The sequence below is a fragment of the Pseudomonas sp. FP453 genome (assembly GCF_030687495.1).
Taxonomy (GTDB): Bacteria; Pseudomonadota; Gammaproteobacteria; order Pseudomonadales; family Pseudomonadaceae; genus Aquipseudomonas.
In genome coordinates this window covers 57,672-288,357 of record NZ_CP117435.1, presented here as the reverse complement: position 1 = coordinate 288,357, position 230,686 = coordinate 57,672, and the positions used below count along the sequence as shown (strand labels likewise).

The following is a 230,686-nucleotide window of genomic DNA, read 5'->3' as shown; positions in this document are numbered from 1 at the left end:
TGGAGCGCCCGCCCATGAAGCGCTGCTGGATACCCTCGCGTTTATCGTGGGGCAGACCGGCGTGATAGGCCTCGGCCTGAATGCCGTTGCGATTGAGATGCTCGGCAATCTGCTCGGCGGTTTTTTGCAGGGTCACGTAGACGATGCTCGGCTGGCCCGCCCGCTCGCTCATCCACTGCACCAGGCGTCGGCGCTTGTCCGCCCCACTGACGGGCTCCACCAGCAGGTTGAGATTGGGCCTGTAGAAGCCCGTGGTGACCACATCGTTTGGCGCGATGGCGAACTTCGCCTGCATGTCGGCGATCACTTTGGGCGTTGCTGTAGCCGTCAACAGCAAGGCTTGTGGGATATTGAACTGACGCTGGTAGTCCGGCAGCTTCAAATAGTCGGGACGGAAGTTGTGGCCCCATTCGGAAATACAGTGCGCCTCGTCCACCACCAACAGCGAAATCTGCACGCTTTGCAGAAAGTTGCGAAAGCGCTCGTTCTTCAAGCGCTCCACGGAAATCATGAGGATCTTCAACTCGCCCGAACGCGCACGGGCCATCACGTCATTGGCGTCTTCGCGGCTCTGCGCCGAGTCGATGCTGCCCGCTGAAATGCCATGGCGTTGCAGGAAACCCAGCTGGTCCTGCATCAACGCCAACAACGGCGACACCACCAGCGTCAGGTGCGGCAGCAGTACGGCCGACAGCTGGTAACACAGGGACTTGCCTGAGCCGGTGGGGAAAATCGCGGCGGCAGAACGGCCGGCCAGTACAGCGCTGACCGTCTGTTCCTGGCCCAGACGAAACTGTGGATAACCAAAGACCTGCTGGAGGGTGTCGTGCATCGGCTGTCGCTCCATTGACCGCTGAGTTGGCTTGAAAACATAGCCCGGGAAGTTCAGCGGATCGAGAAAGGTCGCATGGAAAAAAGAGACAGGATGATACACAGGGTGAGGGATGGCCCAGGGCCGAAGTGGGATGTTTCACCAGGTTTTGCAGGAACACCACAAACCAAATGTGGGAGCCAGCTCCCACACAAGCTGGCTCCCACATATCAGTTTTGAGCTATGGCTGAATCAGCGGTTCTTCACACGCTCAATCGCCGTGTCATACACCGGATTGGCCTTTTGCTCTTTCGCCAACTGGTAGTGACGCAACGCATCCTGGAACTGCCCGGCCGCTTCATAGATCCGCGCAATGTTGTAGTAAGACCCGGCACGCACGGTCGCCGCATTGGCACCCGACGCCAACGCGATGGCCTTGCGGTTGGCCCAGATCGACTCGGCAGTGTTGCCGGCTTTCTGATACGCCAAGCCCAGGTTGCCGTAGGCCTTGCCGAAGCTGTTATCCAGATCGATGGCCTGGCGGAAGAACTCAATCGCCTGATCCAGGTTACCCGCCTGGTAGGCCGCTTCGCCTTTCAGGTTAAGTTTCTTCGCATCAGCCTGTACGGAAGAGCTGACAACCACTTCAGTGACGGCCACGCTGTCATCCAGCAACGGTTTGACTTCGTTCAGCACATTCGCCGCATCCACGGTGACGCCGGTGAAGCTGTTGATGTCCTGGAAGTCGCCGCTGCCGGTCATGCGGAACACGGTCCACAGGTTGCCGGTGCGGTTTTTCGGCACGTAGTAGGTGCGGACCAGGGATTGCCCCATGTACACGAACACCTTGGCTTCGCTGTCGGACAGCTGGCTCGAATTCGGGTAGGACTGGTTGGAGTAGTCATGCACGGCATACACGTAGCTTTCGCCGTAGTGTTTTTTCTGCAGGGTGATGGTTTCCGGGCCGTAGCTATCGGTGTCATCCACGTCCAGCTCGGCATCAGTGCCCTTTTTGCTGGCGTAGTAGATGTTGTTGCCCGGGAAAATCATGTGGGAGTCGAGGTCGGAAGGGTTGCGGCCCCAGGTCAGCACGACGCGCAGGCCGTCGAGGTTTTCCATCACCGGGCTGATCGCGTAGGTCATGCCCTTGCATGGGCACTTCACCACCAGGTTGGAATAGCCGGGTTTCTTGATGATCAGCAGGCTGCTGCCATCATCGGCGGCCGCGCTGGTGAGGACCACCTGGCCTTGGGCGTTGGTGCGGCCCACGACGTTTTGCGCGCCGTTGCGTTGCAGCAGCACTTCGGCGTCGGCGATTTTCTGGTCCTTGACCACTGCACTGAGCACTTCAATCGGCAACTGGTCGGCCTGGACTGAAAACGCGACCGCACACAATGACATCGCCGAAGCGACACGAAGCAAACCCATGCTTAACTCCCTTTAAGTAGTGGGCAAAATCGCCCTACAAGATTTTGCGCTGCAACATACGCTGAATTCAGCGAGCTGGCAGTTTTTTTGTACAAAATGTGACGTGGTTTTTATCGCGCCTGCCCTCGGAAGCATTGCGCTACAATCAAGCCTTGCCACCCCGGAGTACGCTGCGATGAGCGAACTGACGTTTGAGCAAAAACAGGATCATTACCACAAGATCCGCCGTTCCAATTACCTGGCCAGCCTGCGCCTGGAAGGGTTCGACACCCAACCGGCCGACGTCGACAAACCCCTGCCGACCCGCGAAGCCGTCCTTGCCAAGTACCGCGACACCCCACGCTGATGCTCGACAAATATGGCGTGGGCCAGGACCCGTACTGCTATCCCGGTAGCAGCGTGCTGCGCAACCGCCTCGATTTGCACGACGAAGCCCGCCTGCACCAGGCTGAGCGGGAACTCTCCGAAATCGCCGTAGGCAACCTCCCGCTCTTCCCACCGCCCTACGACCTCGATCGCCTGCAACACATCCACCGCGTCCTGTTTGGCGACCTCTACGACTGGGCCGGCGAACTGCGCAGCGTCAACATCCAGAAAGGCGACACCCTGTTCTGCACCCCGGAACGCATCCCACCGGAAGCGGCGAAAATCATCCGGCGTATGCAAGAGGCCAACTGGTACATCGGCGTGACCCAGGCCGAGCTGGTGACGCAGATTGCCGAGGCGTACGGCGACCTCAACGTCATTCACCCCTTCCGCGAAGGCAACGGCCGCGCGCAACGGATCCTGTTTGAGCAGATCATTGTGAATGCGGGCTTTTCAGTGAACTGGTGGCTGGTGAAACACGCCGCGTGGGTGCCGGCGAATATTGATGCGGTGGCGTGTGATTATCGCGGGTTGGAGGCGATTTTCGAGCGGTGTATCAGCCGGCCTGCCAGCAGTTAATCGTTCCCCGCCACGCCGCTAAACCTGTGGGAGCTGGCTTGCCTGCGATGGCGGTGTATCAGCCGATAATTCCCTACCTGACCCACCGCCATCGCGGGCAAGCCCGGCTCCCCACAGTTGGCCTACTTTTCCTGTGAAATCGCTGCCATGCGAACAACGCCGGACGCCGCTGTAAGAAACCGCCAAACACCACGCCATCCGCTTCTGAAACTGCTTAGAACACTCACCGTCCCCTCTACAAAATCCATATTTGCCTGACCGAAACTAGCGTCCTTTCCACCGCCTGGGAAAAACCCTGTGAACATCGAAAGGACTCAATACATCGGCCACTACGGCGTCACTTTCACGGTGATCCGCGCTACCGTTTTACCTGCTAATCGAAACGCGCTAGTAAACCTCGGTTTACTGGATGTGGGAGTAATCGCCAAAAGTTTCATTCGCACCTATCACGCAGGCGATGTGGTTATTGGAATTGAAGCGCAGGTCGATGGTGGGATAGGCCCCCAGCGCTCCATGCCTGCAATGGTTATTCCATTTATGGGGGGCATCACCCGATGATGGAGTACCTGCAATGGCTGATTTTTATTGTGTTGAACGTTGTCATCGACAACAAAATACGCGCGCAAAAGCTAAGGAAATATGTCGGTTTGTCTCTGCTAGCCACAGGACTAGCCTGTGCAATATGGCTCCCTTACTGGGCACACGAAGCCCAGTTGCCCAGCGTGCCGATAGGCGCAGTCCTATTAGGTTCGGGACTGTTCCTGGACCGCCACCGCTACAGTCGAACCAAATCCGCTCACCCACTGCTGGTGGCCCCCACGCTTAACTTGGCCGCCGATTTCCCAAACGACCCCCTCATGCGCCATCTTTTGCAGCTCGTACATGAAGCTGTGGGCCTGCCCAAGCACCAGGCCATTAACCTCAATACCTCAATCAACCACGACCTCGGCTGTAGCAGTAGCGAGGCCAGACGATTGATGGCTGCGCTGAAACAAGATTTCGGTTTGAAACTCGGTGACTATAAAAACAACCGCTACTTCAAGCGCCGAGGTTTCGACGTCTATTTGCGGTATGTAGAAAGAGGGTGCGAAGGCAAGGCGCCACTCACCATCAACATGCTCTACCAAGCCATCAAAGCCAAACGCTGGGAGTCTGAGACGCTCGAAGCAATCGGTTACCAGATGTCATGAATATCTATCTGCAAACAGCCTTTTTCCTCGGCCTTTACTTGCTGCTGCATCTACAAGTCACAGACCCCACCCTCAGAAAGCGTTTCGCACTCACATTTCTCGTGACCGGGCTCACTTTGACGTTCCTACTACCCTACGTGGCGGTGATTCTCAGAATGCCCTTCCTACCTGTCTTCGTATTCTTGATAGGCTTGGCACTCTTCATCACCCGAAACAAATACCGTCTGCAACGCGACCATCCCCCTCACCCACTCCTGCGTGCCCCCACCATGAACCTCGCCGCCGACTTCCCCGAAGACCTCGCCATGCAGCAACTCCTGCAACTGCTGCACGAAGAAATCGGCCTGCCGAAACACAAAACCCCGCGCCTGCAAACCGCGATCAACTTCGACCTCGGTTGCGACAGTGTGGAGGCCAAGCAATTCATGGAAGCCGTGGAGGAGGAATTTGCCCTCGATATGGGCGACTACGACGCGTATCGCTACTTCAACCCACCGGTGTTCGATGTCTTCCTGAAACATCGCGCCAAGGGCCGTGGCGCCAAAATCCCGCTGACCATCGGCATGTTGTACCTGGCAATCAAGACCCACACCTGGGACACGCAAACCCTGGAAAACCTCAGCTGACCTCAACAACACAGAGACCCCACTGTGGGAGCGGGCTTGCCCGCGATGGCGGTATCAACTGACACACCGCTATCGCGGGCAAGCCCGCTCCCACATTGGATCTGCGCTAATCTGGCAAGCCACGCACGAACCAACAAGGACCTTACATGGACGTAACAATGGGCCTGCTGGCCGCCCTGCTCTGGGGTGGCACGGACTTTCTCGTGGGCCTCAACGCCCGCGCCGTGGGCGTGAAACGCGCGGTGTACTTCGGCCAAGCCCTCGGCTTTTTGATCATGACCCTGTTGCTGGTCATCTTCCCGGCCTTCCTCTTCAAGTTCCTCGACGCGCCGCTGAGCGTCTGGCTGCTGGGCATCGCCGCCGCCTTGCTCACCGTCTCCGGCGCACTCGCGCTGTCCAAGGCCTTCGCCCTGGGCAAAGCGGCCATCGTCGCACCGCTGGTGACGTCCTACGGCGTAGTCACCACGCTACTGTCCTGGGCCAGCGGTGAGCACATCAGCCTGACTCAATTGGGCTGCATCGCCCTGTGCGTGATCGGCGTGATCCTCTCCAGCCTGCACAAGGACAACGGCGTCCCCCACAACAACCCACGGCTGTCCATCGCCTACGCCATGCTCGCCGCAACGCTGTACGGCACCAGCTTCTGGCTGCAAGGCCGATACACGCTGCCTGCGCTGGGGCCGATCAGCATGTTGTGGCTGGGTTACCTGGTGGGGCTGTGCGTGCTGGTGATGATGGTGCTGAGGATCAAGGATGGCCTGAAAATACCGCCACTGAAAAACTGCGCGACGTTGACCGGGGCGAGCCTGATGAACCTGGGCGGGTTCTCGGCGTTTTCGTGGGGGGCGATGGCGGGGTCGGTGTCGGTGGTGACGGTGATTAGTACGTTGTCGGGCGGGATTGCGGCGATTCTGGGGTTTGTGTTTTTCAAGGAGCGGTTGTCGGCGGTGCAGGTGCTGGGCGTTGTACTCGTACTCGTCGGCGCCGTGGTCTTGCACATCGCCGACTAATCACCCGCGCACAAAAAAGCCGCCTCACAAGAGGCGGCTTTTTCACAGCAACCGAATCTTACAACTTAGGACCCGCAGCCTTGATCGCATCGCTCACTTCAAACTTCTTGAAGTTCTCGATGAACAAGCCAGCCAGCGCTTTCGCCGCTTCATCGTAGGCAGCCTTGTCGGCCCAGGTGTTGCGTGGGTTCAACAGGCCGGTCTCAACGCCCGGTACGGCCAGTGGCACGTCGAGGTTGATGGTGTCGAGGTGCTCGGTTTCAGCACCGATCAACGCGCCGCTCTGGATCGCTGCGATCACGCCGCGCGTGGTCGGGATGTTGAAGCGGTTGCCGACGCCGTAGCCGCCGCCGGTCCAGCCGGTGTTGACCAGGTAGACCTTGGAGCCGAAGCCGCGGATGCGCTTGATCAGCAGCTCTGCGTATTCACCAGCCGGACGCGGGAAGAACGGTGCGCCGAAGCAGGTGGAGAAGGTCGACTTGATGCCGCCGCCGGAACCCATTTCGGTCGAGCCCACCAGTGCGGTGTAGCCGGACAGGAAGTGGTAGGCCGCTTGTTCTTCGCTGAGGATCGACACCGGTGGCAGTACGCCAGTCAGGTCGCAGGTCAGGAAGATCACCGCGTTTGGCTCGCCGCCCAGGTTCTTCTCGGAACGCTTGGCAACGTGTTCCAGCGGGTAGGCGGCGCGGCTGTTCTGGGTCAGGCTGACGTCGGTGTAGTCGGCGTGCTTGGCGTCGTTGATCACGACGTTTTCCAGCACGGCGCCGTGCTTGATGGCTTTCCAGATGACCGGCTCGTTCTTCTCGGAGAGGTCGATGCACTTGGCATAGCAACCGCCTTCGATGTTGAACACCACGCCTTCGCCCCAGCCGTGTTCGTCGTCACCGATCAGGTAACGGCTTTCGTCGGCGGACAGAGTGGTTTTACCGGTGCCCGACAGACCGAAGAACAGGGTTACGTCGCCTGCTTCGCCGATGTTGGCGGCGCAGTGCATTGGCAGCACGTCGGAAGCCGGCAGCAGGAAGTTCTGCACCGAGAACATGGCTTTTTTCATTTCACCGGCGTAACGCATGCCGGCGATCAGCACTTTCTTCTGCGCGAAGTTGAGGATCACGCAACCGTCGGAGTTGGTGCCATCACGCTCTGGCACGCACTCGAAGTTGGCCACGTTGAGCACTTGCCATTCATCGCGGCCGGCCGGGTTGTACTGGGCCGGGTTGATGAACAGGCAACGACCGAACAGGTTCTGCCAGGCAGTCTGGGTGGTCATTTTCACGGCGAGGTAGTGGTCTTCGGCCGCACCTACGTGAACGTGGGAAACGAAATGCTCTTGCGCATTGTTGAAGGCCTCGACGCGAGCCCACAGGGCATCGAACTTGTCGGCCGGGAACTTGCGGTTGATCGGGCCCCAGGCAATGGCGTCCTGGGTAGTCGGCTCTTCAACGATGAAACGATCGACTGGCGAACGACCGGTACGGTGACCGGTTTCTACGACCAGCGCGCCAGTATCGGCAAGCACGCCTTCACCGCGCTGCAGGGCTTCTTTGACCAGATCGTCAACACTCAGATCGGTGTATACGGCGTTATTGGCTTGCGTCATGAGGTTCCCCGTCGGCCTATGGCCGAGTGCTCCAAACGTTTTGTAGTAGAAAGTTGCGCACTACTACCGCGAAAAAAGTGGGCCGGATTATGCCAGAAAAGCCCAAAAAGAGTAGGGCCCTCCCGTCAGAACTGCGCTAATCCGGCGTTTGTCAGGTGATTTACCTGTGCTTAAACGTTTTAGTGGCGGGTGTCGGAAGGGGTGTCGATGCCTGCGCCGGCGAACAACTGCGCTACATCGGCGGCATCGAACAGGTAACGCTCATTGCAGAACTGGCAGTCGATCTCGATATGACCACCGTGTTCCACCACCAGGTTCTGTGCATCTTCCAGGCCCAGGCTGACCAGCGCATTGGCCGAGCGCTCGCGTGAGCAGCTGCAATTGAAGCGCAGCGACTGTGCGTCGAATAGACGCACGGCTTCTTCGTGGTAGAGGCGGTGCAGGATGGTTTCGTTGCTCAGGCCCAGCAGTTCTTCCGCCGTAAGCGTGCCGGCCAGGGCGGTGAGGCCGCGCCAGCTTTCCGCGCGATCGTCGTCGTCCTTGATACGGTCGGCCGGCAGTTGTTGCAGCAGCAGGCCACGGGCGCGATGGCCGTCGGCGTTGAGCCAGAACTTGGTGCCCACTTGCTGGGACATCACGAAATAATTGGTGAAGCAGTCCGACAGGGTCTCGCCGTCGAGGTCGACGATGCCTTGGTAGCGCTGGCCTTCGGTCGGATCGACGGTGAGCGCCAACACGCCGTTGGGCATCAGGTCGGACAGGGTTGCGTCCGGGGCGATCTGGTCGGCCTCGTAACGGGCCAGGCCACGGATATCGCGCTCGCTGGAGCACTCGATCATCAGCAACGGGATCGGGCCTTCGGAACGGGCCTGCAGGATCAGCAAACCGTCGAACTTCATGGTGCCCACCAGCAACGCCGCAGCCGCCATCAACTCACCGAGCAATTGCGCGACCGGCTCAGGATAGGCGTGCTTGGCGAGGACTTCGGCGTAGCTGCGCTCCAGCGATACCAGTTCGCCCCGGGCGTCGGTCTCGTCGAAGATGAAGCGTTGGGTGAAGTCGGTATCCGGTAGATCAGTCATAGGTCTGGGTATCTGAATTGAAGAATATTGACGCGAAGATGCTGCAGTTTATGAACAAACCGAGGCAGATCCAAGCCAAGTGACACTTTGGGCGATTGCCGGTGGCCTCAGTCGTCGTTTCCGCTGCCGCGAAACTTGAACAGGTCGCGGCGCTGTTTCTTGCTCGGTTTGCCATCGGTGGTCATGCCGATGGCGCCGGCCTTGCGCATCGCCGCCGCATTTTCGCGCTTGGCGATGCTGGCTGCGGTCTCGGCGTACAGCGCCTGGGCTTCCGGCGCACCACGGCGCACAGTGGAAAGCGCCTGCACTACGACCGTCTTTTCATCAAACCCTGTACGAATCTGAAACTCATCTCCGACGCGCGGTTCCTTGCCCGGCTTGCAGCGCTCGCCGCGATGGTGCACCTTGCCGCTCTCGATGGCGGCCTTGGCCAGGGCACGGGTCTTATAGAAACGCGCCGCCCACAGCCACTTGTCCAAACGGACCTTTTCTTCCTCTTCCTGCTTTTGAGCCACTTGAATTCCTCGCTCTGAAAAATGTCGCAACTTTACCGTTGAAACCCTTCGACGCATAAACCTCAAGGCTCACCTAAGATACGCCAGGCGGCTGGAGTTTTACGTGACTTTCCATTGCATCGACTGATTACCGGCACCTGAGCGATATCTGTCGCCATTTGCCGAATATTCTGCGTGAATACCGCGAATTCGGCGCCAACCCTTCACGGATGGTCGGGGATTGTCACAATCCATGCGCAGTTGGACGTTACTGTCCTCGAAGACTACGAAACATTTCTGAATGACCGGTTACCCATATTGAAGACATTTGACCATTTGACCGTTGTGGGTCTGCGTGAGTGGGTGGCACTTCCCGACTTGGGAGTGGCTGGCCTGCGCGCCAAGATCGACACCGGCGCCAGCACCTCAAGCCTGCATGCCACCGATATCGAGCCCTTTGAGCGCGACGGTGAGAACTGGGTGCGCTTTACCGCGCACCTGGGCAGCGTGGTGCAATTGCGTCACCGCCGCTGTGAAGCGCCCCTGGTGACGATGAAAACCATCAAGAGCTCCAACGGCCATGCGCAGGTGCGCTATGTGATCAGCACCACCCTCGCGCTGGGTGATCGGGTATGGCGGGTGGAGTTCACCCTGGCCTGCCGCAAAGCCATGCGTTACCGCCTGTTGCTCGGCTCCAAGGCGCTGATTGACGGCCAGTTGGTGGTCAATCCCGGCGTCAAGTACGTACAAGACAAGCCGGTGTTCCCGGTCTCTACTATTTCTGCCCCAGGTGCTGCATGAAGATTGCTGTGCTGTCGCGAAACCCGCGTCTGTATTCCACCCGCCGCCTGGTCGAGGCCGGCACCGAACGTGGCCACGAAATGGTGGTGATCGACACGTTGCGTGCCTATATGAACATTGCCAGCCACAAGCCGCAGATCCACTACCGGGGCAAACCCCTGGAGGGCTTCGATGCGGTGATCCCGCGTATCGGCGCTTCGGTGACCTTTTATGGCTGCGCGGTGCTGCGCCAGTTTGAAATGATGGGCGTGTTTCCCCTCAACGAATCGGTGGCCATCGCGCGCTCGCGGGACAAACTGCGCTCGCTGCAACTGCTGTCACGTCGGGGTATCGGCCTGCCGGTCACCGGTTTTGCCCACTCACCGGACGACATCCCCGACCTGATCGAGATGGTCAACGGCGCACCGCTGGTGATCAAGGTGCTGGAAGGCACCCAGGGCATCGGCGTGGTGCTGTGTGAAACCGCGACGGCGGCAGAGTCGGTGATCGAGGCGTTCATGGGCCTCAAGCAGAACATCATGGTGCAGGAATACATCAAGGAAGCCGGCGGTGCGGATATCCGCTGCTTCGTGGTGGGCGACAAGGTGATTGCAGCGATGAAACGCCAGGCCAAGCCGGGCGAGTTCCGCTCCAACCTGCACCGTGGCGGCAGCGCCAGCCTGATCAAGATCACCCCGGAAGAGCGCATGACCGCGCTGCGGGCGGCCAAGGTCATGGGGTTGAGCGTGGCAGGTGTGGATATCTTGCGTTCCAACCACGGGCCGCTGGTGATGGAGGTCAACTCATCGCCCGGCCTGGAAGGGATTGAAACCACCACAGGCAAGGATGTGGCGGGGATCATCATTCAGCACCTGGAGAAGAATGGTGGGCCGAATATGACGCGGACCAAGGGCAAGGGCTGAATTAGACAGACACCACAAAAAACTGTGGGAGCTGGCTTGCCAGCTCCCACATTTGATTTGCTGTGATTGTTAGACCGCGTCCCTGGGCAGCATCAGACCCAACGGCAAACGCACCCGCGCTTCCAGGCCTCCGCCTTCACGGTTGCGCAACTCAACATTGCCGCCATGCATCGAGGCAATCCGCCGCACAATCGCCAGCCCAAGGCCTGTGCCTTTGCCACCCCGGGCACGGTCGCCACGGGTGAACGGGTTGAAGATGCCTTCCAGCTCCGCCGGGTCGATCCCGGTGCCGCGATCCATCACGCTCAGCACGACGTAAGGCGCAGCACTGTCGCCGGACACGTACGCCGCCACTTCCACATCGGAACCCGCGTGATGCAAGGCGTTGCCGATCAGGTTGTTCAACAGGCGCTTCATCGACACCCGACGCAGTGCAAACGGCTGGATCGGCTCCAGGCGCATACGCACCTGTTCGCCATTCTGGTTGTAGGGCGCCACTACCTCACGCACCAGGTCCGTCAGGTCCACTTCCTCCACCACTTCGTCACGGCCATCCCGGATAAACGCCAGGAACTGGTCGAGGATCGCGTCCATGTCCTCGATATCCCGGACCATGTCGTCGGTGAGGTCGTTGTGATTGCCCATCAGTTCGAGTGACAAACGCAGTCGCGTCAACGGTGTGCGCAAGTCATGGGAAACCCCCGCCAGCATGAGCTCGCGTTCGCGCCCGGCCTGTTCGACATCCTCCGCCATCTGGTTGAAGGCGCCGTACACCTCGGTCATCTCGCTGGGCGTATCGCTGACCGGCAGGCGCACACTGCGCCCCTGGCCCAGTTGGCGGGCGGCAAACACCAGGCGCTTGAGCGGTTGGTTGAGCTGGCGCACGAAAATCCACGCGGACGCGGTGGAAAGCAAACCAATGGCCAGGAACCAGCCCAGCACGTTCCAGATCTTCTGGCCCCGCAACGGGTGCGGGTACAGCGGCACTTTCAGCCAATCCTCGCCCAGGCTCGGCGCGCGCACCCACAACGCGGGCGACACATGCATGCGCAGCCGCACCTCGGTGTCTTCACCCAGTTCGGCCTGCATCTGGCGCTGGTAGATCTCGCTGTAGGGCCAATGCTGTTCGCCCTCCGGCACACCGGCGCCGGCGACGCGCACCAGGGTGGCGGCCTTGGCGATCTTCTCGCGGTTCTCAGGGTCGGCGGCCCAGTAGGCGCGCAGCGTCAGGGCGACGCCGTGGCTGTATTGTCGATCCACCAGCACGTCTTCGTTCATCAACAGATAAACCAGCGTGAGTGCCTTGGAAAACAGGACGACGATCAGCACCAGCCAAAGGGTGCGGGAGAAAAAGCTTTGCGGGAACCACAGCGGGGTTTTCATAGAAGACAGCTAGACACCTTGCAGGAATGAGCGGCGCTCGCAGAATTGCAGACGCCGGGCATCCCGTCGACCCTCACGGAGCCGAACCCATGGATGCCCGTTCCTGCAAATCTTCGGTCACTTGGTTGCAGTGCCATCCGGCACAAACACGTAACCCACGCCCCACACGGTCTGGATATACCGTGGCTTGGACGGGTCCGGCTCGATCATCCGGCGCAGACGGGAGATCTGCACATCGATGGAGCGCTCCAGGGCGTCCCACTCCCGGCCACGGGCCAGGTTCATCAGCTTGTCGCGGGTCAGCGGCTGGCGTGCGTTCATGACCAGCGCCTTGAGCACGGCGAATTCGCCAGTGGTCAGCATGTGCACTTCATCGCCACGCTTGAGCTCACGGGTCGCCAGCGACAGTTCGTAATCGCCAAACGTGACGCTTTCGTCTTCGCTGCCCGGTGCGCCTGGAACCGGCGGTGCCTGGCGACGCAATACGGCCTTGACCCGCGCCATCAGCTCGTCCGGGTTGAACGGCTTGGCCAGGTAGTCATCAGCGCCCAGTTCCAGGCCCTTGATGCGGCTCAGCTCATCGCCCTTGGCGGTCAGCATGATGATGGGGATCTGGTTGTTCGCGCTGCGCAGGCGCTTGCAGGCGGTCAGGCCGTCTTCGCCCGGCAGCATCAGGTCGAGGACGACCAGGTTGAAGACTTCGCGCCCCAGCAGACGGTCCATCTGCTCGGTGTTCGGCACCGCGCGGGCACGGTACCCCTTGGAGTTGAAGAAGCGCTCCAGCAGGCTGCTCAGCCCCGGATCGTCGTCAACGATGAGAATTTTTTCGCCTTCAGCAGTTTGTGCAGTGCTGCTCATTGGATGCTCCTCTTGGCTCGGCGCGCATTATGGCGTAGCTGCCGTTATACGCACCGTGTGCATTGTTAGCAGATTTTTCCTCTACTGCCAGCGAACCCGCGCCCTACAACCTCTGGCACAGTCCCCCCAAGGGCAGAACGCTGGTTATAATGCGGCGCCTTCGTGCAGGGCAACGTCAGATCGTTACCGTTTACTGCCGGGCTTTTTTTACCCGCTTGTCGTGATTTTTTCGATTTCGAGGGTCAATAGGCTGCCTCTTGACCCAGGCAGCGGCGCCAGTCGGGCCGCTCAACCAGCCGCGCAAGGCCTTGTTCTACGGGCCTGCGGGCTGCTTTCAGAATTTCAGGTGGTTTTATGGACAGCATCAACAGCCGCATCGCCGAGGAACTCGGTGTACGCCCGCAACAGGTCGAAGCGGCCGTCGCTCTACTGGATGAGGGCTCCACGGTGCCCTTCATCGCCCGTTACCGTAAAGAAGTGACCGGCAGCCTCGACGACATCCAACTGCGTCACCTGGAAGAGCGCCTGCGCTACCTGCGAGAACTCGACGAACGGCGCATCAGCATCCTCGCCAGCATCGAAGAGCAGGGCAAGCTGACCCCGCAACTTGAGCGCGACATCAAGCTCGCCGACACCAAGACCCGCCTCGAAGACCTCTACCTGCCGTACAAGCAGAAGCGCCGCACCAAGGGCCAGATCGCCCTGGAAGCCGGCCTCGGCGAGCTGGCCGACGGCCTGTTCAACGACCCGTCGCTGACCCCGGACACCGAAGCCGCACGCTTCATCGACGCCGAAAAAGGCGTCGCCGACGTCAAGGCCGCCCTCGAAGGTGCCAAGTACATCCTCATGGAGCGCTTCGCCGAAGACGCCAGCCTGCTGGAAAAACTGCGCACGTACCTGAAGCAGGAAGCCATCCTCAGCGCCCGCGTGATCGCTGGCAAAGAGGAAGAAGGCGCCAAGTTCCGCGATTACTTCGAACACGACGAACCACTCAAGAGCATGCCGTCCCACCGTGCGCTGGCGATTTTCCGTGGCCGCAACGAAGGTATTCTCAGCTCCGCGCTGAAAGTCGGCGACGAACTGCCGGGCACCATGCACCCGTGCGAAGGCATGATCGGTCAACAATTCGGCATCCAGAATCAGAATCGTCCTGCGGATAAGTGGCTCGGTGAAGTGGTGCGCTGGACCTGGAAGGTCAAGCTCTACACCCACCTCGAAACCGACCTGCTCGGCGAGCTGCGCGACGGCGCCGAAACCGAGGCGATCAACGTCTTCGCCCACAACCTGCATGACCTGCTGCTGGCCGCACCGGCCGGCCCGCGTGCGACCCTGGGCCTCGACCCGGGCCTGCGTACCGGCTGCAAGGTCGCGGTGGTCGACTCCACCGGCAAGCTGCTGGACCACGCCACCGTGTACCCGCACGTGCCGCACAACAAGTGGGACCAGACCCTGGCGATCCTCGCCGCCCTGTGCGCCAGGCACTCGGTGGACCTGATCGCCATCGGCAACGGCACCGCCAGCCGCGAGACCGACAAGCTGGCCGCCGAACTGATCAAGAAATACCCCGCCATGAAGATGACCAAAGTCATGGTCTCCGAGGCCGGCGCATCGGTGTACTCGGCGTCGGAGCTGGCGTCCAAGGAATTCCCGGACCTCGACGTGTCGATCCGTGGCGCGGTATCCATCGCTCGCCGCCTGCAAGATCCGCTGGCCGAGCTGGTGAAGATCGACCCGAAATCCATCGGCGTCGGCCAGTACCAGCACGACGTGTCGCAGCTGAAACTGGCGCGCGGCCTGGATGCGGTCGTGGAAGACTGCGTGAACAAGGTCGGCGTGGATGTAAACACGGCCTCCGTCGCGCTGCTGGCGCGTATCTCCGGCCTGAACAGCACCCTGGCGCAGAACATCGTCACCCACCGGGACGAAAACGGCGCCTTCAAAACCCGCGCCGCGCTGAAAAAAGTCGCTCGCCTCGGTGAAAAAACCTTCGAACAGGCCGCTGGTTTCCTACGCGTCATGAACGGCGACAACCCGCTGGATTCGTCCGCCGTCCACCCGGAAGCCTACCCGCTGGTGCAACGCATCGCCGCCGAGACCGACCGCGACATCCGCTCGCTGATCGGCGACGCCGCGTTCCTCAAGCGCCTGGACCCGAAGAAGTACACCGATGAAACCTTCGGCGTACCGACCATCACCGACATCCTGCAAGAGCTGGAAAAACCTGGTCGCGACCCGCGTCCCGAGTTTAAGACCGCCGAGTTCCAGGACGGCGTCGAAGACCTCAAGGACCTGGAGCTGGGCATGATCCTCGAAGGCGTGGTGACCAACGTGACCAACTTCGGCGCGTTTGTGGATATCGGCGTGCATCAGGACGGTTTGGTGCATATCTCTGCGCTTTCGGAGAAATTCATCAAGGACCCGCGCGAAGCGGTGAAAGCCGGTGACGTGGTCAAGGTCAAGGTCATGGAAGTCGATATCCCGCGCAAACGCGTCGGCCTGTCGATGCGCATGAGCGACACCCCCGGCGAGAAAATCGACGGTGCCCGTGGCGCCCGCCCAGGCTCGGCGCCGCGCCAGTCGCAGAACCGCTCGGAAAACACCGCGCCGCGCAAGGAAACCGCGACCGCCGCGCCAAGCAACAACGCCATGGCCTCGCTGTTCGCCAACGCCAAGCAGTTGAAGAAACGCTGATGGAGATCCCGGCCGGCTTGACCCAGAGCGCGTTCAGCGAACTGATCGGCTGCCGCCTGCAACGCCTTGAAGAAGGCGTTGCCGAGGTGGCCCTGACCCTGGAGCCGCACCTGCGCAACCGCGCGGGCAAGCTCCATGGCGGGGCGATTTTCAGCCTGGTGGACATTACGATGGGGCTGGCCTGTTCCAGCGTCCATGGTTTCGACCAGCAGAGCGCGACCATCGAGTGCAAGATCAACTACATCCGCGCCGTCGAAGACGGTGATGTGCTGTGCACCGGCCGGGTGATTCACGCCGGTCGACGCACCCTGGTGGTCGAGGCGGATGTGTACCAGGACGAAAAACTGGTCGCAAAAGCACAAGGCACCTTCGCTGTCCTATAGCTCCCCACCCTCGATTTGAGTTAATTTCGGCGCTGCACTAAACAGCGTCGGAATTTTCTTGCTGCGCTATAGCCAAATTCATGGAGTGAAGTCGGCTTTTTCAGAGCGGGTCAAATCGACTCTAGACCAGGCGATCACGCCAGTTTTAACTTCACCCTTGTAGACCGTCCTGCCCACCCCCATATTGGGGCGACTGACGCGTGAAGGAATCCAACTTGAGCGAACTTCTCAACCGCCGCCTGGCTTTGCTCGGCAAGCGCGAACACCTCTCCCTGCTAGAGCAGTGCTTGCACGGCATCGAGCGCGAATGCCTGCGCGTCACCGGCGAAGGCCGCCTGGCACAAACGCCGCACCCCGAAGCCCTGGGCGCCGCGTTGACCCACGAACAGATCACCACCGACTACTCGGAATCGTTGCTGGAGTTCATCACTCCCGCTCTGCCAGACCCGGCCGATACCCTGAGCAGCCTGGACAAGATCCATCGCTTTGCCTACACCAAGCTCGGCAGCGAATACCTGTGGAGCCCCTCGATGCCGTGCCCGTTGCCGGCCGAGGAAGACATTCCGATTGCCTACTACGGCACGTCCAATATCGGGCAGCTCAAGTACGTGTACCGCAAGGGCCTGGCCCTGCGTTACGGCAAGACCATGCAGTGCATCGCCGGCATCCACTACAACTTCTCCCTGCCGGAACAGTTGTGGCCGTTGCTCAAGGAGACTGAAGGATTTGTCGGCACCGACCGCGATTACCAGTCCACGGCCTACATCGCCCTGATCCGCAATTTCCGCCGCTACAGCTGGCTGCTGATGTACCTGTTTGGTGCGTCGCCGGCCCTGGACGCCGGCTTCCTGCGCGGTCGCTCGCACCAGCTCGAAGTGCTGGACGCCGACACCCTGTACCTGCCGTACGCCACCAGCCTGCGCATGAGCGACCTGGGTTACCAGAGCAATGCCCAGGCCGGCCTCACGCCGTGCTACAACGACTTGAACAGCTACACCGACAGCCTGCGTGAAGCGGTGGCAACGCCCTACGCGCCGTACGTCGAAATCGGCACGCACAAGGACGGTGAGTGGGTGCAGCTCAACACCAACATCCTGCAGATCGAAAACGAGTACTACTCCAACATCCGCCCGAAACGTGTGACCTACACCGGCGAGCGACCGATCCAGGCGCTGATGGCCCGTGGCATCCAGTACATCGAAGTGCGCTGCCTGGACATCAACCCGTTCCTGCCGATGGGCATCGACCTGCCGGAGTCGCGCTTCCTCGACGCGTTCCTGCTGTACTGCGCGCTGAACGACAGCCCGCTGTTCGCCAGCAACGAGTGCGGCAACGCCACGTCCAACTTCCTCAGCGTGGTCAAGGAAGGTCGCCGTCCGGGCCTGCAATTGCAGCGCGACGGCCAGCCTGTGGGCATGAAGGAATGGGCCACCGAGTTGCTGGAGAAGATCGCCCCGCTGGCCGCTTTGCTCGATGAGAGCCACGGCATCACCGAACACAGCCAGGCGCTGGACGCCCAGCTGGCGAAGGTCCAGGACCCGTCCCAGACCCCGTCGGCCCAGGTGTTGGCGGCGATGGCCGAGCGTAAAGAGAGCTTTGCGCAGTTCTCCCTGCGCCAGAGCCAGGTGCATGCCGAGCATTTCCGCAGCGAACCGCTGCCGGCCGATCAGCAATCGCACTTTGAAGAACTGGCGCGCAAGTCGCTGGCACAGCAGGCAGAGCTGGAGCAGAACGAGGTGGGCGACTTTGATGTGTTTGTCGGTTCCTACCAAGCCAGCATCCTGGCGATCAGCAACTAAAGCCTGACTCCTGTGGGAGCTGGCTTGCCTGCGATAGCGGTGTATCAGTTGGCATCTGTGCTACTGACCCACCGCTATCGCAGGCAAGCCAGCTCCCACATTTTCCTGCGCCAGACTGAAGATCTGGCTCCACGTTTCTCCTCATAAGCTAATTCGAAAATGTTATTTATTTTCGAGTTCTTAGATCATTTAGTCTCCTCACACGCCGATCCTCGGCCGCCTGATTGAGGAGCTTCCCCTTGAAACTACTAACCCCTCTGCGCCTCTTGGCCGCATTGTCCCTGGCCGGTGCCAGCCTGTTTGCCCAGGCGGCGGATGTGACCATCGCGTACCAGACCACCGTGGACCCGGCCAAAGTCGCCCAGGCCGATGGCGCGTATGAAAAAGCCACCAACGCCAAGATCGACTGGCGCAAATTCGACAATGGCGCCGACATCATCGCCGCCATCGCGTCCGGCGACGTGCAGATCGGCTACCTCGGTTCCAGCCCGCTGACCGCTGCCATCACCCGCAAAGTGCCGGTGGAAACCTTCCTCGTCGCCACCCAGATCGGCGGCGCCGAAGCCCTGGTGGCGCGCAATGGTTCGGGGATCAACAGCCCGCAGGACCTGATCGGCAAGAAAATCGCCGTGCCCTTCGTGTCCACCGGCCACTACAGCCTGCTAGCCGCGCTGAAGCACTGGAACATCGACCCGTCGAAAGTGACCATCCTCAACCTCGCGCCACCGGCGATCATCGCCGCCTGGAAGCGTGGTGATATCGACGCTACCTACGTGTGGGACCCCGCCCTGGGCGTTGCCAAGGAAAACGGCAAGGTGCTGATTACCTCCGGCGAACTGGCCAAGTTTGGCGCACCGACCTTCGATGCCTGGATCGTGCGTAAGGATTTCGCCGCCAAGCACCCGGAAATCGTCACGGCTTTCGCCAAAGTCACTCTGGATGCCTACGCCGCCTACCGCAAAGACCCACAAGCCTGGATCGCCGACAAAGGCAACGTCGACAAGCTGGTGAAACTCTCCGGCGCCAAGGCCAGCGACATCCCGCTGCTGCTGCAAGGCAACGTCTACCCGCTGGCCGCCGACCAGGTGACCCTGCTGGGCGCACCGACCACCAAGGCCGTGACCGACACCGCCGCGTTCCTCAAGGAACAAGGCAAGGTTGACGCCGTGCTGCCGGACTACGCCCCTTACGTCAGCGCCAAGTTCATTACCAACTGATCAGGAGTCTATCGCGATGGCCTTGCTACAACTGGAGCGCATCAGCGCACAGTACCCAGGCGCCACAGAACCGGTACTGTCTGACATCTCAATCGACCTGGGGCCCCAGCAATTGCTGGTGGCCCTCGGCCCGTCCGGCAGTGGCAAGACTTCGCTGTTGAACCTGATTGCCGGCTTTGTCGAACCCTCTGCCGGGCGCATCACCCTCGATGGCGTGCCGGTCAAAGGCCCCAGCGCCGAACGCGGCGTGGTGTTCCAGGACGATGCCCTGCTGCCCTGGCAGGACGTGCTGGCCAACGTCGGCTTCGGCCTGGAGCTGGCCGGCGTGCCGAAGGCGCAACGTGAAGTGCGCGCCCGGGAAATGCTCGCGCTGGTGGACCTGGCCGGTTTCGACAGCCGGCGCATCTGGCAGCTGTCCGGTGGCCAGAAACAACGCGTCGGCCTCGCCCGTGCGCTGGCCGCCGACCCACGCGTATTGCTGATGGACGAACCCTTCGGCGCCCTCGATGCGTTCACCCGCGAACAGATGCAGGAGTTGCTGCTGCAAGTCTGGCGGCGCACGGCCAAGCCGGTGTTCCTGATTACCCATGACATCGAAGAGGCGGTCTTCCTCGCCACGGACTTGATCCTGTTGGCACCCAACCCGGGGCAAATCGTCGAACGCCTGCGCCTGGACTTCGGCCAGCGCTACGCGGCCGGTGAGTCGGCGCGAGCGATCAAGTCCGACCCGCGCTTTATCGAAACCCGCGAACACGTGCTGGGCAAAGTGTTCTCCCAACGGCAGGTGTCCGCATGAGCAGCTACGAACTCGCCGCCAAGCCGGCGGTGCACACCGTTATCCCAGTGCGTCGCAGCTTGAGCACGCGCTGGATCAGCGTGCTGACCCTGGTCGCCCTGCTGACCATCTGGTGGGCCGTGACCGCCACCGGCCTGATCGAACCGCTGTTCCTGCCGCCGCCGTCCGCCGTGCTGCAAAAGGGCTGGCTGCTGGCGACCACGGGTTATATGGATTCCACCTTGTGGCAGCACCTGGGCGCGAGCCTCAGCCGCATCGGCCTGGGCCTCGGCTTTGCCGTGCTGACCGCCGTGCCGGTGGGGATTGCCATCGGTTCCAACCGCATCGCCCGGGGTATTCTCGACCCGTTGATCGAGTTCTACCGGCCGATTCCGCCGCTGGCCTACCTGCCGTTGATCGTGATCTGGTGCGGCATTGGCGAGCTGTCCAAGGTGCTGCTGATCTACCTGGCGATCTTTGCGCCAATCGCCATCGCCACCGCGACCGGCGTGCGCACCGTCGACCCGGCCAAGTTGCGCGCGGCGCAGTCGCTGGGGGCAACCCGCGCCCAGTTGATCCGCCATGTGATTTTGCCGAGCGCCCTGCCCGATATCCTCACCGGCGTGCGCATTGGTTTGGGGGTGGGCTGGTCCACGTTGGTCGCCGCAGAGCTGATCGCCGCCACCAGCGGCTTGGGCTTTATGGTGCAGTCGGCGGCGCAGTTCCTCGTCACCGATGTGGTGGTACTGGGGATTCTGGTGATCGCCCTGATCGCTTTCGCCATGGAAATGGGCTTGCGTGCCCTGCAGCGTAAATTGGTGCCGTGGCATGGCCAGGCACACTGAGTGAGAACCGCATGAGCAGCCTGACCGTTACCCCCTTGAGCATCGCCCTCGGCGCCGAGATCCGTGGCGTCGATATCACCCAGCCGCTGAACCTGGAACAGCGCGACGCCATCGAACAGGCGTTGCTCGCCCACTCGGTGCTGTTCTTCCGTGGCCAGGTCATCACCCCGCAACAGCAAGCGCGGTTCGCGGCGAACTTCGGTGACCTGCATATCCACCCGATCTACCCCAACGTGCCGGAACAGCCCGAAGTGCTGATCCTCGACACCGCCGTCACCGACGTACGCGACAACGCCGTATGGCACACCGACGTGACCTTCCTGCCCACCCCGGCGCTCGGCGCGGTACTCAGTGCCAAGCTGCTGCCAGCGTTTGGCGGCGATACGTTGTGGGCCAGCGGGATTGCGGCGTATGAGGCGTTGTCCGCGCCGTTGAAGGCATTGCTCGACGGGCTGACGGCTACACACGACTTCACCAAATCCTTCCCGCTGGAACGCTTTGGCAACAGCGCCGAAGACCTGGCGCGCTGGGAAGAAACCCGCAGGAAGAATCCACCGTTGTCCCACCCGGTGGTGCGTACGCATCCGGTGAGCGGGCGCAAATCGTTGTTTGTCAGCGAAGGGTTCACCACCAAGATCAATGAACTTGAACCGGCGGAAAGCGAGGCGATTCTCAAGCTGCTGTTCGCCCACGCCACGCGTCCGGAATTCACCATCCGCTGGCGCTGGCAGGAAAACGACGTAGCGTTCTGGGACAACCGCGTGACCCAGCATTACGCCGTGGATGATTACCGGCCGCAGCGGCGGGTGATGCACCGGGCGACGATTTTGGGCGACGTACCGTTCTAAAGACTGTCGACATTCAAACTGTGGGAGCTGGCTTGCCTACGATAGCGGCGTGTCAGGCGGCACTTTCATCAACTGACCCACCGCCATCGCGGGCAAGCCCGGCTCCCACAGTGAACGGAGCGCGCCAAAAATATCGACCACACTGAAGATCAAAATGTGGGAGCTGGCTTGCCTGCGATGGCGGTGGGTCAGACAACACTTCATCAACTGACCCACCGCCATCGCGGGCAAGCCCGCTCCCACATTTGAACCGAGTGACAACAGGTTACTCAGCAGTGGATGGCTTTTCCCACAGGTTGATCCCGCCTTCCTGGGCAAACCGGTCGATCTCTGCCAATTCCTCAGCGCTAAAGCTCAAGTTCTTCAACGCGCCAACGTTCTCGATGATCTGCTCCGGCCGACTGGCACCGATCAGCGCACTGGTCACCCGTGGGTCACGCAGCGTCCAGGCCAAGGCCAATTGCGCCAGGCTCTGGCCACGACGCTGGGCGATTTCGTTCAGTGCCCGTACGTGGGCAATGTTGGCTTCGGACAAGTGCTTGGCCTGCAACGAACCACCGCCCGGGCGGTTGACCCGCGCATCGGCCGGTACGCCGTTGAGGTATTTGTCGGTCAGCAAACCCTGGGCCAATGGCGTGAACGCAATCACCCCGGCGCCAAGTTCTTCGGTGGTGTCCAGCAGGTCTTTTTCCACCCAGCGGTTGAGCAGGTTGTAGGCCGGTTGGTGGATCAGCAGCGGCACTTTCCACTCTTTGAGCAGGGCGGCGATTTCGCGGGTTTTCACCCCGGAGTAGGACGAGATACCGATGTACAACGCCTTGCCCTGTTGCACGGCAGTGGCGAGGGCGCTGGCGGTTTCTTCCAGTGGGGTGTCGGCGTCGAAACGGTGGGAGTAGAAGATATCCACGTAGTCGACGCCCAGGCGTTGCAGGCTCTGGTCCAGGCTCGCGAGGATGTATTTGCGCGAGCCGCCGCCCTGGCCGTAGGGGCCGGGCCACATGTCCCAGCCGGCCTTGCTGGAGATGATCAGCTCATCGCGGTAATGCTTGAAATCTTCGCGCAGCAAACGGCCGAAATTGATCTCGGCGCTGCCGTACGGCGGGCCGTAGTTGTTGGCCAGGTCGAAGTGGTTGATACCCAGGTCGAACGCGGTGCGCAGCAGGGCGCGCTGGGTGTCGATCGGGGTGCTGTCGCCAAAGTTGTGCCACAGGCCGAGAGACAGTGCAGGCAGCACCAATCCACTGCGGCCTACGCGGCGATACGGGATAGATTCATAGCGGTTTTCGGCAGCAATGTACGTCATCGAATCCTCTCTGGGCTTAGGGCAAATAAGGCCTGGGAATAACCTTATTCCCAGGCCTTTTAACCAGCTGAATCGCTTAAGTCTGCCCTTCCGTTTTACAGCAATTTCCTACCAGAGTGGAACGACATAGCTGACATAAAAGCGGTTTTCATCCTGCACGGTAGCGCCGGTAATGTCCGGGCTGGCGTGGGCATTTTTCCAGGTCACGCCGAGGCCCTTGAGGGTGCCGGTGGGCACTTGATACGCCACGGCGACGTTGCGCTCCCATTCGCTGGTGGTGCCTTGTGCGGTGCGGATGTCATCGCCGTGGGCATAGGCCGCCGAGAAGGTCAGGCCGGGGATGCCGAGCTTGCCCAGGTCATATTTGTACTGCGCCAGCCAGGTGCGTTCGCCGGCGTGCTGGAATTTGTTCAACTGCATGTTGGTCAGTGCCGGCGTGTCGGCGCCTGAGCCAGGGCCCTGGCGGTTGTCGCCGCTGTTCAGGCCGGAGTCGAGGTAGGGGAAATCGCTTTCGCCGCTGTTTTTCTGGATGCCCAGGCCGACGGTGTGACCGTCCAGGCTGTAGCTCTCCAGCAAGCTGGCGGTGGTCTGGTTGATACGGCCCTTGTTCACGCCGTCGCCGTAAAGACCGCTGGCGGCGTAGTCTTTTTCACCGTCGGCGTTACCGCCCACACCCAGGCTGCGGAACACGCGCACATCGGTGTCCAGCGCGCCCACCGACAAGGCGTCATGCCGCTTGGCGCCCACGAAGAACTGCTGGTAGTAATCCTCAAGGTTCGAATACCAAAGGCTCACCGTGGTGTTCTGGATACCGGTGTAGTCGGCGCCGCCGAACAGGAAGCGATCACTCTCTTTGGTGCCGCCGGCAGTGATCATGCCCTGGTCGCCGGTTTCGTTGCGGATCTTGGTTTTGAAGATATCGCCACCGGTGAAGGTGAAGTCGCTGAGGTCCCTGGACACCAGTTGCACCCCGGTATTGGTCTGCTGGTACAGGCGGCCGTCGGTGTTGGCCAGCACCGGGTTGTTGCCGTACAGCGTGCCCACACGCAGCTCATCTTTGGCGAAGCGCATCTTGAACGTCGGGCTGAGCACGCCGAACTGGTCGGCGGATTTGCCGTTGTCCAGCGGGAACATGCTGCCGGGGTAACGGCTCTGGTGGTCCTTGTCGTTGAGGTCGCCTCCGGAATCCAGCTTCAACCCGTAGAACGCCTGCAAGTCGAGGCCAAAACCCACCGGCCCTGCGGTGTAACCGGACTTGAAGTTGAACTCGAACCCCTGGCCCCAATCGCGAATGCTGTGGGCCTTGGCGTTGCTGTTCACCACATCGCGCCCCTGCTGGTTGAGATAGCGATTGAGCAGGGTCACGTCGGCGTGGCTGTCATCGATAAAATCGGCATGGGCGGACAGCATAAAGCTCGCCATGGCGGCACCCACCATAGGGCTCAATAACGTCTTCATTGGTACCGGTCTCCGTCACTGTTCTGAAATGAAAGCGTCAAACGCTTCACACAATTAGGCGGTGGACAGATGACAGTTGCGCGTCAAAACGCGGGTTGAACGGATGAAATTAAATTCATGAAAGCCCTGTAGATCAGGGCTTTGCGAGGTTTTTTGTGGGAGCTGGCTCCCACAAAAAAAGCAGACTTCACATGCCAGCTATCAGCGCACCAAATGCAGGAACTGCAAGTGCCGCTCGTACTGGTCAAGGATGTCGTTGATGATCTGCTCCTTGGTGTAACCCACCAGATCATAGTCCTGGCTGCCCTCGGCCAAGTGCACTTCGGCCCGGTAGTAGCGACGGTTGTTAAGCTCCTTGGAACCCATGCCACCCCGCGCAAACGACGGCGTAAAGTAGCCGCGCATCTGCACCTGGTAGATGAACGGATGTTCCTCGCCATGGCCGATTTCCAGGCTGACACTGTCGTTGGACGGGTCGGGCTGGGTCGTCACATTCAGGCCCTTCTCGACAAACACCGCCGTCACTTCTTCAATCGCCGGGCGCACCGTCGACTCAAGGAAACGGTACACCTCATCCCGCGACGGGAAGTGCACGGCCTGGCTCAGGCGCTGGCGCCAACCGCCACGGCCCCTGCGCGAGGCCGAGACCGGCGCCAGCGAATGCAGCTGCGCAATCTGCTTCTGGGATTCGAGGTAGAACGCCTTGTGCAACCCCCACATCATCAGCAGCAGGATCAGCGAGAACGGCAACGAGGTCAGCACCACTGCGGACTTCAGCGAGTCGATGCTGCCGGCAAACAACAGCGCACTGGTGACCAGCCCGGTCATCACGCCCCAGAACACCCGCAGCCATTTCGGCCCGTCTTCATCGGCGTTGCCGCCCTTGGACGACAAGGTGGACAGCACCACGGTGCCGGAGTCGGCCGAGGTGACGAAGAACACGAAGCTGATAAACACCGTGACCGCGATCACCACCTTGCTCCACGGGTAGGTTTCCAGCAGCAGGTAGAGGCTCATCGACGGGTTGTCGATGGCCGACTGGCCAAGCGCGGCCATGCCGTGGTTGAGCACCTGGTCGATGGCACTGTTGCCGAAAATCGACATCCACGCCAGGGTGAAACCCAGCGGGATCAGCAGCACGCCAAACACGAATTCGCGAATGGTGCGGCCACGGGAAATACGCGCGATAAACAGGCCCACGAACGGCGACCACGCGATCCACCAGGCCCAGTAGAACACCGTCCAACCGCCCAGCCAGTCGCTGGGTTTGTCGTAGGCGTACACGTCGAAACTCTTGGTCGGCAAGGCGCCCAGGTAGTCGCCGAGGTTCTGGATCAAGGTGTTGAGCAAATGCTGGGTAGGCCCGGCGAACAACACAAACAGCAGCAGCGCACAGGCCAGCAGCATGTTGATATCGGACATCACCCGCACGCCCTTATCGACGCCGGCCACCGCGACAATGATCGCCGCGCCCATCATCAGGGTGATCAAGCCGACCTGAATCCACTGCGTATGGGCAATGCCAAACAAGTAGTCCAGGCCCGAATTGAGGTGCAGCACGCCAAAGCCCATGTCGGCGCCCAGGCCGAACACCGTGGCGATGATGCCAAAGCCATCCACCGCGTAACCGATGGGGCCGTTGATACGCTTGCCGATCAACGGGTACAGCGCCGAACGCAGCGCCAGCGGCAGGTTATGCCGGTAGGCGAAATACGCCAGGGCCATGCCGACAAAGGCGAACACGCCCCAGCCGTGCAGGCCCCAGTGCAGGAACAGGATCTGCATGGCCTGGCGCGCGGCGTCGGCGTTCATCGGCGCGCCTTGGGGCGGTTGCACCAGGTGCGTCAGCGGCTCGGACACGCAGAAGAAAAACAGCGTGATGCTGATGCCGGCGGCGAACAGCATGCCGGCCCAGGACAGGTAACTGAATTCGGGCTCGTCGTGGTCGGCACCGAGTTTTATCTTGCCGTAGCCCGATAACGCGGTGACCACCACGAAGACCAGATACAGGGTCATCGCCAGCATGTAGTACCAGCCGACCGTATTGGCCGCCCAGTTTTGCGCGGCCAGCAGCCAGGCACCGGCCTGTTGCGGAATCGCGATGACAATCAAGCCGAACAGCAGGATGAAGGTAGCGGCAAAGTAGAAGACCGGCGCATTCATGCGCACCAGGCCGCTGGGTGGGGTGGACGATGCACTCATGAACGATGCACCCCGAGGGTGAGGGATGTGGCTGTAAAAAACGGACTCAGCAAAGGTAAGCCTCCTGTTGTGAGCGGGCAGCGAACCACCGGGTTTAACTTGAACGAGCATTCAAGTTAAACATGGATAGGCGGTTCGGGACTAATCCCAGGGCTGAGCGGTAGACAATTCCTACACTAGCTCAAGGATGGGTATGACGGTTGGCGCTGGCAAAACGTTCAGCACAATCTTTTCGGAGTGTTCGTACAACGTTGAGCAATATGTGCGGTTTTTTGCACACGCGCGCTCAACACAATCGGATGACCAGGCCCTCACGAAAGGTCATCACGCCATGCCTGAAACACCAATTCATCTGGATTTCATCAAACAGCAGCTGCCGCACTGGCTGCGCAGCACGTCACTGCAACGCTTCGCGGCGCTGAAGCTGCACCAGCCGGACTTCGTCGACCTCCATCACCACCCCCCCGCTGCGGCCAAGCCCTTCAAGCGTGCAGTCAATCGTCACTGGGCCAACCAGAATGCGCTGGAGCAGACACTCGCCAAGCTCAACGACCTGCGGGCTTTCGCCGAGCCCTTGCTGAAAAATGCGCTGCGCGACTACGGCAATATCGACGTAAGGGGCACATCGATCCGCCTGTATGCGCCCGCCAAACTGCCCTGGTGGTCGATCAGCGTGCAGCCCGGCGTCACCTCCCGCACCACGACCCTGCTGGAAGCCGCCCTGCATAATTTTTCCGCCGCTGAAACCTTCGCCGACTACGCCTTCTTGTCGGCGGCGGATGCGCGCGGGCAGCGCCAGTTGCTGACATTTGTCCACCAGGCGAGCGGCCAGCGATTGACCGCTGACATCTTCAAGGCCATTTGCCGGGACCTGGATATCGGCTCTCGCTACCGCCAGCACCTCACGCAGACACTCGGCTTTGACAACGCCTCCGTCGCCCTGCCCCTGCGCGAAACAATCATCGCCAGCCTGAAAGCCGGCCTGGATGCCGCCGCACACATCGCGCTGGCCAGAAAAGAGATCGCCGCAGACAGTCACGCCCTCATCCAGACCCTGCTGCAGCGGGACGGCCCCCTCAAGCTGGGCCGGCAAACAGTCGACCTGTATACCCTGGACCTGCTGGGCACACGCCTGACCGGCATCCTGGTCATCGCCCCCACACAGCTGGACGCAAGGCCCAACCGGATACTGGTGTACATCCCCGAAGACCCGCACCACCCGTTGAAGGAATACCCGTCCTCTCACGCCTTCATCAACGAGCTGACCGGCCAATTGCGTGACCGCACGCCGCCAACGGACGCGTCGCGCCCCAGCTACCAACAGTTCTTCAGCCAGTTCGTGGCCCATAAGGAACGTGGCCGTTTCTTCTCCCAGCTCAACACACTGCTCTCTACCGTGCGCTGGCACGCCAAGCCCGCCGGGGACAACCGCCCCAACTGGCGCCCGGACCCCGTGGAGGCACCCAACCTGCAGTTTCGTACCCAGGCCATGCGCGACGACACGCAAAACCGTATCAACGACCCCAACCAGAACAACCTCTGGCACTACCTCTACCGGGTCAAGCTGAACCAGTTGCTCAATGACGCCCAGGAAATCGCCATCGCCACCGACTACGCCGACCGCATGGCACGCTGGGCCTGGTGGGACAACCTGGAAAAAATGCTCACGGATATCTTCAACGCCGCGCTGTTGGTGGCCACGCCCTTTGTCCCCGTGCTGGGGGAGCTGATGCTGGCCTACACCGCCTACCAGATGCTCGACGATGTGTTCGAAGGCATCGTCGACTGGGCCGAAGGGTTGCAGCGCGAAGGTTGGGAGCACGTGCTGTCGGTCGCCGACAATGTGTTGCAACTCGCCCTGTTCCACGCCGGCGGCGGTATCGGCGAGATCGCCAAGGTGAAACTGTCACCGTTTGTCGAGCGGCTGAAACCGGTGCAAACACCCCTCGGCGAGACCCGCTTGTGGAACCCTGACCTGACGCCTTACCAACAGCTCCATCTGCGCTTGCCCAGTGGGCAGGTGGCGCAGGAAAACGGCCTGCACCACCACCAGGGCAAGCAGATCGCCAAGCTCGAAAACCAGCGCTATGAAGTCCGCCACGACCCGACCACCCAGACATTCCACCTCGCCCACCCCAAGCGTGCCAACGCCTATCGGCCAGCCGTGGCGCTCAACGGCAGCGGCGCGTGTGTGATTGAAGGCGAACAACCCCGGACCTGGAACAACACCCGCCTGCTACGGCGCCTGGGGCCGCAGACACACGGCCTGACGGCCGGCGAACTGGAACAGGTACGGCTAATCAGCGGTGTGGAGTTCGGCACATTGCGCCACATGTATCTCAACAACGAACCGACCCCGCCCTTGCTGGCCGACACACTCAAGCGCTTCAACAGCGACAAGCAGATCAGCAACGCGATAGACACCCTCCATGCCGGCCAACGCCTGGACCCGGCAGCCGACTGGTTCGAACAAATGATCACCGAACTGGACGGCTGGCCCCGCGACAAGGCCTTGCTGGTGTATCCACAAAGCGATTTGAGCGGCGCACCCCGTCGCTACGGCAATGCCAAGGCACAAGGCGCGGATACGTTGAGCCTGAGCATCCATGAGGTGATGTCGGGCCGGCTGGCGGAAAAAGTCGTGGGGTTTCTGGATGAAGAACAACTGGCCCGGCTGCTGGGCAAACAGCTGCCTGAAGAGGCGCGCGTGCAGGCGCTGCGTGAACACCTGGCGGCGTATGTGGAACAACAAAGCGCCCCCCTCGCGCACGACGTCTACGCACGACAAGAGAGCAGCAACGACCCCAATATCCAGTTGCTGCGCAGCCACTACCCCGACTTGCCCCTGAGCCTCGCCCAGCACCTGGTGCGCCATACCCGGCGGCGTCACCTGCGCGTGATGAACGCAGAACAACGCCTGCCGCTGGACGTGAAGAACCAGGCCCGCGAACTGGATTTCGAAGCCGCCAGCTCACGCATGTTCGAGCAGATTTTTTACGGCAAGGCGCCGTCCGCGCACACCGAAAACCTGGCCCTCAACACCCTCAGGATCTACTCCGACAGCCTGGCAAACCTGCGCATCCAGGTACGCGAACGCACCTACTGGGGCGAACTGCGCACCCAGGTCGGCGCCGAGGACGCCGCGCACGTACGGATCCTGGTGCGCAACCGCAAAGGCCTGTACCGGGTGTTCGCCCCCCAGGGAGACCTGATCCACGGCGCCACGGACTTCTACAGCGCCCTGTTCCAGGCATTGCCCGCCGAAAAACCCTTCGCCGACGGCGACAAGCTGCGCGCATGGCTGAGCGAAAAAACCGCCGCCCCCGGCACGCGCCGGTTGACCCTGAGCGGGCCGCCGATTCCCGCGCGCACGCCAACCGAGACACTGACGCTGCTGGGCGGCGGCAACAGCAGCAGCCTGCGCGGGGTCGAGGTCACACCCGTGACACTGCGTGGACGCATCAAGCACTGGCTGCCGCAAATGTCCGAGCAAGGCGTGAAGCACTTTGCACTCAGTGCGGAAACGCCGGAGGGGTTGGCTCAATTGGAGCATATCGAGCGAGAGGGCAAAACGCTTGAGCGCGCGCTGGACGCTTATGTGAACGCGCCCACCCCGTGGCCTGCACACAGTCGCCTGGAGGCGGTCACACGCAACGTCAGGACTCGCCTGGCGCGCAAACTCAAAGCAGCCTGGCGTGACAGCTACACAAAACTGCACGACACATATGGCCCTACCGACAAAAACGTCATCCTGGACCTGAGTGAAGTGGAGTGGTCCCACGAACTGCCCACCCTGCCCATCGACATGACGCATGTCACCCACCTGTACATGAAGGACTGCGCCTTCACCTCGCAGCACAGCGCGTTCCTGCAACGCTTTCCCCATCTCAAAGAGCTGGACCTGTCCGACAACCATTTGGACACACTGCCCGAGCCGATTGCGGCGATGCGCCAACTCAGGGCGATCGATCTGAGCGGCAATCGGATTGTTCTCGATGACAGCGCCGTGGACCGTCTGCGGCAATTGTCGCGGCTGCGCCTGATCTACCTGGCGGACAACCCGCTGGGCCGGGCGCCGGATATCAGCAGGATGCCTGAGCTGGATGAAATCGACCTGTCCCGCACCGGGCTCAACGAATGGCCGATCGGGCTGTTTGCGCAGGAGCGCGGCGCGCTGTTCCACCTGCACCTGACAGGCAACCCCATCAGCACGATTCCAGACGTCGCCACGCACTCCGACGAGGCCTTCATTCTGGTGTACACACGACTGGATCGCGCCACCTTGAGCGCACAGGCCCGCGACGTTTGGGATGAACATAAAATCGCGTTCGGCATGGACCCTTATCGCACCTACCCGCCCAAGGGCGAATCCGACTTCTGGGTGGCCGACCTGGACGATGACCACCGCAAGCGCTTCGAGACCCTATGGGATGAACTGGAAGACGAGCACGGCTCACAGGGCTTTTTCGAAGTCATCAAGAAACTGGAGCCCCCGGAGTTCTTCGAAGACCCGGCCGACGAGCTGCGCTATGAACGCAACCGCCAGATCTTGACCTCCCAGGTGCGCTACATGCTGTCGAGCATGCACAACGACGCCCCCTTGCGTCAGCTGTTGTTCCGGCTGTCCAGTTTCCCTGGCCTGTGCCCCGATGCCGGCAGCCAGATCTTCACCGAAATGGGCATCCAGGTCACGGCTCACCAGGCGCAGCTTTACAGCCGCACACCGGCCGAGCGCGAAGACCGACTCGTCAAGCTCGCCAGGGGCGCCGCACACCTCAAACTGTTGAACGATGTGGTGCGCGCCGACATCGCCGACCGCCTCAAGCCGATCGACCAGGGCGGCAGGGGCTTGCGGCTGACCAGTCACGTCGTCAATGGTGAGCCCGGCAGTGTGGACGAAGTGGGCGTCTACCTGGCTTACCAGACGCGGCTATCGAACCGGCTCGAACTGCCGTGGGTCAGCGACAACATGGTCTACCGCGACACGGCCAATGTGCCGAAAGCCGCCATTGCCCAGGCCTACACGGCAGTAAAGACCTTGAGCGAAGGCGACGGGCTGGTGAACCAGATGCTGCTGGAGCCGTACTGGGAAGCTTTCCTCAAGGAACGCTACGCCCACGACTACCAGGCCAATGAGGACCGCAGCGATCAACAGTTCCTGCTGCTCGACCAACTGCACAGCGAGCAGCAAGCCTACGCCCAGGCGTCTGACGAAACGCAGAAAGCGCAACAGCGTGCGGCCCTCAAGAGCCTGGTGGAACAGTTGCAGATCGAGGATCGCGTGGTGCCAGACCAGGTCATGTCCGAAGCGTTGTACGACCAGATCTACAATGACCTGGCCGAACGCCGCAAGGAATGGCTGCGCGAACAGACCCGTCTGTCACTCGCCCGACTTGAGGCCTGACCCCCTCACTTTTGCGCGCCGTCATCATGCTGCAGGTTGGCCTGGGTGATATTCGCCCCGGCCGGCACGCTGCGCGTCAGCCACACATTGCCGCCGATGGTCGAACCCTGGCCGATGGTGATGCGGCCGAGGATCGTCGCCCCGGCGTAGATCACCACGTCATCCTCGACAATCGGATGGCGTGGGTGGCCTTTTTGCAACTGCCCGTCTTCATCGGCCGGGAAGCGCTTGGCGCCCAGCGTCACGGCCTGGTAGATGCGCACGCGCTCGCCGATGATCGCGGTTTCGCCGATCACCACGCCGGTGCCGTGGTCGATAAAGAAACTCGGGCCGATCTGCGCGCCGGGGTGGATATCGATGCCGGTGGCCGAGTGGGCGATTTCCGCACTGATGCGCGCCAACAGCGGCAGCCCGGCGCGATACAGGTGATGCGCCAGGCGATGGTGAATCACCGCGAGGATGCCGGGGTAGCACAGCAGCACTTCGTCCACGCTGCGTGCGGCCGGGTCACAGTGGTAGGCGGCCAGCACGTCGGTGTCCAGCAGGCTGCGCAGGGACGGCAGGGCCAGGGCAAAATCCTGGATCAGGCGGATGGCGTGGGCATCCACGCTGCCGTCATCCTGGCCGCTCTGGCGGGCGGCGTAGCGCAGTTCCAGGCGGGCCTGGGCCAGCAGGGCATTGAGCGCAACGTCGAGGGTGTGGCCGACGTAGAAGTCTTCACTTTCCTCGCGCAGATCCACCGGCCCCAGGCGCATTGGAAACAGTGCGCCGCACAGCGACTCAAGGATCTGCGCCACCGCTTCGCGCGACGGCAACTCGCGCCCGCCGTGCTCGCCGCTCAGGCGGCCGTTGCGCGTTCGCCACTGGTCCCGGGCGCCGCGCAACTGGCTGACGATGGTCTGCAACTGCCAATGACTGGAACGCTCGCTCACGGTATTCACTCCTGACGTAATGGCCATCACTTTACGGTATGCCGACGGGTCGCCCTTAAGAACCAATGGTGCGATGCTAAGAACCATCCGGCATAAGCAGATTGGCGGTTGCCCGATGAAAAGTGCCTGCCTATAGTCGCCCCATCACTTAGCCACCGTGCGCAGCCATGATCAAACAACAGCTCGACCGCTTTAACCGCCTGGAACTGCTGGGCGGCGCCACCGCCCTGGAAAAACTTGAACGGCTATCGGCCTGGCTGGGCCGGGACATCTACGTCAAGCGCGACGACACCACGCCGCTGGCGATGGGCGGCAACAAGCTGCGCAAACTCGAATACCTCGCCGCCGATGCCATCGCCCAGGGCGCCGACACCCTGGTGACGGCCGGCGCGATCCAGTCCAACCACGTGCGCCAGACCGCCGCGCTGGCCGCCAAGCTCGGCCTGGGCTGCGTCGCCCTGCTGGAAAACCCCACCGGCACCGAAGACCCCAACTACCTGGGCAACGGCAACCGCCTGTTGCTGGACTTGTTCGACGCCAAGGTCGAGTTGGTCGAGAACCTCGACAACGCCGACGAGCAACTCCACGCCCTCGCCGAGCGCCTGCGCAGCAACGGCAAGAAGCCCTACCTGGTGCCCATCGGCGGTTCCAACGCCCTCGGCGCCCTCGGTTACGTGCGTGCCGGCCTGGAGCTGGCCGCGCAGATCGAAGACAGCGGGATCGAGTTCGCCGCCGTGGTCCTGGCCTCCGGCAGCGCCGGCACCCACAGCGGCCTGGCGCTGGCGTTGAGCGAAGTGCTGCCGGATTTGCCGGTAATTGGCGTCACCGTCTCGCGCACCGACGAAGCCCAGCGCCCGAAAGTCGAAGGCTTGGCCGAACGCACCGCCGAGTTGCTCGGTGTAGCGATTCCCGAGGCGTTCAAGGTGATCCTCTGGGATGAGTACTTCGGCCCGCGTTACGGCGAGCCGAATGCCGGCACCCTGGCGGCAATCAAGCTGCTGGCCAGCCAGGAAGGCCTGCTGCTGGACCCGGTCTACACTGGCAAGGCCATGGCCGGGTTGCTGGATGGCATCGGCCGCCAGCGGTTTGAGGATGGGCCGATCATTTTCCTGCATACCGGTGGCGCGCCGGCGTTGTTTGCCTATGGCGCCGCCTTCAGCTGAAGGAACAGAGATCAAAAATGTGGGAGCGGGCTTGCCCGCGATAGCGGTGGGTCAGCTTGCACATCTGTTACTGATAGACCGCTATCGCAGGCAAGCCAGCTCCCACTTTGGATCGCCGCATATTCTTTAATGGAATATGAAATTAGATTTATATTATTTTCAAGTCTTAAAAACCGGCTTTATCATCGCGCCGTAGGCGAAGACGCGCTACGCGCTTTAAGGCAGGATACGACTACTGCGTCACCTGCTTCGCTCATCACAAAAACACAGGGGCTCTTCATGACTATTTCCGTATTCCGTCGCACGCTGCTGGTAGGCACTTTGGGCCTGGCACTCGGCGCTGGCCTGATCGGCCAAGCCGTTGCCGGCGACCAGCTGGACAACATCAAAAAAGCCGGCGAAATCAAGATCGGCCTGGAAGGCACCTACCCACCGTTCAGCTTTGTCGATGAAAGCGGCAAACTCAGCGGCTTCGAAGTGGAACTGTCCGAAGCCCTGGCCAAGGAGCTGGGCGTCAAGGTCAAGCTGCAAGCCACGCCGTGGGACGGCATCCTCGCCGCCCTGGAATCCAAGCGCCTGGACGCAGTGGTCAACCAAGTGACCATCTCCGAAGAGCGCAAGAAGAAGTACGACTTCTCCAAGCCGTACACCGTCTCCGGCATTCAAGCGCTGACCCTGGCGAAAAACGTCGACACCATCAAGACCGCCGACGACCTGGCCGGCAAGAAAGTCGGTGTGGGCCTGGGCACCAACTACGAGCAATGGCTCAAGGACAACCAGCCTAAAGCCATTATCAAGACCTATAACGATGACCCGACCAAGTTCCAGGACCTGCGCATCGGCCGTACCGACGCGATCCTGATCGACCGCCTGGCCGCCCTCGAATACGCGAAGAAAGCCACCGACACCGCCGCTGCCGGCGCTGCGTTCTCGCGCCAGGAAGCCGGGGTTGCCCTGCGCAAAGGCGAGCCTGAACTGCTCGACGCGGTGAACAAGGCCCTCGACAAGCTGCGCGCCGACGGCACCTTGAAGAAGCTGTCCGAGAAGTACTTCGCCGCTGACGTCACTCAATAATGGAAGCAGGTTTCCAACTCGCGCTGGACTCCGCGCCCTTCCTGCTCAAGGGCGCGTATTACACGGTAATCCTCAGCCTCGGCGGGATGTTCTTCGGTTTGCTGCTGGGTTTCGGCCTGGCCTTGATGCGCTTGTCGCGCTTCAAACTGCTGAGCTGGACTGCCCGAGTCTACGTGTCGTTCTTTCGCGGCACGCCCTTGCTGGTGCAGCTGTTCCTGATCTACTACGGCTTGCCGCAAGTGGGCATCGAGCTGGATCCGATCCCGGCGGCCATGATCGGCTTTTCGCTGAACATGGCCGCCTACGCCTGTGAAATCCTGCGCGCCGCCATCAGCTCCATCGAGCGCGGCCAGTGGGAAGCCGCGGCGAGTATCGGCATGACCCGCGCGCAGACCCTGCGCCGGGCCATCCTGCCGCAGGCCATGCGCACCGCATTGCCGCCACTGGGCAACAGCTTTATTTCGCTGGTCAAGGACACGGCGCTGGCCGCCACCATCCAGGTGCCCGAGCTGTTCCGCCAGGCGCAACTGGTCTCGGCACGCACCTTTGAAATCTTCACCATGTACCTGTCCGCCGCCCTGATCTACTGGATCCTGGCGAGCATCCTGGCGCATTTGCAAAATCGTCTGGAAGACCGGGTCAACCGGCATGACCTGGAGTCTTGATCGATGATCGTGGTTGAACAACTGACCAAACAATTCAAGGGCCAGGTGGTGCTCAACGGCATCGACCTGGAGGTCAAGGAAGGCGAAGTCATCGCCATCATCGGCCCCAGTGGCTCCGGCAAGACCACCTTTCTGCGCTGCCTGAATTTCCTCGAACAACCCACCAGCGGGCGGATCAAGGTGGGTGACATCGAGATCGACAGCAGCAAGTCCATCAACCAGCAACAGGGTTTGGTGCGGCGCTTGCGCCAGCACGTGGGTTTTGTGTTCCAGAACTTCAACCTGTTCCCTCACCGCACCGCGCTGGAAAACGTCATCGAAGGGCCGATCGTGGTCAAGAAGATGCCTCGCGACGCGGCGGTTGTCCTCGGGCGCAAGCTGCTGGAACGGGTCGGCTTGGCGGGCAAGGAAGACGCGTACCCGCGCCGCCTCTCGGGCGGCCAGCAACAGCGCGTGGCGATTGCCCGGGCGCTGGCCATGGAGCCGGAAGTGATCCTGTTCGACGAACCCACCTCGGCCCTCGACCCGGAACTGGTCGGCGAAGTGCTGGCGACCATCCGCAGCCTGGCCGAAGAAAACCGCACCATGGTCATCGTCACCCACGAGATGAGCTTTGCGCGGGATGTGGCCAACCGGGTGATCTTCTTCGACAAAGGGGTGATCGTCGAGCAAGGTGAAGCCAAGGCGTTGTTTGCCAACCCCAGGGAAGAACGCACAAAGCAGTTCCTGAGCAAATTCCTCGCGCACTGAGTGCCATGGACTTGTGTGAACCGGCTTTTGTGGGAGCTGGCTTGCCTGCGATGGCATCACCTCGGTCCACCTGTAACACCGAGGTGCCTGCATCGCAGGCAAGCCAGCTCCCACATAAAGCTCGCTCCTACAGGGAATACTCATTCCAGCCTGTAAAAGGCCTCGCTTTAACCGTCTTAAAATCCCCGCGCCAGTCAGACCCTTCTGAATCTCCCCCCACCCGCCGTTTAGCCCTTTGCCGCCATTGACGCCTCTTGGCCAACCCTCTTATCTAGCGCCCAGAGGATTGGATCCTATCCCGGCTATTCACTGAATCGTTCTTTTCAGCCCCCTGCGCGCACCCGCGCAAAGGACCGGAACGATGGCTGCTGGCTGCATCAAGGAGATTACTTATGACGCACACCCTGCTCACCGCGCCGACCCTGCCACAGGCCCTGCGAAACGGCATCAACGCCCTGGCTGCCGCACATTTGCAGGTCGATATCGCACCCTATCCCCACATGGATGAGGGCGACCTGATCGAGCTGTTCTGGAACAACTGCTTTGCCGCCTCACGCCGGGTAACCGCCTGCAAGGTCGGCACTCCCACGCACCTGCGTGTGCCAGAAAGCTTTGTGCAGGACGGCCCGGCCCAGCTTCATTACCAGGTCATGCAGGTCGGCCACGCTGCCGCACGCTCGGCCGTGACCCGGGTGCGAGTGAAGACCAACTACCCGGGCGGCCAGCCCTCGCCCCTGTACTGCGACGAAAACCTCAACCTCGCCCCCGCCAGCCTGCCCGAGACCATTCGCCGCTACGGCGTCAACGCCAGCCAGGTGCGGCGCGGTGTTCCCCTGACCATCGAGCCCTACCTGAACATGACCAGCGGCGACGCCATCACCCTGCGCTGGGGCGATGTGCGCCTGGACCTGCCGAAGATCCGGGCCAGGGATATCGGCCTGCCCGTGCAGGTGTGGGTGCCTTCCGCGGTGATCGTCGAAGCCGGCGACGACAGCCGCCTGGACGTCACGTACTGCATTCTCGATCGCGTCGGCAACAATTCACGCTGGGCGCCGGCACGCATGCTGCGCATCGCCGCCGGGACGCCGACCCGCCCGGCCGGGTCGGGGCTGATCTATCAGCCGCGCCCCCTCGGCTCGCCCTGCGAACCTGGGTGACGGGCCTTCTATGCTTATTCCAAAAATCACGTTTATTTAAATATTTAACACGCTTAGGGTATATGCACCGGACCACCGGACATCTTTGATTTTTCTGTTTTCATTTCATTGAATGCGAGGTCGGTATGGTCAGAATTACCCCGGTGCACAACGCCAGGGCATTGCGTGCAGCCAAGGAGCGGCGCTGATGTCTAACTTGGCTCAAACACCCCCCCAGAGCGTTCTGGACGTCGCTCCCCTGCTGTTGCCGGCCACCGTGCTGCGCAACGACGCAGAGGCGCTGGACGCAGCCCATGCGCTGGCCCAGGCGGCACGCCTGCACGCCGCCCAGCGCGACCGGCAACGCAAGCTGCCCTGGGCGCAGCTGGAACAGTTCACCCGCAGTGGCCTGGGCAGTATTTCCATTCCCCGTGAATACGGCGGCCCGCAGGTGTCATTCGTGACCCTGGCCGACGTATTCGCGATCATCAGCGCGGCCGACCCGGCCCTCGGCCAGATCCCGCAGAACCATTTCGGCATCCTGCACCTGCTGCAGGGCGCGGCCACCGAACGCCAGAAAAAGCAGCTGTTCCAGAGCGTCCTCGACGGCTGGCGCATCGGCAATGGCGGCCCGGAACGCGGCACCAGGAACACCCTGGAACTCAAGGCGCGCCTCACCGCCCAGGGCGACGGCTATGTGATCAGCGGTCAGAAGTTCTACTCCACCGGCGCGCTGTTCGCCCACTGGGTGGCGGTCAAGGCGCTCAACGACGACGGCAAGCAGGTCATGGCGTTTGTACGCCGTGGCACCGAAGGGCTGCGCATCGTTGACGACTGGTCGGGCTTCGGCCAACGCACCACCGCCAGCGGCACCGTATTGCTGGATCAAGTACCCGTGGACGCCGAGCTGGTGGTGGAAAACTGGCGCATCGGTGAAACCCCGAACATCCAGGGCGCCGTCTCGCAACTGATCCAGGCCGCCATCGACGCCGGCATCGCCCGTGGTGCACTCGACGACACCATCACCTTCGTGCGTGAACGTTCGCGCCCATGGATCGACGCCAAGGTCGAACGCGCCAGCGATGACCTGTATGTGATCGCCGACATCGGCAAGCTGAAGATCGAACTGCACGCCGCCGAAGCCCTGCTGCGCAAGGCCGGCCACGTGCTGGACCAGGTCAGCGCCGCGCCGATCACCGCGCAGTCCGCCGCCCGTGCCTCGATTGCCGTGGCCGAGGCGAAAGTGCTGACCACCGAAGTGTCGCTGCTGGTCAGCGAAAAGCTCTTCGAACTGGCCGGCAGCCGCGCCACCCTCGCCGAATTCAACCTCGACCGCCACTGGCGCAACGCCCGCGTGCACACCCTGCACGACCCGGTGCGCTGGAAGTATCACGCCATCGGCGCCTACCGATTGAACGGCACGTTGCCGGCTCGTCACTCCTGGATTTAACCGACCAGAACACTTCCTCTACAAGCTTCTGGAGCACATATGACTTTCTCTGCAAACGTCGCGGTTATCACCAGCGATGAACAAGCCCTTGTTGTCGCCAGCGACCTGGCCGAAGACTTCCGCCGCGACAGCGCCCAGCGCGACCGCGAACGCCGCCTGCCCTTGCCCGAACTGGACGTGTTCTCGCGCTCCGGCCTGTGGGGCATCAGCGTGCCGAAGGAATACGGCGGCGCGGGCGTGTCCAACGTCACCCTGGCCAAGGTCATCGCGCTGATCGCCCAGGCGGATGCGTCCCTGGGCCAGATCCCGCAAAACCATTTCTACGCCCTCGAAGTGCTGCGGGTGAACGGCACGCCAGCGCAGCAACAACGCCTGTACGCCGAGGTATTGGCCGGCCAGCGTTTCGGCAATGCCTTGGCCGAACTGGGCACCAAGACCGCCCACGACCGCGTCACCTCGATCACCCGTGACGGCGATGGTTTCCGCATCAGCGGCCGCAAGTTCTATTCCACCGGCGCGATCTACGCCCAGCGCATCCCCACCTCGGTGGTGGACGAACACGGCGTGCAGCAACTGGCCTTCGTGCCGCGTGACAGCGCCGGCCTGACGGTGATCGACGACTGGAGCGGCTTCGGCCAGCGCACCACCGGCAGCGGTTCGGTGGTGTTCGACAACGTGTGGGTCGCCGCCGCCGACGTGATCCCGTTCCAGAGCGCCTTCGAACGCCCGACCACCGTCGGCCCGCTGGCGCAGATCCTGCACGCCGCCATCGACACCGGCATCGCCCGCGCCGCCTTTGAAGATGCGCTGCACTTTGTGCGCACCAAGACCCGCCCGTGGATCGATTCCGGCAACGACAAGGCCAGCGAAGACCCACTGACCCTGAAAAGCTTCGGCCACCTGAGCATCCGCCTGCACGCCAGCGAAGCCTTGCTGGAACGCGCAGGCGAATTCCTCGACCGCGCCCAGACCGACAGCAACGCCGACACCGTCGCCGCCGCCTCGATAGCGGTGGCCGAAGTGCGCGCCCTGAGCACCGAGATTTCCCTGGCCGCCGGCAGCACCCTGTTCGAACTGGCCGGCAGCCAGGCGACCCTGGCCGAGCACGGCCTCGACCGCCACTGGCGCAACGCCCGCGTGCACACCCTGCACGACCCGGCGCGCTGGAAGTACCACGCGGTGGGCAATTACTACCTCAACGATGCAAACCCGCCGCTGCGGGGGACCATCTAAATGGCCAAGAAAAAAATCCTGCTCAATGCCTTCAACATGAACTGCATCGGGCATATCAACCACGGTATGTGGACCCACCCACGGGACACTTCGACCCAGTACAAGACCATCGAGTACTGGACCGAACTGGCGCAGATCCTCGAGCGCGGGCTGTTCGACGGTTTGTTCATTGCCGATATCGTCGGCGTGTACGACGTCTACCAAAACTCTATCGACGTGCCGCTCAAAGAGTCGATCCAGCTGCCGGTGAATGACCCGTTGCTGCTGGTCTCGGCGATGGCGGCGGTGACGAAGAACCTCGGCTTCGGCCTCACCGCCAACCTCACCTACGAGCCGCCGTATCTGTTCGCGCGGCGCATGTCCACGCTGGACCACCTGAGCCGTGGCCGCGTGGGTTGGAACATTGTCACCGGCTACCTCGACAGCGCCGCCAAGGCCATGGGCCTCACCGAGCAGGTCGAGCATGACCGGCGCTACGACCAGGCCGACGAGTACCTGGAGGTGCTCTACAAACTCTGGGAAGGCAGCTGGGAAGACGGCGCCGTGGTCAACGACCCGCAGGCGCGGGTGTATGCCCAGCCGGGCAAGGTGCACAAGGTCGAGCACCACGGCGAGTTCTATCAGGTGGAGGGCTATCACCTGTGCGAGCCATCGCCGCAGCGTACGCCGGTGCTGTTCCAGGCGGGCAGTTCGGACCGTGGTCTGCTGTTCGCCGGGCGGCATGCCGAGTGCGTGTTTATCAGTGGGCAGAACAAGGCCGCGACCAAAATCCAGGTGGACAAGGTGCGCGCCAGCGCCGTCGAAGCCGGGCGCAACCCGGATGACATCAAGGTGTTCATGGGCCTCAACGTGATCGTTGGCGCCACCGAAGAAACGGCCTGGGCCAAGCACGCCGAGTACCTGAGCTATGCCAGCGCGGAAGCCGGCGTAGCGCACTTCTCGGCGTCGACGGCGATTGATTTTTCCCAGTACGCACTGGATGAACCGATCCAGTACGTGAAAAGCAACGCGATCCAGTCGGCCACCAAGAACCTGCAAAACAACGACTGGACCCGGCGCAAATTGCTGGAGCAACACGCGCTGGGCGGGCGCTATATCACCCTGGTCGGCTCGCCCGAGCAGGTGGCGGATGAGTTGGAGTCGTGGATCAGCGAGACCGGGCTGGATGGCTTCAACCTGACGCGGATTGTCACGCCGGAAAGCTATGTGGATTTCATTGAGCTGGTGGTGCCGGAGTTGCAGAGGCGCGGGTCGTACAAGACTGCGTATGAGGTTGGCACGTTGAGAGAAAAAGTCTTCCACGCCAGCGCTCGACTTCCCCAACAGCACACCGGATCCACTTACCGCCGCTAATCAAAATGTGGGAGCTGGCTTGCCTGCGATAGCGGTGGGTCAGCAAAAAAGAGTTGCCTGACACACCGCTATCGCAGCGATGCGGCGACCCGACAAGCCAGCTCCCACAGTAGACCGCATTGTTCTGACCTAAATCTTATGACTGGAAAACCACTATGAAAAAAACACTGCTCGCCCACCCAGTCAAAGCACTGGCCCTGGCCCTCGGCCTGTTCAGCTCGGCGGTGTTCGCCAGCGATGCGCCGCTGAAAGTCGGCACCACCGCCGCTTTCGCCATCCCTTTGGAAGCCGCCGTCGCCGAAGCCGGCAAGCAAGGCCTGAAAGTCGAGCTGGTGGAGTTCACCGATTGGATCGCGCCCAACGTCAGCCTGGCCGCAGGTGATATCGACGTGAACTACTTCCAGCACATCCCGTTCCTGGAAAACGCCAAGGCTGCCGCCGGGTTTGACCTGGTGCCGTACGCGCCGGGGATCATCAACAACGTCGGCCTGTATTCGAAGAAATTCAAAAGCCTCAACGACCTGCCCCAAGGCGCCAGCGTGGCCATCGCCAACGACCCGATCAACAGCGGGCGCGGCCTGCAATTGCTGGCCAAGGCGGGTTTGATCACCCTCAAGCCGGGCGTGGGCTACAAGGCCACCGAAGAAGACATCGTCAGCAACCCGAAAAAGATCAAGATCCTGCAAGTCGAGGCCGTGCAACTGGTGCGCGCCTATGACGATGCCGATCTGGTGCAGGGCTACCCGGCCTATATCCGCCTGTCCAAGACCTTCGATGCCGAGTCGGCGCTGCTGTTCGACGGCCTCGACCACCCGGAATACGTGATCCAGTTCGTCACCCAGCCCAAGGGCACCACCGACCCGCGCGTGATCAAGTTCGTCGATATCTACCAGCACTCGCCGGTGGTGCGCGCCGCGCTGGACAAGTCCCTGGGCAAGCTCTACCAAGTTGGCTGGGAAGCTAAAAAATGACCGCCGCCCACTCCCAACTGCGCGACCTGGGCACACCGCCCAGGGACGCCGAGCAGACCGAACTGCACCCGGACCTCAACCGCGCCCATGTGCGTTTTATCAACCTGGGCAAGAGCTACGACGGCAAGGTGCATGCCCTGCAAGGCATCGACCTGGCGATCCAGCGCGGTGAAGTGTTCGGCATCATTGGCCGCAGCGGCGCCGGCAAGTCCTCGTTGATCCGCACGATCAACCGCCTGGAACAACCCAGCAGCGGGCGGGTGCTGATCGATCAGGTGGACATCGGTGACTACGATGAAGACCGCCTGGTGGCGCTGCGTCGGCGCATCGGCATGATCTTCCAGCACTTCAACCTGATGTCGGCCAAGACCGTATGGCAGAACGTCGAGCTGCCGCTGAAAGTCGCCGGCGTGCCCAAGCCGCAACGCGAGCAAAAGGTGCGCGAGCTGCTGGAGTTGGTGGGCTTGCAGGACAAGCACAAGTCTTACCCGGCGCAGCTGTCTGGCGGACAAAAGCAGCGCGTGGGCATCGCCCGCTCGCTGGTGCATGACCCCGAGATTTTGCTGTGCGACGAGGCCACCTCGGCCCTCGACCCGGAGACCACCCAGTCGATCCTCGGCCTGCTGCGCGAGATCAACAAACGCCTGGGCCTGACCATCGTGCTGATCACCCACGAGATGGCAGTGATCCGCGAGATCTGCGACCGCGTGGTGGTGCTGGAACACGGCCACATCGTCGAGCAAGGCCCGGTGTGGCAGGTGTTTGGCGACCCGCAACACGAGGTCAGCAAAACCCTGCTGGCGCCCCTGCAACACGGCTTGCCGGAAGAACTGCAAAACCGTTTGCAGGTCACGCCCGCATCGGCCGAGGCGGCGGTGGTGCTGCGCTTGCGGTTCACCGGCAGCGACACCGACGAACCGGACCTGGCCGCGCTGTTCGCCGCCCTCGGCGGGCGCGTGCGCTTGCTGCAAGGCGGTGTGGAACGCATCCAGGGCCATGCCTTGGGGCAATTGCTGCTGGCGGTAAGTGGCTCGGCCCACAGCGCCGATGAATTGCGCAAGCGCGCTGGCAATTGGGCACAACAGGCGGAGGTGCTGGGCTATGTGGTTTGATCGTTTATTGCAGGGCGCCATCGACACCTTGTTGATGGTCGGCGTGTCGTCGCTGATCGCGTTGCTGGTGGGGATTCCGCTGGCAGTGTTCCTGGTGACCAGCGACAAGGGCGGCATCTACCAGGCACCGGCGTTGAACCGCGTGCTGGGGGCGTTCGTCAATCTGTTCCGCTCGATTCCGTTTCTGATCCTGATGGTGGCGCTGATCCCGTTCACCCGGCTGATCGTCGGCACCACCTACGGCGTGTGGGCAGCGGTGGTACCGCTGACCATCGCCGCCACACCGTTCTTTGCGCGGATTGCCGAGGTGAGCCTGCGCGAGGTCGATCATGGCTTGATCGAAGCCGCCCAGGCCATGGGCTGCCGGCGCTGGCACATCATCTGGCACGTGCTGTTGCCGGAAGCGCTGCCGGGGATTGTCGGCGGGTTCACCATCACCCTGGTGACGATGATCAACTCCTCGGCCATGGCCGGTGCCATTGGCGCCGGTGGCTTGGGTGACATTGCCTATCGCTACGGCTACCAGCGCTTTGACACGCAGATCATGCTGACGGTGATTGTGCTGCTGGTGGTGCTGGTGGCGTTCATCCAGCTCGGCGGCGATCGGTTGGCGCGGGTGCTGAACAAGCGCTGAGGTATAGTCGGGGCATCTCCGCACCCGGTATCGCCCGCCATGTCCCTCAAGCCCGACGACCTCGACCAGATCACCGCCACCACCCTCGGCCACTACAACAAAGTGGCCGAGGACTTCCGCGAAGGCACCCGCGACCACGATGTGAGCCAGAACATCGACGCGCTGCTGCGCCACATCCAGGGCACGGTGCCGTTTACCGTGCTGGATTTCGGCTGCGGCCCAGGGCGCGACTTGCAGACCTTCACGCGCAGGGGGCATATCGCCGTGGGCCTCGACGGCTCGGAGCGCTTTGCGCAGATGGCGCGGGAAGACAGCGGGTGCGAGGTGTTGCAGCAGGATTTCCTCAAGCTCGACCTGCCGGCTGAACGCTTCGACGGGATCTTTGCCAATGCGGTGCTGTTTCATATTCCCAAGCAGGAGCTGCCGCGTGTGCTCAAGCAGCTGCATGGGGCGTTGAAGGCTGAGGGGGTGTTGTTCAGTTCCAACCCTCGCGGGGAAAACCAGGAAGGTTGGAATGGGCCGCGATATGGCTCTTATCACGATCTTGAGGCGTGGCAGGCGTTGCTGGCTGAGGCGGGGTTTGTGGAGTTGGAGCATTACTACCGACCAGCCGGGTTGCCGCGGGAGCAGCAGCCCTGGTTGGCCAGTGTGTGGCGCAAGGTGTAGAGGTGGGTTGGCTGGACCGGCCTCATCGCAGGCAAGCCAGCTCCCACAGGTGAACGCATTCCAAATCGGCAACTCGGTCAACTGTGGGAGCTGGCTTGCCTGCGATAGCTATTTCACCTGATACACCAAAGGTTTTTCACCCACCACCAACGCCGTAACGCTGCGCGCGGCATAACCCTCTCTCGGGCCCGCCGCAAAATTCGCCACCAACCGCGAACCATCCGCAAAGGTGGTCTCCTGCACCTGTCGATCCACCGTCAGCCACCGAAACCCGGTCATCGCCTGCGTCGCCAAGCGCTGATGCAACGGCCGGAAAAACCGGTCCTGGCGCTCAATCAGCGGCAACCGCTGCTCAACCGTCGCAGCACTCAAGTGGTAGAGCGGCGGCACGTTGTAAAGCAGTTGCGCCAGCTCATTCTCGACACTCACATTGCTCAGCTTGAGACTGTCGAACAGCCAGTGATGGGTCGTGATCACCGACCCATGGAACACCGCCTGATACAGCGGCAGACGCATGCCTGGCTCGAAATGGATCGTGCGAAACGGCTCGCTCAACGGCACCGGCTTGAAGAACACCGCCGGTTGCTCCGGCGGGTACCAGTTGCCGACGTAATAGCGCGATTGCTTGTCCTTTGTCATCGCTGGATCACCCCAGCCAATCACCGGCGTCTGCATCCCGTGGGCGAACAGGATGCCCTGGGCAGTGATCGCGTTGCCGTCTTCGGAACCGGCCGGCAACTGGCGTGCGGTGTTGAGCCAACGTGAAGCCTCGATATTGCCTGCGGCGTTTTGCGCCTGGCTCATGGATGCGCCGTCGCGGTAGCTGTCGAAGACCATGCCTGTGGCGTAGGCGTCGAGGAACCAGGCGTTGAAGCCGGCCTTGGCCTGCACTGCTGGCACCCGCGCCTCCAACAAGGGCCGTACACACCGTGGGTCGGTGTAGTGGCCCGATTGCTGGAAGCCGGTTTTCAGCTTGCCCGTTTGCAACACGATCGCGCAGTCACGGTAGGCCCGGCTGCCCAGGTGAGCGGTGGTCCAGTCGGGGTTTTCGCTGGCGGACAAGGCGGTTTCATAGGAATCGTAGGGCGCCATCAGGAAGCCGGCGTCCACCCCGGCGCGAATCGCCTCGGGATGCCACAGGCCGCCTTCCCAGCCTTCGCCCAGGGTCACCAGCAAGCGGGGGAGACCTGCACGGCTCAACGCTTGAATCGTCTGGTTGCCCCATGTGTCCGGGGCGTCACTCAGCGCCCCGGCAAACGCGACGGCCAGTTCACTGCGAAGCTCGCCATAGCGTGCCGCGAGGCGCGTCATGTCGGGCGCGTCCACCTGCCAGCTCTGTCGGGCTTTTTTGTTGATCGCCGCGTTGAAGCCACGGAGCAACACCGTCTGTTCATAGCGATTCAGCGGTGTGGTCTGTGCCAGGACTTTCGTCGCTTCCTTGTCCAGCAAACCCTTGAGTTCATGGGTGCGCAGGCGCTTGAGCAGCAGCGGCCAGTCCTGCACATCGTCCAAGGCCAGCAGATCATTGCCCCACAGATAGACGTGGCTGGCCCCCAGCAGTTTCTCGCCCTCGGGTGTCTGTTTCAGCTTGTCCACCAGGGGCTCATAACGGCCCTGCTCTACCAGCCATCGCCGATAACGCTTGGCGCCGGCCAACGGATCAGCCTCGCCCAGGTGCAACAACAGGGTCATGGGCGCGGCGGGATCAAGTGCGGTGAATTCATGGGTCACCGACAACCCCTGGTCCGCCTGCCAACGCAAGCGATTGTTGTAGGGGTTGGTCAGCAACCAGTTCAGGGTAAAGCCGCCGTGGTCCATGCCCCACAGCGGCAGGCTGAGGTCCTGGGTGGTGTTGATATCGCCCTGTTCCAGCAGAAAGGCTTTCCACACGGCATTGTCGGCAGGCACGTAATGCCCTTCGGCCAACGGCCAGATCAAGCCCTTGCCAAAGGCGCTGGCGGGTTGTTGCAGGATCGGCAATTCACCCGGTTCGCGTGCAGTGATGGCTAGCATCAGGTCGCGTTGCGCAAGGTTGGCCGTCACGCGAAAGGCGCCCCACTGCCAACTGGCCTGTTGGGTGTCCTGCGCGAGTTCGCTGACTGCACGCGCCGCAACACCACTGGAGGCCTGCACCGGCGCCTGGCCGTTGGGCGTGACGCGAATGGCGAGGGTGGCGGGGTCGAGTTCGACGCGCCACAGCGGGTTTTCGAGGACGGTGCTGGCAAGGGCCAGCGGGGAGATGAGGCATGTGCAGAGCAGTAAGAAATGACGAGGCCAGTTCATAACGTTCGACCGGGTGGGGGTGGAGGTTGGGAGGGTAGACCACTGCGCTGCCTGACATGGCAGTGATAGATATTTCGGGAGGTTTCCCACAGCCCCTCAGCCCTATGGAGATCCAAATGTGGGAGCGGGCTTGCCCGCGATTGCATTGGGTCAGTCAGCACATTTTTAACTGACAGACTGCTATCGCGGGCAAGCCCGCTCCCACATTTTTGACCTTATTCGGCCTTTTGTTCCGGCTCTGGCTCGCGGATCTTGTACCAGGCCACATACAGCGCCGGCAGGAACAACAACGTCAACAACGTGGCGATGATGATCCCGCCAATCATCGCGTACGCCATCGGCCCCCAGAACACTTCGCGGGCGATGGGGATCATGCCCAGGCTCGCCGCCGCCGCGGTCAGCAGGATCGGTCGGCGGCGGTGCTCGGTGGCTTGCACCACCGCGTCCCACGGTGAATAACCGGCCACTTCGTACTCGTCGATCTGCGTCACCAGGATCACCGAGTTGCGGATGATGATGCCGATCAGCGCGAGGATGCCGAGGATCGCCACAAAGCCCATGGGCGTGCCCGTGGGGATCAGCGCCAACACCACGCCGATCAGCCCCAGCGGCGCGACGCTGGCCACCAGGAACATCTTCTGTACGCTGTGCAGCTGGATCATCAGGAACGTCGCCATGAGGAACAGCATCAGCGGCACCACGCTGGCAATCGGGCCCTGGGCCTTGCCGCTTTCTTCCACGGTGCCGCCGGTGGCGACCTTGTAGCCCACCGGCAAATCGGCGTTGAATTTGTCGATGGTCGGCGCCAGCTGTTTCACCAGATCCGTCGGCTGCATCTCATCGCGCACCGACGCCTTGATGGTGATGGTCGGCTTGCGGTCGCGCCGCCAGACCAGCGGCTGTTCCAGCTCATAACGCACCGTGGCGAACGCCAGCAGCGGAATCGACGTGCCGTTGGGCGTGACGATCTGCAAGTTCTGCAAGGTTTCCGGCGTACCGCGCTCGGCGTCTTCGGCGCGGCCGACCACGTTGATCAGGTAGATATCGTCATGCACCTGGGTCACCGAGGCGCCGCTGACCACGCTGTTCATCAGCTGTGCGACGTCTTCCGACGACAGCCCCAGTTGCCGCGCCTTGTCCTGGGCGATGTCCACCCGCAGCACTTTGCCGGGCTCGTTCCAGTCGTAGATGATCTCGCCCAGGTGGGTATTCTGGTCGAGCAGCGTGGCCAGTTCGATCGCGTGTTTGCGCACCTGGTCGATGTCCTTGCCGGACACGCGGTACTGGATCGGCCGCCCCACCGGCGGGCCCATTTCCAGCGGCTGCACATAGCTGCCGATGCCGACGAAGTCATCACGCAGGCGCTTTTGCAGGCGTTGGATCAACGCGCCGCGTTCTTCCAGGCCTTTGCTGACGATCACCAGCTGCGCGTAGTAGGGGTTTTCCAGTTGCTGGTCCAGCGGCAGGTAGAAACGGATCGCGCCCTGGCCGATATAGGTGCTCCAGCGCGCGATGTCCGGGTCGTCCTTGATGATCGCTTCGAGACGGTCCACGGCCTTGCGCGTCTCGTTGATCGAGGCGTTTTGCGGCAGGTTCAGGTCGACGAGGATTTCCGGGCGGTCCGACGACGGAAAAAACTGGTTCTGCACGAACTGCATCGAGAACACCGACGCCACAAACAACGCCACGGTAATGCCGATGGCCCACCAGCGGTTGCGCATGGCCCAGAGCATGCCGCCGTTGAACGCGCGACCGATGCGCCCCGGCTCCGCATCGTGCGGCTTCACCTTGGCGCTGAGGATATGCACGCCAATCACCGGCGCAAACAGCACGGCCACCACCCACGACACCAGCATCGCCACGGCGATCACGGCAAACAGGGTGAAGGTGTACTCGCCCGCCGAGCTGGCGTTGAGGCCAATCGGCACAAAGCCCGCCACCGTCACCAGCGTGCCGGTGAGCATCGGGAACGCCGTCGACGTATAGGCGTAGGTCGCCGCCTGTTCCTTGGTTTCGCCTTTTTCCAGGCGCGTGATCATCATCTCCACGGTGATCATGGCGTCGTCCACCAACAGGCCGAGGGCGATGATCAACGCGCCCAGCGACACGCGCTGCATGGTGATGCCGCTGTATTCCATGAACACGAACACCAGCGCCAGCACCAGCGGAATCGAGCACGCCACCACCAGCCCGGCACGCATACCGAGGCTGATAAAACTCACCACCAGCACGATGATCACCGCTTCAAACAGCGCGCTGGTGAAGCCGCCGACGGCCTCCTCCACCACTTCCGCCTGGTCGGACACCTTGTGCACGCCAACGCCCACCGGCAGGTCGGCGGTCAGCTCGTCCATGCGCTCATGCAGGGCCTTGCCGAACGCCTGGATATTGCCGCCCTTCTGCATGGCAATGGCCAAGCCAATCGCCGGCGTGCCGTTGAAACGGAACATCGGCCGCGCCGGGTCGACGTAGCCACGGCTGATCTCGGCGATGTCCGCCAGCCGATAGAAACGGTCATTGAGCCGCAGGTTGACGTCGGCCAGGTCTTTTTCCGAGGCGAACTGCCCGGAGGTGCGCACCGAAATCCGCTCCGGCCCTGCCTCGATCACGCCAGCAGGCGTCACCGCGTTCTGCGATTGCAGGCTTTGCACGACCTGGCGCTGATCAATGCCCAGCGCGGCCAGTTTGCGCGTGGAGAAGTTCAGGTAAATCACTTCGTCCTGCTGACCGATCATCTCGACCTTGCCCAGCCCCGGCACCGAGCGGATCTCGGCGCGCACCTGCTCCACGTAGTCGCGCAACTGGCGCATCGACAGGCCGTCGCCGGTGAACGCGTAGACCGAGCCGAACACGTCACCGAACTCGTCGTTGAACGACGGCCCCTGCAAGCCTTGGGGGAAGCTGCCGCGAATGTCGTCGATCTTCTTGTGCACCAGGTACCAGATGTGGGGGATGTCCTTGGCGCTGGTGGTGTCCTTCAGGAACACGAACACCGTGGACTCACCGGGCCGGGTGTAGCTTTTCACGTAGTCGAGGGAGTCCAGCTCTTCGAGTTTTTTCTCGATGCGGTCGGTGACCTGCTTGAGGGTTTCTTCCTGGGTCGCGCCGGGCCAGCGGGTCTGGATCACCATGGTCTTGATGGTGAAGGACGGGTCTTCCTCGCGGCCCAGGTTCATGTAGGAGAACACGCCCATCAGCAGCGCGACGAACATCAGGTACCAGACGAAGGACTGATGCTTGAGGGCCCAGTCGGATAAGTTGAAGCTGCCTTTCATCGCGGGCTGTCCTCGTCGATTTTGACTGTCTGCCCGGGTTTCAGGCTGTTCACGCCGGCGGTGACGATGCGCTCGCCGGGTTTGACGCCGCCATTGAGCACGGCGCTGCCGGCGTCACGGCGGATGACGGTGATGTCACGCGGTTGCACGGTGCGGCTTTGGGTGTCGAGCAGCCAGATGCGGGTCATGCCATCGACCTCCTGCAACGCGCTCAGCGGCACTTCGATGCGTGGCGCGATGGCGGTGCTCAAGGTCACGCTGATCGCCGTGCCCAGGCGGAAGGCGGGCGGCGTCTCGGCCAGGGTCAGGCGCGCGCGACGGGTGCGCGTGGCGCTTTGCGCCTGGGGTTCGATCTCGCGCACGATGGCGGTGGTGTGCACGCTCGGGTCGAGCTGCCCGGCGACCAGGAACACCACGTCAGGCGGCAGCCGTTCGGCGAGGCCGGCCGGCAGGTCGATTACCGCTTCCTTGATGTCCGGGCGAGCCAGGGTCACCACTTGCTGGCCGGCGCTGACCACCTGGCCGGCTTCGGCATTCCAGGCGGTGACGATGCCGGCGTGGTCGGTGCGCAGCTCGGCGTAGTTGAGCTGGTCCTTGGCCTGGTTGACCGCCGCCTGTGCCTGATCCAGGGAGGCCTGGGTGGTTTTCAGGTCGGTCTGGGCCACATCCAACTGAGCCTGGGCACCGACGCCACGGTTGAACAGTTCCTGCTGGCGGCGTGCGTTGGCCTGGGCGTTGATAAATTGCGCCTGCACCTTGGCCAGGTCACCCTGGGCCGCGCGCAGCTGGTTTTGCTGGTCGGTGGGGTCGAGCACCGCGAGCAAGGCGCCCTGCTCCACTTCGGCGCCCACATCCACGGCACGCCGGGCGATGCGCCCGGGCACGCGGAACCCCAGGTTGCTTTCATAGCGCGCCTGGATCGTACCGGCGAAGCGGCCGAGGTTGGCCTGGTCCTCGGCTTTCACTTCCATCGACAACACCGGGCGCACCTGTTCGGGCGGCGCCTCTTCCTTGGAGCACGCCGCGAGCAACAGGCTGGCCGTGAGCAAAGCCGTCAGGTGCTTCATGGCTGGGCTCCTTGTTGGGCAATCTCGACCAGCATGCCGGGGTGGAGCAATTGCCCACCGGCCACCACGACCTTTTCGCCGCCCTTGAGGCCGTCGCTGATGATGACTTTGCCGGTGAGGTAACGCGCCACGCTGACCGTGTGCAACTGCGCCTTGCCGTCGCCGTCGATCAACCACACGGCGGGCTCGTTGAGGTCTTTGGTCAGGGCCGACCAGGGCAGTTCGACGCTCGGCTTGGCCGGGCCATTGGCGGTGGCGCTGACCACCGAGCCCAGTCGCATGCCCTTGGGCAACGCCTCCAGGGCAATCTTCACCTGCACGGTGCCGGTGTTGGCGGCCACGGCCGGGGTGACTTCGCGGACCTTGCCTTGGGCCTTGATGCTGGGGTTATCCAACAGGCTCACGGTAATCGGCGCGTCGGGCGGCGGCTCCACCAGCAGCGACTCGTAGACGTTGAACACCGCATCGCGTTCGCCATCCTGGGCCAGGCTGAAGATCGGCACGGTGGCCTGCACCACCTGGCCGACTTCGGCCTGGCGCGCGGTGATCACACCGGGGGCGTCGGCGATCAGCGCGGTGTAGCCGAGTTGTTCGCGGGCGTTGGCCAACTGCGCCTGGGCAGCGGCCAGGGCGCTTTGGCTGCTGCGCAAGGCCGCCTGGGCGGCGTCGTATTCGCTGCGGCTGGTGTAGCCCTTGGGCAGGAGTTTTTCCTGGCGCACAAAGGCCGCCGCCGTTTGCTTGACCCGTGCCTGTTCGGCCACGACCTGGGCCTGGGCGGAATCGACGTTGGTCTGCAAATCCTTGGGATCGAGCTTGGCCAGCACTTGCTTGGCCGTCACGCGATCACCCACATCGACCATGCGCTGGATGATCTTGCCACCCACGCGGAACGACAGGTCGGTTTGCACGCGGGCCTGGATATCGCCAGTGAGGGTGACCGCCGCGGCGAAATCCGCCGGTTGCACGGTCTGTACAAAGACCCGGGAATGCTGCTTGGGCTCGGCCTTTTCCTGGCCACAACCGCTGAGCAGCGCCAGTAGGCCAAGTCCGAAAATACAGGTGGAAATACGACCGCCCATGCAGGCTCCTTTTGCGCGATGCGATATACCAAGTGTGTATGCGACTGTGAGCTTAGTTCAGGGTTCCTTATCTGCATGCAGGCTCCCATACTCCGAGGGTTCCCACACCGATTGAATGCCCATGCTCAAGACCCTCGCGGTGGCCAATTACCGCTCGATCAACAAATTGGTAGTGCCCCTGGACCGGCTGAACCTGGTGACGGGCCCCAATGGCAGCGGTAAATCCAACCTGTACCGCGCCCTGCGCCTGCTGGCGGAAACCGCCCAGGGTGGAGTGATCAATGCGCTGGCCCGTGAGGGCGGGCTGGATTCGACCTTCTGGGCCGGCCCGGAAACCATCAGCCGCCGCATGCACAAGGGCGAGGTGCCGATTGAGTCCACCGTGCGCCAAGGCGTCAAGCGCCTGCGCCTGGGCTTTGCCGGGGAGGATTTCAGCTACGCCATTTCCCTGGGACTGCCCGAACCCAGCGAGTCGTTTTTCGCCCTCGACCCGGAGGTGAAAAAAGAATGCATCTGGGCCGGCCATATCTACCGCCCGGCCAGCCTGCTGGTGCAGCGCTCCGGGCCGATGGTGCGCGCCCGCGACGGCCGCGCCTGGGATGTGCTGGCGCAGCACACGCCGAATTACCACAGCCTGTTCGACCAGGTCGGCAGCCTGCGCGGCTCGCCGGAGGTGTTGTTGTTGCGCGAAAGCATTCGTGGCTGGCGCTTTTATGATCACTTTCGCAGCGACGTGGACGCCCCCGTGCGCCAGCCGCAACTGGGCACGCGCACGCCGGTGCTGCACCACGACGGGCGCGACCTGGCGGCGGCGTTGCAGACCATCCGCGAAATCGGCGACCCCGAGGCATTGCAGCGCGCGGTCAGCGACGCGTTTCCCGGCGCACGCCTGAATATCCAGCCGTTACAGGGTGGACGCTTTGCAATCGAGTTTTACCAGGAAGGCTTGCTGCGGCCGCTGTCGGCGGCGGAGTTGTCCGACGGCACCTTGCGTTATCTGCTGCTGATCGCGGCGCTGCTGACGCCGCGGCCGCCGACCATGATGGTGCTGAACGAGCCGGAAACCAGTCTGCATCCGGACCTGCTGCCGGCGTTGGCGCGCTTGATTGTCCAGGCGTCGCGGCAGTGCCAGGTGTGGGTGGTGTCCCATGCCAGCCGGTTGATTGCGGCGTTGCAGCAGGATGCAGGGTGCAATTCGATTGTGCTGGAGAAGGTGCTGGGGGAGACGCGGATTGTGGGGCAAGGGATTCTGGATGCGCCGGCGTGGCATTGGCCGGAATAGGCGGTGACTGGGAGGGCCTCATCGCGGGCAAGCCCGCTCCCACATTTTGAACTGTGAATACCTTCAAATGTGGGAGCTGGCTTGCCTGCGATAGCGGTAGATCATTCACCACACAAGCCAGGGATCAGCCCTGCCACTTACCGCCTTCAACAATCACGCTTTCAGGCTTGGTGTCATCGCTCAGCTCTTTACGCACATATTGGTCATACAGCTTGAGCAAAAATTTCTGCTCACCCAACTTCGCCAGCTCGGCGTTCACCCAGTCGCGCAGTTCGATGTTGCCCTTCTTCACCGCTGGCGCAATCGGTGCTTCATCACCGAGTTTCTCTTCCAGCACGCGGTAGCCCGGGTTCTGCTTGGCCCAGCTGAACAGCACCAGGTTGTCTTGCGCATACGCATCACCACGGCCCGCCGACAGCGCTTGCAGCGATTCGGAGTTTTTCTCGAACTTGAGCAGTTTCCAGTCCGGGTGGTTTTTGGTCAGCCAGATATCGGCGGTGGTGCCGGTGGTGACGATGGTGGTGCGGGTCGCCAGGTCATCCAGGCTTTTCACCACGCTGTCGTTGGGCACTAGGGCCTGCACCGCGACTTTCAGGTTGGGGTTGGTGAAGTCCACCGCTTCCTTGCGTTCCGGCGTCACGGTCATGTTGGCGAGGATCAGGTCGACCTTGTCGCTTTGCAGGAACGGAATACGGCTGGCCGGCTCGACCGCGACGAATTCGACTTTGTTTTCATCGCCCAGCAGATCCTTGGCGAATTGGCGGCCGATGTCGGTATCAAAGCCGACGTAGCGCCCGGCTTCGTTCACAAAGCCGAACGGCGGCTTGTCGGTGAATACGCCGACGATCAGCTTGTCGCGGGCCTTGATCTTGTCGATGTAGCTCGCGGCAGCGGCGACAGGTTTGGCAGGCTCTTCGGCCTTTTTATCGCAGCCGGCCAGCAGGGCGACGGCAAACAGTGGCAGCAGTAGTTTTTTCATGTCAGCTCCAGTTCCTTGGTCTTTTTGGGCAGTGTTGAAACAAAGGAGAACTTCTCCAGGAACTGCTGCGCGCGTGCGGTCTGCGGGTTCGTAAAGAATGCCTCGGGGGTGTTGTGTTCGAGGATGCGACCGGCCTCCATAAACACCACGCGGTCGGCGACGGCGCGGGCGAAGGCCATTTCGTGGGTGACGATCAGCAGGGTCATGCCATCGCGGGCCAGGCCCTGGATCACTTCCAGCACTTCCTTGACCATTTCCGGGTCGAGGGCGGCGGTGACTTCGTCAAACAGCATGACCTGCGGGTTCATGCACAGCGAACGGACGATGGCGATGCGTTGCTGCTGGCCGCCCGAAAGCTGGCGCGGGAAGGCGTCGCGCTTGTCGGCCAGGCCCACGCGCTCCAGGAGTTTTTCGGCTTGCTCGCGGGCTTCGCGGGGTTCGCGTTTTTGCACTTTCAGCGGGCCGAGCAGGATGTTGTCGAGCACGCTCATGTGCGGGAACAGGTGATAGCTCTGGAACACCATGCCGATGTCCTGGCGCACTTGGCGCCAGTCGGTTTTTTTGTCCAACAGCTCGTTTCCGGCAAAACGCAGGCTGCCGCTGTGGGCGACTTCCAGCCCATTCAGGCAGCGCAGCAAGGTGCTTTTGCCACAGCCGCTGGGGCCGAGGATCACCACCACTTCGCCGCTTTGCACACTCAGGTCGATGCCCTTGAGCACCTGCGCTTCGCCGAAATATTTGTTGAAACCCTGAAACTCGATCAATGCGCTCATGCTTGGGCCCAGCGCCGTTCCAGCACCTTGGAGGCGGCCGACAACGGGTAGCAGATAAAGAAGAAAAACAGGAACAGCACGCCGTAAATCAACACGGATTCGTAGGTGCGTTCGATGATTTGCTGGCCGACCTTGATCACATCCACCACGCCGATCAGCACCGCCAGGGAGCTGGTCTTGATGATCCGCGTGTAGACGTTGATGGTCGGCGGCGTCATGCGCTTGAGCGCCTGGGGCAGCAGCACGTAGCCGTACAGCTGCGGATCGGACAGGCCAATCGACAAGCCCGCTTCACGCTGGCCCCGGGGCAGCGAATGCAACGCGCCGCGCACCACTTCGCCGACTTCACTGGCGCCCCACAGCGACAGCACCAGCACCGCGCACCAGAAGCTCGGAATGCTCAGGCCGAAGAAAATCGGCAGGCCGAAAAACAGCAGGTACAACCACACCAGCACCGGGATCGCGCGGAACAGCTCCAGGTACACCCGCAACACCGCGTTGATCACCTTGTTATTCAAGGTGCGCAATACGCCGTACAACACGCCACCGACGGTGCTGAAGGCGATGCTCAAGAAGGAAATCGACAGGGTTTGCGCAGCGCCCTTGCCCAGTTGCGGCAACGACACCCACAACAACTCAAGACCCGAACTGGCCATGCTGGAGCCTCCTTTCCAGGCGGCTGAGCAGCAGCGACAGCGGCAGGAACAGCAGCACGCAGATCAGCGTCAGCACGGCGAGCATTTCGTAGGTCTTGTAGTACAGCGCGATGTAGCTCTTGGTGGTGTAGAGAATCTCCGGCACCGCCACGGCGGAGACCACGGTGGTTTCCTTGAGCAGGAAGATGAAATTGGCGAACAACGCCGGCAGGCTGAGGATGCCGGCCTGGGGCAGGATCACATGGCGCAGCAGCTGCCAGTCGGACAGGCCGATGGACTTGCCCGACTCGATCTGCGCCAGCGGCACCGCTTCCACACCGGCGCGCAGCACTTCGGTGAGGTAGGCGCCGCCGAGAAAGGTCATGGTGATGATCGCCGCCCAGAACCCGGAGATATTGAAACCCAGGGCCGGCAGGGCGAAGTAGACGAAGAACAGTTGGATCAGCAGCGGTGTGTTGCGCGCCAGCTCCACGTACAGCGCCACCAGGCGTGACAGGTACGGCGTGCGAAACACCAGCAACGCGGCGTTGATCAGCGCCACCAGCAGCGAGGTGGCAATGGCAATCAGGCCCACTTGCAGCGTCACCCCCACGGCTTTCAGAAACGCCGGCAGGGTGGTGAGGATAAAGGCGAAATCGAAGGTCATCGGCAGTCCAAAACGCCGCAGGGGTAATGCGGCGTGCGCGGTTCGATCCGGCGTGGGTAACGTCGGGTAGCGCAGACTTTAAAGGTATAAAAACAAAAATTTAAATACCTAAATAGCATATTGATATCACGCAAAAACCTAACTGCCGCAAACCCACACAAATCCCCTGTGGGAGCTGGCTTGCCTGCGATAGCGGTGTGTCAGATACAGATGTGCTGGCTGATAGACCGCTATCGCAGGCAAGCCAGCTCCCACAGGTTTGATTGCATTCCAAATTCCAGGCAATAAAAAACGCCGACGCTGTAGAAGCCGTCGGCGTTGAAACCTTGAAGGGGGTTTTGGCTTACATCAGAACGCCGGCAGCACGGCGCCGCTGTATTTTTTCTCGATGAAGGCTTTGACTTCCGGGCTGGTCAGGGCCTTGGACAGTTTCTGGATCGCATCGCTGTCCTTGTTGTCAGGGCGTGCCACCAGGTAGTTCACGTACGGAGAATCAGCGCCTTCGATCAACAGCGCGTCTTTCGCCGGGTTCAGGCCGGCTTCCAGGGCGTAGTTGGTGTTGATCAGGTCCAGGTCAACCTGGTCCAGCACGCGTGGCAGCAGGGCCGATTCCAGCTCTTTGAACTTCAGGTTCTTCGGGTTGCTGGCGATGTCTTTCGGCGTCGCCAAGGCGTTTTTCGGGTCTTTCAAGGTGATCACGCCGGCCTTTTGCAGCAGCAACAGGGCGCGGCCGCTGTTGGAGCCTTCGTTCGGGATGGCCACGGTGGCGCCATCTTTCAGCTCGGAGATGTTCTTGATCTTCTTCGAGTAGGCGCCGAACGGTTCAACGTGCACGCCGACCACGGTGGTCAGGTTGGTGCCTTTACCTTTGTTGAAGTTTTCCAGGTATGGCAGGGTCTGGAAGTAGTTCGCGTCCAGACGCTTCTCCGCCACTTGTACGTTGGGTTGTACGTAGTCGGTGAAGACTTTGATCTGCAGGTCCACGCCTTCTTTGGCCAGGGTCGGCTTGATCAGCTCGAGGATCTCCGCGTGCGGGATCGGCGTGGCGGCAACCACCAGTTTCTCGTTGGCTTGGGCGAAGCTTGCAGTCAGGGCAGCCGCCAGCGCGGTAAACAACAGAACCTTTTTCATGCAGTGTCCTTAATTCCGGGGCGTCGGTGACGGCCGCTTGTCATGTGGTGTGCCAGCGATGTGCTATCGCGGCGTGAAACGGACAATACCTAGATTTTTTATTCCCGAACAATATCTTTTATTCACTTTGATATTCCATTTTGTTCATGTAGGAATTTTCGTAAGGTTTCCCGTTCGGCGGCGCTGGCGTTGTTGAAGATCCGCTGGACCTGCTCTAACGGCGAGCCCGCCACCGGCAAATTCAAATGCTCGGGCAAGATCTCGTCGCCACTGCTCACCAGCAACGCAAAGTGAATAACGTTTTCCAGCTCACGGGTATTGCCCGGCCAGCTGTGCTGTTCCAGCACCTGCTGGGCAGCGTCGCTGATCAGTGGCACCGGCAAGTCCAGGCGCTGGCTGTAGATGCCGAGGAAGTATTCCGCCAGGGACAAGATATCGCCGACCCGCTCGCGCAGCGCCGGCAGCTCCAGCTGGCCTTCGCTCAGGTAATGGAACAGGCGCTCATGGAACTTGCCCGCCGCCACGGCCTGGGCCAGGTCGATGCTGGTGGCGGCGACCAGGCGCACATCCACCGGGCTCGGCTGATGGGCGCCGACGCGGGTGACTTCGTGGTTTTCCAGGGCGGCGAGCAATTTGACCTGGATCGGCAGCGGCAAGTCGCCGATCTCGTCCAGGTACAAGGTGCCGCCATTGGCCGAACCAAACCAGCCGGCTCGGCTGCTGGCCGCGCCGCTGTGGCTGCCGGCGGCGTAACCGAACAGCTCCGCGTCGGCGTAGGTCGGGCTGATGGCGCCGCAGTTGACCGAGACAAACAAGCCGCCGCGATCGCTGCCACGGTGAATGTGGCGCGCCAACAGCTCCTTGCCGCTGCCGGTCTCGCCGCGAATCAACACGGGCAAGGCGCGCGGCGCGAGGCTTTCGAGGTCTTCGCGCAGTTGGCGCGAACGGGGGTCGACAAACACCAGCGCCTTGGCGCGGATGCTCAGCGGGCTTTTATCGGCGTCGGGAAAGGTCAGCAGTGGCTGGCCGTAGGTTTCATGCAGACTCATGGCAGGCTCCCGCCCCGGCTCCACTCAGGGACGGGGCGTTGAAAAATATTCAGGCACTACGGCGGGCGTGGTGCTCAAGGCGGTTTTGCAGGCGATAGAGGTAGGCAAAACCCTGCTCCCAGCGCTGATGGCCGGACTTCACGTTGATATGCCCCGCGCCCGAGAGGATGCCTGCTTCGGCGCCCCACTGACGCGCCAGCTCCAGGGCCCGTGGGGCGCTGACGGCACTGTCGTTGTCGGAGCTGACCACCTGGCTGGGAAACGGCAGCAGGTCGGTAGGAATCGGCGCGAAATTGCGCAGGGCCGGCGAGCAGGCAGGCCGTTCGACATCGGCTGGCGCCACCAGCAAGGCGCCACGCACCTGTCGCAAGTACTGCACGGGCGCCGTCGCCGCCCAATGGGCCACGGTGATGCAACCCAGGCTATGGGCGATCAGGATCACCGGCGTGCTGTCGGCAGCAATGGCCTCGGCCAGCGCGGCCACCCAGTCTTCGCGGCGCGGCGTCAGCCAGTCGGCCTGCTCCACGCGGGCGCTGTTGGGCAGGCTGTTCTGCCAATGAGTTTGCCAATGATCTTCTGGCGATCCTTGCCAGCCCGGCACGATCAGATAACGAATCGACTCGCTGTGCATGGGTGTGCCCTCCTGCAGCGTTTAACGTTGTAGGACAGTATAGGGACGGGTTTTATATTCGTTAAGGAATAAGAAGCTATTTATTAATAACCAAAAACTCAAAACCACAACGAGTCAACCTGTGGGAACTGGCTTGTGTGGGAGCTGGCTTGCCTGCGATGGCATCAACTGGCTTTGCCTGATGTACCGAGTTGTCTGCATCGCAGGCAAGCCAGCTCCCACATTGACCCTGTTCCAAATTGGAAAAGGTGGTTTTCGTTAAATCGCGCGCAAAAAAAAGGCCGCACCCTGCCAAGGAGACGGCCAAAAAATTGTCGAGGCTTGTGTAGCTTAACGAGCGGTAATCACCGACAACTTGGTAATCCCCGCGCGTTCGATAGACGCCATGGCTCGCGCCACTTCGCCATAATTCACGCCGTCATCGGCCTGCAGTTGCACCCGCACATCGGGATCCTTGGCCTTGGCCGCCTGCAGGTTGAACTCCAGCAGGTTCGGCTGGATTTCATCCTTGTTGATAAACACTTTGCCGGCACCGTCGATGCTCACCACCAGCGGGTCCTTCTGCTCCACCGGGGCAACGGCCTCGGTCTTGGGCAGGTTGATCGGGATCGCGTTGGTCAGCAGCGGCGCGGTGACGATAAACACCACCAGCAGCACCAGCATCACGTCTACCAGCGGCGTGACGTTGATCTCGCTCAGCACCTCATCGCTGTCTTGCGTGGAGAAGGCCATGTCAGGACGCCTCCTTCACTTTTTGCGGGGTGCCGGCCGCCGTTTTGTTCAGCGCCGGGTGCAGCAGCACGCGGAACGAATTTTTCTGCGCGAGGCTGTAGAAGTCGTGGGCGAAGTCGTCGAGGTCGGCGGCGGTCAGCTTGAGGCGACGCAGGAAGTAGTTGTAGACCAGCACCGCTGGCACGGCGACGGCAATACCAACGCCCGTTGCCACCAGCGCGGCACCAATCGGCCCGGCCACGGTTTCGAGGCTGGCGGAACCGGCGGCGCTGATGCCTTTGAGCGCTTCCATGATGCCCCACACGGTGCCGAACAGACCGATGAACGGCGAGGTGCTGCCGATACTGGCGACCACGGCCAGGCCGGTTTCCAGAGAGCGACGCTCACGCACGATCTGCTGGCGCAGGGCACGTTCGAGGCGGTCCTGGTGGTTGATGGCCTGGCTCAGATCCGCCGCGTGCGGGGTGTCACCGACCTGGATTGCCGCGTAACCCGCCTGGGCCACACGAGCAGCGGCGCCGGGTTGGGTTTCCGCCAGCTCGGCAGCCGAGTCGAGGCTCGACGCCGCCCAGAACTGTTTGTGGAACTTGCGATCCTGCGCCTTGAGCCGCCCGAACTGCACGCCCTTCAACAGCGCCAGGCCCCAGGTCGCGACCGAAAAGACCACCAGCAGCCAGATCACCGCGCTTTCGATGGATTCAAGTGGAGATGCTAATGCCATGATGTGTTCCCTCTGTGCAGGTCGCGGCGTGTGAGACACACCGCAGCCGAATAGTTAGTGAATCTTGAAATCGATCGGGACGCTGACCCAGCCGTTCTGCGCCACGTCGCCCTGCTTGGCCGGCACGAAGCTCCAGCGCTTCACCGCGGCCAGTGCGGCGTCGTCGAGTTGCTGGCGACCGCTGCTTTTCTGGATCTGGATCTCGCCCGGCTTGCCGCTGGCCAGCACCTGTACCCGCAACAACACAGTGCCTTCCCAGCCCCGGCGCTGGGCCAGTGACGGGTACTCGGGCGCCGGGTTCTTCAGGTACGCGGCGTTGGCCGAAGCCGGTGTGACCGGGGCCGGCGCCGGTGGAGCGGGCGGCGCAGGCGGTGCGGGTGTCGGTGGCGCAGGCGGTTGCTCGACCGGTTTCGGGGCGGGCTTGGGCTCAGGCTTCGGCACGGGCTTTGGCTTGGGTTTTGGAATCGGTTTTGGCGGCGCCGGCTTGGCGGCCAATTCATCCACCACCGGTGGCGGTGGCTCGACCACAGGCGGCGGCGGTGGTGGCGGCGGCACGGGCGGTGGCGGTTCCACCACCGGCGGCGCCGGCTGGGAAAATTCGATGGTCATCGGCGGAATTTCCGGCGGCACGATCGGCAGCACCGGCGTGGGCTTCTGCGCCACCCAGTAGATCACCGCAGCGTGCAGGGCCAGCACCAGCAGGCCCAGCAGAATCCCTTCGCGCCGGCTGGAGAAACGCTTGGGGGTTTGCTGCGTGCGCAGTTGCCCCAACGGCGCGCGGTGCGGCCGCCCAAGGTCGACCAACTCACCACTCGGTGCCTGGCGCCATTGCGCCTCTGGTGCACTGGCGGCGGTCTGGACATTGCCCATTGATTCACTCCCTACGGTCTTGAAACCAAAAAACCGACGGGCCTGCGTGGAAGGCCGTCGAGGGCTGAATCATCGGGGCCAGACGCTTATCTCTTAAAGTAATCTTTAAAGTTATACATAGATCCAAACTGAATAAACGAAACATTCAGAAACGCCAAGGCCACGTCTTCCGTGGCCTGGCGCCGAGGCGGTTTTTTTCAATGCTTTGCAGGCATACAAAATATTCCGCAAAGGCATGAATCAATGGGGGTTGTTTGCGCATAAATCGAACAACTCGCTCTGCAAACACTGCCCCGCCGCGCCCAAGCCGCTGCGTGCATACAGCGCCAGGCGCACGCCCTGCACCGCCGGCAAACCGCTGTCGTCGCCAAGGATCCGGTGCCCGGCCTGCACCACACGACGCGGCAACAAGCTGATCCCCAACCCCGCCGCCACCGCCGAGCACACACTGGCCAGGCTCGCGCTGGAATAGCCGATGCGCCAGCGCCAGCCGCCCACTTCCAGGTGTTGCAGCATTTCATTGCGGTACAGCCCACCCACTGGAAACGCCACCAATGGCAGCGGATCACGCCCCAGGGACGGCGTGCTGCGGCTGTCGACCCAGCACAGCGGTTCCGGCCAGGACGCCAGGCAGTCGTCGCTGTCGCCCATCTGCTTGACCAGCAACACATCGAATTCACCGCTGCGGTACTGGCGCTGCAACTCCGGGCCAAGGCCGCTGGTGACTTCCAGGCGCACCCGGGGATACGCCAGCACAAACGCCGACAGCAAGGGCATCAGGCGCTCGGCGGCAAAATCCTCCGGCACACCGAGGCGCAACACGCCGTCGCTTTGCTGGTTGATCAACACGTCGGCAGCCTCTTCATGCAGCGCGAGGATGCGCCGCGCGTAGGCCAGCAGGCGTTCACCCTCGGCGGTGGCGACCACATGGCGCTGGTCGCGGTCGAGCAACTGGCAGCCGGCGACGTCTTCCAGGCGGCGGATCTGCTGGCTCACGGTGGATTGGGTCAAGTGCAGGCGCTCGGCGGCGCGGGTGAAGTTGCCGCACTCCACCACGGCGACAAAGCTGCGTAACAACACGGGATCGAACATCGCACTCACCATTCCATTTGCCACTGGTTTTCATGGTTATATTTAATTTCAGAATACCTGCGGCGCTGGCCATACTCACGCCTCATTTATCTGCCGCAAGGGCGCTGCATGACCCTCAATAAATCCCTCGCCGGCTGGGGCCTGCTGATTGTGCTGGGCCTCAACCTGCGACCGATCCTCAGTTCCATCAGCCCGTTGCTCGGCGAGATTCGCCTGGCCACCGGCCTGAGTTTCCAGAGCAGCGCCCTGCTCACCAGCCTGCCGGTGATTTGCATGGGCCTGGTGGCGTTGGTCGGCGTGCGTGTCGAGGCGCAGCTGGGTGAGCGGCGCGGCATCGCCTTGGGCCTGATGATGATCCTGCTGGCGTGCCTCGCCCGCTGGCTGATGGGCCAGGGCGCGGCGCTGCTGGTCACGGCGTTGCTGGGCGGTGCCGGCGTGGCGCTGATCCAGGCGCTGGTGCCGGCGATGATCAAGCGCGAATTCCAGCACCGCGTGCCGGTGGCGATGGGCGTGTACTCGGCCTCGCTGATGGCCGGCGGCGGGCTCGCGGCGCTGCTCAGCCCGCTGGTGGCTACGCAGTTCGGCGATTGGCAGGCGGGCCTGGGCGTGTGGCTGTTGCCGGCGCTGGGCGCGTTGTTGCTGTGGGCCTGGTTGCCTCTGGGCGCGGCAAAGAGCGTCAAGGAGATCCCGGCGTTCAAGGGCCTGCGCAATCGTCGTGCGTGGTTGCTGGCGCTGTATTTCGGTTTGGTGAACTGCGGCTATATGAGCCTGGTGGCGTGGCTACCGGCGTTCTATCAGCAGCTGGGCTGGGGCGTGTTGCCCAGCGGCTCGTTGCTGGCGTTCATGACCATCTTCCAGGTGCTCGCCGCCCTGCTGATGCCGGTGCTGGCACAACGCGGCATCGACCGGCGGCCGTTGCTTGGCATCAGCCTGTTGGCGCAGACCGTGGGTTATCTGGGCCTGAGCATGGCGCCGCTGCAATTTCCCCACCTGTGGGTCGCGTTGTGTGGCTTTGGCCTCGGCGCGTGTTTTGCCCTGAGCCTGCTGCTGACCCTCGACCACCACCGCGACCCGCGCCAGGCCGGGCAACTGGCGGCCTTTGTGCAAGGCGTGGGCTTTTTGATCAATGCCGTGTCGCCGTGGATGACCGGCTGGCTGCGCGAGCTCAACGGCAACTTCATCAGCGCCTGGGTGGTGCTGGCCGTCACCGCCGTGGCGATGCTGGTGGTCACGCGGGTGTTCAGCCCGGCGACCTACCGCACGGCGCCCGCTCTATAGTTATGCGTTTAAGATCTAGATAAAACAAACATGCTTCATTGACGGAATAAGCGCGGCGCTTAAAATCCCGGTTCTCCTCTTGGACGCCGGGCCCCCCATGGATCTTCGCCAACTGCGCTATTTCATCGCGCTCAACGAGCACCGCAGTTTCGTGCGCGCCGCCGACGCCATGGGCATCACGCAACCGGCGTTCAGCCGCAGCATCCAGGGCCTGGAGCAAGAATTCGGCTGCGTGCTGGTGGACCGCGCCCACAAAGAGCTGCGCCCCACCCCGGAAGGCCAGGTGGTGCTGCAACATGCCCTGAGCCTGGTGCAAGGCGCGGCATTGCTCAGCCACGAAGTCACGCGCATGACCAAACTCGACGCCGGCGAAGTGCGTTTGGGCTGCGACGTGGTGGCGGCGGTCAACCTGCTGCCCGAGGCCCTGGCGCGGTTTGTCAGCGCCTACCCGAAGGTGCGCAGTGCCTTGCAGGTGGATAACTGGGAGCGGCTCGGGCGCAGCCTGAGTCGCGAAGAGATCGAATTTTTTATCGCCGATGTACGTCACTTCGAAGCCGACCCGAACTTCCAGACCCAGGCCCTCACGCCCCGGCGCAGCGTGTTTTTCTGCCGTGCCGGGCACCCGCTATTGGCCAAGGACAGCCTGTCCACCAACGACCTGTTCGGCTACCCGCTGGCCACGCCGCTGATCGCGCCGGGCATTCGCAAGCTGTTGGCCAACCTCAGTGGGCGCATCGACTTTGCCCCCGCCATCGAGCTGGAACAGTTCGCCGCGTTGGCGAGCATCGTGCGCCAGTCCGATGCGATTGGCCTGGGCGCCGAAGAAGCCTTCGTCGATGACTTCGCCAGTGGCGCGTTGCAGGTGCTGCACTGGCGCAACCTGCCCCACGCCCTCGACAGCTTGAGCAACCGCTGCGGGATAATCAGCCGCGCTGGGGCGCGCTTGTCGCCTGCGGCGAAGGCGTTGATCGAGACGTTGCTGGCGGTGGAAAACCAAGCCGATTGGCCCGCGCAAACGTCCCGAAATCATTGAAGCGCACGCCCATCTGCGCCATCACCTTGTGCGCCACCTTGGCGGTCATCTGGCGGATGTAGAACGGCTCCTTCACCACAAAATGGTGGATGCCATGGGTGCTGCCAAAGTTGAAGCAGAACGCCTGCAACGGCCACATCCACCACGGGTTCAACACCTGGGTCTGCTGGATCACGTTGCCCAGTTCCACATCGCCGTAGTAGTGCATGTTGGAGCTGACAAAGTGCAGGCAAAAGGTGCGCAGCACGTTGGGGCCGATGATCACCACGGCGGCGATATCGATCACCTGCATCACCTGCAAGGTCGTGGCTGACCACTCGATGGGCGCGCCCAGCAGGCTGGCGATGCCATTGGCCGCGTGGAAGCCGAGGAACACATACCACGCGCCCCAATGCAGCAGCGCCAGCGGCGCATACACCAGCAGCGAGCGCTTGAGGATGCTGAGCTTGTGCTTCCAGGTCTTGGCCCGCAGCAGGCGGATAAACGCCGACATGACGTTGTCGCCCACCATCAACAGCCGCGCAAACCCCCAGGGCTCGCCGTTGGTGATGGCGCGTTCTTCCATGTCCGTCTCGGTGCCGGAGACCTTGTGATGGTTGAGGTGCAGGTGGCGGCGAATCCACGGGTTGATCGTGCTCGGCCGCGCCAGCCACACCAAGCCCATCATCAGGTGGTGGGGGATGCGCTGCTTGCGAAAGTACATGCTGTGGATCAGGTCGTGTTCCAGCTCGTGGGTCAGTGAAGCCAGGAACGCGTTGATCAACAGGCACGCCCACCAGGCCATATGACCCTCGATGTAGAGCGCTGCCGAGCCAACCATGCCGAGCAACGCAAACGCCAGGATGCCCGCGCCGAGCGCGTCCTGATGCAGCAGCCACGGATGCTGCTGGCGCAAGCGCACGCCTTCGGCCAGCACCACTTCACGGATATGCGCCGAACGCTGTTGCGCGTTCATCTGCTGGGGACTTGCAGAAGTACCGTCCATGCTTCCATCCTCTGGTTATTGATGCGTCCATCCTGCCCCACGCGATCTGGCAGGGCGCTAGCCCCGGACGCCAACCTGTTGACCGCAAGCGCCAATCGCCATGCCCGAACCCACCTCCCTCGCCAGCTGGACCCGCGCCCTGCGCAAGCAGCTCGACGCCCTCGGCCTCGACAGCGCCGCGCTGTGCGCGCAAGCCGGGCTCGACCCGCAGCAGATGGACGACCCGAATGCGCGCTACCCGCTGTCGGCCACCACGCGGCTGTGGGAACTGGCGGTGCAGGCCAGCGGCGACCCGGCGATTGGCTTGCGGGTGTCGCGGTTTGTCAGCCCCACCACCTTTCATGCGCTGGGTTATGCGCTGGTGGCCAGCGGCAGCCTGCGGGAGGTGTTCGAGCGCATCGTGCGTTATCACCAGGTGGTCAGTGATGCACTGACCCTGACCTTGGACGGTGATGGAGAACGCTATCGCTTTCGCATGCTGCAACCTGCCGGCAGCCCGGCGCCGGCGTTCGAAGCCATCGATGCCTTTGCGGCGATTTATGTGCGTACATGCCGCAATCGCCTGGGCCGGGACTACGCCCCCTTAGCCGTGTATTTGCGGCGCCCCGAGCCGGTCGATCCCCAGCCCTGGCACACGGTGTTTCGCGCGCCGGTGTTTTTTGGCGCCGAGGAAGACCGCCTGGAATTCGCCGCCCAGGACTTCGACAGCCACCTCGACGACGCCAACCCCGAGCTGGCCGAGCACAATGAAACCGTGCTCAAACGCACCCTCGCCCAACTGCAACCACTGACCTGGGAGCGCAAGGTGCGCCGGGTGATCGAAGCGCAATTGCCCGATGGCGAGCCGAGCGCGGAACGGGTCGCCCAGGCGTTGCACTTGAGCTTGCGCAGCTTGCAGCGGCATCTGGCGGATGAAGGTTGCCGGTTTGATGCGTTGCTCAATGAGTGCCGGGAGAATTTGGCGTTGCTGCACTTGCGCGATCCGCAGTGTTCATTGGCGGAGATCAGTCATTTGTTGGGGTTTGCTGATACCAGCAGTTTTAGCCGGGCGTTCAAGCGGTGGACGGGGGTGACGCCGGGGCAGTTTCGGGAGGGGTTGCGGTAGTTGGATTTGTGTTGGTTTTGAGGGCCTCATCGCGGGCAAGCCCGCTCCCACATTTGATTGCATTCCAAGGTTGGAACCCGGTCACCTGTGGGAGCGGGCTTGCCCGCGATGGCGCCCGTAAGGTCAACGCCCACGATCACGCCGTAACACCGACCTCACCCGCGCCACCAACGCCTTGGCCTCAAACGGCTTGAGCAGGTAGTCATCCTCATGCAATTCCAACCCCCGCAGTCGGTCTTCAATGCCGCCGGGCGTCGTCAGGAACAACAGCGGCGTGTCGCCCTTCTGGCGAATCGCCTGCTGCAATTTCCAGGCATTCAGCCCGGGCAGCATCACGTCGAGGATCACCAGGTCGTACTCGCCGTCCTCGACCAGACGCTGGGCCGCCATGCCGTTGGCCGCCACGTCCACGCTGTAGCTGGCCTCGTTCAAGCCCTGGGCCATCCGCTGTGCCTCGTCGGATTCATGTTCCACTAACAGCACGCGCATAAGACACCTCGATTGATCAGGCCAGCAGGCTAACACCCTCAGGTGTGCGCCGCCTCCCGCAACCGCCCGGCGTCGAGGATTTCGATCGCGCCGTAGCCCAGGCGCACGATGCCTTGGGCTTGCAGGTCCTTGAGCAGGGCGTTGGTGGTCTGGCGCGACAGGCTGAGCATCGCCGCCAGGTCTTCCTGGGGCAGTTGCACGAGGCGCCGTGAGGGCTCGATGTCGCCATGACCGTCAATGATCATCAGCAAGCGATGGGCCAGGCGCACCGACGCCGGCATCAGGCGCAGCTGTTCGAGGCCGATAAAACTCAGGCGCAGTTTCTGGCTCATCAACAGGGCCAGGTCGCGCCAGTAGCGCGGATTTTCGTCGAGGTCTTTCAACAGCGCCTGCTGCGGCACCTGCAACAGCGTGCACGGGCCGACGGCGCAGGCGTCGTGGGTGCGCGGCAGGCCGTCGAACAGGCAGATCTCGCCAAACCAGAAAGGCGGCTCCACCAGGCTCAATACCGCTTCCTTGCCGTGTTCATTGACCGCGCTGATGCGCAGGCTGCCCTCGAGCACCGCATACAGGCCGCACGGCGGGTCGCCGCGCTTGAACAGGTATTGCCCCGCCGTCAGCTGACGCAACCGGGCGTGGGCCAGCAAGCTAGTCTGAAACGGTGCGGGCAGGTGACTGAACCACTGGCCGGTCGCCAGTTGCGCGTGCCATTGCGCTGCATCCATGGGAACTCCGAAGATTGTCGCCCAGCTGACAGTCAGGCAAAGGCTGACAGGGCATGATCAAACATCCTACAGGAGGAACAACAATGAAAAGCCTCGTCGATCACCTCAGCCAATACGCCGCCTACCACCGCGACCCGCGCAATATCGCCAGCCACTTTATCGGCATCCCGTTGATTGTGGTCGCGGTGGCGGTGTTGCTGTCGCGTCCCGAATGGGCCGTGGGTGGGCTGTGGGTTTCACCGGCGGTGCTGCTCGCGTTGTTTTCGGCGTGGTTTTACCTGCGCCTGGAGCTGGCGCTCGGTGTGTTGATGACGGTGCTGATGGGCTTGTCGGTGTGGGCCGGGCATGTGTTGGCGGCGCAGAGCACGCTGGTGTGGCTGGGCAGCGGGATCGGGATGTTTGTGGTGGGCTGGGTGATTCAGTTTGTCGGGCACTATTACGAGGGTAAAAAGCCGGCGTTTGTGGACGATGTGTCGGGGCTGATCGTCGGGCCGTTGTTTGTGGTGGCGGAGTTGGCGTTTCTGGTGGGGCTGCGGCATGACCTCAAGCAGCAGATCGAAGCACGCTCGGGCCCAGTGGCGCGCCGCGATCTAAAGCCCAGCGGGATTTAAATGTGGGAGCGGGCTTGCCCGCGATAGCGGTGGGTCAGTCAGCACATTGGCAACTGACAGACCGCTATCGCGGGCAAGCCCGCTCCCACAGTGGGTGGTGCAGTGTTCTCAGGCTTTTTGCCAGACCTTGGGCTTGAAGAACAGTGTCTCGCCACGGGCCAAACCGGTGAGGCTGTCGTGGTCTTTGACCACTTCGGCTTCGATCAGCTCGCTCTGGCCTTCCACCTTCAACGTCACGCGCGTGGTCGCACCCAACGGGCGGATATCGCGCACTTCGGCAGCGTGGTGGTCTTCCAGTTCATGGCGCGACAGCGACACTTCGTGGGGGCGGAACAACACATGATTGTCTTCACCCAGGTGCAGGCGGTTCGAATCGCCGAGGAAGTGATAGACGAAATCACTGGCCGGGTTTTCGTAGACTTCGCCCGGTGAGCCGATCTGCTCGATCACGCCCTTGTTCATCACCACGATGCGGTCGGCGACTTCCATGGCCTCTTCCTGGTCGTGGGTCACAAACACCGAGGTCAGGTTGATGTCTTCGTGCAGGCGTGCAAGCCAGCGGCGCAGTTCTTTACGCACCTTGGCGTCAAGGGCGCCGAACGGTTCGTCGAGCAGCAGCACTTTCGGCTCCACCGCCAGGGCGCGGGCCAGGGCGATACGCTGGCGCTGGCCGCCGGAGAGTTGTTCCGGGTAGCGGTCGGACAGCCAGTCCAGTTGCACCATGTTCAGCAGCTCGTGGACTTTGCTGGCGATCTGGCTTTCGCTCGGGCGCTGGTTCTTCGGTTTCATGCGCAGGCCGAAGGCAACGTTGTCGAACACGGTCATGTGGCGGAACAACGCGTAGTGCTGGAACACAAAGCCGACGTTGCGATCACGCACGTCGTGGCCGGAGACGTCTTCACCGTGGAACACGATGCTGCCGTCATCCGGGGTTTCGAGGCCGGCGATGATGCGCAGCAAGGTGGTCTTGCCGCAGCCGGACGGGCCAAGCAACGCCACCAGCTCGCCACTCTGGATGTCCAGATTGATGCTGTTCAGGGCCTTGAAGGCGTTGAAGTTCTTGCTGACATTACGGACTTCGATCGACATGACTTATTCATCACCGGCACTGTTGCGCAGGCGGTTGATACGGTTCTCGCTCCACTGCTTGAGCAGCAGGATGAAGAGCGCCAGGATCAGCAGCAGGCTGGCCACCGCAAACGCGGCGACGTGGTTGTATTCGTTGTAGAGAATCTCGACGTGCAGCGGCAGGGTGTTGGTGACGCCGCGAATGTGGCCGGACACCACCGACACCGCGCCAAACTCCCCCATGGCCCGTGCGGTACACAGCACCACGCCGTAGATCAGGCCCCATTTGATATTCGGCACAGTGACGTGCCAGAACATCTGCCAGCCATTCGCACCGAGCAGGCGCGCGGCTTCTTCTTCCTGGGTGCCCTGCTCTTGCATCAGCGGGATCAGTTCACGGGCCACGAACGGCACGGTGACGAAGATGGTCGCCAGCACAATGCCGGGCAAGGCGAACACGAGCTGGATGTCATGGTCCTGCAACCACGGGCCAAAGAAGCCCTGGGCGCCGAACATCAGCACGTAGACCAGGCCGGCGATCACCGGCGACACCGAGAACGGCAGGTCGATCAACGTGACCAGGATGCTCTTGCCACGGAACGAGTATTTGCTCACGCACCAGGCAGCGCTGACGCCAAACACCACGTTGAGCGGCACCGAAATCGCCACGGCGATCACCGTGAGTTTCAGCGCCGACAGCGCGTCGGGTTCGAGGATCGCGGTGAAGAACGAACCAAGGCCGTTCTTCAGGCCCTGGGTCACCACGATCAACAGCGGCAACAGCAGGAACAAGGCGAACACCAGCCAGCCAAGGCTGATCAGGATACGTCGCGACACCGCACTGCCACGGCGGGCAGCGTTGGCCGAGGACGCGGCGGAAATAGACGATTGGGACATGTTCCGCGCCTCCTTATGGACGTTCGATGCGCCGCTGCAACAAGTTGATCAGCAGCAGCAGGACAAAGGAAACCACCAGCATCAGCACACCAATGGAGGTGGCGCCGCGGTAGTCGTATTGGTCGAGCTTGACCATGATCAGCAGCGGCAGGATCTCGGTTTTCATCGGCATGTTGCCGGCGATGAAGATCACCGAACCGTACTCACCGACGCCACGGGCAAACGCCAGGGCGAAACCGGTGAGCCACGCGGGCAGCAGCGCCGGCACGAGGATGTAGCGGAACACCTGCAACGGCTTGGCGCCCAGGCAGGCGGCGGCTTCTTCGATTTCCCGGGGGATATCGGCCAGTACCGGCTGCACCGTGCGCACCACGAAGGGCAGCGTGACGAAGGTCAGCGCCAGGGTGATGCCCAGCGGGGTGTAGGCGATCTTGAAACCCAGGTCGGCGGCAAACTGGCCGACAAAACCATTCGGCGTGTACAAGGCGGTCAGTGCGATACCCGCCACGGCGGTGGGCAAGGCGAAGGGCAGGTCGATCATCGCATCGATGATCTTGCGGCCGGGGAAGGTGTAGCGCACCAGCACCCAGGCCAGCAGCGTGCCGATCACGCCGTTGATCAGCGCGGCGTACAACGCGGTGCTGAAACTCAACTTCAACGCAGCCAGCACGCGCGGGGCGGAGATGATGTTCCAGAACTGATCCCAGGTAAGTTGAGCGGCGTGTACAAACATCGCCGCGAGGGGGATGAGTACGATCAGGCTGAGGTACACCACGGTGTAGCCCAGCGTCAGCCCGAAGCCGGGTATGACGGGGGAGATACGACGCGACATAAGAGTCCTTGGTAAAAGGGTAGAAACCACTGTAGGAGCGCGCTTTGTGTGGGAGCTGGCTTTTCTGTGGGAGCCGGGCTTGCCCGCGATGCAGGCACCTCGGTGTGTCAGTCACACCTTGGTGATGCTATCGCAGGCAAGCCAGCTCCCACACAAGCCAGATCTCACAGAAAAGCGGGTTCCTACAGGTAGTGTTGCTTACTGCGCCGTGTAGATCTGGTCGAACACGCCACCGTCGTTAAAGAATTTCGGTTGGGCAGTTTTCCAGCCGCCGAAGTCTTTGTCGATAGTCACCAGGTCCAGTTTCGGGAACTGTTGGGCGTATTTGGCGGCAACTTTCGCATCCCGTGGGCGGTAGAAGTTCTTCGCCGCAATCTCCTGGCCAGCCGGGCTGTACAGGTGTTTCAGGTATTCAGTGGCGATTTCGGTGTTGCCCTTTTTCTCGGCGTTCTTGTCGACTACGGCCACTGGCGGCTCGGCGAGGATCGACAGGGACGGCACGACGATGTCGAACTTGTCTGCGCCGCCGTCTTCTTTCAGCGCGAGGAAGGCTTCGTTTTCCCAGGCCAGCAACACGTCACCCTGACCGTTGTTGACGAAGGTGATGGTCGAACCGCGTGCGCCGGTGTCCAGCACAGGTACGTGTTTGAACAGCGCTTGAACGTATTCCTGGGCCTTGGCTTCGCTGCCGCCGGTTTTCAGGCCGTAGGCCCAGGCGGCGAGGAAGTTCCAGCGGGCGCCGCCGGAGGTTTTCGGGTTCGGGGTGATCACGGACACGTCTTTCTTGATCAGGTCGCCCCAATCCTTGATGCCTTTAGGGTTGCCCTTGCGCACCAGGAACACGATGGTCGAGGTGTACGGGGTGCTGGCGTCCGGCAGGCGGGTCTGCCAGTTTTCCGGGAGGGTCTTGCCCAGCTTGGCGATTTCATCGATGTCGCCGGCCAGGGCCAGGGTCACCACGTCGGCGCGCAGGCCGTCGATCACGGCGCGGCCTTGCTTGCCCGAGCCACCGTGGGATTGCTGGATTTTCACGTTGTCGCCGGGGTGGGACTGTTTCCAGAAATTGGTGAACTCAGCGTTGTAGTCCTGGTACAGCTCACGGGTCGGGTCGTACGAGACGTTGAGCAACTCGTAGTCCTTGGCAACGGCGGAACCTGCAAACACGGCGCTGGCCAGGGCGGCCAGGGCGTAACGGCGAATCGACGACATAGAAGCTCCTGAAAATTCTGGGTGTTGGCTTTTTCTTATAAGTGCGGGTCTAGCATGCGAATCGCCGTGACTGCTCAGCTCGGTTTGTTACCCGGGTTTTGCAGGCGGAATTTTTCTTTGCGTTCGATCTGTACCACTTGCGCGTTATGCACGGTGATTTCCACCGCGCCAAAGCGCAGGTCGCGCAATGCGCTCTGGATCTCACGCAAAATGGCTGCTTCGTCCTGGCCGTCGACGCTACGTAGAGATGCGCTCATGGTCTCGCTCCTGAAATAAAAAGTGCCTTGCAGTGGCGGCACTGCGGGTGGCGTGAGAGCGATAGTAGATAAGCGCGGATATTCTTAAAAATACTATTTAAGAATGTTTATATAACCAGAAAGAATTTTCTGGTGGGACGTGGGGTTGCGTGCGGGTTTTGTGGGTTTTGGCTGAAATTAAGCCTTGAGACGATCCAAATGTGGGAGCTGGCTTGCCTGCGATAGCGGTCTATCAGCAAGTGATGTGCTGGCTGACACACCGCTATCGCAGGCAAGCCAGCTCCCACATTTTGAGTGCATTTCAACTTTGGATCGGCGGGGCTCGGTTCCAGTCGATTTCACTCGCCGGCACTGGCCGGCCAAACCAGTAACCCTGGCCCAAGTCGCATTCATGCTCCAACAGGAACCGCGCCTGCTCCACCTGCTCGATCCCTTCGGCGTGCACCTGCATGCCCATGCTTTTCGCCAGGGCGATGACCACGCGCACGATGGCGGCGTCGTCTTCGTCCCACGGCAAGCCGGCGACAAAGCCCTGGTCGATCTTGAGTTTCTGCACCGGCAGGCGCTTGAGGCGCAGCAGTGAGGAATAGCCGGTGCCGAAGTCGTCGATGGCCAGGCGCAAGCCCAGTTCGCGCAGGCGATGCAGTTGCTCCAGGGCGGCTTCGGGGTCGTCCATCACCGCGCTTTCGGTGACTTCCAGCTCAAGAAAAGCCGGGTCCAGGCCGGTGTCGTGCAGCACCTGGGCAACTTGCTCGTACAGCTCGCGACGGGCAAACAGGCGGCTGGAGACGTTGACCGCAATAAAATTCAGCGCCACGCCCTGCGCCAGCCATTGGCCCATCTGGCGGCACGACTGGTCCAGCACCCAGGCGTCGATGTCGGCGATCAACCCGGTGCGTTCGGCGATGGGGATGAAATCCCCCGGCGGCACCAGGCCACGTTCCGGGTGTTCCCAGCGCACCAGCGCCTCGACGCCGATCAGGCGGCTGTCTTGCAGGTCGTGCACGGGCTGGTAGTAGACGCGCAGTTCGTGCTGGTCGAGGGCGCGGCGCAGTTCGCTGGCGATTTCCACGCGGTTTTGCGCGTGGGCGGTGAGTTCTTCGGTGTACAGGGCGTAGCCTTCGCGCCCGGCGCTCTTGGCCTTGAACAGCGCCGAGTCGGCGTTGCGCAGCAGTTGCTCGGCGCTCAGGGCATCGCTGGGGAACAGGCTGATGCCGACGCTGGCGCTGATAAACAGCTGGTGGCCGTCAAAGATGAACGGTTGTTTCATCGTATCCAGCATGCGCTGCGCCAGGCCGGCGGCTTGCACCACCTGTGGACAACTTTCCGCCAGCACGGCGAACTCGTCGCCGCCCAGGCGCGCCAGGGTCACGCCGGGGCCGAACAGGGCCTTGAGCCGCTCGCCCACCAGCTTGAGCAGTTGGTCGCCGACGTTATGGCCAAGGCTGTCGTTGATGATCTTGAAGTGGTCCAGGTCCAGCAGCAGCAAGGCACAGCCGCGCTTGTGCACTTGCGCGGAGGCCAGCGCCTGCTCGGCGCGGTCGGTGAACAGCAGGCGATTGGGCAGGTCGGTGAGCGGGTCGTGGTGCGCCAGGTGCGCCAGTTCGTGCTCGGAATGCTTGATGGCGGTGATGTCGGAGAACACCGCGACGTAGTGGCTGACGTGGCCGAGATCATCCTGCACGGCGCGGATGGTTTGCCACTGTGGATAAATCTCGCCGCTCTTGCGTCGGTTCCAGATCTCTCCGCTCCATTCGCCGGTACGCCCCAGGGCCTGGAACATCTGTTGATAAAAACCCGATGAATGGCGCCCAGACTTGAACAGGCTCGGCTGCTGGCCCATGACGTCTTCGCGGCGGTAGCCGGTGATCTCCACAAAGGCCCGGTTCACATGCACGATCAGGCCCTTGGCGTCGGTGACCAGCACGCCTTCGCGGGTGCAGTCGAACACGGCGGCGGCCTGGCGCAGGCGCTCGCGGTTTTCCTGCAGGGGCTGGGCAAGCCGGCTGGCCCGGTCAAACCGCGCACAGAGCAGGTAAATGGCCAGCGCGCTGAGGGCCACCCACACATAGCCGCGCACCTGCAGCCAGTGACCCAGCTCCCTCGGTTCATCGAGAAAGTTGATCAATACCTGGTTGCTGAGCTGGAGCCAGACAATGGAAACCAGCAGGTATACCAGCCCTACACGTAGGGCACCTCGGTATGAAAGCAGCATATGCTCAGTAATCCTTACTAAAAAAACAGAATCGCCCTACAAAGGCTGCGGATTATAGAATAAGAAACATCCAGTCACTCCTATCTGAAAGGGTGGCTGGTTTTCTCTGTAGGCTTAGTGATAATGCGTGAGCTGTTTTTTTCTTTATCTGAGGGCCATACAGCCTATGTGGTACAACGGTTTTCTTGACCTGTCAGCCTGGCAACTGGTGGCAGTCACTCTGTTGATGACCCACGTGACCATCGTTGGGGTCACCGTCTATCTGCACCGCTATTCAGCCCATCGTTCCCTGGAACTCAATGCCGGCCTGAAACACTTCTTCCGCTTCTGGCTGTGGCTGACCACGGCGCAGAACACCCGCGAGTGGACCGCCATCCACCGTAAACACCACGCCAAATGTGAAACCGTCGATGACCCGCACAGCCCGGTGATCAAAGGCCTGTCCACCGTGTTGCGCAAGGGTGCCGAACTGTACCGCGCCGAAGCGGAAAACCCCGAGACCTTGCGCATCTACGGCAAGAACTGCCCGGACGACTGGATCGAACGCAAAATCTACACCCCTTACCCGCTGCTGGGCGTGGCGATCATGGGCGTGATCGACCTGCTGCTGTTCGGCACCATCGGCATCACCATCTGGGCGATCCAGATGATGTGGATCCCGTTCTGGGCCGCCGGCGTGATCAACGGCCTGGGCCATGCCGTGGGCTATCGCAACTTCGAATGCCGTGACGCGGCGACCAACCTGGTGCCGTGGGGCATCATCGTCGGTGGCGAAGAGCTGCACAACAACCATCACACCTACCCCAACTCCGCCAAGCTGTCGGTGAAGAAGTGGGAGTTCGACCTCGGTTGGGCCTGGATCAAGGTGTTCAGCTGGCTGCGCCTGGCCAAGGTGCAGCGTGTGGCGCCGATTGCCCACCGCGTCGAGGGCAAGGGCCACCTGGACATGGACACTGCGATGGCGATCCTCAACAACCGCTTCCAGATCATGGCCCAGTACCGCAAGCTGGTGATCGGCCCGCTGGTCAAGCAAGAGCTGGAAAAGGTCGATCACTCGGTGCGCCACCAGTTCCACCGCGCCAAGCGTTTGCTGTCGCGGGAGACCAGCCTGCTGGATGAGCGCCATCACCTGCGCATCCAGGGCATGCTGGAACACAGCCAGGCCCTGAAAGTGATCTACGAAAAGCGCCTGGCGCTGCAACAGATCTGGCTCAAGACCAGCACCAATGGCCACGACATGCTCGCCGCCATCAAGGAATGGGTGCATGAGGCCGAGGCCAGCGGCATCCAGTCCCTGCGCGACTTTGCCCACCAATTGAAGACCTATTCCCTGCGTCCTGCAGCGGTCTGACCCTACGGTGGGAGGGCTTGCCCTCCCACCCACCGGCTTTTTGGCGCCATTTCTCGGACACCGTCAATCGCGACCGATGACGGAACTTCACTGCAATTCCCCTCTCTCAATGAACACTTCGCCATCATGGCGGCCCCTTGTAGTGACCGCTGTTCCATCCTGCGGCGCGCCCAGAGAGAGTTGTGCCGATGGTTCACGAAAAGCCCTACCAGCCCGATCCCCCCAGCACCGAGCACCCGCGCCCCGCAGCGGCGGCGACGCTGCTGGCGCTGATGCACGCCCAGGGCGAAGTCGAGCGGCTGAGCGAGCGCGAACAATTGCTCAGTTCCCTGTTGGTCAGCGTGAACGCCGTGCTGTGGGCCATCGACTGGGAAACGCGCCGCGTGCTGTACGTGAGCCCGGCCTACGAGCGGGTATTCGGGCGTTCGGCCGGCCTGCTGCTGGCCGACCACCGTGAATGGCGCAACAGCATTCACCCCGAAGACCTCGACTACGCCGAGCACAGCCTGGCCCGCGTGCTGGAACAGGGCGCCGTGGAAGACCGCGAGTACCGCATCATCACCGCCGACGGGCAGATCCGCTGGCTCAGCGACAAGTGCTACATCAATCAGCAGGTGGAACCCGGCGAGCCGGTGATCGTGGTCGGCATGGCCGAAGACATCACCGAGAAAAAGCAGCTGGAACTGGAGCTGCATCGCCTCGCCACCACCGACGTGCTGACCCAGAGCAGCAACCGCCGGCACTTCTTCGAATGCGCCAACCAGGCCTTCGACAGCGCCTGCGCCCAGGGCGCGCCCTTGGCGTTCCTGTTGCTGGATATCGATGACTTCAAGGACGTCAACGACTCCTACGGCCATCTGGAGGGCGACCAGGTGCTGCGGCGTATCGCCGAGAGCGGTCGCGGGGTATTGCGCCGTGGCGACCTGTTCGGGCGCATTGGCGGCGAAGAATTCGCCGCGGTCCTGCCCGGTTGTGCGCCGGAGATGGCGTTGCAAGTGGCGGAGCGGCTGGGCAAGGAGATCCAGGCGTTGAGTTTCAGCTATGAAGGATCGGCGTTTACGGTGACGGTCAGCCAGGGTTTGGCCAGCCTGAGCGAGGAGGACTCGACGTTGGACAGCCTGTTCGCCCGCGCGGATGCGGCGATGTATGAGGCCAAGCGACTGGGCAAGAATCGCGTCGTCGCGAGCTAAATATCTGCCGCAACAAAGATCCAGTGTGGGAGCGGGCTTGCCCGCGATGGCGGTGGGTCAGCTAGAAATCTGCTGACTGACACACCCTCATCGCGGGCAAGCCCGCTCCCACATTTGGATCTCACTGTTCTCTAGGCCTTGCGCACCCGAGTCAGCTCCGACAAACCCACCTTGAGCAACCGCGCCGTCTTGCCCGCCGCCAGCGCTTCGAGCCCTTCATGCTCGGTCAGCCGCGCCATCTGCGCCGCCAGGTTCACCACCAGCGCATCCCGCGCATACACCCCGCCCTCCAGCGAGTAGATCGCCGCGATCAACTGGCGCAGTTCATGGGGCAAGCGCCAGCGCGCACGCAACGCCGAGCCATAGGCGGCACCAAAAGTGTAGAGCGCCTCGCCAATCGCTTCGTCATCCAGCGCGCCGCCGCCCAGCCGCCAGTCTTCCAGGCAGCGCAACAAGGCCAGGTCGCCGAGCCGATGCAGGATACCGGCGCTGTAGCAACGCTCGTGATCCAACTCCAGCATGCGCGCCAGGCGTCGCGCGTAGTCGGCGGTGTCCTGGGACAGCTGCCAGTGGCGCTCGGCATAGGCCACCAGCGCCGGGTCGGCCAGCACCACGTTGTGCTTGAGGGACAGGCCGAGGATCAGGTTCATGCTTTGCCCGGCAGCCAGCTTGTGCAACGCCGCTGGCAGGGTTTGCACCGGCGTGCCGTGATGGCCGGCGCTGTTGGCGGCGGCGATCAGTACGGCGGTGATTTGCGGGTCCATGCGCACCTGGTCTTCCAGGCGCTTGAGGTCCAGGCCGTTGGGCCCAAGGCTTTTTTGTACCGCAGCTTTCACATCCACGCGCAACGGCGCGCCATCGGAAGCTTCGCGGCGGCGCTCCAGGAACACCGGCAACGTCATGCCCGGCGCCAGCGGCGGAATCTCGCAATACACGCTTTCGCCTTCATTGAGCAGCAGGTCTTGCAGGCGCTGGGTCAGGCTCTCCATGTTCAGGGGTTTGGTCAGGTACGCCGTGGGCGCCAGGGGCAGGGCTTCGCGCACACTGGCGCTGTCATTGCGACTGCTCAGCAGAATGAACGGCAGCGCAGGCGAGCGGCGCTGCTGGCGCACGTTGCGCAGCAGGCTCAGGCCATCGACGCCCGGCAGCTCCCAATCGGCCAGGATCAGGTCGTAGGTTTTTTCCCGCAGCAACGTAGCCGCTTGCTGACCATCGGCACACACATCCAGCCGTGCGTCACAGCGCACGTTCAACAACACTTGCTTGAGCAGGTCCCGCGACCAAGGGTCCGCTTCGGCAATCAACACACGGGGTACAGCGGGTAAATCAACAGCAGTCATCCAGCACGCTCCATCGGCAATGCTTGCACCTTAGTCAATGGAGGCGGGTACGTACAATGAACCTGGGCTGAATGTGCCGGGTCGGGCACAAAAAAACCCGCCGAAGCGGGTTTTTTCTGTCGATCAGGTCAGCTTGCGCTTACAGCTCGGAGAAGCACTCTTCGATGATCGCCAGGCCTTTGTCCAACAGCTCGTCCGGCGCGGTCAGCGGGACCAGCACGCGCAACACGTTGCCGTAGGTGCCGCAGCTCAGCAGGATCAGGCCCTTGTCACGCGCCTTGGCCACCACGGCAGCCACGGCCGCAGCGTTGGGCTTGTGGGTGTCGCCGCCATCGAACAGCTCGACGGCGATCATCGCGCCCAGGGCACGCACATCACCGATCACCGGGTACTTGGCCTGGATGGCTTTCAGGCCAGTGACCAGACGCTCGCCGACGGACTTGCAACGGTCCAGCAGGTGCTCTTCTTCGAACACTTCCATTACCGCCAGCGCAGCCGCGCACGCGATCGGGCTACCGGCGTAGGTGCCGCCCAGGCCGCCTGGAGCGATGGCATCCATGTATTCGGCCTTGCCGCACACACCGGCCAGCGGGAAGCCGCCAGCGATGGATTTGGCGAAGGTGGTCAGGTCGGCAGCAACGCCCATCTGTTCCATGGCGAAGAAGGTACCGGTACGGCCGGCACCGGTTTGCACTTCGTCGGCGATCAGCAGGATGCCGTGCTTGTCGCACAGTTCGCGCAGGCGCTTCATGAAGGATTTCGGCGCGACGTAGAAACCGCCTTCGCCCTGCACCGGCTCGATGATGATGGCAGCGATGTCACGCGGCTCGGCATCGTTCTTGAAAATGCGTTCGATGCTGGCGATGGAATCGTCGTCGCTCACACCGTGCAGTTCGTTCGGGTACAGCGCGCGGAACACGCCGCCGGGCATCAGGCCCATGCCGGCCGAGTACGGCACGACTTTACCGGTGAGGCCCAGGGTCATCATGGTGCGGCCGTGATAGGCGCCGGTGAAGGCGATCACGCCGGCACGGCCAGTGGCGGCACGGGCGATCTTCACGGCGTTTTCGACGGCTTCGGAACCGGTGGTGACCAGCAGGGTTTTCTTGGCGAAGTCGCCAGGCACCTTGGCGTTCACTTTCTCGCACACTTCGACGTACGGCTCGTAGGCCAGGACCTGGAAGCAGGTGTGGGTCAGTTTGTTCAGCTGTTCGGTCACGGCGGCGATGATTTTCGGGTGCACGTGACCGGTGTTCAGCACGGCGATGCCGCCGGCGAAGTCGATGAACTCGCGACCTTCAACGTCGGTCACCGTGGCGTTCTTCGCGGATTCGGCGAAGATCGGGTGGATCTGGCCGACACCGCGCGGTACAGCGGCTTCGCGGCGTTTCATCAGGGATGCGTTGGTCTTGCTCATAAAGTCCTCATTCGCCACTCATCGGGTGGCGGGGTCCAAGGAATACGTGGCGGGGAGGCAACTGCGGCAGCATGCGATGATCGACTGCCACAGCGTTCCCGGCCACTACGAATAACGTCTTGAAACACGCAAAGGGTCAGCGCTCTCGTGCCCTCTGCGTTCACTGCAATCTCTTGCCGGGCTTAGATGCCCAGGCAGAGGTATTTGATTTCCAGGTAATCCTCGATCCCGTACTTGGAGCCTTCACGGCCCAGGCCCGAGGCCTTGATACCGCCGAACGGCGCCACTTCGTTGGAGATCAACCCGGTGTTGACGCCGACCATGCCGTATTCCAGGGCTTCGGCCACACGGAACACACGGCCCAGGTCGCGGGCATAGAAGTAGGAAGCCAGGCCGAACTCGGTGTCGTTGGACATCGCGATCACTTCGGCTTCGTCTTTGAAGCGGAACAGCGGCGCCAGCGGGCCGAAGGTTTCTTCCTTCGCCACAGCGGCGTTTTTCGGCACGTTGGTGAGGATGGTCGGCTCGAAGAAGTTGCCTTCCATGACCTTGCCACCCGCCAGCAGCGTGGCGCCTTTGCTCAGGGCATCGGCGATGTGTTCCTGGACCTTGGCCACGGCCTTTTCGTCGATCAGGGGACCTGTGGTGGTGCCGTCTTCCAGACCGTTGCCGATCTTCAATTTGGCCACGGCCACTTTGAGTTTTTCGGCGAAGGCGTCGTACACCGAATCCTGGATGTACAGGCGGTTGGCGCAGACGCAGGTCTGGCCGTTGTTGCGGTACTTGGAGATGATCGCGCCTTCGACGGCCTTATCCAGGTCGGCGTCGTCAAACACGATGAACGGCGCGTTGCCGCCCAGCTCCAGGGACACTTTCTTGATGTCCTTGGCGCATTCGGCCATCAGCTGGCGACCGATTTCGGTCGAGCCGGTGAAGGACAATTTACGCACGATCGGGTTGCCGGTCAGCTCGCCGCCGATGTCGCCAGCGCTGCCGGTGACCACGCTCAGCACGCCTTTCGGGATGCCGGCACGGTGCGCCAGCTCAACCAGCGCCAGGGCCGAGAACGGGGTTTGCGAAGCGGGCTTGATGACCATGGTGCAACCGGCGGCCAGGGCCGGGCCGGCTTTACGGGTGATCATCGCGGCCGGGAAGTTCCACGGGGTGATGGCAGCGGTCACGCCGATCGGCTGCTTGATCACGATCAGGCGCTTGTCGGGCTGGTGGCCGGGAATCACGTCACCGTAGATGCGCTTGGCTTCTTCGGCGAACCACTCGATAAAGGACGCGGCGTAGACGATTTCGCCCTTGGCTTCGGCCAGCGGCTTGCCTTGTTCGAGGGTCATCAGGCGGGCGAGGTCGTCCTGGTTTTCGATCAGCAGCTCAAACCAACGGCGCAGCTTGTTCGCGCGCTCCTTGGCGGTCAGCGCACGCCAGGCCGGCAAGGCGTTGTCGGCGGCTTCGATGGCGCGGCGGGTTTCCGCGGCGCCCATCTTTGGCACGGTACCGAGAATCTCGCCCGTGGCCGGGTTGTTGACCTTGATGGTCTGACCGTTGTCCGCATCGACCCAAGCACCATCGATAAAGGCTTGCTGGCGGAACAACTGGGCATCTTTAAGCTGCATGTCGGCTTTCCTTAACAGCACCGCGCACGCGCGGAGCGAATTAGAGTTGTTGAAAGGCGCCTTGTGGGCTGCCGTCAGGGAAATCAGCCCCAGCGCGCGGAATATGTGAAGCGCACGCGGGAGACAGAGCGTTTGAAATCTCAAACGAATCCTAGGATCAATGGGGGTACAGGGCAATAGTCTGTTCGAAAAAAAGAACGAAAACGGCGCATTTGCCGAATCTTTCGGATCAGCGTGATTGGCCCGGGTTCCCCCGCCTTGACCGGCGGCGCCCGGTTTAGGGCGCCAGCGCGCCGATTTCCTACGGTTCAGCGGCCAAAAACCAGCATGGACGCCCAAGGGCGACATGGGTATGATGTCGCCCGCACAAGCATCCGTAGCTCAGCTGGATAGAGTACTGCCCTCCGAAGGCAGGGGTCGTGGGTTCGAATCCCGCCGGGTGCACCATATAGCAGTCTCGGGCTGTCTCAGACAGCCTACGAAACACCACAAGAAGCCCGCCCTGTGCGGGTTTTCTTGTTTCTGGCTATCCATCCCTGTCCACCCCTATAACTTCCCGCCGTGTATGCCCACGTGTATGCTTTGAGATTCCTATAACTGGAGGCATACAGGAAGTGAAGCGCTCTGAAATCAAACGCCGCCCCTTAGCAGACACCACGCTCGCAGGCCTGGAGCCCGAGCACACTACTTATCGGGAGCAGGACGGGAATGGTCTGTACTTTCGGGTGAAACCTAACGGGCAAAAATCGTGGGAGCTGCGCTACAAAAAGCCAGACGGGAAATGGTCGTGGCTGGGTCTCGGCGGCTACCCGGAAATCAGTGGCTCATTAGCGAGACAGAAAGCAGCTCAGCTGAGGGATGATGCATCGACTGGCAAAAATCCTTTGGTGAGCAAGCAAGCTCGCAAGGTTGCAGACCAGGTTGCTGCCAACAACACCTTTGAAGCGCTAGGCCGCGAGTGGTTTGAGGCCAGACGCACAAGCTGGGAATCAGGTACGTCTCGACGAGTGCTTGGCGCACTTGAGCTTCATGTGTTCCCCGTCTTCGGCAAACGCGTGTACACAGAAATATTGCCCCTGGAATGGATGGAGTTTCTACGCGGCATGGAGCAGAAAGGGATCATTGAACAAATGGGCCGAGTTCGTGCCTTTTGCAAAGAGATCTATGACCTGGCCCGCGTAACAGGACGAGCCGTCCACAACCCCCTTGAAGGCCTCAGCAAATTCTTGCAATCACGTAGCGCTGAAAACTATGCACACGTTTCGATTGAAGAACTGCCTGCGCTACTTCGAGCGATCAACTCCTACCCTCACGCAAAGGACGTTCGTATAGGGCTTCGCTTGCTTTCCTTATTAGCATCGCGCCCGAGCGAGATCCGAGAAGCACGCTGGTCAGAAATCGACCTCTCCAAAAAGCTATGGACGATCCCAGCCGAGCGAATGAAACGTCGTCGCGAACATGTGGTGCCTCTCTCTCGACAGGCAATTGAAGCGCTCACAGAGTTACGAACACTGACAGGTGCGTACCCTCTCCTATTTCCAGGCAGGAAAGACAGGACAATCCCGCGTAGCAACACCGTCTTTCTAATGGCGCTCCGCAGACTGGGATATGCGGGTCGGCAAACAGGCCACGGCTTTCGTCACATCGCGAGCACCATACTCAATGAGCAGGGTTTCGATGAGAATCACATTGAGGCCCAGCTCTCTCACGCAAAGGAAGGAATTGCAGGGGTGTACAACAAGGCGGTTTACCTACCTCAGCGCAGAGTGATGATGCAGTGGTACGCAGATCATCTGGATGAGCTAGTAGATGGCAACATTATTCAGGGAAGGTTTGGAAAGGCGGGTTGAATACGCCAACCCCATACCCATCAAAAATCGATGTTACTGGTGTTACGCACGTTACGCATCCGATCAACCAATTGATTTTATTTAATATTTCTTGCGTAACACGTATTAAAAGAGATCCGTACATCATGTGTTACGCGTCAAAAGCGTGTTACGCCTAAGGCGCCCAAAACCTCTGGCGGCCATCTCTTATTGGTCGCCCCACGCTAAGGAGGGGCCGCTGTTATCGGACTACCAGAAGGGGCGCAGGGGACTACCGTTCGTCGGGACCTCACCGGGTTTCATTTCTCACTTTCCGATTTTCAACTGTATAGAAAACCAGTATGGCAAGGTAGGACAGCCCCGAAAAAAACTGAAACCTTGCTGCGATCTTGCTCAATTAAATTGTCTTATCCATAAAACCTGCTTCGAAAACTATAAAAATAAAACTTTTAAAAAATAGAAAATCGTTTACATAGCTGGGGCCTGTACGAACTACGACAGGAAACGCGCTATGCAGCCTCACGACACTTCAGACCACTCCACTACCTCTCTCACCCCTGCTTGTTTGCTCACTACCGACCAAGTCGCTAATGCACTAGGTCTGTCCAGCCGAACGCTTGCCGCCTGGCGAAGTTCTCGCAGCAACTCACTTCCCTATATCAAAACCGGGTCTCGGGTTCGTTATCGCTCCCAAGACGTGGTCGCGTGGCTTGAAACCCAACTGCGCTCACCTGCAAAAACCGCTGGAGACAGGACCTGATGAGCACCCCAAAGCAATCTGCAAAAGTTGTGGGGCTTGCCCCCTCCACTCCACGAGAAAGTCACCAAAAGGCCCCTAGCGGATCCGCATGCTTGCCGATCAGCGCGCATCATACGGAACTGGGACAGTTCGATCCGGCCGCCACGCTGATACGCATCAATCAAGTCATAGCCCTGACAGGTATCGCCCGCGCAACGGTTTACAAACTTATGAGCCAGCCAGATAGCGGCTTTCCGCAAGCCGTGAAGCTCACCGATAGCAATGCGCGTGGGGCTCCGGTCGCTTGGGTATTAGCCGAAATTTTGAATTGGACACGGGCGCGTATCGCGGCCCGCGACCGGGTGGCGGCATGACTAATCGTGTCGCTAACAAGGCCATTTTGCAGCCCTTTTCTGCACTCAGAAAAGTCGGTTTCTCGTCGCGGTGGATGCAACGTTTTGAGCGTCACAGAACGCAACAAAAACACCTGAATCGAGTAGTTCTAGTCATGCGATGGGCTGACGGCACCTGGTGCGCACTGTCAGTACCCAACGAAGCCCCGCGTGCAGTGATCGTAGATGAAGGGCAACAAATCGACGCTTACGAAGATGCACGATCTTGCCTCGACGGCGACTTCCTCCCACTGCTCTCCCTGCGCTGGGAAGCCAATGCCTGAAACGAAAACGCCTCCGGCGGCAACCGGAGGCGTTGAGGTAAATCTGCATGCCTGAGCAATTTATTCTTCACCGAAAAAATCCGCAAGTGATCCGCACGGTTGCGCTTTCAAAAAACGGACGTTACTCTCCGGTAGTCGCTGCAAATTCAGCGAACGGGCTTGGTAACCCGACGAAATCAAGGCGCAACAGCGCCCCCATTACGATTGCAGGCGCTTTTTTTGTGCCCGCAGTTACGTGTTATGGCGGCTGTGCGTGGGAGGCATTCGTGCCTGCCGGGTTCCTTGATTCCCGGTTTACCAACCTGCGCACAGCTGCCACCCATTCGCTTGGTAACGAACGTGGCAGCTCCTCAAATCAAGGAGCTACACAGATGAAACACGCCCTCAATCCGTCCAAAATTCGCGCCGCTGCTCATCGAGCAATGGCTCTCTCCGCTTTACATGCCAACTCCAGCCTCGCTACACGCCTCTCCCGTTATAACGTCCATATGTCCAAAGCGCGAGCTCTGGAAGCCGCTGGGGGTGCCCAATGAGCATGCTCCCAGGCTTTGCACTACCCGAGGATCTCCTCTGCGTCAGCCAAGACGCCGAAGCCGGTCTGCCTATCGACGCCATCACCTGTGCGCTCGACCGTGCCGATTCAGTTCTCATGCTGTTGGAAGATCACTTAGACGGCGATAAACCCCTGCTTTCCAACCGCGTGCTGTCGTCAGTTATTTGGGACGTACGCGGCACCTTAGGCTTGATCAAAACACTCACCATGTACGGTGATGCCTCCTCTGTGCCAATGAGCCAGAAAGGCGGTGCGCTGTGACCCACTCAAGCACGCTTGGACGGTCCGAGTTTTCCCCTGCCAACGGTAACGGCCAAAACCTGTTTCCGGTGAATGCTGGTATCCCGCTAGAGGACGCACTTGAAGCCGTCTCCCAGACTCTGCACCACGCCAATCAACTGATCCTCGACGCCGCCATCAGCGATGCGGGCGAGCGTTTTAGTTGGCCTGCGTTCTACCTCGGCGAGATGGCTAAGGCGCTGATCGACGACGTGAACGAGGCGTTGCTTGAGTCGAGGATCGCACCATGACTCAGCGCACCGGCAACACCTCAAAACGCCCCAGCTTTGCCGACGTAAAAAGCACTGCCCTGAAGAACATCGACCGCGTCCTTACTCATTGGCTGCCAAATGGCAAACGCGTCGACGGCGGCAAGGAATACACCGCACCAAACCCCACGCGCACGGACAAACGTGCAGGCTCGCTCAAGGTCAATTTGAGCAAAGGCACCTGGGCGGATTTTGCCACCGGCGATAAGGGCGGCGACCTGATCGACCTAGTGCGCTACATCGACGGCGGCACGGACGTTGAGGCCTGCAAAAAGCTTGCGGATCTGCTCAGTGTTTCCGCAGGTTCTGCGACTACCAAAAGCGCACCGGCCAAGAGCGCAACGCCGGAGTGGATCGCAATTCAGCCGATCCCGGCCGAGGCCATGAACAAGTGCCCAGCCAGACACCGGCAACACGGTGTTCCGTCAAAGGTGTGGATCTATCGCGATGCACAGGGCCAACCGGTCATGGCGCAGTATCGCTTCGACCTGGGCCCAGATGAAGACGGCAAACCGCGAAAGGTCTTTGCGCCGTTGACCTGGTGCAAGCGCTCCGATGGACAAACCACGCAATGGCGCTGGCAAGGATTGCCTGAGCCTCGGCCATTGCTGCGCCTGGATGACCTGGCACAGCGTGTCGATGCGACTGTGGTGCTGTGTGAAGGCGAAAAGGCTGCTGACGCCGCCGCTGAACTGATGCCCGACCACGTAGCCACGTGCTGGCCGAACGGCTCCAACTCCTGGCACAAAGCCAACCTGACACCACTCAAAGGGCGCGCTGTGGTGCTGTGGCCGGATAACGATGCTAGCGGCACAGCGTGCATGGACGCCATCGAGCTCAAGCTGATTGAGCTGGGCGCCGCTTCAGTGCAACGAATCTCGCTCGACGTGTTTAAGCTCAAGCCAAGCAGCAAAGGCAGCAAACCGACGCTCATCAAGGGTGGAAAATGGGCGGATGGCGATGATGCAGCGGATGCATTAGCCAAAGGCTGGACCGCAGACCACGTCGCCGAGCTGGTGCGCAGCGGCGAGTTTTTCGGCGGTGCCACTGAGCCCACTGAGCCTCAAGAACAGAAGGCCAAAGCGCCCGCCAAACGCCCTGCCAAATCGAAAACCGACCTGTTGCCAGGCGGCTTTCGCCTGACGCCTGAAGGGGTCTTTTATTCCGGCGATGATGGCGAGGCGCGCCCCGTGTGCTCGCCTCTGGAAATCATCGCCCGCACTCGTGACGACAAGGGCCACAACTGGGGTTTGTTGGTTGAGTTCGATGACCCGGACGGCGCCAAAAAACGTTGGAACATTCCTGCTCGGACGATGACCGGCGACTTCGGCAAGGACGTACTCGGCCCGCTGGTAGACATGGGCCTGCGCCTTGCAGGAAGTCGATCAGGACGCAATGCCCGCAACGACCTGCAGAGTTACCTCGGAGGCTTCGACAGTGCCCAGCGCGCACGCTTGGTAACGCGCCTGGGGTGGCACGACAACGCTTTCCTTTTGCCGGAACAGCAAATCGGTTCGCACGCCGAACACCTGCATTTTTATGAAGCCGGTGCGCAGCTTCCACCAATCAGCGAAGCGGGCTCTCTGGAGCAATGGCAGCAGCAAATCGCGGCACTGTGCGTTGGCAACCACCGCTTGGCATTTGTCGTCTCTGTGGCTTTTGCAGGACCTCTGCTCAACCTACTCGGGCATGAGTCGGGCGGCTTCCATCTCTACGGCGACAGCTCCGGGGGCAAGACCACTCACCTGCAAGTCGCTGCATCGGTTTATGGCGGGCCGCGTCTAGTGCGCTCATGGCGCTCGACAGATAACGCCCTGGAGTCCATCGCAGCCGCCCATTCAGACGGGCTCCTGGTGCTGGATGAAATTGGCATGTGTGACCCACGCATCATTGGCGAGACGGTTTACATGCTCGGTAACGGCACCGGTAAGGCCCGGGCGAATGATCGAGGACAAGCGGGCCGACAGGTGCAGGAGTGGCGCTTGCTATTCCTCTCGACCGGCGAGAAGACGTTGGCGCAGCACATGGCAGATGCCAACAAGGAGCTGAAAGCCGGTATGGAGGTGCGCATGCTCGCCGTGCCTGCGGATGCCAGCAAAGGCCTCGGCATGTTCGATGTGCTGAACGGTTTTGAGGATGCGGCCGCCCTCTCCGATGCGCTCAAGGCCCGTGTCGCCAAATACTACGGAACCCCCCTCACCGCCTTCCTGCACTCTCTGTGCGCGCCTGGCGAAATGCTCAGATGGACGGTGATCATTCGCCGCACGGTGGAACAGTTCATCACTCAAAACCTACCCGCATCGGCCAGTGGGCAAGCCCAACGTGCCGCCCTTCGCTTTGGCCTTGCGGCAGCGGCCGGAGAGTTGGCCACCGCCTTCGGCGTCACAGGTTGGCCTGATGGTACAGCCACGACTGCTGCACGGGTTTGCCTGCATGCGTGGCTGGCCGAACGTGGCGGCGCCGGTAACTTTGAGGGGGATGCGATTGTGGCGCGGCTGCGCCAGGTCATCGAGCGCTTTGGAGAAAGCCGCTTCACCCGTTGGGAATCTGCCGCCGCCAAGATCGATGAACACGGCCCACGCACGATTGATCGGTTGGGCTTTCGCAAGACCCTGGAACACGGCATGGGCGATGCCCTGCACACCACCAACACCTACTACGTGCTGCCTGAAGCCTGGAGGGCCGAGATTTTTAAGGGCATGAACATCAGTGCGGTGAACAAGGAGTTGCTGCAACGGGGCGTGCTTGAGCCGGGAAGTGACGGCAAGGCGTACAGCTTGATCCGCCTGCCCGGATTAGGGCCTCAACGCTGCTATGTGGTGAAGACGGTTCCAGGAACGGACGAAGGCGAGGCCAAGGCCGCCTGACGGCAAGTCTGCTGATCGAGGTAGCGCCGGCTCATTACCGGCCTTGCCAGCCATTCGACAACCATCCCTATTAACCGCAGTACCCAGAGACAATACAGATGAACACTATCCAAGAATTGAAAGACCGCCGCGACCAACTGACCCTCGAAGTGGAGAGCATTCAGGGTGACCTGGCTCCCTTCGAAGAGGCGCTGGAAAGCCCGGAGGTTATCCAGCAGGGCCGTCAACGAGCCGTGCAGGATGAAATCAACGATCACAAAAGACGCATCGACTCGCGAAATCTGGAGATCAGCAACCTGAATCAAAAGATTCTTCGCCTTGAGAGATTGGCAAACCGTGAGAGCTTGGCTGCGGGATACCTCAGCGATATGGCGAACTGGAAAGCCGACGAGATGGAACTCAACGAAAAGCGCAGCAGCATCGAGACCCGGTTGCAGCAGGTCCGCCAGAGCGATCAGGAAGACATGGCAAAAGCTCGACAAGCTGAAACGGAAGCGGCCACCGCTTATGCACAGGCTGTCGCCTGGGGCGATGTAGAGGGCGAAAAAGCGGCTAACGCAGAAGCTCAAAAGGCAGCAAAAAACCTCACGGCGGCAGTTGAGCATCACCGCCGCCAACAACTGCTCATCACTGCACTGGAGCAGGAGCTGGTGACGATTGATCTGCATATCACAGAGGCACAAAAGGAACGCGCCAAGATCGAGAACAAAGCGGCTCACCTGGCGAACACTGTGCTGGAAGAACAATGGAACGAGGCCGCGAAAGCACTGCTGGAGACCGGCGGCAAGCTGTGGGCTGCACGACAACTGATTAGTCGAGACCCGATTGCACTGATGAAGCTGGAGATCCCTGAACAGGGCGAGCACTTCGGAAGCTGGACCTGGCGAGAGCTCGTGGATCGCTCACATCAGCACAGCCTGCTTGACCTACTGCCGGCGTAACCTAAACCTCCCCTAAGCAACCAGCAAAGGCGGTTGCTTTGGGCCAACCATCGGTCTAACCATGAATAAACCACCACAGAACAGTGCTCAGATGCCTGATGACCTAAAGGCCCGAAAGCTGCATTTGAACGGGATAATTGTCGGAATGGCTGGAGTGAAAAAGCTCAACGCAAGAGAAAATAAGAACACCAAAGTTGAGACGCTCACGATTGATGCAATCAAGGCAGAGCTTGATTTTATTGACCTCCAGCTCAAAAGAAAAAGCGGTTAATGAGAGCACCGCTGAAGGCGGGAGAATAACGATGTCGCGAGTAGCTAAATCAGGAAACTAATGGTTAGCGCGAAAACTTGGGCGCTCGAAACTCTAAAAACGAATGAGGCAGTGTCGGCCCTTTACCGGTTCGACCTGCCCCCAGGATGTCGCTCCAACTAGTTATATAGGGCAGCGGATGTGCCGACCGCATCCAGATACTGACCATATGTATATTAACTAGGTCGGGCTGTGGCCAGCACGCCAAGCATAGACTTACCCGCGTGGCGCTTCTCAACGACTTCACCTATTTTTTCCTTACCAAAACCGATTAGTGCACCACTAGCTGCTCCTGCCAGTGCAACTGCGGGAACACCTACTGCAAGGAGTGGTGAGAGCAAGGGAAGCATGACTGCTGATGCTACCAGGCCCGCGCCTATGACGCCGCCTGTAAGGACTGCGGCTTTCTTCGGTGCATATCTTAATTCAATATCATTAAGACTCTTGCGTTGACGCTGTACTAGCGAAGCGAGGCCGTGGCTAACCTCTTTGATCATTTCATTCGTATCAATGGGTCCTGCGGACGCTAGTTGGCTTGTGTATTTGTTGAGTTCCTCTCGAAGCCACCGATGTTCGTTGTTCGAAATTAGCTGGACAAGAGTTGTTACGGGGATATTAGCCAGCCAAGATAGGCTGTTATCCTGGACTGCATGGAGCGTCTGAAATGCTTGATCAGAAATCACATTTTGTGAACGAAGATCTGTTGCATTTGCTTGGGCGATTTTTTCAAAATAGTGCCAGTGAACACGTTGCGAAAGTAGCGCTTGCGCCCCAAGCTCGTTCGAGTTTTCAAATAAATGGTATTGGGGTCGTAATCGCTCCAGAACGCCATTGAGAAGCAGAGGGCCGATGGGCATGTGTTTCATTTGATCCAGAACATGGGGTGAGCGTACTCCCTCGAGCTCTTTGAGGTACTGGCTCGCTGCTTCGCTGGCGCTAAGTGAAATGCCCGGCTCCCCTCCTGGAGGAATAAACAATCCTGATGGCATAAGCGCCTCAAGAAATGCTGTTTCTTGTTTAGTTGAATACTCGAAGAGTTCCTCCAACGAATGAATCTGTCCTCGGCAAATTGGAGAAATCAGTCGAATCGACAACTCTTCAAGACCTAACTTAGTATGTGCATCGTTTTGTTCCAAGGGTTCCTCAAAACTGGGAAAAATAAAAACAGCTGGCACCGGAAATCTTGCATCCACTAACGGGCGTAACTGCAGAATATGAAAGAGCTGAATCGCAAGTTGTAAAGGCGCAGCATTTAGCTTTAAATCTGAGCTTATGAATGGATATACAGGATCTGGTATTAGTTGTGTATCTGCATAAAGACCGGTTATGCGAACGGCGTTGAGTGCGGATGGACCAAATAACCGTTGCCCCCCCGTAACCAATCTCATCCCACCAAAACTTTTTGCTCGCTGGTAAATATTTATGGAGTGGTGATTATAAAACTCACCTAACTCTCCTGTTGCTTGGTTTACGGTTTTAGCGAACAGGTCTGGCTGATGTTCAATGCGCCACATCATCCGCTCCTTGATCTCTCCCAGACCTACGACAAGCTCGATCGCACGACCTGTCAATGCAGCAAATAGTGCGCTGAATAAGGCAAACAGTTCAACTTGAACTTCGTTCATGCTAGTTAGTAGCTGATCATCATTCTCCTTCAACTGTTTTTCTACTTGTATCGACAGCGCTGCGCCAAAACTGGTAGCCATCAATATTGCCTCTCTGGACATACCTTGCGTATCTACCAATCCAATCGCCGTCAGAGAGGTGCAGCTAATAGCTCATCTGCATGGGATTGTAATGATGGTGGGAACCTCAGTTTCCCCTCTCTCATTGCCTTCCAGGCATTAAGAAGTCGCTGCGCAGCTCTGGATTCGTCAAAACCATCAGAGTTTTTTTCAAATGACATTTTCGTCTCTTTAAATCGCAATTAAGATGAGTATTAGTAGTTTGAATAATCGAAAGCAAGCGGATAGCTTCAGGCGTCAGCATCCAGTAAGCCTCAGCATTGGCGACAATTCAAACCAGAGCCTTTACCTTCCCATATAAATCATAAAGGTGAAGCGCTGACATATCCAAAATCGGCTCGTACATGAACGAGTTCAAATGGATATTTTCCGGCGTCATCAGATTGACCTGAGATAGCACCATTATTTGGTCGCTAGCGACGGAAAATTTAGACGCAAACCTACTATACAACTCAAATGTCTGGTTGCTGCTGATGGCATCGACAAAATACCGAGTCGTTAATTTTAGCGATCATAAACTCTTCAGCTTTGAGACGAATACCAATTGATAAAATAACTTTTGACTCTAACTCGACATCGTCATCAGCTCTAGCCGCTAAGGCATCCGCCTCATCATAAATAAGCTGCAACGCAGATCCTGCTGAATTTTTTAGAGATAGATTTGGCTGATCAAGCAATGTGGCTTTAAAGGAAACCTCTAAGTCTTTTATAGTTAATGTTTTGCTATCGGATTTAATATGCAACAGTGATGTCAGCATCAAAAAAATCGGGCTACCAGCACCATGACAGTATTCGGCTAGATTTCGTACAAACGGGATGCTTGCCACTAAATAGGCTGAGTTTTTTTCTAAGCCATTCTTCCATGTTGTGAATGGGTTCTTTTGATACTTTTCTTGTACGAAACTCAAAGCGCCCTGATTTTTCTTAGCAAATAACTTTCGACTCCTAGCAATTTGCAGGCGACTACAAACTGTGCGATGAAAATCGAAATTGTGCGTCAAGAAAACCAGCCTAAAAAATGGCACTTTGGATATTTCGTTGAAGTACTCAATAATTGCGTATTTATTTTTATAGTCAAATGAATCAGCTATATCGTCAACTATCAGCAAAGTTTGCTGATTCGATTCGCGTCGGGCCTGAATTTCAAACAGTACGTTGAGTATGTACAGAGCACGCTTTTCACCCTGACTGAGAACTTGAAGAAGCTTATCCTCCTCAACTCCACATGTGCCCTGCCCATCCTGGAACTCAAATACAATCTTCGGAGTTTCCCCCTTCAGAATAACATCTTGCTGATTTTGCACTACCAGCTTGAAAGGCACATAGAACCTTTCATTGAACTGGGTTACCACCGCAGTCCACTTAGTCTTTTCCTCCATCGCTTGACGCGCCGTCTCGGCTATTACATCCTTTGCTGATGCATAGGCCTCAGCAAATGAACCCAGCGGTATTTGGGCGACATTGAAATAAGAATTCCACAGTTTCTTCCTGAACCCATTGAAATCACCGAGTTCAGCTAAAATTTCCGGGTGCGCAGCAAGGTATTCACGGAATTTTTTAAGCTCTGCGTTTTTTTGAAGCTGTTTGTCAACGGCTTCAAATTTTTCTGACAATTCCTTATTCCCTAGGATGCGCTGTTTTTCTGCAACAATAAGCGCCTCCAGGTCTTTGGCTGAGCTTACCTCTAGTCTTTCACCGCCATTCGAAATATTCAGCGTATGGTTGGCATCAAAGAACCCATTACTCTGTAGGCTTTTAGATACGTCAGCAGCGCCAGTGTGGTTAAATTTCTTGCTCAGCAATGGAGAATTATCCACTAGCTCTTGATATTTTTGAAATGTAATCTTTAAGTTGTTCGTGCAACGTACCAGCTTTGAATGCTGCAATTGTCTTATCGTTAAATATTTCGGTATATGACAACCCAGAAAACCGAGTATCACCATCCAAGCCATGCGCTAGCTCTGCAAAGAAATCATATGGACTCTTGAACTGGAACACCTCTTTAATTTCAGAAGCAGGTGATGTTTTTCCTGGCCAGCCTGAAATCTCCTTTAACGCCTTAATCAGACTTTCCTGAGTTGATTCAATATTCCGAACCGCCTCTTCATATTCGCCCCTCAACTTCGGATTTACTAGAAGCGTTGAGGTACCACCACCCGCATAGCGTTCAACATATGGCCTGATGACAAAGAGGGATTCAGGAGTAATCGGTGTGGCTGGGTCGGAAGTGATTGATCTGCTGGTTTGACGCGCAGGGAATATCAAATCCTGGCTGTCTCGCCCCTCCTGAAAATCCAGAAATGTTCGAGCCAGCGACGTCTTCATGAAAACCGTTTGGTGCGTAAATGGAGAAGGCAGAGCCAAACGGGATTTCCGGGCTGCCTTTTTGTTTCGGACTGCCCCTGAAGGTAAGTACTGCGTCAAGCTGTTGTATGCCGTAGCAATTCTCTAGCTTTATGCCTAAGACGTCCATATCCAGCTCTCCAGTTAAGGTACTGCTAGACGTAGACACTATCGTTTTGCCAGTATCCTGTCTATTCGTCACCGGCTGAGTCTCGCCAGAGGTGCCAGGACGCTACAAGAGGCGCCGCATGATTGGACTTTGGTCGTGCACGGCTAGCCGACAAATGCTACGTCTGCATCGTGAAGCACCATCGCCAAGCTGTGCTTACGTCTCGACTGGACGTTGGTGCACTAATCATCACGACCACCTCCACTGAGCAAGAGCAAGAGTGAGATTACCGAAATGCTGGATCAGCTCACTGAATAGCTTCCGATTTCTAGCACCATCTAAACGACCGCTTCTCGTCGGTAGCTGCCACTAGCATCGCTCACAGCATGCGCCCGATGCATCCTCGATCAGCCAAAAGGATTCCCACCGAATCAGGGACGATGAATGAAACCAATTGAAATTCAAAAAATTACGCATCTACCGGCGGAAGTTCTTACTCTGGAGAGAGAGGCAGTTGCAGAAGGTTTCAGATTTCTCACGCGTCCGGTGAATGTCTCATGGCAGCGTATTCGAACCCGCAAGTGATAGGAATCGGAGGGCTATCAGTTGATCCCTATAATAAGTCCAATACCGTCAGGCTACGGCGAGTGTACGTGGCACGTGCGGCAAGGAATCAACATGTCGGTCAGGCGCTGGTAAAAGCGTTGGTTGCACACGCCGCTCATCACTTTCAGAAGGCGCGTCTTTCCACCGATACTTCTGAAGGCGACGCGTCTACCTGCGCTGCGGCTTCATGGGAACAAAAGATGTCCATGCCACCCACAGCATGGAGTTAGTCAACACCTGACCAGACAGCTTTCGGCCAAAAGCGAAGTTCACCGAAAGTATTTTTTCGGGCCAGCTATGCTCACATAGTGAGACCAAATACGAGGGTACTCGCTAGCGCTTGTGCTCGAATCTACCGAGCCTCAATGTTTTTACTGTATCAAATTTGGAGATCGACAATATCAGTTTTTCTGGCTCCAAGAAAAAAAAGAAATCACCAGCATGGCCAATGAAGCGGGTACTTTTAAGAGGGTTCGCATCAGGCGTTATAGTAATATTATCAACTACATAGTCGAATGCTTTCCCGTTCAGGACGGCAGCCGCTCTTAATTGACCAGTACCGAAAGCAATAAAAGGAAGAGCCGCAAGCAAGAACAAGCATAAAGTACGAGGTCCGTCTGCTGGAATTTGACGTGCTAGAACATTATTGGCGCTCGCATATAAGGCGATAGGAGCTCCGAGCAGAACTGGCAATGCCCCCAGCCACTTCTCAACAGGCCCATAAATCATCAACATCAAAGTCCCGGCAATATAGAGAAAAATCAATAACCGTTTATGCCTGATTATAAACCGTGCAGGAGGACTGTTTCTGCCTTCGCCAGGCGGAAGTTCTGGCCCCACACCTACCAATTGCCCCATCATTACTCCAAGTACTAGAAAAATAAAAGTCGAAGCGATGGGATATATTGTTGACTTCACTATATCTGTGAGATTCACATATTCTAAAATATTAACACCGAATGGGGACCAATATCCCCATAGATAAAGAGCCCCCGCCCCCACAGAATATAGAGACAGGAAATAAATGTAGACACCTGGCGACTCTCTTAACTGCTCTTGAAACAATTTATCACTCATGATATTCCTTATTTGATTGTTTTGGGAGTAGTAAGCTTTGCGCACCATGCAATAGTAGCTAATTCCCCGTCCGGCGGCGCAGATCAACTTAGCGGCCAAACAAGTATTAATTACTCGGAGACCGAAAAGACCTTCATAAGTTTGGCTTTGAGATTTTTGTCGCAGATCTGATACATGTCTACTGCCCTTATCAAAGCATCCACCTGTTGTTCGCTGTGCTTGGGATAAGAAAGCACCGACTCAATTTGAGAGCGTGAGAGAAACTTTGCCAAGTATTGATAAGGATTTGTGTTGTTCTTTGCATGCGAAAGGAGCATGTTCCATTTTTGATACTGCCGAAGGCCCTCATGAATTTTTGTATACTCAAAATATTGTTGCAGAGACAGAGCGTTTTGTTCAATTACAACGCCTTTGTGCCATGAGTAATATGCCTGTGCTTGTTTTTTGTATGTTGTGAGAGTTTCGTATACGTCAACACTGCCATTTAAAGCCTGGATGTAGCATTTCGAGTTAGCAGTCCATTTTCTCCATGCAAATAAATCTTCCTTGGTTATTTGAAAGTGCACCGTACGCGTACCATTTTTCATATTGTAGTTTATTGACCAATTGGCTTCGGCAATGCGCCAATGAGTACTGAAGTTACGCAAGTCCTGTAAGAAATCGTGCAATCCAGGCGTAGTGAAAAATTCAGCTCTTTTTACCCCTACCCCATTTGTATCGTGTCTTTTGTCAAAGTTTCTCGCAACCTCCACTAATGTCATAAGCGAGGAAGTGCAGTAGTAAAGTTTTCGCTTGACCTCTCTTGTATAGTGTTCTGCCGTTTTTTCATTTCTTTCATTCCAGAATTCTGGATCCTTGCTTCGCTCGCCAAAGATACAAATCTCATCAATGAGCTCGGAAATGCTTGTATAGAAAATCCATACCGTATCATCCAGCCCTTTCAAGTCATTCCAGATTTTTCCGCCGGGAGTTCTTTCAATTGATGGCTTAACTTCCGTAAATTTGTGTGTCATTGCCGCCATAATCTGCTTCCGATTCCACGGATGCGGAATAGAGTCTAAATAGCCACTCATATGAACCTCCATAATGAACTTTTGTTTACTCTTTATCCGTCTTTTCAGTTCCAGAAAACGGCGTAACGCGCCTTCATCGTAGCGCCTTCTCGGTCGTAGACAAGATCAGCTGAGAGCACTTTAATTGTCCCTTATATCCTTGACGCATGCGACCGGCTCCTTTTGGCCGAAACTCGCCGATCCCGAACGTCTGCTTTTGGTCGATTAGTGCCGTTCGCGATTGGCAACTTTTGGCCAGTAACAGCCCTTCTGAACGAAAGCCATAGTTCGACGACACCCGCCGTAACCATCACAACCAGATCCTCCTAAGGCTTTCATTTATGTAACACCTGTTTGCCATGTAACACGCACATCGGCGAACCAGTCACAGCTGTGTAACGCTAATAAAATCTAATAAAATCAGATAGTTATATGGCTACGTAACAAGCGTAACACTCGTAACACGGGTTTATTAAGGTAGCCCCCTGCCCCGTTAGTATTGCTCCTTCAGCGAAGCGGATGGTCATGCTCTCGGCTTTGGTTCGATGGTGGGGGCCCTCAAGCATTCTTCTACGTGCGGGGCATAGAACCCGCGTTATCGTGTCAGCGGAAAGGTGCCCAGCTTAGTGAACAGGTGAACTGCTGTTCACCAGTGCATTTGCCCTATGAATCGTAAAGCCGCTGGGGACCCTGGGCATTTCGGATAGACACGGGGCATAGAACCCGCGCGTTCGTGTTAGCGGCTGGATTTTTTAAGTCGGTTGACAGGTTGACGTGGTTGACAGCCATCACCCTGGTTGACGCCATGCAGGTGTTCACTATCAGCAACAGACAAAGCCACCTTTACCGAAGCTGTAAGGATGGTCCTTTTTCTTCAAGATCCTTTCAATTTCAACGATTGAAATTTCAGTAACTTCCACCACCTCCCACTAACTCGATCCCGCGGGTTTCATGCCCCGTACCAGAGCTAAAACCTCAGGGTCCCCAGCGACTTCTAGCATCACAGCACCGCTTTAGTTATCGTCTCGGCCCTCCATAGGTTCAAGGATGAGAGACATGTTCTGGAAACGCGATAGAACGGTTCGGGTAGAACTCACCACCCCGATCAACATAGTGCAGCCGCTAGCGGGACCATCTCCCCTCGACAAGGTCAGCACCATGCCTGTTCAGGCGAAAAGGATCGATGCCGATCTGGTGTTTAAATTCGGGACGCTCCTAATCGTGGTGTCGCAGGCAATTCTGATCGTCTGGGGTTATCTAGAGCTTGCGGCGTACTACGAGCAATTTGGTATAGGAACAAGCGAGCTTGAGCTTGGCACTCCTACGCTGCTGGTGTATGGCTACAGCTACACGTTCTCCGAGCTAATGGATACTGTAGATAAGGTGCCCGTGCTCGGTGCTTACATCCCAGGGGCAGTATTTATTTGCTTGGGGGCGGCTGTCACATTTCTCTTTTTTGCGATGCACGACGCCAGATCGTTTGGGGGCATGGTCCAGAGAAGCGTGCTGGTAGGAGTCGTGCTTATGATGATATTTATCGCTCCGACGGTAGCCGTTCGGAACGGCATCGAACGAGCAGAAAAAACTTACGAAGCGGAAACCGGGGTGCAAGCAAGCTACGGACTATCAAGAGAACACACCATTGTCACAGAGCAGAAAGAGACGCTTACCGGTCGGCTGATCGTGGCCGATACGAAATCGACCTATCTCCAAATCAAAGATACTGTCTACAAAATCGACAATGCCTCAAACCGCGTGGTGAGAAAAACGTTGCTCAAGCCTGAACTTAAAACACCTTCTAAAAAGTCCAATGGGGATGCTGGTCCGAGCGCCCCCAAACCCGCCTAGGAAACGGCCTCCTGTATGCCTACGTGTATGCCTAACCGAATCATACCCAACGAGGCCCAGTAGATACGGTACTTTTCCTACTCAGTTCAAACGACGCCGGGGCACCATACACAGATGAAAAAGCCCCAGGTCGAAAGGCCTGGGGCTTTTTTGTGGTCGCTGGGAACCAGATCTTTGACGGTTTACACAGATAGAGACTGCCAGCTCTCCCTGGCAGGTCTTCTTCCAACTCCCAGCGGATAAATGCCTATGTTGTCACTTAACAATCAGCCCCACTCCGTAGTGCCAGGCACTATGACTTCACCCACAGAGTCCACCAAGACCAGCGCCGCCGCCCAAACCAAAAGCCATGCTGGGTTCGGTCAGGACCCCCTTCACCCGCAGATGCAACAAGAAATTCTCAGTTTTCTGCAAAGCATGAAGCCACCACCCAGTCTCGACGCGATGCGAGACCAGGTGCCGGCTGACGAGTGGAAAAGCCTTGAGGGCGTAGCAACCCGTGAGCTGAACGCGATGCTCAATACGCCGATGGGCAAGGAAATGTCGCACGCTCTCCAGACCAAGTTCGGCGGCTCGACGTTCAACGCTTTGACGTGGGGGATGGCGGGGCTCGCCAGCCAGATGGTCGATTCGATTCCGGACAGTAACAACTATTCCATAAGAGGCTTTGACTGGGGCGCGGGAGACAGCAGTGCAGCCAACACTTTCGAACATCTACAAGCGTTCTTGGTCAAGCAAGGACAAACAACGCCTGAAATGGCGGGCACCGTTGCCTATCTGCAGCTATGGAAGTACTCGCCGGCGTCTCTCCTGAGGAATATCCCGGACTATGTGGATATGTCCAGCCTGGAGTGGGAGAAGGTATCAAACAAAGTGGACACGCTCATGTTGGAACATCCGTTGAAGACCCTGGGCATGACCTATAGCGACATACTCGACCTGATAGACCCCACCCGAGTCGAAAAAAGGGTGGCCGAGTTCTAAGCCAGACTCGCGCCCGCCAGCGTCGAGTGACTGGCGGGCCACAAATTGATGCAGGCGCGATGTTGCGCACTCAAGGTTTTTTCAGCGCGTCCAACCGCGCAGGCAAGTCTTCTGCGCGAAAACGCTCATGCAATAGCAGTAGCTTTTCATCCGCCTCCTTGGTCTGTCCTGCCTCACGCAGTCGCACAATCTCCCGCAACCCCTCCTCCAATGAAGGCAACACCACCGGCGCACGCTTGCTGAGTTTGGCGGTGGACTCATCTGCCATCGAGCCCATGACCTGCACACTCTCGTCCTTGGACGCAGCAGCCATACGAGCCACCGGCGCGGGGGCGGACATCATGGGCGGCGGCGGGCTGGCGGCTTCTTCGTGGAGCGCGGAGAAGGTCGCGCTGGATATTTCCGGCTGTGGCACGGGCGAGCGCGTGACCACGCCAACCATCAGCGCCAAGCCTGCGACGGTGGCGAACGCCATTTGCCAGCGCGGCCGTTGGCAGGCTTGCAGCCAGCGTTGCCACAGGTTCGGTTGCGGCACCGGGGCTTCGCGGCGGGCGGTGGCGAGGATGAACGCGTCGAGGGACGCAGGTGGCTCACCCGTGCTGTGTTGACGGAAGTGCTGGAGCAGCACGTCGTCGGAATCTGGCGTGTGTCGGGAGTCGGTCATGCGGGTATCTCCTCGGCCAGCAGGCGGCGCAGTTTCTGCTGGGCGTAGCGCAGGCGGCTTTTTACGGTTTCCAGCGGGGCGCCCGTGAGGGTGGCGATTTGCGGCACTTCAAGGTCGCCGTGCAGGCGTAGCAGGAAGACTTCGCGCTGGTCTTCTGGCAGGTCTAGCAGGGCAGCGTCGAGCCGTGCCTGGTCGCGGCTCAGGCTCAACTGCTGCTCGGGGCCGGCGCGGTCGTCGGCCTGGGCGTGCAATTGCTCGTCGTAGCTGTCGTGCAGCGGGTTGTGGATGCCGTGCTTGCGCCAGTGGTCGATCAGGCGGTTGCGGGCAATCTGGAACAACCACGTACGAAAACTCGCCCGGCCCTGTGGCTGGGTGGTGCTACGGATCAGGCTGAGCCAGGTGTCCTGGAATATTTCCTCGGCCAGTTCGGTTTTGTTGCTCAGGGACACCAGGAATCGGTACAAGCCTTGGCGGTGCCGCGCGTACAGGGCCTCGAACGCGGCACCGTCCCCGGTTCGATAGCGGGCCAGCAGCGATTCGTCGCTGGGTGCGTCTTCTGGAACGGCCATGTCGATGGCGAACTCCTTTCGATGGATCAATGCAGGTTACCTGTGGGAGCCGGGCTTGAGGCTCTGCGCCAACTCCACCAGTTGCACAAACTCATGGCGCAGCCCAAAGGGGTCATCGCCGAGGGCCGAGCGGGCCAGTGCAGCAGTGTCCCGCAAGCTCATGCTGCCAGTGTAGCGGCCATCGTCCTGGAGCTGTTGGGCGAAGGCGGCCACGGCAGCCGAGAAACGCAGGTCGGCGCTGGCCTGGGTGGGCGGGTTATTGATGGGCCGCTCGATCAGCTTGCTGTCACCGCCGGCTGCAGGCTTGTAGCGCACACGCAACATGGCCAGTTCATCGGCGTTGTTTTGCACCTTGGACCCGGCAGCGTAGCGCAACGGTTCCAACCAGCCCTTCTCGCCCGCCGGGACGATTTCATACAACGCAGTGAGCGTATGCCCCGCACCAATCTCACCCGCATCAACCTTGTCGTTGCTGAAATCCTCACGCTTCAAGGCGCGGTTTTCATAGCCGAGCAAACGATATTCGCTGACGCGCGCCGGGTTGAATTCCACCTGCAGTTTCACATCCCGTGCCACCACCGCCAGGGTCGAGCTGAGCTGGTCCACCAGTACTTTGCGCGCTTCACGCAGGTTGTCGATGTAGGCGTAGTTGCCATCACCCGCGTCGGCCAGTTGTTCCATCAAGTGCTCGTTGTAGTTATCCACACCGAAGCCCAAGGTGGTGAGGGACACGCCGCTTTTGCGCTGCCGGGTGGCCATCTGCTTGAGGCTGTCAAAATCGCTGACGCCCACATTGAAATCACCGTCGGTGGCCAGCAGGATGCGATTGATGCCGTTGTCGATAAACCCTTCGCGGGCCATCTGGTAGGCCAGTTCGATACCCGAGGCGCCCGCCGTTGAGCCTCCGGCGGCCAGCTGACTGATGGCGTTGCGGATCTTGGCCTTGTCGCGACCGGAGGTGGGCTGCAGCACCACGCGCGACTCGCCGGCGTAGACCACCAGTGACACGCGGTCCTGATCGCGCAACTGATCCACCAGCAAGTTCAGGGTGCTTTTCACCAGGGGCAAGCCTTCGCGGCGGTCCATGGAGCCGGACACGTCCACTAGAAACACCAGGTTGGCCGGCGCCAGGTCCGCCACCGCACGATCAGACGCCTGGATGCCAATACGCAGCAGTTGGGTGTGTGGATTCCAAGGCGTAGCGGCGACTTCAGTGCTCACGCCGAAGGGCGAGCCATCGGTGGGCAATACGTAGTTGTAGGGGAAGTAGTTGACCATTTCCTCCAGTCTTACGGCTCCTTCGGGCGGCAGACTACCTTGGTTGAGGAAGCGTCGTACGTTGGCGTAGCTGCCGGTATCGACATCCACGCTAAAGGTCGAGACGGGCGTTTCGGCAACCCGCTGCACCGGGTTGTCCGGCAGGCGCTCATATTGCTCACCAGGCTCGCTGCGATATGGGCTGACCCGCTCGTCACTCATCATCAGCGGTGCCGCCATGGGCGCGGAGGCCGCGCGCTTGACCAGAGCACCTTCGACGCGCACCTGCTCGCTGGGCGGTGCGAGACCGGGCATGACCTCTGCGGCCTCGGTGGGCTTGGCAGCGTTTGGGGACGTGGACACGCCACAACCCGCCAGCGCCATCCACGAAGCGATGGCGAGGCCTTGTGCGACGGGACGCAGGAGCGGTTGGAAATGACGAGACATGGCGGCTGAACCTCGAGGGGTGAATGATGCGTTCACTCCTTCAGACGCGACAGGATCGGTGCTCGGGTTAAACGCCGAGTTTTTTCTTAAACCCCTTCGGCAGATAACGCGGTCTTGAAAGGCGGTGTGTGGTTCTTTTGTTGTCCATCGGCCGGATTTTCGAAAAAAGACCAGACAAATAAAGTGGGAACTCGCCCTGCGCCAACCCACGAACAGAAAAACCACACTCCAGATAGCTGCAACCACGTGCGACAGCGACTCTTAAACCACCATCAGGTAATAGTTGAACGATTGGAGTCCGGTTTGCGCAATGGCAACTTATCGCACCGCAAAAAGACTTTGCCTACAGACTCGACCAAGGATAAAAACAAGCCGCGTTCAACGGTATAACAATGAAAATACATTCTGGTGTACCTGCGTTCTTCACGCCCTACAGCGCCCCGCCGCGCCCACAACGGTGGGTTCAACATCGCCTGTATCTGGGACGGTGACGGCAATGACGCGGGCAACCGCCTCACCGGTGGCCCCGGGGCGGAGCAGAAGCGCGGCGGTGGCGGCGCGGATACATTCGTCTACAACGACGCCCGTGACTCCACCCCCAAGCACCCCGATACGATCCTGGACTTCACCAGCGGCACCGACAAGATCGATGTGTCCGGCGCCCTGCAAAAAGCCAAGGCCCCTGCGCTGAGTTTTGTCCAGGCCTTCAGCGGCAAGGCAGGCGAGACACTATTGGCGTATGACGAAACCACCGGCACGGGCAGTGTCGCCATCGACCTGGATGGCAACGGCCACGCCGACCTGCTGATCAAGACGCATGGGCAGGTCAAACCCGACGACATCGTTCAAAGCGTTGCAAGCAGCCGTTATCGCCTGAACGACCGACGCGACTGAAAGCGTGGCCCACAACGACAAAGGCCCTCCCCGATCGATGCCGGGAAGGGCCTTTGCCTGCGGAACCGAGGACTTAGTCGGTACCGTATTTCGGATTACGCGGACCGTACAGGATCCCCGTGCGTTGCCCCGGCGACAGCAGGCGCGCACTGGTGATACCGGCAATCGGATGCGCCGCGTCGGTAGAACTGTTGATCACCTGCTTGACCGCCGCCGTGATCAGCATGCCCACCAGGCCGCCGCCGTTGTTGTTGCCCTCCTCGCTGGAGGCCCGCGCCGAGCCGGTCCACAGGGTGGTGCCGGTGCGCAGGTCGACCAGTTTGGCCGAGGCCGTCACCGCTGTGTCGCTGGCGATCAGCATGTACTTGGTGCCGTACTCGGTAACGGTGATGTACAGCGCCGCGTCCGCACCAAAGATGTCATGCAGCTTGGTTGGCGGCAGAGCCTGGATATCGTTGGCGGTGGTCAGGCCGTTCTGGCGGAAGGTTTCGTCCACCAGGGCAATCGGCAACACGTAGTAACCGGCTTCGGCCAACGGGTAGGTGACTTGCGACACCAGGCTGTAGGACGCCTGCACTTCCGGCGACTCATTGAGCGGCGGCAGCACCAGGATCGACTTGGGCCGCGCCTGTTTGTACGCGGTGTAGTCGATGGTCTTGGGGGCCGCGCAACCGCCGAGCAAGGCCAGGGCCAGCAAGGCGCCAGTGAGTTTCAATAGGCTCATTTGGTGGCGACTCCGGTCTTGGCGTTTTTCAGCAGAAAGTCCATGTAGGAGGCGGACTCGGGGAACAGTGCCTTCTCGGTGCGGAATTCCTGCACCATCTGGTCGTCCTTGCCCATGCTCAGGTACAGCATGCCCAGGTGCGCGTGGTAACCCGGCGGGGCTTTACGGCCACTGGCGTTGATCTTCTGCAGATCCCGTTCCAGCGCCTCGACCTGCGCTTCCTTGGGCTCGCCCTTGAAGTACTCGTAAACCTGCGGCTGGTAGCTTTCCCATTGATACAGGGGCTGGGGCGCCGTGTGGCACCCGGCGACTACTGCACTTGCTGTCAGCATCAGCGCCAACTTCACTGCCTTGCTCATCCGTGTACTGCTCCTTGAGGTGTTGCTGATCAGTTGCGCGGGTTCCAGGCGCCGGCGTTGATGCCGTCTACCAAGCGGTTGATGGCTTCGCGCATGGCCAGGTCCAGGACCTTGCCATTGAGGGTGGAGTCGTAGCTGGCGGTGCCGCCGAAGCCGACCACTTCACGGTTGGACAGCGCATATTCACCGGCGCCCTGGGTGGAATACACCACTTCGGAAGTGCTGATGTTGACGATGTTCAACGCGACTTTGGCGTAGGCCACCTGGGTCTTGCCACGGCCGAGGATGCCGAACAGCTGGCGGTCGCCGGTTTCTTTGCGGCCGAACTCGGTGACGTCGCCGGTGACCACGTAGTCAGCGCCCTTGAGCTTCTGCACGGTGCCTTTGATCGCCGCTTCCTGGGAGATTTCGCCCATGTTGTCGCGGTCCAGCACGCTGAAGCGGTTGGTCTGCTGCAGGTGGGTGATCAGGATGGTCTTGGCCTGGCCGCCGAGGCGGTCAACGCCATCGGAGAAGATGCCGCGCATGTAGCTGGAGCGGTTGTCGAATTTGCCCACGGCGATCGGTACACGCACGCCGTTGTAGACGACACCGGCGCTGGCGACTTTTTCCACCGGCAAGGCGCGGTTGCTCTCGGTGGCGCAACCGGCCACGCCGAGCAGCGCTGCGGCGGTGAGGCCCGACAGCAGGATTTTGGACAGTGCTTTCACAGAGTGCTCCTAGAGTGAGAAATCAGCAGGTGCGGCAGGTAAAACTAACGAGTGGGAATGTTGCGGATGTCGTTGACGATGTCGCGGCTATAAACACTGAAGTAGAAGCCTTCGACACTGGCGTTGCTTTTATTGGTCACCAGGGCGCCCATGGTCTTGTACTGCTCGAAGTTGCCGATCACGCCGCCGGGCACCTGGTCATACAGGGCCTTGGAAAAGTGCAGCACCTCGGTGCCGTTCTTCCTGACCGCGACCTTGTAGCTGAAATCGACACTGAGCAGCAGCTTGTTGTCGTCGACGATCAGGGTGGCGAGCCCGCCTTTCGAGTCCTGGATATGGCGCGTGTATACAATGTTCATATCCAGCAGATAGTCGGCCTTGTCCTTGCTGGTGGCATAGCGATCTGCTTCGAGCAAGCGTTTCACCATATCGACACCCAGCGCTTGGCGAACCTTGTCGTCGGGCAGGAAGCGCTCATTTTTACCCACCACCTCAACATCAAACGTGTCGAGCCAGAAGGTTGCAGTCTTGGGAATGGTGACCGGCGCCGGAGAGATGTAGTAATCCGGCTTGGAGGCGCAGCCCGCCATGAGGCAGACGGCGAAAAAGAGGACGAGCAAGCGCATGTATGAATTCATCCCTGAACAGTATCGAGCTTTAAACAATCGCGGCATTTTACGGAGTTAAGAGGGGTTCTCAAGTGTATTTGGTCGGTTGCGTGCGCTGTCACTCGGCATTGTCGTTGCCTGGGCGACCGCCATCGCGGGCAAGCCCGCTCCCACAGTTGACTGCATTCCAATGTGGGAGCGGGCTTGCCCGCGATGGCGATAGCCCAAACACCGCAATTATTGCGGCCGGCACACGTTGTAAGCCTGGTTCTCGGCGACTTCCTCCATGTGATGCCCAATCACCGTATTGAGCACCAACTGCCGCTCCGACTTCCCGGTCGCACGGTACGCCGAGCCCTGGGCATCGGTCTGAATCCGGAAACCGCCATTCGCCAGTTGCTTGACCAGTTGCACGCGCCTGGCCCTATCGCCATTGCCGCGATGATCGCTCGGCGACAGGAACACGTAGCGCTCCTGCTGCAACAGCCACACCGGCCGATCACTGCTCTCGCTGGCAAACACATAGGCACAATCCACCGTCGCCACCGGGAAACTGGCCTTGCGCACATAGTGCCCGCCCTCATACCCCACCAGCGTGACAAGCCCGGGTTGCACCACGGCCACCGCGTCCTCGGTCTGCACGCCGTCTTGAACGCCGTAGTTCGAATAGGCCCAGCGCAACGGAATGAACTGCGCCGGGGTTGCCGCCAGGGCGAGGTCGTGGTTGATCCGCGCCTGATCCTCGGCACCGCGATAGGGCACGCCCTGGCAGCCGGCAAGCGCGACGAACCCGAGCACCATCAAGCTTCTGCTGAAAGTCCTGCTCATGGGAACGTCGTCCCGATGCGCGACCGGTCTTCGGAGAACCAGATCCCGGTGATCTTGCCGACCACATCCTCAACGGCGACCTGGCCCATGAAGCGGCTGTCGTTGCTGTTGTTGCGGTTGTCACCCAGCAGGTAGACGTGACCCGGCTCGACTTTAACCGGCGCCAGCTCCATCGACGCCGCGCCGTTCACGCGGTCAGCCGGGGCGTGGAACAGGCCGAGGTTTTCGCCGTTGTGGATCAGCTCGCCGTTGACGATGGCCAAGGTATCCCCGCCCACGCCGGCCACACGCTTGACCGCCTCGGTGCCGTTCCAGCGGTACACCACGATGTCGCCGACCTTCGGCGCACCGGCCTTGAGATCGGAAACGATGTAGTCGCCGATCGACAGCGTCGGCGCCATCGAGCCCGACGGAATGTAGTAGTTCTTGAAGCCCAGCAACGGCCCCCGCAGCACTTCCAGCAGCACGAAGGTGATCACCATCAGCACGCCCACATACAGCGCGTGGAAGCGTTTGCGCGGCACATCCGGCGGGCCGTCGTAGCGACGCGCCAACACCGCCGCCACAATCGCCGAACTGAGCTTGACCGCAATCGCGAAGGCGGCAAACACGTACAGCCCGATGGGCGACGCGATCAGGCCGCACACGCCGAGCAACACGACGCCGCCGTACAAAATCGCGGCGACCCAGATCGCCCATTTGATCCGGCCCACGTAGACCAGTCCCCAGCCCGCCACGAGGCAGGACATCAGGAAGGCTTGCAGGGAGAGTTTTGCGGGTTTCATTGAGGGTCCTTAAGGAAAATTGGTATCCACAAAGTGTTGCGCGAAGTCTTCAGCGTTGATCGGGGTACCGGCGCTGGCAAACTTCTCGGCGTTGGTGCGCCATATCTCTCTGATCTTGTCGGCGACCGTCGCGGGGAAATCCATTTGTGCCTCGATCACCGCCTGCCAACTGCCCGACACGCCGTACACCTCGTGCAGCTTGGGTTCCATGGCACGCAAGGTCGCCTGTTGCTCATCGCTCAGCTCACCGATGGCGGCCAGGACATAGCACTCCAACAGCCGCAGGAACGGCTTGCCCTCATATCGATTCATAATCCCTCTCCAAAATCACACCGCCCCTGTGGCGAGGGAGCTTGCTCCCTCGCCACAGGGGCGGTGGTTACCCGTTAGAACGCGTACCGCGCCTTGAGCATCACGCCATCGGCGTCAAAACCACTGCGCGCCTGACGCGTGTAGCTGGCGCCGACGGTAAAGTCCGCCACCTGGTAGTTCACGCCCACGCTGGCTTCATAGCTGTCACGCGCCACCGACGCACCGGTGACGGTAAACGCCGAACCACCCAGCACATAGTTGGACGTCTGCGCGACACGATCACCCATCAGGTCGTGATACGCCATCAGTGTCGCTTCCGGCTGCAAGCTGCCCGCGCCCATCGGCAGGTTCCCGGCCAGGCGCACACCGGCGCCCAACTCACCCACTTCATACCGCTGCGAACGGGTGCTCAGCGCGGCCGACGAACCCTTCTCGTCGTAGCCGTCCATGCGCACATTGGCATAACGCGCGGCCACACGAGGCTCGATCACCACTGCCTGCGACGGCTTGAAGCTGTAGCCGCCGATCACGCTGGCGGACAACACGTTGCTGTCGTAGCTGCCCTTGGCCGTGGTGCCGGCGATGTGGCGCTTGCTCTGGTTGTCGTTGTGGCCGTAGCTGAGGCTGCCATCGACAAACCAGTCTTGCAGCGACCAGTTACCGTACAGCGACAGCGCGTGGCCTTCGACGTCGGTCTTGTTGCCCAGATCGGAATGGATGTTGGAGTTGAGGTAGCTGTAGGCCACGCCCAAGGTGGTGGTGTCGTTGACCCGACCGTCCACACCCACCGCCATGCCGCTGCTGTTGGCCGAGTAGCCGTTGGCGCCGCCGCGACCGTCCTGGTCCATGTTGCTGCTCAGGCCTTGCACCCACACGCCGCCGCGCTGCTGGCTTTCACGCTGCTCGGTGAGGCGGTTGAAGATCGCGCCGTTGACCACGGTTTGCCCGGACAAGGCCACGTCCAGCGCACCGCGGTTGACGTCCGGCTGGAGCTGGTCGCTGATCTGCGCCAATTGCGCGGCCGTGCCGGCGTTGGCCAGGGCCTGGAACACCTGGTCGTCATTGCTGAGGCGACTGAGCACGTCGTTCTTGAAGGTATTGACCGCCGTGGCCGAAGCAGCGCTGGCGCCCACACCGGCGAGTTCTTCCTGGACTTGCGCGTCGGCCTTGACCGCCACCACGGCCTTGACCGTTTGCGCATCGGCCGAATAGCTGAGCACATCGAGCAGCGCCGAAGCACTGTTCACGGACAGGCCGTTGTCTTGCACGCTGGAGGCTTGCAGCAGGGTGTACTGCGTGCCGTCGTTGGTGCTGGCGAAGTCGCCGGGGTTGGCGCTGACGGTCAGCTTCGAGGCGTTGGCGAAGGTGGCGTTGCCGTTGACCGTCAGGTACGCCGTGGTCGGCACCACGCTGTCGGACAGGTGCATGTCGATGCCGGCGCCGTTGGCGACGTTGAGGTCGCCGGTGAGGGTGGTGCCTTGTGCGGAGAGGTTCAGCGAGCCCGAATTGACCGCGACCGGCGCGATGATGCGCGTCCCGGTGAAGTTTGCCTGGCCGGCGACATTGACTGCGTTGAGGTTGAGCAGGTCGCCGACGATGGCGCCGCCGGTCCAGTTCAGCGTCGCCAGGTTGGCGGCGTCCACGGCAACCCCTGAGTGGCTGCGGATTTCGCCAGCTTGCTGGTTGATTTCAAACGGCGAGGTTTGCTCAGCGGCGTTCACCAGGATCGCGGTGCCGTCAGCGGTGATGGTGCCACGGTTGACGATGCCACGGGCGCCGCTCGCACTGTTGGTGGCGAACGTAGCGCCCTGGAACTCGAAGGCGCTGGCATCGGTGCCCTTGGCTTCAAGCGTGCCGGTGTTGAGGATGTAATCGATGGTGCCGTTGTAAAACAATACGCCGCGCGCCTCGCTGCCATTGGCAGAAACCAGCCCACTGTTTTCGATACGCAGCGCGCTGGTCACGGTTTCCACCTCAATGCCCAAGGCATACTCACCGGTGGCGATGATCGAGCCGGAGTTGAGGATCTTGCCGCCGATGGTGGTCGGGGTGGCGCCGTCGATATCAAGGATCAGACCCGTGGCGCCACGGCCGTCCATGTTGATCACGCCAGTGTTGGAAACGTCGCCGCCAATGGTGGTGCCGTGCAGGTAAATACCTTCGCCACCGCCCACGAAACCCAGGGTCGGTGCATTCGGCTGCGGCGCCGTCGAGCGGATCGTGCCCGAGTTGATCACACTGCCGCCAATGGTCGCGTCGCCGATCTCCAATCCTTCATAACCGCCGTGGCTCATGAGGATATTGCCGGCCTGAATCACGTCCCCCGTGATGGTGCTGGTGGGCAGGTTGTTCGGGCCGGCCCAGTACATCGGGTCGATGGTCATCGCACGGAGCGTTTTACCTTGCGAGTCCAGCGTAATGTCGGCGCGGTTGATCAGCGAACCCTGGATGTGGGTATCGGTAAAGCCCAGGCCCGCTGGCAGGGTGGTGCTGGGGTCGACCACTTGGGACAGCTGCCCGGTGATGGTGACGGGCTCGTTGAAGGTCTCACTGGCCCAAATGTTTTTTCCTTGGCCCAGGTCGAACTCAACGGCCAGCACCTGTGTGCTGATTGCGCCAACCATGATGGCCAACAGGGTTTTCTGGAACGGCTTGCGCTTCATTTCTAACTCCATGAACGACGGCTCACTGCCGCCAAAAGGCCCGGCGGCAGTCGGTGTACCGAGTGAAAGGATCAAGTGATCCGCGTGCATTCCCCCAGGGCGCCCGCATAAAACTCAGGCGCACGAAGGCGCACCGCAAGGGGCGGTGGCAGGCAGGGGAATAAGGGGGGAAGGTTCACATCAATCCTTAATGTCATTTGAAAACGCTGCAGTCCATGCAGCCCGACCGGTTATGGGGTGGGCGGGGTAATGACATTGGAATAAACGGAATGTTCAAACGAAGTGCAGGAGGGGCGGAGCTTTGTGAACTGGGTCGCAGTTAGGGAGCGATCATCGACACTTCCACACGATTGCGAAAGGCAGCTCGTCGCTGAGGATTTCAGGCGAGCGAAAATAATAAGAGGCAGACGCGTTTTCCAGACTCTTGTGGATAAATGCGCCGTCAGTCATCACGCGGTAGGAGGCACATTCCATAAACGAGCCCTCAGCTAGCGCGTTTTTTATCTGGCCATAGGTCCCATCGGCCCCCACCGGCAGCAATTCGGTCGGTGGCGGGCGTACAGCCAGGTCATCGTTTTCAATGTCCATGGAGTAGGCTCTGCGAAAGCCGGGTTCACTGCTGGCCCAGTAGACGGATAACAAACCGTGCTTTTCCTTTCCTTCATCTAGAAAAGCATCCGCCAAGAAATAGTGTTCGTCTGAAACCTTGTAGACACCCTCTTCCAGGGTGACAACGCACTGCGCTCCTACATCGACAATGTCACCAGTCCGGGCGCTGAGCAGCGATGACCATTCCTGCATGTTGAAAGCCTCAAGCGTGGGTGGCAGTACTGAGACAGATGTTGGCCGTGCGGCCGCCATCGCGGGCAAGCCCGCTCCCACATTTAACCGCATTACACCTTCAGGCGGTATTCAGCTGACGCCTTTGTCGCGATCCTGACCCGGCACCAAGGTCAATGTCGGCTTTTCCACATCACGGGAGACATGGGATTTCACTTCCTCCACACCGCCCTCTTCGTCGTTGTGGATCACCAGCACACCCGGCTTGCGCAGTTGCTCCAGGTCACCCTCGCCAAGCTTGAAGCTTTCGCTGAGGTTCTTGTCGCTGAGGGCGTTGGCCTCGGCACGGCGCTGGGCGAATTTGCGGCCCTTGCGTTGCTGGTAGCGCGCCCAGGTGACCAGGATCAGCGCGTTGAACAACGCGATCCACAGGTAGATCTGCAGGGTGTTGAGCGCGGCGAAGATCGGCGCCTCGATACGCGGCCCGCCGTGGGTTTCCAGCATGGCGTTGATGCCGCGCGCCAGCAGCCAGATCAACCCGGCCCAGGCCAACAGGGTCAGCACCACGTCGACGATCCACATCACGGTGTTTTGGCGAGTTCTGATCAGCTTCATGATCACACGTCCTCATTGGCTGGTTTGATCCCGCGGTCCGGGCTGACCCAGCGCGCGCGCTTCTGATGCTGGTTGAACAGCACCTTGGGAAAACTGACCAGGGTGGTGAACAAGCTGACCAGCCAGAACACCATCGGGTACCACACCGTCCAGAACAGGGTTTTCCACAGGTCTTTTTCGTAGCGCCGGTCAATCAGGATGCTCACGGCAAACTGCACCAGGCACACCATCGCCAGTACCAGGCCGGTAAACGCCGGTGGCACCAGGGAGTCCACCGCGATCGCTTGCGGCAACACCATGAATTTACCCAGGCCCCAGAAGATCACCGAGAGCAGGAAGGTGAAGGCCCAACCGGTGGACAGGCAGTACTCGAACAGCAGCGGCCACAGGTAGCGATGGCGCCATTGCCAGATGCCACGGATATTCTTGAACAGCACTTCGGCGCCGCCCTGGGCCCAGCGCAGGCGCTGTTTCCACAGGCCGCCGACGGTTTCCGGCATGAGGATCCAGCACAGGGCACGGGGCTCGTAGAAGATCGCCCAGTGATCGAGTTGCAGCTTCCAGCTGACGTCGATGTCCTCGGTGATCATGTCGGTGCTCCAGTAGTCGATGCGGTCCAGCGCCTTTTTACGGAACGCCACCACCACACCGGACACTGTAAAGATCCGCCCGAATACCCGCTGCGTACGCTTGATCAAACCGATGATCGAGGAGAACTCGCCCACCTGCACCCGGCCGATCAAGGTCGAGCGTGTGCGGATGCGCGGGTTGCCGGTCACCGCGCCGAGGCGTGGGTTGTCGAGCATCGGCGCGACCATGTACGCCGCCGCATTGCGGTCGAGCAACGCATCGCCGTCGATGCACACCAGGTACTCGCTGCGCGCGGCCACGGCGCCCATGCGCAAGGCCACGGCCTTGCCCTGGTTCTGCGCCAGGTGCAACACGCGCAGGCGCGGGTGTTCCAGGGCGAGGGCATCGAGGACCGCAGCGGTGTTGTCCTTGGAGCCGTCGTTGACGGCGATCACTTCGATGTTCGGGTACACCTGGTCCAGCGCCGCATGAATGGTCTCGGCCGCGTTATCGCCCTCGTTGTAGCAAGGGATGATGATCGAGATCAGCGGGTTGCCGGCCAGGGTCGGCGCCGGAGTGTCCTCTTCCCACGGCCAGTGGCGTTCCCAGTGCAGCCAGAAGTACAGGCCGCCGGCAATCCACAGCGCCGACATGAACAGCGGGTAGAAAAACACGAAGTCCATCAGGAACTGCCCGGTGACCAGGAAGATCAGGCCAAGAGGCACACCCAACACCAATGCCAGCACGAATAAAGCCAGGATTCTGTCGAACATGGTCAAGGGTTCCATTGGTTGGAAATGGCCGGACGTATGGTCTTCAGGTCCGGGGAGTTTTCCAGGAAGTTGTCCGGGTAGTAGCCAAAACTGGTGACACCCTGGCGCTTGAGCACGCCCATCCATTCAGCCAACTGCTCGGCGCTGATGTCCGGCGCTTCCTTGGTTCGCCAGTCTTTGGCTTGCAGTTCGAACACGGTGCGGTCGAGCGCGCCGGGACGAGCCTTGACGGTAGCCACCAGTTTTTCCAGCCAGGCGTTGGAGTTTTTCAGCGTCTGGCCTTCCATCAGCGGCATCGCCATCGGCGCGGTCCAGTCGTAGGTCTGGAGGAAGTCGTCGAGGTTCTGTGCGAACCAGGTTTCGCTCTGCGGGTTAAGCATCGGCTCGGCGAAGATATTGCGCGCGGTCATGATCTGCGGGCCACGGATCGCGCGAACTTTGGCGGTCAGCTCGTTGGTAAAGTCGATCAGGTAACGGCTCTTGAAACGGGTCCAGCGCTGCATCACCGCCGGGTCGGCGCGCAAGGCTTCGATGGTGTTCGGCAGACCGTTGGCGGCATAGGCCTTGAGCGCCGCAGGGCTGGCGTCTTCAAAGTCGTTGAACACCGCATCATCGTGATACAGCACGCCATCGAGACCACTGTTGCTGATACTCGCCAAGTCTTCGTAAATCTCGCCGATGATCTTGCGCACCTCTGGATCGAACGGCGACAGGCGCTGGTATTGATCGGGGTCGAGGCCGATATGGCCGGTTTTCGGGTCCCAGCGGGTGACGCGTGGCAGCTTGGGGTCCAGGGCAAAACTCAGCACCGGCATCCAGGCATAGACGCTGGCATGGGCACGGGTGTGCAGTTGCCAGGCGACACGGTTGAACAGGTCGGCACGCATCGGCAAGTGGCGGTTGGGGAAGTACAGCGAGTGCACCAGGCCGTCGCCCTTTGGATCGGCATAGGCTTGCAGGAACACCGTCACCGCGCCCATGTCCACCACGCGTTGAATCAGTTGATCGAGGTTGCGCGCCTGTTGGGCCGGGTCCGGGTCGTAGACATGGTCGAGGTCCACGTGCAGCACGCGCATCGGCGCCTTGGTCTGCACGGCCACGATGCTGTTGGCGTAATGTTCGCCGTCCGGGTCGGAGGCCACCAGGAACCGCGGGCTGTTCATCAGCTTGGTGGAGTCGTCGAGACCATCGTCCAGGGTCAGCGCCATCTTGTAGCCGTGTTCATCGACCACTGCCAGCGACGTGCCGTCGGCCGCACCGTATGGCCATACCCACACCCGTGGGGCCTTGCCGGTCACTGCACGGATCTTGTCGGAAATCGCCTTCACGTCAGCGCGCATGCGCGCCTGGAACTGCGCTTCGGTTTCATAACGCTTGGTCGCCGGGTCATAACGCCGCGTGGTGGCTGCCGGCTCGAGGTTGCCCTGGGGGTTGCCCAGGATGCCTTTGTGGTTGTTGTCGGTGTGCGCGGCGATTTCCACCAGGCCCGACTGGGACACTTCGCGGATCTGCTGCCAGGTCAGGAACTCGCCGCGCGGCCGTGGCTGGCCGGCAAAGTCCACCGGTTGGTTCATCGGCGTGTCGATCCAGTAGCCCACCGGCGCCAGCAGGGCCGGCCAGCGGTAGGCCCGCAGGATCGGCATCACCCGCGTGTAGAAGCTCGAATAACCATCGTCAAAGCTGAGCATGACGGCCTTGGGTGGCAGTTCAGGCCCACCGTTGCGGGCCGCGAGGATCTGATCGACGCTGACCGCCTGGTAGCCGTTCTCGCGCAGCCAGGCCAGCTGCTCGATCAAACGTTCAGTGCGCACCGCCACCACCGCCTGATCGGGGTCGCGATCCTCGACGTCATGGTAGGCAATGCCGAGGAAATGGTTTTTCGGCCACGCCACTTCGTTGGGCGCAACAGGCCGCTCGGCGGGAGGGGTAAAAGGTGCGGGTTGCTGGGCGCAGGCGCTGGCCAGCATTACGCCCAGAATCAACAGGCAACGGCTGAGGACGGTCATGGTCAGGCTCTTCTAGAAACGGTAAGTGAGGTCGACGAGCAGGCGCAGATCGCGTTCGCGATCGCCGTCGTAAGGTCGGCTGATCAGGCTCAGGTTCGCGCCGGCTTCCAGTACGTCATTCCAGCGGTAGCGTTGGCCGTAACCCACCAGACCGATGCCACCGGTGGAATAATCCTGCTGGCTATAGGTGCCCGCACCGACCTGGAACTGCTGACTCCACTGAGTCTCGTAGCGGTGATAGAGCACATGGTTGATGTTGATGACCGGCAGCACGGTGAAGTCCGACTTCGGGTTGAAGTAGATCGTGTCTTCCTTGCTGTTGCGGCTGGCGCCGACTTCCAGGCCCAGGTCCACTTGCACTTTCGGCGAACTGTAGAGGCCTTCGCGGCCACTGAGCAGGGCTTCGAAGCGGTCGTTGCCGTCGCTGAAGTGGGACGGGCTGAGGGTCAGTTTCCACTCGCGGCTTTCGTTGGCGCGCCAGCGGATGAAACCGCTGCCGCCGTTGGCCGTGATCCCTTCATTCAACGCCCGCAGGGGGGTGGTGGACAGCAGGTAGCCGAGGCTGCCGCCGTATTGCCAGTTGTCGTTGATATCCCGCGCAATCGACACCGCTGCGCCTTGTTTGGAACCATCGCCGTAGGAGTGGTTGGACACCTCGGCCTCGATGGTCATGTCGCGGGTGCGCCGCTCGACGCCGACCACCTGCCAACGGTGGTGGCCGGTGCCTTCTTCAAAGTCGGCGGTGGCATAACCGGCGCCGGCGAACAGGCGCCAGTCTTCGTCGATGGGCGGCGTGTAGATCCGGCTTTCAATGCCCCAGTCACGGCTGCCCGAGACGGCACCGGCGTCGCCGTTGTTGCCGCCGCCGAAGCTTTTGCCGGTGTAGGCTTCGACCCGCAGCTCGGCCATGTCATGCACGTCGCGCAGGCGTTGCAGGCGCTGGACCTGGCGGTTGTCCGGGTTACGGGCGACCACATCGTCGGTGAGGATGTCGAGTTGCCGCCATTCCTGCAGGTCCAGGGCCGTGAAGCCTTGGGACATCTCCAGGCCGATGTCACGCGGGCCTTGCGCCTCTGTCTCCTTGAGCACACGCTCGGCGCGCCGTGGCCAATCGCGGGCGCGGTACATTTCCGCTTGCGCCAGGCGCAGCCCGATGCTGCCAGGCGCCTTGCCCACCAGCTCTTCCAGGGATTTCTCGCTGGACGGCAAATCAGCACCATAGGTGCCGGCCTGCGCGGCCAATTGTTGGGCGTCCATCCACTCATCGTTGGGGTTGCCGATGGGCAATCCCTTGAGTTCAACCCGGGGTTTCTGGCTGTCGGCCAGGTTCTTCGCGACAGTGCGCGCCTCGTCCACCTGGTCGTTTTCGAGCAAGGCGTAGAACAAGGCGGTGCTGTCTTCCACACGGTCGCCGACGTCGGCATCGGGCGCCGTAATCGCCTGGCGATACAGCGGCGCGGCCTTTTCCGGCAGGCGCTGGTCGAGGTAGGACGCCGCCACCCAACGCACGGCATAAGTGGGCAATTTCACCCCTTCGGCCTGCAGCGTTTCGTACTCGCGGATCACCTCGGCGGTGCGCGCGCGGGCCTTGAGTGCGCCGAGGCGGTCGATGCGCCACACCACCACGTCGTCCTTGGCGGTGGGGTCCGGGGTCCAGCGGGCGAGGAGCTTGTCGTAATCCTGCAGGGCGCGGTCGGCAATGACGTAGCGTTCCTTTTCGCTGCGCGTGGCGAACTCGGCCATGCGCACGCGCTCGGCGGCCAAGTCACCCTCCAGGCGGCGCTGGGTCACTGGGTCGATAAGGCCCGGGCGCTTGGCCGCCAGGCGCAACGCCGGCTCCGGCAAGCGCGCCTTTTGCAGGGCGACGATGTATTCGCGGGCAACTTCCGGTTTGTCACCGGCGCGGATGAAGGCCTGGTCGAACTCAAACAACGCGTCGTAGTTGAAACCGGCGCGGGTCAGCGCGTAGCCCAGGGCCATGCGCCGGTTGGGGTCATTCGGGTTGGCCGCTACCAGCGCGCGGGCACGTTGCACGGCTTCGGTGGTTTTGCCGCCGTCGGCCTGGGTCAGGGCCAGGCCCAGTTGCAGGTCGACATTGTTCGGCTCACGCACAAGTGCCTGGCGATACACCGCCTCGGCTTGCGCCCACTGCTTCTGGTTGCGATAGGTCCGCGCGACGGTGGCGAGCGCCTGGGGCGTCAAGGTGCGGTTTTTGCCCTGGGCCTCGTACACCTTGAGCACTTCGGCGTCCTGCCCGGCCCAGCCGGCAATCACCAGGTGATCGCTGACCTGGCCCGGCGTCTGGCGCTCGGCAGGCAGTTGGCGCAATTGGGTCAGGGCCGGCGTGAAATTGCCGTTGCGCGCCTGAATGATCAGGGCATCGTAGGCAGGGTCGGCCACGGCGAAAGCGGGCATCAGCAACTGGCTGCACAAGGCTGCCCCGATCAGCAGTCGTAACCGGCCTGTGGCACTGAGTGGGAGGTTTCGCAGCATATCGTGAGCTTCCTTACACACGGAAAGCTGTAACGATAGGTGGTCCTGAGCAATTTGCATCAGGGTGTCGGCGTCTCGTGACCCGACCTAGCTTTCCTGTAGGAACTATCCCTTAAGAAAGTAGGGGAAAGCCCAATTCAGAACAATTGTTCAGAATTGGCAGCGAATCTGAAATACGAATGGGGGAGCGGACTTGCCCGTGATAACGGGGCCTCAATCGACCTGAGCGTCGATTGTTTGACCCTGATCACTGGCACTTCCACTCCCCCATTATTTATTTCGGGGTGAAGGCAGAATCGTTACTGCGCGCCGCTCATCGCACCGGCTTTGGCCAAGACGAAGCCAATGAATTGCTCCACGGTCATCTTCTGGCCGTTGAAGGTCACTTCATTGTTGGCGTAGTGCAGCTTGGACACCACGTCGTTGCCCACCAGGGTCGCCAGTTGGGTGCCGACCGCCATGCCACTGACCATCTCGGCCGCCATCTGCGATTGCTGCTCGATGGCTTTCGGGTCGGTCACGCCACCGGCCTGGGCTTGCAGGGCAGCAATGTCGCTGATCATCGGCTTGGACAAGGTCAGGTTGGCATCCAGCAAGGCAATGATCTGCTTGCCCAGCTCAACCGGTGGCAGCTCCATGGAGGATGGTTTGGTCAGGTCAAGGATCAGGTTGAACTTGCTTTCGCCGTGGGTGGTTTTCAGCGACAGGTTTTCCAGGGCCACTTGCGGCTTGGCTGCCAGCAACTGGTTGACGTTGGCTTCGGCCAGGGTTTGCTCGGCTTCGGTCAATTGCAGCTCCGGTACCGGTTGGCCCGCAGCGGCAGCGGCTTGCACCGGCTGCATCTTGTCCTGGTACAGCTTGGTCAGCAGCAGGCCCGACGGCACGTCGATGTTCTTCACGCTCACGGCCATGGCCGCGGAGCCGACCGGTTTGCCCTGGTAGCCGATCTCGTCGATCTTGTAGTCGACGCGGCCGTCCATGGTGTTGTCTTTGACGGCGCTGGTGTCTTTCTGCTCGAAGCCCTTGAGGGTCAGCACGGTTTGTTGCGGGCCGACGGTCAGCTTGGTGTCGGTCAGCTCAACGGTGTTCTGCCCGGTGTAGAAGCCGAAGGTGGATTTTTCCAGGTTGCTGGCCACGGTCAGGCCGGCCAGGTCGGCCGCAAAGGGCGTGCCGTCGCCATCGACGGCGGTCAGCTTGAGGCTGTTCATGTAGCCGTTGACCTTGACCTTCTTGCCTTCGGCGCTGCTGTCAAAGTCCAGGTTGAGGCCGGAGAAGCTGGCCGAAGACTTGTCGTCCTTGAACTCCAGCGGCAGCAGCTCGAAATTGCCGCTGACCGAACGGTTGTAGCCAATATTGGCCACGCCTTTGAGCGGCGACACATCTTTGGCGGCGGCGAACCATTTTTCAGTGGTCGGGTTCTTTTCCAGCGAGTAGTGACTGGTGGCCATGACCGGCAGCCACTTCAGCGACACCAGGCGCGAGAACGGCAGCGGGCCGTGTTCGATGTGGTCGACGAAAAGCAATTCCGGGTTCGGATTCTGTTCACCGAAGAACGAACCCTGGGCCTTGAGGCGATAGTGCGCGGTGCTGCTGAACAGGCCACGGTCCAGGGACACCAGCTCCAGGTCCAGGCGCCCATCGACGCCGGCCATGGAACGTTGCAGTTCCTTGTTGGCGTCCTGCACCGCCGTTTGCAGCACCGGCTCCAGCTGCTTGCCGGTGTACCAGGCGCCGCCTGCACTGACAGCGCCTACAGCGACGACAAAACCCAAAAGAACTACGGCTGGCTTATTCATGAAGTGACCTGATCAAATCCTGTGAGAAGTGGGCTGTCTTCCTTGAACCCCGAAAGGGTTGGCTCAAGCCCGCCAAAAGCGGGGGAAGATTAGCACTGGCGGCCGCGAACGGCCCAGCTTTTCAGAGGGGTCAGGTCAGCAGATGGTTCACGAATATTCCGATTCAATCTCATCGAGCTGGTGATCGAAACTCTTCAACCGCGCCGTCCAGGTGTACACCAGCACCTCAAACTCGCGGTGGATCACCGCATTGCCCGGGGTGTCGGCCTTGGGGTCGCAGAAGTCCAGTTGGTAGCGCTCGCGGGCCATTTGCGTGGCGACGTCGGACAATTCACGCGCGTTATTCAGCCAATGCCTACCGTCGGCGACTTGCTGATCCAACGCCACGCACTGTTTTTTCAAGGCTTCGAGGCTTTTTTCCAGAGGCGTGCCGGTGAGTTCGCCCATGACTTCCTGGAAGGTGCGCCCCGGCTGCCAATAGCTGCCCCAGAAATAGCGGTCGAACACGGTTTCGACGCGGCGCAGCGCAACCTTGGTGTCCCAGATCGCCACGCGGGTCTTGCCTTGTTCGAGCAGTTTTCGCTTCACCCGTTGGTTCTGGTAGGACGCCCAGGCCACCACGCCGATGGACAAGGTGCCGATCACCAGGCAGGCGCTGTCGAGAAACACCATGGCCTTGTCGATTTGGTGAGCGAGCATGACGCCGTAGAAGTAGGCAGCCGATAACAACACCAGTGCGAAGAACACGCACCAGAAAGCGGGAGCATAAGGGTTTTTCATTATTGGAATCCCCATGAGCAAACGCGAGCAGTGTCAGGTGAATCGTCACGGCGACTCACCTGACAAAGCATAGCTATAAGCTCAGGGTTTGCTGGCCGACGCCGCTTGCGTTCGTCCGCTTTCCCAACCGCCGCCCAAGGCCAGGAACAAGTCGATCTGGCTCATGGCAACCTGGGTGTTCGCCGCCGCCAGCTGTGCGCGCACATCGGTGTAGGTGCGCGTGGCTTGCAGGTCGGCGAGGAACGACGCGCGGCCGGCCTGGAAGAAGCGGTGGGTCTGGTCCGCCGCTTCCTTGGCCGACTCGCCGGCATCGTTCAACGCATCACGCCGTTGCAGTTGCGCGGTGTATTGCGCCAGGCCGGTCTGGGTTTCGCGGATGGCGTTGAGCACCACGCCGTCAAAATGCGCCAGGGCGCCCTGGGTCGCGGCTTCGGCTTCGTGGATGCGCGCGCGGGCGCCGTTGGTCGGCACGGTCCAACTGATCAGCGGGCCAAAACCCCAGCGGTTGGTGGGCGCGGTGCCGAGGTTATCGAGGATACCCACAGTGCCCACCGTGGCGCCGATGCTGATGTCCGGGTACAGCGCACCGGTCGCTACGCCGATGCGTGCAGTGGCGGCGGCCAGTTGGCGCTCGGCCTGGCGCACATCGGGGCGGCGCTTGAGCAGCGCGGCGCCGTCGCCGACCGGCAGCAATTGGGCGATATGCGGCAGCTCGGCGCAGGTGCCGGTGCCCGCAGGCAGTTGGTCCAGCGGCTTGGCCAGCAGCATCGACAAACGGAACAAACCGGCCTGTCGCGCGGCTTCGTAGCGCGGCATGTCGGCGCGCAAGGATTTGTATTGGGTTTGCGAGCGGGTCACCTGGGTTTCATCGCCCCGCCCGGCGTCGCGCAGGCGCTGGGTGAGTTTGGTGCTCTGGCCTTGCAGGTCGAGGGATTCGTTGGCAATCGCCAGCTCTTCGTTGGCCGCGCACACCTGGGTGTAGGAGCGCACTACGTCGGCCACCAGGGTGATGCGCGCAATATCGGCGGCAGCCTGGGCGGCGTCGGCGCTGGCCTGGGCGCTTTCGATGCCGCGTTGCAAGGTGCCCCACAAGTCGAACTGATACGAGGTGCTGATGCCCACGCTGCCGATATTCGCCACCGGGACTTTATCCGCGAGCAAAAACGCCTCGCCGGATTCCTGCAAACGCTGGGCCTCGGCCTTCACGCCGGCATTCCAACCGCCAGCGGATTCGGCTTGCTGCACCTGATAACGCGAGCGTTGCAGGTTGGCGGCGGCCACGCGCAAATCGGTGTTGGAGGCCATGGCCTGGCGCACCAGCTCATCCAGGCGCGGGTCGTTATAGAGCTTCCACCAATCCGCCGGCACGGGCGCCGACACCACGTTGTTGCCCTCGCCCGCGATTGGCCCTTGCAGGTCGCCGCGCTTGACCGCTGCCTCATTCGGCAGCGTGTAATCCGGGCCCACCGCCTGGCAGGCCGACAGCATCAGCCCCAGCGCGGCAATGGCCAGCCGTTGCTTCATGGCTGCTCTCCGTTCTTGACCGTGTCGGGAATGATCGACACGGTGGCCGTCCGCCCGGCGATCATGCGGAAGTCCGCCGGGACCTCTTCAAACGCGATCCGCACCGGAATGCGCTGGGCCAGGCGCACCCAGCTGAACGCCGGGTTGACGTTGGGCAACAGGTTGGCGCCGCTGCTGCGGTCGCGGTCTTCGATACCGGCGACGATACTTTGCACACGTCCACGCAGGCGGGCGTTGTCGCCGACCACGCGGATATCCACCGCCATGCCGACGTGGATGCCGTCGAGCTTGGTCTCTTCGAAGTAGCCGTCGATATGGAAGGAATTGCTGTCCACCACCGACAACACCGGGCGCCCGGCGGTGACGAACTCCTGGTTGCGCGGCGCACGGTCGTTGACGTAGCCGTCCACCGGGCTGCGGATCACCGAGCGGTCGAGGTTGAGCTGGGCCGAATCCACCGTCACCTGGGCTTCGGCCAGGGCCGATTGGGCACGGGCCACGCGGGACTGGCTTTCTTCCAGTTGCTCGCTCGGCACCAGGTTGCCCAGGCCACGGTTGCGTTTGTATTCGCGGCTGGCCTGGGCCAGGGTTTCCTGGCGGTCGGCCACGGCGGCCTGGGCTTGGCGCAGGGCCAGCTTGAAGCGGTCCTGGTCGACGGCAAACAGCACCTGGCCTTTGCTCACCAATTGGTTGTCGCGCACGTCGACTTGCTGGATCAGCCCGGACACGTCGGGGGCGATCTGCACGATGTCGGCACGGATGTGCCCGTCGCGGGTCCAGGGCGCAAACATGTAGTACATGACCATGCGCCACACCACCACGACCGCAAAGGTCACGATCAACAACGTGAGGACTACACGGCCGATGGTCAAAAAGGGTTTTTTCATGTCATCAGGTATCGACTGAGTGAGTCCACCGCGCCCAGCAACAGCGCGTAGAGCCCCACGTTGAACAATGCCCGGTGCCAGACCAGGCGGTAGAAGTGGAGCCGGGTCAACAACCCGTGCACCACCAGAAACAACACGTACGTAATGCCCATCAGCACCAGCAGCGTGGGCAGGAACACCCCGCTGATATCCAGATCACCGATCATAAAGGCGCTCCATCGGGTAGCGGCGCTTCCTGCTCGGTGCCGCCAATGAATTCCACGCCAGGCAACAGCGCCAGGCGCAGGCCGGCCAGCGCGTGCAGCAGGTGCACGCGGGTGTCGTCTTCGTCTTGCAGGCCCTGGCCGTTGAGGGCGCGGCGCGTGCGGTCGAGGGTCATCAGCAGACCGCTCGGCGCGGGCAAGCGTTCACCGGCCTTGAGGCAGGCCTTGAAGTAACCGCCGACGCCTTCGACCACCTGGTTGAGCAGCACCCGTGGCACACCGAGGATGCGCGGCGAGTAGGCCAGCAGGTCGAGCAGGTTCAGCGCCACCCGCAGGTCGCGCAAGGCGACGCCGGTGTCGTGGCCGATGATCGCCAGGCGCGGCAGGTGCTGCATCAGGCGGTCGAGCATTTGCGCGGCAAGGTGGCGGTGTTCGTTGAGCGTTGCCGGTTCAGTCATGCCGACGATGTCGTGCCAGCTGAAACGGGTCAGGCGCTTGGCCGCCAGTTCGGCGCCGAAAGGCCGCGCGATCAGCGTCCACACGAAGGCAAACAACAGGCCCACCGGCCCGGCCAGGTTGACGTTGGCGAAGTTGAGGAAGTCCGCGTCATAGGCGCCCTGGATGCTGATGAACGACGAGGTGTTCACCAGCGTCAGCAACATGCCCAGGTAGAAGCGCGGCTGCACGGTAAGGGTGCCGATGCAGATAAACGGCACGGCAAACGCCAGCACCAGCATCGGGAAATCGTGCAGGTTGGGCAGCACCAGAAACAGATAGAGGCTGGCAAACAGCACCGACATTGCGGTCCAGAAAAAGAAGCGGTAGATCTGCGGCGCGGGGTCGTCCATCGAGGCGAAAAAGCTGCAGGCCACGGCGGCCAGGATCACGGCGCTGCCGCCGTCGGTCCAGCCCAATAGAATCCACAGCACCGAGGCGACGATGATCGCGGTGACGGTGGAAAACGCCGAATAGAACATCAGGCCACGGTCGAGGAACGGCGTGAGGCGGCCCAGGCGCCAGTGGCGGTAGACGGCGCGCCAGGTGACCTGGCTTTCGCAGGCGATGGCGGCTTGCAGGCTGCGGCAGTCTTGCCACAGGTCGATCCATTCGCCGAGGCGGTACAGGGCGTTGGAGAACAGTAGGGTGGGGCGTTCGTCCAGCGCTTCGCCAACCGGTTGCAGGGCTTCGACCTGATCACGCAGGACGCGCCAGCTGTCCAGCGAAGCGTCTTTTGCACTGCTTTGCAGCCACTGGCTGGCCGCCTCCAGCAGCGGCGTGAGTTGCTCCAGATACTGCGGCGCACGCTGCTCGACGGCATACAGCGCATCGTCGAGTTCCTCCACCACCGGCAACAGGTGGATCATGCGCCCGCGCAGTTCCTTGGTGTTGCGCACCGTCTGCGGCCGCGCGCCTTCGTGGGGCAACTGGCCGATCATCAGTTCCAGGGTATTGAAGGTGGCGACCATGCCGCCGCGCAGGCTGCTGACTTCTTCCGGCGTGACGTTGCGGGTCAAAAAGCGCTGGCTGTAGACCTGGGCGTCGGCAAACCACTTGCTCACCGAGCCGTCGAACACCGGCATCAGGCGCCGTGGCCAGAACATCGCGCCGACCACCGCCGCCACGGCGATGCCGAGGAAGATCTCTTCGGTACGTGCTTCGGCCACGTCCCACACGGCCAGCGGGTTATCCACCACCGGCAAGGCGATCAGCGGCAAGGTGTAGCCGGCCAGCATCAGCGCGTAGTTGTTCGCGGTGCGCAGGTGCATGGAGAGGAACAGCAAAATGCCCGTCCACAAGGCAATCACCACCACCAGCACATAGGGCGACTGCACAAACATCGGCACAAAAAACACCGCCGCCGCCGCGCCCATCAAGGTACCGATGGCGCGGTACAGCGCCTTGGAACTGGTGGGGCCGACAAACGGGCTGGAGACGATATACACGGTGGCCATCGCCCAATACGGACGCGGCATTTGCATCAGCATGGCGATGTACAGCGCGATCATCGAGGCGGCGAAGGTGCGCACGCCGTAGAACCAGTCGCGGGCCGGCGGGAAGCCGCTGAAAAATCCGTTCAAAGGCTTGCCGCCTCAAAGGCGCGCAGCACGCGCAAGGCGGCGGCCATGTCGTCGGGCGCGATGTCGGCGAGGACTTCCTTGCGCAGGCGCACCAGTTGCACCTCCACCGCCTGCACCAGCTCACGGCCACGCTCGGTGAGGCTCAAGGCCTTGGCGCGGCGGTCGTGGATATCTTCGGTGCGGCACACGTAGCCGCCGTTGCACAGTTGGTCGAGCAGGCGCACCAGCGACGGGCTTTCCATCCCCGACGCCTGGGCGACTTTTACCTGATGCACACCGTCGCCCAGGCGGCCGATCATCAACAGCGGCACGGCGCAGGCTTCGGAAATACCGTAGCTCACCAGCGTGGACTGGCAGATTTTGCGCCAGTTACGGGCGCCCACCACCATGCTGCTGCTGAGGTTCATCTGGAGTTGTTCGAGGGATTGAGGCACTGGATAGTTCGCATACAGTTAGTTTGCTAACTATCAATATGGTGGATGAATGGGAGGCCGTCAAGTTTTGAAACAATTTCGCGGATGAATGGAAAAAATGAGGATGGGCTTTTCCTAACGCGGGTCAGTCAAGCACTGGAAAGAACAAAAACTAACCTGTCGCGAGGGAGCTTGCTCCCGCTGGGCCGCGAAGCGGCCCCAAGAATGGGACTGCTGCGCAGTCCAGCGGGAGCAAGCTCCCTCGCCACAGGTACTGAGTTCGCCCTTGGCTGGTTGGCATTAGGGCCTGCCCCTACTTTGGAGCCACGCTGGCTGTCAGGGTTGTGGCTCGGGCTGACCGGCAGAAAAATTGCATCGCACTCAGATTTTTTTACCGCTCACCATTTTTTTTTACATAAGCGCATTTTGTCGGATATTTTTTTACACCCCACGCCCCTTACGCAACAACACATCCAACTCATCCACCACCTCCGCCCAATCCGCATCTTCCAGAATGCCCTCACGCAAAAACTGTCGCTGACTGTCGCTCCAGAAGAACGCATCCGCCAGTTTCAAATCGGCTTTGAGCGGCGAGTGGACCGCCACAAACTGGTCAATGCTGACCGGGTCATCCGGCAGGCCAAGTTGCTTGAACAATGCAGGCAGGTCGTGCACAGGCGGTTCCATGGTGAGTTCCTGATCAATGAAAGTCAGACCGAGTCTAGCGGCAACCCTCGGGTTGCGCTGACGCGACGTTGCACAACACAAACAAACGCGCCCGCGCGCCGCCGCCGTCCTGGCGACTGAGTTCGCGCCAGCCCTCTGGCAAGGGCGCAAAGTCGTCCGGCGCTTCGTTGCTGCTGATCAGCCACACGCGGCGAGTCTCGGCGGGCAAGGCCGACAGGCGATCAAGGTAGATGCGCCCGCCATCCTGGTCCACCAGCGTGCCGAAGCCATAGGCGTTGGGCCGGGTGGGTGTGCCGTCGGGTTTAGGCGGGGTGTAGAGCTGCAATTGGGCGTCGGTCTGGTCGTAATACACGTAGCTCAGGTACCACATCATGTCGCTGAGGACGATGCGGTCGTCTTCCTGGTAATTGCGATTGACGAATTCCACGGGCACGTTGAACTGGTCGTGTTCGTCGACGGTGAAGTTGTTCTTCAGCCCCATCAGTTCCACCCCGACAAACAGCACGAACAGCGCCGCCCCCAGCCAGGCCAGGCGCGACGGCAGGCGGTCGATGGCCAGGGCCACGAGGATCGGCAAGCCCAAGGCATACACCGTGAGGTAGCGCTCGATAAACACCGGGGAAACAAACGACACGCCGTACACCAGCAGCAGCGGCAGCAGCAAAAACAGCGCCAGCAGACTGGCCGGCCGATAGCGCTCGCGGTCGCGCCAGACGGTCACGCCGACGATGCCCGCCAACAGCAACGGGAAGACCCAGAACAGCGGCGCCCAGAAGCCAATACCCTCATCCTGCAGCACAAACTGCCAGATCATCGACGGCAGGGACAGCAGGCTGACCGGTTCTTCCCAACCAATGTCGCCGCCCACCTTGAGTTGCTCGACGTGTTGCACCAGGTCCAGCAGGTTGGGCAGCCAGGGCAGGTACAACAACACGATCACGCCGTTGGTCAGCCACCAGGCCGGACGCGCCAGCAGGCGTTCGCCGCTCGGCTGGGTACGCCACAGCACGCCCAGATAGGCCCAATGCACCAACACACACAGCGCGGTGAAGTAATGGGTATAGAAACCGGCGCTCATCAACAGCCCATACACCGCCAGGTAACGCGTGCGCTCGGGCTGTCGCACCCAGTACACCAGCGCCAGCGTGGCGCCCAGCAGCCACACGCCAAGCAGCGAGTACATGCGCACTTCCTGGCTGTAGCGCACCGCCGTCGGCAGCAGCGCCAGCAACAGCCCGGCCAGCACCGCAGCACGCCGGGTGGACAGTTGCCGCGTCAGCCAGATGCCCAGGCCCACGGCGAGCACGCCGGGGATCGCACTCATGCTGCGAATGGAGCCGATGCTGTCGCCGAACAGCTCGATCCAGCCGCGCAGGATCAAGAAATACAGGGGCGGATGCACATCGTGGGCCGCGTGAAACCACAGGTCGCCCACCGCGTATTCGCTGAGCAGCAGGCTGGAACCTTCGTCACCCCAGATCGCTGCCGCCGTCAGTTGATAAAACCGCACGGCCATGGCCAACGCCAGGATCGGCACCCACCACAGGCGGCTGATCCAGCCGGCGCCCTCCCACGTGAGGCGGTTGCAGGCGGGCAACGCCGCGACCTTTTCGTTTTGCTCTACCACAGACCGACGCACCTCGATTCCCCTGCCACTGCGCAAACACCGCCACTCTAGGACAAAAGCCCGCAGCTCGCTGCTGGTATCGGACAAATCGGTGATTTGCGTAGGCCTTCACCGAAGCTTTTGTGAGATCAGGCTATGATTGCCTCCCTCCAAGGACTCAGGATCAAGGACACGTCATGCGCATCGGTTTTCTGTCACCTCTGGCACTGGCTCTGTTGGCCAGCGCTTCCCTGCCGGCACTGGCCAGCTCCGACGACTCGTGCTACCCCGACTGGCGGGTCGCGCGTGACAGCCTCGACACGTGCAACAACCTGCCCTTCCTGAGCCCGGGCAACGACAGCCGCGTCAACCTGCGCCTGCTGCTCGCCGACAAGAACACCGTGGCGCTGACGCCCAACGCCTTGAACGAAGACGACCTGGCCCAGGGTTTCGGCCCGGTGCCCTTTGCGGTGTACCGCCTGACCCCGACCGGCAGCGGCGAGACCCAACCCGACTCCGACGACTCGCCCACGTCCGAACTCGACACCCTGCTGCAACCCCTGGGCATCAAGCGCGAGGACGACAAAACCGCCGGCTCCGCCTTCCTCAACGGCGAAGGCAGCCGCTGCCGCAGCAACGACGATGACAGCGCCACCGCATTTGTCCGCCAAGTGACCAAGGCCGACATGCCGGCGGCCGAGCGCCAGCTCCTGGTTCAATCACGCCTGCAACTGCTGACCACCTGCACCTGGGACGGCCCGGTCATCGCCGACCCGCAGCAGATCCAGTCCAGCGACGGCCAACTGTTTCGCACCTACCTGCAAGCCGCCGCCGACTTCTACAGCGGCCGTTTTGCCGAGGCCGAGCGTGGTTTCTCGGCGCTCGCCAGTGCCAACTCGCCCTGGCTGAAGGAGACCGCGCTGTACATGACCGCCCGCACCGCGCTGAACCAGGCCCAAGCCAACACCTACGATGAATACGGTGTGCCCAACCTTGAGCGTGTGGATAAGTCTGCGCTGGCCGCTGCCGAGCAGGGTTTTGGCAACTACGTGAAGACTTATCCACAAGGCGCCTACACCGCTTCTGCCCGTGGCCTGCTGCGTCGTGTGTATTGGCTGGCGGACGACAACGTCAAGCTCGCCGACGCCTACGCCTGGGGCCTGACCCAAGCCACCGAGGCGCAGCGCAATGTGTCGCTGGATGAACTGGTGGAAGAAGCCGACGTGAAGCTGCTGTCGGTGACCGGCGGGCCGATCGACACGCCGATGATTCAACTGGTCAGCGACCTGATGCGGATGCGCGCCCACAACCCACCGACGCTGAGCCGGGAAGACCTCGCCCAACGCAAAGCCGTATTCGCCCAGGACCCGGCGTTGTACGACTACCTGCTCGCGGCGTATGCGCTGTATGTCGAGCATCAACCCGACAGCGCCTTGCAGCACTTGCCCAAGGACGTGCCGTCGCGCCTGGATTATTTCGCCTTCAGCCAACAGACCCTGCGGGCACTAGCGCTGGAAGACAAAAAGGACTGGAAAGCCGCCGAGGCCCTCTGGCTGCAACTGCTGCCATTGGCCAAACAGCCGCTGCAACGCGACCAGTTGGAGCTGGCCCTGGCCCTGCACTACGAGCGCAGCGGCCAGTTGGCCAAGGTGTTTGCCGCCGACTCGCCGATCAGCGCCAAGCAGGTGCGCTACATCTTGCTGCGCAACGTCGCCGGACCTGACTTGCTGCGTCAACAACTCGCCCAGGCCAGCGACCCGCTGGAGCGCGAGACCGCGCAATTCGTGCTGCTCTACAAAAACCTGCTGCGCGGCCAGTTCGCCAGCTTCGCCGAAGACCTCAAGCAACTGCCGACGCCAGCCCCCGAGGACAAGCTCGGCACCAGCCTGGGCTACGTCTATAGCGCCAGCCAGACCTTGCGCTTGTTCCAGTGGAACGGCGAAAAAGCCGAATCCGGCTACGCCTGCCCAAGCATCGCGCAAACCGCCGCGACCCTGCAGGCCGACGCCAAAAACCCACAAGGCTTGAACTGCCTCGGTGAGTTCATCCTGCGCAACAACCTCGACGGCATGCCGCTGGAACAGGCCCGCGCCGCCGGCAGCCTGGGCAGCAGCGCGTCGGACTTCAAGGGCGAAACCTTCTCGCGCCTGGACGGCTACAAACAGGTGATCGGCGACGCCAAGGCGCCGAAGAACGACAAGGCCTACGCGCTGTTCCGGGCGATCAACTGCTACGCCCCGGCCGGCTACAACAGCTGCGGCGGCCAGGACGTGACGCCGGCGGTGCGCAAGGCCTGGTTCCGCCAGCTCAAGAGCGGTTTCGCCGACACCCAGTGGGGCAAATCGGCGCAGTACTACTGGTGAAGCACCTGTGGCTCGGCTTGCTGCTCCTGGCAAGCCCGGTGTTCGGCGCGGTGGATGCCCGCGACTACGACGCCTTCTGGCTGTGGAGCGGCGTCGCGCCCCAGCCAGTCCTCCAGCAGGCCAACACCCTGTACATCCTCCAGGGCCAGATCAACTCCACCCGCCGCGCGCCCCAACGCGGCGTGCAACTCATCGCCCAGGGCATCGGCGTGCCGCGCCTGAGCCACGGCGAGATCTGGGTGGTCTACCGCGCCCACACCCTGCACTGGCCCGAGCCGGTCTACGCCCAAGTGCTCGGCCAAGTGCAACGCTGGCGTGATGCCGGCAACCCCCGTGGTCGGCATCCAGATCGACTTCGATGCGCGCACCCAATACCTGCACGAATATGCCGACTTCCTGCGCGACCTGCGCCAACGCCTGCCGGCCGACCTGCGCCTGAGCATCACCGGCCTGATGGACTGGAGCAGCAACGCCGACCCGGCCACCATCGCCCAACTCAAGGGCGTGGTGGATGAGGTGGTGGTGCAGACCTATCAAGGGCGGCACAGCATTGCGGATTACGCGGCGTATTTGCCACGGCTGAACCGGATGGGGCTGCCGTTCAAGGTGGGATTGATTCAGGGTGGGGTGTGGGAGGAGCCGGGGTATTTGCAGGGGAGTGAGTGGTTTCGAGGGTATGTGGTGTTTTTGCAGAATCGTTGACAAGGGTGTCAACTCTGTGCAAGAAAGTGTCCACGGTCCATGGACAGTGGACACCAGGATTCTTTACAGCATGAAAAGTCAAGACATCGTAGTGCTCTTCAAATTGATCAGCCTGGACCTGTTGGCCAAAGGCGAGCGCGTGCAAAAACGCGACTTCACCGTAATACGCGACCTCGATGACGCCAGCCCTCTAATGCTAAGTGGCCGCTCGATTTCATTGGAGTCCGTTATCGAATATCGCGACATCTTCGAGAAGGTCCAGCTCTCCACTGCTCAGGAATGGGAAGGGTGGGACGATATCGAGGACGCAGAGACCACGCCGAACTTCGAAAGCTACTCTGTCCGCGCCCTTTCGGCGTCCCTCGCGTTGAGCAAAAGCGAAGTATCCAATTCGATGAATCGGTGCCGCGAAATCGGCCTCATCTACACCGACTTACTGAGCGGCAAACCCAACGTAAGAAGCGAGGCTCTGCTGGACTTCATAAAATACGCAATTCGATACGTATTCCCAGCCAAACCCGGCCCGATTGTGCGCGGCATCCCAACCGCTTTTGCCGCGCCGATAATGGCGGGCAAGGTCATGAGCGGCGGCGATTTCATCCCCGTCTGGCCCGACGCTTACGGAAAAAGCAAAGGCCAGGCAGTCACACCTCTATACAAAACCGTCCCTGGCGCAGTGAAAAAGGATGAGCTTCTCTATCATTTCCTGGCCCTCGTTGACGCCATCCGCATCGGCGGGCCGCGCGAAGCCAAAGTCGCCGACGCCATGCTGAGGGAGTGGATCTTGTGACATCCAACAGAAGCATGATGCTGCAAATGCTTGAGGCGGTTGCCGAGGCGCTGGGTGACGAGTTGCGCGAACAAGTGGCCTTTGTCGGCGGATGTACCACGGTTTTACTCATCACTGACGAATACACCCTGGAGTCGATTCGCGGCACCGATGATGTGGACCTGGTGATTCACCTGACAGGCACCCTTGATTGGTATCGGTTGGAAGAAAAGCTGAAACCCCGGGGTTTCAAAAATACCGGCCAGGACGCTGTCACCTGTCGCCTCCGACTGGGCGCTCTGAAGGTCGACTTCATGCCCACCGATGAACAGGTCCTGGGGTTTTCCAACACGTGGTTTGTCGGTGGACTGGAAAATGCCATCGACTACACGCTCCCCAATGGCACCGTGATCAAGGTATTTGCTGCACCGTGGTTTCTCGCCGCAAAACTTCAGGCCTATCTGGGCCGTGGGCATGGCGATGTGCTGATGTCCAACGACATCGAGGACATCATCGCGTTGCTGGACGGCCGCGAAGAACTGATTGAAGAAGTGAAACAGGCGCCTGTCGAACTAAGGCGCTACGTCAGCGCACAATTTACAGCCTTGCTGAGGCTGTCGGCATTCCAGGACGTCATCCAAAGCACCGCCCAGGACTCTGATCGTGAGGCGTTGATTCACCAGCGACTGCAAGCATTGATCGGATTCGGAGCATCCGCTTGATCTTGCACTTGAGCCTCAGCCAGCAGGGGACAGACCGCGCAGAAAATCGCGATGTCAGCGGTTCGGCACACAATGCGGGCGCTCATCTTTACGTGATCGCCGACGGCACCGCCAAACCGGGCAGCGCAGAATTGGCGCAAGCCCTGAGTGATCATCTGCTGGGTTGTTTTTCCAACGCGGCGCCTTTTATTGCAACGAGCCCTGACAGCGCCCTGGAACTGGTACTTGCTTCGCTCAAACAGGTGCAGTCAAACCTTTGCCCAGATTTCCCCTTTGCCTCGACGAGCTACCTGGTGCTACTGGTGCTCGGTCAGACAGCCATCACGATTCACGCAGGTGACTGTTGCCTGGGTTATCTGGACAACGATCAGCGCATGACCTGGCTGAACGCCCCCCACTGTGGACCCAACTGGCAAGGCGACTTGAGCCACACATTTATCGCCAGCAGCCCGGCCCGTAAACGACTGTTCAACTGCATGAGCTACCGACGGCCTCATGAACCAGCCGTCCAATTCATTCAGGTCACTCCAGACACGACGTGGATTTTGGCAACCGACGGGTTCTGGGCCGAACTCACAGTCGAGCACCAACTCCAGGCCATCGCTGTGCGATCACTTGAGGGCTGCTCAACCGAAGACGACGCCACCTTCATGCTATTGCAGACGTAGAAACCTCCCTCACCACCCACGCCAACATCACTCCCCATCCCAACAACCCGAAACCTATGCCAACCCAATCGCCCCCCGTCAAACCCGCATTCCCCCGCCCCTGCGGATCACGCTCCAAACAATTGATCGCACCTTGCAGCTGCAACGCCAACGCCAGTTGCAGCGCCACGATCACCGCACCCACCGCCAGCGCCACCAGCGGCGACAACAGCCACAGCAGCGTGAACGGCAGACACCCGCACAGAAAGATCACCACCGCCAAGCCGCGCGGCCACCAGCGAAAGGGTGACTCGCCTTGCTCCAATTCCCGGGCGACGCTGAGGATCAGCGTGCAGAAGTAGCACACCGAAAACAGCGTGCGCACCCACGGCCAGACGCGGGCACCGGTGGCTTGCCGATAGTGCGACCACTGGCGGTACAACCAATAAAAGAAATACCCGCCAAGGGTCAGCAACATCAGGCTGAGGAATTTACGCGGTGCGACGACGAAAAAAACGGGTTGGCGAACCGGCATCCAACTCAGCGCTGAACGCGGGGTGGCGTAGGGGTTTTCGGCGATGGACATGGGCAAGGTCTCGGGAGGTTAGCCGGCAAAAAGGCTAACGCTCACGAGACTTGCCTAGTTCACGTCCAGGTAAATCAGGACCACTCCTACGAGCAATTACCTACCAGTCGTAGGTCAGGCTCGACACCGCCGTACGCCCTTCGCCGTAGTAGCAATCCAGGTCACTGGTGCACTGCGACACGTAGGTTTTGTTGGTGAGGTTCTGCACGTTCAGCGCCAGTTTCACGCCCTTGAGTTTCAGCGGCGAGCGGCTCAGGTCGTAGCTCAGGCTGGCGTCGTAGACGCTGTACGACGGCACACTGAAGGCGCCTGCGTAGTAGTCGCCCAGGCTTTGCCGCGCGTAGCGCACGCCCAGGCCTGCGCCGAGGCCGGCCAGCGGGGTGTCGCCGACCACGGTGTAGTTGACCCACATCGACGCGGTGAGCGGCGAGATGCCGGCCGGGTGGCGACCTTGGCGGCCCTCTTCGTCCTTGGTGTACTTGATGTCGTTGCGCGCAGCCGAGGCGATGATGTCCCAGGCATCGCTGAGGACAGCCTTGGCTTCCAGCTCCACGCCGCGTGAGCGCATGGCGCCGCTCTGGGTGCTGTAGGTGTCGCCGGGTTTGGTGTTGATCACGTTTTCCTGGTCAAGCTGGTAGACCGACGCCTGCACGAAGCTCTTCTGGCCCGGCGGCTGGTACTTCACGCCGACTTCATATTGTTTGCCGGTAGAGGGGTCGAACGGCTTGTGATCGGCATTGGTCCCGGTCAGCGGCAGGAAGGATTCGGAGTAGCTGACAAACGGCGCCAGGCCGTTATCGAACAGGTACACCAGGCCCGCACGGCCGGTGAAGGCTTCGTCCTTGCTGGCGAAGCGGGTGCCCTGCATCGGCTCCTTGTTGACCACGCTGGCCCAGTCATAACGGCCGCCGAGCACCAGCGCCCATTTGTCCCATTTGATCTGGTCCTGCACGTACAGGCCGGTCTGGCTCAGGGTGCGGTCCCAGCGGTACGGCTGGCGATAGTCGATACGCTGGCCATAGACCGGTTTGAACAGGTCGATCACCGGCGCGGTGCGGTCGTACAGGCCGTGGAACAACGAGCCCGAGTGGTAGTAATCCAGGCCGAAAATCATCGTATGGGACAGCGCGCCGGTGTCGAATTCGGCCTGGGCGATGCTGTCCACGCCAAACACTTTGTTGTTCTGCGCCCAGTCCACCGCGTAGCGTTGCAGGTAGCGTTGGTCCTGCACGCCGGTGGCCGGGTTGGCGACGAAGGCGTAGCCGTGCAACGGCGCGGTGTAGCGGTCGTCGACCTCGGCGTAGCGCGCGTTTTGCTTGAGGGTCCAGGTGTCGTTGAGACGATGGGAAACCTCGTAGCCCAGCACGTACTGCTCGCGGTTGTACTGGTTGGAGTCTGGCTCGCCGATAAACAGGTCGCGCTTGATCTTGCCGTTGGGGTTGGCCCACAACGTGCCGGACGCCGGCAAGCCTTGGGCTTCGGGCACGCCTTTGTCTTTCTGGTACTGGGCGAACAAGGTCACGCTGGTGTCGTCGTTGGGCCGCCAGGTGAAGCTGGGGGCGATGAACTGGCGCTTGTTTTCGACGTAGTTGATCTCGTCCTGGCCGTCGTTGGCCAGGGCGGTCAGGCGATAGAGAAACTGCCCTTGCTCATCCAGCGGCCCACTGAGGTCGATGGCCGCGCTTTTGTGCTCGTAGGTGCCGGCTTCCAGCACCACCTGATGCAACGGGGTTTCGCTGGGGCGCTTGCTGACCATGTTGACGATGCCGCCCGGCTGGTTCTGCCCGTACAGCACCGAGGCCGGGCCTTTGAGCACTTCGATGCGCTCCAGCGAGTAGGGCTCGATCTGCAGCGCGCCGCCCGTGCTGCCGCCGCCGTAGGGCAGGTGCAAACCATCGAGGTACAGCGGCGTCGGCGAGAAGCCGCGCGAGGTCGGTTCATCGAACAATTTGACCCGATCCGCAAAGCCGCCCGCCGCCATGCCCGGCGTGTAGAGCAACGCCTGGGTCACGCTCTGCGCACCGCGCGCCTTGATCTCGGCGGCGGTGATCACGTTGATGGTCTGGGGGATTTCCACCAGCGCCGAGTCGGTCTTGCTCCCCGAGGCGCTGCGGGTGGCGACGATGCCATCCACCGGGCCCCAAGCGTTTTCCTGCGCTTGCTCGCCGCTGATCTGCGTCGCGCCCAATTGCAACGGGCCGCCACCGGCAATCGCCTGCAACGACCAACCGCCCTGGGACTGCATCGCCACCAAGCCACTGCCGGCCAGCAACCGCTCCAAGCCGGCAGCCACCGCGTAACGCCCTTGCAGACCGGCGCTGCGCTTGCCTTCGGTGAGCGAGGCGTCCACCGAGAGCAATATCCCCGAGGCGCTGGCGAAGCGGTTCAACGCCTGGTCAAGGTTGCCCGCCGGGATGTTGTAGGCGCGCTGTGTTTCGGCGCTTTCGGCGGCTTGCACCAGGCTCGGCGCCAGGGGCACCGCAGCGAGCAGGCCGACAAACACGCCACGGCGCAGGGCGCGGGCCAAGGGTTGGATCTGGTGGTGCGGCATTGCAGGACTCCCCGTGAGATCGCTTCTTGATTGGCTTTCAAGAGGTATCCCGAGCGGGCCGCAGAAACCGACAAGTGCTTTGCAAAAATTTTTTTTCAGACCCGTGCCTTGATCGTCACCCAGTAACGCGTGACCGCCTGCACCTGCACCTGCACCGGCAACGAGCGCTCCAGCGCGGCGAGGATGGCGTCCGTGTCGTCCAGCGGAAACACGCCGGTCAGCAACAGCCCGGCCACCGCCTGATCGCAGCGCAGCAACCCGGGACGATAGCGGCTCAGTTGCGCGACAAACTCACCCAGCGGCTGGCGCTCGGCGATCAGGCGGTGCTCGGTCCAACTGCTGCCGTTGGCATCCACCGCCGTCAGCGCCGAACTTTGCCGGGGGTTGAACCACAGGCTGTCACCGGCGTTCATCTGCACCGCCGCGCCGTGCAGCGGGGTCACGCGCAGGCGGCCTTCGTACAGGTCGACGCGGCTGCCGTCGGCCAGTTCGCGCACGGCAAAACGGGTGCCCAGCGCCTGCACATCACCGGCCGGGGTTTCGACGATCAACGGGCGTGATGGGTCGTGGCCGCTGGTCAGCAGGATTTCGCCGCGAATCAGGCGGATGCGCCGCTCGCTGGCGCTGAAGCGCAGGTCCACCGCGCTGTCGCTGTTGAGGTCCAGGCGCGTGCCGTCGCTGAGGGTGAGGTGGCGGATTTCGCCGGTGGCGGTGCGATGCTCGGCAAACGCCACTTGCCAGGGTTCGCTGCGCTGCACCAGGTAGCTGCTGCCACCGGCCAGCAACAGCAGGCCGAGCAGTTTGAGGGCGGCACGGCGCTGAGTGTCGGGGGTGTCGCGCAACACCGCGCGGGCACTGTCGGCGGGCACGCCGCCGAGGGTTTGTTGCAGGTGCTGCAAGCGTTGCCAGGCGCGGCGGTGTTCCGGGTCGGCGGCCTGCCACTGGGCAAACGCCTGGCGTTGCTCAACCTGCAGGTCGCCGCCCCATTGCAGCATCAGCCATTCGCTGGCTTGCTCGACCACGGCCGGGGCGATGGGTGCGTCGTGTCTCATTCGGCGTAGGCCACTTGGTAGCAGGCGACGATGGCGCGGGTCATGTACTTCTGCACCGAGCTGAGGCTGACGCCCAGGCGTTCGGCGATCTGCGCATAGCTCAGGCCTTCGAACTGCGACAGCAGGAAGGCACGGCGCACGTTGTCGGGCATGCGGTCGAGCATGGCGTCGATCTGCATCAGGGTTTCGAGGATCAGCGCGCGGGTTTCCAGGGACGGCGACTCGGGCTCGGGCAGGTGCGCGATGCTTTCCAGGTAGGCGCGCTCGATGCGCAGGCGCCGCCACTGGTCGATCACCAGGTTGCGGGCGATCTGCACCAGGTAGCTGCGGCTTTCCTTGTCTCCGGGAAAACGCCCCGATACCAGCAGGCGCAGGAACGTGTCCTGGGCCACGTCGGCGGCGTGCTCACGGTCGCCCAGGCGTTTGCGCAACCAGCCTTGCAGCCAACCGTGATGGTCGCGGTACAGGAGGTGAAGCTGTTGCTGGCCGTCAGTCGCGCTGTCCATGAAAAAGCTCAGATACACTATTGAGAGCAATTATCATTACAGTTTATTTCGCGACTGACAAAAACTCTTTGTACTTACCGCGCGGCGGTGTGCAGCGGATACACCGATTCCCAGCCGCCGCCCAACGCTTTGTACAAGCCAACCATGGCCAGGGACACGCCGGTGGAGCTTTCCACCCACTGCTCTTGCGTGGCCAGCAGCGCGCCTTGCACAGTGAGGACGTTGACGAAGTCCACCACGCCTTCGACGTACTGATGTTGCGCCGTGACCAGGGCGATCTGGTTCTGCCGCACCGCTTCGGCGAGGCTGTCGCGGCGCAGTTGGCTGGCGTTGTAGCGGGTCAGTTGGTCGTCGATCTCATGCCAGGCGCGCAGCACGGTTTGCTGGTACGCCAGCGCCGCTTCCTGTTGCTGGGCTTCGCGCAGGTTGAGCATGCCTTCGAGGCGCCCGCCATTGAACAGCGGCAGGCTGAACTGCGGGCCGAAGGCAAACGCGCGGGAACCCCACGAGCCGAAATCCGCCAATTGCATGGCCTGGGAACCCAGGCTGCCGGACAAGGTGATGCGCGGGTAGAAATCGCCCTTGGCCACGCCGATATTCGCGGTGGCCGCGTGCAAGCGCGCTTCGGCCTGACGGATATCCGGCCGCCGTTCCGCCAGCTCCGACGGCAGGCCAATCGCAACCTGACGCTGGGTTTGCGGCACGGCGGCGTCCTGGGACAGCTGCGCGTGCAGCGCTTGCGGCGGCTCGCCCATCAGCAGGCTCAGGGCGTTGATCAACTGGTCCTGGCGCTGCTGCAAATCCGGCAGGCGCGCTTCGATGGTGGCGACTTGGGCGGCGGCTTCGGCCACGTCCAGGTCGGTCGCCACGCCATCGGCCAAACGCAGTTGCGAGAGCTTGAGGCTGTGGCGCGCCACGTCGAGGTTTTGCTCGGTGACGGCGCGGGTGTTTTGTACGCCGCGCAGTTGGATGTAGTCCTTGGCGGTTTCAGCGAGCACCGCGAGCAGCACCGCGCGACGGTCGTTTTCGGCGACTTGCAAGGTGGCGTCGGCGGCTTCGGTTTCCCGTTGGACGCGGCCCCAGAAATCCAGCTCCCAGGACGCCGAGAAGCCCGCATCCCACTGACTGAACGCGGCGCGGCCGTTCTCGCCGGACGGGTCGCTCAAGCCTTTGCCGCTGTTGCGTTTGCGCTGGTAGGCGCCGCTGGCGTCGACGTTAGGATAACGCTCGGCGGTGGTCACCTGGCGCACCGCGCGGCTTTGTTGCAGGCGGCTGCTGGCGAGTTTCAGGTCAAGGTTGTCGGTGAGCGCGCGGCGGGTCAGGGCCGAGAGTTGCGCGTCGTGGAACACGTCCCACCAACGCTCTTGCAACGGATCGCTGACGGCGCGACTGGCGGCTTGGCGGCCTTGGGGTGCGCTCCATTGCGTCACTGCCGCACTTTGCGGTGTATGGAAATCCGGGCCGACGGTGCAGGCGCTCAGGCTGATAAGGCTCAAGGTGAGCCAGGCAACTCGTTTCATTGCTGGGCCACCTCACGCTGCTGCGCCACCGGTTGCGTATCGACGCTGGCTTCCACCGACATGCCGACGCGCAGGCGTTCGGTCAGCGCCTGGCCCGGCTCTAGCACGATCTTCACCGGAATGCGCTGCACCACCTTGGTGAAGTTGCCGGTGGCGTTGTCCGGCTTGACCGCCGCGAACGTCACCCCGGTCGCCGGCGCGAGGCTTTCCAGATGGCCGTTGAGCAGCTCGCCATCGAGGCTATCGACACGCACCTGCACGGCTTGGCCGGCGTGCATATGGGAGAGCTGGGTTTCCTGGAAATTGGCCACCACGTAGGCCTCGGCCAACGGCACTACGGCGAGGATCTTGCTGCCCGGCGTCACATAGGCGCCGACGCGCACCGCACGCTCGCCGACCATGCCATCCACCGGCGCGACGATGCGCGTGTACGACAGTTGATAGCTGGCCATTTCCAGCGCGGCCTGGGCCCTTTTGAGCCCGCCTTCGGCGGCGTCGCGCTGGGCGCTGAGGATTTCCACTTGCTTGCGTTCGGCCGCGAGCACCGCCGTGGCGTTGGCCAGGCGCGCCGTGGCCTGGTCGATACGGGTCTTGGCCTGCTGGGCGTTCTGCACGGTGCCCGCGCCGACACCGGCGAGGTGGTTGTAGCGGTTCAGTTCGTGTTCGGCAAAGGCCATTTCGGCGCGGTCGGCGGCGACGGTGGCCTGGGCCTGGGCGATCACCGAGCTTTGGCGCTCCAGGGTGGCGCTGGCGTTTTTCAGTTGGGCGCGGGCGACCAGGGTATCGGCGTCGGCGGCCTGGGCGGCGGCGCGAAAGTCGCGGTCGTCGATCAGCGCCAGCAGTTGCCCGGCCTTGACGCGCTGGTTGTCTTCCACCAGCACTTCCTTGATAAAGCCGGCCACACGCGGCGCCACCAGGGTGAAGTCGGCGGCGACGAAGGCGTCGTTGGTGGTCTGGCGCTTGCTGCCGAGCACGCCCGGTGCGACCAGGTACACCAGCACGCCGACGGCAAATATGGCGATAACGGTGACGGCAATTTTGTCTTTGCGTTTCATGAACAGTCCTTTAATCAAGTCGGTGCGCGGGGCGGAAAGATCCGCGTGGGCATCCAGAAAATCAGCAGGATCAACGCCACCGCGACCGCGGCCATGACGTAATACAGATCCGAAGAAGTCAGCACCACGGCCTGCTCGTGCAGGCGGTGCGCCAGGCCCGGCGCGTCGCCGTCGGCCAGGGGCGAGTTGCCCAGGCGGTCCACCAACATGGTCGAGTGGAAGTGCAGGGGCTGGGTGGTCAGCGTGTCGATCACGCCGGTGGCGATCACGGCGGCGAGGCCTTTGACGGTGTTGAACCAGGCCGAGGCGAACGGCCCGTCCATCGGTTGGATGCTGCCGGTAGAGAGCATCAGCAACGGCAACACCGCCATCGGTTGCCCGAAAATTTGCAGCAGGTACAGGCCGTAGAAGTCGTCGCGAATCCACGCCGACGTGAGATGGGCACTGCCGACGCAGCACAGCACCAACATGCCCAGGCCGATGCCCAGCACCCAGCGGCAATCGACCCAGCGCAGGTTGCACAGCGCCGCCACCAGCGGCAGCGCGATCAATTGCGGCAGCGCCATCAGCAACATCACCGGCGCGGTTTGCAGCGGGCGATAACCTTGCACCTGGGCGAGAAAACTCGACGGGATGATGATCACCGAGGTCAGTACCATCAACACCCCGGCCAGCACGATCAGGGCGAACGCCAGGTTGCGCAGGCCGAGCATTTGCAGCTTGAAGAACGGCATCGGGTGCGACCATTCATTGATCATGAACAGCACCAGCAACAGCGTGCCACCGCTGAGCAGGAAGGTGATCAGGCCCGACTCGAACCAGTCCAGGCGATTGCCTTGGAGGATGCCGATCACCAGCATGCAGATCGCCGGGAACCCCAGCAGCAGGCCGCGCCAGTTGAACTGCTTGAAGCGCTCCAGGCGCAGCGGGTCTTGCGGCAGACCGTAGGCCACGGCGGCCATCGCCAACAGGCACGGCGCGACGATCTGCCAGAACGCCCATTGCCAGCCGACGTATTCGGTCCACAGCGCCGCCAACGGCGTGCCGAGGCTCGGCCCGAAGGTGGCGGTGAGCGCGTAGCCGGCCAGGCCGTATAGCTTGACGTTGGCCGGCAGGAAACGCAGTGCCACGGTCATCAGCATCGGCGGCAGCGCGCCACCCGCCAGGCCTTGCACGGTGCGCAGCAGCAACAGGCTTTCGTAGTTCGGCGCGAACGGGCACAGGATACCCAGCACGGTGAACAGGCCGATGGCGCACAGGGTGAAGCGGCGCAGGGAAAACGTCACCGAACACCAGGGCGCAAACGCCATGGCCGCGACGGAGGTGGCGGTGTAGGCCGCGACCAGCCAGGTGCCTTCGTCGAAGCCGATGTACAACGCGCCACGGATGTCAGCAAGGGCGACCTTGGTGACCATCTCGTTGAGGCCGGACACCAGCACCGCCAGCAACACGCCGACCAGGCCGATGATGATGCGCGGGCCGAACACGGGCGGGGTGATGGCAACGGGTTTGGCTGCGGCCTGGAGTGCGGGGGCAGCGAGGGAAGTCATGAACGGGTAGCTCGGAATGGTAAATACCCGAGCAGTTTAATCAGGCTAATCCATGACAAAAAGTTACATGTCGGCAGCTTATAAGTGCACCAAACGCAACTATCAAATCCAACGCGAGTTCCTGTGGGAGCTGGCTTGCCTGCGATAGCGGTGGGTCAGGCACAGTTGTGTCAGCTGGCAGACCGCTATCGCAGGCAAGCCAGCTTGTGTCTTTCGCCGGGATTAGACTGTGGATGAGAGCGGTGGATGGCAAGCTGACTGACAGCGGTGCTTGAAGCACGTGTGGGAGCCTAAGCTGCCATCCACCTCTCCACTCTGGTTATTGAGCCCGAACAGTTGAACGAGCCGACCTCGAACAGTTACAAGCGTGGGCCCCGCCAGAGCGCTCTCACTTTTGAGTGTAAGAGGGTTTGGCCATGTTTGCAGGCATCGATGTTTCAAAAGACGATCTTGAAGCGCAGCTCGATTCCCAAGCTGAGGAGATGAGCTGCTCCAACACAGCGGCCGGTTTTTCACGGCTGATTCGTTGGCTGAAGAGTCACCACGTTAGTCGTGTGGTGCTGGAGGCGACGGGCGGTTACGAGCGCCAGGTCATGAAAGCACTTCAGGCGGCAGATTTGGAAGTTGTGAGGATTAACCCCAGCCGGGCCAGGAGCTTTGCCCGAGCGTTGGGGTTGCAAGCTAAAACCGACCCAATAGACGCAAAGCTTCTTGCCCATTTCGCGGCCACTATCAAGCCCCCAAAAAGCCAGCCTACTAGCCCTGAACAAGACGACTTACGAGCCTTGGTGCACCAGCGCGAGAACTTTGTTCAGCAGCGAAGCGACGATGAGCGTCGTGTCAAAACGGCCTCTTCTGATGCTGTTAAAAACCTGCTGAAAAGCCATATCGATTACCTGGCCAAAGTCATAGCGTCAGTTGATATACAGATTCGCCAAAGCGTTGAAAACCTTAATAAAAAAAGGGTTTCACAATTGTGCTCGGTCAAAGGAATAGGGCTTATTACCGCTGCTAGCTTGATGGCCTACCTGCCTGAGTTGGGCAGCGTTGGGCGTCGTGAGATCGCCGCACTCTCGGGCCTTGCTCCGTATAACAACGACAGTGGCAAGCACAAAGGTAAGCGCTATATCTGCGGTGGGAGGTTCTCGGTCCGACGCTCGCTCTACATGGCGTGCTGGTCCGTCATTCGCTTTCAGCCTGAATTCAACGCGCGATATAAAGCTCTGCGTGATAAAGGAAAATGCGCAAAAGTAGCGCTTATCGCCTGCATGCGAGTGTTGTTGATACGCCTGAATGCAATGATCCGAGACGGCTCGGAGTGGAGCGATTGCGTAGCGTAATCAACTACGCGATCACTAGTGGAGTAGTACACGGCATAGGCTGTGGGCGGCTGTGTGGCTGCCGTAATGATGTTTTTTAATAAACTGCCAAGACAGTTGCTCCCACATTTTGAACCGCGTTCACTTTAGGTGGGTTGGGCTTCGAGCCAGGTGGCGTGGCAGCTTTCGCGCATGGTCTCGCGCAGCCACTTGTGGGCCGGGTCCTTGTCGAAGCGCGGGTGCCAGGATTGCGCCAGCACCAGCGTCGGCAGGGAGATCGGCAAGGCAAATGCGCGCAGTGGCAACTTGAGGCGATTGGCGCTGTAGAGCGCTTCCTTGGGCACCGGCAGGATCAGGTCGGAGTCGGGCAGCATGAACATCGCCCCGTGGAACCCCGGCGCGATCATCGCCACGCGGCGCTCCAGGCCCTGGGCGTTCAGCGCGGTATCAATCGGCCCACGGGCAATGCCGCGCCGCGAGATGCTGATGTGGGAATAGCTGGCAAAGCGCGCGGCGGTGATGTCTTCGTCGAACAGCGGGTGGTCTTCCCGCGCCAGGCCGACAAAGGTCGTGGAGAACAGGTTCTGCACCTTCACTTCGGGGCTGGCGGGCTGGGTGTTGCTCACCCGCAGGTCCAGGCGCCCTTCGCGCAGCGCTTCGTCGTCGGTGTCGCCTTCGGGCACGAAGCACAGCTCACACAGCGGCGCCATGCGTTCCATGGTGTCGAACAGGCGGCCGCCGTACACGCCGATAAAGAAGTCATTGGCGCGCACGCTGAAACGACGGCGCAAGGTGCTCAGGTCCACCTGGTCCGCCGAACGAAACACCAGCGCAGCCTGCTCCACCACGTTGCGCACCTGGGCTTGCAGCTGCAACGCCTTGGGCGTCGGCACCAGGCCGCGACCGGCGCGCACCAGGATCGGGTCGCCCACCGCCTCGCGAATGCGCGTGAGGGTGCGGCTCATGGCCGCCGGGCTGAGGTTCATGCGGCGCGCGGCGCCGACGACGCTGCCCTCGTCGAGCAAGGCGTCGAGAGCGACCAGCAGGTTCATGTCCGGTAGTTGCATGCCAAGCACTCGTGATCTGTAGGGAGTGAACTCGGCGCAATCGTAACAGGTGATTAGCGCTGCATGCCCCAACGCTTCACGGTGAGGCGCTCGAAGGTGTCAAACACCAGGTTCTCCACCAGCAGGCCGATCAGGATCACCACCGCCAGCCCGGCAAACACCTTGTCGGTGTACAGCTCATTGCGGTTCTGGAAGATGTACCAACCCAGGCCGCCCTTGCCGCTGGTGGCGCCAAACACCAACTCGGCGGCGATCAGGGTGCGCCAGGCAAAGGCCCAGCCAATCTTGAGGCCGGCAAGGATCGACGGCAGCGCGGCCGGGATCAGGATGAACAGTACGAAGCGCATGCCCTTGAGGCCGTAGTTGCGCCCGGCCATGCGCAGGGTTTCGGACACGCCGAGAAACCCCGAATAGGTGTTCAGCGCCAGCGCCCACAGCACCGAATGCACCAGCACGAAGATCAGGCTGTTCTGCCCCAGGCCAAACCACAACAGCGCCAGCGGCAGCAGGGCAATCGCCGGCAGCGGGTTGAACATCGAGGTCAGGGTGCTGAGCAGGTCGCGGCCCACCTGGGTCGAGACCGCCAGGGTGGTCAGGGCAAATGCCAGCACGACGCCGATCAGGTAGCCCTTGAGCAGCACCACCAGCGAGATGCTCACCTTGCTCAGCAACTCGCCGCTGAGCAGGCCGTCGTAGAGCGCAGCGCTGGTCTGCAGGAAGCTCGGTAGCAGCAGGTCGTTGTTCTGGTAGCGCGCGACGGCTTCCCAGAGGATCGCCAGCACGATCAGGATCAAGCCCTTGCGCAGCCAGCCTTGTTGCCACAGGCGTTGGCGCAGGGGCAGCTCACGTTCCACGGGGACGCTGAGCAGGGGTTCTAGGGTGATTTCGTATTCCTGGCGCATGGAGTGTCCCCTTAATACGCGATGCGGATATCGGCAAAACCCAGCTCAGGTTCCACGTCGTTGGCTTCATCGAACAGCAAGCGATGAATTCGCCGCGCCGAGTGCTGGAACTCCACACCGCCGAGGCTGTGCAGGTCGTATTGATGGCTGTGGATTTCCGCGCGCACACGCCCCGGATGGGGCGACAGCAACAGGATGCGGTTGCCCACCACCAGCGCTTCTTCGATGGAGTGCGTGACGAACAGCAGGGTGAAGCGCACTTCTTCCCAGAGCAGCAGCAACTCTTCCTGCATCTTGCGTCGGGTCAGGGCATCGAGGGCGGCGAAGGGCTCGTCCATCAGCAGGATTTTCGGCTGCATGGCCAGCGCGCGGGCAATCGCCACGCGGGCTTTCATGCCACCGGAAAGGGTGTGCGGGTAAGCATCGGCAAAGGCGCTGAGACCAACCTTGTCGAGATAGTGCAGCGCGCGTTCTTCGGCTTCGCGACGCTTCAAGGTTTTGGACGCCAGCAGCGGGAACATGACGTTCTGCTTGACGGTTTTCCACGGCGGCAATTGGTCGAATTCCTGGAACACGACGATGCGGTCCGGGCCCGGTTGCTCGACCTTTTGCCCGAGCAGGCGGATCTCGCCTTCGCAGGGTTTGATAAACCCGGCGATGGCCTTGAGCAAGGTGGATTTACCGCAACCCGAAGGGCCGAGCAGCACGTAGCGGTCGGCCGGGTCGATCTCGAAACTGACCTGGTGGGTGGCCCGCACCACGCGTTCGGGGGTGCGGTATTCCAGGCTGACGTTATCCACCGCCAGCAAGGGGGCGGTGGCGTGCAGGTTGCTGGCCGCGTGGCCTTGCAAGGGCGCGTTCATCTCAACTTCCTTGCAGCGGCTTGGCGTCCTGGAAGAAGTAGTCCTTCCACGATTCAGGCTTGTTTTTGATGGCGCCGACGCGGTAGAGGAATTCGGCCAGTGGGTAGGTGTTTTTCGGCGTGATGCTGAACTCGAACTGCGGGTTGTCGATGATTTTCAGCAACTCGGCGCGGTCGATCTTGGCCTTGGTCACGCGGATGTAAGTGTCGGCGGCGGCGCCTTTGTCGTTCTGGGCGAACTGCGCGGCTTCGGTGAGGGCGTCGATGAAGGCCTTGTAGGTTTTCGGGTTGTCGTTGCGGAATTTCTCGGTGGCAAACAGCACGGTCGGCGAGTTCGGGCCGAACAGGTCGTAGGTGTTCAACACCACGTGCACGTTGGGGTTGGCCAGCGCCTGGTCCTGGAACGGCGGGTTGGAGAAGTGCCCGGTCAACTCGGTGCCGCCGGCGATCAGTGCCGCCGTGGCATCGGGGTGCGGGACGGCGACGGTGTACTTGTCGAGGCGGTTGAATTCCTTGTCGCCCCACTGCTTGGCGGCGGCGTATTGCAGGAAGCGCGACTGTACCGACACGCCCACTGCGGGTACGGCGATGCGGTCTTGCTCGGTGAAATCGGCGATGGTCTTGACCTTCGGATTGTTGCTCACCAGGTAGTAAGGGAAGTTACCGAGGGAGGCGACCGCCTTGACGTTCTGCTTGCCGTGGGTGCGGTCCCAGATGGTCAGCAGCGGGCCGGTGCCGGCGCCGGCAATGTCGATGGAACCGGACAGCAACGCGTCGTTGACCGCTGCGCCACCGGACAGCTGGGTCCAGTCCACCTTGATGTCGATGCCTTCCTGCTTGCCGTATTTCTCGATGAGGTTCTGGTCGCGCACCACGTTCAGCAACAGGTAGACGATGCCGAACTGCTCGGCGATGCGGATCTCGCCTTCGGCCTGCGCGGCCGCCGGCGCCACAAGGCTGCCGGCCAACAGGCTGACACCCAGGCCGACGGTTGCGGCCAGTCGTGCGAATGGAATGCTCTTGGACATGGTCATGCTCCGAATCAGAAAGGCGCGTCGCCCTGGATGGTGGTGCGAAAGAGTTTGCGGCGCAGGTGGCTGGGGCAACCGGCGGCCAGGTGGATCAGTGAACGGTTGTCCCAGAACACCAGGTCGTGGGGCTGCCATTGGTGGCGGTAGATGTTGTGCGGCAACACGCTGTGGGCGTAGAGCTGGGCCAGCAGGTCGCGGCTTTCGTCCTCCGGCAGGCCGACGATGCGGGTGGTGAAACCTTCGCTGACGAACAGCGCCTGGCGGCCGTTTTCCGGGTGGGTGCGCACGATGGGTGTGCACCACTTCGGCGACCTGGGCCAGTTGCTCGGGGGTCAACGTCGGGCGCCAGTTGCCTTCGAATTTGGTCTCGCTGTAACGCGCCGTGTAGGAATGCGCGGCGCTGCGGCCTTCGACGGCCTTGCGCAGGTGCTCGGGGAGCTGGTCCCAGGCTTTGTGCATGTCGGCGAACAAGGTGTCGCCGCCTTCGGCAGGCAACTCCTGGGCGTGCAGCATCGAGCCCAGGCTCGGCAGTTCTTTATAGGACAGGTCCGAATGCCAGAACTTGCCCGCGTCCCCCAGGCCGATGGATTGGCCGTTTTCGACGATGTTGGAGACGATCAGGATTTCCGGGTGGTTGGCCAGCAGGAACTGCTTGAGGACATGGATCTGCAACACGCCGAAACGGCGACTGAAGGCGATCTGTTGTTCGGGGGTGATGCGTTGGTCGCGGAACACCACCACATGGTGGTCCAGGTGCGCGCGGTGGATGCGCGCGAAATCCTCGTCGTTGACCGGTCGGGCCAGGTCCAGGCCAATGATCTCGGCGCCGACACTGCCGGGCAGCGGGCGAATCTCAAAGCGTTGGGCGGTAGAAGTCGCTGTTGGAACAGTAGAGGTGGCGGACATGAGGTCACTCCCGGTCAGACAGGGAACTGACTTTATAGATATAAGAACATCATTTTAAATACCATTAGTGAATATACATATACGGGAATGCACCGAAGCAACCCATGCCGTACGGCGGTTAAGGAATAAACAGGGGCGACGGAGCGTTCAGTTCATAGCAATATGACGCAGGCGTGTAAGACGCTGCAAAAGCGTGCTGTGGGCGCCTGAAGCCCAATGTTTAGCCGCTTACAAGCCGCAAATCTTGCGCGTTTGACAAGCCGTTTGGCAGTCTCTAGTGTTCTTTGGATCCAATTGACGCCACCCATTCTAATAAGGAGGACTGTGTAGTCGTGACGCAGAAGCCGAACCCCTTGAGCAGCATCAGAATCAGCGGGCCTATTCCCGCCCACCTTGCACGCTCCGTGATCGAAGAGACCTTGCGCAATGCGATCCTCGATGGTCGATTGCCGTGTGGCACGGCCATGCGCCAGCAAGAGCTGGCCAGCCTGTTCGGGGTCAGCCGCATGCCGGTGCGCGAGGCCTTGCGTCAGCTCGAGGCTCAATCGTTGCTGCACGTGGTGACCCATAAAGGCGCCGTCGTTGCCCCCTTGATCGAAGACAATTCGGCGGAGACCTACGCCCTGCGCATGCTGCTGGAATCCGAGGCGCTGCGCCTGTCGATTCCGTTGCTCACCGAAGCCGACATCGCCGAGGCAGATGCCTGCATCAGTGCCCTGGAGCGGGAAAAGGATTACTCCGAGATGGGCCGCCTCAATCGCCTGTTCCACATGGCGCTGTATGGCAAGGCTCCCAACCAGCGGCTGCTGACCCTGGTTGAACACGGTTTGAACGAGGAAGAACGCTTCCTGCGCTTCAACCTTGAAGCGATGGGTCTGGGCGAGACGTCACAGGAGGACCACCGTGAACTGCTGAGCCTGGTGACGCAGAAGAAAGTCGATGAAAGCGTGCTGACGCTGCGCAATCACCTGACGCGCGGCATGGAGGTGATCACCACCTACCTGAACAGTCTGGATGCTGCCGACAGGAAAGATGCACGCTAGTGCACTTCGGGCATTGCGGGGTAACCGGCCAATCCAGGAAACCCCGCGCGATTATAAAACCACTCGATTAAATAAACCTGCACACGCCAGGGAAACTTCTCACTTACAACTTTACAAGTTACGCACACAGTAACTTTTCGAAAAAACATCTAATACATTCATAAGCTCATCCAAACGTTTAATCAGCTTATTATCTTTTCAATAAACCCAATACTTCAATCGACTGCGCAAGCCCGTGCATTTGCAGGCGCTGCGCGCATTCTGTTTAAGCATTATCGATCCCACTTCAACTGCAAAAGCCATTACGACTGTCAGAGCAGTCGCTGCAACCCATAGGCATCAACCATGTACCCACTTCTGTTAGAACAAAAAAAGTCACGGATGTGCACTCATCCGTTATTTACCGAAATCAATTCACTGGGCAAGTTACAAGTGTTTATGCAAAGCCATGTGTTTGCCGTCTGGGACTTCATGACCCTCACCAAGCGCCTGCAACAAGACCTGACATGCACACAGCTGCCCTGGCTCCCACCAACCAATCCCGAGGCCGCTCGGCTGATCAATGAAATCGTGCTCAGCGAAGAGTCGGACGAGCACCTGGAGCGCGGTCATTGCAGTCATTTCGAGCTGTACCGGGACGCCATGGCAGAAGTCGGCGCCAGCACCGTCGCCATCGACACCTTCATTGCACTGCAACGCCAAGGTGTGAAGGCCACTGCTGCGCTGCAACAGATTGACGTCTTGCCGGGGGTGGTGCGCTTTGTCGCCAAGACCCTGGATATCGCGCTGCACGCGCCAACGCACTGCGTGGCAGCGGCCTTCCTGCATGGTCGGGAGAGTGTTGTCCCCGCCATGTTCGAACGCCTGCTCAAGGGCTGTGAAATCATCCATCGCCAAGCCCCCACCCTGAGCCATTACCTCAATCGCCACATCCAACTGGACAGCCAGGACCACGGGCCAGGCGCCCAGCGCTTGTTGCAATGCCTCACCGGCACAGACCCCGAGCGCCAGCAGCAAACCGCCGACACCGCCCTCGCGGCCGTGGACAGTCGCATCGCGCTCTGGGACGACGTGCGCGCCGCTTTGCAGAAGGTGCGCCCATGAATATCAGTGACTACCACGGCGTGGCCGAAGACTGGGAGCGCCGCGCCACCGTCCGCACACGCCCGCGCCGCTTGCTGGAAGACGACGACAAGTTGATCTATCCCCTGTCGCGCCAACCGCTGGCGCTCAGCGCGACGTTTCTCGAACAGTGCCCGCAATGGCGCGACTTCGTGTTGTTGCAGAGCTTCTACAAATTCATCAACGACGTGGTGATCTTCGAGACCGAGATCGTCGACAAGACCGCACGCAGCATTGCCAAGAACCGCTTCTCGCTGCCCTTCCCTGCCACCGTCAGATACGCCGCGATGACCGTGGTGGTGGACGAGGACTATCACGCGCTGGTCGCGCTGGACTTCCTGCAACAGACCGTGGCCATGACCGGTATCCCACCGCTCGACCTGCCGCACCAGATCGAACTGAGCCGCGCCCTGCCGCTGGCGCTGGCACAGGCTCCAAAGCACTTGCGCGACGCCGTGGAGCTGATCGGCGTGGCCATTGCTGAAAATACCGTCACCCACGATGTGGCGGCGTTCGCCAAGGACCACAGCGTCAAGGCATCCGTGCGCGGCTTGATGGCGGATCACCTGTGTGACGAAGGGCGCCACGCGCAGTTCTGGACGCACCTGGTGCGGCACTATTGGCAAGCGGCAAGCGCGGATGACCGCGACGCCATCGCCCATGTCCTGCCCACATTCCTGGCGCACTACCTGACCAATGACCTGCAAAAAAGCTTTGACCTGCAATTGATCGAACACCTGGACGCCAGCCCGGCTGTGCGCCACACACTGAGGAATGAAATCGAGGCGCTGGTGTTCCCCATCACCCGCCAACACCCCCTGCTCGGCAACATCATGGGCTTCCTGAACCGCAGCGGGTTGCTACAGACGCCCAGCGTGGCACAGGCGCTGGGGGATTTTCTGCCCGTCACCGGGAGTAGGTCATGAGGCGCCTGCGCATTGGCTGGGTTGGTACCAGCAAAGCCCTGCAGGCCGTGCGGCAGTGGGTCGAGCAATACGGTCACGGGGCTGTGCATGAGTTGGCCGATCTGCTTGTCGAAGATGCCAGCCTGCCGCTACCGGCCCACCTGGCCCAAGTGCCCAGGATCAGCCTGCGCCTGGGGGTTGGCCCGCTGACCGAACACGGCCTGCCCGCCTTGCAACTGCGCGCTTATGACCATCGCCAACGGCTGCTGGCCACTCTTGAAGCGCCCGAGGAAGCGAGCGGCAACGGCCAGCGCTTGCGTCAGCGGGCGACCGACACACTGGCGCAATGGGTGGCCGTGCACGTCAGCGGCTTCGCCCGTGACCCAGGCTATTCGCCCAAGGAGGCCTGCGCCAACACGTGGCCTGAACAGGGCTTGCTGGGCCTGGATGCCGTGGCATTCCTGCATCGGTTCAATCGCACCGCTGACCCGGACCTGCTGCTAGCCGCCCAAGTGCCCGTGATCGAACGCTTGCAGGCCAGCCTTCAGACCTTCGCCGAGCGGCCGGCGTTGAACATCGCGGGCGAGGTGCTGACCTATCGGCAATTGCACACCCAGGCGCTGGCGATCCAGCAACAACTGCGACCGCTGCTGGGCAACCTTGCGACGCCCGCAGTGGTGGGCGTGTGCCTGGAGAAGTCCGCCGCGCTGTACGCCAGCCTGCTTGCCCTGCTGGGCTGCGGCGCGGTGTACCTGCCGCTGGCGCCAGAGCATCCACCGCAACGTCAGCTCGCGCTGCTGGAAAGCGCCGGGGCCCGCGTGTTGCTCGACAATGGCCGGCACCCGTTGCGCGAGCATTTTGTTGCGCTGGATGTCAGCACCCTCGATAAACCGGCCGCCGCGCCAGCGTTGCTGCAACACCGACCCAGCCTGGAGGCACCGTGCATGGTGCTGTTCACCTCAGGCACCACTGGCCGGCCCAAGGGCATCAAGCTCAGCCAAGGCAACCTCGCGCATTTCACTGCGTGGTTCGCCCGCCGCATGGCTCTGAGTGAAGACAGTCGCGTGCTGCAATTCGCCTCGCTGGGGTTCGATGCTTCGCTGATGGATATTTTCCCCAGCCTGGTCACCGGCGCGCAGTTGATCGTGCCCAGCGAGGCGCAACGGCGCGACCCACAGCAATTGGTCGCACTGATCCGCCAACAGCGCATCACTCACGGATTTCTGCCGCCGGCGCTGCTCAGTATCCTGCCGCCGGGCCCGCCCTTGGGCCTGCAGCACTTGCTGACTGGCGGCGAAGTCTGCGAGCCCCATGTCATCGAGCGGCTGGCGGGCCAGTGCCACCTGCACAACCTCTACGGCCCCACCGAAGCCACCGTGCTGGTCACCCATCGCCGTCTGCAACCGGGCGACAGCAATTGCAGCCTGGGCCATCCCATCGCCAACAGCCAGGTGCTGATCCTTGACGACGACCTGCAACCGGTGGACGAACAGGTGATGGGGGAGCTGTTCATCATCGGCCCGGGGGTGAGCCTGGGGTATGTGGACGCAGTGCAATCGCTGGACAACCCGTTCGTGACCTTGTCACTGCCCGACGGCCAGACCTTGCAGGCGTATCGCAGCGGGGACATGGCGCAGTGGACAAGCGACGGTATCGTGCTGGGTGGCCGCCGCGACGGGCAGGTGAAGATTCGCGGGTTTCGGGTTGAGCCGCAGGAAGTGGAGCAGTGCCTGCGCGACAGTCGGTTGTTCTGCCAGGTGGCCGTGGTGGTGGGGCCCGCGTACAGAATCCATGCCGTGGTCGCCCAGCCAGAACCCGGCGCCACGCTGACGGCGCTCAGGTTGTATGCACGGCAGCAGCTGCCGGACTACATGCAGCCTGGCGTGTGGGCCGAGTTGCCGAGCCTGCCCTACACAAGCAGCGGCAAGGTCGATCGCCAGGCGCTGCTGGATTTGTCGGCTCGACCGATACCGAGTGCCAGCGACCAGCCGGTGCAAACACCGCTTGAAGCGCAGCTGGCAGGCCTGTGGAGCGAGTTGTTGCAAGTGCCCGTGGCCGAGTTGTCTATCGACGACAGCTTCTTCAACCTCGGCGGCCACTCCATCCTGCTCTCGACGCTGCTGCTGCGAATCCGCGAGCGGTTTGGCCGCAGCCTTGCGTTGAACCGGTTCTTCGAAGCCCCGACGATTCGTACGCTCGCGTCACTGATGGCGGATGGCGTGCTCTCTACCGCGCCGTGCTCCCAAGCGATTCGCGATGCCGAGCGAGCCCTGTCGGTGCAGATACTGGCCGCGGACCGCGCGGGCGACCCGCGCAAGGTCATCGTGACGGGCGCCAATAGTTTTATCGGCGTGCATATCGTCGAGGCGTTGCTGGCCGGTGGGGCCACGCAGGTCGCGTGCCTGGTGCGCGAGTCACCCGGTCATTCGTCGCAGGAGCGCTTTGCCCAGGCATTGTGCGAGTTCCATCTGGAACACCTGGACCTGAGCCGGGTGCAGGTGTACGCCGCCGATATCAGCCAGCCCCGCTTGGGCCTGGGCGACGAGGTGTATGAGCGCCTCGCGGAGGACTTCGGCGTGCTGGTGCACAACGCGGCACGGGTCAACCATGTGCTGGACTATGCCACGCTGGCCAGGGACAACGTCGATCCGGTGCTGGAATGCCTGCGCCTGTGTGAAACCCGCTGCAAGAAGGTCTTCAACTTTATCTCGACGCTGTCGGCATGCAGCAGCATCGACGCCGAAGGGCACGTCCTTGAAGCACCTGCCGCAAGTAGCCTGCCGCTCTACATCAAGAACGGTTACAACCTGTCCAAATGGGTCGCTGAGCGGCTGGTCGGGCGCGCGGTGGAACAAGGCGCCTGGGTGAACATCCTGCGTCCGGGCAATATCAGCTTCAACAGCCGCAGCGGGGTCTGCCAGCCGCAGAAGAACCGTCTGATGCTGATGCTCAAGGGCTCGTTGCAATTGGGTCTGGTGCCAAACCTGGAGCTGAACCACGACCTGATGCCAGTGGACTTTTTCGCAGGGTTTATCGCATTCCATGCCGGCCAGTTTGAAACCGGGCGAAACGTATTCAACCTGCACAACCCGCAGCCTTTGAGTTGGAGCGACTACCTCGATGCGTTCAGCCGGGCCGGCTACCGCTTCGAGCGAGTCAGCGTGGCCCGCTGGCAGCGCGCGCTGCAAACGGTAGGCCGCGACAACGCGCTGTTTGGCGTGCTGGGCTTTTACCTGGAAGGGCTGGGTGAAGACATCGGCGATACCGCCATGATCCATCACGACAACGCACGCCGGGGCGTGGGGAAAATGCACATGCACTACCCCGAAAAAAGTCCGGCGTTGTTACGCCAAGGCTGCGACTACCTACAGGCCATAGGCTTTATCTGAACTGCGTCAGGACATTTCCATGAAACCGCTGCAACCCGATACATTGATCCGCAACCCCGTCGCCGCCCCCGTGGTGGCCTCGGTGCTGGTCGCCTGCGACGCCGCTCGACTCTGGGGCCTGGTGGGGCAGTTCGCCGGCTTTGCCGCATTCATCCCGGCCTTGTCGCATATCGAGATGACGGGCGATGGCGTAGGCGCGTTGCGCACGAAGTTTTTCCGCGATGGCCATTGCGTCGTAGAACAACTCAACAGCCGGGACGAGAGCGCCATGTGCATGACCTGGACGACCCTCTACAACACCTTGGGAATCGCCAGGCTATGGGCGTCGATGCAGGTGCAAGCCCAGGGCGGGACATACGCCAGGGCCACCTGGACCATTGTTGCCGAGCCGGTAGAAACGGCGCAGGCGGGGTTTGAACAGTTCATGCAGGCGTTTGCCGACAGTGCCCTGGACAACGTGCAGCGGATGCTCGACTGAGCGGCAGGAGCGAGAACACTCGCTCCTGCGCACGTCGTCAGATCTTGAAGCTGTCGACCAGTTGCTTCAGGCGACTGGCCTGCTGGGACAACGCGTCGCAATCCTTCAACGTTTCGTTGAGGTTGGTCACGCCTTGCTGATTCAGCAGGTTGATCTGGTTGATATCCACGTTGAGGGTTTCCACCACGGCGGTCTGCTCCTCGGTCGCGGCGGCAACCGATTGGTTCATGCCGTCGATCTCGACGATCCGCTGCGTCACGCTGATCAGGCGCTCACCGGCCTGGTTCGCCACTTCGACGCTTTCTTCGCTGGAGACCTGGCTGGCGTTCATGGTGGTCACCGCCTCACGCGAGCCCACTTGCAGCGAAGTGATCATCTTATGGATCTCTTCGGCCGACTCCTGGGTACGGTGCGCGAGGTTGCGCACCTCATCGGCCACCACGGCAAACCCACGCCCGGCTTCACCGGCACGGGCCGCTTCGATCGCGGCATTGAGCGCGAGCAAGTTGGTCTGCTGGGAGATGCCTTTGATCACATCAAGAATGTGGCCGATGTTGTCGGTGCTGGCATTCAGGGTTTCGATCTGCGTGCAGGACAGGCTGATTTTTTGCGAGAGCTCGGACATCGCCAGGATGGTTTGCTCTACCACTTTGCGCCCATCGTCGGCCTGTTCGCTGGCACCGCTGGCGTGCTGGGAAGCATCGGCGGCGTTGCGCGCGATTTCCTGGGTGGCAGCCCCCAGTTCGTTGATCGCCGCCGCCACGCTGTTGGTGCGCGCGCTTTGCTCGTCGGAACCGATGATCGAGGCGTTGGACGAGGCCATCACGCGCTGGGACAGGTCATGCACCTGGCGTGTGGCCGACGACACTTCGGAGATGGAGGCGTGGATACGCTCGACGAACTGGTTGAACGCACTGCCAACCTCGCCGAACTCATCTTTGCTGGTCACGGCCAGGCGGCGGGTCAGGTCGCCCTCGCCCTGGGCGATGTCTTGCATGGCCACGCCCATGGTGGTCAGCGGACGCAGCAGCACTTGGATCAGCAGGCTCAAGAGCACGGCGATCGCGACCACGGCAATCAGCATGGCAATCAACGCAGAGGTGCGGAATTTACCCAGCGGTGCGTAGGCTTTGTCTTTGTCGATCGACAGACCGATGTACCAATCGGCACCCGGCAAACCGCTGATCGGGGTAAACGACAGGATGCGGTCCTGGCCGTTGAGGACCACGTCCTGGTTGAGCTTCTCGATGCGCAGTTGGGCGCCTGGGTAGATGTCCTTGAGGTTTTTCATCACCTGGTCCTGGTCCGGGCTGACGATCACCTGACCGTCACCGCTGACCAGGAACGCATGGCCGATGCCGCCGAAGTCCACCGAGTTGATGATCTTCACCAGGGTTTGCAGGCTCAGGTCACCGCCGACCACGCCGAGCAGTTCACCGTTTTTCTTCACCGGCATGGCGATGGTCACGATCTGCCCACCCACGGCGGCCATGTACGGCGGCGTCAACATGGGTTTGCCGGCCGCTACGGCTTGCTTGTACCAGGGGCGCTGACGCGGGTCATAGTCGTCGGGCATCTTGGCGTCAGGGCGCTGGGTGAATACGCCGTTGGTTTGGCCAACATAGGTGAACTGGAAATTCGAGGTGAACGCCGGCTGATCGACCAGCCCTGGAAGGTCCGCAGCGCTGCCTTGATGCGCGACGTTTTGCGCGAGGTTCTCGAGGACCAGGATTCGCCCGCTGAGCCAGTTTTGCACACTGCTGGCGGTGAGCTCACCGGATTGCTGGATGGATGACTCCAGGTTCTGCTTGATAGTGCTGCGCTGAAGGTAGTCGTTGTACAGCGTGAATAACGCGAAGGCTAGAACCACGACGCCTGACGCGGCCAACAGAATTTTATGACTGAACTTGAGATTCATTTCATCGACTTCTTTTGCCAAAGGGGGGTTAGCGTGCCGAACGGAGCATGGAACCGACCGCTCTATTTCGGTGCACGCATGGCTCATCAGGCTTTCGGCCAAGCTTGGGCAAAACTTAAGAAATTGTGGGATCTATCCGATTTTTACGTAGGAAACCGACCAGCGGTTGTCGTACAAGGATCAGAGTTGCAAATTTTTACAGCCTCCCAAACAATGCGACTAATTATCATTTGTGACGTTTGGCCAGGTCTGTGTGAATGCCATCTTCTGAGTACATCCCGCATGAGAGCGTTGTACAGACGCTTTACCTCACCCATCACAACTGGCTGAACACATGGCTGCGCAGCCGCCTGGGCAACGCCTGCGATGCCGCAGACCTGGCGCAAGACACCTTTGTGCGCCTGCTACAGAAGACCGAACGCTTTGAGCTCAAGGCGCCTCGCGCGTTTTTGCGCACCATCGCCCGGGGCCTGGTGATTGACCACTGGCGCCGCGAGGAAATCGAACGGGCTTACCTGGAGTCCATCGCCCACCTACCCGAAGCATTGGCGCCCAGCGCTGAATCCCGTGCGCTGGTGCTGGAGTTGCTCGAAGAAATTTCCCGATTGCTTGAGGGGCTGAAGCCCAAGGTGCGTAAGGCATTTCTTTTGGCTCAGTGCGACGGGCTGGCGTACAAGCAGATCGCGCAGCAGATGGGTGTATCGCTGCGATCGGTCGAGCGTTACGTCGCCGAGGCGCTCTACCACTGTTATGTCCTGCGTTATGAGACATGACGTCCGTGGATAACGCGGTTCGCTTCGGCCCCAGCCCCGAGGTGGTCAAGCAGGCTATCCACTGGGCACTGCGCTTGCGCAACAACCGCACCAATCTGCGCCTGCACGCGCAATGTGAACACTGGCGAGCAGCCCACGGCGACCACGAATTGGCTTGGCAGCGGGTGCAGGCGTTGCAGCAGGAGTTGAACAGCCAGCTGGCGACAATTCCTGGCGCACACAGGGCGCTGGAAAACAGCGCGCAGGGCCTGGGCCGCAGGCAAGCATTGAAGATGCTGTCTGGCGTGCTGCTAGTAGGCACGGCGGCGTGGCTCAGCCGGGATGTCACGGGTTGGCAGCGTTGGACCGCGGATCTCGCTACCGGCACTGGCGAGCGTCGCAGCGTGCAGTTGCCGGATGGCACGCGTGTGCAACTCAATACCGACAGTGCAGTGGACCTGGACTTCAACGCACAGCAGCGAATGATCACGCTGCTGCGTGGGGAAATCCTGGTGACGTGCGGCGCTGCGTCTTCGGCGCCCTTGTTGGTGCAGACACGCCATGGTTTGTTCGAAGGCATCGACGGACGCTTCGCTGTGCACCAAGCCAATGACTGCACGCGGTTGAGTGTGGTCAGCGGCAATGTGGCCATCCACTCACCGCATCAGGCGAATGGGCTTTCGACGCAGGTTCATGCCGGAGAAAGCTATCTGGTGCGTCAGACGGGTGCCCTCCTCGCCCCGCCGTTGGATATGGACATCGGCGCTTGGGCGGACGGGTTGATCGTGACGCGGGATATGCGTTTGGCCGACTTTGTTGCGGAAGTCGGGCGTTATCGTCATGGCTACCTGGGCTGCTCGGCTGATATCGCCGAGTTACGGTTATCGGGGGTTTTTCGCCTGGAGGACACCGATAAGCTACTGGCGATCCTGCCACAGACACTGCCGGTTCAATTGCGTTATCGCAGCCGTTGGTGGGTGAACCTGGAGCGATCGGCCTGAGATTGTTTGGCGGTTTTTTTCCGTGAGTCCGGCTTAGACAGTAAGCCTTCAATCTGCCTTCACGGATCCTTACCATGACTGTGTGTTTTCCCTGTAACTCGTCCTACCCATTATTGAGCAAAGCCGTGCGTGCGGCGCTGCTGTCGACGGCGGTGGGTATTAGCGCGGTGCCGCTGGCCGCCATGGCTGCGCAAGCGGGAGTCGAGCAGATCCAGCAACGCTACGAGATCTCTGCCGGCCCGCTGGGCGCGGTGCTCAACCAGTTTGCGCGGCAGGCAGGGATCACTCTGTCCAGCACGCCTGCGCACACCCAGGGCCGTCAATCTTCCGGCCTACACGGCGAATATTCCATCGAGCAGGGTTTGAATCGCTTGCTCAGCGGCTCAGGGTTGCAGGCTGTTTCCGCAGATGGCGTGAGCTTTGTACTGCAGAAGGCGCCAGAAGATAGCGCGCTGACCTTACCGACCACTGATATCAAAGGCTTTGCTCTGGGTAATGCGTTGGGCAGCATGGAAGGCTACAACGCGACTCACAGCCAGATTGCGACCAAGACCAGCACGGCCTTGCTGGAGACCTCACAAAGCGTCTCGGTAGTCACCCGCGAGCAGATGGACGACCAAGGCTCCCAGACCGTTGCTCAGGCCATGCGTTACACGCCGGGTGTGCTGACCAACCCCTATGGCGCGACGCATCGCTACGACTATGTGGCGATGCGTGGTTTCAACGACGGTTCTGTGGATAACATCTACCTGGACGGGCTCAAATCCATGGGGGATAGCGGCACCTACAGCACGATGCAGGTTGATCCGTATTTCCTCGAGCGGGTGGATATTCTCAAAGGACCGTCTTCGGTGCTGTATGGCCGCAGTTCGCCTGGCGGGCTGGTGGCGTTGACCAGCAAGAAGCCCTTGTTCGAACCTTATCATCAGGTTCAGGCGACGCTGGGCAGTAACGGGCAACGGGGCATGGGTTTTGACTTCAGCGGGCCTGTAGATGACGACAAGCGTATTGCCTACCGGCTGACGGGGTTGGCGGATAAGTCCGACACCCAATTTGACCATGCCAAGGAAAAGCGCTTCGCTTTGGCGCCGACTGTCAGCATCGACTTTACCGAGGACACCTCGCTGACCCTGCAAGCGTATCTGCAACATGATCCTGACGGCGGCTATCACGGCGGCATGCCAGCGGACGGCGCGCTGCATCAGCGCAATGGCCAGCGAATCTCCAGCCATTTTTTCGAGGGTGAGCCTGGGGTCGATGGTTACAAGCGTGATCAACAGTCGTTTGGTTATCAATTCGAACATCGCTTCAACGATGTCTTCACGGCGAGACAGAACTTTCGCTACCTGGACTCCAAGGTGCGGCTGGATCAGGTGTATGCCTATGGCTGGACCAGCCCGACCAGCAGCGAGCTGAATCGCTACTACTCCGGGGGTGATGAGAAGCTGCATGCCTTCATCATCGACAACATGCTGCAAGCTGAGTTTTTTACCGGGGCGACCAAACACACGGTGCTGATGGGTGCGGATTATCAGCGACGTAAAACGGTGGTGGACTGGAACAGTGGATCGTTGCAGCCGATCAACGCGTTCAACCCGGTGTATGGCAATTCGGCGATCAGCTATTACAGCCCGACCAGCTACTTGCGGCGGTTGGAGCAGACCGGGGTCTATCTGCAAGACCTGATCGAAATGGATAAATGGCGGTTTTCCCTCGGGCTGCGTCAGGACTGGGTCGAGACGTCCGATGAAAATCGGATTGCTGAAGCGAACCGGCCAGCAGGCACCAAGATCAGTGATAAACGCACCAAGCTGACTGGGCGTGCCGGTGCGTTGTATCTGTTTGATAACGGCTTGGCGCCCTACGTGAGCTATTCAGAATCCTTCAACCCCAACTCCTATTCGGACAGCGCAGGTAACCCGGTGGCACCTACCGATGGGACGCAATGGGAAGTGGGGTTGAAGTATCAGCCGCCAGGTACTGACAATCTGTTTACCGCATCGTGGTTTCGCATTGATCAGGAGAACCTGGCGACCAAACTGCCGCAGGAGAACTTCTATCGCGCTGTAGGTGCCGTTCGCTCCCAGGGGCTTGAGCTGGAAGCGCACATGCAGCTGACGGATAACCTGAAGATTTTGGGCAGCTATACGTTCACCGATATTGCGTATTCCAAGTCGATGGTGAGCACCTTGAGCACGGCCGACAATCTGATCGAGAACAAGGGCAACTCGCCGACGCAGGCGCCTCGTCATATGGCATCGGTATGGGCGGATTACAAATTCAATAGCGGTGCGTTAGACGGTTTACGGCTTGGCGGCGGGGTGCGGTATGTGGGCTATAGCTGGGCGGATGCGGAGAATACGATGAAAGTCCCGGCCTATACGTTGCTTGATGCTTCGGTGGGCTATGACTTGGGCAAGGTTGGGTTGAAGGGTGTGGATGTGCGGATGAATGCCAACAACCTGACCAATGAGACGTATGTTGCGTCCTGTGCCAGCCTGAACTTCTGCTACCTGGGGGAGGAACGTAATGTGAGCGCAACGGTGAGTTATCAGTTCTGATCAGCTAGCGATCGAACCAGGCCAGCGCCTGTGATTCGGCGCTGGCTTTTTTGTGCCTGTTAAACGACAAAACCCCTGTCTGCGCTAGCAGACAGGGGTTTCGGAATTCAATCTTGACGATGACCTACTCTCACATGGGGAAACCCCACACTACCATCGGCGATGCATCGTTTCACTGCTGAGTTCGGGATGGGATCAGGTGGTTCCAATGCTCTATGGTCGTCAAGAAATTCTGTGTACCGGACCGTTGCGCTAGCAACGTGCCGATGAAATTCATGGACTTCTACATAAACAAAACCCCTGTTTGCGTTAGCAAACAGGGGTTCTGGAATTTAATCTTGACGATGACCTACTCTCACATGGGGAAACCCCACACTACCATCGGCGATGCATCGTTTCACTGCTGAGTTCGGGATGGGATCAGGTGGTTCCAATGCTCTATGGTCGTCAAGAAATTCGGGTACTGAGTCGTGACCAGATGGCCTCGCTTCAGCAAATTGGGTATGTGACAGCTTTCGGTGTTTTGTGAGAATCGAACTTTCGGTTCTATCGTCTTCACACACCGCAATCTGATGCTCTTTCGAGTAGTCAAATTGCTTGGGTGTTATATGGTCAAGCCTCACGGGCAATTAGTATTGGTTAGCTCAACGCCTCACAGCGCTTACACACCCAACCTATCAACGTCGTAGTCTTCGACGGCCCTTCAGGGAACTCAAGGTTCCAGTGAGATCTCATCTTGAGGCTAGTTTCCCGCTTAGATGCTTTCAGCGGTTATCTATTCCGAACATAGCTACCCGGCAATGCCACTGGCGTGACAACCGGAACACCAGAGGTTCGTCCACTCCGGTCCTCTCGTACTAGGAGCAGCCCCTCTCAAATCTCAAACGTCCACGGCAGATAGGGACCGAACTGTCTCACGACGTTCTAAACCCAGCTCGCGTACCACTTTAAATGGCGAACAGCCATACCCTTGGGACCGGCTTCAGCCCCAGGATGTGATGAGCCGACATCGAGGTGCCAAACACCGCCGTCGATATGAACTCTTGGGCGGTATCAGCCTGTTATCCCCGGAGTACCTTTTATCCGTTGAGCGATGGCCCTTCCATACAGAACCACCGGATCACTAAGACCTACTTTCGTACCTGCTCGACGTGTCTGTCTCGCAGTCAAGCGCGCTTTTGCCTTTATACTCTACGACCGATTTCCGACCGGTCTGAGCGCACCTTCGTACTCCTCCGTTACTCTTTAGGAGGAGACCGCCCCAGTCAAACTACCCACCATACACTGTCCTCGATCCGGATAACGGACCTGAGTTAGAACCTCAAAGTTGCCAGGGTGGTATTTCAAGGTTGGCTCCACGCAGACTGGCGTCCACGCTTCAAAGCCTCCCACCTATCCTACACAAGCAAATTCAAAGTCCAGTGCAAAGCTATAGTAAAGGTTCACGGGGTCTTTCCGTCTAGCCGCGGATACACTGCATCTTCACAGCGATTTCAATTTCACTGAGTCTCGGGTGGAGACAGCGCCGCCATCGTTACGCCATTCGTGCAGGTCGGAACTTACCCGACAAGGAATTTCGCTACCTTAGGACCGTTATAGTTACGGCCGCCGTTTACCGGGGCTTCGATCAAGAGCTTCGCGTTAGCTAACCCCATCAATTAACCTTCCGGCACCGGGCAGGCGTCACACCCTATACGTCCACTTTCGTGTTTGCAGAGTGCTGTGTTTTTAATAAACAGTCGCAGCGGCCTGGTATCTTCGACCGGCATGAGCTTACGGAGCAAGTCCTTCACCCTCACCGGCGCACCTTCTCCCGAAGTTACGGTGCCATTTTGCCTAGTTCCTTCACCCGAGTTCTCTCAAGCGCCTTGGTATTCTCTACCCAACCACCTGTGTCGGTTTGGGGTACGGTTCCTGGTTACCTGAAGCTTAGAAGCTTTTCTTGGAAGCATGGCATCAACCACTTCGTTAACTAAAAGTTAACTCGTCATCAGCTCTCGGCCTTAGAATCCCGGATTTACCTAAGATTCCAGCCTACCACCTTAAACTTGGACAACCAACGCCAAGCTGGCCTAGCCTTCTCCGTCCCTCCATCGCAATAACCAGAAGTACAGGAATATTAACCTGTTTTCCATCGACTACGCTTTTCAGCCTCGCCTTAGGGACCGACTAACCCTGCGTCGATTAACGTTGCGCAGGAAACCTTGGTCTTTCGGCGTGGGTGTTTTCACACCCATTGTCGTTACTCATGTCAGCATTCGCACTTCTGATACCTCCAGCAAGCTTCTCAACTCACCTTCACAGGCTTACAGAACGCTCCTCTACCGCATCACTTACGTGATACCCGTAGCTTCGGTGTATGGTTTGAGCCCCGTTACATCTTCCGCGCAGGCCGACTCGACTAGTGAGCTATTACGCTTTCTTTAAAGGGTGGCTGCTTCTAAGCCAACCTCCTAGCTGTCTAAGCCTTCCCACATCGTTTCCCACTTAACCATAACTTTGGGACCTTAGCTGACGGTCTGGGTTGTTTCCCTTTTCACGACGGACGTTAGCACCCGCCGTGTGTCTCCCATGCTCGGCACTTGTAGGTATTCGGAGTTTGCATCGGTTTGGTAAGTCGGGATGACCCCCTAGCCGAAACAGTGCTCTACCCCCTACAGTGATACATGAGGCGCTACCTAAATAGCTTTCGAGGAGAACCAGCTATCTCCGAGCTTGATTAGCCTTTCACTCCGATCCACAGGTCATCCGCTAACTTTTCAACGGTAGTCGGTTCGGTCCTCCAGTTAGTGTTACCCAACCTTCAACCTGCCCATGGATAGATCGCCCGGTTTCGGGTCTATTCCCAGCGACTAGACGCCCTATTAAGACTCGCTTTCGCTACGCCTCCCCTATTCGGTTAAGCTCGCCACTGAAAATAAGTCGCTGACCCATTATACAAAAGGTACGCAGTCACCCAACAAAGTGGGCTCCCACTGCTTGTACGCATACGGTTTCAGGATCTATTTCACTCCCCTCTCCGGGGTTCTTTTCGCCTTTCCCTCACGGTACTAGTTCACTATCGGTCAGTCAGTAGTATTTAGCCTTGGAGGATGGTCCCCCCATATTCAGACAAAGTTTCTCGTGCTCCGTCCTACTCGATTTCATGACTAAGAGATTTTCGCGTACAGGGCTATCACCCACTATGGCCGTACTTTCCAGAACGTTCCGCTAATCTCAAAGCCACTTAAGGGCTAGTCCCCGTTCGCTCGCCACTACTAAGGGAATCTCGGTTGATTTCTTTTCCTCAGGGTACTTAGATGTTTCAGTTCCCCTGGTTCGCCTCTTACGCCTATGTATTCAGCGTAAGATAACCATCTTATGATGGCTGGGTTCCCCCATTCAGACATCTCCGGATCAAAGTCTGTTTGCCGACTCCCCGAAGCTTTTCGCAGGCTACCACGTCTTTCATCGCCTCTGACTGCCAAGGCATCCACCGTATGCGCTTCTTCACTTGACCATATAACCCCAAGCAATCTGGTTATACTGTGAAGACAACATTCGCCGAAAATTCGATAATACTCAAAACTGAGTACTCACAAATTTTACCTTAGCCTGATCCGTTACCAGTGAAAGTAACGTTCAGTCTATCTTTCTATCACATACCCAAATTTTTAAAGAACGATCTAATCAAAGACTAGAAATCAACATTCACCATCATCACGATGGAATGCTCATTTCTAAGCTTTCAACAAACAGAAGCAGTAGTGGTGGAGCCAAACGGGATCGAACCGTTGACCTCCTGCGTGCAAGGCAGGCGCTCTCCCAGCTGAGCTATGGCCCCGTATTTCTACAGGCGTTTCCCACACAAAATTGGTGGTCTGGGCAGATTCGAACTGCCGACCTCACCCTTATCAGGGTGCGCTCTAACCAACTGAGCTACAGACCCAATTTCGGGCTGCTTCTTTATCGTCTTCTTCAATGAATCAAGCAATTCGTGTGGGAACTTATGGAGCAGCTGATGTCGTCGATTAAGGAGGTGATCCAGCCGCAGGTTCCCCTACGGCTACCTTGTTACGACTTCACCCCAGTCATGAATCACACCGTGGTAACCGTCCTCCCGAAGGTTAGACTAGCTACTTCTGGTGCAACCCACTCCCATGGTGTGACGGGCGGTGTGTACAAGGCCCGGGAACGTATTCACCGCGACATTCTGATTCGCGATTACTAGCGATTCCGACTTCACGCAGTCGAGTTGCAGACTGCGATCCGGACTACGATCGGTTTTATGGGATTAGCTCCACCTCGCGGCTTGGCAACCCTCTGTACCGACCATTGTAGCACGTGTGTAGCCCAGGCCGTAAGGGCCATGATGACTTGACGTCATCCCCACCTTCCTCCGGTTTGTCACCGGCAGTCTCCTTAGAGTGCCCACCATAACGTGCTGGTAACTAAGGACAAGGGTTGCGCTCGTTACGGGACTTAACCCAACATCTCACGACACGAGCTGACGACAGCCATGCAGCACCTGTCTCAATGTTCCCGAAGGCACCAATCTATCTCTAGAAAGTTCATTGGATGTCAAGGCCTGGTAAGGTTCTTCGCGTTGCTTCGAATTAAACCACATGCTCCACCGCTTGTGCGGGCCCCCGTCAATTCATTTGAGTTTTAACCTTGCGGCCGTACTCCCCAGGCGGTCAACTTAATGCGTTAGCTGCGCCACTAAAAGCTCAAGGCTTCCAACGGCTAGTTGACATCGTTTACGGCGTGGACTACCAGGGTATCTAATCCTGTTTGCTCCCCACGCTTTCGCACCTCAGTGTCAGTATTAGTCCAGGTGGTCGCCTTCGCCACTGGTGTTCCTTCCTATATCTACGCATTTCACCGCTACACAGGAAATTCCACCACCCTCTACCATACTCTAGTCAGTCAGTTTTGAATGCAGTTCCCAGGTTGAGCCCGGGGATTTCACATCCAACTTAACAAACCACCTACGCGCGCTTTACGCCCAGTAATTCCGATTAACGCTTGCACCCTCTGTATTACCGCGGCTGCTGGCACAGAGTTAGCCGGTGCTTATTCTGTCGGTAACGTCAAAACAATCACGTATTAGGTAACTGCCCTTCCTCCCAACTTAAAGTGCTTTACAATCCGAAGACCTTCTTCACACACGCGGCATGGCTGGATCAGGCTTTCGCCCATTGTCCAATATTCCCCACTGCTGCCTCCCGTAGGAGTCTGGACCGTGTCTCAGTTCCAGTGTGACTGATCATCCTCTCAGACCAGTTACGGATCGTCGCCTTGGTGAGCCATTACCTCACCAACTAGCTAATCCGACCTAGGCTCATCTGATAGCGCAAGGCCCGAAGGTCCCCTGCTTTCTCCCGTAGGACGTATGCGGTATTAGCGTCCGTTTCCGAACGTTATCCCCCACTACCAGGCAGATTCCTAGGCATTACTCACCCGTCCGCCGCTCTCAAGAGAAGCAAGCTTCTCTCTACCGCTCGACTTGCATGTGTTAGGCCTGCCGCCAGCGTTCAATCTGAGCCATGATCAAACTCTTCAGTTCAAACATCTTTGGGTTTTTAAGAAACCCTAAACTTGGCTCAGCAATCGTTGGTTACATCTTTGATTTCTCGCGGAGTAACTTGTGATGCTGATAATCTTGTTGACTATCAGTCTGACTCCACAAGCACCCACACGAATTGCTTGATTCAGTTGTTAAAGAGCGGTTGGTTAAGATCTTTCGTCTCAACCGAGGCGCGCATTCTACAGCAGCCTCATTTGCTGTCAAGTGATTATTTTCAGAAGCTTTCGAAGAATTCTTCAACAACTTCAACCACTTGCGCTTCAGATCTCTCATCAGCGGGAGGCGAATTCTACAGCGTTACACGCTGCTGTCAACACCTCTTTTTCAACTTCTTTCTGGCTTCGATGAACTGAAGCAACCTGCTGCCGAAAAACTACATAACTCATTGTTTACCAAGGAGTTTTCCGTTTCGACTGCGCCGGAAGTGGGGCGAATTATAGACATCCAGAATCTGCCGTCAACCGTTAATTTGGTTTTTCTATCAATTAACTTAAATTGATTAAAAAAACCACCAACTCGGCCTCTTCTATATAGAAGAGGCGTATCAGACAACCCCAGCCGCCCTCAAAGCCGCCACATTCGCCTCCCCCAAACCAAGCACCTTACGCAACACCAGGGCCGTATGCTCCCCCAGCAGAGGCGGCGCGCTCCGATACTCCACTGGCGTCTTGGACAACCGTATAGGGCTGGCCACCTGAGGCACCCTCCCCGCCAACGCATGGGGCAACTCCATCGCCAAGCCACGCGCCTTGACCTGCGGATCGGCAAACACCTGCGCCAGATCATTGATCGGCCCACACGGCACACCAACCTGCTCCAGCTGCTCCACCCATTCAGCCGTCGTCTTGAACACCGTCGCCTGGCGAATCAGTGGAATCAGCTCCGCACGATTGGCCACCCGCATTCTATTAGTAGAGAAGCGCGGATCATCCGCCCACTGCGGCTGCCCAGCCACTTCGGCAAACTTGCGGAATTGGCCGTCATTGCCAACGGTCAGGATGAAATCACCATCTGCCGTAGGAAAGTCCTGATACGGCACGATATTCGGATGCGCATTACCCAAACGCTTCGGCGACACACCCGTCGTCAGGTAATTCATCGCCTGGTTAGCCAGGCATGCCACCTGCACATCCAACAGCGCCATATCGATATGCTGCCCTCCACCGTCATGATCCCGATGCGCCAGCGCTGCCAGGATCGCCACGGTCGAGTAGAGCCCCGTGAGAATATCCGTCAACGCCACGCCCACCTTGACCGGCCCGGCGCCCTCATCACCCTCGGATCGCCCGGTCAGGCTCATGAGCCCACCCAAGCCCTGGATCATGAAATCGTAGCCCGCACGCCCGGCATAGGGCCCTGTCTGTCCAAAACCCGTGATCGAGCAGTAGATCAACTCCGGATTGATCTCCTTGAGCGACTCATAGTCCAACCCATACGCCGCCAGGCCGCCAACCTTGAAGTTCTCGATGAGGATGTCGGACTTGGCCGCCAGGTCGCGCACCAGCTTCTGCCCCTCCGGCCGCGTGAAATCGATGGTCACCGACTCTTTATTACGGTTGGCCGACAAGTAGTACGCCGCCTCACTGGTGTTCTCGCCATAGGCATCCTTAAGGAAGGGCGGCCCCCACGCCCGGGTGTCATCACCACTGCCCGGCCGCTCGACCTTGATGACCTCAGCCCCAAGGTCCGCAAGAATCTGCCCGGACCAAGGCCCCGCCAGCACTCGCGATAAATCCAGTACCCGCAGATGTGAAAGCGCGCCCATGCCGTGCTCCTATTAATAGAACGCCTGAAGACCGGTTTGGGCACGCCCCAGAATCAACGCGTGCACGTCGTGAGTGCCTTCATAAGTGTTGACCACCTCCAGGTTGACCAGGTGACGGGCCACGCCGAACTCGTCGGAGATACCGTTACCGCCCAACATGTCCCGCGCCATACGTGCGATATCCAGGGACTTGCCACAGGAGTTGCGCTTCATGATCGACGTAATTTCAACCGCCGCCGTCCCTTCATCCTTCATCCGTCCCAACCGCAGGCAGCCTTGCAAGGCCAAGGTGATCTCGGTCTGCATATCGGCCAGCTTCTTCTGAATCAACTGGGTCGCCGCCAATGGCCGACCAAATTGCTGGCGATCAAGGGTGTATTGGCGAGCGGTGTGCCAGCAGAACTCGGCAGCGCCCAACGCCCCCCAGGAAATGCCATAACGCGCGGAGTTGAGGCAGGTGAACGGCCCCTTCAAGCCACGGACATCCGGGAAGATGTTCTCGTCCGGCACAAACACGTTATCCATGACGATTTCGCCAGTGATCGATGCACGCAGGCCAACCTTGCCGTGAATCGCCGGTGCACTCAGGCCTTTCCAGCCTTTCTCCAGGACAAACCCACGGATATCCCCCGCATCGTCCTTGGCCCAGACGACAAACACATCGGCAATCGGGCTGTTTGGTGATCCACATCTTGGCGCCCGTCAGGCTGTAGCCGCCATCCACCTTGCGTGCACGAGTAATCATCGCGCCCGGGTCGGAACCGTGATCAGGCTCCGTCAGACCGAAACAACCGATCCACTCACCCGAGGCCAACTTCGGCAGGTATTTCTGCTTCTGAGCTTCGGTACCAAATTCATTGATCGGCACCATCACCAACGAAGACTGCACACTCATCATCGAGCGGTACCCAGAGTCGACACGCTCCACTTCACGCGCAATCAACCCATAGCAGACGTAGTTCAAGCCACTGCCACCGTACTGCTCGGGAATCATCGCCCCCAACAAACCGGTCTCGCCCATCTCGCGAAAGATCGCCGGGTCGGTCTTTTCATGGCGGAAGGCTTCAAGCACGCGCGGCGCCAGCTTGTCCTGGGCGAATTGCTCAGCGCTGTCGCGCACCATGCGCTCTTCTTCGGTGAGCTGTTGATCCAGCAGCAGCGGATCGATCCAGTTGAAGCTTGCCTTGCCAGCCATGAATAAGTCCTCGCAAAGATAAATCAGAAGTCGTGCATGGAGCCTAGGCCGAGGGAGCAGGGAGGGCAAACGAGGTTTCCGCATAGGGTTGTGCTAATTTCTCACTCCGAAACACTCAATAGCGCCGCTTATGCGTTTTACATGTGAGGACAAGGTACATGCGTAGAAAAATCCCCAGCACCACCGCCCTTGTCAGTTTTGAAGCGGCGGCGCGCCACGAGAGCTTTACCAAGGCAGCACACGAGCTTTCGATCACCCAGGGTGCCATCTGCCGACAAATCGCCAGCCTTGAGGACTTTTTAAGTGTCGAGCTGTTTCGGCGCTCACGGCGCGGGGTAAAGCTGACAGAGGCAGGGCTGTCCTACAGTCGTCGCGTGGCCACCCAACTCGATGCCGTGGAGCGCGACACCTTGTCCGTGATGGGACAGCAGGGCGCCAACGTCATCGAACTGGCCGTGGTGCCAACATTCGGCACCCAATGGCTGATCCCCCGCCTCAAGGATTTTCAACGCCAGCACCCGGAAGTCACGGTCAACCTCACCAACCGCACACGGCCGTTCCTGTTTGCCGACACCGACTTCGACGCCGCGATCTACTTCGGTGATGCCGATTGGTCCGGTACAGAATCCCACCGACTGATGGGAGAAAACCCAGTCCCTGTGTGCAGCCCACACCTCTTGGGCGACCGCACGCACTTTTCCGCCCAGGAGATCGCGCAGCTGCCCTTGCTGCAGCAGACCACCCGACCCTACGCATGGCGCCAATGGTTCGACGCCCAGCAATTGAACGTGCCCCGCGACATGACAGGCCCGCGCTACGAGCTATTCTCGATGTTGTCCCAAGCCGCCATGCATGACATGGGCATTGCGCTGATCCCACCGTTCCTTATTCAACGCGAGCTGGATGAGCAGCGACTGGTGATCGCAAGCCCCGAGGTTCTGACCAGCGCGAAGGCGTATTACCTGATGATTCCTGACAGAAAAGTCGAATCCGCGTCACTGCACGCGTTCAGGGACTGGCTGATCGATCAGTCACAACGCTATAGCCCTAGCGTTTAGTGGCCCAAACGTCCTTATTGACTCTGTAGTCAAATAAATTACGATCCTACAGATGTACGTATATGTCGCATTTAAGCAGACTGTACTTGTCAGCTCAAAATACGGCTCGGAGCCATGATTATCATGGCCTTCAGCGACGCTTACAGGTCAATGCGCGACTATTCATACCAGCAATGGAAAAACACCCGATAAATGCCTGCAGCCCTTTAAACCCATGTATTTGAAGAGGTTATTTCGAAGTGTTGCGACAATCAGTCACAGGGTGACTTGTAGTTAATTTTTCGTCACCCGTCATAATCCCTTGAAGGCCGTAAAGTTCGCCTGCAAAATGCCGCGCCCCGCTGTCATTTCAGCGGGATCGTGCTGATCGGCCGCCCCAGTTGCGCCACTCGCGGTGCACTGGCCTTTTTACAAAAAGATCAAAAGCAAAAAGATCATGCAGGAGATTTGACGTGCACATTGGTGTTCCTCTCGAAACCCAGACCGGTGAAACGCGGGTGGCTGCCACCCCGGAAACCATCAAGAAGCTGATCGGCCAGGGCCATAAGGTCACTGTTCAAAGCGGTGCCGGCATTAAGGCCAGCATCACGGACAGTGCCTATGAAGCGGCAGGCGCAACCATTGGCAGTGCCAACGATGCGTTTGGCGCCGAGCTGATTCTCAAAGTGGTAGCCCCCAGCGACAGCGAACTCACGCTGATCAAAAGCGGCACCGTCTTGGTGGGCATGCTCAACCCGTTCAGCAACGAAACCATCGCCAAGCTCGCCGAGCAGGGCATCACCGCCTTTGCCCTTGAAGCTGCGCCGCGCACCTCGCGCGCCCAGAGCCTCGACGTGCTGTCCTCCCAGGCCAACATCGCCGGCTATAAAGCCGTGTTGCTCGCCGCTCATCACTATCCGCGCTTCATGCCGATGCTGATGACCGCCGCCGGCACCGTTAAGGCCGCCCGCGTGCTGATCCTCGGTGCTGGTGTTGCAGGTTTGCAGGCCATCGCCACGGCGAAACGTCTGGGTGCGGTGATCGAAGCGTCTGACGTGCGCCCGGCGGTGAAAGAGCAGATCGAGTCCCTCGGCGCCAAGTTCGTCGATGTGCCTTACGAAACCGACGAAGAACGCGAATGCGCCGTCGGCGTCGGTGGTTACGCCCGCCCAATGCCAAGCAGCTGGATGCAACGCCAAGCCCTGGCCGTACACGAACGCGCCAAGCAAGCCGACATCGTCATCACCACCGCGCTGATCCCCGGCCGCAAGGCACCGACCCTGCTCAGCGCCGACACCGTCGCGCAGATGAAACCCGGCTCCGTGGTCATCGACCTCGCCGCCGCCCAAGGTGGCAACTGCCCGCTCACCGTCGCCGACCAAGTCGTGGTGGAAAACGGCGTAATCATCTGCGGCCCGACCAACCTCGCCGGCGCTGTCGCCGCCGATGCGTCGGCCTTGTACGCGCGCAACCTGCTGGACTTCCTGAAGCTGGTCTTCACCCAGGAAGGGCAGTTCGAAATCAACCTCGAAGACGACATCGTCGCCGCGTGCCTGATGTGCCGCGACGGCCAAGTCATCCGCAAAAACGCCTAAGCAGGGATTCAGACGATGGAAGAGCTTATCTCCCCCGGTATCTACAACCTGATCATCTTTGTGCTGGCGATTTATGTCGGTTACCACGTGGTCTGGAACGTGACGCCCGCGCTGCACACACCGCTGATGGCGGTGACCAACGCGATTTCCGCGATCGTGATCGTCGGCGCCATGCTGGCCGCCGCCCTCACCGTGACCCCGCTGGGCAAGACCATGGGCACCCTGGCCGTGGCTTTGGCGGCGGTGAACGTGTTCGGTGGCTTCCTGGTTACTCGTAGGATGCTTGAGATGTTCAAGAAGAAAGCCCCGAAAGCAAAAAGAAGAGGCGCCGAAGTAATGAGCATGAATCTGGTAACGACGCTCTACCTGATCGCGTCGATCTGCTTCATCCAGGCCCTCAAAGGCCTGTCGCACCCGACCACGTCGCGTCGCGGCAACCTGTTCGGCATGCTCGGTATGGCACTGGCGGTGCTCACCACCGTGGGCCTCATCTATAAGCTCGGCGCTGAGCTGGCGACTGCGGGTATCGGCTACGTGATTGTCGGCCTGCTGGTCGGCGGCACCGCCGGTTCGATCATGGCCAAGCGCGTAGAAATGACCAAGATGCCGGAGCTGGTGGCGTTCATGCACAGCATGATCGGCCTCGCAGCGGTGTTTATCGCGATTGCTGCGGTGGTCGAGCCGCAGTCCCTGGGTATCGTTAAACACCTCGGTGATGCGATCCCTGCGGGCAACCGCCTGGAGCTGTTCCTTGGTGCCGCCATCGGTGCAATCACCTTCTCCGGTTCGGTGATCGCGTTCGGCAAGCTGTCGGGCAAGTACAAGTTCCGCCTGTTCCAGGGCGCACCGGTACAGTTTGGCGGCCAGCATAAATTGAACCTGGTACTCGGCCTGCTGACCCTGGGCCTGGGCTTGGCATTCATGTTCACCGGCAACCTCACCGCGTTCGCACTGATGCTGGCCCTGGCCTTCGTGTTGGGCGTGCTGATCATCATCCCAATCGGCGGCGCCGACATGCCGGTCGTGGTCTCGATGCTCAACAGCTACTCCGGCTGGGCAGCGGCGGGCATCGGCTTCTCGCTGAACAACTCGATGCTGATCATCGCCGGTTCCCTGGTGGGCTCCAGCGGCGCGATCCTGTCGTACATCATGTGCAAGGCGATGAACCGTTCCTTCTTTAATGTATTGCTCGGCGGTTTCGGCAATGCGCCGGATGCCGGTGCCGCTGCCGGTTCCAAAGAAGCCCGCCCGGTCAAATCCGGCTCGGCCGACGATGCGACCTTCCTGCTGACCAACGCCGACACCGTGATCATCGTCCCGGGCTACGGCCTGGCAGTGGCGCGGGCGCAACACGCGCTCAAGGAACTGACCGAAAAGCTCACCCACCGCGGCGTCACCGTGAAGTACGCGATCCACCCGGTGGCGGGTCGCATGCCCGGCCACATGAACGTCCTGCTGGCCGAGGCCGAAGTGCCTTACGACCAGGTGTTCGAGATGGAAGACATCAACTCCGAGTTCGGCCAGGCCGACGTGGTGCTGGTGTTGGGCGCGAACGACGTGGTCAACCCGGCCGCCAAGAACGATCCGAACTCGCCGATTGCCGGCATGCCGATCCTCGAAGCCTTCAAGGCCAAGACCATCATCGTCAACAAGCGCTCGATGGCCAGTGGTTATGCCGGTCTGGATAACGAGCTGTTCTATCTGGACAAGACCATGATGGTCTTTGGTGATGCGAAGAAGGTCATCGAAGACATGGTCAAAGCCGTCGAGTAACACTGCTACAGCGCAATACTCGAAACCCCGGCCTCTTGTAGGCTGGGGTTTTTTATTACTGCATGAAACCCGACCAAAGGCTCTAAATCGCTGCCCGGCATTCGACCATGGTAGCGGGCCGAATTTTTTTGAAATCACTAAACTGCGCACCTTGCTTCCGTAGCCTGAGATAAGAATCCATGTACCGTGATCGCATCCGCTTGCCTTCGTTGTTAGACAAGGTCATGAGCGCGGCAGACGCCGCCGCACTGATCGAAGACGGCATGACCGTCGGCATGAGCGGCTTCACCCGCGCCGGTGAAGCCAAGGCCGTGCCCCACGCCCTGGCCGAGCGCGCCAAGACGTCGCCGCTGAAAATCACCCTGATGACCGGCGCCAGCCTGGGCAACGACCTGGACAAGCAACTGACCGAAGCCGGCGTGCTGTCCCGTCGCATGCCATTCCAGGTCGACAGCACCCTGCGCAAGGCGATCAACGCGGGGGAGGTGATGTTCATCGACCAGCACTTGTCGGAAACCGTCGAACAACTGCGCAACAACCAGCTCAAGCTGCCGGACATTGCGGTCATTGAAGCCGTCGCGATCACCGAGCAAGGCCACATCGTGCCGACCACCTCCGTGGGCAACTCGGCCAGCTTCGCGATTTTCGCCAAACAGGTGATCGTCGAGATCAACATGGCGCACAACCCGAACCTGGAAGGGCTGCACGACATCTATATCCCGACCTATCGACCAACCCGCACGCCAATTCCGCTGGTGAAGGTCGATGACCGCATCGGCAGCAGCGCGATCCCGATCCCGCCGGAGAAGATCGTCGCCATCGTCATTACCAACCAGGCCGACTCCGCGTCCACCGTGACGCCGCCTGACAGCGACACCCAGGGCATCGCCAATCACCTGATCAACTTCCTCAAGCAGGAAGTGGACGCCGGGCGCATGACCAACAAGCTTGGCCCGCTGCAGGCCGGGATCGGCAACATCGCCAACGCGGTGATGTGCGGCTTGATCGACTCACCGTTCGAAGACCTGACGATGTATTCGGAAGTGTTGCAGGACTCGACGTTCGACCTGATCGACGCGGGCAAGCTGAGCTTCGCCTCGGGCAGTTCGATCACCTTGTCGGAGCGCCGTAATGCCGACGTGTTCGGCAACCTGGAACACTACAAGGACAAGCTGGTGCTGCGCCCGCAGGAGATCTCCAACCACCCGGAAGTGGTGCGGCGCCTGGGTATCATCGGGATCAACACCGCGCTGGAGTTCGACATCTACGGCAACGTCAACTCCACCCACGTCTGCGGCACGCGGATGATGAACGGCATCGGCGGCTCCGGCGACTTCGCGCGCAACGCGCACCTGGCGATCTTCGTCACCAAGTCGATCGCCAAGGGCGGCGCGATTTCCAGCGTGGTGCCGATGGTCAGCCATGTGGACCACACCGAGCATGACGTCGATATCCTCGTGACCGAAGTGGGCCTTGCCGACCTGCGCGGCCTGGCGCCACGCGAACGCGCACGGGTGATCATCGACAACTGTGTGCACCCTGCCTACCGCGATGCGTTGAACACCTACTTCGACAGTGCCTGCGCCATCGGCGGGCACACCCCGCACATCCTGCGGGAAGCCCTGAGCTGGCACATCAACCTGGAAGAAACCGGGCATATGCTCAAGGCGTGATTGATACAGATCCGGGCTGATGCACATACAGTTTCATCAGCCCGGCCTTGCCACCGTCACTTCTGTCAAAAACTGTACTGCTGTACCGGTCATTTCCTACCGAAATATCCCACACACCCTGCCGAAAATGCCTATTTCGCACTGTTTCAGTGCAGACAGGTACAGTTGCCCCATTTCCGTACAGTACAGCCCTCTTAAACAGTTAACTGGCCCTCTCACAATACAGGTGAACTGTATCTAGAGAGTCTTGCGCCGGAGGAGGATCATTGGCATCAGTTAAACCACTACCTAATCCCGCCACAAGCGGAAGGATGTCATCATGGAACGTACACTCAGTTCCGAACTGTTCTTCGAAGAAAAAGCTGTAAACACCCAGGCTTCCCTGCCTCTGCGCGTTATCGCCAACCTGATGTTGTGGCAGCGCCGCATCTCCAGCCGCCACCAACTGGCTCGTCTGGATTCGCGTCTGCTGGCTGACGCCGGTATCAGCGAAGCTCAACGCTACGAAGAGCTGAGCAAGCCGTTCTGGCGCTGATTTAGCGCTCGCTGGCCCTGACCTGCCGGGTCCACCGCCAGCAACCTGATTTGTCAAAACAAAGCCCGCCCCGGGAGACCGGAGGCGGGCTTTGTTGTTTCCGGGATTTGGTTATTCGGCGACAAAAACAGTAGCCCCCCGCGCAGAGCAGTACAGTTTAAAAAATCAAACAGTTAAGCGGTACAATTTAGCATTGGTGTATCTGTATCGGTCACAGCGACTCGCCCAACATGGTGTTCCAGGACCTCATGAAAGAAAGGCGCCAACCATGGATACCCACACTTCTGTATATAGACGCTTGCTCTCAACCCTTGCCAAATGGGCACGCCAAGCCCACGAACGGCGCCAGCTGGCGCAGCTCGATCATCGCGCGCTGTCTGATCTCGGCATCAGCCCCGCTGATCGGATGACCGAGCTGGCCAAGCCGTTCTGGCGTGACTAGTCGGTCAAGAGGCTTTCCGAACGGATAAGCGGCGGCTTAATATCCAGCCACTACGTGGCGAACCTTGTCGTACGGGCGTCTGATCCACATTGGCTGCCTTGCGCCACCTTATCCGTTCATCTACAGGAGTCACCCCATGTCCCGTCTTCGTCTGCTGAGTGCTGCCGCCCTGCTGGCCATCGCTGCCAACGCCAGCGCAACCAGCCTGATCGTGACCACTGACTCGATCGTCGGCGCGCTCAAAGCCACCTCCGACGCCACGTCCGATGCCACTTCCTCCCTGCGCGACAACAAAGTCGTACGCGCCGCCCGCGACGACGCCGCCAGCTTCGTCGCCAGCGAAGGCGCCATCCGTGGCGTGAAACTGGAAAGCGCCCTGGCCCAGATCCGCCAACAAGCGCCGCAACTGAACACCGCGACGGACGCCCAACTGGCCCAAGCCATCCTGGCCATCTGACCCTAGGCCGCATGCCTCGGCGCTGGCTCTCGCCGGGGCATTGCGCTAGCCTTGGCGCTCGTTTTCAGTTGTCGAGTCCCATGGCTTTTTCATACCGCCTGTTCATCGCCCCTTTAGTATTTTCCGCCTGCTGGTCGCCACTGGCTTCGGCCTTTGACGTGACCACCCAGGGAACCGTCGCCAGCGCGTATGCCACCAGCAAGGTGACCTCCGCGCCATTCGACAGAAAAATCGTGGCCGCCAGGGATGACGCCGCCGCGTTTATCGCCACTGACGGCCAATGGCGCGGAGCACGCCTGGAATCCGCACTGGATGACCTGCGCCGCAGCCACCCGAAACTTAACGCCAGCGACCGTGAACTGGCACAAGCAATTCTCGTCCAATAATCATCTTTGTATTTCCATCTTTGTAATCGGAGTCATTCCATGCGTAGCCCGCTGATCGCCGCCACCCTAGGCCTGCTGTTGTTGGCCGACGTTGCCCAGGCGCATACCTTGGTGGCCACCAGTAACATCATTGTTCGCGCCTCCGGCCGCACCATTGATTTCACCTCGGACACCACCACCTCCATCCGCGACTCGAAAATCGTCCGCGAAGCCCACGACGACGCCGCCAGCTTCGTCGCCAGCAACGGCGAGATCCGTGGCGCGCAGCTCGAAGCCGCCTTCGACACCCTGCGTACCCGCGTGCCCGAAGCCCGCAACGCCAGCGACCAGACCCTCGCCGAAGCTATCCTCGCTCTGTGAGGCGCCTCACCACCTGGCTCCTGGCGTGGACTGTCCTGCTCAGTGCAGGCGCAGCCCAGGCCAACCTGCAACTGCGGCTCAAGACCGATGGCTTGAGCCCGGCACAACAGCAGGCCAGCCAGGCATTGCTTGATGAAGCGATGCGCGCACTGCCGCCGCGCTTCATTGAGCAGCTGGACCGGCAAATCGATGTCGGCTGGACCGACAAGATGCCCGAGAATGCCTACGGCCAAGCCTCCCTGGTGTCCGAGCTGGACCTCAACAGCAACCTGCTCGCCAGCCTCACCGACGGCAGCGCCGCCACCCAGAAAACCAGTCGCCCCCACGGCACCGTGCGCCGGGAAATGCTCGCCACCGTGCTGCATGAACTGACCCACATCTATGACCGTGCACGCCTGTGGTCCAAAGACGACCGTGCGCTGGTCAACCGTTGCAGCCGCCAGAACAACCTCACCGGCCTGATCGGCCTGCCCGATCAATGCCGTGGCCAGAATGACCGCCGCTTCACCCTCAGCGACGACCCGCGCCTGCTGGACCTCGCCGGCTGGCCGCAATACGTCGGCCGTCGCGGTGAACGCGAACAACACAACCGCCAGGTCGCGCGCAGCCCGGACATCTACGAAACCACCAGCCCGCTGGAGTTCGTCGCGGTTAACATGGAGTACTTCCTCCTCGACCCCAGCTACGCCTGCCGCCGCCCGGCGCTGTTCCGCTACTACAAGGACCACTTCGGCTGGGCGCCACCGCAACAAGACGCCTGCGCCAAGACCTACGCCTTCCTGAACGCCGGCAACGACTTCGCCAAGACGCCGCTCGGCCAGATCGACCCGGAACGCGTCTACGAGATCGACTACCTGCTGGCCGAAGCCAACCAGAACCTGGTCAGCCGCTGGGGCCACAGCATGTTGCGCCTGGTGATCTGTGCCCCCGGTCGCCCACGCGGGCCGGATTGCCGGCTGGACCTGGACCAGCACCTGGTACTGTCCTACCGCGCTTTTGTCGGTGACGTACAGCTGTCGAGCTGGGACGGCCTGGTGGGCAAATACCCCTCACGACTGTTCGTACTGCCGCTGGCCCAGGTGATCGACGAATACACCAAGACCGAACTGCGCGGCCTGGCCTCGGTGCCGCTGATACTGTCACGCCAGGAAATCAACGACACCGTCGAACACGCCGCCGAGATGCACTGGAGCTACGACGGCAACTACTTCTTCATCTCCAACAACTGCGCGGTCGAAAGCCTGAAACTGTTGCGCAGCGGCAGCGCCAACCCGCAACTGACCGGCCTGGACAACATCACCCCCAACGGCTTGCTCGAAGTGTTGAGCGCCCGTGGTTTGGCCGACACCAGCGTGCTCGACGACAAACGCAACGCCCTGCGCCTGGGTTACCACTTCGACTCGTTCCGCGAGCGCTACCAGGCGATGTTCGACGTGTTGCGCAAACACCTGCCGATCAAGCAGACCCAGGTCGAAGACTGGCTGTCCCTCAGCGCCGCCGAGCGCCGCCCGTGGTTCGACAAGGCCGACCTGCGCACCAGCGCCGCGCTGTTGTTGCTGGAACAGGCGAGCTACCGCAAACAACTGATGCTGGCCCAGGACGAAGTCAAACAACGCTACCTGGGCGCCCGCGAGCTGAAAAACGGCGGCATGGAAAAGGCCAACAACACCTTGCAACAAATCCTCGCCAACAGCGGCTTCCTCAGCCGCCCGGCGGAACTGCTCGGCAGCGGCGGCTACGGCCTGCCGCAACCATCGGAAGCCAAGCGCCTGGAATCGGAAAGCGCCGAACGCCAGAAACAGCTGCAATCGCTGACCGGCGACCTGGATAAAGAGGTGAGGGCGCTGCTGGATCCGGCCAGGGCCGATGAGATTGCGGCGTGTGAGGCCAACCTCAAGCAAGTCGGCGAACACTTGCGCAAGCTGCACAAAGCCGCCGGCGGCCTCGAATTACCCTAAAAACTCCCGCCAAACATAGTCCAAATGTGGGAGCTGGCTTGCCTGCGATAGCGGCGGGTCAGCTAGCACATGGGTGGCTGATACACCGCTATCGCAGGCAAGCCAGCTTGTGTCTTTCGCCGGGATTAGACTGTGGATGAGAGCGGTGGATGGCAAGCTGACTGACAGCGGTGCTTGAAGCACGTGTGGGAGCCTAAGCTGCCATCCACCTCTCCACTCTGGTTATTGAGCCCGAACAGTTGAACGAGCCGACCTCGAACAGTTACAAGCGTGGGCCCCGCCAGAGCGCTCTCACTTTTGAGTGTAAGAGGGTTTGGCCATGTTTGCAGGCATCGATGTTTCAAAAGACGATCTTGAAGCGCAGCTCGATTCCCAAGCTGAGGAGATGAGCTGCTCCAACACAGCGGCCGGTTTTTCACGGCTGATTCGTTGGCTGAAGAGTCACCACGTTAGTCGTGTGGTGCTGGAGGCGACGGGCGGTTACGAGCGCCAGGTCATGAAAGCACTTCAGGCGGCAGATTTGGAAGTTGTGAGGATTAACCCCAGCCGGGCCAGGAGCTTTGCCCGAGCGTTGGGGTTGCAAGCTAAAACCGACCCAATAGACGCAAAGCTTCTTGCCCATTTCGCGGCCACTATCAAGCCCCCAAAAAGCCAGCCTACTAGCCCTGAACAAGACGACTTACGAGCCTTGGTGCACCAGCGCGAGAACTTTGTTCAGCAGCGAAGCGACGATGAGCGTCGTGTCAAAACGGCCTCTTCTGATGCTGTTAAAAACCTGCTGAAAAGCCATATCGATTACCTGGCCAAAGTCATAGCGTCAGTTGATATACAGATTCGCCAAAGCGTTGAAAACCTTAATAAAAAAAGGGTTTCACAATTGTGCTCGGTCAAAGGAATAGGGCTTATTACCGCTGCTAGCTTGATGGCCTACCTGCCTGAGTTGGGCAGCGTTGGGCGTCGTGAGATCGCCGCACTCTCGGGCCTTGCTCCGTATAACAACGACAGTGGCAAGCACAAAGGTAAGCGCTATATCTGCGGTGGGAGGTTCTCGGTCCGACGCTCGCTCTACATGGCGTGCTGGTCCGTCATTCGCTTTCAGCCTGAATTCAACGCGCGATATAAAGCTCTGCGTGATAAAGGAAAATGCGCAAAAGTAGCGCTTATCGCCTGCATGCGAGTGTTGTTGATACGCCTGAATGCAATGATCCGAGACGGCTCGGAGTGGAGCGATTGCGTAGCGTAATCAACTACGCGATCACTAGTGGAGTAGTACACGGCATAGGCTGTGGGCGGCTGTGTGGCTGCCGTAATGATGTTTTTTAATAAACTGCCAAGACAGTTGCTCCCACATTGAATCTCCATACACTTGCAGATAGTGCCTCTTCCCTTCATCACCTGTTTTCCCAGCGAAAGCTGGCTGAAAGCTTTCCCGTCTAGGATCGCCTCCAACTGCCGGCACCAGACCGGCTGTACACAACAACAATGGTGATTCCCGATGTCCGTCCGTACCCGCCTGTTCGCTCCAACTCCCCCCGTACGCCTCGTGCCTTTCGTTCTGCGCTGAGCCCCACCCGGTTCGCCATTCCCTAGCCGCGCTACGCCCGGAGTATTCCTATGCTGACTTTCCTTGGCTTTGCCATGGTCATCACGTTCATGTTCCTGATCATGACCAAGCGCCTGTCCGCGCTGATCGCCTTGATCATCGTGCCGATCCTGTTCGCGCTGTTCGGCGGTTTCGCGCCGGACATCGGCCCGATGATGCTTGCGGGCATCACCAAGCTGGCGCCGACCGGCGTGATGCTGATGTTCGCCATTCTCTACTTTGCCCTGATGATCGACTCCGGCCTGTTCGACCCGGCCGTGCGCAAGATCCTCAAGATGGTCAAGGGCGACCCGCTCAAGGTTTCGGTCGGCACCGCCGTGCTGGCCCTGGTCGTGTCCCTCGACGGTGACGGCGCCACCACCTACATGATCTGCGTGGCCGCCATGCTGCCGCTGTACCAGCGCATCGGCATGAGCCCGCGGATCATGGCCGGCCTGATCATCCTCGCCGGTGGCGTGATGAACATGACGCCTTGGGGTGGTCCGACCGCCCGCGCCGCCAGTGCGCTGCACGTGGACCCGTCGGACATTTTCGTGCCGATGATCCCGGCGATGGCCGCTGGCGTCGTCGCGATCCTGGTGATTGCCTACATGTACGGCCTGCGCGAACGTGCACGCCTGGGTGAATTGCACCTGCAAGGTGACGAGATCGACCACAGCGAAATCAGCGTGTCGCAATTCCCCGACGCCCGTCGTCCGAAACTGATCTGGTTCAACGGCGCCCTGACCTTGGCCCTGATGTGCACGCTGATCGCCGGCCTGTTGCCGCTGCCGGTGCTGTTCATGGTGGCGTTCAGTATCGCGATGATCGTCAACTACCCGTGCCTGCAAATGCAGAAAGACCGCGTCGCCGCCCACTCCGGCAGCGTATTGGCGGTAGTCGGGCTGATCTTCGCCGCGGGTATCTTCACCGGCATCCTGTCGGGCACCGGCATGGTCGACGCCATGTCCAAGAGCCTGCTGGCCGTCATCCCTGACGCGCTGGGCCCGTACCTGGCCGTGATCACCGCGCTGGTGAGCATGCCGTTCACCTTCTTCATGTCCAACGACGCGTTCTACTACGGCGTACTGCCTGTCCTCGCCGAAGCCGCCAGCCACTACGGCATCACTGCCGCCGAAATGGGCCGCGCGTCGATCGTCGGGCAACCTGTGCACTTGTTGAGCCCGCTGGTACCGTCGACTTACCTGCTGGTCGCGTTGGCGGGTATCGAATTCGGCGATCACCAGCGCTTCACCCTCAAGTGGGCAGTGCTGGTATGCCTGTGCATAATGGTCGCCGCGTTGCTGATGGGGATTATTCCGCTGTTCAGCACTCTATAATCGTACCAACTCAACCGCGCGGCGCTGCAGCTTGCGCGGTTTAACACTTGCTCAAAGGAATACACATGGAATGGCTGACCAATCCAGAGATCTGGATTGCCTTCTTCACCCTGACGGCCCTCGAGATCGTCCTGGGCATCGATAACATCATCATGATTTCGATCCTGGTCAGCCGCATGCCCAAGCATATGCAGGCCCGCACCCGGATCTTCGGCCTGGCCCTGGCCATGGTCACGCGAATCCTGTTGCTGCTGTCGATCACCTGGGTCATGCAACTGACCGCCGACCTGTTCGTGGTCTTCGGCCAGGGTATTTCCGGGCGCGACCTGATCCTGTTCTTCGGTGGCCTGTTCCTGCTGTGGAAAAGCTCCCAGGAGATGTATCACGCGCTGGAAGGCGAAGACGAAACCCACGAAGAACCGGGTGGCAAGGGTGGCAAGTTCATCTACACCATCATCCAGATCGCGATCATCGACATCGTGTTCTCCCTGGACTCCGTGATCACTGCGGTCGGCATGGTTTCCCATGTACCGGTCATGGTCGCGGCGATTGTCGTGGCGGTATTGGTGATGATGCTGGCTGCCGGCACCATCAGCGAATTCATCGACAAGCACCCGTCGCTGAAGATGCTCGCGCTGTCGTTCCTGCTGGTGGTGGGTACCGTGCTGATCGCCGAGTCGTTCGATGTGCACGTGCCAAAAGGCTACGTCTACTTCGCCATGGCGTTCTCCCTGGCGGTAGAAGCGGTGAACATCAAGATGCGCACCGCCATCGCGAAAAAGAAGAAGCAGCAGGATCCGGTGAAACTGCGCAAAGATATTCCGGGTCAATAAACCCGCGCCAGTCAAAAAGGGGCTTTTCAAGCCCCTTTTTCACGTCTGCAGAAAGCTGATTTCATGACAGTTTTGTTTCAATCACCCTTTCAGCTATGCAATGCTGGCGCGCACGCCATTCGCCAACTACAGCTTAAGTACAAGACGTAGAGCGGCACGCGGCAACTTTCCTACGCTTCTCTTGAAGCGCACCCACACGGGGGGCCGAGCATGCTGACCTTGCTCAATCTGCTTTCCGCGGTGACCCTGCTGATCTGGGGCACGCATATCGTCCGTACCGGCATCTTGCGGGTCTACGGCTCCAACCTGCGCCACGTCATCGGGCAGAACATGTCCAAGCGCTGGCTGGCGTTTGTCGCCGGTATCCTGGTGACCGCCATGGTGCAGAGCAGCAACGCCACGGCCATGCTGGTGACCTCGTTTGTCGGCCAAGGGCTGATGGGACTCATGCCCGCCCTGGCGACCATGCTCGGCGCCGACGTCGGTACCGCGCTGATGGCGCGGGTGCTGACCTTTGACCTGTCCTGGCTGTCGCCGCTGCTGATCTTCCTCGGGGTGATTTTCTTCCTCTCGCGCAAACAGACGCGGGCGGGGCAGCTGGGCCGCGTCGGCATCGGCCTGGGCCTGATCGTGCTGGCCCTGCAATTGATCGTCGAAGCCGCCGGTCCCATTACCCACGCCCAAGGCGTCAAAGTCATCTTCGCCTCGCTGACCGGCGACATCCTGCTGGACGCCTTGGTCGGCGCCTTGTTCGCGATGATTTCCTACTCCAGCCTGGCTGCCGTCCTACTCACCGCCACCCTGGCCGGCGCCGGCGTGATCGGCTTGCACGTGGCCATCGGCCTGGTGATCGGCGCCAACATCGGCAGCGGCGTGCTGGCCTTCCTCAGCACCAGCATGCAGAACGCCGCCGGCCGCCAGGTGGCGCTGGGCAGCCTGCTGTACAAGTTGATTGGCCTGCTGCTGATCATCCCGGTGCTCGACCCGCTCGTACGCTGGATGGATGGTTTGGACTACGGCGTGCAGGGCATGGTCATCACCTTCCACCTGCTCTACAACGTCAGCCGCTGCCTGATCCTGCTGCCGACCATCGGCCCGATGGCGCGCCTGTGTGCCTGGTTGCTGCCCGAGCGCGAAGAACTCAACGGCAAGGCCAAACCCCGCCACCTCGACCTGACCGCACTGACCACGCCGAGCCTGGCACTGGCCAACGCCGCCCGCGAGACCCTGCGCCTGGGCGATCTGATCGACAACATGCTGACCTCGATGCAGGAAGTGCTGCGCGGCAAGCAAACCGCCATCACCCAGGCCATGCGCAGCCTCAGCGATGACGTCGAAGCGCTGTACAGCGCGATCAAACTCTACCTGGCGCAAATGCCCCGCGAAGACCTCAGCGAGCAAGACAGCCGGCGCTGGGCCGAGATCATCGAGCTGTCGATCAACCTCAAGCTGGCCGGCGACCTGATCGAACGCATGCTGCGCAAAGTCCAGCAGCAGAAAACCTCCCAGCGCCGCCAGTTCTCCGAGGTCGGCCTGGAAGAACTGTCCGACCTGCACAGCCAGTTGATTGCCAACCTGCGCCTGGGCCTGTCGGTGTTCCTCAGCGCCGACCCGGAAAGCGCCCGCCAACTGCTGCGCGAGAAGCGCCGTTTTCGCGCCCAGGAACGCCGCCTCGCCCACGCTCACGTCAGCCGCTTGCAGCGCAAGATCGTACAGAGCCTGGAGACCAGTTCCCTGCACCTGGAGCTGATTGCCGACATGAAACGTCTCAACTCGTTGTTTTGCAGCAGTGCCTATGTAGTGTTGGAAACGTCCGACACCGGCGCACTCTCCGCCGAAGATATTGCCGACATCACACATTCGCCCTGAACGTACGATGGCCCGTGAAGTCAGTTAACACTGACCACACTCGCCAGGAAGCCAGTTATGCGTCGCCTGTTGTTCATCTGCCTGCTCATGGGTTCTGCCCACGCCTTTGCCTTTGACCGCCTGCAAGTCGAGGGCTATACCTTGCCCAACGGCCTGCAATTGCTGCTCAAGCCGGGCACCGAGCGCGGGCATGTGGCGATCCGCCTGGTAGTCGGCGTCGGCCTGGATGACTTCGCCTGCGCGGACAAGGAACTGCCGCACCTGCTCGAACACCTGCTGTTCAGCGGCATCGACGGCGGCGGCGAAGGCGACCTGGAAGACCGCATGCAAGCCCTGGGCGGCGAGTGGAACGCCTACACCAGCAACGCCGACACCACCTTCGTGATCGAGGCCCCAGCGCAAAACCAGCGCAAGGTGCTCGACCTGCTGCTGGCGATCATCACCCGCACCGAACTGACCGACGCCAATATCAACGCGGCCAAGCAAGTGGTCGAGCGTGAGGACGGCGGCCATTACTCCCACCTGCAACGCCTGCTCGACCGCCAGGACCTCGGCCACACCGCCAGCAATCAACTCGCCGTCGAACTGGGGCTCAAATGCGCCGAACGTGCCGAAGTCGGCCAGTTGACCCGTGACCAGTTGGAGGACCTGCGAAAACACTGGTACGCCCCCAACAACATGACCCTGATCATCGTCGGCGACCTCGACAAACTGCTGCCGGCCTACCTGGAACGCACCTACGGCCAGCTCGACCCGGTCGATCCCACCGAACACCGTGAACTGCCGCAAATCCAGCACGCCGCCGCCAGCCAGCGCGAACTGATCCACGGCTGGGTCGGTGACAGCGCCAAGCTGCACTGGCTGTTCCCCGAACCGCTGCTGGACGACCAGCACGATGAAACCTACGACCTGCTCAAGGACTACCTCGACTGGGCGCTGTATCGCCAGCTACGCCTCAAGCACACCTTGTCCTACGGCCCCTGGAGCGAGCGTGAAGTGCTGGGCGGTGTCGGTTTCCTCAGCCTGAATGCCGACCTGGAGCGGGAAAATATCCCTGAGGCCGAGCACGTGCTGAAAAGCCTACAGGCGCAATTGCTCAAGGATGGCCTCGACCCGGCCGTGTTCGCACGCCTGCAACAAGCCGCCATCGCCCGCCAGGCCTGGGCCGTGCAGGGCAACAGCGCCCTGGCCGACTACTACTGGGCCGCCTCGGGCGACTACAACAACGGCCACTTCAGCGACCCGGTCAAACGTATCAAGGCGGTAAGCCTGGACCAGACCAACCGGGCCATGCGCCAGGTATTCAAGCAACCCGGCTACTGGCGCATCGAGAAACCGTTGCTGAGCTACGACACCCTCAGCTGGATCGGCGCCGGCATACTCGGGCTGATTGCCATTGTGTTGATCGGTGTGCGGCTTTATCGCAAACGGATCGCGTAATCGGCCACCGAGGACAGGGCTAAGACGTTATTCTGTCTGGGATTTTTCCTACAAAGACTGCGAACCGCCGAATGCAAAACCTGACCCGCATAATCACCCGCGTCCTCGAACTGATGAAGCGCTACCCAGGGGTGATTGCACTCGGCGGCTTTATCTCGGGGGTGTGCAGCTTCATTCTGGTGGACCGCCAGCAGGGCATGGCCAGCTGGATCGCGGTGATCATGCTGGTGAGCTGGCTGTGGCTGATGCTGGAAAACAGCTTTACCCAGCTGTTTACCAAAGTCTTCAAGCGCGAAATCCCCGAGCCGCTGCTGCGCTACGCGACCCAGATGATCCACCAGGAAAGTCTGTTCTTTGTGTTGCCGTTCTTTTTCGTCACCACCGCCTGGAACAGCGGCCAATCGCTGTTCACCGGCTTGCTCGGCGCGGCGGCACTGGTGTCGATCGTCGATCCGCTGTACTACAAGTGGCTGGGCGCCCAAGCGCTCGCTGTTCCTTGCGCTGCACACCCTGACCTTGTTCGCCGCGCTGCTCACCGCGCTGCCGATCATCCTGCACCTGACCACCGCCGAGAGTTACAAGCTGGCCCTGGGCGTGGCCATGGCGCTGTCGATCCCCAGCCTGGCAGTCAGCCTGCCGCTGCGCAGCCTCAAGGGCTGGGCGATGCTGTTGGGCGTGACGGCCGCGATTGGCTGCGCCGGCTGGTTCCTACGCAGTTGGGTACCACCGGCCACCCTGTGGATGACGGAAGTGGCCATCAGCACCCAGTTGCAAGACCGCACGCCGGGGGATGACCTCAAGGAAGTCACCGTCGCGCAACTGCGCGGCGACGGGCTGTATGCCTACACCGCGATCAACGCGCCGCGTGGCCTGGATGAGCGGATCTACCACGTGTGGAAATTCAACGGCAAAGAGGTCGACCGCATCGCCCTGGACATTCATGGCGGGCGCAAGGAAGGCTATCGCGCCTGGACCCATAAACAGAATTTCCCCGGTGATGCCGTGGGCCGCTGGCAAGTGCAGGTGCTCACCGAAGACGGCCAGGTGATCGGCGTGCTGCGCTTCAAAGTCATCGACACAGCACAAACGGACAACCCAAAGTAGGCAGGTTCGTGCTATTACGTAGGAATTGTGGATAGCCAAACAAGCTCGGAGCTTATGACCAGTAGTACCTCGGCCGGCGCAGCCCATCTCGATACGTCCTCCACGCCTGCGTTACTGCGGATTACGGGGGACTGGACGCTTGCCCACTACGCAGACCTGAAAAAGCTGTCGGACACGCTCGACGGCCAATACGACGCCGGCGCCCGCATCGACCTCAACGGCCTCGGCGCCCTGGATACCGCCGGCGCGTCACTGCTGGTGGAATTGCTCGGCCCCACGCGCATCGAGCAATCCGCCGAGCAGAGCGATTGCAGCCTGTCCGCCGCCGACCGCGCGCTGCTCAAGACCGTCTACCGCTCCCTCAATGATTTCTGCGTACCCGACAAAGCCCCGGAAGAAGCCACCGGCATCCAGGTGCTGGCGCGTATCGGCCGGGCGGTGGATAAAGTCTGGCAAGACAGCAAGCAACTGCTGGGCTTTATCGGCCTGATCCTTGAGACGTTTGCCCGGGGGATTTTCCGGCCCAAGCGCTGGCGCATTACGCCAATGGTCGCGCATATCGAACAGACCGGCCTCGACGCCGCGCCCATCGTCGCCTTGCTGACCTTTCTGGTGGGCGCCGTGGTGGCGTTTCTCGGCGCCACGGTGCTCAAGAGCTTTGGCGCGACGATTTTCACCGTGGACCTGGTGGCGTTCTCTTTCCTACGGGAATTCGGCGTGCTGCTCACCGCGATCCTGATCGCCGGCCGCACCGCCAGTGCGTTTACCGCACAAATCGGCTCGATGAAGGCCAACGAAGAAATCGACGCCATCCGCACCCTCGGCCTCGACCCGATGGAGCTGTTGGTGCTGCCACGGGTGCTGGCACTGCTGGTGTCGCTGCCCATGCTGACGTTTCTGGCGATGCTCTCGGGGATTGTCGGCGGTGGCGTGGTGTGTGCCGTGGCGCTGGATATTTCGCCGGCGATGTTTCTCTCGCTGCTCAAATCCGACATCGGCGTGCAGCATTTCCTCGTCGGCATGGTGAAAGCGCCGATCTTCGCCTTCCTGATCGCCGCCATCGGTTGCCTGGAAGGCTTCAAGGTCAGCGGCAGTGCCGAGTCAGTCGGCGCCCACACCACCTCCAGCGTGGTGCAATCGATCTTTGTGGTGATCGTGCTGGATGCGGTCGCCGCGCTGTTCTTCATGGAGATGGGCTGGTGAGTCGCTTACACCGTGCGCCCACTGAGGCGGTGATTGAAGTGCGCGGGCTGTGCAACCGCTTTGGCAGCCAGAGTGTGCATGAGAACCTCGACCTGGATTTGTACAAGGGCGAGATTCTCGCCGTGGTCGGTGGCTCCGGCAGCGGCAAGTCGGTGCTGCTGCGTAGCATCGTCGGCCTGCGCCGGCCCAGCGAAGGCGAGGTGCGGGTGTTTGGCAAGAACCTGCCGAGCCTCTCGGAACATGAACGCTCCCTGGTGGAACGGCGCTTCGGCGTGCTGTTCCAGAAGGGCGCGCTGTTCTCCTCGCTGACGGTGACCGAGAACGTCGCGCTGCCATTGATCGAGCACGCCGGCCTCAGCCGCCGCGACGCCGAGCACTTGGCGGCGGTCAAGCTGGCCCTGGCCGGGTTGCCGTTGTCGGCGGCGGACAAATACCCAGCGTCGCTGTCCGGCGGCATGATCAAGCGCGCCGCCCTGGCCCGCGCCTTGGCCCTGGACCCGGACATCCTGTTCCTCGACGAACCCACCGCCGGCCTCGACCCGATTGGCGCGGCGCAATTCGACCAACTGATCCTGACCCTGCGTGACGCGCTGGGCCTGAGCGTGTTCCTGGTCACCCATGACCTCGACACGCTGTACACCATCACCGACCGCGTGGCGGTGCTGGCGCAGAAAAAAGTGCTGGTGGCGGACGCCATCGATGTCGTCTCGGAAACCGACGACGCCTGGATTCACGAATATTTCCACGGCCCCCGGGGCCGTGCGGCATTGGATGCCGCTCAACCGCTCAACGAGGTATGACATGGAAACCCGCGCCCATCATGTGATGATTGGTCTGTTCAGCGTGATCGTCGTGGTCGGCGCGATGCTGTTTGGCCTGTGGCTGGCCAAATCCAGCATCGACAGTGCCTTCCAGGATTACGAAGTGGTGTTCAACGAGGCGGTCAGCGGCCTGTCCCAGGGCAGCTCGGTGCAGTACAGCGGGATCAAGGTAGGCGACGTGATCAGCCTGCGCCTGGACCCCAAGGACCCGCGCCGCGTGCTCGCGCGCATCCGCCTGGCCGGGCAGACGCCGATCAAGGAAGACACCCAGGCCAAGCTGGCGCTGACCGGTATCACCGGCACCTCGATCATCCAGCTCAGCGGCGGCACGCCCCAAAGCCCGGTGCTCAAGGGCAAGGACGGCAACCTGCCGGAAATCATCGCCTCGCCATCGCCCATCGCACGCCTGCTGAACAACAGCAACGACCTGATGAGCAGCATCAACCTGTTGCTGCACAACGCCAACGCGCTGTTCTCGCGGGAGAACGTCGAGCGCCTGACCACTACCCTGGACAACTTGCAGCAAACCACCGGCGCTATCGCCGACCAGCGCGGCGATATCAAAGTGGTGATGCAGCAACTGATGCAGGTGAGCAAACAGGCCAGCGGCGCCCTGGAGCAAACCACCGTGCTGATGCGCAACGCCAACGGCCTGTTGAACGATCAAGGCAAGCAGGCGTTCAGCAGTGCCGAGCAGGCGATGAAATCCCTGGAAAAAAGCACCGCCACCATCAACACCTTGCTGACCGACAACAAGGACTCGGTGAACAGCGGCATGCAGGGCCTCAACGAACTGGCGCCGGCCGTGCGCGAACTGCGCGAAACCCTCGGCTCGCTGCGCGCCATCTCCCGCCGCCTGGAAGCCAACCCCAGCGGTTACCTGCTGGGCAGTGACAAGAACAAGGAGTTCACGCCATGAAGCGTGCATATCAACTGATCGTCCCTGTAGCCCTGGCCCTGGTGAGCGCGTGCTCGATCCTGCCCAAGCCCGACCCTTCGGACGTGTACCGCCTGGCGGCAGCACCGGCGACCGTACAAGGCACGCAGGTCGCCTGGTCGCTGCGGGTAACCAAGCCCCAGACCAGCGAATTTCTCGACAGCCCGCGCATTGCCGTGGTGCCCAACGGTGACCTGATCAGCAGCTATGCCAATTCGCGCTGGAGCGATCCGTCGCCGGTGCTGTTGCGCAACCGCCTGCTGGACGGGTTCCAGCGCGATGGGCGGGTGACGTTGTTGAGTACCGACGACACCAACCTGCAAGCAGACTATGAACTGGGCGGGCAGTTGCAGGCCTTTCAGAGTGAGTACCGTGGCAATGCGGTGGAGGTGGTGATCCGCCTCGACGCACGACTGGTGCGTGGGAGTGATCAGCGGATTATTGCCAGCCGGCGGTTTGAGGTGCGGCAGCCGGTGGGGGATACCAAGGTGCCAGCGGTGGTGGCCGGGTTTGGCTTGGCGGGGGATCAGTTGAACAAGCAGGTGGTGGAGTGGGTGGTGCAGCAGGGCAATACAGCGCCGAAACGCTGAGGGCCTCTTCGCGGGCAAGCCCGCTCCCACATTTTTGATTTGTGAATACAGTCAAATGTGGGAGCTGGCTTGCCTGCGATAGCGATCCCAGCCTCAGCCAAAGAACCAGTAGCAAACTGCAATCGCCGCAACGACACCCGCCAACTCCGCCAGCAACGCACAGCCCACGGCATGCCTGGCCCGCTGAATCCCCACCGAACCAAAGTACACCGCCAACACATAGAAGGTGGTCTCGGTACTGCCCTGGATCGTCGCCGCCACCAGCGCCGGGAAGCTGTCCACGCCCTGGGTCTGCATGGTTTCGATCAGCATCGCCCGCGCGGCGCTGCCGGAGAACGGCTTGACCATTGCCGTCGGCAAGGCATCGACAAAACGCGTGTCCATGCCCGTCCAGGCCACCAGATGGCGAATGCCTTCCAGGCCGAATTCCAACGCCCCCGAGGCGCGCAACACGCCGACCGCACACAGCATCGCCACCAGATACGGCAGCAGATTCTTGGCCACGTCGAAGCCTTCTTTGGCGCCTTCGACAAACGCCTCGTAGACCTTCACCTTGCGCAACGCGCCGATGATCAGGAACAGCATGATCAAACCAAACAGGGTGAGGTTGCCGAGGATCGACGAGAGGCTGGCCAGCGCGGTGGCGGAGAGGGTCGCCAGCAGCGCCATGAAGCCACCCAGCACCAGCGCGCCCGGGATCAGGTACGCGAGCACCACCGGGTCCCACAGGCGCAGGCGCTGCATGATCGCCACCGACAGCAGGCCCACCAGGGTCGAGGCACTGGTGGCCAGCAGGATCGGCAGGAACACCAGCGTCGGGTCGGCGGCGCCTTGTTGGGCGCGGTACATGAAGATGGTCACCGGCAACAGCGTCAGCGAGGACGCGTTGAGCACCAGGAACAGGATCTGCGCGTTACTGGCGGTGTTGGGGATCGGGTTGAGTTCCTGCAAGGCCTTCATCGCCTTCAAGCCGATAGGCGTGGCAGCGTTGTCCAGGCCCAGGCCGTTGGCGGCGAAGTTGAGGGTGATCAAGCCGATGGCGGGGTGGCCAGCCGGCACCTCCGGCATCAGGCGGCGGAACAGCGGGCCGAGGGCCTTGGCCAGCCAATCGACGATGCCGGCTTTTTCAGCGATGCGCAGAAAACCCAGCCACAAGGTCAGGGTACCGAACAGCAGCACCATGACTTCCACCGACAGTTTGGCCATGGCGAAAATGCTTTCGACCATTGCCGAAAATATCCCGGCGTTACCGCCCACCAGCCACTGCACCAGCGCTGACACCATTGCCACGACAAAGAAGCCAAGCCACAGGCCATTGAGCATCAGTTAAATCCCCCGAATGATGGGGCGAATGATAGCGGGGCTGGCAGAAACGACAAACCCCGGATTTCCCGGGGTTTGTCTCACAGCACTCGCGCTATCAGCTGCGAGTCGCCTGGGCGGCCGGAGCCGCGTCCTTGCTGCGCCAGTGCGGCAGGGAATTCCAGTAGCGCTCGCCCTTGGCGTCGTCGTACATGCCTTCCCAACGTGCGATGACCAACACGGCCAGCGCGTTGCCGATCACGTTCAGGGCGGTACGTGCCATGTCCATGATGCGGTCGACACCGGCGATGAACGCCAGGCCTTCCAGCGGGATACCCACGCTGCCCAGGGTGGCCAACAGCACCACGAAGGACACGCCCGGTACACCGGCGATGCCTTTGGAGGTGACCATCAGGGTCAGCACCAGCATCAGTTGCTGGCCAACCGACAGGTCGATGCCATACAGCTGGGCGATAAAGATCGCCGCGATGCTCTGGTACAGGGTCGAACCGTCGAGGTTGAACGAGTAACCGGTCGGCACCACGAAGCTGCAGATGGCCTTCGGCGCGCCGTAGGCTTCCATCTTCTCGATCACGCGCGGCAGCACGGTCTCGGAGCTGGCGGTGGAGTAGGCCAGTACCAGCTCATCCTTGAAGATGCGCATCAGCTTGATCACCGAGAAGCCGAACAGGCGGGCGATCAGGCCGAGGATCACAAAGGCGAAGAACAGGATGGCGACGTAAACCAGGATCACCAGCTTCGCCAGCGGCAGCAGCGAGGCGAAGCCGAAGTTGGCCACGGTCACCGCGATCAGGGCGAAGACGCCGATCGGGGCGTACTTCATGATCATGTGGGTGACTTTGAACATGCTCTCGGACACGCCCTGGAACATGGTCACCAGCGGCTCGCGCAGGTCAGGCTTGAGGCTCGACAGGCCGAGGCCGAACAGCACCGAGAAGAAGATGATCGGCAGCATTTCACCACGGGCAACGGCGGCGAAGATGTTCGACGGGATCAGATTCAGGATGGTCTGGATGAACGCATGCTCGTGCTGCACTTCCGCAGCCGTGGCCTGGTATTTGGAGATATCGACCGTACCCAGGGTACTCATGTCGATGCCGGCACCCGGATGGAACAGGTTGGCCAGCAACAGGCCGACCACGATCGCGATGGTGGTGACGATCTCGAAGTAAAGGATGGTTTTGACGCCGATACGCCCCGAGCTTCTTCGCGTCACCGACACCGGCAATGCCGACGATCAGCGAGGAAATCACAATCGGGATCACGATCATCTTGATCAGGCGGATAAAGATATCGCCCGCTGGCTGCAACACATTGCTGATCCACCAGGCTTTTTCAGCACTGAAATGGTTAAGCACTGCGCCGATTGCGATCCCCAACACCAAACCGATGAGGATCTGCCAGGCGAGGCTTAGCTTTGCCTTCTTCATGTCATTACCCTTACTTCAAGTGAACTCAAGGCAAATGCGCCAGCCGCAACGCTCGAAAGCGAAAAAGTGTGAGCATCTGCCTCCATGGAAGGTCACCGCAGCGTGGCCGAAATGGCTTACTGGCAGGCGAAAAAAAGGCGCAACTATTCCGATGCAAGGGAGCGACGTCTAATGCCGTAAACGCCTACCCTATGCCGAATCGGCATGGCTTTTTTTCATAATAACTGTCCGAACGGTCAGTTCAAATGCGACAAATCGTCCGCCGAATATGCCGTGAACCTGCCAAAGCCGGCTCGCTCAGAGATTCAGCACGTCTTCGAAGGGTTGGCAGAAATGCCTGGGAATACTGCGCGGCAGTGTCGGAAATGTCCTATGGACCCGACGAAATTTTATCGATAGGTGGTCACGCCGACACACCAAGTAATGGTTGGAATCGGGCAAAAAGGAAATTTGCGGCTATGCGCGGTATGAGAAGCGGGGAATGAGAGTCACGAACCCGCCACAAGTTCAGCAAACCGTGGGTTTGTGAACTTGCGATCACTGACCAGGCCCGTCAAAGGGGCCTAGTACCAATTCGGGTCTTTCTTCAGCTGCTCCATCAGCAGCTTTTGCATGCCTGCATCCGGTTTACCGATAAAACGGTAATCGGCGTGCCGCGTCGGCGACTTGTCCGCCGGCAAGCCGGCCGGGACTTCTACCAACAGCGCGTAGGCATCGTCCTTGTCGAGGCTGAAGGCCACGATCAGGCGCTTGTTCAGGCAGGTGTCTGCAGTTTCGCAGAGCGGCCCGACCAAGTACTTGTCGCCGTCTTCTTCCACGGCATTCATTTGTTCAGCCGTACCCGACAGGTTCATCACCCATTCCGGCAGGCGCTCTTCTTTCTTCACCACGCCTTGCCAGGTCTGGCGGTATTGCGGGTCCGCACTGAGCAACTCGTTGGCGCGTGACTGGCCATCGTTGGCGGCCATCACCAAGCCGCTGCCGCCCAGCAGGGCGGCGGCAACCAGGGCTTTAAGAGACAAAGAGGTCATATTCAGCCTCGGCCACGACGACCAAAGAAGAACGAAGCGATAAACATCACCAGGAAGACCACAAACAGAATCTTGGCGATCCCCGTAGCGGTGCCCGCGATACCACCGAAGCCCAGGACTGCAGCCACAATGGCGATGATCAGAAATGTGATTGCCCAACTCAACATGGTGATTCTCCTTACGCTTTCTAAAGGGGTAACAACGGTGGTGCCGTACGGCCGCTCATGTGAGCGAGCGCTTTTCTTGCCTAGAACACCCAACGCTCTTGGGTCGGCAGCTCGCCCAGGGTGGAATCCTGGTCGGCGACTCTCAATTGCGGGGCGGTTACATCGGCAGCCACGCTGCCAACGGAACGGAAATGGGTCTGGGTCTTCACGGAATGTTCGAAGTGCGGGACTTGTTGCTGACTCTGCTGCCGATGCTGCATCTGCTGGCCGCCAATCAACGTGACCATCAGGGCCAGGCTGGCGAACAGGCCTTGCTGCAAGCGCAGTGGCGATACGTGCAATTGGCTGAGGCTTGGGCGAGTCATGCTGTGGTGCTCCCGCATTCTGATTATTCGTTGAGAGGGATATTGCAGGGTGCATGCCAGCTTTTTTACAAAATAAAACTCAATAAAATCAATATGTTGCGAGATATCGAATAGGGAGGCACACAGCATCCTGCACGATGCCGCCCTGGGAGCCGTGCGAAATGCACGATCACCAGCGGTCGGATCAAGGGATAGAAAACACGCGACAGGTTGCCGAAGTGGCAAGACGACATGAAAACGCCATCAGACGGGGCTTTTCAGGAAACCATGCAGATACCTGCACGACGCTTCCTTTTATCGATCAGAATAAACCATGCAACTTGCCCGATTATTCTGGGACTAATCACCATCACTCATAGTTAAGGAGCGCGGCACAGATGGAATCAGCCAAGGAACTTCAAGGCCGTATTCTTTTAGTGGATGACGAATCCGCGATCCTGCGCACCTTCCGTTATTGCCTGGAAGATGAAGGCTACACCGTGGCCACCGCCAACAGCGCCGCCCAGGCCGATGCACTGATGCAACGCCAGGTGTTCGACCTGTGCTTCCTGGACCTGCGCCTGGGCGAAGACAACGGCCTCGATGTATTGGCGCAAATGCGTATACAGGCGCCGTGGATGCGCGTGGTGATCGTCACCGCGCATTCCGCCGTGGACACCGCCGTGGATGCGATCCAGGCCGGCGCTGCCGATTATCTGGTGAAACCGTGCAGCCCGGACCAATTGCGCCTGGCCACCGCCAAGCAGCTGGAAGTACGCCAACTGTCTGCGCGCCTGGAAGCGCTGGAAGGCGCGGTGCGCCAACCCAAAGACGGCCTCGACTCCCACAGCCCGGCGATGATGGTGGTGCTGGAAACCGCGCGCCAAGTCGCCGGGACCGACGCCAATATCTTGATCCTCGGCGAGTCGGGTACCGGTAAAGGCGAACTGGCCCGGGCCATCCACGGCTGGAGCAAGCGCGCGAAGAAATCCTGCGTGACCATCAACTGCCCGTCGCTGACCGCAGAACTGATGGAAAGCGAATTGTTCGGCCACAGCCGCGGCGCGTTTACCGGCGCCAGCGAAAGCACCCTGGGCCGGGTCAGCCAGGCCGATGGCGGCACGCTGTTTCTTGACGAGATCGGCGACTTTCCCCTCACGTTGCAGCCGAAGTTGTTGCGCTTCATCCAGGACAAGGAATACGAGCGCGTGGGCGACCCGGTCACCCGCCGCGCCGATGTGCGCATCCTTGCCGCCACCAACCTGAACCTGGAAGACATGGTGCGCGACGGCCGCTTCCGGGAAGACTTGCTGTACCGTCTCAACGTCATCACCTTGCACCTGCCGCCGCTGCGTGAGCGCAGCGAAGACATCCTGACCCTGGCCGATCGCTTCCTGGCACGCTTCGTTAAGGAATACGCACGGCCGGCACGCGGCTTCAGTGATGAAGCCCGCGAGGCGCTGCTCAACTATCGCTGGCCGGGCAATATCCGCGAGCTGCGCAACGTGGTGGAACGCGCGAGCATTATCTGCCCGCAGGAAAAGGTGGAAATCAGCCACCTCGGCATGGCCGAACAACCCACTCACAATGCCCCGCGTATCGGCGCGGCGTTGAGCCTGGACGAGCTGGAGAAAGCCCACATCGGCGCCGTGCTGGCCACCGCCGACACCCTGGACCAGGCGGCCCGCACCCTGGGTATCGACGCCTCGACCCTGTACCGCAAACGCAAACAGTACAACCTGTGAGCTGTACCTTATGAAGTTAGCGATGAAGCTGCGGACTCGCTTGTTCCTGAGTATCTCAGCGTTGATCACCGTCGCCCTGCTGGGCCTGATCCTGGGCCTGGTCAGCGTCATGCAAATGGCCAAGACCCAGGAGTCGCTGATTCGCAGCAACTTCATCACCCTGGACCTGGGTCTCAAGCTGCGCCAGAGCCTGGGCGACCAACTGATGATGATGTTGGAGCAGCGCCCCGATCCTGCGGCTCTGCAAGCGTCGAAACAGCACTACTTCGACCTGCTGGACCAGGGCATCGCCCATGAACAGCGCGACGGTCACGGCACCGGCTTCAGCCAGGCCCGGGGCGAGTACCAGAACCTGCTGGACGCGTTTGACCAATCCCAGCAGGCCTCGCCACCGCCAGGCACCAAGGACAAGCTCACCGACACCTTCAACGTGCTGCGCAACGGCCTGATCGCCGAACACAAGCAGGCGCTGGAAAACATCAGCACCAGCGAACACAAATCCCGTGAGCGCGCCTTGCTCATTGCCGGCTTGTTGGGCCTGGTCGGGCTGGCTGTGCTGATCATCGGCTTTGTCACCGCCCATGGCATCGCCCGGCGTTTTGGCGGGCCGATCGAGGCGCTGGCCAAGGCGGCGGACAAGATCGGCCAGGGTGATTTCGAAGTGACGCTGCCGATCTCGTCAGCGGCGGAGATGAACCAACTGACACGTCGTTTCGGCATCATGGCCGAAGCCTTGCGCCAGCATCAGGCGACCAATGTCGATGAATTGCTCGCCGGCCAGCAACGCCTGCAAGCCGTGCTCGACAGCATCGACGATGGCCTGCTGATGATCGACCCGCCAAGGCCGCCTGGAGCACCTCAACCCGGTGGCACAGCGCCAATTGGGCTGGGATGAGGAACGCCTCGGCCAGGGGTTGGGCGAAGCCTTGATGCGCCCCGAACTGGATGAGCAACTGCAACTGGTGCTGCGCGGCGGCAACCTGGAGCGCGCACCGGAAGACCTGGAAGTGGAAGTCGAAGGTGAACTGCGCCTGCTGACCTACAGCCTCACGCCCGTGAGTCATACCGAGGGGCATATCCTCGGCGCAGTGATGGTGCTGCATGACGTCACCGAACAGCGCGCCTTTGAACGGGTGCGCAGCGAGTTCGTGCTGCGTGCCTCCCATGAGCTGCGTACACCGGTGACCGGCATGCACATGGCGTTCGGTCTGTTCCGCGAGCGCGCGAAGTTTCCGGCGGACTCCCGCGAGGCGGACCTGCTGGACACGGTCAATGAAGAAATGCAGCGCCTGATGCAGTTGATCAACGACTTGCTCAACTTCTCGCGCTACCAGAACGGCCTGCAAAAAACTCACCCTGGGGCCGTGTGACGTGAACGATCTGCTTGAGCACGCGCGTGCGCGCTTCACGGAACTGGCCAATGCGCAGAACATCGAACTGCTGGTAGAAGCGCAGGCCGACCTGCCACGCCTGTACGCCGACCAGCCGCAACTGGAGCGTGTGCTCGACAACCTGCTGGCCAACGCCCTGCGCCATACCGCCGAGGGTGGGCAGATTCGCCTGCAGGCGCGGCGGCATGGGGAGCGGGTGATTGTCAGCGTCGAGGACAACGGCGAAGGCATCGCCTATGGCCAGCAAGGGCGCATTTTCGAACCCTTCGTCCAGGTGGGCCGCAAGAAAGGCGGCGCCGGCCTGGGGCTGGCGCTGTGCAAGGAGATCGTGCAACTGCACGGCGGCCGCATGGGTGTGTATTCGCGGCCGGGGCAGGGGACGCAGTTCTATATGGCGCTGCCGCTTTAACGACGGTTCAAGGCCCGCAGGATCGCGGCACTCTCGGCGTCGGGCGTGCCATCAAACAGCGACGGTCGGAAGTGCATCTGGAACGCTGCAATCACATGGCGCGTAGCCACATCCAACTCGCCGGTCTGCGGTGTCTGGTAGCCCAGGCGGGCTAGCTCTTCCTGGAACCAGGTAATGCTCGGCAGGTCAGCGGCGTATTGCACCTGGAACCGCGCCACCGCCTGGGCGTCCGGCCATACTCCCAGGCCGTCCTCGGCCAAGCGCTTCCACGGAAACAACGGGCCCGGGTCCAGCTTGCGCAGCGGCGCAATATCGCTATGGCCAATGATGTTCTTCGGGTCGATGCCATTACGCTTGCTGATGTCCTTGAGCAACACCACCAGCGACTTTACCTGCGCTTCGGAATACGGATACCACACGCGCCCCGTCGGCGTGTCGCGATAGCCTGGGTTGACGATTTCGATGCCGATGGAGCTGGAGTTGAGCCAGGTGCGGCCCATCCACTCGCTTTCCCCGGCGTGCCAGGCGCGCTGGCTCTCATCCACCAATTTGTAGATCTTGCCTGAGGCGTCGTCGCCGATCAGGTAGTGGCTGCTGACCTGGCCGTGGGTCAGCAGCGCCAGGGAGCGCTCAAGGTCAGTGGAGGTGTAATGAACGATCACAAACTGCACGCGGTTGTCGTGGTTCGAAGAAGGATGGCTGGTGTCCAGGCGCGGGCCGCTGGCGCAACCCGCGAGCAGAAGAAACACAAAGGCGATGGATAAGGATTTCATGGCAGAAGGCAGTACGCTGAAGACGATAATGCAACAGTGTAACGTACCGATTGTGACGCGGCGCTCAAATCACACAATGGAACATCTTTTACGCCGCCTGTACGCGGTTGCGTCCCGCCGCCTTGGCCCGATACAACGCCGCATCGGCGCGCTTGAGCGCCAGGTCGCTGCGCTCGCCCGGCATGAACTGCGCTACGCCCATAGACACGGTGACCGTCACCGGCTCGCCTTTGAAGTGGAACGGGCACGCCTCGATGGCTGCACGCAGCACCTCGCCCACCGCCAGCGCATCCGCCAGGGATGAGTTGGGCATCAGCAAGACAAACTCTTCGCCACCAAAACGTGCGATGAAATCGGTCGAACGCAGGCGCTTGCGCAGGACGTTGGCGATGATTTTCAGCACCTTGTCGCCCGCCAGATGGCCGTAACCGTCGTTGATCCACTTGAAGTGGTCCAGGTCGAGCATCGCCAGCGACAGGCTGTTGCCGTGCTGGTGCCAGGCATTGACCTCGTGGTCCAGGCGCTCGCTCCAGGCCGCGCGGTTGGGCAGCCCGGTGAGCGGATCGAGCAGGGCTTTCTGGCGCTGCACTTCCAGGTGTTCGCGATAGCCCTGGGCTTCCTGTTCCATGTTCGCCACCCGTTCGGCCAGGCCTTTCAAGCGCGCCGCAACTTCCTGCTCACGCTGGTCGCGTTGCTGCTGGTGCTGGTCCATGGTGCCGAGCAGGCCTTCCAGATGGCTTTCCAGCACGTGCTTGAGGCTGTCCAGGTCAGCCGCTTCCTGCACACTGCTTTGCAGGCCATCGACTTGCTCACGGATCTGCGTATCCAGCTCGCGGGCGGCGTCACGGCTGTCGGCATGCCCGTCGCTGGCCACTTGCAGATGACCCTGGAACGCTTCAAGGCGCTCGTTGAGCTGCTTGAGATAGGCCTCGAACTCGTGCTGGCCGCTGTCGGTGATCGCCAGCATCAACACCGCCAGATCATCGAGGATCGGCAGCAGTTCATACCAGTTCAAGCCGTGGGCCAGGCGCTCGCGCATCGCCTCGGCCTGTGGCCGGTGGCGCTCGGGCAGCGACAGGTCTTCGAGCAGGCCGAGCAGGGTGTCTTCGATATGCTTGGCCACGGAGCTGTAGGACGGCTCGGGCGAGTCGGGCAGGGCGTAGATGCCCTCTGATTGCAGCTCGTCGGGGTCGGCAGGCGCCAGCACCGGCGGCAACGACAGGCTGCCGATGACGGTCTGCTCCGGTGCTTCGATTGGCGCCTGCGGCGCTTCGACAAAGGTGGCGAGTGCGCTTTCGGCGACAGGCGCTTCGGCCTGCGGCTCGGGCGGCGTGGGCTCGGGCGCAGCGACAGGCGCCGCAGCGTGGACCGGCGCATCAGCTACAACCGCTGGCTTGGCGACCTCGACCACCGGGGCAGGAGGCACAGGTGCGGGTGCAACTTGCGGCAGCGGTGCGAACGCCCGCAGCGCCTCGGACAACTCTTCAGATTGCGCGGGCTCCTGGGGCGCAGGCTCGGGCGCAGGCTTCGCAGCAGTGGGTGGCACAGCAGCAACCGCCGCAGGCTCGCTCACCGGCGCCTCATTGACGACGTCCTTGCCACCAAACAAGCGCTGCAGCAGCCCAGGCCCGGGACGCGCGGTTTCGCCATCCGGCTCCAGGTTATCCAGCGCCTGCCCTTGCAGGCTGCTCAACTCACTGAGCAACAGCGGAATCTCCCGCGCCTGACCCACTCGGCTGTCCAATTGCTTGGCAAAGGTTTTCAGCGGGCGCGCAACGTCACGGGGCAACGGCAGTTTTTGCAGCTGCGCGACCAGTGCCGTCAGCGCGGTGCTGATCTGCTCGACCCGGGTTTCGCGGCGCTGCTCGGAATCCAGCACGGCCTTTTCCAGGCGTGGCAGCAGGGCGGCGAGGGCGGCGTCCATGTCGTCAGTGCGCACTACATCGCGCATTTCCTTCATGCATTGGTCGACCGCGCGGTCGGTGCCTTCCGCCGCCAGCGTGCTGCGCACCAGCCCTCGGCGCAGCAGGTCGAGGCGGGCAGCCCAACGGCGTTCGAGCTTTTCTTGTTGCTCGATGCTTAACAGGTATTTTTCTTTCCAGCGCTGGGCGTCGTCGCTCATGCAAGGGGTCCGCGGGGGCCAGGGCTCAACGCGGGCAATGCATCGGCCGTGAGCGAACCCGGCAGGCGAATCTCTACCGCGACCGGCAGGTGGTCGGAAATGGGCTGCGCCAGTACCTGCACGCTTTCGAGCGTGAGGGTCGGGCTCAGCAGGATATGGTCCAGGCAACGTTGCGGGCGCCAGCTGGGAAACGTGGCTTCGACTTGCGGCGCCAGTAACCCGAGGTCCCGCAGCGGGGAATTGTTCAGCAGGTCGCTGGCATGGGTGTTCATGTCACCCATCAGCACCTGGTGTTTGTAGTTGCCGATCAGCTCGCGGATGTAGGCCAGTTGCATCGTGCGGGTGCGTGCACCCAACGCCAGATGCATCATCACCACCACCAGGGCTTCAGGGCCTTCGCCAAATCGCACGAGGATCGCGCCGCGCCCCTTGGGGCCGGGCAGCGGGTGATCTTCGATCGCCCACGGCTTCAAGCGACTGAGCACGCCATTGCTGTGCTGGCCCAGGCGCCCGAGGTTGCGGTTGAGCTGCTGGTACCAGTAGGGGAAAGCCCCAAGCTGCGCCAGGTGCTCGACCTGATTGACGTAACCGGAGCGGATGCTGCCGCCGTCGGCTTCCTGCAAGGCGACCAGGTCGAAGTCGTTCAGCAGGTTGCCGATTTTCTGCAGGTTACCGGCGCGCCCGTTGTGGGGCAGCAGGTGCTGCCAGCCACGGGTGAGGTAGTGCCGGTACTTCTCGGTACTGATGCCCACCTGGATGTTGAAGCTAAGCAGGCGCAACCGGCTGTCGGCCGGCAGGCCCGTGGATTCCAGGTGGTGCTCGTTGACCTGCGGATCATGCAGGCCAACCACACGTTCAGTCCCCCAGCGGCGCATGGCGGGCCCCTTACTTGGCTGCGCGCTCTTTGGCGATCAACTGGTCGGCGACGTTCAGGACCGCCTCCGGACCACCGGCAGTACCCAGGTCAAAACGGTATTTGCCGTTGACGATCAGGGTCGGTACACCTTGCACGCCATACTTTTGCGCCAGTTCCTTGGCCTGTTTGATCTGGCCCTGGATGGCGAAGGAGTTGAAGGTGGCCAGGAACTTGTCCTTGTCCACGCCTTGGGTGGCGACGAAGTCAGCCATTTCGTCAGGCTTGGTCAGGCGCTTGCCTTGTTTCTGGATCGCGTCGAAGACCGCGTTGTGGACCTTGTGCTCCACACCCATGGCTTCCAGGGTCAGGAACAGTTGGCCGTGGGCATCCCAAGGGCCGCCGAACATGGCCGGGATGCGCTTGAAGTTAACGTCGGACGGAAGTTTTTCGGCCCATGGGTTGATAGTCGGCTCAAAGGCGTAGCAATGCGGGCAGCCGTACCAGAACAGCTCCACCACTTCGATCTTGCCAGGCACCGAAACCGGTACCGGATTGGTCAATTCGACATAGGTTTTACCGGCTTCAAGCGGCACGTCGGCAGCTTGTGCGGTCATGCCGAAGAGGCTGGCAGTGACGAGAGCGGCGCTGAGGATCAGATTACGCATGCTTTACTCCTGGACAAATAAAGTCGCCTCACGCGACCTTTGTTGTGACAGGTCTACGCGGGCATGAGTTCGTTAGTGTAACGGCACCGGCCACAAAAAAGGGCAGCCTGGGCCACCCTTTTTATGCTTGCATCGACGGATTAATCGAGCGTTAACGTTGCGTGCCGCTTAGTGCAGGCCCTGGATGTAGCTGGAGACCGCCGCAATGTCTTCATCACTCAGTTTGCGGGCGATGGTGCGCATGATTGCCGCGTCGCCATCGTTGGCTCGCCCGGCCTCTTCCTTGCGGAAATCGGTCAACTGCTTGGCGATGTAGGTGGCGTGCTGGCCGCTCAAGTGCGGGAAGCCCGCAGCGGCGATACCGGCGCCATTTGGCGAATGGCAGCCGATGCAGGAAGGCAGGCCTTTTTCCAGGTCGCCGCCACGGAACAGCTTCTCGCCACGGGCCACCAGTTTCGGATCAGCAGCTCCCACGCTGCCCTTCTGGCTGGCAAAATACGCCGCGATGTCCGCCAGGTCCTGATCGCTGAGGTTGGTCAGCAAGCCGGTCATTTCCAACACCGTGCGCTTGCCATCCTTGATGTCGTGCATCTGCTTGGTCAGGTAGCGTTCACCCTGGCCGGCCAGTTTGGGGAAGTTCGGCGCCGGGCTGTTGCCATCCGGTCCATGGCAAGCACCACACACGGCGGCTTTCGCCTGGCCCGCTGTAGCGTCGCCTGCAGCATGGGCAACACCGGTGATGCCCAGGGTCAACAGCAGACTCACGATCAGTTTGTTCATCAGCTAATCCAACTACGGCTAAGGGGTTTAAGAGTTATCTACCGGGTTTACTCACCATCAACTGAATGACGGCCTGGTAATCCTCAGTACTGCAGTCCATGCACAAACCACGCGGCGGCATTGCCTTGAAACCCTGGGTCACGTGTTGCACCAGCGTGTCCATGCCCTGCGCCAGTCTTGGCGCCCAGGCTGCCTGGTCACCCCGCTTGGGGGCATTGGGCAACTGGCCAGCATGGCAAGCCACGCAAACTCGGTTGTACACCGCTTCCGGTTCCTGTGTAGCCTGAGCGCCATAAAGCGGAATCAGGACACCCAAAGCGAGCAACCATCGGGTCATACATCGACCTTTTCAGGGTTTGAGAGCGTTTTGCGTTCTAATGCGCAATAAAGGTCTTTCGCTCCCGTGAACCTCATCCTTCGCTGGGACAAAGCACACACAAAATCTGCGGCATTATATACTGGCGCTACTGAAACGGAAACGACACCGCTTGCCGCACCCTTTCTCGGCACCGCCCACATCGGAAATCTCATGCAACTCAAGAACCCCATCCTCGGCCTGTGCCAACAGTCCACGTTCATGCTCAGCGCCGCCAAAGTTGACCAATGCCCTGATGACGAAGGCTTTGAAGTCGCCTTTGCCGGCCGTTCCAACGCCGGCAAGTCCAGCGCGCTGAACACCCTGACCCACGCCAGCCTGGCACGCACCTCGAAAACCCCGGGCCGCACGCAACTGCTCAATTTCTTCAAGCTAGACGAAGATCGGCGTCTGGTCGACCTGCCGGGCTACGGTTACGCGAAAGTACCTATCCCGTTGAAGCTGCACTGGCAGCGTCACCTGGAGGCTTACCTGGGTGGCCGCGAGAGCCTGAAGGGTCTGATCCTGATGATGGACATCCGTCATCCAATGACCGACTTCGACCTGTTGATGCTCGACTGGGCCGTCGCCAGCGGCATGCCGATGCATATCCTGCTGACCAAGGCCGACAAGCTGACCTACGGCGCAGCCAAGAACACCCTGCTCAAAGTGCAGGCGGAAATCCGCAAAGGTTGGGGTGACGCAATCACCATCCAGCTGTTCTCGGCGCCCAAGCGCCTGGGCCTGGAAGAGGCTTACACCGTGCTGGCCGACTGGATGGAATTGGCTGACAAAGGCGCGGAAATCGCCGAGTAACTTTTCTGCGGGCAAAAAAAAACCCCGGACTTCGTATGGGGAGGGGAAGTTCGGGGTTCAAGTTCCGGACCGCTAGGGCGGGGTCCAGATATCTGCCAACACTTAACACAACATAGGAGCATTGAAGGGCTTCACCACCCATTCAGTAACTCTGAGTAGCGCTTCACGGGTTAAGTTCCGGCAGGTGCAGAAAACTATTGGAAATAACTGACGGCGCTATCTGATCTAAAGCACTCTGCCACCACCCTGCGGTAGTGGCAAAGCCCCGGAATCAGTGCGCTTCGTCCCAGTTGTTACCCACACCCACTTCCACCAGCAGCGGCACATCCAGCTGCGCCGCAGCGCTCATGTGCTCGCGAATCTTCTCGCTGACTTCGGCGACCAGGTCCTCACGCACCTCCAGCACCAGTTCATCGTGCACCTGCAGGATCACCTTGGCATCCAGGTCCGAATCGGCCAGCCAGTTGTCCACCCGCACCATGGCTTTCTTGATGATGTCTGCGGCGGTGCCCTGCATCGGCGCATTGATCGCGGTGCGTTCTGCCGCTGCGCGCTCCTGTGGCTTGTTGGAGTTGATATCCGGCAGGTACAGGCGACGACCGAAGAAGGTCTCGACATAACCTTGATCCGCCGCCTGGGCGCGGGTGCGCTCCATGTACTCGCGAACACCCGGGTAGCGGGCGAAGTACACATCGATATACGCCTTGGCCGTCTTCGTATCGACGCCAATATCCTTGCCCAGCTTCTGCGCGCCCATGCCGTAGATCAGGCCGAAGTTGATCGCCTTGGCGCTGCGGCGCTGATCCGTGGTGACCTCATCCAGCTCAACCTTGAACACCTCGGCCGCCGTGGCCGTGTGTACGTCCAGGTTGTCGCGGAAGGCGTTCATCAAGCCTTCGTCCTTGGACAGGTGCGCCATGATCCGCAGTTCGATCTGCGAATAGTCCGCTGCCAGCAGCTTGTAGCCTTTTGGCGCGACAAACGCCTGACGAATCCGACGGCCTTCGGCGGTACGCACTGGAATGTTCTGCAGGTTCGGATCACTGGACGACAAACGCCCGGTCGCCGCCACCGCCTGGTGATAGGACGTGTGGATTCGCCCGGTGCGCGGGTTGATCTGCTCCGGCAGGCGGTCGGTGTAGGTGCTTTTCAGCTTGCTCATGCTGCGGTACTGCATCAGCACCTTGGGCAGCGGATAGTCATCTTCGGCCAGCTTGGCCAGCACTTCCTCAGCGGTAGACGCCTGGCCCTTGCCGGTCTTTTTCAGCACCGGCAGGCCGAGTTTCTCGTAAAGGATCGCGCCGAGCTGCTTGGGCGAACCGAGGTTGAACTCCTCGCCGGCAATCTCGTAGGCCTGGCGCTCCAGCTCGACCATCTTGTCGCCCAGCTCGACGCTCTGCACGCCCAGTAGGGCTGCATCCACCAACGCGCCTTGGCGCTCGATACGTGCCAGCACGGGCACCAACGGCATCTCGATGTCCGTCAACACGCTGGCCAGGCTCGGGATGGCCGTCAGTTGTGCATGCAGTTCCTGATGCAAGCGCAGGGTGATATCGGCATCTTCGGCCGCATACGGGCCCGCCTGCTCCAGCGCGATCTGGTCGAACGTCAGCTGCTTGGCGCCCTTGCCGGCGATATCCTGGAAGCTGACGGTGTCGTAGCCCAGGTACTTCTTGGCCAGGCTGTCCATGTCGTGCCGGGTCGCGGTGGAGTTGAGCACGTAGGATTCGAGCATGGTGTCGAAGGCGATGCCGCGCACGGTAATGCCGTGGGCCGGGTCGCCGCCGATGGCGCAGTTGGCCAGGATATTCATGTCGAACTTGGCGTGCTGGCCCACCTTGAGCTTGGCCGGGTCTTCCAGCAGCGGTTTCAGGGCCAGCAGCACGGTGTCGCGGTCCAACTGCTGCGGCACGCCGATGTAGGAGTGGGTCAGTGGGATGTAGGCCGCTTCATAGGGCTGAATGGCGAAAGAAACCCCAACCAACTGCGCTTGCTGGGCGTCGATGCCGGTGGTTTCGGTATCAAAGGCGAACAGCTTCGCGTCGTTGAGCTTTTTCAGCCAGGCATCGAATGTGGCCTGGTCGAGGATGGTGGTGTAGGCAGCTTCCACTGGCTCTGCGACTTCAACGGTTTCTTCGGCAACCGGTGCGGCCTTGAGCTCGACACGCTTGGCATCGCGTTGAATCTCGTCAATCCAGCTTTTGAACTCCAGAAGCGTGTAGAGCTCCAGCAGTTTTTCACGATCCGGCTCGATCAGGTGCAGGTCATCCAGGCCCACATCCAGCGGCACATCGCATTTGATCGTCGCCAACTGGTAGGACAGGAACGCCATTTCCTTATGTTCTTCCAGCTTGGCCGGCAACGTCTTGGCGCCGCGGATAGGCAAGGTTGGGACAATGTCCAACTGCTCATACAGCTCTTTGATCCCGCCGTTCACCCCCACCAGCAAGCCGGAAGCGGTCTTCGGCCCAATGCCGGGAACGCCCGGGATGTTGTCGGACGAATCGCCCATCAACGCCAGGTAATCGATGATCTGCTCGGGAGCGACGCCGAATTTCTCTTTTACGCCGTCGATATCCATCGAACTACCGGTCATGGTGTTGACCAAGGTAATGTGCCCATCGACCAGCTGTGCCATGTCCTTGTCACCGGTGGAAATCACCACCGGGCGGTTGGCCGCCGCGCTGCTGCGGGCCAGGGTGCCGATCACGTCATCGGCCTCGACGCCTTCGACGCACAGCAACGGGAAGCCCAGGGCGATCACGCTCTGGTGCAGCGGCTCGATTTGCACGCGCATGTCATCAGGCATGCTGGGGCGGTTGGCCTTGTATTCGGCGTACATGTCATCGCGAAAGGTCCCACCCTTGGCGTCGAACACCACCGCGAACGGGCTGCCCGGATACTGCTTGCGCAGGCTTTTGAGCATGTTCAACACGCCCTTGACCGCACCGGTCGGCAGGCCTTTGGAGGTGGTCAGCGGTGGCAACGCGTGGAAGGCGCGGTACAGATAAGAAGAACCGTCCACCAGGACGAGGGGGGCTTGGCTCATGAGCAGGATCAACCTTTTCGGCGGGTCAGGCGCTAGAATAGCCGGACCAATGACGACAAAGGGACAAGGTTATCATGCGTACAGCGAATCGCTTGTTGTTGACCGGCTTGATTGCACTCCTGCCACTGGCCGCCACGGCAGCCGACAGCGCCCCCGGTGGTGACCCTGAGGTCACGATCCGCACCGAAGGCGACAAGACCATCCAGGAATACCGCCAAAATGGCTTCCTGTACGCGATCAAGGTCACGCCCAAGGGCGCACCCCCGTATTTCCTAGTGCGCGCGGACGGCACTGATGCGAACTTCATCCGTTCTGACCAGCCGGATATGCTGATCCCGTCATGGAAGATTTTCGAATGGAAATGATTTCTTAACTTAAATTGGCGCCGCGCCCTGCGGCGCCCGTACTGGCAGTTTTAACCATGTCTGTGTTCACCCCCCTGGCTCGGCCCGAGCTGGAAACCTTTCTCGCCCCTTACGGGCTCGGCCGCCTGCTTGATTTCCAGGGAATTGCCGCCGGTAGCGAAAACACCAATTTCTTTATCAGCCTGGAACAGGGCGAATTTGTCCTGACCCTGGTGGAACGCGGTCCCGTCGCCGAAATGCCGTTCTTCATCGAACTGCTCGACGTGCTCCACGACGCCGACCTGCCCGTGCCCTACGCCTTGCGCACCACCGACGGCCAGGCCCTGCGCGAGCTGAAAGGCAAACCGGCCCTGCTGCAACCGCGCCTGGCCGGCAAGCACATCAAGCACGCCAACGCCCAGCACTGCGCCCAGGTCGGCGAACTGCTCGGCCATCTGCACCTGGCGACACAAGGCGACAAGGTACTGGAACGCAAGACCGATCGCGGCCTGGATTGGATGCTCAGTGAAGGTGCGCAGCTGATTTCGCATCTGGAGGCAGCTCCGCAGCGCTTGTTGCAAGACGCGCTGGACGAGATCGAAGCCCACAAGACGCAGATCCTCGCCCTGCCGCGCGCGAACATTCACGCAGACCTGTTCCGCGATAACGCGATGTTCGAAGGCACCCATCTGACAGGCCTGATCGACTTCTACAACGCCTGCTCCGGCCCGATGCTGTACGACGTGGCGATCGCCCTGAATGACTGGTGCTCGGACGAAAACGGCGTGATCGACGGCCAACGTGCCCGCGCACTACTGGGCGCCTATGCAGGGCTGCGCCCGTTCACCGCCAAGGAGGCCGAACTGTGGCCGACGATGCTGCGGGTGGCGTGTGTGCGGTTCTGGCTGTCACGCCTGATCGCGGCTGAGTCGTTTGCCGGGCAGGATGTGTTGATTCACGATCCCGCGGAGTTTGAACACCGCCTGGCGCAGCGCCAGCAGGTCACGATCCAACTGCCGTTCGCGCTCTAAAGGCTCAACTCGGTCAATGTGGGAGCTGGCTTGCCTGCGATAGCAATATATCAGTCACCAAATGTGTGAACTGACAGACCGCTATCGCGGGCAAGCCCGCTCCCACATGGGTTTTGTGTTGGCTGTCAGAGCGACTCCAGGCAACCCGCCAGATCATTCCCCAACTTCTCCAGCACCTGCTCATACCCCTGAGCCGTCGCCGGCGTGTACCCACCCAACGCATCCAACTCCGCCAACTTCACCGGCAAGCCAGCCACCAGCGTCTCAGCCAGGCGCGGACGCAACGGCGGCTCACTGAACACACAAGTCTTGCCCACTTCCTGCAAGCGCGTACGCATCGCGGCCACATGCTGGGCACCGGGCTGCACTTCGGCGGCAACGCTGAACACGCCGGTGTGCTTGAGCCCGTAGGCATCTTCGAAGTAATCGAAGGCTTCATGGAAAACGAAGTAGGGCTTGTCGCCAATCGACGCCAGACGCACCTTCAAGCGTGCATCCAACGCATCCAGACGCTCATTGAACGCCTTGACGTTGCTCTGGTAACGCGCGGCATTCGCCGGGTCGGCAGCTGCCAGGTCAGACGCCATGCGCGCCGCAATCACTCGGGCGTTCACCGTGGACAACCACAAATGCGCATCCAGGCTGCCAGGACGGTGATCATGGTCATGCTCGTCGGCTTCGTCGGCGTGGGAGTGGCTATCTTCGGCGAAACGGCGCAGTTTCATCCCCGGAAGGTCCTGCACGGCCACCGTCGTCGCTGTACGACCTTTCAACACACGCGGCAGGAAGCTCTCCATGTCCGGGCCGATCCAATACAGCAGGTCGACCGACTGCACGCGCCGTACGTCGGATGGACGCAATGCGTAGTTATGCGGCGACGCGCCCGGCGGCAACAACACCTCTGGAACCGCCACGCCGTCCTGCACAGCGGCGGCGATCAACTGCAGCGGCTTGATGCTGGTCAGCACCTTGACCTCGGCCTGAGCGGCGCCGGTTACGAACAAACTGGCGACAAATACGACAAAAACGGGAAAAAGTCGGGACACGATGACCACTCAATGGCGTAGGAACGGGTAACATAATAACGTCTCTATCAAATATCTGTCGCCGCTCATGCCTAAAACACCGCTTGCCAGCCGTCCCCACGACCACTCTCACTGCGTGCATACCGCGCTGTCGGAAGCCGACACCCTGTGCGCACAGAAGGGCCTGCGCCTGACCGCCTTGCGTCGCCGCGTGCTGGAACTGGTGTGGCAGAGCCACAAGCCGCTGGGCGCCTACGACATCCTCGGCGTGCTCAGTGAGCAGGACGGTCGCCGCGCGGCACCGCCCACCGTGTACCGTGCGCTGGATTTCCTCCTGGAGAACGGCCTGGTGCACCGCATCGCTTCGCTCAACGCGTTCGTCGGCTGCAACCACCCGGAACACGCGCACCAGGGCCAGTTCCTGATCTGCCGCGAGTGCCACGCGGCCATCGAGCTTGAACAAAAAAGCATCAGCGACGCCATCATCAAGAGTTCTGCCGACGTCGGTTTCCGCGTCGAAGGGCAAACGGTCGAAGTGGTCGGCCTGTGCTCGGGCTGCCAGGGGGCTTGATGAGCAATGCGTTAATCCGCCTGGAACAGGTCGGGGTCACATTCGCCGGGCAAGCCGTGCTGGATAACATCGCACTGAGCGTCGAACCGGGGCAGATCGTCACCCTGATCGGCCCCAACGGCGCCGGCAAGACCACCCTGGTGCGCGCCGTCCTCGGCCTGCTCAAGCCCGACACCGGCAGCGTGTGGCGCAAGCCCAAGCTGCGCGTGGGCTACATGCCGCAAAAACTGCACGTCGACCCGACCCTGCCGCTGTCCGTACTGCGCTTCCTGCGCCTGGTGCCCGGTGTAGACCGCGCCCGCGCCCAGGCCGCGCTCAAGGAAGTCGGCGCCGAACAGGTGATCGACAGCCCGGTGCAAAGCATCTCCGGCGGCGAAATGCAGCGCGTGCTGCTGGCCCGCGCCTTGCTGCGCGAGCCGGAACTGCTGGTGCTGGATGAACCCGTGCAAGGCGTCGACGTCGCCGGCCAGGCCGAGCTGTACAGCCTGATCACCCGCCTGCGTGACCGCCATGGCTGCGGCGTGCTGATGGTGTCCCACGACCTGCACCTGGTGATGAGCACCACCGACCAGGTGGTGTGCCTCAACCGCCACGTGTGCTGCTCCGGCCACCCGGAACAGGTCAGCGGCGACCCGGCGTTCGTCGAGCTGTTCGGCAAGAACGCGCAGAGCCTGGCGATCTACCATCACCACCACGACCACGCCCACGATTTGCACGGCGAAGTGGTCGACGATCCCGCCGCACCTCACACCCACGCTCATGGAGATAGCTGCAAGCATGGCTGATTTTCTGCTCTACGCCCTGCTGGCAGGCTTGGCTTTGGCGCTGGTGGCGGGCCCGCTAGGCTCGTTCGTCGTCTGGCGGCGCATGGCCTATTTTGGCGACACCTTGTCCCACGCTGCGCTCCTGGGCGTGGCCATGGGCTTCTTGCTGGATGTCAGCCCGACCATCGCCGTCACCGTCGGCTGCCTGCTGCTGGCGGTGCTGCTGGTGACCCTGCAACAACGCCAGCCACTGGCCTCCGACACCCTGCTCGGCATCCTCGCGCCGAGCACCTTGTCCCTGGGCCTGGTGGTGCTGAGCTTCATGCACGAAGTGCGCATCGACCTGATGGCCTACCTGTTCGGCGACCTGCTGGCGATCAGCAGCACCGACCTGGGCTGGATCCTCGGCGGCAGCGCCATTGTGCTGGTATTGCTGATCGCCCTGTGGCGTCCGCTGCTGGCCATCACCGTGCATGAGGAACTGGCCACCGTCGAAGGCTTGCCCGTGCCGACCCTGCGCATGGCCCTGATGTTGTTGATCGCCGTGGTGATTGCTGTCGCGATGAAGATTGTCGGCGTATTGTTGATCACGTCGCTGCTGATCATTCCCGCCGCCGCCGCCCAGCGCCATGCCCGCTCACCAGAGCAGATGGCGATAGGCGCCAGCCTGCTGGGGATGCTCGCCGTGTGCGGAGGCCTGGCGCTATCCTGGTTCAAGGACACGCCGGCCGGGCCGTCGATTGTGGTCACGGCCGCCGCGCTGTTTCTGCTGAGTTTTGTCCTGCCCCGTCGAGGGGTGTAGACTTGCTCGCTTTTTGCGCAAATAGAGAGTCGCAGGAATGAAGCCGTTCACCTCCCGTTATCTGCTCCTTGCCGCATTTTCCCTGCTGCTGGGCGCCTGTCAAAGCACACCGCCCGCCGCCGTCCAGGCCCCGGACGCACGCGCTACGGCCATCGCACAGCTGGAGCAAAACCTCGCCAGCAGTGAGCTGGCCACCGCCGAAGACCAGTTGGCCGCACTGCAAGCCCAGTCGCCCAACGATCCCGCGCTGGAGCCGTACCAACGCCAATTGGCCGAAGCCTACCTGCAGCGCAGCCAGATCGTCCTGCAAAAAGGCGACGTCAACGCCGCCGCCACCGCCCTCAGCCGCGCCCGCGCCCTGATGCCCAAGGCCCCGGCGCTGACCGGCGGCGTGAACAGCGCCATCAGCCACGCCCGCAAGGCCGAACTGGACCAGGCCGAAGCGGCCCTGAAAGCCGCCGAAGCCAAGCCGGTAGCCAAGGTCATCGACCCGACGGCCGAAAGCACCACCGTGGCGTTGAACCTCGTCGATATTGAAGAACTTCGTCATCAACTGGATGCGATTGCCACCGATGTGGTGAATTACCAGTGTGATGTGAGCATCCAGGTGCCGCGCACCGAGGACTATCCATGGTTGGCCACGCTGCTGACCAAGCGGGTCAAGCGTATCGATTCGGCGTATGACCTGAAGCTGCACCGGCAGATCCTGAAGAAGATCCCGGCGCAGGTTGTATTAATTCCGCGCAAGGTGCAATAAAGCCATCGCAGGCAAGCCAGCTCCCACACTTGAATGTATTCACAATTCAAAATGTGGGAGCGGGCTTGCCCGCGATAGCGATCCAACCAACAACCCAAAACTTAAGCCGGAATCGCCTTAGCCCTCGGCTCCCGCTCCCAAACCCGATGCTGGGCAATCGCCGCCACAAACGCCTTCAACGCCTTGGCATCCCCGCCGACGATCAACCCCGCATCAGCCTCCAGCTTCAACAGCCCCAGCAACTGCTCGGCCTCGCCCACCACCGCAATGGCTTTCAAATGCTTGTAGGCCTCCAGCAGGTAATGCAGCGCCACGCCATCTTCGCTCAACGCCTTCACCGACTTGGCGCCGCCGGGCACAAACACCGCGTCGAATGCCACCGACGGCAACCCTTCCATGGACGCATCCACCGGCAGGCTCTTGCCCTGCGCCGTGGTGACCGGTGCCGAGGTCGGCCCGAGCAATTTGGCGTGGGCGCCTTCGGCCTTCAGCACTTTATTCAAGGCGTCGATTGCAGCACCGTCCACGCCATTCGCGGCCAGGATCGCCACCTTGCGCGTCTTGATATCACCCGACAGCAGGTTCGCCTGGCTCAAGGCCGGTGAGCGCGACAACGATGTCTTGCGCTCCGGCACTGTGCCTTTCTTCGGCGCCGGCAAGCCCAGGTTCTGCGCCACACGCTTGGCCAACTCAAGGTCAATGTTGGCGAGGATCTCATTCACCTGGCGCGCGCGGATGTGCTCACGCTCCACCTTGCCCAGCTCAAAGCTGTAGGCCGCAATGATGTGTTCCTGTTCATGCTTGCTCATGCTGCGGAAAAACAGGCGCGCCTGGGAGAAGTGATCGCCAAACGACTCGCTGCGTTCACGCACTTTATGGGCGTCAATACGTTCATGGTACGACTCGAAACCACCGTCCTGTGCGGCAGGCGGGGTTTCCTTCGGCCAGCCGCCATCGATGGAGTTGGGTTCGTACGCCGCACGCCCTTTGTCGATGGTGGTGCGATGCATAGCATCGCGCTGGCCGCTATGGAACGGCGCCACCGGGCGGTTGATCGGCAACTCATGAAAGTTCGGCCCACCGAGTCGGCTGATCTGCGTATCGGTGTAGGAAAACAGACGGCCCTGCAACAACGGGTCATTGGAGAAGTCGATACCCGGCACGATGTGGCCTGGGCAGAAGGCGACCTGCTCGACTTCAGCGAAAAAGTTGTCCGGGTTGCGATTCAGCACCATCTTGCCCAGCGGCGTAATCGGCACCAGCTCTTCGGGAATCAGCTTGGTCGGGTCGAGGATATCGAAGTCGAACGCATGCTCCTTATCCTCGGGAATCACCTGCACGCCCAATTCCCACTCGGGGTAATCGCCCATCTCAATCGATTCCCAGAGATCGCGGCGGTGGTAGTCGGTATCTTTACCCGCGAGCTTTTGCGCTTCATCCCACACCAGCGAGCAGGTGCCGGCCGTAGGGCGCCAGTGGAATTTTACGAAGCTGGACGTCCCTTCGGCGTTAATGAAGCGAAAGGTGTGCACCCCAAAACCCTGCATGGCCCGCAGGCTTTTAGGAATTGCCCGGTCGGACATTGCCCAAATCACCATGTGCGCCGATTCGGGTTGCAGCGACACGAAGTCCCAGAAGGTGTCGTGGGCCGAGCCGCCTGTAGGAATCTCGTTGTGGGGCTCCGGTTTTACCGCGTGCACGAAATCAGGAAACTTGATCGCGTCCTGAATGAAAAACACCGGCATGTTGTTGCCGACCAGGTCGAAGTTACCTTCTTCGGTGAAGAACTTCACCGCAAAACCACGTACGTCGCGCACCGTATCGCCGGAGCCACGTGGGCCTTGCACAGTGGAAAAGCGCAGGAACACCGGGGTTTTATGACCGGGGTCGCGCAGGAAACCGGCCTTGGTCAGTGCAGAATGGTTCTCATAGGTCTGGAAGTAACCATGGGCACCGGTGCCACGCGCATGCACGATGCGCTCCGGGATGCGCTCATGGTCAAAATGCGTGATCTTTTCACGCATGATGAAATCTTCAAGCAACGAAGGCCCGCGGGCACCGACCTTCAAGCTGTTCTGGTTGTCGGAGATCTTCACACCCTGGTTGGTACGCAGGGCCTGGCCAGTAGCGTCAGAGCGAAATGCTTCCAAGGCCTCTAGCTTGGCATTGGTGTTCTTACGGTCCAGGGTGTCGGTTCCGGCGAGTTCGCTCTTTGGCTTTTTCGTACTCATCAGTCAAAACTCCTTATTCAGACCCAGGCACGGCACCCGGGAAGCGCATTGCTTAAGTAGTGACTGATGGGGTTTTGGGCCGTTCCTTTTTTATGACCTTTGATCGCGTTATTGCCAAATCGCTGGATGAATGCAAAAGAAATGCTAAGAAAGACTATACGGACAGGCTAAAATGCGCGCCCGGCTAACCGCTGATCCCTTTTCCATGCGCCCCACAAGGTTCGCTACGTGATCGAGTTTCATAACGTCCATAAAACCTACCGCGTCGCCGGTAAGGAAATCCCCGCGCTGCACCCCACCAGCCTGCGCGTCGAGAACGGCCAGGTATTTGGCTTGATCGGCCACTCCGGTGCGGGAAAAAGTACCCTTTTGCGTCTGATCAACCGCCTGGAACAACCCAGCGGCGGTCAGATCACTGTCGATGGTGAAGAAGTCACCGCCCTGGACGCCAACGGCCTGCGCCGTTTCCGCCAGCAGGTCGGGATGATCTTCCAGCACTTCAACCTGCTCGCGTCCAAGACCGTTGCCGACAACGTGGCGCTGCCACTGACCCTGGCCGGCGAATTGTCACGCAAGCAAATCGACCTGCGCGTCGCCGAGCTGCTGGCCCGCGTCGGCCTGTCGGATCACGCCAGGAAGTACCCGGCGCAATTGTCCGGCGGCCAGAAACAGCGCGTCGGCATCGCCCGCGCCCTGGCGACCAAGCCGAAGATCCTGCTGTGCGACGAAGCCACCAGCGCCCTCGACCCGCAAACCACCGCGTCGGTCCTGCAACTGCTGGCCGAGATCAACCGCGAGCTGAAACTGACCATCGTGCTGATCACCCATGAAATGGATGTGATCCGCCGCGTCTGCGACCAGGTGGCCGTGATGGACGCCGGCGTCATCGTCGAGCAAGGCTCGGTGGCCGACGTGTTCCTGCACCCCAAGCACCCGACCACCAAGCGTTTCGTGCAAGAGTCGGAACAGGTCGATGAAAACGAGCAGCGCGATGACTTCGCCCACGTGCCCGGCCGCATCGTGCGCCTGACGTTCCAGGGCGACGCGACCTACGCGCCGCTGCTGGGTACCGTCGCCCGTGAAACGGGTGTGGACTACAGCATCCTCGCCGGTCGTATCGACCGCATCAAAGACATCCCCTACGGGCAATTGACCCTCGCCGTCACCGGCGGCGACATGGACGCCGCGTTTGCGCGCTTCACCGCCGCAGACGTCCACATGGAGGTCCTGCGCTAATGGAAGTCCTGTTGAGTTTCTTCGCCAATATCGACTGGTCGGAAATCTGGCTCGCCACCGGCGACACCATGATCATGCTGTTCGGTTCGCTGTTCTTTACCGTGCTGCTCGGCCTGCCGTTGGGCGTGCTGCTGTTCCTGTGCAGCCCGCGCCAACTGTTCGAACAGAAAGGCCTGTACGCACTGCTGTCACTGATCGTGAACATCCTGCGTTCGCTGCCGTTCATCATCCTGCTGATCGTGATGATCCCGTTCACCGTGCTGATCACTGGCACGTCGCTGGGCGTGGCCGGTGCGATTCCGCCACTGGTGGTGGGTGCGACGCCGTTCTTCGCGCGCCTGGTGGAAACCGCCCTGCGTGAAGTGGACCGCGGCATCATCGAAGCCACCCAGTCGATGGGCGCTACGACGCGTCAGATCATTACCAACGCCCTGCTGCCTGAAGCACGCCCCGGCATTTTCGCCGCGATTACGGTGACGGCGATTACACTGGTTTCCTACACGGCAATGGCCGGTGTGGTCGGCGCCGGTGGCCTGGGCGACCTGGCGATCCGTTTCGGTTACCAGCGTTTCCAGACCGATGTGATGGTGGTCACCGTGGTGATGCTGTTGATCCTGGTGCAAATTCTGCAAACCGTCGGCGACAGGCTGGTGGTGCACTTTTCTCGAAAATAACGGCCATTGCCGGCTCAAAGCCGGCAAATGCCCGAACAAGGAGCTTGCTGGATGAAAAAACTACTGGTTGCTTTCGCCGCCGTTGCCGCGTTTTCCGCCCACGCCGAGACCATCACGGTCGCGGCCTCGCCGGTGCCGCACGCAGAAATCCTCGAATTCGTGAAACCAGCCCTGGCCAAAGAAGGCGTGGACTTGCAGGTCAAGGTCTTCACCGACTACGTGCAGCCCAACGTACAGGTCGCGGAAAAGCGCCTGGACGCCAACTTCTTCCAGCACCAGCCGTACCTGGATGAGTTCAACAAGGCCAAGGGCACGCACCTGGTCAGCGTTGGCGCCGTGCACCTGGAACCCCTGGGCGCTTACTCCAGCAAGTACAAGACCCTGGCCGAGCTGCCGGACGGCGCCAACGTGGTGATCCCGAACGACGCCACCAACGGCGGCCGCGCACTGTTGCTGCTGGCCAAGCACAACCTGATCACCCTGAAGGACCCGACCAACATCCTGTCGACCATCAAGGACATCACCGGTAACAGCAAAAAACTGAAGTTCCGCGAGCTGGAAGCCGCCACCTTGCCGCGCGTACTGACCCAGGTTGACCTGGCGCTGATCAACACCAACTACGCCCTGGAAGCCAAGCTGGACCCGTCCAAGGACGCACTGGTCATCGAAGGCAGCGACTCGCCTTACGTGAACATCCTGGTGACCCGCGAAGACAACAAGGATTCGGACGCGGTGAAGAAGCTGGTTGCAGCCCTGCACACGCCGGAAGTGAAGAAGTTCATCGAAGAGAAGTACAAAGGCGCGATCAAGCCGGCGTTCTGATCCAACTCGATCTCCTCAACACCGGAGATCAAAAAATGTGGGAGCCGGCTTTTGTGGGAGCTGGCTTGCCTGCGATGCAGGCACCGAGGTGTGTCAGTCACACCCTGGTGATGCAATCGCAGGCAAGCCAGCTCCCACATGAGTCCGGCTCCCACTTTTGTTTTGTGTTGCTGATTATTGGCGCTGCAACAGCACCGGCAACTGCACCACCAACTTCTGATTATTCAACGGCGCCCGGATAAACCCGCGCTGGGTCCCATCCGGCCCGATCAGCGCCAGGTTACCGCTGTGGTCCACCGTGTAGTTCGGCTTGCTGGTATCCGCCGGAATGAACGGGATGCTCACCGCATTCGAAACCTTCTGCACCTCCTCCACATTCGCGCCGGTCAGGCCGACAAACTGCGGATCGAAGTAGCCCAGGTACTGCTTGAGCTGGGTCGGCGTGTCACGGTTGGGGTCAACGCTGACCAGGATCACCTGCAACTGGTCCACCGCCTCCTTGGGCAGCTCGCTCTTGATCTGGCGCAGCTGGGCGAGGGTGGTCGGGCAGATGTCCGGGCAGAAGGTGTAGCCGAAGAACAGCAGGCTCCACTTGCCCTTCAACTCATTGACCAGCACCGGCTGGCCTTCCTGATTAGTCATGGTCACCGGCGGCAGCTGGCGGCTTTGCGGCAGCAGGATAATGCCGGCATCGATCAGCGCAGTAGGGTCGCCCTGGCCTTTGCCACTGAGCACTTTGTTGACGGTCAGGCCCATGATCAACGCGACAATGGCCACCAGGATAAAGACGGTTTTTTGAGTACGGGTCATAGGCTCAACAGTAGGTAATGGTCGACGAGCAGGGCGATAAACAGCAGCAGCAAGTACCAGATAGAGTACTTGAAGGTGTTGATCGCCGCGTGCGGCTGAGCGCCACGGTACAACACCAGGGCCCATTGCAGAAAGCGCGCGCCCAATAGCAGTGCACACACGAGGTAGAGCAGGCCGCTCATGTGGATGACATAGGGCATCAGGCTCACCGCCAGCAGGGCGAAGGTGTAGAGCAGGATATGCACCTTGGTGTAGTGCTCGCCGTGGGTGACCGGCAACATCGGAATGTCGGCCTTGGCGTATTCCTCCTTGCGATGGATGGCCAGGGCCCAGAAGTGCGGCGGAGTCCAGGCGAAGATGATCAGCACCAGCAGCAAAGGCTCGGCGCTGATATGGCCGGTGACGGCGACCCAACCCAGCAACGGCGGCGCCGCGCCGGCCAAGCCGCCGATCACGATATTCTGCGGCGTCGCGCGCTTGAGAAAGCCGGTGTAGATCACCGCATAACCCAACAGCGAAGCCAGGGTCAGCCACGCCGCCAAGGGGTTGGTGAACGCCAGCAACAGGGCCAGCCCTGCAACCGCCAGCAGCAACGCAAAGATCAGCGCCGCCAGCGGCGACACGCGCCCTTCAGCCAACGGCCGCTTGTGGGTGCGCGCCATCACCGCATCGATGCGCCGGTCCACCACATGGTTGACCGCCGCCGCACCGCCGGCACACAACGCAATCCCCAGGTTGCCGAACACCAGCACCGCCCACGGCACGCCGGCGCGGGTAGCGAGGAACATCCCCACCAGTGAGGTGACGAGCATCAGCACCACCACTTTCGGTTTGGTCAGCTCCAGGTAGTCACGCCAGATCGCCTGGTGTTGACGCGCACCGATCAAGGTCGCCATGGCATCTCTCCTTTAAGGGTGATGAGGCCCGAGACATGTTTGCGCGGGATAAAACGCCAGCCAAACGGCAGCTGATTGCGCACCCGAACCAGGCTGGTACGGGCGTGGTAGTTGACCAGCACCAGCGTCAGCAGCAACGCCGCGCCGCCGGCGTTATGCCCGACCGCCACCGGCAGCGGCAGGTGGAAATACACATTGCTCAAGCCCAGGCAGATTTGCGCGCCCAGGGCGATCAGCAGCAGGCCAGCCAAACGGCTCATGCCCACGGCGCGCAGTTGCCAGGCCAGGCCCAGCAACACCAACGACACCAGCACCGCGCCGAGGCGATGGGTCAGGTGAATCGCCGTACGCGCCTCGCTGTCCAGTTGCCCGCCCAAATAGTTGGGCCCGATGTGCTGGGTCAGGTGAAAGCCATTGGCAAAATCCGCCGCCGGCCACCACTCGCCATGACAGGTCGGCAGGTCGATGCAGGCCACCGCCGCATAGTTGGAGCTGACCCAGCCGCCCAGCGCAATCTGCCCGATCACCAGCACCAGCCCGGCCGTCGCCCAATATTGCAGGCGCTTGGGCACGATCAGCGCGGGCAGCACGCCGGACAGGCGCAGCGTCAGCAGAAACAGCAGGCTCAAGGTGGCAAAGCCGCCCAGCAGATGCCCGGTCACCACCTGCGGCCACAGTTTCAGCGTCACCGTCCACATGCCAAACGCGGCCTGGGCGAACACCACCGCCAATAGGAACAGCGGCAGCTTCACCGGCTGGCCCGGGTCGCGGCGATGGCTCCACGAACGCGCCGCCAGCAGCACGATCAGCAGGCCCAAGGTGCCGGCGAAGTAGCGATGAATCATCTCGCTCCAGCCCTTGTCCGCCTCCACCGGCGTGTCAGGGAAGTGCAATTCGGCATGGGCCAATTGGGTTTCGCTTTGCGGCACGCTGATAAAGCCGTAGCAGCCCGGCCAGTCCGGGCAACCAAGGCCGGCGTGGGTCAGGCGGGTATAGGCGCCGAGCAGCACGACGATCAGCGCCAACAAGGTGGCAAACAACGCGAGGCGAAATCCAGGTTTGGCCATGACGATGCCCTTATCCGATATTCGACAGTTTCAGCAGGTGGCGCAGGTCGTTGAGCAAGTCCTTGCCCTTGACCGTGGCGTCGTAGCGCAACACCAGGTTGCCGTGGGGGTCGACGATCCACAGCTGCGCATCGCCCGGCGCGGCGGCGTCCTTGCGGAACGTCGGCAAGTCCAGCGGGTAACGTTGCAGTTGCGGGTATTCGGCCTTCAGCTTGGCCTCGTACTCAGCGCTCACTGGCTGCGCGCTGGCCAAGGCATGGCTGGCGCGGGACGCATCACGCCCCAGGCCGATTTGCAGCTGGCGCGCCAGGTACACCAGTTGCTGGCAATCGGCAGCGCACGCGGCGGGCGCGGTGACCAATAGCTGCCAGCGCTCTTCATCAGCCTGCACGCCAATATCGGCGCGGGTCTGGCCGTTGCCGATCATCTGGCCGTGGTAGCTGCGGCTGTCCGGCACCCAGAACTGCAATTTGTACATGAACGTGGCCAGCGCCATCGGCCCGACCACCATCAGCAGGATCAGGATCAACTGCCAGCGGCCTTTGCGCCGGTCCGGCGCCTCAGACATGTTGGGTGGATTCATGGCCGCTCCCATGGGACTTCTCCTTTTTGTTGTGCCAGCCGAGGTAGAGGTACAGCGCGAGCAACGCCAGGGCCATGGCGAACCATTGCACGGCGTAGGCGAGGTGTTTTTCCGGGCCCATGGCCACGATCGGCCAGGTGGTTTCGTACGTACCGGGGCCAGCTTCGGCGCGCAGCTCGTAGGCAAAGCCGCTGCGACCCAATTCCGTCCACAGCGCGCCAGGGTGCAAGGCGGTCAGCAGGCGCGGCCATTGCGCGGTCGCTGGGTCCGCATGCAGCTGGAAGGTTTCGCCGGGGGCGACATACACCCAGGCGTCGAGATTCACCGGCGTGGCTGGGGTGGTGAAGGCGGGCGGGGTGCGGCGGTCTGGCCAGGGCAGCCAGCCGCGATTGAGCAACAGCCAGAGGCCGCTGGCCCTGTCGTGAAAGGGTTGCAGCAGCTCTACGCCGGCCTTGCCATCGCGCATGCGGTTGTCGAGCAACACGCTGTGCTCGGCGTCGAATTGGCCGCGCAAGCGCACGCGGCGAAAGGCCGGGTCAGGCATGTCGTTGAGTTGCGCGCTGCTGATCGGCTCCGCCGCGCGCCGCTCAGCGTAACGGTCCACCAGCAGCTGCTTTTCATGGCCGCGAGACAGCTGCCAAAACCCCAGGCCTACCATCAAGGGCAGCAGCACCAACACCACCAGTGTCGGCGCGATCCCCGGGCGAAAGCATTTCATGGCGCTGGCTATACTTGTTTTCATTGCCCGCCCATCCCCTTGGAGCCCGACCATGCTCAAAGCCGCTATTGCCCTGATGCTGATCGCGACCGTTGTGAGCCTGTTCAGTGGCTTGTTCTTTCTGGTCAAGGACGAGGGCAACTCCAATCGCCTCGTCACTGCCTTGACCGTGCGTGTCGTGTTCGCCGTCATCACCCTGGCGTTGATCACCTGGGGCTTTTTCAGCGGCCAGCTGGTGTCTCACGCGCCGTGGTAAATCGCCTCACAGCACATACACGAAGAAAAACAGGCCGATCCACACCACATCCACAAAGTGCCAATACCAGCTCGCCGCTTCGAAGCCGAACTGATGCTCGGCATTGAAGTGCCCCTTGAGGATGCGCATCAGCATCACAAACAGAATGATCGTGCCGATAGTCACGTGGGCGCCGTGGAAACCGGTGAGCATGAAGAACGTCGCGCCGTACACGCCCGAGCCCAAGGTCAGGCCCAGCTCTTTATAGGCATGGATGTATTCCTCGGCCTGGAACCCGAGAAACGCCAACCCCAGCAGCACGGTGATCGCCAGCCAGAGCTTGAGCGCGCCGCGATGACCTTTGCGCAGCGCGTGGTGAGCAATGGTGATGGTCACGCTGGAACTCACCAGCAAGATGGTATTGACCAGCGGCAGACCCCACGGGCTGATCGTCCCTTCGGGCGCGGGGTAGAGTTTTGGGTCAGGGTTGTTCAGCAGCGGCCAGGCAAACTCGAAGTTCGGCCACAGCATGTGCGCGACGCCTTTTGAGCCCTCGCCCGCCAGCCATGGCGCCGACATGTGACGGACATAAAACAGCGCACCGAAGAAGGCGATAAAGAACATCACTTCGGAAAAGATGAACCAGGTCATGCCCCATCGGAACGAGCGGTCCATCTGCGGGCTGTACAAACCGGCGCGGCTTTCCTTGATCACCGCGCCGAACCAGCCGAACAACATATAGGCCAGCAACAACCCGCCGACGAAAAAGATCCACGGGCCGTGGGATTCCGGGCGCGCGGCCTTGAGATCGTTGAACCACACGGCCAGGCCGTACACCGTGACCAGCATGCCAACCGTGGCAATTATTGGCCATTTGCTTTGCGCTGGTACGTAGTACGTATCATGAGACGACATGTATTCGCTCTCCTGATTGAGGGGGCAAACAGTAGCTAGCCGCCGCTGTGGACGGCCACCGGCGGTTGGCGCGCAGTGATATCAAACAGCGTGTACGCCAGGGTCAAATGCTTCACATCCTTGGGCATGTCGCGATCGACGATAAAACGCACCGGCATCTCGATGCGCTGGCCCGGCTGCAACACCTGCTGGGTAAAGCAAAAACATTCGGTCTTGTGGAAGTACATCGCCGCTTCCGCCGGCGAAATGCTCGGCACGGCCTGGGCGGTCATGGCCTTGTCCGTGGGGTTGTAGGCCACGAACAGCATCTCGGTCACGGCACCGGGGTTGACCACCACTTCATCGGCCTTGGCGTGGAACTCCCAGACCATGTCGATGGCATTGGTGGACAGGAACTGCACGCGCACTTGGCGCGACGGGTCCACCACCTGCGCCCCTTCGTACTGCCCGGCGGTCTTGCCGTTGATGCCGAACGCCTTGCACATCACGTCATAGATCGGCACCAGGGCGAAGCCGAAGGCGAACATGGCGACCACCAGGATCAGCAGGCGGGTGACCAGGCGCCTGATGGGCACGGACTCAGCCATCACACACCCCCAGCTTTTGATTGTCTGTGGGAGCGGGCTTGCCCGCGATAGCGGTGTGCCAGGCACTGCATGTGGCGACTGACACACCGCCTTCGCGGGCAAGCCCGCTCCCACAGGAGTCCCGTGGCGACTTGTTCATTTGACCTCCGGCGGCGTGGTGAAGGTGTGGTACGGCGCCGGCGAAGGCACGCTCCACTCCAGCCCTTCGGCCCCATCCCACGGCTTGGCCGGTGCCGGCGGGCCGCCACGGATGCACTTGATCACGATAAACAGGAAGAAGATCTGCGTGGCGCCAAACATGAACGCGCCAATCGACGACACCATGTTGAAGTCGGCGAACTGCAGGTTGTAGTCCGGCACCCGCCGCGGCATGCCGGCCAATCCCACAAAGTGCATCGGAAAGAACGCCATGTTCATGCCCACGAAAGACAGCCAGAAGTGCAGCTTGCCCAGGGTTTCGTCGTACATGTGGCCGGTCCATTTCGGCAGCCAGTAGTAGGCCGACGCGAAGATGCCGAAGATCGCGCCGGGCACCAGTACGTAATGGAAGTGCGCCACTACAAAGTAGGTGTCGTGGTACTGGAAGTCCGCCGGGGCAATCGCCAGCATCAGCCCGGAGAAGCCGCCGATGGTGAACAGGATCACAAAGGCCACGGCAAACAGCATCGGCGTCTCGAAGGTCAGCGAGCCTTGCCACATGGTGCTGACCCAGTTGAACACTTTCACCCCCGTCGGCACGGCGATCAGCAGGGTGGCGTACATGAAGAACAACTCGCCCACCAGCGGAATGCCCACCACGAACATGTGGTGCGCCCACACGATGAACGACAGGAAGGCAATGCTCGCCGTGGCGTACACCATCGAGGTGTAGCCGAACAACGGCTTGCGCGAGAAGGTCGGGATGATCGAGCTGACGGCGCCAAAGGCTGGCAGGATCATGATGTATACCTCGGGGTGGCCGAAGAACCAGAACACATGCTGGAACAGCACCGGGTCACCGCCACCGGCCGCGCTGAAGAAGCTGGTGCCGAAGTGGATGTCCATCAGCATCATGGTCACGCAACCCGCCAGCACCGGCATCACGGCGATCAACAGGAACGCGGTGATCAGCCAGGTCCAGACGAACAGCGGCATTTTCATCAGGGTCATGCCCGGCGCGCGCAGGTTGAGAATGGTGGCGACCACGTTGATCGCGCCCATGATCGAACTGATGCCCATCAGGTGGATGGCGAAGATGAAGAACGTCACGCTTTCCGGCGCATAGGTGGTGGAAAGCGGGGCGTAGAAGGTCCAGCCGAAATTCGGCCCGCCGCCGGGGGTAAACAGGGTCGAGACCAGCAACAGGAACGCTGCAGGCAGCAGCCAGAAGCTGAAGTTATTCATGCGCGGCAGGGCCATGTCCGGCGCGCCGATCATCAGCGGGATCATCCAGTTGGCCAGGCCGACAAACGCCGGCATCACTGCGCCGAACACCATGATCAGGCCGTGCATGGTGGTCATCTGGTTGAAGAACGCCGGCTCGACGATTTGCAGGCCGGGCTGGAACAGTTCGGCACGGATCACCATGGCGAACGAACCGCCGAGCAGAAACATGGTGAAGGCGAACCACAGGTACATCGTACCGATGTCTTTGTGGTTGGTGGTCAGCACCCAACGCATCAGGCCTTTGGCGGGGCCGTGGGCATGGTCGGCGTGACCATGGTCATCGATCACAGTGCTCATGGCCGTTCTCCTGCAGGCGAGTGGGCGGGGCCGGTCGGGGTAGACGCTCTGAAGTCAGTCATTTGCTTTCCGCCTGTTTCAGGTCCAGCACGTCTTTCGGCGTGACCATGTCGCCTTTGTTGTTGCCCCAGGCGTTGCGCTCGTAGGTGACAACGGCGGCGATGTCCACTTCCGAGAGCTGCTTGCCGAACGCTGCCATGGCGGTGCCGGGCTTGCCGAAGTAGACGCGGTGCAGGTGGTCTTCCTTGGGCCCGGTGGCGATTGGCGAACCCTTGAGCGCCGGGAACATCGGTGGCAGGCCCTGGCCCTCGGCCTGGTGACAGGCCACGCAGGCGGTGTGGTAGACCTTGTCGCCACGGGCCACCAGCTCTTCCAGCGTCCACTCTTTGGAGGTCAGCTCCTTGAGCTTGGCGGCTTCGTCTTTGCGCGCCGCCAGCCAGGTGTCGTAGTCGGCCTTGGACTTGACCTCGACCACGATCGGCATGAAACCGTGGTCCTTGCCACACAGTTCGGCACACTGACCACGGTAGATGCCGGGCTTCTCGACGCGCGTCCAGGCCTCGTTGACGAAGCCGGGGATGGCGTCGCGCTTGACCGCAAAGGCCGGCACCCACCAGGAGTGGATCACGTCGGCGGCGGTCACCAGGAAGCGCACTTTTGCGCCCACAGGTAGCACCAGCGGTTGATCGACTTCCAGCAGGTAATGCTCGCCCTTGGTCGCCTGGTTATGGATCTGCTCGGCGGGGGTGGCCAGGTTGCTGAAGAACTCCACATCCTGGCCGAGGTATTTGTAGTGCCACTTCCACTGGTAGCCGGTGACCTGGATATCGATATCCGACTCACTGCTGTCGTAGATATTGATCAGGGTCTTGGTTGCCGGAATGGCCATCGCGACAAGGATCAGCAAGGGCACCACGGTCCAGAGGATCTCCACGGTGGTGCTCTCGTGGAACTTGGCCGCCACCTGGCCCGTGGACCGGCGGTGCAGGATCATCGACCAGAACATCGCGCCAAACACGATGATGCCGATCACCACACAGATCCAGAAAATGGTCATGTGCAGGTCAAACACAGCGTGGCTGACTTCAGTCGCCCCTGGCGCCATATTCGTGGTCCAGGCGGCGTGCGCCTGGCCGAATACCGACCACAACAGAAGGCCCATCCAAACGTGTGGATGTCGCGTCATTGCGGGTTCCCCTTATCGTTCTTGTTATCCCGCCGGTTTGCACCTGCGTCGAAGGGAGCGGCTTCCATACTGCTTACAACCGCTTAGCCTCACCTGCTTATGCAGTCTGGCGTCATCAGCTAATTGCCTACAAAACCGAGTATAGACAGCACCTGCAACCCCGCAATGTGTGGGGACAAATCAGCACAAACAGACGGGCGGAGCCAATAAAACCGGGGGCGGAATCGTTTATCCGACGAACGATGGCATTCCGATATAACACAGGCGCATAACCATGAAATAATTATGACAAATGCGTCTGAGGCGCTCGTATAAACGAGCTACCTTATCCTCTCCCTTTTCCTACGCCTGCATCACTGGAGCCCTCATGAACACCGCCGCATTGCGCGAGCAGATTTCCCGTGCCCATCAACACGAAGCCAGCACGGGCCAGCTGGCCCAGCAACTGGAAACCCAATTGCCGCACCTGCATTCGGCCATCTCTTTGGCTGACGGTGATCGCAACATTGTCATGACGCGCTTCGTCACTGCTTATATCGACCTCGTCCCGGATTTGCTCGACGCCGCCAACGACGTGGCCCGCGAGGCTGGTATCGAAAGCCAGATCAAGCCTGTGCTGAAAATCGCCGAGCAATTCTTCCTGCAGCCGCCCGCGATCCTCGCCGGGCATGAAGGGCTCGATGGCCTGCTGGACGAGGCCTACCTGGCCCATCGCCTGGTGGAAGAAGTAAACGATCTGTATATCAAGCATTTCGGCCAGCCGCTGATCCCGGCGGACACCACCGTGGCCAACCTGATTGCGCACCAGCTGATCGGCGAAGCATTTGCCAACAGCCTCGATGAAGCCGTGCACCTGGCGGTGGATGAGATGCTCAACGAAGACAGCTTTGCGCTGGAATCGGTGGAGGCTTATCGCGAAACGCTCAAGAGCCCGAACACGGAAGCCGCGTGGAAGCGCTGGCCGTGCCTGTCTCGCCAACTGGGTGTGGAGTTGGCGCTGGATCAGCCGGCCTAAATCTCGCAGCCGATACCAGACCAATGTGTGTGAGAGCTGGCTTTTGTGGGAGCTGGCTTGCCTGCGATTGCATCACCTCAGTGCAACTGAAACACCGAGGTGCCTGCATCGCGGGCAAGCCCGGCTCCCACAAAAGCCAGCTCCCACATTTTTGATCCGGTTTCGTCAGCCAGAGGGCGCTGCCGAGCCTATCCCCGTCGTCATCCGCACCCGACCTTCCAACCGGCGCTTCAACCCACGCGCCTCGATCACCAGTTTCGAACCCTTCGCCGCATTGGCCCGCCCCCATTCCTCCAACAACTCCAGGCAGGAATGGTCGATGTAACTCAGGTTGTTCAGCGGCACATGCAC

The 230,686-nt window shown here is 60.8% G+C and carries 197 protein-coding genes, 3 tRNA genes, 4 rRNA genes and 7 pseudogenes (2 of these 211 only partly in view); 98 read left to right on the top strand and 113 right to left on the bottom strand.

Annotation, left to right across the window (positions count from 1 at the left end):
- Together PSH87_RS01330 and PSH87_RS01325 are read right to left on the bottom strand one after the other, a co-directional pair.
- Positions 1-832, bottom strand: partial view of an ATP-dependent DNA helicase RecQ gene (locus PSH87_RS01330; RefSeq protein ID WP_305432195.1) — the start only. It extends 1,106 nt beyond the left edge of the window; the window shows 832 of its 1,938 coding nt (coding positions 1-832); the start codon lies at positions 830-832; the stop codon falls past the left edge of the window.
- A gap of 231 nt (positions 833-1,063) precedes the next feature.
- Positions 1,064-2,239 carry a tetratricopeptide repeat protein gene (locus PSH87_RS01325; RefSeq protein ID WP_017737562.1) on the bottom strand — a complete coding sequence of 392 codons (1,176 nt, stop codon included), beginning with the start codon at positions 2,237-2,239 and terminating at the stop codon, positions 1,064-1,066.
- Positions 2,240-2,414: 175 nt separating this feature from the next.
- Between PSH87_RS01325 and PSH87_RS01320 the strand changes: the two genes are divergently transcribed.
- The 6 genes from PSH87_RS01320 to PSH87_RS01295 all read left to right on the top strand — a co-directional run bounded on the left by PSH87_RS01320 (position 2,415) and on the right by PSH87_RS01295 (position 6,010).
- Positions 2,415-2,585, top strand: a complete 171-nt coding sequence (locus PSH87_RS01320; RefSeq protein ID WP_017737561.1) for a YhfG family protein — start codon at positions 2,415-2,417, stop codon at positions 2,583-2,585.
- On the top strand, positions 2,585-3,184 hold the full coding sequence (locus PSH87_RS01315) for a putative adenosine monophosphate-protein transferase Fic (protein WP_305432194.1): 600 nt from the start codon (positions 2,585-2,587) through the stop codon (positions 3,182-3,184). The genes PSH87_RS01320 and PSH87_RS01315 overlap by 1 nt, the downstream gene beginning before the upstream one ends.
- 297 nt (positions 3,185-3,481) lie before the next feature.
- On the top strand, positions 3,482-3,742 hold the full coding sequence (locus PSH87_RS01310) for a hypothetical protein (protein WP_305432193.1): 261 nt from the start codon (positions 3,482-3,484) through the stop codon (positions 3,740-3,742).
- Positions 3,739-4,374: a DUF1493 family protein gene (locus PSH87_RS01305; protein WP_305432192.1), complete on the top strand. Its 636-nt coding sequence runs from the start codon at positions 3,739-3,741 to the stop codon at positions 4,372-4,374. Before PSH87_RS01310 ends, PSH87_RS01305 begins: the two co-directional genes overlap by 4 nt.
- A gap of 269 nt (positions 4,375-4,643) precedes the next feature.
- Complete coding sequence (locus tag PSH87_RS01300; RefSeq protein WP_305432191.1) at positions 4,644-5,000, top strand: DUF1493 family protein; 357 nt, start codon at positions 4,644-4,646, stop codon at positions 4,998-5,000.
- A gap of 146 nt (positions 5,001-5,146) precedes the next feature.
- A complete protein-coding gene (locus tag PSH87_RS01295; protein WP_305432190.1) occupies positions 5,147-6,010 on the top strand; it encodes an EamA family transporter in 864 nt (287 codons plus the stop codon).
- Positions 6,011-6,068: 58 nt separating this feature from the next.
- Here PSH87_RS01295 and PSH87_RS01290 read toward each other — a convergent pair whose 3' ends face one another.
- The 3 genes from PSH87_RS01290 to PSH87_RS01280 form a co-directional block, all read right to left on the bottom strand.
- A complete protein-coding gene (locus PSH87_RS01290) occupies positions 6,069-7,610 on the bottom strand; it encodes a phosphoenolpyruvate carboxykinase (RefSeq protein ID WP_017737555.1) in 1,542 nt (513 codons plus the stop codon).
- Between the two features lie 179 nt (positions 7,611-7,789).
- The gene (gene hslO / locus PSH87_RS01285) at positions 7,790-8,692 is read right to left on the bottom strand and encodes an Hsp33 family molecular chaperone HslO (RefSeq protein WP_305432187.1); all 903 of its coding nucleotides are present in this window, start codon (positions 8,690-8,692) and stop codon (positions 7,790-7,792) included.
- A gap of 107 nt (positions 8,693-8,799) precedes the next feature.
- The gene (locus PSH87_RS01280; protein ID WP_305432185.1) at positions 8,800-9,207 is read right to left on the bottom strand and encodes an RNA-binding S4 domain-containing protein; all 408 of its coding nucleotides are present in this window, start codon (positions 9,205-9,207) and stop codon (positions 8,800-8,802) included.
- A gap of 363 nt (positions 9,208-9,570) precedes the next feature.
- On the opposite strand from PSH87_RS01280, the gene PSH87_RS01275 reads away from it, so the two are divergent.
- Complete coding sequence (locus tag PSH87_RS01275; protein ID WP_305434236.1) at positions 9,571-9,987, top strand: ATP-dependent zinc protease; 417 nt, start codon at positions 9,571-9,573, stop codon at positions 9,985-9,987.
- Positions 9,984-10,889, top strand: coding sequence for a 30S ribosomal protein S6--L-glutamate ligase (gene rimK / locus PSH87_RS01270; RefSeq protein ID WP_003187674.1), 906 nt, complete (start codon positions 9,984-9,986; stop codon positions 10,887-10,889). The genes PSH87_RS01275 and rimK overlap by 4 nt, the downstream gene beginning before the upstream one ends.
- Positions 10,890-10,958: 69 nt before the next feature.
- On the opposite strand, the gene PSH87_RS01265 is transcribed toward rimK, so the two are convergent.
- Both PSH87_RS01265 and ompR read right to left on the bottom strand, forming a co-directional pair.
- Positions 10,959-12,272 (bottom strand): ATP-binding protein, encoded by a 1,314-nt coding sequence (locus PSH87_RS01265; protein WP_017737551.1) that lies wholly within the window; start codon positions 12,270-12,272, stop codon positions 10,959-10,961.
- A gap of 117 nt (positions 12,273-12,389) precedes the next feature.
- Positions 12,390-13,130, bottom strand: coding sequence for a two-component system response regulator OmpR (gene ompR / locus PSH87_RS01260; RefSeq protein ID WP_017737550.1), 741 nt, complete (start codon positions 13,128-13,130; stop codon positions 12,390-12,392).
- A gap of 354 nt (positions 13,131-13,484) precedes the next feature.
- Here ompR and PSH87_RS01255 point away from each other — a divergent pair, with 354 nt between their 5' ends.
- From PSH87_RS01255 to tauD, 7 genes are all read left to right on the top strand, one after another.
- The gene (locus PSH87_RS01255; RefSeq protein WP_305432183.1) at positions 13,485-15,821 is read left to right on the top strand and encodes a Tex family protein; all 2,337 of its coding nucleotides are present in this window, start codon (positions 13,485-13,487) and stop codon (positions 15,819-15,821) included.
- Positions 15,821-16,204, top strand: a complete 384-nt coding sequence (locus PSH87_RS01250) for a PaaI family thioesterase (RefSeq protein ID WP_305432181.1) — start codon at positions 15,821-15,823, stop codon at positions 16,202-16,204. Before PSH87_RS01255 ends, PSH87_RS01250 begins: the two co-directional genes overlap by 1 nt.
- Positions 16,205-16,419: 215 nt before the next feature.
- A complete protein-coding gene (gene gshA, locus PSH87_RS01245) occupies positions 16,420-18,003 on the top strand; it encodes a glutamate--cysteine ligase (RefSeq protein WP_305432180.1) in 1,584 nt (527 codons plus the stop codon).
- A gap of 239 nt (positions 18,004-18,242) precedes the next feature.
- Positions 18,243-19,220, top strand: a complete 978-nt coding sequence (gene tauA / locus PSH87_RS01240; RefSeq protein ID WP_305432179.1) for a taurine ABC transporter substrate-binding protein — start codon at positions 18,243-18,245, stop codon at positions 19,218-19,220.
- 16 nt (positions 19,221-19,236) lie between these two features.
- Positions 19,237-20,016 carry a taurine ABC transporter ATP-binding subunit gene (gene tauB / locus PSH87_RS01235; protein ID WP_305432178.1) on the top strand — a complete coding sequence of 260 codons (780 nt, stop codon included), beginning with the start codon at positions 19,237-19,239 and terminating at the stop codon, positions 20,014-20,016.
- Entirely contained in the window at positions 20,013-20,840 is an 828-nt protein-coding gene (tauC, locus tag PSH87_RS01230) for a taurine ABC transporter permease TauC (RefSeq protein WP_017734613.1), read from the top strand. Before tauB ends, tauC begins: the two co-directional genes overlap by 4 nt.
- Before the next feature lie 11 nt (positions 20,841-20,851).
- Positions 20,852-21,688, top strand: a complete 837-nt coding sequence (gene tauD / locus PSH87_RS01225; protein ID WP_305432177.1) for a taurine dioxygenase — start codon at positions 20,852-20,854, stop codon at positions 21,686-21,688.
- 265 nt (positions 21,689-21,953) lie between these two features.
- On the opposite strand, the gene mgrA is transcribed toward tauD, so the two are convergent.
- From mgrA to betT, 3 genes are all read right to left on the bottom strand, one after another.
- Positions 21,954-22,991, bottom strand: coding sequence for an L-glyceraldehyde 3-phosphate reductase (mgrA, locus tag PSH87_RS01220; protein WP_017734615.1), 1,038 nt, complete (start codon positions 22,989-22,991; stop codon positions 21,954-21,956).
- A 108-nt stretch (positions 22,992-23,099) separates the two neighbouring features.
- Positions 23,100-24,428, bottom strand: a complete 1,329-nt coding sequence (locus PSH87_RS01215; RefSeq protein ID WP_305434234.1) for an OprD family outer membrane porin — start codon at positions 24,426-24,428, stop codon at positions 23,100-23,102.
- Between the two features lie 222 nt (positions 24,429-24,650).
- A complete protein-coding gene (gene betT / locus PSH87_RS01210; protein WP_305434232.1) occupies positions 24,651-26,612 on the bottom strand; it encodes a choline transporter BetT in 1,962 nt (653 codons plus the stop codon).
- Between the two features lie 370 nt (positions 26,613-26,982).
- Between betT and PSH87_RS01205 the strand changes: the two genes are divergently transcribed.
- Positions 26,983-32,055 (top strand): dermonecrotic toxin domain-containing protein, encoded by a 5,073-nt coding sequence (locus tag PSH87_RS01205; RefSeq protein ID WP_305432175.1) that lies wholly within the window; start codon positions 26,983-26,985, stop codon positions 32,053-32,055.
- Positions 32,056-32,060: 5 nt separating this feature from the next.
- On the opposite strand, the gene epsC is transcribed toward PSH87_RS01205, so the two are convergent.
- Positions 32,061-32,987: a serine O-acetyltransferase EpsC gene (epsC, locus tag PSH87_RS01200; RefSeq protein WP_305432173.1), complete on the bottom strand. Its 927-nt coding sequence runs from the start codon at positions 32,985-32,987 to the stop codon at positions 32,061-32,063.
- A gap of 167 nt (positions 32,988-33,154) precedes the next feature.
- Here epsC and PSH87_RS01195 point away from each other — a divergent pair, with 167 nt between their 5' ends.
- The 12 genes from PSH87_RS01195 to PSH87_RS01140 all read left to right on the top strand — a co-directional run bounded on the left by PSH87_RS01195 (position 33,155) and on the right by PSH87_RS01140 (position 45,194).
- Entirely contained in the window at positions 33,155-34,150 is a 996-nt protein-coding gene (locus PSH87_RS01195) for a D-cysteine desulfhydrase (protein ID WP_305432172.1), read from the top strand.
- 279 nt (positions 34,151-34,429) lie between these two features.
- The gene (gene tcyJ, locus PSH87_RS01190) at positions 34,430-35,224 is read left to right on the top strand and encodes a cystine ABC transporter substrate-binding protein (RefSeq protein ID WP_017734621.1); all 795 of its coding nucleotides are present in this window, start codon (positions 34,430-34,432) and stop codon (positions 35,222-35,224) included.
- A complete protein-coding gene (gene tcyL, locus PSH87_RS01185; RefSeq protein WP_017734622.1) occupies positions 35,224-35,889 on the top strand; it encodes a cystine ABC transporter permease in 666 nt (221 codons plus the stop codon). The genes tcyJ and tcyL overlap by 1 nt, the downstream gene beginning before the upstream one ends.
- Positions 35,890-35,892: 3 nt before the next feature.
- Positions 35,893-36,639: an L-cystine ABC transporter ATP-binding protein TcyN gene (gene tcyN, locus PSH87_RS01180; protein ID WP_017734623.1), complete on the top strand. Its 747-nt coding sequence runs from the start codon at positions 35,893-35,895 to the stop codon at positions 36,637-36,639.
- 392 nt (positions 36,640-37,031) lie between these two features.
- Positions 37,032-37,796, top strand: a complete 765-nt coding sequence (locus tag PSH87_RS01175) for a hypothetical protein (RefSeq protein WP_305432171.1) — start codon at positions 37,032-37,034, stop codon at positions 37,794-37,796.
- 187 nt (positions 37,797-37,983) lie between these two features.
- Positions 37,984-39,225 carry an SfnB family sulfur acquisition oxidoreductase gene (locus tag PSH87_RS01170; RefSeq protein ID WP_305432169.1) on the top strand — a complete coding sequence of 414 codons (1,242 nt, stop codon included), beginning with the start codon at positions 37,984-37,986 and terminating at the stop codon, positions 39,223-39,225.
- 39 nt (positions 39,226-39,264) lie between these two features.
- Positions 39,265-40,458 (top strand): SfnB family sulfur acquisition oxidoreductase, encoded by a 1,194-nt coding sequence (locus PSH87_RS01165; protein ID WP_305432168.1) that lies wholly within the window; start codon positions 39,265-39,267, stop codon positions 40,456-40,458.
- Entirely contained in the window at positions 40,459-41,811 is a 1,353-nt protein-coding gene (locus PSH87_RS01160; RefSeq protein WP_305432166.1) for an LLM class flavin-dependent oxidoreductase, read from the top strand.
- 155 nt (positions 41,812-41,966) lie between these two features.
- The gene (locus PSH87_RS01155) at positions 41,967-42,782 is read left to right on the top strand and encodes a MetQ/NlpA family ABC transporter substrate-binding protein (RefSeq protein WP_305432165.1); all 816 of its coding nucleotides are present in this window, start codon (positions 41,967-41,969) and stop codon (positions 42,780-42,782) included.
- Entirely contained in the window at positions 42,779-43,894 is a 1,116-nt protein-coding gene (locus PSH87_RS01150) for a methionine ABC transporter ATP-binding protein (RefSeq protein ID WP_305432163.1), read from the top strand. The genes PSH87_RS01155 and PSH87_RS01150 overlap by 4 nt, the downstream gene beginning before the upstream one ends.
- Complete coding sequence (locus tag PSH87_RS01145) at positions 43,884-44,528, top strand: methionine ABC transporter permease (RefSeq protein ID WP_017736886.1); 645 nt, start codon at positions 43,884-43,886, stop codon at positions 44,526-44,528. Before PSH87_RS01150 ends, PSH87_RS01145 begins: the two co-directional genes overlap by 11 nt.
- Before the next feature lie 39 nt (positions 44,529-44,567).
- Positions 44,568-45,194, top strand: a complete 627-nt coding sequence (locus PSH87_RS01140; RefSeq protein ID WP_305432162.1) for a bifunctional 2-polyprenyl-6-hydroxyphenol methylase/3-demethylubiquinol 3-O-methyltransferase UbiG — start codon at positions 44,568-44,570, stop codon at positions 45,192-45,194.
- A gap of 108 nt (positions 45,195-45,302) precedes the next feature.
- On the opposite strand, the gene PSH87_RS01135 is transcribed toward PSH87_RS01140, so the two are convergent.
- The 4 genes from PSH87_RS01135 to PSH87_RS01120 form a co-directional block, all read right to left on the bottom strand.
- The gene (locus tag PSH87_RS01135; protein WP_305432161.1) at positions 45,303-47,477 is read right to left on the bottom strand and encodes a glycoside hydrolase; all 2,175 of its coding nucleotides are present in this window, start codon (positions 47,475-47,477) and stop codon (positions 45,303-45,305) included.
- A 215-nt stretch (positions 47,478-47,692) separates the two neighbouring features.
- The gene (locus tag PSH87_RS01130) at positions 47,693-50,752 is read right to left on the bottom strand and encodes an efflux RND transporter permease subunit (RefSeq protein ID WP_017736883.1); all 3,060 of its coding nucleotides are present in this window, start codon (positions 50,750-50,752) and stop codon (positions 47,693-47,695) included.
- On the bottom strand, positions 50,749-51,819 hold the full coding sequence (locus PSH87_RS01125) for an efflux RND transporter periplasmic adaptor subunit (protein WP_305432160.1): 1,071 nt from the start codon (positions 51,817-51,819) through the stop codon (positions 50,749-50,751). The genes PSH87_RS01130 and PSH87_RS01125 overlap by 4 nt, the downstream gene beginning before the upstream one ends.
- Entirely contained in the window at positions 51,816-52,898 is a 1,083-nt protein-coding gene (locus PSH87_RS01120) for an efflux RND transporter periplasmic adaptor subunit (protein WP_305432159.1), read from the bottom strand. The genes PSH87_RS01125 and PSH87_RS01120 overlap by 4 nt, the downstream gene beginning before the upstream one ends.
- A 121-nt stretch (positions 52,899-53,019) precedes the next feature.
- Here PSH87_RS01120 and PSH87_RS01115 point away from each other — a divergent pair, with 121 nt between their 5' ends.
- Positions 53,020-54,180: an AAA family ATPase gene (locus tag PSH87_RS01115; RefSeq protein ID WP_305432158.1), complete on the top strand. Its 1,161-nt coding sequence runs from the start codon at positions 53,020-53,022 to the stop codon at positions 54,178-54,180.
- A 124-nt stretch (positions 54,181-54,304) separates the two neighbouring features.
- Here the strand turns inward: PSH87_RS01115 and PSH87_RS01110 are convergent, their stop codons facing one another.
- From PSH87_RS01110 to PSH87_RS01060, 11 genes are all read right to left on the bottom strand, one after another.
- On the bottom strand, positions 54,305-55,159 hold the full coding sequence (locus tag PSH87_RS01110) for a transporter substrate-binding domain-containing protein (protein ID WP_305432156.1): 855 nt from the start codon (positions 55,157-55,159) through the stop codon (positions 54,305-54,307).
- On the bottom strand, positions 55,156-55,932 hold the full coding sequence (locus tag PSH87_RS01105) for an amino acid ABC transporter ATP-binding protein (RefSeq protein WP_017736878.1): 777 nt from the start codon (positions 55,930-55,932) through the stop codon (positions 55,156-55,158). Before PSH87_RS01105 ends, PSH87_RS01110 begins: the two co-directional genes overlap by 4 nt.
- A complete protein-coding gene (locus PSH87_RS01100) occupies positions 55,929-56,588 on the bottom strand; it encodes an amino acid ABC transporter permease (RefSeq protein ID WP_017736877.1) in 660 nt (219 codons plus the stop codon). Before PSH87_RS01100 ends, PSH87_RS01105 begins: the two co-directional genes overlap by 4 nt.
- The gene (locus PSH87_RS01095) at positions 56,569-57,234 is read right to left on the bottom strand and encodes an amino acid ABC transporter permease (protein WP_017736876.1); all 666 of its coding nucleotides are present in this window, start codon (positions 57,232-57,234) and stop codon (positions 56,569-56,571) included. Before PSH87_RS01095 ends, PSH87_RS01100 begins: the two co-directional genes overlap by 20 nt.
- Before the next feature lie 348 nt (positions 57,235-57,582).
- The gene (locus PSH87_RS01090; RefSeq protein WP_017736875.1) at positions 57,583-58,365 is read right to left on the bottom strand and encodes a MetQ/NlpA family ABC transporter substrate-binding protein; all 783 of its coding nucleotides are present in this window, start codon (positions 58,363-58,365) and stop codon (positions 57,583-57,585) included.
- Between the two features lie 122 nt (positions 58,366-58,487).
- Positions 58,488-59,414, bottom strand: a complete 927-nt coding sequence (locus tag PSH87_RS01085) for a sigma 54-interacting transcriptional regulator (RefSeq protein ID WP_017736874.1) — start codon at positions 59,412-59,414, stop codon at positions 58,488-58,490.
- 49 nt (positions 59,415-59,463) lie between these two features.
- The gene (locus PSH87_RS01080) at positions 59,464-60,045 is read right to left on the bottom strand and encodes an alpha/beta hydrolase (protein WP_305432152.1); all 582 of its coding nucleotides are present in this window, start codon (positions 60,043-60,045) and stop codon (positions 59,464-59,466) included.
- 330 nt (positions 60,046-60,375) lie between these two features.
- Positions 60,376-60,777: a biopolymer transporter ExbD gene (locus PSH87_RS01075; RefSeq protein WP_159932397.1), complete on the bottom strand. Its 402-nt coding sequence runs from the start codon at positions 60,775-60,777 to the stop codon at positions 60,376-60,378.
- Position 60,778: 1 nt separating this feature from the next.
- Positions 60,779-61,501: a MotA/TolQ/ExbB proton channel family protein gene (locus PSH87_RS01070; protein ID WP_085986520.1), complete on the bottom strand. Its 723-nt coding sequence runs from the start codon at positions 61,499-61,501 to the stop codon at positions 60,779-60,781.
- A gap of 51 nt (positions 61,502-61,552) precedes the next feature.
- On the bottom strand, positions 61,553-62,368 hold the full coding sequence (locus PSH87_RS01065) for an energy transducer TonB (protein WP_305432150.1): 816 nt from the start codon (positions 62,366-62,368) through the stop codon (positions 61,553-61,555).
- Between the two features lie 240 nt (positions 62,369-62,608).
- Positions 62,609-63,460 carry a LysR family transcriptional regulator gene (locus tag PSH87_RS01060; RefSeq protein WP_026136719.1) on the bottom strand — a complete coding sequence of 284 codons (852 nt, stop codon included), beginning with the start codon at positions 63,458-63,460 and terminating at the stop codon, positions 62,609-62,611.
- A gap of 108 nt (positions 63,461-63,568) precedes the next feature.
- Between PSH87_RS01060 and PSH87_RS01055 the strand changes: the two genes are divergently transcribed.
- On the top strand, positions 63,569-64,738 hold the full coding sequence (locus PSH87_RS01055; protein WP_305432148.1) for a CynX/NimT family MFS transporter: 1,170 nt from the start codon (positions 63,569-63,571) through the stop codon (positions 64,736-64,738).
- Positions 64,739-64,835: 97 nt separating this feature from the next.
- Complete coding sequence (locus PSH87_RS01050) at positions 64,836-65,771, top strand: LysR family transcriptional regulator (protein WP_305432147.1); 936 nt, start codon at positions 64,836-64,838, stop codon at positions 65,769-65,771.
- Here the strand turns inward: PSH87_RS01050 and PSH87_RS01045 are convergent.
- Entirely contained in the window at positions 65,662-66,756 is a 1,095-nt protein-coding gene (locus tag PSH87_RS01045) for a fatty acid desaturase (protein ID WP_305432146.1), read from the bottom strand. The genes PSH87_RS01050 and PSH87_RS01045 overlap by 110 nt on opposite strands.
- A 100-nt stretch (positions 66,757-66,856) precedes the next feature.
- On the opposite strand from PSH87_RS01045, the gene PSH87_RS01040 reads away from it, so the two are divergent.
- On the top strand, positions 66,857-67,861 hold the full coding sequence (locus tag PSH87_RS01040) for an AraC family transcriptional regulator (RefSeq protein ID WP_305432145.1): 1,005 nt from the start codon (positions 66,857-66,859) through the stop codon (positions 67,859-67,861).
- A 123-nt stretch (positions 67,862-67,984) separates the two neighbouring features.
- Here the strand turns inward: PSH87_RS01040 and PSH87_RS01035 are convergent, their stop codons facing one another.
- Positions 67,985-68,350 (bottom strand): response regulator, encoded by a 366-nt coding sequence (locus tag PSH87_RS01035; protein WP_305432144.1) that lies wholly within the window; start codon positions 68,348-68,350, stop codon positions 67,985-67,987.
- A 38-nt stretch (positions 68,351-68,388) separates the two neighbouring features.
- The gene (locus PSH87_RS01030; RefSeq protein ID WP_305432143.1) at positions 68,389-69,075 is read right to left on the bottom strand and encodes a Crp/Fnr family transcriptional regulator; all 687 of its coding nucleotides are present in this window, start codon (positions 69,073-69,075) and stop codon (positions 68,389-68,391) included.
- Positions 69,076-69,158: 83 nt separating this feature from the next.
- Here PSH87_RS01030 and PSH87_RS01025 point away from each other — a divergent pair, with 83 nt between their 5' ends.
- Positions 69,159-69,686, top strand: a complete 528-nt coding sequence (locus PSH87_RS01025) for a DUF962 domain-containing protein (protein WP_305432142.1) — start codon at positions 69,159-69,161, stop codon at positions 69,684-69,686.
- A gap of 108 nt (positions 69,687-69,794) precedes the next feature.
- Here the strand turns inward: PSH87_RS01025 and PSH87_RS01020 are convergent, their stop codons facing one another.
- The 6 genes from PSH87_RS01020 to dibA all read right to left on the bottom strand — a co-directional run bounded on the left by PSH87_RS01020 (position 69,795) and on the right by dibA (position 76,164).
- Positions 69,795-70,775: a sulfate/molybdate ABC transporter ATP-binding protein gene (locus tag PSH87_RS01020; RefSeq protein ID WP_017736171.1), complete on the bottom strand. Its 981-nt coding sequence runs from the start codon at positions 70,773-70,775 to the stop codon at positions 69,795-69,797.
- 3 nt (positions 70,776-70,778) lie between these two features.
- Positions 70,779-71,651 (bottom strand): sulfate ABC transporter permease subunit CysW, encoded by an 873-nt coding sequence (gene cysW, locus PSH87_RS01015; RefSeq protein WP_305432140.1) that lies wholly within the window; start codon positions 71,649-71,651, stop codon positions 70,779-70,781.
- Positions 71,652-71,664: 13 nt separating this feature from the next.
- Positions 71,665-72,483, bottom strand: a complete 819-nt coding sequence (cysT, locus tag PSH87_RS01010) for a sulfate ABC transporter permease subunit CysT (RefSeq protein WP_017736173.1) — start codon at positions 72,481-72,483, stop codon at positions 71,665-71,667.
- Positions 72,484-72,681: 198 nt separating this feature from the next.
- Positions 72,682-73,692 carry a sulfate ABC transporter substrate-binding protein gene (locus tag PSH87_RS01005; RefSeq protein ID WP_017736174.1) on the bottom strand — a complete coding sequence of 337 codons (1,011 nt, stop codon included), beginning with the start codon at positions 73,690-73,692 and terminating at the stop codon, positions 72,682-72,684.
- Positions 73,693-73,766: 74 nt separating this feature from the next.
- A complete protein-coding gene (gene oscA / locus PSH87_RS01000) occupies positions 73,767-73,949 on the bottom strand; it encodes a sulfur starvation response protein OscA (RefSeq protein WP_003170956.1) in 183 nt (60 codons plus the stop codon).
- A 301-nt stretch (positions 73,950-74,250) separates the two neighbouring features.
- Positions 74,251-76,164, bottom strand: a complete 1,914-nt coding sequence (dibA, locus tag PSH87_RS00995) for a phosphodiesterase DibA (RefSeq protein WP_305432138.1) — start codon at positions 76,162-76,164, stop codon at positions 74,251-74,253.
- Between the two features lie 166 nt (positions 76,165-76,330).
- Between dibA and desA the strand changes: the two genes are divergently transcribed.
- Positions 76,331-77,515, top strand: a complete 1,185-nt coding sequence (desA, locus tag PSH87_RS00990; RefSeq protein WP_017735284.1) for a delta-9 fatty acid desaturase DesA — start codon at positions 76,331-76,333, stop codon at positions 77,513-77,515.
- 188 nt (positions 77,516-77,703) lie between these two features.
- Positions 77,704-78,705, top strand: coding sequence for a sensor domain-containing diguanylate cyclase (locus PSH87_RS00985; protein ID WP_017735285.1), 1,002 nt, complete (start codon positions 77,704-77,706; stop codon positions 78,703-78,705).
- A gap of 131 nt (positions 78,706-78,836) precedes the next feature.
- Here the strand turns inward: PSH87_RS00985 and PSH87_RS00980 are convergent, their stop codons facing one another.
- The 3 genes from PSH87_RS00980 to gabD form a co-directional block, all read right to left on the bottom strand.
- On the bottom strand, positions 78,837-80,045 hold the full coding sequence (locus PSH87_RS00980) for an HDOD domain-containing protein (protein WP_026136489.1): 1,209 nt from the start codon (positions 80,043-80,045) through the stop codon (positions 78,837-78,839).
- 139 nt (positions 80,046-80,184) lie between these two features.
- A complete protein-coding gene (gene gabT / locus PSH87_RS00975; RefSeq protein ID WP_017734501.1) occupies positions 80,185-81,462 on the bottom strand; it encodes a 4-aminobutyrate--2-oxoglutarate transaminase in 1,278 nt (425 codons plus the stop codon).
- A gap of 182 nt (positions 81,463-81,644) precedes the next feature.
- Positions 81,645-83,087 (bottom strand): NADP-dependent succinate-semialdehyde dehydrogenase, encoded by a 1,443-nt coding sequence (gabD, locus tag PSH87_RS00970; protein WP_017734500.1) that lies wholly within the window; start codon positions 83,085-83,087, stop codon positions 81,645-81,647.
- Positions 83,088-83,457: 370 nt separating this feature from the next.
- Between gabD and PSH87_RS00965 the strand changes: the two genes are divergently transcribed.
- From PSH87_RS00965 to PSH87_RS00915, 11 genes are all read left to right on the top strand, one after another.
- A tRNA-Arg gene (locus tag PSH87_RS00965) sits at positions 83,458-83,534 on the top strand.
- 167 nt (positions 83,535-83,701) lie between these two features.
- Positions 83,702-84,937, top strand: coding sequence for a tyrosine-type recombinase/integrase (locus PSH87_RS00960; protein WP_305432136.1), 1,236 nt, complete (start codon positions 83,702-83,704; stop codon positions 84,935-84,937).
- 490 nt (positions 84,938-85,427) lie between these two features.
- Positions 85,428-85,676 (top strand): helix-turn-helix domain-containing protein, encoded by a 249-nt coding sequence (locus PSH87_RS00955; RefSeq protein ID WP_083207084.1) that lies wholly within the window; start codon positions 85,428-85,430, stop codon positions 85,674-85,676.
- A gap of 92 nt (positions 85,677-85,768) precedes the next feature.
- Positions 85,769-86,029 carry an AlpA family transcriptional regulator gene (locus tag PSH87_RS00950; RefSeq protein WP_305432135.1) on the top strand — a complete coding sequence of 87 codons (261 nt, stop codon included), beginning with the start codon at positions 85,769-85,771 and terminating at the stop codon, positions 86,027-86,029.
- Complete coding sequence (locus PSH87_RS00945; RefSeq protein ID WP_305432134.1) at positions 86,026-86,331, top strand: hypothetical protein; 306 nt, start codon at positions 86,026-86,028, stop codon at positions 86,329-86,331. Before PSH87_RS00950 ends, PSH87_RS00945 begins: the two co-directional genes overlap by 4 nt.
- Positions 86,332-86,378: 47 nt before the next feature.
- Entirely contained in the window at positions 86,379-86,864 is a 486-nt protein-coding gene (locus tag PSH87_RS00940; RefSeq protein WP_157806804.1) for a hypothetical protein, read from the top strand.
- On the top strand, positions 86,861-87,145 hold the full coding sequence (locus tag PSH87_RS00935; protein WP_305432132.1) for a hypothetical protein: 285 nt from the start codon (positions 86,861-86,863) through the stop codon (positions 87,143-87,145). Before PSH87_RS00940 ends, PSH87_RS00935 begins: the two co-directional genes overlap by 4 nt.
- Entirely contained in the window at positions 87,142-87,414 is a 273-nt protein-coding gene (locus PSH87_RS00930) for a DUF3077 domain-containing protein (protein WP_305432131.1), read from the top strand. Before PSH87_RS00935 ends, PSH87_RS00930 begins: the two co-directional genes overlap by 4 nt.
- Entirely contained in the window at positions 87,411-90,299 is a 2,889-nt protein-coding gene (locus PSH87_RS00925) for a DUF927 domain-containing protein (protein WP_305432129.1), read from the top strand. The genes PSH87_RS00930 and PSH87_RS00925 overlap by 4 nt, the downstream gene beginning before the upstream one ends.
- 98 nt (positions 90,300-90,397) lie before the next feature.
- On the top strand, positions 90,398-91,240 hold the full coding sequence (locus PSH87_RS00920; RefSeq protein WP_305432127.1) for a chromosome segregation protein SMC: 843 nt from the start codon (positions 90,398-90,400) through the stop codon (positions 91,238-91,240).
- A 61-nt stretch (positions 91,241-91,301) separates the two neighbouring features.
- On the top strand, positions 91,302-91,511 hold the full coding sequence (locus tag PSH87_RS00915) for a hypothetical protein (RefSeq protein ID WP_305432126.1): 210 nt from the start codon (positions 91,302-91,304) through the stop codon (positions 91,509-91,511).
- A gap of 215 nt (positions 91,512-91,726) precedes the next feature.
- On the opposite strand, the gene PSH87_RS00910 is transcribed toward PSH87_RS00915, so the two are convergent.
- From PSH87_RS00910 to PSH87_RS00900, 3 genes are all read right to left on the bottom strand, one after another.
- Complete coding sequence (locus PSH87_RS00910) at positions 91,727-93,256, bottom strand: hypothetical protein (protein ID WP_305432124.1); 1,530 nt, start codon at positions 93,254-93,256, stop codon at positions 91,727-91,729.
- A 491-nt stretch (positions 93,257-93,747) separates the two neighbouring features.
- Positions 93,748-95,097 carry a hypothetical protein gene (locus PSH87_RS00905; protein ID WP_305432122.1) on the bottom strand — a complete coding sequence of 450 codons (1,350 nt, stop codon included), beginning with the start codon at positions 95,095-95,097 and terminating at the stop codon, positions 93,748-93,750.
- Between the two features lie 7 nt (positions 95,098-95,104).
- A complete protein-coding gene (locus PSH87_RS00900; protein ID WP_305432120.1) occupies positions 95,105-95,620 on the bottom strand; it encodes a hypothetical protein in 516 nt (171 codons plus the stop codon).
- Positions 95,621-96,191: 571 nt separating this feature from the next.
- Between PSH87_RS00900 and PSH87_RS00895 the strand changes: the two are divergent.
- A pseudogene (locus PSH87_RS00895) lies at positions 96,192-96,594 on the top strand (GNAT family N-acetyltransferase).
- A 92-nt stretch (positions 96,595-96,686) separates the two neighbouring features.
- On the opposite strand, the gene PSH87_RS00890 reads toward PSH87_RS00895, so the two are convergent.
- The gene (locus PSH87_RS00890) at positions 96,687-97,430 is read right to left on the bottom strand and encodes a hypothetical protein (RefSeq protein WP_305432119.1); all 744 of its coding nucleotides are present in this window, start codon (positions 97,428-97,430) and stop codon (positions 96,687-96,689) included.
- A 110-nt stretch (positions 97,431-97,540) separates the two neighbouring features.
- Positions 97,541-98,503, bottom strand: coding sequence for a hypothetical protein (locus tag PSH87_RS00885; protein ID WP_305432118.1), 963 nt, complete (start codon positions 98,501-98,503; stop codon positions 97,541-97,543).
- A 1,035-nt stretch (positions 98,504-99,538) separates the two neighbouring features.
- On the opposite strand from PSH87_RS00885, the gene PSH87_RS00880 reads away from it, so the two are divergent.
- Together PSH87_RS00880 and PSH87_RS00875 are read left to right on the top strand one after the other, a co-directional pair.
- Positions 99,539-100,330, top strand: coding sequence for a hypothetical protein (locus tag PSH87_RS00880; RefSeq protein WP_305432117.1), 792 nt, complete (start codon positions 99,539-99,541; stop codon positions 100,328-100,330).
- A 294-nt stretch (positions 100,331-100,624) separates the two neighbouring features.
- On the top strand, positions 100,625-101,314 hold the full coding sequence (locus PSH87_RS00875; protein WP_305432115.1) for a hypothetical protein: 690 nt from the start codon (positions 100,625-100,627) through the stop codon (positions 101,312-101,314).
- Positions 101,315-101,384: 70 nt separating this feature from the next.
- On the opposite strand, the gene PSH87_RS00870 is transcribed toward PSH87_RS00875, so the two are convergent.
- Genes PSH87_RS00870 through PSH87_RS00860 form a run of 3 tightly spaced genes read right to left on the bottom strand, consistent with a single transcriptional unit; the run spans position 101,385 to position 104,251 of the window.
- Positions 101,385-101,978, bottom strand: a complete 594-nt coding sequence (locus PSH87_RS00870) for a hypothetical protein (RefSeq protein ID WP_305432114.1) — start codon at positions 101,976-101,978, stop codon at positions 101,385-101,387.
- On the bottom strand, positions 101,975-102,547 hold the full coding sequence (locus PSH87_RS00865) for an RNA polymerase sigma factor (protein ID WP_017739192.1): 573 nt from the start codon (positions 102,545-102,547) through the stop codon (positions 101,975-101,977). The genes PSH87_RS00870 and PSH87_RS00865 overlap by 4 nt, the downstream gene beginning before the upstream one ends.
- A gap of 36 nt (positions 102,548-102,583) precedes the next feature.
- Positions 102,584-104,251 (bottom strand): VWA domain-containing protein, encoded by a 1,668-nt coding sequence (locus PSH87_RS00860; protein ID WP_305432113.1) that lies wholly within the window; start codon positions 104,249-104,251, stop codon positions 102,584-102,586.
- A 408-nt stretch (positions 104,252-104,659) separates the two neighbouring features.
- Here PSH87_RS00860 and PSH87_RS00855 point away from each other — a divergent pair, with 408 nt between their 5' ends.
- Positions 104,660-105,145 (top strand): M10 family metallopeptidase C-terminal domain-containing protein, encoded by a 486-nt coding sequence (locus tag PSH87_RS00855; protein WP_305432112.1) that lies wholly within the window; start codon positions 104,660-104,662, stop codon positions 105,143-105,145.
- A 73-nt stretch (positions 105,146-105,218) separates the two neighbouring features.
- Here PSH87_RS00855 and PSH87_RS00850 read toward each other — a convergent pair whose 3' ends face one another.
- The 22 genes from PSH87_RS00850 to PSH87_RS00745 form a co-directional block, all read right to left on the bottom strand.
- Positions 105,219-105,869, bottom strand: coding sequence for a DUF799 domain-containing protein (locus tag PSH87_RS00850; RefSeq protein ID WP_017739194.1), 651 nt, complete (start codon positions 105,867-105,869; stop codon positions 105,219-105,221).
- Complete coding sequence (locus PSH87_RS00845; RefSeq protein ID WP_017739195.1) at positions 105,866-106,228, bottom strand: DUF4810 domain-containing protein; 363 nt, start codon at positions 106,226-106,228, stop codon at positions 105,866-105,868. Before PSH87_RS00845 ends, PSH87_RS00850 begins: the two co-directional genes overlap by 4 nt.
- Before the next feature lie 29 nt (positions 106,229-106,257).
- Positions 106,258-106,938 (bottom strand): CsgG/HfaB family protein, encoded by a 681-nt coding sequence (locus PSH87_RS00840; protein ID WP_017739196.1) that lies wholly within the window; start codon positions 106,936-106,938, stop codon positions 106,258-106,260.
- 44 nt (positions 106,939-106,982) lie between these two features.
- A complete protein-coding gene (locus PSH87_RS00835) occupies positions 106,983-107,564 on the bottom strand; it encodes a hypothetical protein (protein ID WP_017739197.1) in 582 nt (193 codons plus the stop codon).
- A gap of 219 nt (positions 107,565-107,783) precedes the next feature.
- The gene (locus PSH87_RS00830; RefSeq protein WP_305432109.1) at positions 107,784-108,374 is read right to left on the bottom strand and encodes a hypothetical protein; all 591 of its coding nucleotides are present in this window, start codon (positions 108,372-108,374) and stop codon (positions 107,784-107,786) included.
- Positions 108,371-109,159 (bottom strand): signal peptidase I, encoded by a 789-nt coding sequence (gene lepB / locus PSH87_RS00825; RefSeq protein WP_305432107.1) that lies wholly within the window; start codon positions 109,157-109,159, stop codon positions 108,371-108,373. Before lepB ends, PSH87_RS00830 begins: the two co-directional genes overlap by 4 nt.
- A 9-nt stretch (positions 109,160-109,168) precedes the next feature.
- Positions 109,169-109,471: a hypothetical protein gene (locus PSH87_RS00820; protein ID WP_017739200.1), complete on the bottom strand. Its 303-nt coding sequence runs from the start codon at positions 109,469-109,471 to the stop codon at positions 109,169-109,171.
- Positions 109,472-109,545: 74 nt separating this feature from the next.
- The gene (locus PSH87_RS00815; RefSeq protein ID WP_305432104.1) at positions 109,546-112,134 is read right to left on the bottom strand and encodes an autotransporter outer membrane beta-barrel domain-containing protein; all 2,589 of its coding nucleotides are present in this window, start codon (positions 112,132-112,134) and stop codon (positions 109,546-109,548) included.
- Positions 112,135-112,464: 330 nt separating this feature from the next.
- The gene (locus PSH87_RS00810; RefSeq protein WP_305432103.1) at positions 112,465-112,935 is read right to left on the bottom strand and encodes a hypothetical protein; all 471 of its coding nucleotides are present in this window, start codon (positions 112,933-112,935) and stop codon (positions 112,465-112,467) included.
- Positions 112,936-113,046: 111 nt separating this feature from the next.
- Positions 113,047-113,529 carry a poly-beta-1,6-N-acetyl-D-glucosamine biosynthesis protein PgaD gene (pgaD, locus tag PSH87_RS00805; RefSeq protein WP_026137107.1) on the bottom strand — a complete coding sequence of 161 codons (483 nt, stop codon included), beginning with the start codon at positions 113,527-113,529 and terminating at the stop codon, positions 113,047-113,049.
- A 2-nt stretch (positions 113,530-113,531) separates the two neighbouring features.
- Positions 113,532-114,872 (bottom strand): poly-beta-1,6-N-acetyl-D-glucosamine synthase, encoded by a 1,341-nt coding sequence (gene pgaC / locus PSH87_RS00800; RefSeq protein WP_017739205.1) that lies wholly within the window; start codon positions 114,870-114,872, stop codon positions 113,532-113,534.
- A gap of 2 nt (positions 114,873-114,874) precedes the next feature.
- The gene (gene pgaB / locus PSH87_RS00795; RefSeq protein WP_305432101.1) at positions 114,875-116,878 is read right to left on the bottom strand and encodes a poly-beta-1,6-N-acetyl-D-glucosamine N-deacetylase PgaB; all 2,004 of its coding nucleotides are present in this window, start codon (positions 116,876-116,878) and stop codon (positions 114,875-114,877) included.
- A gap of 12 nt (positions 116,879-116,890) precedes the next feature.
- Positions 116,891-119,371 (bottom strand): poly-beta-1,6 N-acetyl-D-glucosamine export porin PgaA, encoded by a 2,481-nt coding sequence (pgaA, locus tag PSH87_RS00790; RefSeq protein WP_305432099.1) that lies wholly within the window; start codon positions 119,369-119,371, stop codon positions 116,891-116,893.
- A 299-nt stretch (positions 119,372-119,670) separates the two neighbouring features.
- A complete protein-coding gene (locus PSH87_RS00785) occupies positions 119,671-121,167 on the bottom strand; it encodes a YdgA family protein (RefSeq protein WP_026137108.1) in 1,497 nt (498 codons plus the stop codon).
- Positions 121,168-121,314: 147 nt separating this feature from the next.
- Positions 121,315-121,947: a hypothetical protein gene (locus PSH87_RS00780; RefSeq protein ID WP_026137109.1), complete on the bottom strand. Its 633-nt coding sequence runs from the start codon at positions 121,945-121,947 to the stop codon at positions 121,315-121,317.
- Positions 121,948-122,028: 81 nt separating this feature from the next.
- Entirely contained in the window at positions 122,029-123,471 is a 1,443-nt protein-coding gene (locus PSH87_RS00775) for an efflux transporter outer membrane subunit (RefSeq protein ID WP_305432097.1), read from the bottom strand.
- Positions 123,468-124,358, bottom strand: coding sequence for an efflux RND transporter periplasmic adaptor subunit (locus tag PSH87_RS00770; RefSeq protein ID WP_017739211.1), 891 nt, complete (start codon positions 124,356-124,358; stop codon positions 123,468-123,470). The genes PSH87_RS00775 and PSH87_RS00770 overlap by 4 nt, the downstream gene beginning before the upstream one ends.
- Entirely contained in the window at positions 124,355-124,564 is a 210-nt protein-coding gene (locus PSH87_RS00765; RefSeq protein WP_010214247.1) for a DUF1656 domain-containing protein, read from the bottom strand. The genes PSH87_RS00770 and PSH87_RS00765 overlap by 4 nt, the downstream gene beginning before the upstream one ends.
- Positions 124,561-126,639, bottom strand: coding sequence for an FUSC family protein (locus tag PSH87_RS00760; RefSeq protein ID WP_305432096.1), 2,079 nt, complete (start codon positions 126,637-126,639; stop codon positions 124,561-124,563). The genes PSH87_RS00765 and PSH87_RS00760 overlap by 4 nt, the downstream gene beginning before the upstream one ends.
- Positions 126,636-127,046: a MarR family winged helix-turn-helix transcriptional regulator gene (locus PSH87_RS00755; protein ID WP_305432094.1), complete on the bottom strand. Its 411-nt coding sequence runs from the start codon at positions 127,044-127,046 to the stop codon at positions 126,636-126,638. The genes PSH87_RS00760 and PSH87_RS00755 overlap by 4 nt, the downstream gene beginning before the upstream one ends.
- A gap of 447 nt (positions 127,047-127,493) precedes the next feature.
- Positions 127,494-127,739 carry a DUF2789 domain-containing protein gene (locus tag PSH87_RS00750; RefSeq protein ID WP_305432092.1) on the bottom strand — a complete coding sequence of 82 codons (246 nt, stop codon included), beginning with the start codon at positions 127,737-127,739 and terminating at the stop codon, positions 127,494-127,496.
- Positions 127,740-127,773: 34 nt separating this feature from the next.
- Complete coding sequence (locus PSH87_RS00745; RefSeq protein WP_305432091.1) at positions 127,774-129,378, bottom strand: glycosyltransferase family 39 protein; 1,605 nt, start codon at positions 129,376-129,378, stop codon at positions 127,774-127,776.
- A gap of 164 nt (positions 129,379-129,542) precedes the next feature.
- On the opposite strand from PSH87_RS00745, the gene PSH87_RS00740 reads away from it, so the two are divergent.
- The 5 genes and pseudogenes from PSH87_RS00740 to PSH87_RS00720 all read left to right on the top strand — a co-directional run bounded on the left by PSH87_RS00740 (position 129,543) and on the right by PSH87_RS00720 (position 134,569).
- The gene (locus tag PSH87_RS00740) at positions 129,543-131,708 is read left to right on the top strand and encodes an outer membrane assembly lipoprotein YfiO (protein WP_305432090.1); all 2,166 of its coding nucleotides are present in this window, start codon (positions 129,543-129,545) and stop codon (positions 131,706-131,708) included.
- A pseudogene (locus tag PSH87_RS00735) lies at positions 131,705-132,410 on the top strand (DUF3142 domain-containing protein). The gene PSH87_RS00740 and the pseudogene PSH87_RS00735 overlap by 4 nt, the downstream one beginning before the upstream one ends.
- A 70-nt stretch (positions 132,411-132,480) precedes the next feature.
- Entirely contained in the window at positions 132,481-133,200 is a 720-nt protein-coding gene (locus tag PSH87_RS00730) for a hypothetical protein (RefSeq protein ID WP_305432089.1), read from the top strand.
- 14 nt (positions 133,201-133,214) lie between these two features.
- Positions 133,215-133,901: a hypothetical protein gene (locus PSH87_RS00725; RefSeq protein ID WP_305434230.1), complete on the top strand. Its 687-nt coding sequence runs from the start codon at positions 133,215-133,217 to the stop codon at positions 133,899-133,901.
- Positions 133,898-134,569 (top strand): PP2C family serine/threonine-protein phosphatase, encoded by a 672-nt coding sequence (locus tag PSH87_RS00720; protein ID WP_305432088.1) that lies wholly within the window; start codon positions 133,898-133,900, stop codon positions 134,567-134,569. The genes PSH87_RS00725 and PSH87_RS00720 overlap by 4 nt, the downstream gene beginning before the upstream one ends.
- Here the strand turns inward: PSH87_RS00720 and PSH87_RS00715 are convergent.
- The 7 genes from PSH87_RS00715 to PSH87_RS00685 form a co-directional block, all read right to left on the bottom strand.
- Positions 134,550-135,134, bottom strand: a complete 585-nt coding sequence (locus tag PSH87_RS00715) for a hypothetical protein (protein ID WP_305432086.1) — start codon at positions 135,132-135,134, stop codon at positions 134,550-134,552. The two genes, PSH87_RS00720 and PSH87_RS00715, sit on opposite strands and share 20 nt — an antisense overlap.
- Positions 135,135-135,234: 100 nt before the next feature.
- Positions 135,235-137,685: a TonB-dependent siderophore receptor gene (locus PSH87_RS00710; protein ID WP_305432085.1), complete on the bottom strand. Its 2,451-nt coding sequence runs from the start codon at positions 137,683-137,685 to the stop codon at positions 135,235-135,237.
- A 95-nt stretch (positions 137,686-137,780) separates the two neighbouring features.
- Positions 137,781-138,737 (bottom strand): FecR domain-containing protein, encoded by a 957-nt coding sequence (locus PSH87_RS00705; RefSeq protein ID WP_305432083.1) that lies wholly within the window; start codon positions 138,735-138,737, stop codon positions 137,781-137,783.
- A complete protein-coding gene (locus tag PSH87_RS00700; protein WP_017739456.1) occupies positions 138,734-139,243 on the bottom strand; it encodes a sigma-70 family RNA polymerase sigma factor in 510 nt (169 codons plus the stop codon). The genes PSH87_RS00705 and PSH87_RS00700 overlap by 4 nt, the downstream gene beginning before the upstream one ends.
- 74 nt (positions 139,244-139,317) lie before the next feature.
- Positions 139,318-140,763, bottom strand: a complete 1,446-nt coding sequence (locus tag PSH87_RS00695; RefSeq protein WP_305432081.1) for an efflux transporter outer membrane subunit — start codon at positions 140,761-140,763, stop codon at positions 139,318-139,320.
- On the bottom strand, positions 140,760-141,818 hold the full coding sequence (locus PSH87_RS00690; RefSeq protein WP_305432080.1) for an HlyD family secretion protein: 1,059 nt from the start codon (positions 141,816-141,818) through the stop codon (positions 140,760-140,762). Before PSH87_RS00690 ends, PSH87_RS00695 begins: the two co-directional genes overlap by 4 nt.
- 14 nt (positions 141,819-141,832) lie before the next feature.
- Positions 141,833-143,368, bottom strand: coding sequence for an MFS transporter (locus PSH87_RS00685; protein ID WP_305432078.1), 1,536 nt, complete (start codon positions 143,366-143,368; stop codon positions 141,833-141,835).
- A gap of 416 nt (positions 143,369-143,784) precedes the next feature.
- On the opposite strand from PSH87_RS00685, the gene PSH87_RS00680 reads away from it, so the two are divergent.
- Positions 143,785-144,708 (top strand): transposase, encoded by a 924-nt coding sequence (locus PSH87_RS00680; RefSeq protein WP_305432054.1) that lies wholly within the window; start codon positions 143,785-143,787, stop codon positions 144,706-144,708.
- A gap of 125 nt (positions 144,709-144,833) precedes the next feature.
- Here the strand turns inward: PSH87_RS00680 and PSH87_RS00675 are convergent, their stop codons facing one another.
- The 5 genes and pseudogenes from PSH87_RS00675 to PSH87_RS00655 all read right to left on the bottom strand — a co-directional run bounded on the left by PSH87_RS00675 (position 144,834) and on the right by PSH87_RS00655 (position 149,353).
- Complete coding sequence (locus tag PSH87_RS00675; protein WP_026137142.1) at positions 144,834-145,754, bottom strand: LysR family transcriptional regulator; 921 nt, start codon at positions 145,752-145,754, stop codon at positions 144,834-144,836.
- Positions 145,755-145,807: 53 nt separating this feature from the next.
- Positions 145,808-146,656, bottom strand: coding sequence for an ABC transporter permease (locus PSH87_RS00670; RefSeq protein ID WP_305432077.1), 849 nt, complete (start codon positions 146,654-146,656; stop codon positions 145,808-145,810).
- 11 nt (positions 146,657-146,667) lie between these two features.
- The gene (locus PSH87_RS00665) at positions 146,668-147,519 is read right to left on the bottom strand and encodes an ABC transporter ATP-binding protein (RefSeq protein WP_305432075.1); all 852 of its coding nucleotides are present in this window, start codon (positions 147,517-147,519) and stop codon (positions 146,668-146,670) included.
- Position 147,520: 1 nt separating this feature from the next.
- Positions 147,521-148,546, bottom strand: coding sequence for an ABC transporter substrate-binding protein (locus PSH87_RS00660; protein WP_305432073.1), 1,026 nt, complete (start codon positions 148,544-148,546; stop codon positions 147,521-147,523).
- A gap of 14 nt (positions 148,547-148,560) precedes the next feature.
- A pseudogene (locus PSH87_RS00655) lies at positions 148,561-149,353 on the bottom strand (TauD/TfdA dioxygenase family protein).
- A 434-nt stretch (positions 149,354-149,787) separates the two neighbouring features.
- Here PSH87_RS00655 and PSH87_RS00650 point away from each other — a divergent pair.
- The 5 genes from PSH87_RS00650 to PSH87_RS00630 all read left to right on the top strand — a co-directional run bounded on the left by PSH87_RS00650 (position 149,788) and on the right by PSH87_RS00630 (position 156,392).
- The gene (locus PSH87_RS00650; protein ID WP_017739447.1) at positions 149,788-150,498 is read left to right on the top strand and encodes a GntR family transcriptional regulator; all 711 of its coding nucleotides are present in this window, start codon (positions 149,788-149,790) and stop codon (positions 150,496-150,498) included.
- A gap of 345 nt (positions 150,499-150,843) precedes the next feature.
- Positions 150,844-151,602 carry a DUF3050 domain-containing protein gene (locus PSH87_RS00645; protein ID WP_026137141.1) on the top strand — a complete coding sequence of 253 codons (759 nt, stop codon included), beginning with the start codon at positions 150,844-150,846 and terminating at the stop codon, positions 151,600-151,602.
- Positions 151,599-152,546: a diiron oxygenase gene (locus PSH87_RS00640; RefSeq protein ID WP_305432071.1), complete on the top strand. Its 948-nt coding sequence runs from the start codon at positions 151,599-151,601 to the stop codon at positions 152,544-152,546. Before PSH87_RS00645 ends, PSH87_RS00640 begins: the two co-directional genes overlap by 4 nt.
- Positions 152,543-155,914, top strand: a complete 3,372-nt coding sequence (locus PSH87_RS00635; protein ID WP_305432069.1) for an amino acid adenylation domain-containing protein — start codon at positions 152,543-152,545, stop codon at positions 155,912-155,914. The genes PSH87_RS00640 and PSH87_RS00635 overlap by 4 nt, the downstream gene beginning before the upstream one ends.
- 19 nt (positions 155,915-155,933) lie before the next feature.
- A complete protein-coding gene (locus tag PSH87_RS00630) occupies positions 155,934-156,392 on the top strand; it encodes an SRPBCC family protein (RefSeq protein ID WP_305432068.1) in 459 nt (152 codons plus the stop codon).
- A gap of 37 nt (positions 156,393-156,429) precedes the next feature.
- Here PSH87_RS00630 and PSH87_RS00625 read toward each other — a convergent pair whose 3' ends face one another.
- Positions 156,430-158,310 carry a methyl-accepting chemotaxis protein gene (locus tag PSH87_RS00625; protein WP_207040821.1) on the bottom strand — a complete coding sequence of 627 codons (1,881 nt, stop codon included), beginning with the start codon at positions 158,308-158,310 and terminating at the stop codon, positions 156,430-156,432.
- A gap of 257 nt (positions 158,311-158,567) precedes the next feature.
- On the opposite strand from PSH87_RS00625, the gene PSH87_RS00620 reads away from it, so the two are divergent.
- From PSH87_RS00620 to PSH87_RS00610, 3 genes are all read left to right on the top strand, one after another.
- Positions 158,568-159,083 carry a sigma-70 family RNA polymerase sigma factor gene (locus PSH87_RS00620; RefSeq protein WP_305432067.1) on the top strand — a complete coding sequence of 172 codons (516 nt, stop codon included), beginning with the start codon at positions 158,568-158,570 and terminating at the stop codon, positions 159,081-159,083.
- Positions 159,080-160,063, top strand: coding sequence for a FecR domain-containing protein (locus PSH87_RS00615; RefSeq protein ID WP_017739439.1), 984 nt, complete (start codon positions 159,080-159,082; stop codon positions 160,061-160,063). The genes PSH87_RS00620 and PSH87_RS00615 overlap by 4 nt, the downstream gene beginning before the upstream one ends.
- A gap of 74 nt (positions 160,064-160,137) precedes the next feature.
- Entirely contained in the window at positions 160,138-162,624 is a 2,487-nt protein-coding gene (locus tag PSH87_RS00610; RefSeq protein WP_305432066.1) for a TonB-dependent siderophore receptor, read from the top strand.
- Positions 162,625-162,735: 111 nt separating this feature from the next.
- On the opposite strand, the gene rrf (PSH87_RS00605) is transcribed toward PSH87_RS00610, so the two are convergent.
- From rrf (PSH87_RS00605) to PSH87_RS00570, 8 genes and pseudogenes are all read right to left on the bottom strand, one after another.
- Positions 162,736-162,851, bottom strand: a 5S ribosomal RNA gene (gene rrf, locus PSH87_RS00605).
- Positions 162,852-162,960: 109 nt separating this feature from the next.
- Positions 162,961-163,076: ribosomal RNA gene (gene rrf / locus PSH87_RS00600) — 5S ribosomal RNA — on the bottom strand.
- 156 nt (positions 163,077-163,232) lie between these two features.
- Positions 163,233-166,123: ribosomal RNA gene (locus PSH87_RS00595) — 23S ribosomal RNA — on the bottom strand.
- Between the two features lie 248 nt (positions 166,124-166,371).
- A tRNA-Ala gene (locus tag PSH87_RS00590) sits at positions 166,372-166,447 on the bottom strand.
- A gap of 30 nt (positions 166,448-166,477) precedes the next feature.
- Positions 166,478-166,552: transfer RNA gene (locus PSH87_RS00585), tRNA-OTHER, on the bottom strand.
- Between the two features lie 83 nt (positions 166,553-166,635).
- Positions 166,636-168,172 (bottom strand): 16S ribosomal RNA (locus tag PSH87_RS00580).
- Together the 16S, 23S and 5S rRNA genes with 2 tRNA genes alongside form the textbook arrangement of a ribosomal RNA operon.
- Positions 168,173-168,737: 565 nt before the next feature.
- Positions 168,738-169,958 carry a CaiB/BaiF CoA-transferase family protein gene (locus PSH87_RS00575; protein WP_305432065.1) on the bottom strand — a complete coding sequence of 407 codons (1,221 nt, stop codon included), beginning with the start codon at positions 169,956-169,958 and terminating at the stop codon, positions 168,738-168,740.
- A gap of 12 nt (positions 169,959-169,970) precedes the next feature.
- Positions 169,971-171,153: pseudogene (locus tag PSH87_RS00570) on the bottom strand (acyl-CoA dehydrogenase).
- 158 nt (positions 171,154-171,311) lie between these two features.
- On the opposite strand from PSH87_RS00570, the gene PSH87_RS00565 reads away from it, so the two are divergent.
- The 20 genes and pseudogenes from PSH87_RS00565 (at position 171,312) to PSH87_RS00470 (ending at position 193,088) form a co-directional block, all read left to right on the top strand.
- Complete coding sequence (locus PSH87_RS00565) at positions 171,312-172,211, top strand: LysR family transcriptional regulator (RefSeq protein ID WP_305432063.1); 900 nt, start codon at positions 171,312-171,314, stop codon at positions 172,209-172,211.
- A 452-nt stretch (positions 172,212-172,663) separates the two neighbouring features.
- Positions 172,664-173,785 carry a Re/Si-specific NAD(P)(+) transhydrogenase subunit alpha gene (locus tag PSH87_RS00560; protein WP_017735999.1) on the top strand — a complete coding sequence of 374 codons (1,122 nt, stop codon included), beginning with the start codon at positions 172,664-172,666 and terminating at the stop codon, positions 173,783-173,785.
- A 15-nt stretch (positions 173,786-173,800) separates the two neighbouring features.
- Positions 173,801-175,558, top strand: coding sequence for an NAD(P)(+) transhydrogenase (Re/Si-specific) subunit beta (locus PSH87_RS00555; protein ID WP_305432061.1), 1,758 nt, complete (start codon positions 173,801-173,803; stop codon positions 175,556-175,558).
- A gap of 179 nt (positions 175,559-175,737) precedes the next feature.
- Positions 175,738-177,231, top strand: coding sequence for an acetyl-CoA hydrolase/transferase family protein (locus PSH87_RS00550; RefSeq protein WP_305432059.1), 1,494 nt, complete (start codon positions 175,738-175,740; stop codon positions 177,229-177,231).
- Between the two features lie 319 nt (positions 177,232-177,550).
- Entirely contained in the window at positions 177,551-177,766 is a 216-nt protein-coding gene (locus tag PSH87_RS00545; RefSeq protein ID WP_012721550.1) for a DUF1127 domain-containing protein, read from the top strand.
- Between the two features lie 268 nt (positions 177,767-178,034).
- Complete coding sequence (locus tag PSH87_RS00540; protein ID WP_081609219.1) at positions 178,035-178,208, top strand: DUF1127 domain-containing protein; 174 nt, start codon at positions 178,035-178,037, stop codon at positions 178,206-178,208.
- Positions 178,209-178,344: 136 nt separating this feature from the next.
- The gene (locus PSH87_RS00535) at positions 178,345-178,665 is read left to right on the top strand and encodes a DUF2388 domain-containing protein (protein ID WP_017736004.1); all 321 of its coding nucleotides are present in this window, start codon (positions 178,345-178,347) and stop codon (positions 178,663-178,665) included.
- A gap of 80 nt (positions 178,666-178,745) precedes the next feature.
- Positions 178,746-179,051 (top strand): DUF2388 domain-containing protein, encoded by a 306-nt coding sequence (locus PSH87_RS00530; RefSeq protein WP_017736005.1) that lies wholly within the window; start codon positions 178,746-178,748, stop codon positions 179,049-179,051.
- A gap of 39 nt (positions 179,052-179,090) precedes the next feature.
- Entirely contained in the window at positions 179,091-179,411 is a 321-nt protein-coding gene (locus PSH87_RS00525) for a DUF2388 domain-containing protein (protein ID WP_017736006.1), read from the top strand.
- Positions 179,408-181,369, top strand: a complete 1,962-nt coding sequence (locus tag PSH87_RS00520) for a DUF4105 domain-containing protein (protein ID WP_305432055.1) — start codon at positions 179,408-179,410, stop codon at positions 181,367-181,369. The genes PSH87_RS00525 and PSH87_RS00520 overlap by 4 nt, the downstream gene beginning before the upstream one ends.
- 319 nt (positions 181,370-181,688) lie before the next feature.
- Complete coding sequence (locus PSH87_RS00515) at positions 181,689-182,612, top strand: transposase (RefSeq protein WP_305432054.1); 924 nt, start codon at positions 181,689-181,691, stop codon at positions 182,610-182,612.
- Between the two features lie 371 nt (positions 182,613-182,983).
- Entirely contained in the window at positions 182,984-184,291 is a 1,308-nt protein-coding gene (locus PSH87_RS00510) for a CitMHS family transporter (RefSeq protein ID WP_207045688.1), read from the top strand.
- 65 nt (positions 184,292-184,356) lie between these two features.
- Entirely contained in the window at positions 184,357-185,124 is a 768-nt protein-coding gene (locus PSH87_RS00505) for a TerC family protein (protein ID WP_017734669.1), read from the top strand.
- Positions 185,125-185,334: 210 nt separating this feature from the next.
- Positions 185,335-186,993, top strand: coding sequence for a Na/Pi cotransporter family protein (locus PSH87_RS00500; RefSeq protein ID WP_017734670.1), 1,659 nt, complete (start codon positions 185,335-185,337; stop codon positions 186,991-186,993).
- 57 nt (positions 186,994-187,050) lie between these two features.
- Complete coding sequence (locus tag PSH87_RS00495; protein ID WP_017734671.1) at positions 187,051-188,433, top strand: pitrilysin family protein; 1,383 nt, start codon at positions 187,051-187,053, stop codon at positions 188,431-188,433.
- Positions 188,434-188,504: 71 nt separating this feature from the next.
- Positions 188,505-189,537 (top strand): annotated as a pseudogene (locus PSH87_RS00490) (DUF5924 family protein).
- A gap of 54 nt (positions 189,538-189,591) precedes the next feature.
- Positions 189,592-190,740, top strand: a complete 1,149-nt coding sequence (locus PSH87_RS00485) for an ABC transporter permease (protein WP_017734673.1) — start codon at positions 189,592-189,594, stop codon at positions 190,738-190,740.
- Positions 190,737-191,540: an ABC transporter ATP-binding protein gene (locus PSH87_RS00480; RefSeq protein WP_124527098.1), complete on the top strand. Its 804-nt coding sequence runs from the start codon at positions 190,737-190,739 to the stop codon at positions 191,538-191,540. The genes PSH87_RS00485 and PSH87_RS00480 overlap by 4 nt, the downstream gene beginning before the upstream one ends.
- 1 nt (position 191,541) lies before the next feature.
- Complete coding sequence (locus PSH87_RS00475) at positions 191,542-192,480, top strand: MlaD family protein (protein ID WP_017734675.1); 939 nt, start codon at positions 191,542-191,544, stop codon at positions 192,478-192,480.
- A complete protein-coding gene (locus PSH87_RS00470) occupies positions 192,477-193,088 on the top strand; it encodes an ABC-type transport auxiliary lipoprotein family protein (RefSeq protein ID WP_017734676.1) in 612 nt (203 codons plus the stop codon). The genes PSH87_RS00475 and PSH87_RS00470 overlap by 4 nt, the downstream gene beginning before the upstream one ends.
- 93 nt (positions 193,089-193,181) lie before the next feature.
- Here the strand turns inward: PSH87_RS00470 and PSH87_RS00465 are convergent, their stop codons facing one another.
- From PSH87_RS00465 to PSH87_RS00445, 5 genes and pseudogenes are all read right to left on the bottom strand, one after another.
- On the bottom strand, positions 193,182-194,411 hold the full coding sequence (locus PSH87_RS00465) for a nucleoside recognition domain-containing protein (protein WP_017734677.1): 1,230 nt from the start codon (positions 194,409-194,411) through the stop codon (positions 193,182-193,184).
- A gap of 97 nt (positions 194,412-194,508) precedes the next feature.
- A pseudogene (gltP, locus tag PSH87_RS00460) lies at positions 194,509-195,841 on the bottom strand (glutamate/aspartate:proton symporter GltP).
- A gap of 563 nt (positions 195,842-196,404) precedes the next feature.
- Positions 196,405-196,872 (bottom strand): inhibitor of vertebrate lysozyme family protein, encoded by a 468-nt coding sequence (locus PSH87_RS00455; protein WP_017734679.1) that lies wholly within the window; start codon positions 196,870-196,872, stop codon positions 196,405-196,407.
- Positions 196,873-196,874: 2 nt separating this feature from the next.
- Positions 196,875-197,039: a DUF1328 domain-containing protein gene (locus tag PSH87_RS00450; RefSeq protein ID WP_003170804.1), complete on the bottom strand. Its 165-nt coding sequence runs from the start codon at positions 197,037-197,039 to the stop codon at positions 196,875-196,877.
- Positions 197,040-197,119: 80 nt separating this feature from the next.
- A complete protein-coding gene (locus PSH87_RS00445; RefSeq protein ID WP_305432051.1) occupies positions 197,120-197,404 on the bottom strand; it encodes a hypothetical protein in 285 nt (94 codons plus the stop codon).
- A 377-nt stretch (positions 197,405-197,781) separates the two neighbouring features.
- Between PSH87_RS00445 and algB the strand changes: the two genes are divergently transcribed.
- Both algB and PSH87_RS00435 read left to right on the top strand, forming a co-directional pair.
- A complete protein-coding gene (gene algB / locus PSH87_RS00440) occupies positions 197,782-199,128 on the top strand; it encodes a sigma-54-dependent response regulator transcription factor AlgB (RefSeq protein WP_305432050.1) in 1,347 nt (448 codons plus the stop codon).
- A gap of 10 nt (positions 199,129-199,138) precedes the next feature.
- A pseudogene (locus tag PSH87_RS00435) lies at positions 199,139-200,928 on the top strand (KinB sensor domain-containing domain).
- Here PSH87_RS00435 and PSH87_RS00430 read toward each other — a convergent pair.
- The 6 genes from PSH87_RS00430 to PSH87_RS00405 form a co-directional block, all read right to left on the bottom strand.
- Positions 200,925-201,701: an N-acetylmuramoyl-L-alanine amidase gene (locus PSH87_RS00430; RefSeq protein WP_305432048.1), complete on the bottom strand. Its 777-nt coding sequence runs from the start codon at positions 201,699-201,701 to the stop codon at positions 200,925-200,927. The pseudogene PSH87_RS00435 and the gene PSH87_RS00430 overlap by 4 nt on opposite strands.
- Positions 201,702-201,789: 88 nt before the next feature.
- The gene (locus tag PSH87_RS00425; protein WP_305432046.1) at positions 201,790-203,823 is read right to left on the bottom strand and encodes a GGDEF domain-containing protein; all 2,034 of its coding nucleotides are present in this window, start codon (positions 203,821-203,823) and stop codon (positions 201,790-201,792) included.
- Positions 203,820-204,698, bottom strand: coding sequence for an endonuclease/exonuclease/phosphatase family protein (locus PSH87_RS00420; protein ID WP_305432045.1), 879 nt, complete (start codon positions 204,696-204,698; stop codon positions 203,820-203,822). The genes PSH87_RS00425 and PSH87_RS00420 overlap by 4 nt, the downstream gene beginning before the upstream one ends.
- A 10-nt stretch (positions 204,699-204,708) precedes the next feature.
- Positions 204,709-205,344 (bottom strand): thiol:disulfide interchange protein DsbA, encoded by a 636-nt coding sequence (gene dsbA, locus PSH87_RS00415; RefSeq protein ID WP_017734686.1) that lies wholly within the window; start codon positions 205,342-205,344, stop codon positions 204,709-204,711.
- A gap of 168 nt (positions 205,345-205,512) precedes the next feature.
- Positions 205,513-206,124: a cytochrome c4 gene (locus PSH87_RS00410; RefSeq protein ID WP_017734687.1), complete on the bottom strand. Its 612-nt coding sequence runs from the start codon at positions 206,122-206,124 to the stop codon at positions 205,513-205,515.
- Between the two features lie 34 nt (positions 206,125-206,158).
- On the bottom strand, positions 206,159-206,461 hold the full coding sequence (locus PSH87_RS00405) for a cytochrome c5 family protein (protein WP_017734688.1): 303 nt from the start codon (positions 206,459-206,461) through the stop codon (positions 206,159-206,161).
- Positions 206,462-206,653: 192 nt separating this feature from the next.
- Here PSH87_RS00405 and yihA point away from each other — a divergent pair, with 192 nt between their 5' ends.
- The gene (gene yihA / locus PSH87_RS00400; RefSeq protein WP_124527086.1) at positions 206,654-207,295 is read left to right on the top strand and encodes a ribosome biogenesis GTP-binding protein YihA/YsxC; all 642 of its coding nucleotides are present in this window, start codon (positions 206,654-206,656) and stop codon (positions 207,293-207,295) included.
- A gap of 271 nt (positions 207,296-207,566) precedes the next feature.
- Here yihA and polA read toward each other — a convergent pair whose 3' ends face one another.
- Positions 207,567-210,344 carry a DNA polymerase I gene (gene polA / locus PSH87_RS00395; protein ID WP_305432042.1) on the bottom strand — a complete coding sequence of 926 codons (2,778 nt, stop codon included), beginning with the start codon at positions 210,342-210,344 and terminating at the stop codon, positions 207,567-207,569.
- Positions 210,345-210,418: 74 nt separating this feature from the next.
- Between polA and PSH87_RS00390 the strand changes: the two genes are divergently transcribed.
- Together PSH87_RS00390 and PSH87_RS00385 are read left to right on the top strand one after the other, a co-directional pair.
- On the top strand, positions 210,419-210,709 hold the full coding sequence (locus PSH87_RS00390; RefSeq protein WP_017734691.1) for a DUF2782 domain-containing protein: 291 nt from the start codon (positions 210,419-210,421) through the stop codon (positions 210,707-210,709).
- 56 nt (positions 210,710-210,765) lie between these two features.
- Complete coding sequence (locus PSH87_RS00385) at positions 210,766-211,719, top strand: homoserine kinase (protein ID WP_257781722.1); 954 nt, start codon at positions 210,766-210,768, stop codon at positions 211,717-211,719.
- A gap of 125 nt (positions 211,720-211,844) precedes the next feature.
- On the opposite strand, the gene PSH87_RS00380 is transcribed toward PSH87_RS00385, so the two are convergent.
- Positions 211,845-212,774, bottom strand: a complete 930-nt coding sequence (locus PSH87_RS00380; RefSeq protein ID WP_305432039.1) for a zinc ABC transporter substrate-binding protein — start codon at positions 212,772-212,774, stop codon at positions 211,845-211,847.
- Positions 212,775-212,832: 58 nt separating this feature from the next.
- Between PSH87_RS00380 and zur the strand changes: the two genes are divergently transcribed.
- From zur to PSH87_RS00360, 4 genes are read left to right on the top strand one after another with little or no spacing between them, the layout of a single operon-like run.
- On the top strand, positions 212,833-213,315 hold the full coding sequence (zur, locus tag PSH87_RS00375) for a zinc uptake transcriptional repressor Zur (RefSeq protein ID WP_026136513.1): 483 nt from the start codon (positions 212,833-212,835) through the stop codon (positions 213,313-213,315).
- Positions 213,315-214,100, top strand: coding sequence for a zinc ABC transporter ATP-binding protein ZnuC (gene znuC / locus PSH87_RS00370; RefSeq protein ID WP_305432037.1), 786 nt, complete (start codon positions 213,315-213,317; stop codon positions 214,098-214,100). Before zur ends, znuC begins: the two co-directional genes overlap by 1 nt.
- A complete protein-coding gene (znuB, locus tag PSH87_RS00365) occupies positions 214,093-214,881 on the top strand; it encodes a zinc ABC transporter permease subunit ZnuB (RefSeq protein ID WP_305432035.1) in 789 nt (262 codons plus the stop codon). The genes znuC and znuB overlap by 8 nt, the downstream gene beginning before the upstream one ends.
- A 37-nt stretch (positions 214,882-214,918) precedes the next feature.
- Positions 214,919-215,638 carry a PA5502 family lipoprotein gene (locus PSH87_RS00360; RefSeq protein ID WP_305432034.1) on the top strand — a complete coding sequence of 240 codons (720 nt, stop codon included), beginning with the start codon at positions 214,919-214,921 and terminating at the stop codon, positions 215,636-215,638.
- 101 nt (positions 215,639-215,739) lie between these two features.
- Here the strand turns inward: PSH87_RS00360 and katE are convergent, their stop codons facing one another.
- A complete protein-coding gene (gene katE, locus PSH87_RS00355) occupies positions 215,740-217,869 on the bottom strand; it encodes a catalase HPII (RefSeq protein WP_305432032.1) in 2,130 nt (709 codons plus the stop codon).
- A 228-nt stretch (positions 217,870-218,097) separates the two neighbouring features.
- On the opposite strand from katE, the gene PSH87_RS00350 reads away from it, so the two are divergent.
- The 3 genes from PSH87_RS00350 to PSH87_RS00340 are packed head-to-tail and all read left to right on the top strand — an operon-like array spanning position 218,098 to position 220,601.
- Positions 218,098-219,105, top strand: a complete 1,008-nt coding sequence (locus tag PSH87_RS00350) for a methionine ABC transporter ATP-binding protein (RefSeq protein ID WP_305432031.1) — start codon at positions 218,098-218,100, stop codon at positions 219,103-219,105.
- Complete coding sequence (locus tag PSH87_RS00345) at positions 219,105-219,779, top strand: methionine ABC transporter permease (protein WP_017734700.1); 675 nt, start codon at positions 219,105-219,107, stop codon at positions 219,777-219,779. The genes PSH87_RS00350 and PSH87_RS00345 overlap by 1 nt, the downstream gene beginning before the upstream one ends.
- Before the next feature lie 51 nt (positions 219,780-219,830).
- Complete coding sequence (locus PSH87_RS00340; RefSeq protein ID WP_017734701.1) at positions 219,831-220,601, top strand: MetQ/NlpA family ABC transporter substrate-binding protein; 771 nt, start codon at positions 219,831-219,833, stop codon at positions 220,599-220,601.
- 174 nt (positions 220,602-220,775) lie between these two features.
- Here PSH87_RS00340 and PSH87_RS00335 read toward each other — a convergent pair whose 3' ends face one another.
- Genes PSH87_RS00335 through PSH87_RS00315 form a run of 5 tightly spaced genes read right to left on the bottom strand, consistent with a single transcriptional unit; the run spans position 220,776 to position 224,699 of the window.
- Positions 220,776-221,411, bottom strand: a complete 636-nt coding sequence (locus tag PSH87_RS00335) for an SCO family protein (protein ID WP_305432029.1) — start codon at positions 221,409-221,411, stop codon at positions 220,776-220,778.
- On the bottom strand, positions 221,408-222,307 hold the full coding sequence (cyoE, locus tag PSH87_RS00330) for a heme o synthase (protein WP_305432028.1): 900 nt from the start codon (positions 222,305-222,307) through the stop codon (positions 221,408-221,410). Before cyoE ends, PSH87_RS00335 begins: the two co-directional genes overlap by 4 nt.
- The gene (locus PSH87_RS00325; RefSeq protein WP_305432027.1) at positions 222,295-223,374 is read right to left on the bottom strand and encodes a heme A synthase; all 1,080 of its coding nucleotides are present in this window, start codon (positions 223,372-223,374) and stop codon (positions 222,295-222,297) included. The genes cyoE and PSH87_RS00325 overlap by 13 nt, the downstream gene beginning before the upstream one ends.
- A gap of 10 nt (positions 223,375-223,384) precedes the next feature.
- Positions 223,385-223,969, bottom strand: a complete 585-nt coding sequence (locus tag PSH87_RS00320) for a hypothetical protein (RefSeq protein ID WP_305432026.1) — start codon at positions 223,967-223,969, stop codon at positions 223,385-223,387.
- Positions 223,935-224,699 (bottom strand): SURF1 family protein, encoded by a 765-nt coding sequence (locus PSH87_RS00315; RefSeq protein WP_305432024.1) that lies wholly within the window; start codon positions 224,697-224,699, stop codon positions 223,935-223,937. Before PSH87_RS00315 ends, PSH87_RS00320 begins: the two co-directional genes overlap by 35 nt.
- Positions 224,700-224,727: 28 nt before the next feature.
- Between PSH87_RS00315 and PSH87_RS00310 the strand changes: the two genes are divergently transcribed.
- Positions 224,728-224,931, top strand: a complete 204-nt coding sequence (locus PSH87_RS00310) for a twin transmembrane helix small protein (protein WP_017734707.1) — start codon at positions 224,728-224,730, stop codon at positions 224,929-224,931.
- A gap of 6 nt (positions 224,932-224,937) precedes the next feature.
- On the opposite strand, the gene PSH87_RS00305 is transcribed toward PSH87_RS00310, so the two are convergent.
- From PSH87_RS00305 to coxB, 4 genes are all read right to left on the bottom strand, one after another.
- Positions 224,938-225,825, bottom strand: coding sequence for a cytochrome c oxidase subunit 3 (locus PSH87_RS00305; protein ID WP_305432023.1), 888 nt, complete (start codon positions 225,823-225,825; stop codon positions 224,938-224,940).
- Positions 225,826-225,860: 35 nt separating this feature from the next.
- Positions 225,861-226,412, bottom strand: coding sequence for a cytochrome c oxidase assembly protein (locus tag PSH87_RS00300; protein ID WP_305432022.1), 552 nt, complete (start codon positions 226,410-226,412; stop codon positions 225,861-225,863).
- Between the two features lie 135 nt (positions 226,413-226,547).
- The gene (gene ctaD / locus PSH87_RS00295) at positions 226,548-228,134 is read right to left on the bottom strand and encodes a cytochrome c oxidase subunit I (protein ID WP_017734710.1); all 1,587 of its coding nucleotides are present in this window, start codon (positions 228,132-228,134) and stop codon (positions 226,548-226,550) included.
- 58 nt (positions 228,135-228,192) lie between these two features.
- A complete protein-coding gene (coxB, locus tag PSH87_RS00290; protein WP_026136517.1) occupies positions 228,193-229,320 on the bottom strand; it encodes a cytochrome c oxidase subunit II in 1,128 nt (375 codons plus the stop codon).
- Between the two features lie 367 nt (positions 229,321-229,687).
- On the opposite strand from coxB, the gene PSH87_RS00285 reads away from it, so the two are divergent.
- On the top strand, positions 229,688-230,335 hold the full coding sequence (locus tag PSH87_RS00285) for a hypothetical protein (protein WP_305432021.1): 648 nt from the start codon (positions 229,688-229,690) through the stop codon (positions 230,333-230,335).
- Positions 230,336-230,500: 165 nt separating this feature from the next.
- On the opposite strand, the gene PSH87_RS00280 is transcribed toward PSH87_RS00285, so the two are convergent.
- Positions 230,501-230,686: the 3' end of a SulP family inorganic anion transporter gene (locus PSH87_RS00280; protein WP_017734713.1), read on the bottom strand. 1,350 nt of this gene lie beyond the right edge of the window; only the last 186 of its 1,536 coding nucleotides appear in the window; its start codon lies beyond the right edge, outside the window; the stop codon is at positions 230,501-230,503.

Excerpts from the sequence above, each read along its gene's own strand:
- PSH87_RS01325 (WP_017737562.1), bottom strand. The coding sequence starts at position 2,239 with ATGGGTTTGCTTCGTGTCGCTTCGGCGATGTCATTGTGTGCGGTCGCG.
- PSH87_RS01320 (WP_017737561.1), top strand. The coding sequence starts at position 2,415 with ATGAGCGAACTGACGTTTGAGCAAAAACAGGATCATTACCACAAGATC.
- PSH87_RS01315 (WP_305432194.1), top strand. The coding sequence starts at position 2,585 with ATGCTCGACAAATATGGCGTGGGCCAGGACCCGTACTGCTATCCCGGT.
- PSH87_RS01305 (WP_305432192.1), top strand. The coding sequence starts at position 3,739 with ATGATGGAGTACCTGCAATGGCTGATTTTTATTGTGTTGAACGTTGTC.
- PSH87_RS01300 (WP_305432191.1), top strand. The coding sequence starts at position 4,644 with ATGAACCTCGCCGCCGACTTCCCCGAAGACCTCGCCATGCAGCAACTC.
- PSH87_RS01295 (WP_305432190.1), top strand. The coding sequence starts at position 5,147 with ATGGACGTAACAATGGGCCTGCTGGCCGCCCTGCTCTGGGGTGGCACG.
- PSH87_RS01290 (WP_017737555.1), bottom strand. The coding sequence starts at position 7,610 with ATGACGCAAGCCAATAACGCCGTATACACCGATCTGAGTGTTGACGAT.
- hslO (WP_305432187.1), bottom strand. The coding sequence starts at position 8,692 with ATGACTGATCTACCGGATACCGACTTCACCCAACGCTTCATCTTCGAC.
- rimK (WP_003187674.1), top strand. The coding sequence starts at position 9,984 with ATGAAGATTGCTGTGCTGTCGCGAAACCCGCGTCTGTATTCCACCCGC.
- PSH87_RS01265 (WP_017737551.1), bottom strand. The coding sequence starts at position 12,272 with ATGAAAACCCCGCTGTGGTTCCCGCAAAGCTTTTTCTCCCGCACCCTT.
- ompR (WP_017737550.1), bottom strand. The coding sequence starts at position 13,130 with ATGAGCAGCACTGCACAAACTGCTGAAGGCGAAAAAATTCTCATCGTT.
- PSH87_RS01255 (WP_305432183.1), top strand. The coding sequence starts at position 13,485 with ATGGACAGCATCAACAGCCGCATCGCCGAGGAACTCGGTGTACGCCCG.
- PSH87_RS01250 (WP_305432181.1), top strand. The coding sequence starts at position 15,821 with ATGGAGATCCCGGCCGGCTTGACCCAGAGCGCGTTCAGCGAACTGATC.
- tauB (WP_305432178.1), top strand. The coding sequence starts at position 19,237 with ATGGCCTTGCTACAACTGGAGCGCATCAGCGCACAGTACCCAGGCGCC.
- tauC (WP_017734613.1), top strand. The coding sequence starts at position 20,013 with ATGAGCAGCTACGAACTCGCCGCCAAGCCGGCGGTGCACACCGTTATC.
- tauD (WP_305432177.1), top strand. The coding sequence starts at position 20,852 with ATGAGCAGCCTGACCGTTACCCCCTTGAGCATCGCCCTCGGCGCCGAG.
- mgrA (WP_017734615.1), bottom strand. The coding sequence starts at position 22,991 with ATGACGTACATTGCTGCCGAAAACCGCTATGAATCTATCCCGTATCGC.
- PSH87_RS01215 (WP_305434234.1), bottom strand. The coding sequence starts at position 24,428 with ATGGTGGGTGCCGCCATGGCGAGCTTTATGCTGTCCGCCCATGCCGAT.
- betT (WP_305434232.1), bottom strand. The coding sequence starts at position 26,612 with ATGAATGCGCCGGTCTTCTACTTTGCCGCTACCTTCATCCTGCTGTTC.
- PSH87_RS01205 (WP_305432175.1), top strand. The coding sequence starts at position 26,983 with ATGCCTGAAACACCAATTCATCTGGATTTCATCAAACAGCAGCTGCCG.
- PSH87_RS01195 (WP_305432172.1), top strand. The coding sequence starts at position 33,155 with ATGATCAAACAACAGCTCGACCGCTTTAACCGCCTGGAACTGCTGGGC.
- tcyJ (WP_017734621.1), top strand. The coding sequence starts at position 34,430 with ATGACTATTTCCGTATTCCGTCGCACGCTGCTGGTAGGCACTTTGGGC.
- tcyL (WP_017734622.1), top strand. The coding sequence starts at position 35,224 with ATGGAAGCAGGTTTCCAACTCGCGCTGGACTCCGCGCCCTTCCTGCTC.
- tcyN (WP_017734623.1), top strand. The coding sequence starts at position 35,893 with ATGATCGTGGTTGAACAACTGACCAAACAATTCAAGGGCCAGGTGGTG.
- PSH87_RS01175 (WP_305432171.1), top strand. The coding sequence starts at position 37,032 with ATGACGCACACCCTGCTCACCGCGCCGACCCTGCCACAGGCCCTGCGA.
- PSH87_RS01170 (WP_305432169.1), top strand. The coding sequence starts at position 37,984 with ATGTCTAACTTGGCTCAAACACCCCCCCAGAGCGTTCTGGACGTCGCT.
- PSH87_RS01165 (WP_305432168.1), top strand. The coding sequence starts at position 39,265 with ATGACTTTCTCTGCAAACGTCGCGGTTATCACCAGCGATGAACAAGCC.
- PSH87_RS01160 (WP_305432166.1), top strand. The coding sequence starts at position 40,459 with ATGGCCAAGAAAAAAATCCTGCTCAATGCCTTCAACATGAACTGCATC.
- PSH87_RS01155 (WP_305432165.1), top strand. The coding sequence starts at position 41,967 with ATGAAAAAAACACTGCTCGCCCACCCAGTCAAAGCACTGGCCCTGGCC.
- PSH87_RS01150 (WP_305432163.1), top strand. The coding sequence starts at position 42,779 with ATGACCGCCGCCCACTCCCAACTGCGCGACCTGGGCACACCGCCCAGG.
- PSH87_RS01145 (WP_017736886.1), top strand. The coding sequence starts at position 43,884 with ATGTGGTTTGATCGTTTATTGCAGGGCGCCATCGACACCTTGTTGATG.
- PSH87_RS01140 (WP_305432162.1), top strand. The coding sequence starts at position 44,568 with ATGTCCCTCAAGCCCGACGACCTCGACCAGATCACCGCCACCACCCTC.
- PSH87_RS01135 (WP_305432161.1), bottom strand. The coding sequence starts at position 47,477 with ATGAACTGGCCTCGTCATTTCTTACTGCTCTGCACATGCCTCATCTCC.
- PSH87_RS01130 (WP_017736883.1), bottom strand. The coding sequence starts at position 50,752 with ATGAAAGGCAGCTTCAACTTATCCGACTGGGCCCTCAAGCATCAGTCC.
- PSH87_RS01125 (WP_305432160.1), bottom strand. The coding sequence starts at position 51,819 with ATGAAGCACCTGACGGCTTTGCTCACGGCCAGCCTGTTGCTCGCGGCG.
- PSH87_RS01120 (WP_305432159.1), bottom strand. The coding sequence starts at position 52,898 with ATGGGCGGTCGTATTTCCACCTGTATTTTCGGACTTGGCCTACTGGCG.
- PSH87_RS01115 (WP_305432158.1), top strand. The coding sequence starts at position 53,020 with ATGCTCAAGACCCTCGCGGTGGCCAATTACCGCTCGATCAACAAATTG.
- PSH87_RS01110 (WP_305432156.1), bottom strand. The coding sequence starts at position 55,159 with ATGAAAAAACTACTGCTGCCACTGTTTGCCGTCGCCCTGCTGGCCGGC.
- PSH87_RS01105 (WP_017736878.1), bottom strand. The coding sequence starts at position 55,932 with ATGAGCGCATTGATCGAGTTTCAGGGTTTCAACAAATATTTCGGCGAA.
- PSH87_RS01100 (WP_017736877.1), bottom strand. The coding sequence starts at position 56,588 with ATGGCCAGTTCGGGTCTTGAGTTGTTGTGGGTGTCGTTGCCGCAACTG.
- PSH87_RS01095 (WP_017736876.1), bottom strand. The coding sequence starts at position 57,234 with ATGACCTTCGATTTCGCCTTTATCCTCACCACCCTGCCGGCGTTTCTG.
- PSH87_RS01090 (WP_017736875.1), bottom strand. The coding sequence starts at position 58,365 with ATGAAAAAGGTTCTGTTGTTTACCGCGCTGGCGGCTGCCCTGACTGCA.
- PSH87_RS01085 (WP_017736874.1), bottom strand. The coding sequence starts at position 59,414 with ATGAGTCTGCATGAAACCTACGGCCAGCCACTGCTGACCTTTCCCGAC.
- PSH87_RS01080 (WP_305432152.1), bottom strand. The coding sequence starts at position 60,045 with ATGCACAGCGAGTCGATTCGTTATCTGATCGTGCCGGGCTGGCAAGGA.
- PSH87_RS01075 (WP_159932397.1), bottom strand. The coding sequence starts at position 60,777 with ATGGCCTTCTCCACGCAAGACAGCGATGAGGTGCTGAGCGAGATCAAC.
- PSH87_RS01065 (WP_305432150.1), bottom strand. The coding sequence starts at position 62,368 with ATGGGCAATGTCCAGACCGCCGCCAGTGCACCAGAGGCGCAATGGCGC.
- PSH87_RS01060 (WP_026136719.1), bottom strand. The coding sequence starts at position 63,460 with ATGTTCGATCCCGTGTTGTTACGCAGCTTTGTCGCCGTGGTGGAGTGC.
- PSH87_RS01055 (WP_305432148.1), top strand. The coding sequence starts at position 63,569 with ATGACCCTCAATAAATCCCTCGCCGGCTGGGGCCTGCTGATTGTGCTG.
- PSH87_RS01050 (WP_305432147.1), top strand. The coding sequence starts at position 64,836 with ATGGATCTTCGCCAACTGCGCTATTTCATCGCGCTCAACGAGCACCGC.
- PSH87_RS01045 (WP_305432146.1), bottom strand. The coding sequence starts at position 66,756 with ATGGACGGTACTTCTGCAAGTCCCCAGCAGATGAACGCGCAACAGCGT.
- PSH87_RS01040 (WP_305432145.1), top strand. The coding sequence starts at position 66,857 with ATGCCCGAACCCACCTCCCTCGCCAGCTGGACCCGCGCCCTGCGCAAG.
- PSH87_RS01035 (WP_305432144.1), bottom strand. The coding sequence starts at position 68,350 with ATGCGCGTGCTGTTAGTGGAACATGAATCCGACGAGGCACAGCGGATG.
- PSH87_RS01030 (WP_305432143.1), bottom strand. The coding sequence starts at position 69,075 with ATGGATGCAGCGCAATGGCACGCGCAACTGGCGACCGGCCAGTGGTTC.
- PSH87_RS01025 (WP_305432142.1), top strand. The coding sequence starts at position 69,159 with ATGAAAAGCCTCGTCGATCACCTCAGCCAATACGCCGCCTACCACCGC.
- PSH87_RS01020 (WP_017736171.1), bottom strand. The coding sequence starts at position 70,775 with ATGTCGATCGAAGTCCGTAATGTCAGCAAGAACTTCAACGCCTTCAAG.
- cysW (WP_305432140.1), bottom strand. The coding sequence starts at position 71,651 with ATGTCCCAATCGTCTATTTCCGCCGCGTCCTCGGCCAACGCTGCCCGC.
- cysT (WP_017736173.1), bottom strand. The coding sequence starts at position 72,483 with ATGTCGCGTCGTATCTCCCCCGTCATACCCGGCTTCGGGCTGACGCTG.
- PSH87_RS01005 (WP_017736174.1), bottom strand. The coding sequence starts at position 73,692 with ATGTCGTCGATTCGCCGTTACGCCCTGGCCGCCCTGGCCAGCGCCGTG.
- oscA (WP_003170956.1), bottom strand. The coding sequence starts at position 73,949 with ATGAGCGCATCTCTACGTAGCGTCGACGGCCAGGACGAAGCAGCCATT.
- dibA (WP_305432138.1), bottom strand. The coding sequence starts at position 76,164 with ATGCTGCTTTCATACCGAGGTGCCCTACGTGTAGGGCTGGTATACCTG.
- desA (WP_017735284.1), top strand. The coding sequence starts at position 76,331 with ATGTGGTACAACGGTTTTCTTGACCTGTCAGCCTGGCAACTGGTGGCA.
- PSH87_RS00985 (WP_017735285.1), top strand. The coding sequence starts at position 77,704 with ATGGTTCACGAAAAGCCCTACCAGCCCGATCCCCCCAGCACCGAGCAC.
- PSH87_RS00980 (WP_026136489.1), bottom strand. The coding sequence starts at position 80,045 with ATGACTGCTGTTGATTTACCCGCTGTACCCCGTGTGTTGATTGCCGAA.
- gabT (WP_017734501.1), bottom strand. The coding sequence starts at position 81,462 with ATGAGCAAGACCAACGCATCCCTGATGAAACGCCGCGAAGCCGCTGTA.
- gabD (WP_017734500.1), bottom strand. The coding sequence starts at position 83,087 with ATGCAGCTTAAAGATGCCCAGTTGTTCCGCCAGCAAGCCTTTATCGAT.
- PSH87_RS00955 (WP_083207084.1), top strand. The coding sequence starts at position 85,428 with ATGCAGCCTCACGACACTTCAGACCACTCCACTACCTCTCTCACCCCT.
- PSH87_RS00945 (WP_305432134.1), top strand. The coding sequence starts at position 86,026 with ATGACTAATCGTGTCGCTAACAAGGCCATTTTGCAGCCCTTTTCTGCA.
- PSH87_RS00940 (WP_157806804.1), top strand. The coding sequence starts at position 86,379 with ATGCCTGAGCAATTTATTCTTCACCGAAAAAATCCGCAAGTGATCCGC.
- PSH87_RS00935 (WP_305432132.1), top strand. The coding sequence starts at position 86,861 with ATGAGCATGCTCCCAGGCTTTGCACTACCCGAGGATCTCCTCTGCGTC.
- PSH87_RS00925 (WP_305432129.1), top strand. The coding sequence starts at position 87,411 with ATGACTCAGCGCACCGGCAACACCTCAAAACGCCCCAGCTTTGCCGAC.
- PSH87_RS00920 (WP_305432127.1), top strand. The coding sequence starts at position 90,398 with ATGAACACTATCCAAGAATTGAAAGACCGCCGCGACCAACTGACCCTC.
- PSH87_RS00915 (WP_305432126.1), top strand. The coding sequence starts at position 91,302 with ATGAATAAACCACCACAGAACAGTGCTCAGATGCCTGATGACCTAAAG.
- PSH87_RS00910 (WP_305432124.1), bottom strand. The coding sequence starts at position 93,256 with ATGGCTACCAGTTTTGGCGCAGCGCTGTCGATACAAGTAGAAAAACAG.
- PSH87_RS00900 (WP_305432120.1), bottom strand. The coding sequence starts at position 95,620 with ATGAAGACGTCGCTGGCTCGAACATTTCTGGATTTTCAGGAGGGGCGA.
- PSH87_RS00890 (WP_305432119.1), bottom strand. The coding sequence starts at position 97,430 with ATGAGTGATAAATTGTTTCAAGAGCAGTTAAGAGAGTCGCCAGGTGTC.
- PSH87_RS00885 (WP_305432118.1), bottom strand. The coding sequence starts at position 98,503 with ATGAGTGGCTATTTAGACTCTATTCCGCATCCGTGGAATCGGAAGCAG.
- PSH87_RS00880 (WP_305432117.1), top strand. The coding sequence starts at position 99,539 with ATGTTCTGGAAACGCGATAGAACGGTTCGGGTAGAACTCACCACCCCG.
- PSH87_RS00875 (WP_305432115.1), top strand. The coding sequence starts at position 100,625 with ATGACTTCACCCACAGAGTCCACCAAGACCAGCGCCGCCGCCCAAACC.
- PSH87_RS00870 (WP_305432114.1), bottom strand. The coding sequence starts at position 101,978 with ATGACCGACTCCCGACACACGCCAGATTCCGACGACGTGCTGCTCCAG.
- PSH87_RS00865 (WP_017739192.1), bottom strand. The coding sequence starts at position 102,547 with ATGGCCGTTCCAGAAGACGCACCCAGCGACGAATCGCTGCTGGCCCGC.
- PSH87_RS00860 (WP_305432113.1), bottom strand. The coding sequence starts at position 104,251 with ATGTCTCGTCATTTCCAACCGCTCCTGCGTCCCGTCGCACAAGGCCTC.
- PSH87_RS00850 (WP_017739194.1), bottom strand. The coding sequence starts at position 105,869 with ATGAGCCTATTGAAACTCACTGGCGCCTTGCTGGCCCTGGCCTTGCTC.
- PSH87_RS00845 (WP_017739195.1), bottom strand. The coding sequence starts at position 106,228 with ATGAGCAAGGCAGTGAAGTTGGCGCTGATGCTGACAGCAAGTGCAGTA.
- PSH87_RS00835 (WP_017739197.1), bottom strand. The coding sequence starts at position 107,564 with ATGCGCTTGCTCGTCCTCTTTTTCGCCGTCTGCCTCATGGCGGGCTGC.
- PSH87_RS00830 (WP_305432109.1), bottom strand. The coding sequence starts at position 108,374 with ATGAGCAGGACTTTCAGCAGAAGCTTGATGGTGCTCGGGTTCGTCGCG.
- lepB (WP_305432107.1), bottom strand. The coding sequence starts at position 109,159 with ATGAAACCCGCAAAACTCTCCCTGCAAGCCTTCCTGATGTCCTGCCTC.
- PSH87_RS00820 (WP_017739200.1), bottom strand. The coding sequence starts at position 109,471 with ATGAATCGATATGAGGGCAAGCCGTTCCTGCGGCTGTTGGAGTGCTAT.
- PSH87_RS00815 (WP_305432104.1), bottom strand. The coding sequence starts at position 112,134 with ATGAAGCGCAAGCCGTTCCAGAAAACCCTGTTGGCCATCATGGTTGGC.
- PSH87_RS00810 (WP_305432103.1), bottom strand. The coding sequence starts at position 112,935 with ATGCAGGAATGGTCATCGCTGCTCAGCGCCCGGACTGGTGACATTGTC.
- pgaD (WP_026137107.1), bottom strand. The coding sequence starts at position 113,529 with ATGAAGCTGATCAGAACTCGCCAAAACACCGTGATGTGGATCGTCGAC.
- pgaC (WP_017739205.1), bottom strand. The coding sequence starts at position 114,872 with ATGTTCGACAGAATCCTGGCTTTATTCGTGCTGGCATTGGTGTTGGGT.
- pgaB (WP_305432101.1), bottom strand. The coding sequence starts at position 116,878 with ATGACCGTCCTCAGCCGTTGCCTGTTGATTCTGGGCGTAATGCTGGCC.
- pgaA (WP_305432099.1), bottom strand. The coding sequence starts at position 119,371 with ATGCTGCGAAACCTCCCACTCAGTGCCACAGGCCGGTTACGACTGCTG.
- PSH87_RS00785 (WP_026137108.1), bottom strand. The coding sequence starts at position 121,167 with ATGAATAAGCCAGCCGTAGTTCTTTTGGGTTTTGTCGTCGCTGTAGGC.
- PSH87_RS00780 (WP_026137109.1), bottom strand. The coding sequence starts at position 121,947 with ATGAAAAACCCTTATGCTCCCGCTTTCTGGTGCGTGTTCTTCGCACTG.
- PSH87_RS00775 (WP_305432097.1), bottom strand. The coding sequence starts at position 123,471 with ATGAAGCAACGGCTGGCCATTGCCGCGCTGGGGCTGATGCTGTCGGCC.
- PSH87_RS00770 (WP_017739211.1), bottom strand. The coding sequence starts at position 124,358 with ATGAAAAAACCCTTTTTGACCATCGGCCGTGTAGTCCTCACGTTGTTG.
- PSH87_RS00765 (WP_010214247.1), bottom strand. The coding sequence starts at position 124,564 with ATGATCGGTGATCTGGATATCAGCGGGGTGTTCCTGCCCACGCTGCTG.
- PSH87_RS00755 (WP_305432094.1), bottom strand. The coding sequence starts at position 127,046 with ATGAACCTCAGCAGCAGCATGGTGGTGGGCGCCCGTAACTGGCGCAAA.
- PSH87_RS00750 (WP_305432092.1), bottom strand. The coding sequence starts at position 127,739 with ATGGAACCGCCTGTGCACGACCTGCCTGCATTGTTCAAGCAACTTGGC.
- PSH87_RS00740 (WP_305432090.1), top strand. The coding sequence starts at position 129,543 with ATGCGCATCGGTTTTCTGTCACCTCTGGCACTGGCTCTGTTGGCCAGC.
- PSH87_RS00730 (WP_305432089.1), top strand. The coding sequence starts at position 132,481 with ATGAAAAGTCAAGACATCGTAGTGCTCTTCAAATTGATCAGCCTGGAC.
- PSH87_RS00725 (WP_305434230.1), top strand. The coding sequence starts at position 133,215 with ATGATGCTGCAAATGCTTGAGGCGGTTGCCGAGGCGCTGGGTGACGAG.
- PSH87_RS00715 (WP_305432086.1), bottom strand. The coding sequence starts at position 135,134 with ATGTCCATCGCCGAAAACCCCTACGCCACCCCGCGTTCAGCGCTGAGT.
- PSH87_RS00710 (WP_305432085.1), bottom strand. The coding sequence starts at position 137,685 with ATGCCGCACCACCAGATCCAACCCTTGGCCCGCGCCCTGCGCCGTGGC.
- PSH87_RS00705 (WP_305432083.1), bottom strand. The coding sequence starts at position 138,737 with ATGAGACACGACGCACCCATCGCCCCGGCCGTGGTCGAGCAAGCCAGC.
- PSH87_RS00700 (WP_017739456.1), bottom strand. The coding sequence starts at position 139,243 with ATGGACAGCGCGACTGACGGCCAGCAACAGCTTCACCTCCTGTACCGC.
- PSH87_RS00695 (WP_305432081.1), bottom strand. The coding sequence starts at position 140,763 with ATGAAACGAGTTGCCTGGCTCACCTTGAGCCTTATCAGCCTGAGCGCC.
- PSH87_RS00690 (WP_305432080.1), bottom strand. The coding sequence starts at position 141,818 with ATGAAACGCAAAGACAAAATTGCCGTCACCGTTATCGCCATATTTGCC.
- PSH87_RS00685 (WP_305432078.1), bottom strand. The coding sequence starts at position 143,368 with ATGACTTCCCTCGCTGCCCCCGCACTCCAGGCCGCAGCCAAACCCGTT.
- PSH87_RS00680 (WP_305432054.1), top strand. The coding sequence starts at position 143,785 with ATGTTTGCAGGCATCGATGTTTCAAAAGACGATCTTGAAGCGCAGCTC.
- PSH87_RS00675 (WP_026137142.1), bottom strand. The coding sequence starts at position 145,754 with ATGCAACTACCGGACATGAACCTGCTGGTCGCTCTCGACGCCTTGCTC.
- PSH87_RS00670 (WP_305432077.1), bottom strand. The coding sequence starts at position 146,656 with ATGCGCCAGGAATACGAAATCACCCTAGAACCCCTGCTCAGCGTCCCC.
- PSH87_RS00665 (WP_305432075.1), bottom strand. The coding sequence starts at position 147,519 with ATGAACGCGCCCTTGCAAGGCCACGCGGCCAGCAACCTGCACGCCACC.
- PSH87_RS00660 (WP_305432073.1), bottom strand. The coding sequence starts at position 148,546 with ATGTCCAAGAGCATTCCATTCGCACGACTGGCCGCAACCGTCGGCCTG.
- PSH87_RS00645 (WP_026137141.1), top strand. The coding sequence starts at position 150,844 with ATGTACCCACTTCTGTTAGAACAAAAAAAGTCACGGATGTGCACTCAT.
- PSH87_RS00640 (WP_305432071.1), top strand. The coding sequence starts at position 151,599 with ATGAATATCAGTGACTACCACGGCGTGGCCGAAGACTGGGAGCGCCGC.
- PSH87_RS00635 (WP_305432069.1), top strand. The coding sequence starts at position 152,543 with ATGAGGCGCCTGCGCATTGGCTGGGTTGGTACCAGCAAAGCCCTGCAG.
- PSH87_RS00630 (WP_305432068.1), top strand. The coding sequence starts at position 155,934 with ATGAAACCGCTGCAACCCGATACATTGATCCGCAACCCCGTCGCCGCC.
- PSH87_RS00625 (WP_207040821.1), bottom strand. The coding sequence starts at position 158,310 with ATGAATCTCAAGTTCAGTCATAAAATTCTGTTGGCCGCGTCAGGCGTC.
- PSH87_RS00620 (WP_305432067.1), top strand. The coding sequence starts at position 158,568 with ATGCCATCTTCTGAGTACATCCCGCATGAGAGCGTTGTACAGACGCTT.
- PSH87_RS00615 (WP_017739439.1), top strand. The coding sequence starts at position 159,080 with ATGACGTCCGTGGATAACGCGGTTCGCTTCGGCCCCAGCCCCGAGGTG.
- PSH87_RS00610 (WP_305432066.1), top strand. The coding sequence starts at position 160,138 with ATGACTGTGTGTTTTCCCTGTAACTCGTCCTACCCATTATTGAGCAAA.
- PSH87_RS00575 (WP_305432065.1), bottom strand. The coding sequence starts at position 169,958 with ATGGGCGCGCTTTCACATCTGCGGGTACTGGATTTATCGCGAGTGCTG.
- PSH87_RS00565 (WP_305432063.1), top strand. The coding sequence starts at position 171,312 with ATGCGTAGAAAAATCCCCAGCACCACCGCCCTTGTCAGTTTTGAAGCG.
- PSH87_RS00555 (WP_305432061.1), top strand. The coding sequence starts at position 173,801 with ATGGAAGAGCTTATCTCCCCCGGTATCTACAACCTGATCATCTTTGTG.
- PSH87_RS00550 (WP_305432059.1), top strand. The coding sequence starts at position 175,738 with ATGTACCGTGATCGCATCCGCTTGCCTTCGTTGTTAGACAAGGTCATG.
- PSH87_RS00545 (WP_012721550.1), top strand. The coding sequence starts at position 177,551 with ATGGAACGTACACTCAGTTCCGAACTGTTCTTCGAAGAAAAAGCTGTA.
- PSH87_RS00540 (WP_081609219.1), top strand. The coding sequence starts at position 178,035 with ATGGATACCCACACTTCTGTATATAGACGCTTGCTCTCAACCCTTGCC.
- PSH87_RS00535 (WP_017736004.1), top strand. The coding sequence starts at position 178,345 with ATGTCCCGTCTTCGTCTGCTGAGTGCTGCCGCCCTGCTGGCCATCGCT.
- PSH87_RS00530 (WP_017736005.1), top strand. The coding sequence starts at position 178,746 with ATGGCTTTTTCATACCGCCTGTTCATCGCCCCTTTAGTATTTTCCGCC.
- PSH87_RS00525 (WP_017736006.1), top strand. The coding sequence starts at position 179,091 with ATGCGTAGCCCGCTGATCGCCGCCACCCTAGGCCTGCTGTTGTTGGCC.
- PSH87_RS00515 (WP_305432054.1), top strand. The coding sequence starts at position 181,689 with ATGTTTGCAGGCATCGATGTTTCAAAAGACGATCTTGAAGCGCAGCTC.
- PSH87_RS00510 (WP_207045688.1), top strand. The coding sequence starts at position 182,984 with ATGCTGACTTTCCTTGGCTTTGCCATGGTCATCACGTTCATGTTCCTG.
- PSH87_RS00505 (WP_017734669.1), top strand. The coding sequence starts at position 184,357 with ATGGAATGGCTGACCAATCCAGAGATCTGGATTGCCTTCTTCACCCTG.
- PSH87_RS00500 (WP_017734670.1), top strand. The coding sequence starts at position 185,335 with ATGCTGACCTTGCTCAATCTGCTTTCCGCGGTGACCCTGCTGATCTGG.
- PSH87_RS00495 (WP_017734671.1), top strand. The coding sequence starts at position 187,051 with ATGCGTCGCCTGTTGTTCATCTGCCTGCTCATGGGTTCTGCCCACGCC.
- PSH87_RS00485 (WP_017734673.1), top strand. The coding sequence starts at position 189,592 with ATGACCAGTAGTACCTCGGCCGGCGCAGCCCATCTCGATACGTCCTCC.
- PSH87_RS00475 (WP_017734675.1), top strand. The coding sequence starts at position 191,542 with ATGGAAACCCGCGCCCATCATGTGATGATTGGTCTGTTCAGCGTGATC.
- PSH87_RS00470 (WP_017734676.1), top strand. The coding sequence starts at position 192,477 with ATGAAGCGTGCATATCAACTGATCGTCCCTGTAGCCCTGGCCCTGGTG.
- PSH87_RS00465 (WP_017734677.1), bottom strand. The coding sequence starts at position 194,411 with ATGCTCAATGGCCTGTGGCTTGGCTTCTTTGTCGTGGCAATGGTGTCA.
- PSH87_RS00455 (WP_017734679.1), bottom strand. The coding sequence starts at position 196,872 with ATGACCTCTTTGTCTCTTAAAGCCCTGGTTGCCGCCGCCCTGCTGGGC.
- PSH87_RS00450 (WP_003170804.1), bottom strand. The coding sequence starts at position 197,039 with ATGTTGAGTTGGGCAATCACATTTCTGATCATCGCCATTGTGGCTGCA.
- PSH87_RS00445 (WP_305432051.1), bottom strand. The coding sequence starts at position 197,404 with ATGACTCGCCCAAGCCTCAGCCAATTGCACGTATCGCCACTGCGCTTG.
- algB (WP_305432050.1), top strand. The coding sequence starts at position 197,782 with ATGGAATCAGCCAAGGAACTTCAAGGCCGTATTCTTTTAGTGGATGAC.
- PSH87_RS00430 (WP_305432048.1), bottom strand. The coding sequence starts at position 201,701 with ATGAAATCCTTATCCATCGCCTTTGTGTTTCTTCTGCTCGCGGGTTGC.
- PSH87_RS00425 (WP_305432046.1), bottom strand. The coding sequence starts at position 203,823 with ATGAGCGACGACGCCCAGCGCTGGAAAGAAAAATACCTGTTAAGCATC.
- PSH87_RS00420 (WP_305432045.1), bottom strand. The coding sequence starts at position 204,698 with ATGCGCCGCTGGGGGACTGAACGTGTGGTTGGCCTGCATGATCCGCAG.
- dsbA (WP_017734686.1), bottom strand. The coding sequence starts at position 205,344 with ATGCGTAATCTGATCCTCAGCGCCGCTCTCGTCACTGCCAGCCTCTTC.
- PSH87_RS00410 (WP_017734687.1), bottom strand. The coding sequence starts at position 206,124 with ATGAACAAACTGATCGTGAGTCTGCTGTTGACCCTGGGCATCACCGGT.
- PSH87_RS00405 (WP_017734688.1), bottom strand. The coding sequence starts at position 206,461 with ATGACCCGATGGTTGCTCGCTTTGGGTGTCCTGATTCCGCTTTATGGC.
- yihA (WP_124527086.1), top strand. The coding sequence starts at position 206,654 with ATGCAACTCAAGAACCCCATCCTCGGCCTGTGCCAACAGTCCACGTTC.
- polA (WP_305432042.1), bottom strand. The coding sequence starts at position 210,344 with ATGAGCCAAGCCCCCCTCGTCCTGGTGGACGGTTCTTCTTATCTGTAC.
- PSH87_RS00390 (WP_017734691.1), top strand. The coding sequence starts at position 210,419 with ATGCGTACAGCGAATCGCTTGTTGTTGACCGGCTTGATTGCACTCCTG.
- PSH87_RS00385 (WP_257781722.1), top strand. The coding sequence starts at position 210,766 with ATGTCTGTGTTCACCCCCCTGGCTCGGCCCGAGCTGGAAACCTTTCTC.
- zur (WP_026136513.1), top strand. The coding sequence starts at position 212,833 with ATGCCTAAAACACCGCTTGCCAGCCGTCCCCACGACCACTCTCACTGC.
- znuC (WP_305432037.1), top strand. The coding sequence starts at position 213,315 with ATGAGCAATGCGTTAATCCGCCTGGAACAGGTCGGGGTCACATTCGCC.
- znuB (WP_305432035.1), top strand. The coding sequence starts at position 214,093 with ATGGCTGATTTTCTGCTCTACGCCCTGCTGGCAGGCTTGGCTTTGGCG.
- PSH87_RS00360 (WP_305432034.1), top strand. The coding sequence starts at position 214,919 with ATGAAGCCGTTCACCTCCCGTTATCTGCTCCTTGCCGCATTTTCCCTG.
- katE (WP_305432032.1), bottom strand. The coding sequence starts at position 217,869 with ATGAGTACGAAAAAGCCAAAGAGCGAACTCGCCGGAACCGACACCCTG.
- PSH87_RS00345 (WP_017734700.1), top strand. The coding sequence starts at position 219,105 with ATGGAAGTCCTGTTGAGTTTCTTCGCCAATATCGACTGGTCGGAAATC.
- PSH87_RS00340 (WP_017734701.1), top strand. The coding sequence starts at position 219,831 with ATGAAAAAACTACTGGTTGCTTTCGCCGCCGTTGCCGCGTTTTCCGCC.
- PSH87_RS00335 (WP_305432029.1), bottom strand. The coding sequence starts at position 221,411 with ATGACCCGTACTCAAAAAACCGTCTTTATCCTGGTGGCCATTGTCGCG.
- cyoE (WP_305432028.1), bottom strand. The coding sequence starts at position 222,307 with ATGGCGACCTTGATCGGTGCGCGTCAACACCAGGCGATCTGGCGTGAC.
- PSH87_RS00325 (WP_305432027.1), bottom strand. The coding sequence starts at position 223,374 with ATGGCCAAACCTGGATTTCGCCTCGCGTTGTTTGCCACCTTGTTGGCG.
- PSH87_RS00320 (WP_305432026.1), bottom strand. The coding sequence starts at position 223,969 with ATGGGAGCGGCCATGAATCCACCCAACATGTCTGAGGCGCCGGACCGG.
- PSH87_RS00315 (WP_305432024.1), bottom strand. The coding sequence starts at position 224,699 with ATGAAAACAAGTATAGCCAGCGCCATGAAATGCTTTCGCCCGGGGATC.
- PSH87_RS00310 (WP_017734707.1), top strand. The coding sequence starts at position 224,728 with ATGCTCAAAGCCGCTATTGCCCTGATGCTGATCGCGACCGTTGTGAGC.
- PSH87_RS00305 (WP_305432023.1), bottom strand. The coding sequence starts at position 225,825 with ATGTCGTCTCATGATACGTACTACGTACCAGCGCAAAGCAAATGGCCA.
- PSH87_RS00300 (WP_305432022.1), bottom strand. The coding sequence starts at position 226,412 with ATGGCTGAGTCCGTGCCCATCAGGCGCCTGGTCACCCGCCTGCTGATC.
- ctaD (WP_017734710.1), bottom strand. The coding sequence starts at position 228,134 with ATGAGCACTGTGATCGATGACCATGGTCACGCCGACCATGCCCACGGC.
- coxB (WP_026136517.1), bottom strand. The coding sequence starts at position 229,320 with ATGACGCGACATCCACACGTTTGGATGGGCCTTCTGTTGTGGTCGGTA.
- PSH87_RS00285 (WP_305432021.1), top strand. The coding sequence starts at position 229,688 with ATGAACACCGCCGCATTGCGCGAGCAGATTTCCCGTGCCCATCAACAC.